The following is a 230,686-nucleotide window of genomic DNA, read 5'->3' as shown; positions in this document are numbered from 1 at the left end:
TTCAGAACATTTATTTTTTCATTTAACTAAAAAATCACCGAAAATTTTCGGTGATTTTTGGTTTTAATTTGAATTAATGTATTTTCTTTTAAGAAATTTAAGATGAAGATTTCGGCAAAAAAAACTTCCGCCAACATGCATCTTGCGCTTCCGCCGCCGTTTACTTCGATGGTATTGAGGTCCGAATAAATGATTTCACAATATTTTTCGATGGAATTTATTTGTTCCGGATTCAAAGATTGATAAGCAGTTTGGCTCATTACCAAGAATTTTTTTCCTTCGGAATTTTGTATCTGAAGCATATTTCCAGCGAATTGTTGTAATTGATCTTCAGAAATTTCGATGATTTCTTTTCCGCTGGATTTGATGACTTCTTGAACTTTTTCGCGTTCCAATTCATCATCGATACAATCGAGGCAAATTACCACAAACTGATCAGCAACGCACATCATCACATTGGTGTGGTAAATCGGTAATCTATCGTCGCCCGCATTTTGATAAGAATGAAAAACAATCGGCGTAAAACCATATTTTGCGCAGAATTCTTTGAAAAGTTCTTCATCCAAACGAAGAGAAACTGAGCCATAAGCAATTTTATTGTCGTGATCGAAAATCATGCTTCCTGTTCCTTCCAAAAATTTATTTTCATTTTCAGAAGCGGTAAAATCATCGATTTCCGTGATTTCGAAACCATTGTTTTTAAGGATTTCCAAAATATCCATTCGGCGTTCTGCTCGTCGGTTTGGAGCAAACATCGGGTACAAAACTACCTTTCCGTCTTTGTGGAAACTCACCCAATTGTTCGGGAAAATGGAATCCGGAGTGTATGGTTCCAAAGTATCTTTCACGGCAATCACATTGATGCCTTTATTTCGAAGTTTTTCTACAAAATTATTGAACTCAACGAGAGCTTTACTTTGCGTATTGGCACCTTTTTGCTCCACTTGGAAATAGTTGTTTTCCGCAGTTTGGGCATTGTATCCGAATGCAACTGGCTCAATCATGAGCACGGTGTTTGTTGTCTGCATTTTTTAAATAATTTGAATCTAAAAAGAAATTTATTCTCTTACTAATGGCAATGTGGAACATCTGAGTAGCCCGCCCATTTTCGAAATTTCATGGTATGGGATTTCCTCAACCGTCATTCCCCATTCTTTGCGAAGATGGCTGTTCAGACGGGTAAAACGCTCATCAGAAACTACAATTTCCGGTGAAATCGAGAAAATATTAGGATTCATTTCGAACATTTCTTGTTGCGTCACATGAAAGCAATTTTCTTCCCCGAAAATATCGATTAGAAGTCGGTAATCGCTTTCGTCCACAAATCCGTCTTTGTAAATAATGCATTTGTCTTTCCCAACCGGATTGAACGTGCAATCCAAATGTAAAATTCCTTCAAAAGGATTGGTGTCGTTTTTTTTCAGTTCCAGGTCGATAATTCTTTTCTTCGGAAAATATTCTTTCAGGATTTCAATCGCATATTCATTTGTTCTCGCGGTTTTGAAACTGCGGTAATCTTCGGAAAAACAAGTCCCGATGAACAGGAAATCGTTACATACAATTACATCACCACCTTCAATATGAGCACTGTCGGGTAAATTGATAATTTTTTTCCAGCCGACCCGGGCAAAGATTTTTCGGTAGGCATCCTGCTCGTCATATCTATCCTGAATGATGTTTGAAATAATCATTTTATCATCAATCACGAAAGCGACATCGCGCGCAAAAACCTGATTATAGTTCTCAATAAGGTGCGGTCTGTAGACCTCCACATCGTGTTTTTTCAAAACTTTTTCGAAGGCAGTCATCTCATCGACGATATCTTTTTCCTGAGGATAAATCCCGTTTTGTAAGGAATGATAGGATTTTGCATCATAGCTGTCTTCTAAAGAATGGGCCGGACCCATAGAATTTGGCAAGCCAAGTACAACGGATTTTAGTTTCGATGTTTCGTTGGTAATTTTAAGTTTCATAAAAAAATAGTGATGGTAACAAATTTAAACAAAGCAATTGAGGTGGAGAAATTTTTCCGTAATTTGGGTTTGATGACGATTTGGCAGATGATTTTATTGATTTTATGACAATAAATCCTGATGAGTTATTTATCAATTGATTGGTATAATTTTGCTTAAATTTATCGCTATAGAGAGGATTATCATTAAAATTTTATAATTCTTGTTAATTTTTCGTTAAAGTTGAAACAAAGCATTTTTAAATAATACTCATTTAGTATTAAATTTGAACTACAAAAAATAAATTTAGTTAATAGATTATGGACATAAATAATACATTAAAAAAACTGATTCCTTACACCTTTGTAGGTGTAATTTCCGGGGCTACCACCTTTGGAGCAATTCACTATTTCAGTGATAAAAATTCCGATTCCGAGTTTTCCTATTTTGCACCCAAAAACAATGATGCCAAATACGCATCATTTAATATGACCGGCGTTGGTGACGACTTTGTGAAAGCGTCTAAAATGACTGTTCCGGCGGTAGTTAGTATTAAAAATTACTCAAACAGAACGTCTCAACGAAGCGAACAGGATTTGTTTGATCAGTTCTTCGGCAATCCCTTTGGCGGACAGCCAAAACAGCAGCAGGCACCGAAAGACATGCCTTCGGGAATGGGTTCCGGAGTTATTATTTCCCCTGACGGTTATATCATTTCAAACAACCATGTAGTAGCAGGAGCGAGTAAACTTGAGGTGGTGCTTTCTAACAAAAAATCGTACGTCGCTAATTTGGTAGGAACCGACCCGACTACAGATATTGCGCTTTTAAAAATTGAGGAAAAAGGACTGCCTTACCTTAATTTTGCCAATTCTGATAATGTGGAAGTTGGGCAGTGGGTTTTGGCAGTCGGAAATCCGATGGGTCTGAATTCTACGGTAACTGCGGGTATTGTTTCTGCAAAAGGAAGAAGTATTGATCTTTTGAGCCAGCAGTCCAGAACACCGATCGAAAGTTTTATCCAAACTGATGCAGCGATTAATCCCGGAAACTCCGGAGGTGCGCTGGTAAATCCGAATGGTGAATTGATCGGTATCAACTCGGCAATCTCATCAAAAACAGGATACTATGAAGGTTATGGTTTCGCAGTTCCGGCTAACCTTGCTAGAAAAGTTGTTGAAGATATTAAGAAATTCGGATTGGTGCAACGTGGATTCCTTGGTGTAAAATCATTGGATTTGTCAGACACACGTCAGGTTTCAATTTATAACCAACAAAACAAAACCAACATTAAATCCGGCGATGGTGTTTATCTGATCGAAGTCGTAGATAAAGGCGGAGCTGAAGCTGCTGGGTTACGACCTGGAGATATTATTACTAAAGTTGATGAAACAGCGGTCTCTAATTATTACGATCTCTCTTTCGCAGTTGGAAGCAAAAGACCGGGTGATAAAGTTGCAGTAACTTATTTAAGAAACGGCAGAACAAATACCGTGAATGTAACTTTAAGGGATGAAAAAGGCGGAACATCATTCAGAAGCAAAGCGGACTTGAGTGTTACTGAAAAAATTGGTGCAGAGTTTGAACCTTTAAGCGAACGTTTCAAAACTGATTACGGACTGACTAGTGGTGTTGTAGCGAAAAATGTAGTGGAAGGAAGCGAAATGTCCAAAATTGGAATTGTTGATAATTACATTGTCATCGAAATAAATGGAAAACCTGTCAATTCCCAAAAAGATATTGAAAAAATTCTTCAGGGTTACACCGGAAACGTTCAGGTAAAATATGTTGATGAATACGGAAGAATTACCACAAGAGGTTTCAAAATGCCTTAAATGAAATTTAAATAAAACAAAAAACGCAACTCATTAAGTTGCGTTTTTTTTGTGCTGTATTTTTCTTGTATTTTTCTTCTTTCTTTCATAAATGACCTCGGTAATCTTCCCGCCGATCCATGCAAACGGAAAAAAAGTGAGGAAAATAAGGATTTTATAAAAAGTAGGATGATAAGGGAAAATAATAATATCGAGCATCGCAATAAATAGCAAGATGAACCCAATCAAAATTGCATAAGCCACTTTTGCATACTTCACTACAATCGCAGTAACAACTCCACCAACCGTAGCAGCAATTCCCGAGGAAATCAGCAATGCGACAAAGAAATAAGGTTTATGTTCCACTGATTTCAGCAAGGTTTCCCAGCGCTTAAAAGGTGTGAAATCTTCATAAGTAATCCACGAGGAATTGAGTCTTATTCCCAAAGTAATGATGAGTGCAGCTACAGCAAGCCCAATAATAACCGCAAAAGTGTTTCGAAGAAAATTCATTTAAAATTGATGAGCAATCATGGAAATTTCAATATCAACATTTTTTGGCAAGCAAGAAACCTGTACCGTTTCTCTCGCCGGATAGCTGTCCGCATCCAAATAGGATGCATAAATATCATTCATCACCGCGAAATCGTCCATGTTTTTTAGAAAAATGGTTGCTTTAACAACATTTTTAAAAGTCATTCCAGCTTCAGTAAGGATCGCTTCCAGATTTTTCATCACTTGATGCGTTTCCTTTTCAATGCCTTCTACCAACTTACCATTTTCGGGATTTACAGGAATTTGGCCGGAAATATATAAGATTCCGTTGGCAAAATTTGCCTGTGAATAAGGTCCGATAGCAGCGGGAGCATTGGTAGTAGATATTATTTTTTTCATGATGACATAATTTGAGCAAATATAAAACTTATGTTTAATTCTTTAAAATGTTTTAGAAAGGTGCATTCGGTTGGGTGAAACTTCTGTCCTTATATTTCAGCGCATCTCGCAGGATGTTGGCTTTAATCCCGATGAAAAAATCGTACACTTTGTACTGTCCATAAGGAATCCAATTGAAATTTATCGTGAAACTCCTTTGATCTCGCGAGAAACCGATCTGCGTATTGGCAATTTCTTTGGTAATTACGTCGTAGTAAAGGTTTCCGGTAATATTCCAAAATGGGGTTAGCTTGATACTTCCGTCCAAACCTACCGAAGCCATTTTATTTCCAAAACGGGTTAAACTTCTTGTGTAGCTATATTGGGCATTCACATTTAAGGTCCAGGGCTGTTCGAAACGAGAATAATTATCCTCATCAAAGTAATAATTCTCATTGCGGATTTCGCCTTTTTTATTATATTTTTTAGATGCTTCTTCCTTATCTTTCTTTTCGAAAATTGTGCTACTAAGCGGGTAAGAAAGTTGAGCATTGAACCCTTGAACGCTGAAATGCCCAAAATTATCAGTTCGGATTCCGGTATTTTCGCCTGGCGTAAAAACAATCTGATAAGGTTCCAATGTTAATCCAGTATTCAAATTTAATTTATCGAATATATTGGTTTGCCCGCTGAAGGTAAACATCGACCATTTGTAGATCGGTGCAGCGAAATTATAACTGGTATTAAAATTTAAACTTTCAAAAATTTTAATTTTTTTGATTCCGGTGGAGTCTTTTTTCGATTTCACTTTCATTTCCAAATTGTTATTAATCGAAAAAGTCATCGCTTGTACCAGTGCCGAATTCGGTGATCCCACGATTCCGCGATCGAAAATAGAGTAGGAGGTCATCTCGCCGCGATCGTTGTAATAATTTTTATAATAACCAAAATTCGATGCAGAGAAATCTGGAGAATAACTAAAACCAATTTGTGGCGTCATCATGTGTCGGATCGCCTGAATTCCAGATGTTTTCTTGAAATTCAACATTCCGTATAGTACAGTTTGCAAACTCGCACTTGTTGAAAAAGAGGAATAACCTGCAATTTTTTTATTCAGAACATCATCCACGGTGTTGGTGAGTGGATTGTATGTTCTCGTTAATGTTTTTGTGGTCAGCGCATTGTCAATATTGGCTGAAAGAGAAAATGTGAAATATTTTGCAATAGTGGTATTGGTTCCGAGAGCAATATTGTTTTTTAGTCCGGTTTGCATTTTGTCCCACATCGTGGAGGTGAAAAGCTCACCTTCATTGGTTTGTACGTAATTATTAAAGTTTAAGCCTGTATTCACCGTGATGTTTTCTAAAAGACCTTGTCGAACACCGGTTTTTGGTTTAAACAGATAGAACTGATTAATCGCCACATTTAAAACCGGCAGTTTCAAATCCGCCAATCCGGTGGAGAAATTCTGGGAATAAGAAGATGTTCCGGTAATGGTAATGGGCAAAGTGAGGAACCGTTTTACAATACTTATCGATGAGTTTTGTTGCGCATTCAGGTTGTTTTGGTTGAATGCGTAGTTGTTGTTTACCGTATTATTATAAAATTTATTGCTCACCAAATCTACCGAAGCCGAAAAAGTAAGGAAAGGATTGGCTTTCGCATCTTGTTGATGTCTCCAAGCAATTCGATAGGTTGAAGATTTGGTGTAATCCGAAAGTCCTTTGATCCCACGAACGGTGGTGCCGATATCTGCGGAGAAATTCCCGGTATAGCGATAGTTTTTTTTGTAATTAAGTTCGGGTCGAAGGTTCCAGCTCCCTTTTGTATAAAGATCAGCAAGGATTTTTAAGTCAAAATGTTCCCCAATCGGTTGATAATAACCTAATCCGTTCAGGAAAAAACCTACATCTTCTCGCTCACCAAAACTTGGGATTAATATTCCTGCGCTTCTTTTATCGGAAAAGGGCAAAATGGCAAACGGCATAATCAGTGGAGTAGGAACTTGTTCGATATACATTTGTATAGGTCCTGTAATCACTTGAGATTTTTCTTTTCCTTTAATTAGTTTAATATTTGGGGCGAGCAAATAATAATCAGCAATGGTATCTTTTTTCTTGATAAAATATTCATCGGTAGTATATTTTCCTCTTCTCATAAAGAAGACAGAATCGTTATATTTCTTAGTTTTTTCCGCGACAATCACGCCTTCACTTTCTTCCGTTCTTGCATTGAAAGCAATGGCTTGGCGGGTTTTAATATTATAAGTGAACTCGTCGTATTCGTAGGTTTTCCCGGCCTGGGTGGCCATTGCCGGATTTTTTATTTTGCCTAAAGAATCCAATTCTCCTCTCGCAAAAATGAGCGATTTATCCCAATCGATAGAAATATAATCGGCATCAATTTGCATATCCTGATATTTTACCTGCGCTTTTTTATTGAGGTAAGTCATCCTTTTTTGGATATCGTTCCGGATGTTGTCTGCCTTTGTTTCTACCACAGACTCAAGCTGTTCCTTTTTTAGAACGACGGTGTCAGATTTGCGAATTGTATCGTTAACTATCTTGTTTTCAGACAAATTTTGAGCATTGTAATGTGCTAAAAAACTGTTAAAAATTAGGATAATTAGAATATGTAATATATTTTTGAAGCTCGTTTTGGCCAAGGCAATAATTTCTGTAATTTGTGGTCAAAATTAGCATAATTTTTAAAATCTCAAGATGATTACCCATAGTTTTTCTTTTAAAAAATATTTTTTATTCGTTTTTTTCCTTTTGTTTAGCATCAGTGGTGCACAAAAAAAGTTCACCATTGTTTTAGATGCGGGGCATGGCGGTTCCGATCATGGTGCCAATCGCTACTATAGTGAGTTGGGAACGTTGCGTGAAAAAGATATTACACTGTCTGTTGTTTTGAAAATAGGGAGAATGCTAGAGAAGGATAAAGATTTCAAAGTAATTTACACCAGAAAAATTGATGAATATCCTTCATTGACTGATCGAACTACGCTTGCTAATCGGAGTAAAGCAGATTTGTTTATATCCGTTCACGTGAATGCTAACGTTAAAACTTCACCTTACGGAACTGAAACTTTTGTGCAAGGTCCAGACCAGAATAAAACAAACCTTGAAGTGGCAAAAGCAGAAAACGATGTGATTTATTTGGATGAAAAAGACCGGCAAATGTTTGCTAGCTATGATCCGAAGTCTCCGGAGTCATTAATCGCATTGAAAATTCAACAAAGTAAGTATTTGGAAAGTAGTTTGCTGTTCGGGAGTTTTGTGGAAGGAAATTTCGCGAATAAGGATAAAAGATTTTCGCGGGGAGTAAAACAACAGAATTTGCACGTACTTCGATTAAATGCGATGCCGTCGGTGCTTATCGAGACCGGTTTTATCAGTAATTATGAAGATGCGATGTATTTGGGATCTGACAGAGATCAAAATGAAATTGCAGAAAGTATTTATGATGCGATACTAAGTTATAAAAAAGCAATCGGCAGAAACGATACAATTGCAAAAAGTGAAGTCGAAAAACCTGTTGAAAAGCCACTGAAAAATGATTTTAGAATTTTGTTAATGTCTTCTCCGAGCAAATATAATGATAATGATCCCGCACTAAAAGGTTTAAATTACATTCTTACCATAAAAGAGAATGGATTGTATAAATATTATTACGGAACAACCAATTTCGCCTCCGTACGAGACAATAATATAAAAACTGCGAAGGAAGCTGGATTCCGAAATGCTACCTCGATCTCTTTTGTTCCCAACCAAAAATTAGGAATTGGTTATTATACCATAGAAATCGCCGTAACTGAGCAGAAACTTAATGCAAACTCTTATATGTTAAATACCTTAAAAGATGTGGTTCGCACGAAGGAAAATGGCAAATTCTACTATACTTACGGAAGATTCTCAAGTTTGGAAGAAGCCGTAAAAGCCCAAAAAACATTAGAGGATAAGGGAATTAAAAATACCGTGATTCAGAAAAATTTAAAATAATTTTTTAAAAAGTATTGTGCGTTTAAAAAATAGTTTCTATTTTTGCAGTCCTCAAAACAAAGGCCTATTCGTCTAGTGGTAAGGACTCAAGATTTTCATTCTTGCAACAGGGGTTCGATTCCCCTATAGGCTACCAAGAATGAAAATTCTGAAAAAAAGTGAAAAAAATATTTTGTAATTAAAAAAAAGAATTATATCTTTGCACCCAAGTTTTAGAAGATATGGCAAATCATAAATCAGCTCTGAAAAGAATCAGACAAAGCGAAAAGAAAAGATTAAGAAACAGATACTATCACAAGACTGCTAGAACAGCTTTGAAAGTACTGAGAAATGAAGAAGACAAAAAAGTTGCTGTTGAACAGTTGCCAAAAGTAATCTCTTTGTTGGATAAATTGGTGAAGAAAAACATTATCCACAAAAACAAAGCTGCAAACTTAAAAAGCAAGTTGACTAAGCACGTTAATAAATTAGCGTAACCTTATAAAAAGACGCACGGCCCGTTCGTCTATCGGTTAGGACCTCAGGTTTTCATCCTGGTAAGAGGGGTTCGACTCCCCTACGGGCTACCAAACTTCCGAAAATTTTTTTTCGGAAGTTTTTTTATGTTTATATTTGATTAGTTATTTTGTACTTATGAAAATACTCATTATCAATGGTCCCAACCTTAATCTTCTCGGAACGCGTGAGCCAGAAATATATGGCAATATTTCCATGGAAGATTATCTCGAAACTTTGAAATCAGATTTTAATCAGCATCATATAGATTTCTTCCAATCTAATGTAGAAGGTGAACTCATCAATCGAATGCAACAAGATGATTTCGATGCATTGGTGATCAATCCTGGTGCTTACACGCATTATTCGTATGCAATCGCGGATTGTCTTAAAAATATTCCGAAACCCAAAATTGAGGTTCACATCAGCAACATTTACAAGAGAGAAGAATTTCGGCAAAAATCGGTTACTGCACCGAACACGGATGCAGTGTTGAGTGGTTTTGGACTGAATGGATACCGTCTAGCAATTACGAATTTACTTCTAGAACACCATAAGGAATGATTATTGATGAGTTGTAAGAAAAAATTATGAAGAATTTTCTTCCAATCATTGCTCTTGCGGTTTTGGTGTCTTGCAAAAAAGATGTTGAACATGTTACCCAAGTTTCCCAACAAAATTCTGAAAATACCATTTCTGATAGTACAACTAATTCAAACATAGAAAATCCTGAATATTCCGGAGTTTTCAATGTAATCCCACAAGATATATCGGCCGAGATTGGCCGAGCAATTTTCACGCAGGAAGGAAAAACACTTTTCTATTATGACCAAAATTCCAACCAAGGAATCATTAAAATTGATGGAAAAGATTATACTTTAAACCGATTTGACTTTAATGAAAATAATTACACTTTGTACGGGAATAATGTAAAAATTGAAGCAACGAATGGCGATTTCAAAGATACAACAGGCGATTGTGTTTACGGTGATTTTCAGGAAGTGAAGGTTACCTTAGATCGTAAAACGCTTAATATTCCTAATATTAAAGTTCAAGATTGTCCAAATTTCTAAACGACTATTCTCGTTAGCTTTTTTTTTTAGACAAATGTCCATTACGCTTTAAAATTGAAGGCTCATCTCGTTTATAATTTTTCTAAAGAATTGTATTTATAAGATACAAAATCCTATTTTTGAGAAATGAAGGCAATTAAAATCGTTTCCCACAACCATATTCAAGAATTTTTAGATTTTCCGGGAAGGCTCCTGATGAACGATCCAAACTACATTCGGCCGCTTGATCAAGATATTGAGCAGGTTTTCGATGTGAAAAATAATAAATTTTTTCGTTCAGGAGAATGTGAAAGATTTCTTTTTGTGAATAACAAAGGTGAAACCGTAGGGAAAATTGCTGTTTTTATCAGTAAAAAATATAAACAAAGTCAGCCAACCGGCGGAATTGGTTTTTTCGATTGTATTAATGATCAAAAAACTGCAGATTTTATTTTCGATTTTGCAAAAAGTGAACTGCAGCAAAAAGGAATGGAAGCGATGGACGGGCCGATTAATTTCGGGGAACGCGACAAATTTTGGGGACTTTTGATCGATGGATATAGCGAACCGCTTTATGGGATGAATTATAATCCGCCTTATTACAAAACGCTTTTTGAGAATTATGGTTTCCAAATTTATTTCAATCAATTGTGTTTTGGAAGAAAAATTCATGATCCAGTTGCAGAAATTTTTTTGCAAATGCATGCGAGAATTTCAAAAAATAAGAATATTTCTGCTCGAAGAATGAAGGTGAAAAACCTAAAAAAATTTGCAAATGATTTCACGGAAGTTTACAACAAAGCTTGGGCAAGCCACGGAGAAGGAAAACAACTTTCAAATTTACAAACGCTAAAACTATTCACCACTTTAAAACCGATCATCAACGAACATATTTCGTGGTTTGTTTATGAAAAGGAGAAACCAATCGCTGTTTGGATGAATATTCCCGATCTTAATCAGTGGTTGAAATACTTGAATGGAAAGTTTAGTTTATGGCAAAAATTAAAATTTCTTTTCGTGAAAAAGTTCAAAACCAACAAGAAAATGGTAGGTTTGGTTTTTGGAATTGTTCCCGAGTGGCAACGAAAAGGTATCGATGGATATATGATTTGGGAAGGCACCAAACATTTCCGTGAAACGACTTCTTTTGAAGATTACGAAATGCAATGGATCGGGGATTTCAATCCGAAAATGATGAAAATTGCAGAAAATTTGGAAACTGAAGTCACTCGAAAATTGGCAACTTATCGCTTTCTTTTCGATAGAGCCAAAGAATTTGAAAGGCACAAAATACTTTGATTTTTTTCTAAATTTTTTAATGAAACTTTACATCCCGAATGTTCAGGAAATAAGTAACGTTTCCTTTCCAATGATTTTCCTCGGAGGTAAAGGCGATATCGAAAGTTTTTTCGCGGAATTGATCAGCGAATTTTCCTAATTTAAAGCCAACACATTCGATGTTTCGGCCGGTTGAATCTTGTTTAATGTAGAATTTGATGTGAGTTGCATCTTTTCCCATCGTTTTTACGTATCCGGCGACTTTTTGATTTTTTAAAACCAAAACCGGTTTCATATTATGAGGTCCGAAAGGGGCAAGTTTACGATGGAAATTGAAGAAATCTTTGTTCAAATCATCTACTTCCACTTCTGAATCGATAGTGATGCTTGGTTCTTTTTGGTGTTCTTGGATTTTTTCGGCAACTACTTTTTCAAATTTTTCTCGGAACAAATCGAATTTGTCTTTTTCCATAGAAAGTCCTGCAGCAGCGGGATGACCACCGAATTTGGTGAAAAATTCGGAGCAATTTTCCAAAGCGTCGTGCACATCAAAATCCGCTACCGAACGCGCAGAAGCAACCAATTCTCCGTTATTTCCATCGGTGAAAACCAAAGTAGGTTTGTAATAGTTTTCAATAAGTCTTGATGCTACGATTCCGATCACCCCTTTGTTCCAATTGGAGCCATAAACGACCGTTGTGTAATTTTCAAGTTGGTTGGTTTCTTCGATTTGTAAAAGCGCTTCCGTGGTACTGCTCATGTCCATTTCTCTTCTGGAATCATTGAGCGTGATGATATCGTTGACGATTTGTTGGGCTTGTTTCAAATTATCAGAAACCATCAATTCTACAGCTGCTTTTCCGTGCGATATTCTTCCCGCTGCATTAATTTTTGGAGCAATTTCGAAAACGATATTTGAGATTTCAAAAGTTGCTAATTTATCTTCCGGAATAAGCATCCTTAATCCCAAATTTCTTGATTTTCTTAAAACCTTTAGACCTTGTTTTGCCAAAACTCTGTTTTCGCCCGTCATCGAAACGATATCCGCTGCGATGGAAATGGCTAGCAAATCGGTGAGTTCAAATAATTCTGCCTCCGGAATTTTATATATTGTATTGAGTCCTTGGCATAATTTAAATCCAACACCACAACCCGAAAGTTCTTTGAACGGATAACGGCAATCTTTTCTTTTTGGATCTAAAACGGCAACGGCTTTAGGAATTTCTTCTCCCGGCAAATGGTGATCGCAAATGATGAAATCTACCCCTAGATTTTTGGCGTATTCAATTTTATCGATGGCTTTTATTCCGCAATCGAGTGCGATTATTAGTGCAAAATTGTTCTCTTTTGCAAAATCAATTCCTTCGTTAGAGATTCCATATCCTTCAGAATTTCGATCTGGAATATAAAAATCGAGATATTTTTTATCTACAATTTTACTTAAATAAAGGTACATGAGAGCAACCGCCGTAGTTCCGTCGACATCATAATCGCCGTAAACCAATATTTTCTCTCCGTTTTCTATGGCAGTTGCGATTCGGTCTACCGCGAGCTGCATATCTTTCATCAGAAAGGGATTGTGGATATCGTTGAGATTCGGTTTGAAAAATTCTCTTGCTTTCTGGTAATTATCAATGCCGCGAAGAACAAGGATTTTAGATTCAAAAGTTCCAAAACCAAGCGAGGAACTTATTCCATCGACCGTATCGGCATTGGGTTCGGGCTTATAAATCCATTTTTGACTCATCATGTTACAAAAATACGAAAAAAAATGTTGGGAAATTGGTGGTTTCTGAGTTCGTATTTCGATAAAAAAAGCCGTTCAAACTGAATCGAACGGCTTTAAAATAAAAATTATTTGTATTTAAGAATACATCTGTTGTTGCAATTCTTTCACTTTCTTGTCGGCCAAATATTCATCGTAAGTCATTTCTCTATCGATAATTCCTTTTGGGGTAAGCTCAACGATTCTGTTACAAACAGTTTGTAACATTTCGTGGTCATGAGAAGAGAGTAGAATTGTTCCTTTAAAATTGGTTAAGGAGTTGTTCAATGTTGTGATACTCTCCAAATCCAAGTGGTTGGTTGGTTCATCAAGGAGTAAAACATTGGCTCTTTGCAACATCATTCTAGAGAACATGCAACGCATTTTTTCTCCTCCTGAAAGCACTTTACAAGATTTTAAAGCTTCGTCACCCGAGAAAAGCATTTTACCAAGGAAACCTCTCATGTATTCTTCATGGCGTTCCTCGTCATTTTTGGTGAATTGGCGTAACCAATCTACTAAATTGATGTCTTCTTGGAAGAAATCCGTATTGTCGAGCGGCATGTAAGATTGTGTAGTCGTGATTCCCCAATTGTAACTTCCTTGGTCAGGTTGCGCGTTACCTCCTAAAATCTCGAAAAATTCGGTGATTGCCAAACTGTTTTTAGAAATAATCGCAACTTTGTCGTTTTTCTTCAAATTCAAATTAATATTTGAAAATAGAAGTTCGCCATCTTTTGTTTTTTCTAAATCTTTTACTTCTAAAATTTGATCTCCTGCTTCACGTTCTGTATCGAAAATAATTGCCGGATATCTTCTAGAAGAAGGTTTAATATCGTCGATGTTCAATTTATCGATCATTTTCTTACGAGCAGTTGCCTGTTTTGCTTTCGCTACGTTGGAAGAGAATCTCGCGATGAAATCTTGAAGTTCCTTCTTCTTTTCTTCAGCTTTTTTGTTGGCTTGCTGACGTTGTCTCGTTGCAAGTTGCGAAGCTTGATACCAGAATGAATAGTTTCCGGTGTAAAGATTTAATTTTGCATAATCTAAATCCCCGATGTGTGTACAAACGGTATCAAGGAAGTGACGGTCGTGCGAAACTACAATCACTGTGTTTTCATAATCGGCCAAGAAGTCTTCCAGCCAGGAAATGGTGTCGATATCAAGGTCGTTAGTAGGTTCATCAAGAATCAGTACGTCCGGATTTCCAAAAAGTGCTTGAGCCAAAAGAACTTTTACTTTGTCTTTATTTTCAAGTTCGCCCATCAATTGATAATGCATATCTTCTTTAATGCCGACGTTGGAAAGCATCGTCATTGCATCAGATTCCGAGTTCCATCCACCCATTTCATCATACAATACGCCAAGTTCTCCAGCTTTGATGCCATCTTCATCAGAGAAATCTTCTTTAGCATAAAGTGCATCCATCTCAGCTTTGATTTCGAAAAGTTTTTTATTTCCTCTCAGTACAGTTTCGAGCACCGTGAAATTGTCGTAAGCAAAGTGATCTTGTTCCAAAACCGACATTCTTTTTCCTGGTTCCAGTGATACCGAACCAGTAGTTGGGTCTTGTTTTCCGGTTAATATTTTAAGGAAAGTAGATTTTCCAGCGCCGTTTGCACCAATAATTCCGTAGCAATTTCCCTTGGTAAACATGATATTTACTTCATCGAAAAGTACTCTTTTCCCGAATTGTAAAGATAAATTAGATACTGTTAACATATAGTTTTGTAAATTTGTTGCAAAATTACGAAAAGAAAACGGTTTTTTTTACCATTTACAAGATTCGTTGGTTATAATTATTGGTAGCAGATAATTATACATTATGATAAAATTTTGTTAATGTTAAAAAAAAATTAATTTTTTTTTGAAACACCAAATTTGATGTTCAATGAAGATAGAAAAATCAATTAATATTTTAAATAAACGAGCGAGATTCGAGTATGAGATACTTGAAGAAATCGAGGCTGGAATGGTGCTTACGGGGACTGAGATCAAATCGTTGCGATCTTCAAAGGCGAGCATCACCGAAGCGTTTTGTCAATTTATTGACGGGGAATTATATATCATTAATATGATGATTGATGAGTATAAATTTGGAACTTTTTATAATCACAAAACAAAAAGGGAACGGAAATTGCTGTTGCACAAAAGAGAGTTGCAGAAGTTTGAAAAAAAACTTAAAGATGTAGGAAATACTATTATCCCTTTAAAATTATATATTAATGATAAGGGCAAAGCTAAGATTCTTATTGCACTTGGAAAAGGGAAAAAACTCTTTGATAAAAGGGAATCTATAAAAGATAGAGAAAACAAAAGAAATCTTGACCGAATATTAAAGAAAAGTTAAAAAAACAATTAAAATCTTTGTTTATAAAGAAAATTTATATTTATTTTGCATTATCAATTATTTAATCATTTAATTCTATGAAAAATCTAAAATTAGGAATTTCAGCATTGGCACTTACTGTTGCCTCTACTGTTTTCGCTCAGACCACTAGCAACCCGTGGTTAATCGGTGTTGGTGCTCACGGAGTAAATCATGTTGCTGTCGGAGCAGGTGACTTAGGTACTACACTTGGAACTGCTTTTGGTGGTGACGATGCGAACAGATTGTACAATATCAATAATTTTACAATTACTCCTCCGTTATCTAAATTAACAGTAGCAAGAAACTTAAATAAATATTTAGTTCTTGACTGGCAAACTTCAGTAGGAAATGTAGACAACAAGAGAATCGGTATGGGAAAAGAATTTTTCCTAATGACAGGTTTAGGTCTTCAATTTAAATTTAATGGCCTTTGGAATGAAGAGTCTTGGTTTGATCCATATTTAAGAGTAGGGGCTAACTATCTAAGACACGATTATTCAGGAGTAACTTTCCCTGTTTATGACGCTTATCACAACACTTCGTATGCAGGTTTCTCTAACAATGAGCCATATACACAAAGAAGAAAAGATCATTTTGCAGTTAATGCTGGTTTAGGATCTAACTTCTGGATCACTAAAAACTTTGGTTTAGGTGTTCAAGGAGATTATGTATCTACACCTATCGATGATTCAGGTCTTGCTAACTTCTGGCAAGCTTCTGCATCTTTATTATTCAGATTTGGTAACACAGATAGAGATAAAGATGGTATCCTAGATAAAGACGATTTATGTCCAGATACTCCAGGTTTAGCTCAGTTCCAAGGTTGTCCTGATACTGACGGAGACGGAGTTCCAGATAAAGACGATCAATGTCCAGATGTTGCAGGTCCAGTTGAAAACAACGGATGTCCTTGGCCAGATACGGACGGCGATGGTGTAGTTGATAAAGATGATGCTTGTCCAGAAGTTGCAGGTCCAGCGGAAAACAACGGATGTCCTTGGCCAGATACTGACGGAGACGGAGTATTAGACAAAGATGATGCTTGTCCTACAGTTCCAGGTCTTGCTCAATACAACGGATGTCCTAAGCCAGCCTCTGCTTACGCTGAAGAAGCTACAGGTGCATTAGTAGGTATTCTATTTGATTTCAATAAAGCGACGATCAGACCTGAATCTAACTCTAAACTTGATCAAGCTGCAGAAATCATTAAATCTTCAAACGGTGGTAAATTTATCGTAGAAGGACAAACTGATAAAAAAGGTTCTGAAGCTTACAACTTAACACTATCTAGAAAAAGAGCTGCAGCTGTAGTAGGTGCACTAGAAGCTAGAGGAGTTAACCAAAACCAACTTAAATCTATCGGTGTAGGTGAGCAAAAAGCAGAAGTTCCTGAAACAGCTTCTAACGAAGAGAGAATGAAGGATCGTAAAGTAGTAATTATAGCTGCTGATGCTGACGCTTGGGAAGCGATGCAAAAATCTGATTTACCAGTGGTAAAAAAGAAAGTAGTTAAAAAGAAAAAATAATCTTTTTAAGTAATATTTATAGACGCTCTTCGAAAGAAGAGCGTTTTTTTGATAGAAATTCATTATTTTTGCACACACAAAATTTATTGAAACATGGGACGCGCATTCGAATATAGAAAAGCCTCAAAAATGGCCAGATGGGACAAGATGGCCAAAACATTTTCTAAAATTGGCAAAGACATAGCTATTGCGGTAAAAGCGGGTGGTTCTGATCCTGAATCTAATCCTGCCTTAAGAAGATGCATTCAGAATGCTAAGGGTGCAAATATGCCAAAAGATAACGTTGAAAGAGCCATTAAAAAAGCTTCCGGAGCTGATGCTGAACATTATGACGAGATTACCTACGAAGGTTATGGGCAAGGCGGTGTTGCATTTTTCGTGGAGTGTACAACCAATAATCCTACCCGAACCGTCGCGAATGTGAGAGCCATTTTTAATAAATTCGACGGAAATTTAGGTAAGAACGGTGAACTTGCATTTATTTTTGACAGAAAAGGCATTTTTTCAATCGAAAAAGCCAGCATAAAAATGGATTGGGATGATTTTGAAATGGAGATGATCGACAGTGGCGCAGAAGATATCGATAGTGATGATCAAGAAGTAATGATTACAACTGCGTTCGAAGATTTTGGTACTCTTTCTCACAAACTAGATGAACTTGGAATTGAAGTAAAAAGTGCAGAATTGCAACGAATTGCCAATAATACCAAAGAAGTGAACGAGGAGCAATTTAAAGCAAATATGAAAATGCTTGATCGCTTCGAGGAAGATGATGATGTACAAAATGTTTATCACAACATGGAAATCACCGATGAATTATTAGAAAAAATTTAACTCAAACCATAAGAAAACCTCAAAGAAAGCTTTGAGGTTTTTCTTTTATCGCTCCAGTAAAATATCTTCTACATCGGTCATTCTGTTCATTACAGATCTTGCGTACGAACAATGCGGATAAATTTTCCAGTTGTTATCTCTTGCGAATTTTATTCCCTCTTCTACTAAAAATTTTCCCATACCTCGGCCTTCAAATTTCGGATGTACCAAAACAAAAGAAATGGTAAGTTTATTTTCATCGGGAAAAATGGTGTAGGTTAATCTGCCAATTTCTTCCTCGTCATTATTCAGGGTTATTACGCCGCCGTTTCCGGTTTGATGATTTTCGTATTTCATAATTTTTATTTTAATAATTTAAACATAACGAAATTTTTTAGTAGGTATATTTCGTTCACAATACAATGTGGATTTTGTAGATTTGTACATCAATAATCTTTCCAATCTTAATTTAATACTTAGAAATGAAAATTACGCTCAATAGAATCAACGGCGACTATTTATTTGAATGTACCAACCAATCTGGTAACAAAATCTTGCTTGATAATACCTCACAACCTGGCGCAAAAGGGGTTTCTCCGATGGAATCTATCCTCATGGCAGTTGCAGGTTGCAGCGGTATCGACATTGTTTCTATCTTAAAAAAACAACGGCAAGAAATTACCGGATTTTCAGCTGAAGTTGAAGGGGAGCGCGTTCAAGTAGATGAGGCGAAACCATTCAAATCAATTCTAGTGAAATTTTTCCTTGAGGGAAATATAGATCCTAAAAAAGCTTTAAAATCAGCTGAACTTTCTTTTGACAAATATTGCTCGGTTTCCAAAACACTTGAACCTAATGTAGCGATTGGCTACGAAGTTTATGTAAATGGAAATCTGGTGAATTAATTTTTTAAGAAAATTTACCTTTTACTGAATTGGTTGGTTGAAGGAGTTTAGCGATGGTCGCCGTCCATCCGGTTTGGTGTGATGCACCTATTCCCATTCCCGTATCGCCGTTGAAATATTCATAAAACATGATATAATCTTTGAAATGTTCATCATGATTCAGTATATAATTTCCACCGTTAAAGGCCCTTTCGCCGTTTTCGTTTTTAGCAAAAATAGAGTACAATCTTTTGCTTAAATTCTCGGAAACATGCAATAAATCTTTCATTTCCCCACTATTGGTGGGGAATTCTATTTTCATACTGTCGCCATAATAGTAGTGGAAACGCTGTAGACTTTCTACGATTAGGAAATTGATAGGAAACCAAATCGGGCCGCGCCAATTACTATTTCCCCCAAACATTCGGCTATCGCTTTCTGCGGGAGTGTATTTTACAGTGAAATCTTGTCCGTCAACAGAAAACTTGAATGGGTTTTCTTCGTAGATTTTCGACATCGACCGGATTCCGTAATCGGAAAGAAATTCTTTTTCATCCACCATTCTATTTAGAATTCTAGTGAGTCGGGTTTTTCTTAGAATACTCATTAGATGTTTCCCGCCTTTGCCTTCAACCTCCCAGTGAGAAACCAGATTTGCGAGGTCAGGTTTGTTTTTTAAAATCCATTGCATTCTTTTGGTAAAGTTGGGTAGTTTTTCCAAAATGTCATGTTCGATAATCTCTACAGCAAACATGGGAATTAAACCTACAATACTTCTTAATTTCAACGAAATAGAATCTCCATTATTTAGTTGCAACACATCATAGAAAAATCCATCTTCTTCATTCCAAAGACCATTTCTGGTTTCACCGAGATTCTCCATAGCTGCAGCTATGTACAAATAATGTTCAAAAAATTTGATGGCCATATCTTCATACACAGGATTGTACAACGCTAGTTCCATAGAAATCCGCATCATATTAAGTGCAAACATCGCCATCCAACTAGTTCCGTCAGCTTGCTCAAGATGATCACCGTTTTTAAACTGCATATTTCGGTCAAATGCGCCGATATTATCCAAACCCAAAAATCCGCCACCAAAAACATTATTTCCCTTCTTATCTTTTCGGTTCACCCACCAGGTGAAATTCAGCAAAAGCTTTTGGAAAACGCTTTCCAAAAAAGGGATATCGGGTTTTCCATTGATCTTTTCATCAATTTTAAATACTCTAAAAGTTGACCAAGCATGAACGGGCGGATTCACATCGCTGAAATCCCATTCGTAGGCCGGAAGTTGCCCATTTGGGTGGATGTACCATTCTTTGGTTAAAAGTTTCAACTGGCATTTTGCAAATGCAGAATCCAATATCGCAAAGGGGACACAGTGGAATGCCAAATCCCAAGTCGCAAACCAAGGATATTCCCATTTGTCGGGCATCGAGATGATATCTTTGTTTTGCATATGTTCCCACTCCGTATTTCGTACGAATTGGTTGAAATTACGGTTTGCTTTATATTTTGGATCGCCTTTCAGCCATTTTGATACATCGTAATGATAGAACTGTTTGTTCCAAAGCAAACCTGCAAAAGCTTGTCGCTGTATATTTTTCTCTTCTTCATTTTCAATTTCGTGTTGAATTTCGTGATAGGATTCCTCGGTTTCTTTTTTTCTTAAATTAAAAATCGTATCGAAATCAAAGAATGCATCTTCTAAATCGGCAGCAGATAACCGGAAATCGAAACTTTGACTTTCACCAGCTTCTAGCTCAGTGTCAACATAGAAACTTGCTTTAGTTCCTGTTTTTTCCGGGTTTATTGCCGATTCTTTTCCGTTGACCAAATATTCATTAATTCCATCTTTGAAATATTGGTTTTCACTTGGAGTGTTGAAAAGTTTTGGTGAATTCGTTTCATTGTCACAGAATAACGTAGCATTTTTGTCTTTAGCATAAAGCTTTTTCATGGAATTATTGTGATGTTCAATGTCGATAATTCCTTTGACCGAAGATTTTAGTTTTGGCTGAGGACGTTCGTATCCCCAACTCCAATTATTGCGAAACCATAGCGTCGGCAATATAACTAGCGACGCTTTTTTATTGCTTCTATTAACGGCTGTTACACGAATCAGAAAATCATCTTGCGAAGCTTTTGCATATTCAATAAAAATATCAAAATATTCACTATTTTTAAATATTTGCGTGTCAATGATTTCGAATTCAGGCTCTTTTTTGCTTCGACGTGCATTTTCGTTGATCAATTGGTCGTAAGGGAATTCATTAATTGGATATTTATACACCATTTTCATGTATGAATGGGTTGGTGTATTATCCAAATAATAAAAAATTTCTTTGATGTCTTCTCCGTGGTTTCCTTGGTGATTACTTAGTCCAAAGAAGCGTTCTTTGACCATCTTATCTCTGCGATTCCAAAATGAAAAAGCAAAACAAAGCTTTTGATGATGATCGCAGATTCCTGCAATTCCGTCTTCATTCCATCGATAGGACCTGCTTAAAGCACTTTCATAACTGGTGTAATCCCAGGCATTTCCATCGGAGCTATAATCTTCGCGAACGGTTCCCCATTGGCGATTGCTAACATAAGGTCCCCATTTTTTCCAGCTCTCATCAAGCATTCTCTCTTTCTCTGCATTCATAAAATCTTATTTCAGCTGCGAAATTATGAAAATATTATTTTTTCCAAATTGAAATAAATACTTATATTTGCCTCAGATTTTGTTCATTTACATATTGAAAATGTTATCAAGAAAGGTGGAGAGATTAGACTCAATGATACCTTGGCAACCCTTCGGAAACGGAGAAGGTGCTACATTCTAACCCTAATTTGGGTACAGATAACACAAACTTTTTTACCTTTTTTCTGGTAGCATTTTCAATTTTTATTTTATTTAAAATTGGAAAATTCGCTACAACATATCACTCTTTATCAATTTAAATTACAGTCAGAAATTATTCTTGACCTGAATCTTTCGTATCAATTTTTTGGCGCTGAACTTTTTTCGGCTCCCATTATTCTTATCAATCACGCATTAACCGGGAATTCTAACGTTTCGGGGGAAAATGGTTGGTGGAAAACCTTGGTGGGTGATCAAAAAATAGTCGACACCACTAGATTTACTGTTCTATGTTTTAATATTCCAGGGAATGGATTTGATGGCCATTTTATTCATAATTACGAGAATTTCACAACAAAAGATATTGCAAAAATTTTCCTCGAAGGGTTATCTGCATTAAAGATAACAACGCTTTATGCCATGATTGGTGGATCTTTAGGAGGTGCAATTGGCTGGGAAATGCTCGCCATTAAGAAAGATTTGGCTGAAAGATTTATTCCGATTGCTTGCGATTTCAAAACTTCCGATTGGCTTTATTCACAATGTTTGGTTCAGCAATTTTTACTCAATACAAATGAACAACCACTGGAAAAAGCCCGAATGCATGCGATGTTGTGCTACCGAACACCGGAATCTTTAAACCTAAGATTCAAAAATGAATGGGATGAAACCCATCAAATAAGAAAATCTCATGATTGGCTTAATTTCCATGGTAAAAGTTTAGCGCAACGATTTACTTTAAAAGCATATCGCTTGATGAACCAGCTTCTAATGACCATCAATGCAGATGCTGAACAATTAAAAAACATCAAAGCTGAATTGCATCTGGTTTCGGTAGATTCCGACTTGTTTTTCCCAGCTTCAGAAATGAAAAAATGTTTTGAGGTTCTTCATAAAACAAAGGCAAGCACTTTCTATCACGAAATAAAATCCATTCATGGCCACGATGCCTTTTTGATGGAATATGAACAACTAAATAAAATTTTAGAAAAAATATTATAATAAAATGATAAAGAAAAACGAAATAAAAGTTTTAAAAAACCGTGCAATTATAAAGTTTGAAGGCGAAAATTTCTTAGGAGAAGTTGGCGTAGATGGTCGAATTTTTAAAGCGCTTACGTACGCTAGAATCAGTGTCGGAGTGATTTCCCAACAGGCGATCGAAAATGGAATCTCTGTTTTGGTTAATGAAAATGATGCAGAAAAAGCGGTAAGTTGTCTCATTAATGAATTTGAAAAAGAGAGAAAATCCGGAAAGGTAAGCCAGATTTATAGCATTAATAATGTATCCGTAATTGGTTTTGTCGCCAATGATTTCAATAAGATAATGTCGGAATTGGCTCGCAATAACATCTTTCCGTTGATTTTGAACCAAGTTGCTGCCGAAAATCGAATTAATATTGTAGTTACTTCTTCCCAAGATGAAAAGGCGAAAAATATCATTGAAGCAGAAATTTTTTCAAAACCTAAAACGGTACACCTTGCAATAATCGGTCACGGGAATGTTGGAAAAACCTTAATTAATCAGGTTCTGGAAAGTTCAGTAGAAATCCGAAATCGAAAAAAAATCGATCTGAAAATCATTGCTATAGCCAACTCCAGAAAAATCGCTTTCAATAAAAATGGTTTTGGAGATAACTGGAATGATGAAATTCAGCTTTCAGAAAAAGCATCAAATATTAATAATTTAATAGCGTTTTCTCATGAAAATCAGCTGGAAAATCTTATTGTCGTTGATAATACTGCGAGTAAAGATTTCGTGAAAAACTATCCTGTTTTGGCTGAAAATGGTTTCGATTTGGTTTCTTCCAACAAAATATTCAACACGCTTCCCATTTCTGAATATCGAAATTTCCGGCATGTTTTAGCAAAAAAAAATAAAAAATATTTATACGAAACCAATGTTGGCGCAGGTTTGCCACTTATTGATACTATTAAACTTTTACACCTGTCTGGCGAAAATATTACAAGAATTAAAGGTGTTTTCTCCGGTTCGTTAAGCTACATTTTCAATAATTTCTCAGTTCGCGATGAGAAATTTTCAACCATTTTGAAAGAAGCAATGGAAAAAGGATTTACCGAACCCGATCCGCGCGAGGATTTGTCCGGAAATGATGTTGCCAGAAAACTATTGATTCTTGCCCGTGAACTCGATTTGATTAATGAATTTTCTGATATAAATGTTGAAAATTTAGTCCCAGAAAACCTACAGAAATGCGGCAGTCAGGAGTTTGTGGAGAAGTTGAGCGAATTAGATGAGGTTTTCGAAAAAATTAAAAATCAACAAGCGGAAAATCATGTATTGCGTTTTGTGGGCGATTTACACGGCGATTTACAAAAAGAAAAAGGCGAGTTGGAAGTAAAATTGGTATCCGTTCGGGTCAGCTCCGCACTCGGGCAACTGAAAGGCTCCGATTCTATTTTTGAAATTTACACCGAAAGTTACGGCGAAAATCCAATCGTAATCATGGGAGCCGGTGCCGGTGCTAAAGTTACTGCGAGAGGCGTTTTTGGTGATATTTTAAGACTTTCTGAAAACAAATAATCTATAATTAAATACGATGAACCAAGATAATCAAACCAATAATTTCGAAACATTTGCGATCAGAACACAGTCGCAAAGATCACACTTTGATGAACATTCTACTCCGTTGTATCTCACCTCGAGTTTTGTATTTGAAGATGCCGAAGATATGCGCGCAAGTTTTGCGGAAGAAAAAGAGAAAAATCTCTACAGCCGTTACAGCAACCCGAATACAAACGAATTCATCGAAAAAATTGTAAAAATGGAAGGTGCAGAAGCAGGTTACGCTTTCGCAACGGGAATGGCTTCGATTTATTCTACTTTCATGGCTTTGCTGAATTCTGGAGACCACGTTTTGAGTTGTCAGTCGGTTTTTGGTGCAACTCACGCCCTGTTTACCAAATATTTTCCAAAATGGAATATTGATTATACTTATTTTAAAGCCGAAAATTCCGCTGATGTTGAAAGTTTAATTCAACCCAATACCAAAATTCTCTATCTCGAAACGCCAACCAATCCTGCGATTGAAATTTTAGATCTAGAGTTTTACGGAAATTTGGCCAAGAAACACAACCTGATTTTCATTGTCGATAATTGCTTTGCAACACCTTATTTGCAGCAACCAATAAAATATGGAGCCGATGTTGTGGTGCATTCCGCGACAAAATTAATTGATGGTCAAGGTCGTGTTTTGGGCGGAGTTGCAGTTGGTAGAAAAGATTTAATTCAGGAAATTTATTCGTTTTCCCGTTTAACCGGACCTTCGCTTTCGCCTTTCAATGCGTGGGTTTTGAGTAAAAGTCTGGAAACTTTGGCCGTTCGTGTTGAAAAACATTGCGAAAACGCTTTGAAAGTTGCCGAGTTTTTGGAAACGCATCCGAATGTAGAATTTGTGAGATATCCATTTCTGAAATCCCATCCAAGTTATGAAGTCGCCAAAAAACAAATGAAATTGGGCGGAAATATCGTCGCTTTCGAAATAAAAGGAGGAATCGAAGGCGGCAGGAATTTTTTAAATAAAATCAAAATGTGTTCGCTTTCCGCAAATCTTGGCGACACCCGAACTATCGTTACCCATCCGGCTTCCACGACGCATTCTAAGTTGTCGGACGAAGAAAGAAACGAGGTGGGAATTACAGCAGGTTTGGTGCGTTGCTCAGTAGGTTTAGAAAATGTGGAGGATATTATTTATGATTTAAAACAAGCTTTGGATTAATCAGAATTAATTAATCAATAGGGGCGGGCTTTAGCCCGTTTTATTAAAATCAAAAATCACAATTGGCTTTAGCCAAAACTTTAGCCAAAACGCATAAAATGAAAAATTCAGAACTATTATACAGAGCCCTTTCCGAAAGAATTCTCGTTCTCGATGGAGCAATGGGAACGATGTTGCAGCGCTATAAATTTGAGGAAGAAGATTATCGTGGCGAAAGATTCAAAAATTGGGAACATCCCTTAAAAGGAAACAACGATTTGCTCTCGCTCACCCAACCACAGGCGATTGAAGAGGTTCACCGAAAATATTTAGAAGCCGGCGCGGACATTATAGAAACCAATACTTTTTCCGCCACAACCATAGCCATGGCCGATTATCACATGGAAGAGTTGGCTTACGAACTCAATTTCGAAAGCGCTAAAATTGCCAGAAAAGTCTGCGATGAATTCACCACAAAAAATCCGGATAAACCTAGATTTGTTGCGGGTTCCATTGGTCCAACCAACAAAACTGCAAGTTTGAGTCCCGATGTGAATGATCCCGGGTTTCGAGCAATTACCTTTGATGAATTCAGAATCGCATATAAGCAGCAAGCGGAAGCACTTTTAGATGGAGGTTCCGATATTCTTCTGGTAGAAACAATTTTTGATACATTAAATGCCAAAGCTGCACTTTTTGCGATTGATGAAATCCAGGAAGAAAGGAATATTCAAATTCCAATTATGGTTTCCGGTACAATTACGGATGCTTCCGGAAGAACTTTGAGTGGGCAAACCGCTGAAGCATTTCTCATTTCAATTTCACATTTGAATCTCTTGAGTGTAGGTTTCAATTGCGCTTTGGGCGCAGAACAGCTTACGCCTTATTTGGAAACGCTCTCCAATAATTCCAATTTTTATATTTCCGCTTATCCGAATGCGGGTTTACCGAATGCTTTCGGTCAGTACGATGAAAGTCCGGAATTCATGGCGGAACAAATCCGTGAATATGCCGAAAAAGGTTTAATCAACATTGTGGGTGGTTGTTGCGGAACAACACCGCCGCATATTAAAGCAATTGCAGAATTGGTGAAGGATTATCAACCGAGGAAAATTAATCAATATAACAATGTATCAATTTGAAAATCTACAAATTTATTGTTAAATAATTGATGTGATCTAGAGTAAGCCACAAAGTGGCGATATCAAAAGCATAGTGCGAAGCGCTATGAAAAAAAATGTAGGAAAAGGAAAAGCCACGAAGTGGCGACATCAAAAGAATATTGCGAAGTGCTATAAAAAAATGTAGTAAAAGGAAAAGCCACGAAGTGGCGACATCAACAGCATAGGGTAAAACCCTATGAGAAAAATGAAATGAAATAAATTTGGGAGGTCTGAAAGACCGACATCAAAAAAATGGGACAGTCATTAAATAAGATTTATATCCACATAGTTTTCAGCACGAAACACAGGGTACCTTTGATTTCAAAAGAAATTGAAGAAGAATTGTTTTCATATTTAGGTGGAATTTGTAAAAATTTGGAATGTAATCCTATTCAAATTGGCGGACATAAAGACCATATTCATATTCTTTGTTTGCTTTCAAAAAAAATTGCATTAATGGATTTGATTGAAAAAGTAAAAACCAATTCCTCAAAATGGATAAAAACCAAAGGAAAGGAGTTTGAAAATTTTTATTGGCAGAATGGTTATGGTGCTTTTTCTGTAAATCCAACAGAAATAGAAATTGTAAAAAATTATATTTTAAATCAAGAGGAGCACCATAAAAAGAAAACTTTTCAAGAGGAGTTTTTGGCTTTTTTGAAAAAATACGATGTTGAATATGATGAAAGATATGTTTGGGATTAGGATGTCGCGCTTTCAGCGCTCCGCAATTCTATGGGATTATTTATCCAAAAGCTTTATCCTTGCTTAGTGATGTCGCCACTTCGTGGCTTTTCCTTTTGCTACATATTTTTCATAGGGCTTTGCCCCATGTTAATGATTAAGGTCTTTCAGACCTTCTTTAAACAAAATTAAAAATGATGAACAATCAAAAAATATTAAAACTATCGGGATTAGAGCCGCTTTATGTGACTTCCGAATCCAACTTCATCAACGTTGGAGAACGAACCAATGTGGCTGGATCGAAAAAATTTCTCCGTTTAATTAAAGAGGAAAAATTCTCAGAAGCACTGGATATTGCACGCCATCAAGTAGAAGGTGGCGCACAAATCCTCGATGTGAATTTTGATGACGGATTGCTCGATGGAAAAGCCCCGATGGTTAAATTTCTAAATCTTATCGCTTCCGAACCCGATATTTCTAGAATTCCGATCATGATCGATTCTTCAAAATGGGAAATTTTAGAAGCCGGTTTGCAAGTTGTTCAAGGAAAATGTGTGGTGAATTCCATCAGTTTAAAAGGTGGTGAAGAGGAATTTAAAAATCAGGCAAAAAAAATAAAAAGATACGGTGCAGCGGTTATTGTGATGGCTTTTGATGAAGAAGGACAAGCTGATAATTACGATCGAAGAATAGAAATTTGCAAGCGGTCTTATGAAATTTTGGTGAAAGAAATCGGTTTTCCTTCGGAAGATATTATTTTCGATCTCAATATTTTTCCAGTCGCAACGGGAATGGAAGAACATCGTAGAAATGCCTTAGATTTCATTGAAGCAACGAAATGGGTTCGGGAAAATCTTCCGAATGTTTCGGTGAGTGGAGGAGTTTCCAATGTTTCGTTTTCTTTCCGCGGAAACGATAATGTTCGGGAAGCGATGCATTCTGTTTTCCTTTATCATGCCATCAAAGCGGGGATGAATATGGGAATCGTAAATCCAACGATGTTGGAAGTTTATGATGAAATCCCGAAAGAATTGCTAGAATTGGTGGAAGATGTGATGCTCGATAGAAGAGATGACGCCACAGAACGACTTCTGGAATATTCCGAAAGGGTAAAATCCATCAAAAAGGAATTTGTAGAAGAGCTGGAATGGCGAAAACTCAGCTTGCAAGAAAGAATTACGCACGCTTTGGTGAAAGGAATTGATCGATTCATCATTGAAGATGTGGAAGAAGCACGAAAATTATCCGATAGACCTTTGGATGTTATTGAAACCAATTTAATGACTGGAATGGGCGTTGTAGGCGATCTTTTCGGAAGCGGAAAAATGTTCCTGCCACAAGTGGTAAAATCTGCGAGAGTGATGAAAAAAGCCGTTGCTTATCTGCAACCTTTCATTGAAGCGGAAAAGGATGAAAAGCAAAAACCCAACGGAAAAATCTTGATGGCAACAGTGAAAGGCGATGTTCACGATATCGGCAAAAATATTGTGAGCGTGGTCTTAGGCTGTAATAATTATGAAATTATCGATCTCGGAGTAATGGTTCCAGCGGATAAAATTATTCAGGCAGCGATCGACCATAATGTAGATGTAATTGGTCTGAGTGGATTAATTACGCCGAGTTTAGATGAAATGGTTCACGTAGCTGATGAATTGCAAAGAAAAAACCTGCATTTTCCATTAATGATTGGTGGCGCAACAACTTCAAAAGCCCACACTGCAGTGAAAATTTTCCCTAAATATGGTCAACCGGTGGTGCATGTGAATGATGCTTCCAGAGCGGTTGGCGTAGTTTCTCAACTTTTAGATCAAAATAAAGAAAAATTTAAAGCGGATCTGAAAAGCGATTATGAAGATTTTCGTCAGAAATTCTTGAACCGACAAATTGATAAGGAATATGTTTCTGTTGAAGAAGCAAGAAAGCAAAAATTCAAGATTGATTGGGAACAAGAAGAAATCATTACCCCAAAAAAACAAGGAATTCACATCATTCAAAATCAAGATTTAAAGGAATTGATTCCGTATATCGATTGGACCCCTTTCTTCAGAAGCTGGGAACTTTTTGGTAAATATCCGCAAATTTTGACTGATGAAATTGTTGGTGAACAAGCTACAGAATTGTTCAGTGATGCCCAGAAAATTTTAAAGAAAATTATTAATGAAAACCTCTTTACCGCAAAAGGAATTTTTGGGATTTTCCCTGCAAACACAAATGAGCAAGACGATATTTTGGTTTATGATGAGAAAGGAAACGAATTAATGAAGTTTCATACATTAAGACAGCAACTGAAAAAATCAGCAGGCAAGGAATATTTAGCATTAAGTGATTTTATTGCGCCAAGAACTTCCGGAAAACAAGACTACATCGGTGCTTTTGCGGTCACGACAGGATTCGGTACAGAAGAATTAGCACAAAAATACTATGACGATGGCGATGATTATAATGCGATTATGGTAAAAGCCATTGCTGACCGATTGGCAGAGGCTTTCGCGGAGTTTTTGCATCACAAAGTGAGAACCGAGTTTTGGGGTTATGCAGAAAATGAAAATTTGGAAAATGAAGATTTAATCGCCGAGAAATATTTAGGAATTCGTCCTGCTCCAGGATATCCTGCTTGTCCGGATCACCTGGAAAAGAACACGATTTGGGATTTGCTGAAAGTGAAAGAAAATATCGGATTAGAATTAACGGAAAGTTTGGCAATGTTCCCAACAGCAGCTGTTTCCGGATATTACTTTGCCAATCCAAAAGCGAAATATTTCGGAGTGGGTAAAATCTCCGAAGATCAATTGAAGGATTATGCCGAAAGAAAAGGAGTCGATTTGGAATTCGCGAGAAAATGGTTAGCGCCCAACTTGGCAGATTAAAGTAAAAGAAAAAAGTGCATCAGTTTAAATGATAAAAGTTAGAAAACTTTAAATAAAAAATGAAAATTACAGACCATATAAAAAATGCCAACGGAAAAACTTTGTTTTCTTTAGAAGTAGTTCCTCCACAAAAAGGTATCGGAATTGAAGATTTGTATAAAAACATCGATCCATTGATGGAATTTAAACCACCTTTTATTGATGTGACAACGTCCAGGGAAGAATATATTTATCTGGACAAAGGAAATGGTTTGATGGAAAGAAGAATCACCAGAATGCGACCCGGTACTTTGGGAATTTGCGCCGCAATTCAGCATAAATATAATGTTGATACCGTTCCGCATGTTTTATGTGGTGGATTTTCTCAGGAAGAAACCGAATATCTTTTGGTAGATTGTATGTACCTCGGTATAGATAATGTGATGGCTTTGCGTGGTGATGCGATGAAAGGTGAACAGCATTTTGTTCCTACCGTCGGTGGGCATAGAAACGCGATGGATTTGGTGCATCAGATGAATGATTTGGGACGCGGAAAATACCTTCACGACGAGAAAATATCCGCTGAGGAAAATAAATTCTGTATCGGAGTCGCCGGTTATCCCGAAAAACACATAGAAGCGCCTTCCATTAATTATGATCTGAAATGGCTGAAGCAAAAAGTAGATGCAGGAGCAGATTACATTGTCACCCAAATGTTTTTCGACAACAAAAAATTCATTGATTTTGTAAAACAGGCGAGGGAAATTGAGATTAATGTTCCAATAATTCCTGGGATTAAGCCGATTGCTACAAAAGGTCACCTGCAAATGCTACCGAAAGTTTTCAAAATCGATTTGCCCGAAGATTTGATTTCTGAAGTTGAAAAAGCAAAAGATAATACAGCGGTAAAACAAATCGGCATCGAATGGGCGATTGCTCAATGTAGGGAATTAATGGATTTTGGAGCTCCCGTTTTGCATTTTTATTCGATGGGAAAAAGCGATAACATCAAGAAAATAGCAAAGGAAATATTTTAATTTTATGTGATAAGACAAATGGATTGATGCTACATCAATCCATTTTATTATACTTTTTCATGAGGTTTTCATAGAAATTCTGCGGCAAAATCCACTTTAGAGGAACTCCGATTTTTTGTCCAAATTTTCCGAAATAGTAATGTGCTTTCCACGTTTTTTTTCCCAGCAGTTTCTCGATATATTCTGCAACTTCAACAGGTTCAATGCCGTCATCCACGTGGGAATTCATCAAAGCATATACTTTCTCAAAAGTTTTTTTATAAGGTTCGGAAACTTCCGTTTTTACTCGATTTTCGGCAATTTTTGTTTTAATGTCGCCCAAATGAAGCGTACAAACATCAATTTTCCAAGGCGAAACTTCATAGCGAATCGCTTCTGTTACTTTATCCAAAGCTGATTTTGAAGCGGAGTAAAATCCACGGAAAGGCAAGCCCATTTCTGATCCAATACTCGAGATATTAATGATTTTTCCTGATTTTTGTTCACGCATTTTGGGTAAAACGCCAGTCATCATTTGCACTGCACCTACCAAATTGAGGTTGAATAATTTCAGAATTTCCTCTTTTTTAGAATCTTCAACAGCGCCAACCATTCCCATGCCGGCATTATTGATAAGCAGGTCGATTCTTTTTTCTATCTTCAAAATTTCAGAAATCGCATTTTCAACTTGTGAATGATTGGTAATATCGGTCGGAATTGTTTTAAAGAAATCTGATTCGGTATTTTTTCTACTCAATCCGTAAACCTGATGTCCTTTTTTGCCAAAATATTCAGCCAAAGCGAAGCCAATACCTGCGGAAGTTCCTGTGATGATAATCGTCATTTTTTATGCTTTTGTTTCAATAATTTTTTTCAAATCTGTCCAAAAATCGGGATAAGATTTTTCTACAACGTCTTCATTTTCAATGGTAATTTCTTTAACCAAACAAAACGGCGCAAAACTCATTGCCATCCTGTGATCGTTGTAGGTTGCGATGGAAATATTCTCGTTCGGTTCAAAAAATTTAACAGAAACAATAGAATCGTCGGTGATTTCCGAAATACAACCTATTTTAAATAGTTCATTTTTTAGAGCCAAAAGTCGATCGGTTTCTTTTACTTTCAATGTTTCCAAGCCCGTAATTTCAAACGGAATTTTCAGAGCGGTTGCCGTTACACAAAGCGTTTGCGCGATATCCGGACAATCATTCATATTTAAAACAATCTTTTCGGGGAAATTGAAATAATGTTCCGGAAGCAGGGAAATTTTCGCTTCAGCTCCTTCAGAAATCGTATTCACGCCAAAAAATTTCCAATAAATTTCTCTTAATGCTGAATCACCTTGAAGTGAATAAGGTTTGAAGCTTTTTAAATTAATGGTTTCTCTGGAAATCGCTGCCAAAGAATAGAAATAAGAGGCCGAACTCCAATCGCTTTCCACGATAAAAGGGATGTTTTGCAGATGTTTTTCGAGGTGATTATTCGAATTCATCGGCTCAATTTTGATGGTATTTCCATCCCAATGATTTGCTATTCCTACTGTTCGGAGAATTTTTAAGGTCATCTCTAAATAAGGTTTGGAAGTGACTTTTCCTTCTAAAATTATTTCTAAACCGTTCTCCAACTTTGCGCCGATGAGCATTAATGAGGAAATAAATTGACTCGAAATATTGGCAGAAATGGTCACCGTATTTTTCTCGAGTTTTTTTCCTGTGATTTTTAATGGAGGAAAACCTTCTTTTTCAAGGTAAGAAATTTCCGCTCCTAATTCTCTCAAAGCATCCACCAAAAATTTGATTGGTCTTTGTTTCATTCTCTCGGAACCGGTTAAAACAACCGTTTTTCCTTCCTGAATGGAAAAATATGAAGCCAGAAACCGCATTGCAGTTCCGGCATGATGAATGTCGATGATTTCCGAATTGCTATTCAACGCTTTTTCAAGCAATTGAGTATCTTGAGAATTTGACAGATTTTTGATTTCGATATTGTTGAAGAGTTGATGCAGAATTAACAAGCGATTCGAAATACTTTTCGAACCGCTGATTTCTATCGTTTGGTTTCCTATTAATTCAGATTTTTTTAATAGCATTTTGAAAGTGAATGGTTATTTCAGTTTTTGGTTATTTTGATGACGAGCGGCGTCTCTTTCTGTTTTTACTTTCATTTTTTTATCAAAAGCGGTTTGCAAATCCGTTCCGGTTTGATTGGCCAAACATAGAGTTACAAATAAAACATCGGCAAGTTCTTCTCCCAAATCTTTGGTCTTGTCGCTTTCTTTTTCGCTTTGTTCACCGTATCTTCTTGCGATAATTCTGGCAACTTCGCCAACTTCTTCCGTAAGCATCGCCATATTGGTGAGTTCGTTGAAATAGCGAACACCGATGGTTTTTATCCAATCATCGACTTCTTTTTGGAGCTTGGTAATTTCCATAATTTTTATTGATAAGCGCCTATGGTTGGGGAAGATGTTCTAGAGTTTTTCACAATATCCACCGGGAACATTGCTGCTACTCCTTGGTTTCCTTTGCCTTTCGCTGGGGAATCGTCTTTTACTCTTAAATTTAATTTTTGAGTAAAGTAATTCACGAATTTAGGATCTTCATTTTTAATGGAATTTGATGTCGCATAATTTGCATTTGCACCATATTTTAATAAAGAATAATTGAATTCTGTAGTGAAAGTTTGCCCGGAAGTTTGTTTCAATTCCACCATGTTTTCAGCATTTCCGTAAATGATGGAATTGTTGATTTTTAAAGTTAAAGGTCCGTTTTCTAAAGCCGTTCCATTCTGGTACTCGTTGGTTGCGTAAATTCCTAATCCTGGCAACGCGGAATTGAAATCCCAGTAATTTGCCAAGGTCGAATGTGCGATATTGTAATTTCCACCTTTGAAAATCCCCAAATCAGCTTCTCCGCAATTGTTCATCACCAAATTCGATGCATTGATCGAAGAATTCACTGCGAAAATTCCATATTCCTGATGAGTATGAATGATTGTATTTTTTATATTTGCCTGAGTTTCTGTCATTTCCAAACCACGGGTTCCGCCGAAAACTTTAGCATAATTCATTTCCAATTTGGCTCCGGTATCAAAAGAAATTCCGTTCCAGTTTTTAGGGATGGTATCGTATCTAGCGTCGTTTCTATCTCCTCGGAAAGTTACTTCTTCGTTTAAATCTCCCGCAACATTTAGTGTGGCATTTTTAGAGATTTTCAAACCACTATTTTTGTGAAAATATACTTTGGTTCCTTTCTGAATATGCAATATTTTCCCTGCTTCGAGAGTAAGATTGCCGAAAATAATTTTCGCTTTTTCGTTCGTCCAGCTTGTGTTTTCTGCTAAAACATTCGGGTTGCTATCCGTTTGGATGAAAAATTCCGCATCTTGAACTACAGAAAATAAAGTAACGTGTTGGTTTCCGGCAGGAGTTTGGAAATTAATTCGGTCTTCGGCAATCGCTTCTGGAGAATTTGCTACAGGTACAATTTCAACAAATATATACAGACTGTCGTTTTTTCTAAGTGGAACATTCGTGAAATCGGTTCCCGCTTTTCCGTCAACATTGATTCTATATAAAGAAGAAGATCCGTTTTCCAAGGAAATTTTAGGAATCATAACATCTTTATCTTCGGTATTGTAAATTTTTACAGCATAAGTTTCGGATCGAACTTGGTTATAAACGGTATCGCAAAAAACGGTATCGGCAGAAAATCGAAGCAATTGCGAAGGACTTTCAAAGTTGATATCGTCCCTGTTACAAGCAACAGCTGTTAAAAGAAACCAGAAAGAGATTGCGAATATAAATTTTAATTTATTCATTGAATTGGGAAATAGATATAGTTTTCAAATTTAATTAAAATAGTTGAACCTAAAAATTTAAAAATTATCAAACTGAGTATTTGCAGATTAAAAAATTAATTGTACTTTTGCGGTCTAAAAATTAGCAGAGGAATATCCATTACTACTTCTGAAGCAAAACTTTAATTTATTAAAATTTTTATTATGAAAAACGGAATCCACCCGGAAAATTATAGACTTGTTGTTTTCAAAGACATGAGTAACGACGAGGTATTTCTTTGCAAATCTACAGCAGATACCAAAGATACCATTGAATATGAAGGAGAAACTTACCCATTAATCAAATTGGAAATCTCTTCAACTTCTCACCCTTTTTACACGGGTAAAGTGAAATTGGTTGATACTGCAGGTAGAGTTGATAAATTTATGAACAAATACAGAAAATTCTCTAAATAATTTTAGAGGTTTTTACCAATATTAAAGTCTTTCAGGTTTCTGAAAGGCTTTTTTTGTTGTAATTTTGGACTTTATTGTTTAATCGTTTCATTAAAAATTTTGTTACTAAATGGCTCAACTTGCTTTTTCCGACGCCCAATTTTGGGAAGATTTTTTACCGCTTACTTTCACAAGACCCGTTGCAGAAATGCGTTGCGGAATACTCACGTTTGCAGAAAGATGGCAGAAATTATTAGAAATCGATGAGGTTTCTTACATTACTGAAGATTTTTTGCAAGATAAATTCAAGAAGCCGGAAGCGGCAGAAAGTCTTTTTATCGTTTCCAATTTTCTTCCAAGTGATGAGGTTTTGCAACAAATTAAAGATTTAAAATTGGGGGAAGCTTTGGTTTATGAAAACGAATTATTGGTCGCCAGAATCAATATGGAGAATTTCTCTTTAAATCAAATTGAGAAAATGACCGATATCCACGAAGGTGTTCTTTTGTTCAAGCAGCCAACCGATTTATTTTCATTTAATGAAAAAGCAATCAATTTCGATTTCGATTTGCTAACGAAAGGTAGAGTTTCAGAGGAACTTTCCGCTACCAATGGTTTTCTAGGTGATGCTAACGATTTGTTCATTGAAAAAGGCGCCAATGTTGAATTTTCAACTTTAAATACCAAAACCGGAAAAATTTATATTGGCAAAAATGCCGAAGTGATGGAAGGTTGTAATCTGCGAGGTCCAATCGCGCTTTGCGATGATTCCAAATTTAATTTAGGTGCGAAAATTTATGGTGCTACAACCATCGGTCCTCATTGTAAAATAGGGGGCGAAGTGAATAACATCGTGATTTTCGGATATTCCAATAAAGGTCACGATGGTTTTGTAGGTAATTCAGTCATTGGTGAATGGTGTAATTTGGGTGCAGATACGAATTCCTCCAATTTAAAAAATAATTACGCTGAAGTAAAACTTTGGAATTACCGAGCAAAAAGGTTTGTAAATACAGGGTTGCAATTTGCAGGACTCATTATGGGTGATCATTCCAAAACCGCCATCAATACTCAGTTTAATACAGGAACTGTCGTTGGTGTTGCCGCTAATATTTTCAAAAGCGGATTTCCGCCGAACCTGATCGAAAACTTTTCTTGGGGAGGAATGAAAGGCGATGAAAAATTTAAATTAGAAAAAGCGTACGAAGTTGCCGAATTGGCGATGGCTAGACGAAAAGTAACTTTCACCGATCTGGATCGCAATATCTTAAAATATATTTACAGCGAATTTTAAAATATTAAAACATGATATGAATTTCATTTTCGCCCTAACTTTGGAATTCCTATCTTTGCAACATTATTATTCTCACTTAAAACGTTTATAGCATGCAACTGTACAACACTTTAAGCGCAGAAGAAAGAGCTCAACTTATTGATGAAGCTGGTAAGCAACGACTTACTTTGTCTTTCTATGCGTACGCCAAAATCGAAAATCCAAAACAATTTCGCGACGAATTATTTATAGCCTGGAATGCACTCGATGCTTTGGGCCGAATTTATGTCGCTCACGAAGGAATTAATGCTCAGATGAGTGTTCCTGCGGATAATTTTGATGATTTCCGTGATACATTGGAGGTTTATGATTTCATGAAAGGTATCCGCTTAAATGTTGCTGTAGAACAAGACAATCATTCATTTTTAAAACTTACCATAAAAGTTAGAAATAAAATTGTTGCCGATGGTTTAAATGATGAAACTTTCGATGTTACCAATAAAGGAGTCCATCTGAAAGCTCGCGAATTCAATACTTTGCTCGAAGATCCAAATACCATTGTCGTGGATTTTAGAAATCATTACGAAAGTGAGGTAGGTCATTTTCAAGGTGCAATAACTCCGGATGTAGAAACTTTTAGAGAAAGTTTACCAATCATCAATGAACAACTTCAGGAATTTAAGGAGGATAAAAACCTATTGATGTATTGTACCGGTGGAATCCGTTGCGAAAAAGCGAGTGCTTATTTCAAACATCAAGGTTTTAAAAATGTTTTCCAGTTGGAAGGAGGTATTATCGAATATGCCCGTCAAATCAAAGAAGAAGACATTGAAAGCAAGTTTATTGGGAAAAATTTCGTTTTTGATCACCGTTTAGGTGAAAGAATTACCGATGATATCGTTTCGCAGTGTCACCAATGTGGAAAGCCTTGTGATAACCACACCAATTGTTATAATGATGCGTGTCATTTATTATTCATTCAATGTGATGAATGTAAAGCTGCAATGGAAAACTGCTGTTCGACAGAGTGTTTAGAGATTATTCATTTACCTTTGGAAGAACAAGCTAAATTGAGAAAAGGTTTACAGGTTGGAAACAAAATTTTCAAAAAAGGAAAATCGGAAGCGTTAAAATTCAAAAAATCCGGAGAATTACCACACAAGCCCTTGGCGAAAGTGGAAACCAAAAATATTCAGCAAAAAATTGCCATTAAAAAAACATTGATTGGAAAGGCGGAGCATTATTACTCCAAATCGAAAATTGCACAGTTTTTATTGGAAAATGAACTGTCGGTAGGAGATAAGGTTCTTATTTCTGGTCCGACTACAGGAGAAAAAGAGTTGACAATTACCGAAATTTTCGTGAACGGAGCACCTAGTCAATCTGCTAAAAAAGGTGATCAAATCACTTTCCCGATTCCGTTTAGAGTTCGTTTATCAGACAAATTATTTAAAGTTTTGTCTTAAATGAAATGACAAAAAAAAAGATCAGAAAAAAATATACGGAAAAACGTGAAACCTTATCTCAGGATGAGGTTTTGTTGCTTTCTGAACGTATTTTTAATAATATTTTTCAGTTTTTCACCTTTAGTGAAAATCAAAAAGTTCATTGTTTTTTACCGATTTCTGATAAAAAAGAAGTTGATACACAGGGTTTTATCGAAGAATTATTGAAAAGGAAAATCAGGGTTTTTGTTCCTAAAATTGTTGATGAAAAGTTGATTTCTGTTAAAATTAATGCTAAAACCAATTTTATAAAAAATCATTGGGGAATTCCGGAGCCGGAAAGCAACGAAGATTTCGGTGAGAAAGATTTTGATTTTGTGATTACTCCGTTATTGTATTGTGATAATCAAGGAAATAGAGTAGGATATGGAAAAGGTTATTATGATTCTCTTTTCGAAAAAATAAATTCAAATGCTCGAAAAATCGGTGTTAATTTTTTTAATCCTGATGAAATTGTCGATGATATTTGGGAGGGCGATATTCCTTTAGATTATTTGGTTACGCCGACTGCAGTACTGTCTTTTGGTGACGGCAAGTCAAAATCAACGAAGTAGAATTTAAATTCTTTTTTAAATTTCACCGGAGCGGGTTTAAGGATATATTGTGCGTTTTTCTCAAATTTTCCAATAAGCTTATCCTTTTCGTCGAAATATTCCACATCGAATTTTGCGAAATCTAAAGTATCTTTGCCTTTAATGTGCTTTTGTACAAAGATATTTCCAACTTTTGCTGTTTTTACTTTGAAACTATCAAGGTGTTTAAGAATAGGTTTTAGCTTATTCGAATCGTTTTCAGTAAAATAACTTTGCATTTGCGCATAAATAACGGAATCGATTTCTGTATCCCGGTTTCCGGAAGTATATAATGTAGAAAGGTCCAATAATTCCTGGATTTTTTGTTTCGTAATAAATGAAATCGCCTGTGCGCTATCCATTTTTGTTACCGGATAGGAGACTTTGTTATTATTGTTTCTTATTTTTTCCAAATCTGAAATTTCAGTGCTTTCTTTTTTGCAAGAAAATACAAATAAGAGAGTGAAAATAATCAGCAAAAGGTTAATTTTTTTCTTCATCGGTATCGATTTTAAATTTAATCATTACAATTTTTCCAGATTTATCCGCTTGAGTATCAATTACATCTAGGTTTTCAAGCGAAGTAGAAGGTAAAGTGACGAGATTGATATATCGCTGTTTATCCATGGTTTCTACTCCATAAAATTGGTTGTCAAATACCTGGTAAATCAGCGCATTATTACTTATTAAATAATTGAGGCTTTCTCTCTTTTTCTTTAAATCTTTTAAAGACTTGGAATAATAAAAGAGCATGATCGCATAATCATTTGGTTTCAACTCGATGTTTTCAGCTTCTGGAGCAGTTTCTAAATTTCTTTGAATCGTGTCTGTTTTATAGTATGGAGAGGAAACGACCATGGTTAATGATTTGGATTTTGTTGTATAGACAAACGGCTCATTAGGTTTTGCAACGTATAAAATGGGGGATTCATTCTCTTTTAAGATCTGTACTTGCAATTCTGCATTGATTTTTGAGTTTCGGTCAGCATCAATGAAGCTATAGTAGTATTTTTTACTGAACAATTCATCTTTGAAACCCAAAAGTCCAACTAAAACAGCAAGAACTGCAGAAATTCCTAGCCATAAATATTTTTTTACAAGAGAATAAGTCGAATTTTTTTCTTCCGTATCGTAAGTTTCTAAATTAGCCTTGTGTTCTTTAACTGGTTCATTATCAGATATTGTTTTTTGTAAAACGTCATTTTCATTTACTGAAATTGCTGTATTTTCGAGTGTAATTGATGGAGTTTCTTCTACTTTTGGATCAACTGCCGAAATTTGAGGTGCTTTTTCGCTTTTTTCAGCTTCTTCAGTTTTTGATTGAGTGATTTCTACGTTTTCTTTCAAGATTTCATCTGCAAAAAGATGGTTTTTTTTGAAATCATACCAAGACATGTAACCCGCATAAACAGAGAGAATGTTTAGCATGTCGATTCTCGGAAGTTTGGTTACCGGGGAATTTTTAAAGTAGGTATAAAAAGATTTTTCACTAATGTTTCCTTTTGCCTTTTTTCGAAGATCTTCCTGGAAATATATAATGTCTATCCCTTTCCATTTCGAAATGTCATCGAAAGAAGGGGTGTGATCTGCCAAATATTGGTTCTGAACTTCCGTTTTTAGCTGCTCAAAGTGTAATAAATCTAAATCGCTCAATTGCAAATTTTTACGTAATCTATTGATTGTCAATGTTGGTTTTTTGTAAAACCGTTTTACAAATATATTACAATTAATTTTCTAACACAAATTTAATTCTCACTATACCTTTGTCCTGTTCAAAATGATAAATGAGAACAACGAAATTTTAAAATAACAAAACAATTAAATTTAATTTATTATGAAAAAGTCATTATTCGTAGCTGCTATCGCTGCTTTAGCTCTTGTAGCTTGTAAAAAAACTGAAACTGTAGAAACTGCTAACGCTGCTGATTCTGCTGCTGTTGCAACTACTGATTCTGCTGCTGTTGTAGCTGATTCTGCTGCTACTGTTGTTGATTCTGCTGCTGCTGTAACTGTTGATGCTGCTTCTGCTACTACAGGTGCTGCTGCTGATGCTGCTAAAGGAGCTGCTGATGCTGCTAAAGGAGCTGCTGATGCTGCTAAAGGAGCTGCTAGCGATGCAAAAGATGCTGTAAAAGACGCTGTTAAGAAATAATTAGCAACTACTTTTATCAAAAGATTAACCGTTTCTCTCGAGAAGCGGTTTTTTCTTATTTATGATTGAGCTTTTGTCTTAATATTTCGTAGCAACTAATCGCCACGGCATTGCTCAAATTAAGAGAATCGATACTTCCGGACATGGGAATAAGCGTGTTTTTTCCTTTACCAATCCAGAAATCACTGAGACCGGAATGTTCTGTACCAAATAACAACGCACTTTTTCCGGTGAAATTTTTTTTATAAAGATCTTTTGCGCTTTCATCCATCAAAGTTGTATAGATACTGAATTTGTTTTCTTGTAAAAATTCAAATAATTCTTGATTGTTCGATTGGAAGACATTCATTCCGAATAAGCAACCAACGCTCGAACGGATCACATTCGGATTGTAAAAGTCGGTCTTTGCATCCGTTACAATTAAAGCATCAATTCCGAAAGCTTCGCAACTTCTTAGGATTGCACCCAAATTTCCAGGCTTTTCAATGCTTTCAACAATAATTATTGAGGAATTTTCTTTTGGTTTAAATTTAGAAAGAACATTCAACTTTGATTTATAAATTCCGATAATTCCTTCTGAACCCCCTCGATACGCGATCTTATCGTAAATTTTTTCAGAAACCAAGTTTATTTTTCCTTTTGGAAAATCGTCGTTGTAAATACTTTCGCAGATATAAAACTCTACGTTTTCGAATTGAAATTGCAGTGCTCTTTCGTTTTCTTGCTTGCCTTCGACCACAAAAATCCCGGATTTCCTGCGAAAGCGGTTATCGGTAATTAAGCGGCTAAGGTTTTTTATTTTTTCGTTTTGTAGACTTTCAATCACCATTTTTATTCTTCGGTATTTTCAGTTTCTAGTAAATTGGTTTCAGAATCTTCGTTTGCTCTTTCTAGAAGTGCCTCCGGAAGGTTTTTACTTGCTTTTGCGCCCAATTGTTTTAGTTTTTGTACACTACCAACCAGATTTCCTTTTCCGGTGGAAAGTTTTTTCATCGCATTCTCATAGTCGCCTTTGGCATCATCCATTTTCTTACCTATTTTTAGCAAATCGGTTACAAATCCGTCGAATTTATCATATAAAGCTCCGGCTTGCCTTGCAATTTCCGCCGCGTTTTTGTTGTGGTGATCGCGTTTCCAAACATCTGAAATCAGTTTTAAATAAGCGATTAAATTGGTTGGACTCAGCAAAATAATGTGTTTTTTGTATGCGTAATTCCAGAGTTGTGTATCCCCTTGCAAAGCAGTAAGGAAAGCTGATTCCACGGGAACAAACATGATGGTAAAATCCAGTGATTCCTTCAGATTATCATATCTTTTTTCAGCCAAGGTGTCAATATGTCTTTTCATTGCTGAAATGTGCAAGTTTAGATTTTGTTTTCTCTGTTCTTCGTCTTCAGCGGAAATCATTCGTTCATAAGCGTTTAACGAAACTTTCGAGTCGATAATAACGATTTGATTTCCTGGAAGTTTTAGTACAAAATCCGGTCTTTGGTTTTCTCCGTTTTCATTTTTTATGTTGAATTGAGAGAAATATTCGCGGTCTTTGGTAAGTCCGGAATCTTCCAAAATTCTTTCGAGAATCATTTCGCCCCAATCGCCTTGTGTCTTTGTTTGTCCTTTGAGTGCTGTCGCGAGATTATTGGCTTCTTGGCTGATTTTCGTGGTTTGCTCCATCATCATTTTGATGGTATTGTTCAGTGAAAACCTTTCGCGAGCTTCGTTTTCGTACACTTCGCTGACTCTTTTCTTAAAGTTTTCAAGGTTTTCGCCCAATGGTTTTAGGAGTAAATCAAGATTTTCTTTGTTCGTATCGGTGAATTTCTTTGATTTTTCTTCGAGAATTCTGTTGGCGAGATTCTGAAATTCTTCTTTAGCCAAGGCTTGCATTTTTTCAATTTCTTCTTTTTGGCTATCTAAGAGTTTTTGTAAAGCTTGGTTTTGTGCATTGAGGTGAGATTTTATTGAGATTAATTCATTTTTTTCATCAACCAATTTTTTGATTTCTGAACTTTGATTGTTGTTGATTTCTGTTTGTTCTTCAATTCTTTGATTTTGAGCATTACTTTCAGCAGAAATTTTGGCAATATCCGTTTTTAATTGATTTAAAAATTCAGTTTGCTGAAGGTTTGTTTGCTTCTCAGAAAGGTAAGAATTTTCTAATTCATTGATTTTCAATGTCGAATTTTGTAAATCAGAATTTGTCCTAATAAAACTATTATTCAAATCATCGAAAAGTGTTCGAGAAATAGTGGAGGATTTTAAGAAAAAATAGACAATCAATGCTCCGATTAAAACTCCGATAATAATCCCTATAAATAAAGTAGTAATTTCCATTTTTCAAAAATAGGAAGAAAAAAAATAATTTTCGGGATTACTACGAATTCTTTAAAACTTACTGATTTAGATTTTAATCATGAATTCTCAAAAATTCTTTAGCAAGTTCGATCATTTTTGGATCACCAGTATATTTACCTCTTTCGTCGGAAAGTTTTACCGTAGGAATCCAATCTCCATTTATTGCTTTTGCAGCAACAAGTTTCATCACTATATTCATTGGTTTCACATCGACATCGTTGGTTAAATTGGTGCCAATTCCGAATGAAATTCCGATTTTCCCTTTACAAGCGTGAGTGATTTCTGCTACTTTTTCCATGTTCAAACCATCAGAAAAAATAATGTATTTGAATAAAGGATTGATGCCGTTTGTTTTATAATGTTCAATGGTTTTGTGTGCGAACTCGATTGGGTCGCCACTATCATGACGAACACCGTCAAATAGTTTCGCAAATTTTTTATCAAATTGCTGGAAAAAAACTTCTGTGGTGTAGGTATCTGAAAGGGCTACACCCAAATCACCACGATAAACATCCACCCAATGTTCCAACGAAAGTGCGTTGGCCATCTTGAAACCATATTCTGCAGCGTGAAACATAAACCATTCGTGAGCGTGTGTTCCTATTGGCTTTACGCCATATTTCATCGCAAAATGAATATTAGAAGAACCGATAAATTTTGTATTTTTATTTTTTACCAAAGTATCAACCACGAGATCGTGGACTTTATAAGAGTGTCTTCTCCTGGTACCAAATTCTGCGAAAGTAACGCCGAGTTTGTTCAATTCTTCGGCTTTTTCCAAAGTTTTGGCAACTACTATTTCATCGGAATCTCTTTCCATATTGTTCATTTCATAATGCAATTCGGAAATTAAAGCCAAAAGCGGAACTTCCCATAATATTGTCCGGTACCATTGTCCTTCCACCGTTACGCGCAACTCATTTTCGGTTTGCTGAATCGTAACTTCAGTTGGATCATAATGATATCCGCCCAAAAAATCCAAATACGGCAAATCGAGATAAGGGCAAGTTTCTCTCAAGAATTCCTTCTCATCTTTTGTGAGCTTCAGTTCTGCCATTGCGTTCACCGATTTTCTCAGTTCAGCATCAAAACCTTCCGGAAAATGATGTTTTCCGCGATTGATGAACTCATATTTTACCTTTTCGTTTGGGAAAAGTTTCACCACCGCGTTTTGCATCGTGATTTTATAGAAATCGTTATCGAGAATGGACTTGAATCTTACACTCATAAAATGATATTTAAACAAATGTAAAAATTAGAAAACAAAAAATCGCCTTTCACAAGACGATTTTTTTAATATGAAAGAATTTTGATGCTTAATGTTTAATGAATTTAAATGATTTCAAAGTATCGGAAGTTTTTATAGAAATGATATACGTTGCGGAAGGCAGATTCCTCACGTCGATTGTTTTTGATTTTTCCGAGAATAAAAGCTTTCCGCTAAGATCGAAAATAAACACTTTTTCAAGGTCTAATTTTGAAGTTTTAATATAAAGAAAATCGGTTGTAGGATTAGGATAAACGACTAAATCATTCTTTATTTCTTTTGTTCCCAGCTCTTTTACCAAAGTTACCGGTTCTCTGAAAAACGAAATTTCCATCAACTCGTTTGGTAATTCCTCGAAAACGTATGCTTCGCAGGTGTACAAGGCCAAATCATCATCTTCAACATTACTTATATAATAACTTTCAAAGGTTCCGGGAATTTTTTGATCCAAATTTTTGTACCAAGAAAATTGATATTCGTTGCCGGAAAGCGCTTGCGTTAATGAAGTTGAAGAACCTAAAGTTGCGTAAACATTTTTCGGCTCGTCGTATCGTTGTGGTGAATAAGTGAAATCTGCAAAGTCTTTATTTTTAAGAATGAAATTTTTTATTTCCTGTTTTGTAAATCGATTGTTTTCTAAAAAAGTAATCGCGGGAAGGTTTTCAGGAATTTCGCCCGAAAGTCGGTTGCCCGTCAATGAAAGCATTTGAAGCTTTCCCAACTGAAGTAGTGAAGTGGGGAATCCACCAGAAATTTCGTTTTTGTCCAGATAAATTTGTTCGAGATCTTTTAAACTCAACAAGCTTTCGAAACCGCCGGAAATTTTGTTTCCCGAAAAATTTAAATGAACTAATTTTTTTAGCTGTGAAAGTTCCGCCGGGAAAACCGAGATTTGGTTGTTTGCCAAGGAAAGCCATTCCAAGTTTTGTAAATTTCCCAGAACCGTGGCGTAATTTGAGGTAAATAAATTATTGCTCAAATCCAAAGAAGTAAGCGCGGAAAGCGCGGTAAGTTCGGAAGGAATTTTCGTGAGTTGGTTTCCGGAAAGGTTCAATTCACGGAGATTGATGAGATTTGATAAATTGCTAAAATTCTGTGAAATGGTATTGTTGCTTAAATTCAACGATTCGAGATTGGTTAAAGTTGATATTTTTGCAGGAACCGTATTTAGATTGGTGTGAGAAAGATCTAAAATCTTTAAAGAAGGAAAATTCTGCAAAAAAGCATTGATGTCGGTAATTGCAAATTGATTGTTTCCGAGCGAAATTTCCTGAAGATTGGACAGCGGAAGAATCGACGAAGTAGGATCGCCTGTCAATCGATTGTTGCTGATGTCGATTCGAACCAAATTGCCTAAAACAGAAATTGCTGGCGAAATTTCACCGGAAAGTTGGTTGGAACTTAAATCCAATTTCTGAAGTTTGCTGAAATTCGAAATCGACATCGGGAAATTGCCTTTCAAAGCATTTCCGCGGAGATTAATTTCGATTACGCTGCCGTTTTTTATTTTGATTCCGTACCAGTTTTTGGGATCTTTTTCCAAATCCCATTTTTGGCTCCACGTTTCTCCTGAAGTTGAGTTGTAAATATTGATTAATGAGGATCTTTCCGCAAAAGAAATGCTCCAATTTTGCGAGAAATACAATTGCGAAAAGAGTAAAAAGAATAGAAATTTATTCATTCAATAGTGTGTTTTTTAAGTGTACAAATATATATCAAAAGTTGAAATGTAGAATTAAATTTTAAAAATTTGCATATTTGCTTGATTAATGAAATTTTTTAGGATTATTTATGAGAAAATATATTGTTTTGGCTTTTGTTATCGTGTTGGTTTATTTTTTTCAATCTTTTTTTCTTCCAGCGGGAGGCGCAGGTGCGGATAGTCTTTCTTATTTTGGAATTGCTTCGGATTTGCCACAACTGAAAACGAATTTGTTTCCGATAGGATTTCCAATTTAATAGAATTGTTTCATTTAGTTTTTCGGGATTATTTTTGGTCAGCCAAATTTCTGAATATATCAATGGTTGTGGCGGTACTTCTTTTTTCTTATTTCAAGAAGTTTTATTTTAAAGAAACGGTGCTGCTCTTTACCGGGAATACTGCTTTTTTTGTTTTTGGATATTTCATTTCGGAAGCTCCGTTTATTTTTCTTTTATATTTTCTTTTTTATGTCTTTCATGAAAGATTTATTGGAAAATTTCGCCAATATCAATTTGTTTTTTTTGCTTCATTACTTTTATTCTTGCTCTTTACAATTCGATATTCAGGAGTTTACATTTATCTTGGAGTTGGATTTTTCTGGTTGATTACTATTTTGATAAAGCATTCTTTTCCTCTAAAAAAAGATTTGTTTCAAGTTTTACTGTTTGCCGGCATTGGAATTGCGGGATATTTGGGATTCAACTTATATATATATGGTAGTTTCACTGGAGAAAATGTAAGGGGAACTTTGCAACAATTTTCTTCGGTTTACTTACTTCGTAATATTTTGGGAGTTTCGGCTGTTTTCGATCCTTTTATTATGATTAAACCTGCTTCTAATAGTTTTGCAAGTCTCGCTTTTCAGATCGGTTTGATGATTTTTGATTTGTTGCTGCTTTTTTATTTTATACAATTGGTTCGGAAGAAAAAGGAAGTAATCGCATTGGATTTTCATCAATTACTTTGGGTAGTTTCTGGGGTTTATGCTGTTTCATTGTTTGTATCTTATTATTTTCAGCAAATCGAGGAAATGAATGTGAGAATGCTTGCTGCGGCTAATTTCTGTTTGTTCTTTTCATTTCTTATTATTTATTTTAAAAATTTAAAATCGGATGCTTTTATTTTTGGTTTAGGAAGTTTCTTTCTTTTCTTTTTAACGGTTTATGCATTGAAAACACCGGTGAATTACTTGAATAATAAGAAGCAAATAGAATCGCAAATGCCTCAATTCAGTCATAAAAAGTATCTGTATAATGATGAGAAAAAAGCAGAAGTCTCGCTTACGACTTATCACATACCAATTATCGGAAAAACCTTCAATTATCAACATACCAATAACCAAAAAGGGGAGATTAAACAATCGATCGCAGGAACGATTAATCCACAAATCAAATGGTTAAAAATTGATACGATTAAAAATAAATCTCAAGTTTTATATACCTCTGAATTGATTTTAAAATAAATGGGAAGATAAATATTCAGTACAAAATCTTATAAATTAGATAATTGTATTTGTGGGTTAAAAAATATTTCATACTTTTGCACCCTAAAATAAAAAGCAATTAAATGCCTACTATTCAACAATTAGTTAGAAAAGGAAGAGTCGCACTTACCAAGAAGAGTAAATCGGCTGCACTTGATTCCTGTCCACAAAGACGAGGTGTATGTACAAGAGTATATACTACTACCCCAAAGAAACCGAACTCTGCACTTAGAAAAGTTGCAAGGGTAAGACTTTCTAACGGTAAAGAAGTCAACGCTTATATCCCGGGCGAAGGACACAATCTTCAAGAGCACTCGATAGTATTGGTACGCGGAGGAAGGGTGAAAGACCTACCGGGAGTACGTTATCACATTGTTCGTGGAGCTTTGGATACTGCAGGAGTAAACGGCAGAACCCAAAGAAGATCTAAGTACGGAGCGAAAAGACCAAAACCAGGTCAAGCAGCTGCAGCACCTGCAAAAGGTAAGAAAAAGTAATCATTAATTAGTAAGAAACGAAACAATGAGAAAAACAAAAGCGAAAAAAAGACCGTTGTTACCGGATCCTAAATTTAATGATCAACTGGTAACAAGATTCGTAAACAATTTGATGCTTGATGGAAAAAAATCTATCGCATTCAAAATTTTCTATGATGCTTTAGATATCGTAGAAAGCAAAAAAGGAGATAATGAAAAAACTTCTTTGGAAATCTGGAAAGATGCTTTAACCAACGTAATGCCTCACGTAGAAGTACGTTCAAGAAGAATCGGTGGTGCTAACTTCCAAATTCCAATGCCAATCAGAGCAGATAGAAAAATTTCTATGGCAATGAAATGGTTAATCAAATATTCAAAAGCAAGAAACGATAAATCAATGGCTCAGAAATTAGCTGCTGAAGTTATCGCTGCTGCAAAAGAAGAAGGTGCTGCTTACAAAAAGAAAACAGACACTCACAGAATGGCTGAAGCTAACAAAGCATTTTCACACTTTAAATTCTAATCTGAAATGGCAAGAGATCTTAAATATACAAGAAATATAGGTATTGCTGCGCACATTGATGCAGGAAAAACCACCACAACAGAAAGAATTTTATTCTATACAGGTAAAACTCACAAAATTGGTGAGGTTCATGAAGGTGCATCAACAATGGACTGGATGGAGCAAGAAGCTGAAAGAGGTATTACAATTACTTCTGCTGCAACTACTTGTAAATGGAATTTCCCAACAGATCAAGGTAAAACTTTACCAGAAACTAAAGAATATCACTTCAACATTATCGATACACCGGGACACGTTGACTTTACCGTAGAGGTAAACCGTTCTCTTCGTGTACTAGATGGTTTGGTATTCCTTTTCTCTGCAGTAGATGGAGTTGAACCACAATCTGAAACCAACTGGAGACTTGCGGACAACTATAAAGTTGCTCGTATGGGATTCGTAAACAAAATGGACAGACAAGGTGCTGACTTCCTTAACGTGGTAAACCAAGTTAAAGACATGTTAGGATCTAATGCCGTTCCAATCGTTTTACCAATCGGTGCTGAAGAAGATTTCAAAGGGGTTGTAGACCTTATCAAAAACAGAGCAATCGTTTGGGATGAAGCAGGACAAGGTGCTACTTTCGAGGTAGTTCCAATTCCTGAAGATATGAAAGACGATGTGTTGCTTTACAGAGAAAAATTAGTTGAAGCAGTAGCTGATTACGACGAAACTTTGATGGAGAAATTCTTCGAAGATCCAGATTCTATCTCTGAAGAAGAAATCAACGAAGCATTAAGAAAAGCAACCATCGATTTGTCTATCATCCCGATGACTTGTGGCTCTTCATTCAAAAATAAAGGGGTTCAGTTCATGCTTGACGCAGTTTGTAAATATCTTCCTTCTCCGATGGATAAAGACGATATCAAAGGAATTGATCCAAGAACAGACGCTGAAATTACTAGAAAACCAGACGTAAACGAACCATTCTCCGCATTAGCATTTAAAATTGCTACGGATCCTTTCGTAGGAAGATTAGCTTTCTTTAGAGCTTATTCGGGGAAATTAGATGCGGGATCTTATGTATTGAACACAAGATCTGGTAACAAAGAAAGAATTTCTAGAATCTACCAAATGCACGCTAACAAGCAAAATCCAGTAGAAGTTATTGAAGCTGGAGATATTGGTGCTGCTGTAGGTTTTAAAGATATCAAAACTGGAGATACATTATCAGACGAAAAGAACCCAATCGTTCTAGAATCTATGGTTTTCCCTGATCCAGTAATCGGTATCGCTGTTGAACCAAAAACTAAAGCTGACCAAGATAAAATGGGTAACGCTCTTGCTAAATTAGCAGAAGAAGATCCTACTTTCACAGTGAAAACTGATGAAGCTTCTGGACAAACAATCATTTCCGGTATGGGTGAGCTTCACCTCGACATTATTGTTGACCGTATGAGAAGAGAGTTCAAAGTTGAAGTAAACCAAGGTCAACCTCAAGTAGAATATAAAGAAAACCTTACCATGGTTGCTAACCACAGAGAAGTTTACAAAAAACAATCTGGTGGTAGAGGTAAATTTGCAGATATCGTATTCGAAATTGGTCCTGCAGATGATAACAAAGCTGGTCTTGAATTCGTAAATGAAATCAAAGGGGGTAACATTCCAAAAGAATTTGTTCCTGCGGTAGAAAAAGGTTTCAAAGAAGCAATGAAAAACGGTCCACTTGCTGGATTCGAAATCGATGGTATCAAAGTAGTATTGAAAGACGGATCTTTCCACCCAGTGGATTCTGACCAACTTTCCTTCGAACTTGCTGCTAAGATGGGCTTCAAAGAAGCTGGTAAAAAAGCGAAACCTGTTATCATGGAACCAATTATGAAACTGGAGGTTGTAACTCCGGAAGAATACATGGGAGACATCGTAGGAGATTTGAACAGAAGAAGAGGTACTGTAAACGGTATGGACGACAGAAATAACGCGAAAGTAATCAAAGCATTCGTTCCGCTTTCTGAAATGTTCGGATACGTAACCTCACTTAGAACCCTTTCATCTGGTCGAGCAACTTCTTCTATGGAATTCGAAAAATACGAAGCAGCACCTACAAACGTTGCCGAAGACGTAATCGCTAAAGCAAGAGGTTAATATTAAAATTTAGATTAAAATGTCACAAAGAATCAGAATAAAACTAAAATCTTACGATTACAATTTGGTAGACAAATCTGCTGAGAAAATCGTGAGAACGGTAAAAGCGACTGGTGCTGTTGTAAACGGACCAATTCCATTGCCAACCAACAAGAGAATCTTCACCGTGTTGAGATCTCCGCACGTAAACAAGAAGGCAAGAGAGCAGTTCCAGCTTTCAGCTCACAAGAGATTGATGGACATCTATTCTTCTTCTTCTAAAACTGTAGATGCCCTAATGAAATTAGAGCTTCCTTCAGGAGTTGACGTAGAAATTAAAGTGTGATTTTGTAGAGACGCGATTTATTGCGTGTCAACAGCACTTTGCTATGATAACAAATCCGTTCTCGAAAGAGGGCGGATTTTTTTATCTTATCTGTCGTTACAAAAAGTGATATTTATCATGTTTAAAATTTATTTAGAATAAATAAAAATAATAAATTTGCATTTAAATAAAAATTAACTAATGAAACGAACAATAACACTAGCATCTTTTGTTTTGGGAGCAGTGCTTGCCAATGCTCAAGTGGAAAATGACACTTTAAAATCAGTAGAGAATATCGAAGAAGTTCAACTTTTTGGTATTCCCAAAAAACAGCCAAAAGGTTTGGAGATTATCACAAGAATGCCTTTGAAACCGAGAGATCAAATTCAAAGTATTTCTGTAATTTCTAGCAAGGTTATTGAAGATTTAGGTGGGTTAACAGTAACTGATGTTGCGAAAAATGTACCAGGTGTTACTCAATTCGCAAATTATGGTGGAACTAGAGAAAGTATGTCCATTAGAGGTTATAGAGGTGTTCCTGTTCTTAAAAACGGAGTAATGATGGATGGCGATTTCCGTACTGCAGCAATGTTAACTGACATGCAAGGCGTGGAAAGCATCCAAGTAATCAAAGGTTCAGCTGCTATTACACAAGGTATCGGTAACGGACTTGGTTCTGCGGGAGGTGTTATTAATGTAGTTACAAAAACTCCCCTATATATTAATAGTGGTAATGTAGGATTTCGTTTTGGAAGTTGGGATTTCTATCGTCCAACTTTGGATTTGGAAAGAGTTCTTGATAAAAAGGGAAGAGTTTCCGCTCGTTTAAATGTTGCCTACCAAAACAACAACTCTTTTACAAAACATGTTAGTACAGAAAGAATTTATATCAACCCATCTTTTGGTTTTAAACCAGATGATAAAACCAATATCATTGTTCAGATGGATTATATGAAGGACGATACAACACCAAGTCTTGGTACAGTGAATTTCGGAACTGATGATACTTATGCAATCTACGATATGCCGAAAGATAAATTTTTGGGGTTCACTTCCGAAAATAATGCACTTCAAACATTTAGTTTTTCAACAATGATTGATCGTAAATTAACGGATAAACTAAAACTAAGAGCTGCCTATTTTAATTCGTCTTACGAAGTTGATACAGAAGCTTCTTTCTTGGGCAGAGGAAATGCTCAAACTGGCTATGCAGAAAGAACAAGAAGTTTACAAAAATATGGTCGTGACGATAAAAGCCAAGTTTTCCAATTTGATTTTATCGGACAAGATGTAAAAACAGGGTTAATTAATCATACTTTCCAAGTTGGTTTTGATTTTAACCAATCGGATATTAATTCTTATACTTATTATAACCAAGCTGGAGGATATGCACATTATTCTGATGTGATCAATGTTTTACAAGATATTCCTAATGAACTTCCACAAGGTTTTGAATTTTATTTAGGAGATAAACGAAACATTAAAACTTTAACACCAACAATTGGTTTGATGGCGCAAGATGTTGTGACTTTCAATAAATATTTAAAATTAAACTTAGGTTTGAGATACAGCAAGCTTAATGGTGCTCCTGAAGAACAAGAAGATGTTTCTGCGGTGAATCCTTCTGTCGGAGTTTTAATTTCACCAGTTGAAAATGTTAATCTTTTCGGTTCTTATACGACAACTACCTCTTTACGAGAAGCCAATAACCCGATGCAAAATGGCGATGTTGTAGGTCCTGGAAAAACAACGCAATGGGAAGCTGGTGTTAAATCTGATTGGTTAGAAGAAAAATTAAGATTTAATCTTACATTGTTTTATATTAATAATGACAACCTTTCATTCAGTGTGTTAAACGAATCTGGTGCAGCAACCGGTTACTACGATTTAGCTGGAAATCTTGAAAGAAAAGGAATTGAAGCCGAGGTCATTGGTAGAATCAACAGAAACCTTCAGGTTATGGCTGGTTATGCATATCTCGATGCACAATATAAAGACAGTCCTGCTTATGTCAATGGTTCTGAACCGATGAACGCGCCGAATCACACGGCAAATGCTTGGTTGAATTATGCCTTTAAAGAAGGTGCTTTAAATGGGTTAGATTTAGGAGCGGGAGTTTATTATGTTGGCGAAAGACCAGTGAATGAATATACCCAAAGAACAATCATTCATAATACAATTCCTGGTGTAAAACCATTCGATATGAAAGCATACACAACTGTTGATGCACAAGTTGGATATGTTTACAAACAAGTGGGTTTAAGAGTTTTCTTGAATAACATCTTCGATGCAGAAGGCTACAACTCTTATTTCAGAGGCGGATATATAAACCGAATCAATCCAAAAAACTTTGGTGTTCAACTTAATTACAAATTCTAAATTTTACCATCATGAATATTTTTAAAACAATTTTAATTTCATTTATCGCCAGTTTAGCCATTATCGCTTGTAAAAAAGAAGGAAAAGGAAAATCGTTCGACTTCACCGAAGTAAAAAATGAACTGAAACTTTCCGACGAAAAGTCTAAAAAGTTTGACGAAATCACCGCAAAATATTCCAAAATTCAGGAAGAAAATTACAATGCTGCAACTGCGAATGGAAGACAAATGGATCGTATCGCTTTGTTATCAAAACAAGAAAAGGTACGTGAACAGCAAGCTGTTGAAATGGCAACTGTTTTAACTCCTGTGGAAATGGTGAAATTCAACGATTTTGTAGATAAAAATTCGAGAAAAAGACCTCGTTACAACGACGAACTTTTATCAAAGATTAAAACCAACGCGGAACTAACCAACGAAGAATTTCAAGTGGTAAATGCTGCCAACGACGCTTTTGAAAAAGCATTTTCTGATGCACACGATGTTTATCACGGAAACAATGAATTGGCTGAGGAATATTGGCAAAAATTTGATACCCAAAGAAAAGCAGCAATACAGTCTGCACTTCCTGCGGAAAAATATCAAAAATTTGAAGAAACGGTTAAAGAAATCCAATTTAAAGGAAGAGAATAAAATAAGAATTCATATCATATAGTTAGATTATTCTTTAGGGGCTGGGGTTATTATGCGTAACCTCGGCTCCGTCAATTCTAAAAACAATGAAAAAAATATTTAAAAGTTTGTTCCGGAAAAAAAGAAAAAATGAATCTTTTCTTAAATACTTCATGTATTTAACGCACCTCTGGTTCGGGCTTTTGTCTTCTTTGGTTGTGTTTACATTATGTTTAACGGGATGTTTGTATGCTTTCAAAACACAAATTACAGAACTTTATAATCGTGATTTGGTTTTTGTTGAAAAGATTGAAAATACAAAACAACTTCCGGATGAATTAATTAAAAAATTAGAATCAGAGAAAAAGAAAATCACTGCAATTCTGCTTCCGGATAAATCAAACCGAAGCTGGGTAATCAGTTACACCAATCAATCGGGTGATTTAAAAACATCTTTTTATGATCCTTACCAAAAAAAAGAATTGGGAGTTTCCGACCAGTCTTTAGATCGTTTTTTTGAAATCGTTCTGGATATCCACAAAACGCTTTTAATGGGAGAAGTTGGGCGACAAATTTTAGGTGTTGGCGTTTTGATGTTTTTATATTTAATGTTTTCCGGTTTTATTCTTTGGCTTCCTAAAAAGTTGAAATATTTAAAGCAAAATTTAACCATCAAACTCAATGCTAAATTTAAACGCCTGAACTATGATGTGCACAATGTTTTTGGGTTTTACACCATGATTTTTTTAGCGTTTATTTCTATTACAGGTCTTTACATCACTTATCCTTGGGTGAAAAATGCATTGATTGTTTCGCTTGGCGGAGAATCTTTAAGTCAAATTAATTCTGAACAAAACAAAGAGAGTGATGATGCTTTTGCTTCTTTAATGAATGATATGCTCGATCGACAGAAGGAAAAATCAGAAATTGATCAAGAAAAGCAAGTGTCTATAAACGAGCTAATTTCTACAACGGAAAAGTTTTTTCCAAAACCAGGAATTATTTCAATTAATTATCCAAATTCCGAAAATCCAAGATACACTGTCACAAAAATTGATACTGATAATTTTCTTGGCGCTCTTCTTCCCAATGAACTAACTTTTGATAAAAAAGGCGAACTGAAAACCAAAGATATTTTTTCTGAAAAACCATTGAATAAGCAATTCACTTCGCTTTCAAAACCTTTACACACGGGAGAAATTATGGGGCTTCCGAGTATTATTTTCTATTTTATTATTACACTTATCGGCTGTCTGCTTCCGGTTACAGGTTTTGTCATTTATTATCATCGGTTGGTGAAAACAAAGGTTTAAAGTTTTATTTTTGAGGATGAATTTTCCTGAAATTTATTTACTATCTCTTACCATTATGAGTTTTCTCATTTTTGCAACTGACAAATTTCAGGCAAAAAATAGTAGAATGAGAATTCCAGAAAACACCCTGTTAGTAGTAACGTTTTTGGGAGGATCAATAGGCTCTATTTTAACGTGTTACTTTTTCGCCATAAGACTTCCAAACGGAGTTTTCTTCTTACGTTTTTTCTTGTAGCTGCAGTTCAGATAATTTTAATAATTTTATTCATCAGAAAATCACAAATTTAAATGGCTAAACCAAATCAATCTCTCTTCGAAAGCTTTGCGAACAAAGCAACAGCATTTACCGGAAGTTCGCCGGCTTTTATTGGCGCAGCTTTAATTGTTGTTATTTGGGCAATTTCGGGCCCGTTTTTCAACTTTTCAGAAATCTGGCAACTCGTCATCAACACCGGAACAACAATTATTACTTTTTTGATGGTTTTTTTAATTCAAAAGGCGCAAAACAAAGATTCCAAAGCGATCCAAATTAAATTAAATGAATTGATTGCCGCCAGTGGAAAGGCCAGCAATAGGATTGTGGATATTGAGGATTTGACGGAAAAGGAGCTAGATAACTTGCATAAGTTTTACGAGGAATTATCCGACTTGGCGGAAAGCGATAATGATTTGCATCAGTCTCATTCTATCGATGCTGCCAAAAATAACCATGAATTCAAAAAAAGAGGCAGAGATTTGAACGGCGCATCTGAAGATTAATGGGATTGTTTATTTCATGATATTTAGTGCGTTGTTCCTAAAATGTTTACTTCCTTATGTTTTTCTTTCCAGATGATTTATCTTTTTTATTTCCAATGATGTATTAATCAACAGTTGGATGAATTGTAGGTTTTTTTGAATATTTTTTTAACTCACTGTTTGTCAATTCAAAAAAACTTCATACATTTGCACACTCAATTTAGGGAAGAAGTATGCCTATTTCAGAAGTAGAAATCACTAAAACCTCGATTGGCAAACGTGAACTTAATATAATATATAAATAATGTCAGGTATTATTGGTAAAAAAATCGGGATGACTTCCTTGTTTGACGAAAATGGCAAAAACATGCCATGTACAGTTATTCAAGCTGGTCCTTGCTCGGTTTTACAGGTCAGAACCGTAGAAAAAGATGGGTACAAAGCTGCTCAACTTGGTTTCGATGACAAGAGTGAAAAGAACGTTGGTAAAGCGTTAGCCGGCCATTTCAAGAAGGCTGGTTCTGCTCCAAAAGCTAAATTGGTAGAATTCTATCATGAATTCGTGGACAAATTAAGCGTTGGAGATGAAGTGAAAGTTGATTTGTTCGCAGAAGGCGAATTTGTTGACGTTACAGGAACTTCAAAAGGTAAAGGTTTCCAAGGGGTTGTTAAAAGACACAACTTCGGTGGGGTAATGCAAGCGACTCACGGACAGCACAACAGATTAAGAGCTCCAGGTTCCATCGGTGCAGGATCCGACCCGTCCAGAGTATTCAAAGGAATGCGTATGGCAGGTAGAATGGGAGGTAAGCAAGTTACCGTACAAAACCTTCAAGTGTTAAGAGTAGATGAAGAACAAAATCTTTTAGTAGTAAAAGGTGCTGTTCCGGGAGCAAAAAATTCTTATGTAATTATCAGAAAATGGAACTAGTAGTATTCAATACATCAGGAAAAGAAACCGGAAGAACAGTTCAGTTAGACGAGGCAATCTTCGGAATTGAGCCAAATCAGCACGCGGTTTACTTAGAAGTGAAACAATACCTTGCTGCACAAAGACAAGGGACACATAAATCAAAAGAAAGAAGCGAAATTACAGCTTCTACGAAAAAGCTTAAAAAGCAGAAAGGATCTGGATCTGCAAGATACGGGGATATCAAATCTCCTACATTCAGAGGTGGAGGTAGAGTTTTCGGTCCAAAGCCAAGAGACTACAGATTCAAATTGAACAAAGCTTTGAAAAGATTAGCGAAAAAATCTGTGCTTTCTCAGAAGATGAGAGACAATTCTATTAAAGTTTTAGAAGCTTTCAACTTTGAAGCTCCGAAAACTAAAGAATTTATCACACTGAACAACGCATTAGGATTTGAAGGTAAAAAATCTCTTTACATTTTACCGGAAGCTAACAAAAATGTATATCTGTCATCAAGAAATTTACCTAAAACTACAGTATTGACTTATAACGAGATCAGTTCTTACGATTTGGTACACGCTGGCGAGATTGTATTTTTAGAAGGTGCTATCGAAAAATTTCAGGAAAACTTAAGAAAATAAATCATGTCTATTATTATTAAACCAATCATTTCAGAAAAAGCAAACTATCTTACCGATTTGAGAGGAGCTTATTCTTTTTTTGTGAATACAAAAGCGAATAAAATCCAGATCAAAAAAGCAGTAGAAGATGCTTATGGTGTAAAAGTAGCAGACGTAAGAACAATGATTTACGCTCCTAAAGTTTCAGCGAAACACACCAAAAAAGGATTACAGGTTGGGAAAACCAACAAATTGAAGAAAGCAGTTGTTTCCCTTGTAGAAGGTGAAGTAATTGATATTTTTGCAACGAATTAATTAATTATAAACAATAGTAATGTCTGTTAGAAAATTAAAACCTATCACCCCGGGACAGAGATTCAGAGTTGTAAACAACTTTGAGGAAATTACTACCAACAAACCAGAGAAGTCTCTAACCGTTGGTATTAAAAAGTCAGGTGGTCGTAACAATACTGGTAAAATGACCATGCGTTACACCGGAGGTGGACACAAACAAAAGTACAGAATTATCGACTTCAAAAGAAACAAGTTTGATGTTGAAGGAACGGTAAAAACTGTAGAGTACGATCCAAACAGAACGGCTTTCATCGCACTAGTTGAGTACGCAGACGGAGAGAAGAGATACATCATCGCTCCAAACGGTATCAAAGTAGATCAGAAAGTAATCGCTGCGGATGCTGCAGAACCTAACGTAGGTAATGCAATGAAGTTGAAGAATATTCCTTTAGGTACTGTAGTATCTTGTATCGAACTAAGACCTGGACAAGGTGCGGTAATGGCAAGAAGTGCAGGATCTTCAGCGCAATTAACTTCAAGAGACGGTAAATATGCAATCGTAAAATTACCTTCAGGTGAATCCAGAATGATTCTTACTGAATGTATGGCTATGATTGGATCTGTTTCCAACGGCGACCACCAACTTACCGTTTCCGGTAAAGCAGGTAGAAGCAGATGGTTAGGAAGAAGACCTAGAACTAGACCAGTTGTAATGAACCCAGTTGATCACCCAATGGGAGGTGGTGAAGGACGTTCTTCAGGAGGTCACCCAAGATCTAGAAACGGTATGCCGGCTAAAGGTTACAAAACTAGAAAGAAAAACAAAGCGTCTAACCGATTTATCGTATCTAAAAGAAAATAATTATGGCAAGATCACTTAAGAAAGGACCTTTCATTCATCATACTTTAGATAAGAAGGTTCAGGCAAATATAGAGTCTAATAAAAAGACAGTAATTAAAACTTGGTCTCGAGCGTCAATGATCTCTCCGGACTTCGTAGGACAAACCATCGCAGTACACAACGGGAAATCTTTTATCCCGGTATACGTAACCGAAAACATGGTAGGTCACAAGTTAGGCGAATTTTCTCCGACAAGATCTTTCAGAGGTCACGGTGGTAACAAAAATAAAGGAGGTAGATAATCATGGGATCAAGAAAAAGAGAAAGTGCATTAGCACGTAAAATAGCAAACCAGGATGTGGCAAAAGCGTTACATAATGATTGCCCATCTTCTCCAAGAAAGATGAGATTAGTTGCTGATATCATCAGAGGAGTAGAAGTAGATAAAGCTTTAGCTATCCTTAAGTTTTCTAAAAAAGAAGCTTCCAACAAATTGGAGAAAGTTCTTCTTTCTGCAATGGCAAACTGGCAAGCTAAAAACGAAGGAGCGGATATCGAAGAAGCAAACTTAATCGTAAAAGAAATTATGGTTGATAGTGCTAGACAATTGAAGAGACTAAGACCTGCACCACAAGGTAGAGGACACAGAATCAGAAAAAGATCGAACCACATTACACTAATTTTAGGTACTAAAGACAATAAATAATCAAGGTATGGGACAGAAGACAAATCCAATTGGTAACAGATTAGGTATCATCAGAGGATGGGATTCGAACTGGTTTGGTGGTAAAAACTACGGCGACAGAATCGCTGAAGATTACAAAATCAGAAGATACCTTGAAGCTAGATTATCTAAAGGTGGTATTTCAAGAATTTATATTGAAAGAACCCTGAAATTAGTAACAGTAACAATCACTACTGCTAGACCGGGACTTATCATCGGTAAAGGAGGTCAGGAAGTTGATAAATTAAAAGAAGAATTAAAAAAGATTACCGATAAGGACATCCAGATCAATATCTTCGAAATCAAAAGACCTGAACTTGATGCAGTATTAGTTGCTGACAGCATCGCAAAACAAATCGAAAATAGAATTTCTTACAGAAGAGCCGTGAAAATGGCAATTCAAAGCACCATGAGAATGGGAGCTGAAGGAATCAAAGTACAAATCTCAGGTAGATTGAACGGAGCTGAGATGGCAAGAAGCGAATCTTTCAAAGACGGAAGAATCCCATTGTCAACTTTCAGAGCAGATATCGATTATCATATCGGTGAAGCATTGACTCAGTACGGAAAACTAGGTGTGAAAGTTTGGATCATGAAAGGAGAAGTTTACGGAAAAAGAGACTTATCCCCACTTGTAGGCCAACAAAAGAAAGCATCTGGAGGAAGAGGTGAGAGAAACGATAGAGGCGATAGAGGAGACAGAAGACCAAGAGAAAGAAAATAATTAATAAAATTTTAGAGGACAGTTTTAAATGACCGTTACTTTTTTAAAAGCTAAAATCTAAAATCTAAAATTTAAGAAATTATGTTACAACCAAAAAGAACCAAATTCCGTAAAGTTCACAAGATGAAAATGAAGGGGATTGCCCAAAGAGGTAATCAACTTGCTTACGGAACTTTCGGTATCAAAGCAACAGAAGGAGCTTGGATCACTGCAAGACAAATTGAAGCAGCTCGTATCGCTGCTACAAGATATATGAAAAGAGAAGGTCAGCTATGGATCAAAATTTTCCCGGATAAGCCAATTACCAAGAAACCAGCCGAAGTACGTATGGGTAAAGGTAAAGGTGCCGTAGAATATTGGGTATCTGTAGTAAAACCAGGAAAAATTATGTTCGAAGTAGGTGGTGTTCCTTACGATGTAGCGAAAGAAGCACTAAGACTTGCCGCACAAAAATTACCGGTAGTTACCAAATTTGTAGTCGCTAACGATTTTGTTCAACCTCAATAATCTCAAATTATTATGAAAAAAGCTGACATCAAAAATCTAAGCGCAGGAGATATCCAGAACAAATTAGCTGAAGCTAAAGCAGATTTCAACAAATTGAAACTTGCACACGCAATCAGCCCGATTGAGAATCCAATTCAAATTAAAGACTTGAGAAGAACAATTGCTCGTCTTGAAACTGAATTAACACTAAAACAACAATAAGAATTTCATTTTATCATGGATAGAAATTTAAGAAAAGAAAGAATCGGAATTGTTTCCAGCAATAAAATGGAAAAAACCATTGTTGTAAGTGAAACTACCAGAGTAAAGCACCCGATGTACGGTAAATTCGTTCTAAAAACGAAAAAATATACCGCTCACGACGAAAACAACGAGTGTACTGAAGGAGATACAGTATTAATTACTGAAACAAGACCTTTAAGTAAAAGTAAAAGATGGAGATTAGTACGAATCATTGAAAAAGCTAAGTAATGTTACAAACCGAATCAAGATTAAAAGTTGCTGATAACACAGGTGCAAAAGAAGTACTAGTGATCAGAGTTCTGGGAGGAACCAGAAGAAGATATGCTTCAGTTGGTGATAAAATCGTAGTGACTATCAAGGATTCTACACCACAAGGAAACGCTAAAAAAGGAACCGTTTCTAAAGCAGTAGTAGTGAGAACTAAAAAAGCAGTTCGTAGAAAAGATGGTTCATACATCAAATTCGATGACAACGCTTGTGTTCTTCTAAACGCAGCCGGCGAAATGAGAGGTACCCGTGTATTCGGACCGGTTGCTCGTGAACTGAGAGATAAAGAATATATGAAAGTCATTTCATTAGCTCCTGAAGTACTTTAATTTTAAAATTTACAGAAAATGACAAAGTTAAAAATCAAAAGAGGAGATAACGTAATCATCACTACCGGTAAGAAAGAAATTAAAGGTAAAAAAGGTGAAGTTATTGAAGTGATTAGAAAAGAAGGCAAAGATGCTAGAGTGATCGTTGCAGGTTTAAATATCGTTAAAAAACATACTAAACCTTCAGCAGCAAACCCACAAGGCGGAATTGTAGAAAAAGAAGCATCTATCCATATTTCAAACGTAGCATTGCTTGATGCAAACGGAAAAGCAACCAAAGTAGGTTACAAAGTGGACGGAGATAAAAAAGTAAGAATTGCTAAAACAACCGGTAAGGAAATTTAATTATGGAATACGTAGCAAGACCAAAAAAAGCATATAAAGAGAAAATTGTTCCTGCAATGATGGAAGAATTTGGGTACAAATCTGTAATGCAGGTTCCTAAATTAGAGAAAATCGTTGTATCACAAGGTTTGGGAGCTGCAACAGCTGACAAGAAAATTGTTGACTATGCAGTTGAAGAACTTACCGCAATCACCGGCCAAAAAGCAGTTGGAACACTTTCTAAAAAAGACGAGGCAGCTTTCAAACTAAGAAAGGGAATGCCTGTAGGAGCAAGAGTGACCCTAAGAGCAAACCAAATGTATGAGTTCTTAGACAGATTAACTTCTTCAGCTTTACCGCGAATCAGAGATTTCAACGGTATCAAAGCTGATGGTTTCGACGGAAGAGGAAATTACAACTTAGGGATTACCGAGCAAATCATCTTCCCTGAAATCGTAATCGACAAAGTGAAAAAAATCCAGGGGATGGACATCACTTTCGTTACTACCGCGAAAACTGACAAAGAAGCAAAAGCATTATTAACTCACTTCGGTTTACCTTTCAAAAAGAACTAAAAAATGGCTAAAGAATCAATGAAAGCGCGTGAGCGCAAAAGAGAAGCTACAGTAGCAAAATATGCTGAGAAAAGAAAAGCTTTGAAAGAAGCCGGAGATTACGAAGCATTACAAAAATTGCCGAAAGACGCTTCACCAGTAAGATTGCACAACAGATGCAAACTAACAGGAAGACCAAGAGGTTACATGAGAACCTTCGGTATTTCTAGAGTAACTTTCCGTGAAATGGCAAACGCAGGTTTGATCCCGGGAGTGAAAAAAGCAAGTTGGTAACAATTTATAACAATCGAGATAATTAAGTTGATTATAAGATAAAAGAAAAAAGAATAAAGAGAAAAGATGAAGTCTTGGCTCTTTGTTCTTTGCTCTTGCTTCTTTTTTCAAAACTAATTATCATTAACCAATAACAATCAAAAAAGAAAAATGGTAACAGATCCAATTTCAGATTTCCTAACCAGAGTAAGGAACGCACAAAGCGCAGGCCACAAAGTGGTGGATATTCCTGCATCGAAAATCAAAAAGGAGATTACAAAAATTTTATTTGAGCAGGGTTATATCTTGAATTACAAGTTCGAAGATAGCGCTGTTCAAGGAAATATCAAAATCGCTTTAAAGTACGACAAACAAACCAACAAACCTGCTATCAAAAGCATTCAAAGAGCTTCAAGACCAGGTTTAAGACAATACAAAGGTTCTGAAGAACTACCAAGAGTATTGAACGGTTTGGGTATTGCTATTATCTCAACTTCTAAAGGAGTTATGACAGATAAAAAAGCTAGACAAGAAAAAGTGGGTGGAGAAGTAATCTGCTATGTTTATTAATTTTTAATCAAAGGAAAATGTCAAGAATTGGTAAATCAATTATAGAAATTCCTGCTAATGTTACCGTAACCGAAAAAGACGGATTGGTAACTGTGAAAGGACCGAAAGGAGAACTTACACAGCAAATCAGTGAAGGAATCACTCTAAAACAAGAAGACGGAATACTTACTTTAGAAAGACCGTCCGAATCAAAACAACATAAAGCATTACACGGTCTTTACAGAGCGTTAATCCACAATATGATTGTAGGAACTTCCGAAGGCTTCACCAAGCAATTGGAGCTTGTAGGGGTAGGATACAGAGCATCACACCAAGGTAATAGACTCGATATGGCTCTTGGATTCTCTCACGGTATCGTTTTGGATCTTCCAAAAGAAATCACTTTAGATACATTATCTGAAAAAGGTAAAAACCCAATCATTACTTTGTCTTCATACGACAAACAACTTCTTGGGATGGTTGCTGCTAAAATCAGATCTTTCAGAAAACCTGAACCTTACAAAGGAAAAGGGGTGAGATTCGTAGGTGAAATTGTTAGACGTAAAGCTGGTAAATCTGCTTAATTTTAAAACTTAAGAAAATGGCACTAAGCAAAGTAGAAAAAAGAAATAGAATTAAAAGAAGAGTGAGAGGGAAAATCTCTGGTTCTTCAGAATTACCAAGATTATCTGTTTACAAAAGCAATAAAGAAATTTACGCACAACTAATCGACGATAAAGCAGGTAAAACCTTAGCATCAGCTTCTTCTAGAAGCCTAAACGCTAAAGGAAACAAAGTAGAAATTTCCGCAGAAGTAGGAAAAGCAATCGCTGAAAAAGCTAAAGCTGCAGGAATTGAAAATATAGTGTTCGACAGAAACGGTTTCGTGTACCATGGTAGAGTAAAAGCTCTTGCTGATGGTGCTAGAGAAGGCGGACTAAAATTCTAATCATTAAATTTCGGAAACATGTTAGGACTAGATAATATAGAAAAAGTAAAACCGGGAGGATTAGAATTAAAAGATCGTCTCGTTGCTGTAAATAGAGTAACTAAAGTTACCAAAGGGGGACGTGCATTTGGTTTTTCTGCAATTGTTGTTGTAGGAGACGAAGCAGGTATTGTAGGTTTCGGTTTAGGAAAATCAAAGGAAGTTGCTTCCGCTATTGCAAAAGCTGTAGAAGATTCAAAGAAAAACTTAGTGAAGGTTCCTGTAGTCAACCACACTATTCCTCACCAAACTTCTGCAAGATACGGCGGTGCCGATATCTTCTTAAGACCAGCTTCTCACGGTACCGGGCTTATCGCCGGTGGTGCGGTAAGAGCAGTATTGGAATCTGCAGGAGTACACGATATTTTGTCAAAATCAAAAGGATCTTCTAACCCACACAACGTAGTGAAAGCTACTTTCAAAGCATTGTTGGACATCAGAAGACCAGAGGATATCGCAAAATTAAGAGGTGTTTCATTAAGTAAAGTGTTTAACGGTTAATATAAAAGCAATGGCAAAAATTTCAGTAAAACAAGTAAAAAGCGCTATTGGTAGAACTAAAACCCAAAAAAGAACGCTTGAAGCATTAGGATTGAAAAAACTTCACCAAGTTGTTGAACACGAAGCTACTCCTTCTATCTTAGGAATGGTGGCTGCTGTGAGTCATTTAGTTGAAGTTCAAAAATAAATTTATATAGAAGTTAGATGTTAGAAATCAGATTTTAGACTATCTTAGAACTGAGTCTGATTTTTAAACTAACATCTAACATCTAACATCTAAAATCTAAAAAAAATGAATTTAAATAATATAAGACCGGCATCAGGTGCAACTCACAATTCTAAGAGACTTGGTAGAGGGCAAGGAAGTGGAAAAGGTGGTACTTCTGCAAAAGGACACAAAGGTCAAAAAGCGAGAGCGGGTTACTCCCAAAAAATCGGTTTTGAAGGTGGACAGATGCCTTTGCAAAGAAGACTTCCTAAATTCGGTTTCAACAACGTAAACAGAAAAGAGTACAGAGCAATTAATCTTGATACTATTCAACTTTTAGCTGATGCAAAAAACATCACCGAAATCACTAAAGAAATTTTAGTAGAAAACGGTTTGGCTAAGAAAAGCGAAATTGTGAAAATTATGGGTAGAGGAGAATTGAAATCTGCGGTTTCAATCTCTGCACACAAATTCACAAAATCTGCTGAAGAAGCAATCGCGAAAGTAGGAGGTAAAGCAATTACTCTATAATCATTACAATGAAAGAATTTATACAAACACTAAAAAACATTTGGAGTCTTAAGGAACTTAGGGAGAAGATACTTTTTACCCTTGGGTTGATCCTCGTGTATAGATTCGCATCTTATATTTCCCTACCTGCCATTAACATGGCCGAGGTGGGGAATCTTTTGGAACATTACCAGAACCAGGGTGGCAACAAGCAGGGAGCAGGTCTTCTTGGGTTGCTTTCTTCGTTTACGGGAGGTGCGTTCAGTAGAGCTTCTATTATGGCTCTCGGTATTATGCCTTATATTTCTGCATCGATTATCGTTCAGCTTATGGGGATGGCTATTCCTTATCTTCAGAAACTACAGAAAGATGGTGAAAGTGGTAGAAATACATTGAACCAGATTACAAGATGGTTAACAATCGCAGTTTGTTTGGTGCAAGCACCTTCTTATCTTACTTCTATTACTCAAATGTTCTTGCCACATGCGCAATTTGCATCTGCTTATTATGTGCATCCTGAGTCCATCATGTTTTGGTTGCCAAGTATTGTAATATTAGTAGCTGGGTCGGTATTCGCAATGTGGTTAGGTGAAAAAATTACAGATAAAGGTATCGGAAACGGTATTTCAATCCTAATTATGGTAGGGATCTTGGCAGATCTTCCGGGAGCATTTATTCAGGAGGTTGCTACACAAACCGGAAAAGGCGGTTTAGGGACTATTATGATTTTAATTGAAGTTTTATTCTGGATGTTGGTGGTGCTTTTAGCAATCATCCTTTCAGTAGCTGTAAGAAAAATTCCTATTCAGTATGTAAGCCGTGCGCAGGCAAGAGGCGGATCAAACAGAAATTTAATGCAAGGTGCAAGACAGTGGATTCCACTTAAAGTAAATGCTTCGGGAGTAATGCCGATCATTTTTGCACAAGCTTTAATGTTTGTTCCTGGTCTTTTAACGAAAGTTGATGAAACCAATACTTTCCTTGCCGGATTTAAAAATGTATTCAGCTGGCAATACAATGTATTATTTGCATTGTTGATTATTATTTTCTCTTTCTTCTACACAGCGATAACTATTCCAGTGAATCAAATGGCAGATGATTTGAAGAGAAACGGCGGATTGATTCCTAAAGTAAGACCCGGAAAAGAGACCGCGGATTACATCGATGACATTTTGTCGAAAATAACTTTGCCCGGATCAATATTTTTAGCTATCTTTGCAATCCTTCCGGCAATAGTGCACGGAGTGTTTGTTCAAACAGATAGATTTGCCCTCTTTTTCGGGGGTACATCGCTATTAATTATGGTAGGAGTAATCCTTGATACCGTTCAACAAATCAATACGTATTTGCTGAACCACCATTATGATGGCTTGATGCAGTCAAAATTATCTAGATCAACAAATCAGTAATTAGATATATGGCTAAACAGAAACATATAGAACAAGACGGCGTAATTACGGAAGCACTTTCGAATGCTCAGTTCCGTGTTGAGCTAGAGAATGGGCATGTACTTATTGCCCATATTTCCGGTAAAATGCGAATGCATTACATCAAACTTTTGCCTGGTGATAAGGTAAAATTGGAATTATCTCCTTACGATTTATCGAAAGGAAGAATCACATTTAGATACTAATTACGGAACAATCCGGAAATTATTATAATAAGAAAACGAATAGAATCATCCGATTTTATTAGTCATTTAAATATTTAAACAAAAGGGGGTGGAATCACTTGGAGTTCATCTAACCGTTGGAAAATTAAACCAAAACAAATGAAAGTTAGAGCATCTATCAAAAAAAGAAGTGCTGATTGCAAAATTGTTCGCAGAAAAGGCGTTCTTTTTGTAATCAACAAGAAAAACCCAAAATTTAAACAAAGACAAGGCTAAAATTAAATTATGGCGAGAATTTCAGGTATTGATTTACCAAAAAACAAAAGAGGCGTTATCGGCTTAACTTACATCTACGGAATCGGAAGAAGCACTTCCTCCGAAATCCTTAAAGCAGCCGGAATCAGCGAAGACAAGAAAGTCAACGAATGGAATGACGATGAATTGGCATTAATCAGAAACTACATCACTGAAAACATCAAAGTAGAAGGTGAGTTGCGTTCTGAAACACAATTGAACATCAAGCGATTGATGGATATTGGTTGCCAACGAGGAATACGTCACAGACTGGGATTACCTTTAAGAGGCCAAAGAACTAAAAACAATTCTAGAACCCGAAAAGGAAAGAGAAAAACTGTTGCTAACAAGAAAAAAGCAAGTAAATAATCGGTAAGAATTATGGCAAAACAGACTAAAGTAGTTAAAAAAAGAAAAGTAAAAGTTGAAGCGATCGGTGAAGCACACATCCAAGCATCATTCAACAACATTATTATTTCTTTGACGAATAAAAACGGAGAAGTAATCTCTTGGGCATCTGCCGGAAAAATGGGATTCAGAGGTTCTAAAAAGAATACTCCTTTCGCAGCGCAAATGGCTGCTGAAAATTGCTCTGCGGTAGCACACGAAGCTGGGCTTAGAAGAGTGAAGGTGTTTGTGAAAGGTCCTGGTGCAGGTAGAGAATCTGCAATCAGAACAATTCACAATTCAGGAATTGAAGTTAGCGAAATCGTTGACGTGACTCCAATGCCACACAACGGATGTAGACCACCAAAAAGAAGAAGAGTATAATAAATTAGAATTTTAAATTTTAAATTTTAAATTTTAAATCATCGGTTTATTAATATAAAATCTAAAATCTAGAATCTATAATCCTTAGAAAATTATGGCAAGATATATTGGACCTAAAACTAAGATTGCAAGAAAATTTGGTGTTGCAATCTACGGAGATGACAAAAACTTCGAGAAAAGAAAAAACCAACCACCGGGACAACACGGTGTGAACAAAAGAAGAGGATCAAAGAAATCTGAATATGCTGTCCAGCTAATGGAAAAGCAGAAAGCTAAATATACTTATGGTATTTTAGAAAGACAATTTGCTAACCTATATGAAAAAGCGCAAAGAGCAAAAGGCGTTACAGGTGAGGTTCTTTTACAGTTATGTGAATCTAGATTAGATAACGTTGTGTACAGACTTGGTTTTGCGAAAACAAGAGCAGGTGCAAGACAATTGGTATCTCACAGACACATTACAGTAAACGGCGAATTAGTAAACATTCCTTCCTATTTGTTGAAAGCAGGTGATGTAGTTGCAGTAAGAGAAAAATCTAAATCTCTTGAAGTAATTGCTGATTCTTTAGCTTCTAAAGCAAACTATGAGTGGTTACAGTTCAACGACGAAACAAAACAAGGTACTTTCGTATCTGCTCCGGAAAGAATCCAAATCCCGGAAGATATCAAAGAACAGTTGATCGTCGAACTTTACTCTAAATAATTTTTTTCAAATTTTTGCTCAACCCCAAATTATATGGCAATTTTAACATTTATTAAACCCGATAAAGTAATCCTACTTAACTCTGATGATTTCAAAGGTCAATTTGAATTCAGACCATTAGAACCAGGTTTCGGTCTTACTATCGGTAATGCTTTGAGGAGAGTTTTACTTTCTTCTCTTGAAGGATATGCTATTTCATCTATCAAAATAGAAGGCGTAGAGCACGAATTTTCAACAATTCCCGGTGTTATTGAAGATGTAACAGAAATTATTCTGAACCTGAAACAATTAAGACTTAAAGCTAAAACTGAAAACGCTTCAACTGAAGCAGTAACTGCAAAAGTTTCCGGACAAACTACTGTAACAGCAGGAGATTTAGGAAAATCAATCCAAGGGTTTGATGTTTTAAACCCAGATTTGATCATCTGTAACCTCAATAAAGATGTGAAATTCGAAATCACTTTTAACATCGAAAAAGGAAGAGGATATGTTCCTTCTGAGCAGAACAAATCAAACAATGCACCTATCGGTACCATTGCGATTGATTCGATCTTTACGCCGATCAAGAAAGTGCAGTATAGTGTTGAAAACTATCGTGTAGAGCAAAAAACAGACTACGAAAAACTTGTTTTGGATATTGAAACTGATGGCTCAATCAGCCCTCAGAACGCTTTAACAGAAGCTTCTAAGATATTAATTTATCACTTCATGTTGTTCTCTGATGAGAGAATTACGCTTGAAACTGAAGCCGTGAAAGCATCCATCCAATACGACGAAGAAACTTTACATACAAGACAGCTCCTTAAATCTAAATTAACTGATATGGATCTTTCTGTAAGAGCATTAAACTGCTTGAAAGCTGCTGAAGTGGAAACTTTAGGAGAACTGGTTTCTTATACTAAGTCTGATTTGATGAAATTCAGAAATTTCGGTAAAAAATCTTTAACAGAATTAGAAGAATTAGTGCATGCAAAAGGTCTTAACTTCGGTTTCGACGTTGCTAAATATAAATTAGACGCTGATAAATAAAAAACAATGAGACACGGTAAAAAATTCAATCACTTAGGAAGAACCGCTTCACACAGAAGTGCCTTGCTTTCTAATATGGCTTGTTCTCTTATTGAGCATAAAAGAATCAACACAACTGTTGCTAAAGCGAAAGCTTTGAGAGTGTATGTTGAACCTATCTTAACAAAAGCAAAAGAAGATACAACTCACAATAGAAGAACAGTTTTCTCTTACCTGCAAAGCAAAGAAGCAGTTACTGAATTATTCAGAACAGTTGCTCCTAAAATTGCAGAAAGAAATGGTGGTTACACCAGAATCATCAAAACTGGATTCAGACCAGGCGATGCTGCAGATACTGCAATGATCGAGCTTGTAGATTTCAACGAACTTTACAACCCTAACGCTGAAGAGAAAAAAGTAACAAGAAGAAGCAGAAGATCTGCCGCTCCTAAAGCTGAAGCAGTTGCTGCTGAAGTAAAGGAAGCTCCGGCAAAAGCTGATGCTAAAACTGAAGAACCAACTGCAGAAGCTGCAGACTCTACAGAAGAAAAAACTGCTGAATAATTCCAACAGTTTTTAGATATAAAAAAACCATTCAATATATTTTGAATGGTTTTTTTGTTTTGTACAAGGTTTAATTTACCCTCGCTTTTTTCAAAGCGATCACATTATTTCCTTGGGTAATGATTACGCTGTCGTTTTTAGCAACAATTTGGAAATCGTAATTTCCGTAAACACCTTCGCCTTGGTCTGCCTTTCGCGGAGCGGAAATGGTTTTGTTATTACTGCGGATACTTATAGAATTTTCCTTTCCATTATTCTTAAAAGTTACTAACGCCGACGATCCATCTTCTGCAACATATCGGTCGGTATATTCCGTTTGAATTTTTTCCCCATCATTCTCCGTTTTTTGAATGGAAACTGTAGTATCTACCGTTCCGTTTTTGTTCTCAACTTGAATGTCGGAAGTCTCTTCCACCATAACATTCTTATTTCCTTCTGCAGATTTATTGCAACTATAACTCGTCAAAAGCACAAATGCAGAAGCTACATAAATTATTTTTTTCATATCAATATAAATTTTAATCTCTCAAATTTACAATTACTTTTTTTGATTTAAAAAAACTAAATTAATTAACTAAATTTTAACGCTAACATTCATAAAATCATGTGGTGAAAACTAAAATATAGTTCTATTTTCATTAAATTTGTAATTCAAATATAAAAGTTAAAAATAATACAATGAGTTACATTTCTTACATTGAAGCAAGACAGATTTTGGATTCCCGAGGCAATCCTACAATTGAAGTAGATGTTTTTACAGAGAGCGGTGCAATGGGACGCGCAGCGGTTCCTTCCGGAGCATCAACCGGTGAGCACGAGGCGGTAGAGTTACGCGATGGCGGTACAGATTATATGGGGAAAGGAGTTCTGAAGGCGGTAGAAAATGTACGAGAAATAATTGCTCCTGAATTGGTAGGGCTTCCCGTTTACGACCAAAATTTCATCGATCAGATTATGATTGAGCTTGACGGCACTAAAAACAAAGGCAATCTTGGAGCAAATGCAATTCTTGGAGTTTCTTTAGCGGCAGCAAAAGCAGCAGCTACTGAACTTAGAATGCCTTTGTATAAATATGTAGGTGGTGTAAATGCAAACACACTTCCTGTTCCGATGATGAATGTAATCAACGGAGGTTCTCACTCTGATGCTCCGATTGCTTTCCAAGAATTTATGGTGATGCCGGTAAAAGCAGATTCTTTCTCGCACGCTTTGAGAAAAGGAACTGAAATTTTCCATAATTTAAAATCAATTCTTCATTCAAGAGGTTTATCTACCGCTGTAGGTGATGAAGGAGGTTTCGCACCTACTTTTACCGGTACTGAAGATGCTTTAGATACTCTTTTGCAAGCGATTGAAAAAGCAGGTTACAAACCGGGAGACGATGTGATGATTGCTTTAGATTGTGCCGCATCAGAATTTTTCAAAGACGGTGTATACGATTACAGAAAATTCCAAACTCCAGACTCAGCTCAATATAACAGAAGCGAGCAAGTAAATTATTTGGCAGAATTGGCTGCGAAATATCCAATCATTTCCATTGAAGATGGAATGCACGAAGACGACTGGGAAGGATGGAAAATGTTGACCGAAAAAATCGGCGACCGAGTTCAATTGGTTGGTGACGATTTATTTGTAACCAATGTAGAAAGATTGGCGAGAGGAATCAAAGAAGATATCGCAAACTCAATTTTGGTTAAAGTAAACCAAATTGGTTCATTATCTGAAACTATGGATGCTGTTCAAATGGCACAACACAATAAATATACTTCTGTAATGTCGCACCGTTCCGGAGAAACTGAAGATTCTACCATTGCTGATTTAGCAGTTGCTATGAACTGTGGACAAATCAAAACGGGTTCTGCCTCTCGTTCAGATAGAATGGCAAAATACAACCAATTGTTGAGAATTGAAGAAGCTTTAGGAGAGTCCGCTTATTTCCCAGGATTAGATGCATTTAAAGTAAAACGATAATAGATAATGTTAATAGATTATAGCAAGATTCATTTGCTGTTTTCTATCATTATTCATAATTTAGTAAAAAATAAATAATTTATATGTCAGATAATAAAGTTGTACTGAACTATGACGGGAAATCTTTTGAATATCCCATTGTAGAAAGCACTATCGGTGACAGAGGAATCGATATTTCTAAACTGAGAGACCAAACCGGTTTAATTACATTGGATTTGGGTTACAAAAATACAGGAGCTACCTTAAGCGACATCACCTATCTAGATGGTGACAATGGTGAATTGTACTACAGAGGTTACCCTATTGAACAGATTGCAGAAAAATCTAACTTCACCGAAGTAATGTATCTTTTGCTTCAGGGTGAACTTCCAAATAAGGATCAGTTCGCTAAATTCGAAGGTGGAATCAAAAATTACAACTTCGTAGCCGATGAAATGAAGAAAATTCTTGACGTATTCCCAAGATCTGCGCATCCTATGGGTGTTTTGTCTTCCCTTACGTCAGCACTTACTGCATTTAATCCTAAAGCGGTTAACGTAAACTCAAAAGAAGAGATGGATCACGCTGCGGAAATGCTTCTTGCTAAATTCTCTCACCTTTGTGCTTGGACTTACAGAAAAAAATTAGGTTTACCAATCAACCATGGAGATAACAGCTTAAATTATGTAGAAAACTTCTACAAAATGTGTTTCCGTCGTCCAAACATTGAATTCGAATTGGATCCGGTTGTTGTAGGAGCTTTAGATAAATTATTGATCCTCCATGCAGATCACGAGCAAAACTGTTCTACATCTACTGTAAGAATGGTTGGTTCTGCACATACAGGTCTTTTCGCATCAGTATCCGCAGGTATTTCTGCACTTTGGGGACCACTTCACGGTGGTGCAAACCAGGCGGTGATCGAAATGCTCGAAATGATCGAGCAGGATGGTGGCGACGTTGCAAAATATGTAGAAAAGGCGAAAAACAAAGACGATAATTTCCGTTTGATGGGATTCGGACACCGAGTTTACAAAAACTTCGATCCAAGAGCAAGAATCATCAAAAAAGCAGCAGACGATATTTTGGATGCACTTGGAATCGAAGATAAAGCTTTAGACATCGCAATGCAGTTGGAAAGAGTAGCGTTGGAAGACGATTATTTCGTAAGCAGAAAACTCTATCCAAACGTAGATTTCTATTCAGGAATTATTTACCGGGCATTAGGAATCCCAACCGAAATGTTCACCGTAATGTTCGCATTGGGAAGACTTCCGGGATGGATTTCACAATGGAAAGAAATGCGTCTCCACAACGACCCAATCGGAAGACCAAGACAGGTTTACCAAGGTGCGCAAAAACGCGATTATGTAGATTTAAGCGCAAGATAATTTGCAAATTCTTATACAATCCCTTTCAATTTTTTTGAAGGGGATTTTTTTTGGCGCATATCTCAGTTTTCCGTGTGCAACTCTAAGAAATGATCCCGCAACCTTTTGAAATGGTTCCGCAGCCAATAGAAATGGATGCGCAAGTGTTAGAAACGGTTCCGCAAATGTCAGAAATGGTTCCGCAAGTGTCAGAAATGGTTCCGCAAGTGCGAGAAATGGATGCGCAAGTGTTAGAAATGGATGCGCAATAATTTTTATTGATTTTTTTAACTAAATTCATAAAAAAACGATGATAAAATTATGAGAATGTTAATCTTGAGCAACTGAGTATTAAGTATACACTGAAATATAAAACTAATGAAAAGCTTCCGAAGAATTATGAAACCAAAAATTTGAAAATTTCAGTATCTTAACACCTTTAAATATTTCAGGTATTTTAAAAACTTTAGCATGAAACTCAAAAACTATATCGCCGGACAGTGGATTGAAGGTTCTGGCAACGAAATTCCACTTTATAATGCGGTTAATGGTGAATTAGTCGCGGTTTCCGATACAGAAGGAATTGATTTCGAAAGTGCCTTGCATTACGGACGAACCGTCGGGTACAAAAATCTTTCCTCCATGACTTTCTATGATCGTGGTGAAATGCTGAAAAAAGTAGCACTTTACCTTCTCGAAAGAAAAAAGAAATATTACGATCTGTCCTATAAAACCGGAGCCACGCACGCAGATTCCTGGGTTGATATTGAAGGCGGTTTCGGTACTTTTTTCACCTATTCCGGTTTAGCAAAAAGAATGTTACCCAACACGCCATTTTGGGTCGATGGAGATACGCAGAAAATTTCAGCCAACGGAACTTTCCTCGGAACGCATATTTTAACGCCAAGCGAAGGCGTTTCTGTGCAGATTAATGCCTATAATTTCCCGGTTTGGGGAATGATGGAAAAATTATCAACGTCGCTTTTAGCCGGAGTTCCGAGCATTGTGAAACCTGCAACTCCAGGTTCTTATTTGACGAATGCCGTGTTCCAGGACATGATAGAAAGTGGAATCCTTCCGGAAGGAGCAATTCAATTGGTTTGCGGAGAACCGGGAAATATTCTGGATTATGTTCAGGATGGCGATTCGGTTTTATTTACGGGCTCAGCAAATACAGGAAGAAAACTGAAATCTTTACCTTCAGTTTCGAAAAATGCGGTCCGTTTCAATATGGAAGCAGATTCGCTGAACTGTTCTATTTTAGGACTCGATGCAAAACCCGGAACTCCGGAATTCGATCTTTTTATTAAAGAAGTCCGCAATGAAATGACCACAAAAGCGGGACAGAAATGTACCGCCATCCGCAGAATTATTGTTCCGGAAAATTTAGTGGGTGATGTTCAGAATGCTTTAAGCAAAGCGCTAGACCAGACAAAAATTGGTAATCCTTTAAACCGCGAAACCAGAATGGGCTCCATCGTCGGTAAAAAAGAAATGGAAGTTCTAGAAAGTAAAATTCAACTTCTAAAAGCTGAAACAGAACTCATCTACGACGGCAAACATGAACTGGTGGACGCCGATTATGAAAATGGCGCTTTCATTTCGCCAAAAGTATTTTACAACGATAAACCTTTCGAGAAAAACGCATCCCATGAAGTGGAAGCTTTCGGACCGGTTTCTACAATTATGCCGTACAAAGATGCGGAAGAAGCTGCTGCTTTGGCAAAACGAGGAAAAGGAAGTTTGGTAGGATCCATCATTTCTCACGATGAAAATTTCGTTGCTGAAACTTCCTGGAAAATGGCTTCCTCACACGGAAGAATTTTTGTCTTGAATCGTGATAACGCGAAAGAATCTACAGGTCACGGTTCTCCGTTGCCCACTTTAATGCACGGCGGTCCCGGAAGAGCAGGAGGTGGCGAAGAAATGGGCGGATTGAACGGACTTCACTTCTTTTTGCAGAAAACCGCAATTCAAGGTTCACCGGATATTTTGACCGCGATTACTCAAATTTATCAACAAGGTGCAACGCAAAACTTTTCAGATAAACATCCTTTCAGAAAATATTTTGAGGAAGTAGAGATTGGAGATTCTCTAGAAACCGCTGGAAGAACTGTTACAGAAGCCGATATTGTGAATTTTTCGAATGTTTCTTGGGATCATTTTTATGCGCATACCGACGCAACTTCCCTGAACGGAACTATTTTCGATAAAACGGTGGCGCATGGCTATTTTATCCTTTCCGTCGCGGCCGGTTTGTTTGTTTCAGGAAAAAAAGGTCCTGTTATCGCGAATTACGGATTGGAAAATGCAAGTTTCTTCAAGCCGGTTTATGCGGGAGACACCATTACGGTTTATCTCACGGCAAAAGAGAGAATCAACAAAGGCGTGAAAGGAAGAAATATCCCGAGCGGCGTGGTGAAATGGTTGGTAGAGGTTGTCAATCAGCGCGATGAAATCGTTTGCGTAGCAACCATTCTTACTTTGGTGGCAAAAAAATCTCCTTTCGTTGATTTAAAAACAAAAGAAATTCAGAAAATATTAAATAACCTCACCGAAAATTCAGAAAGAAAATTTGGTCTGATGACGCCTCAATTGATGGTCGAACATTTAGAAGAGGTTCTTAGAAATGGTTTTGGACAATTAAATCCGTCCGATTTTCCAGAAATTCCTGCGGATAAACTGGAGGTGCTTCAGGACTGGATTTATACGGACCAGAAAATCAGGCCGGGTGCACAATATCCTTTGCTGAAAGATGGCGAAATGCCGGTCTTAAGATTTAAAAATTTAGATCAAGCCAAAGAGAAACTCATCGAAACTTTGAAAGAATATTTGATTTATTACAGGGAAAATCCTTTAGTAGAACACTATCATCCACGTTTCGGAATGTTGAATAAAGAAATGATGGAACTTTTTCATCGCAAACATTTTACACATCATTTTGAACAATTTAATCTGGTTTAATTTACCGATTTAACATTATAGAAGAATGACCTTCGGAGAACAAGTCGTCGAATTCAACAGCAATTTAAAATATACCGGAAAGCTTCCGACAGGCTTTCAGGTAATGAACCCGTTTCTCGACAATCCCGAAACGCTTAAGGTAATGAAGCAGTTCTACGATAAATTCTACTCAGATAATGATCGCCGCAGATTCATCATAGGAATCAATCCAAGCCGCCACGGCGCGGGAGTTACAGGCGTTCCGTTTACAGATACCAAAAGGCTGGAAAGCGCCTGCGGGATTATAATGGAGTCTGCACGAACTCATGAAGTTTCTTCGGTTTTCATTTATGATATGATCGAAGCTTTCGGAGGCGCAGAAAAGTTTTACAGTAAATTTTATATCAATTCGCCGTTTCCGTTGGCGATTGTCAGGAATACGGTTAAAGGTAATTTAAACGCCAATTACTATGACGACAAAAATCTTTTCGAAGCCGTAAAACCCTTTATGATTCAGAGTTTAAAGGATCATATAAGTTTGGGTTTGGACACTTCGGAGGTCTTTATTTTAGGAAAAAAGAACGCGACTTTCATTGAAAAAATTAACCGCGAGGAAAAGTTATTCGACAAAATGACGGTTTTGGAACATCCCAGATATATTCAGCAGTACAAAAGCAAAGAAAAAGAACTCTATATCGACAAATATTTAATTGCCTTAAATAAAAAATAATGAACAACGGATTTGTAAACCAAGAACTTAAAAATAATATCTCCGAAATCACTTTCGGAACCGAAAAAAGCAATTCATTACCCGGAGAAATCCTGGAGAAAATGGCTCAGATTATTCTTGATGAAGGCGCAAAACCTGAGGTAAAAGCCATACTTTTAAAATCTGCCGGAGAAAAAGCGTTTTGTGCGGGAGCCAGTTTTGATGAATTACTGGAAATCGAAGATTTGGAAAATTCAAAAATATTTTTTGGCGGCTTTGCAAAAGTTCTGAATGCGATGCGCTCTTGCGGAAAATTAGTCATTGTTCGCGTTCAGGGAAAAACAACTGGTGGAGGCGTGGGTATAGCGTGTGCTGCTGATTATTGTTTTGGTACCAAAGATGCAGCAATGGCGTTAACTGAATTGAATTTAGGAATCGGACCTTTCGTCATTGGACCCTATGTTGAAAGAAAAATCGGGAAATCAGCTTACGCTGCGATGTCCATCGATGCAGATTTCCGCAGCGCCGATTGGTGCGAAAGACACGATGTTTATCATTCCGTTTCAGAAAATATTGACGAAATGGATGGGAAAATTGAAGCTTTTATGCAGAAATTATCCGAAAGAAGTGCGGACGCTTTGGCTTTAATCAAAAAAGTTTCGTGGGAAGGCTCCGAACATTTTGATCAATTAATGCCGGAAAGAATTTTGATGAGCGCAAGTTTAATTCTGGAAGATTCAGCGAAACAAAATATTCAAAATATTAAGGAAAGATTGAGGATGAAACAATAAAACTCTCTTGAAATTTCAAATGAATTCAGAAAAAAGTGTTTTGATTTTAGGGGCCAATTCCGACGTGGCGAAAGAGTGTGCGAAACTGTATCTACAAAAAGATTTCCGCGTGATGATGGCTTCGAGAAATTTAGAATCGATGGAGAAATTCATTAAAGAAAATCATCTGAATGCTGATCAAGTGGATTTGCTGTATTTTGATGCGGTGGATTTCGCTTCCCATCAAAAGTTTTATAGTGAATTGCCTTTCAAACCAAACATCGTTCTGTATTCAGCCGGATTTTTGGTGCAAAACCACGAGGCTTTTCAAGATTTTGAAAAAACCTTGACGATGATGCACACCAATTATTGCGGTGCAGTTTCTATTTTGAATATTATTGCGATGGACATATCCAACAAAAATTTAGAAAAAATTATCGGCTTGTCCTCGCTTTCGGGAGTGCGAGGACGAAAAAGTAATTTCGTTTATGGAAGCACAAAATCGGCCTTTACCATTTATCTTGCCGGACTTCGCCAGAAACTTTCTTCAAGAAATATTAAGGTAAATGTTTTTGTGTTGGGTTACATCCGAAGTAAAATTAATGAAGGTTTACAATTGAACGAATCTTTAATGATGGAACCGGATTATGTTGCTAAAAAAATTGTGAATGTTGGAAATTCTTTTGTCAATGTCCCTAATATTAAATGGAAAGCGATTTATTTAATTCTGAAAAATCTGCCGGAAAGCTTGGTGGCGAAGTTGCCATAATATGTTGTCACTGCGCTGATTTTTCGTAAAAATGACGAAGCAATCCCATTGTTGAGATTGCTTCTGTATTTTTGGAAATTCTTTAAACCAGAATACTTTAAAATTTTGAACATTTTAGTAATCAAAGAGCGAGTAAATTTTCATAAAACATTCGCTTGGATTTGAAGGAAAAGCAATTTTGCTTTCTACAATAAAACGCTAAACAATTAAACTTTACGTTTAAATAGTTATTCCTTTATATCAACTTTTAATGCCAATTCTTCCAACTGCAAATCCGCAATCGGACTCGGTGCATCGATCATCACGTCTCTTCCGGAATTGTTTTTCGGGAATGCGATGTAATCTCGGATCACTTCATTTCCATCTAAAATCGCTACTAATCGGTCAAAACCAAAAGCCAAACCAGCATGAGGTGGTGCTCCGTATTTAAATGCGTTCATCAAAAATCCGAATTGTGCTTCAGCTTCTTCTTTGGTGAATCCTAACAAATCGAACATTCTGCTCTGCAAATCTTTATCGAAAATTCTTACAGAACCGCCTCCGATTTCATTTCCGTTCAAGACCAAATCATAAGCATTGGCGCGAACTTTTCCGGGTTCAGTATGAATGAGTTCCAAATCTTCCGGTTTTGGTGAAGTGAAAGGATGGTGCATTGCGTGATAACGTCCTGTTTCTTCATCCCATTCCAACAGTGGGAAATCGATTACCCAAAGCGGTGCAAATTCTTTTGGATTTCTTAAACCCAAACGGTTACCCAATTCCATTCTCAGCGCAGAAAGTTGAGTTCTTACTTTATTTTCGTTTCCGGACATGAGGAAGATTAAATCTCCTGCTTTTGCATTAAAGGCAGCCGCGACACGCTGCAAATCTTCTTCGGAATAGAATTTATTTACAGACGAAGTTACAACGCCATCATTTTGGAATTTAATCCAAACCATTCCTGAAGCGCCGATTTGTGGGCGTTTTACCCAATCAATCAGCTCATCAATTTGTTTTCTGGTATAATCGGCACAACCTTCCACGTTGATTCCAACGACCAATTCTGCGTCATCAAAAATTTTGAAATCTTTGCCTTTTACCAATTCATTTACTTCCACGAATTCCATTCCGAAACGGATGTCAGGTTTGTCGTTTCCGTATTTTTTCATGGCGTCCGCGAAGGTCATTCTTGGGAATTTCCCGAAATCGTTACCGGTGATATCTTTCAATAAAGTTGCGGTCATTCCTTCAAAAATCTCCAAAACATCTTCCTGTTCTACAAATGCCATTTCGCAATCGATTTGGGTAAATTCCGGTTGTCTGTCTGCACGCAAATCTTCGTCACGGAAACATTTTACTATTTGGAAATAACGGTCCATTCCGCCAATCATTAACAGTTGCTTGAAAGTTTGTGGCGATTGCGGAAGCGCATAAAACTGGCCCGGATTCATTCTGCTCGGAACCACAAAATCTCTCGCTCCTTCCGGAGTAGATTTAATGAGAACCGGAGTTTCTACCTCGATAAAATTTTGGTCAGAAAGGTAATTTCTTACTTTTTGTGCCATTTTATGGCGGAAAATAAGTTTGTCTTTTACCGGATTTCTGCGGATGTCCAAATATCTGTATTTCATTCTCAGTTCTTCGCCGCCGTCGGTTTCGTCTTCGATGGTGAATGGCGGAAGTTGAGATTCATTTAAAATCGTTAAATTTTCAACTAAAATTTCTATTTCGCCTGTAGGAATATTTGGGTTTTTTGAAACTCTTTCAATGACTTTTCCTTCAACCTGAATCACGAATTCACGTCCGAGCTTTTTAGCTTCTTCTATTAATTCAGCCGATGAACGTTCTTGATCAAGTACCAATTGTGTGATTCCGTAGCGATCCCGAAGATCGATCCAAATCATAAATCCTTTGTCTCGGATGGTCTGAACCCAGCCCGAAAGGGTAACAATTTGATCAAGATTCTGTAAGGTAAGTTCTCCGTTGGTGTGCGTCCGAAACATATTTTTTAGGATATTTGAGTTAATCTATTTTGCAAGCGCAAAGATAAGTTTTTTGAACGACTGTAAGAAGTGATTTTTGGGCTAAAGGAATTTTAGTAAAGTAGTGATTGATAGTATGTAAACTTTAAAATTTATGATTTTTTAAGATTCGCTTTGGGGTTTTTTTAGTTAACTTTGAAGAAATCAACATCAAAAAATAGTTTAATTATGGGAAAAGGAGATCAAAAATCAAGACGTGGAAAGATCTTTGCAGGAACTTATGGTAAAAGAAGACCGCGAAAATCGAAATCCGTTAAGAGTATTCCGGTAAAGGTTTTGAATGAAGAGGAAAAGAAAGATTCGAAAGTTAAAGTAAGAAAAGAAGTGGGATATCCTACAGGAAAATCTGAAAATGCCGAAGTACATTCTGACACGAAACAAAAAGCTGAAAAAGCGGAGACAAAAGCTAAGAAAACTAAAAAAACCGAAGAATAATCTTCGGTTTCTTAAATTTAATTCTATTTTGAACGAGGAGAATTTATTTTCCGCCTAAAATGCTTCCTAATAATCCACCTAATCCACCTTGTGATTGCTGTTGCTGATTACTTCCTCCAAGAACAGACCCCAAAATATCATTCAAAGGATTCCCAGAATTATTGGCTTGTGAACCACCTAAAACGCTACCTAAAATATCATTCAATGGGTTTGATGGTTCAGCTTGAGCTTGGCTTTGCGCGCCACCTAAAATTCCACCCAACAAATCACCTAGACCTCCACCGGAAGTTACACCATTTGATTGTTTCTGTTTACCAATATAACCCATAATTACAGGTGCCAACATTGCCAAAATAGGTCCGATTTTGTCTATTGAAATTCCGGTATTCTGAGAAAGTTGATTTTCTACGGTAGCTTTTTGACCTCCGAAAATGTGATCCAAAATAGAACCACCTTCTTGTTGGCGTGCTTCTACTTGCGAAGGATCACCGAGGATACTTCCGTCGTGGTCTTTATCTAAAGCGTTATTTAAAGCCTCTGCCTCATTGGGATCTTCTTGTGATTTTTTTCTTAAATAAGAAATAACCAAAGGCGAAGCAACTGCTAAAAGTGCAATAATTTGGTTCTTGCTAATGCCGAATTTATTTTCGGCTTGTGTCGCTACTTGGTTTCCGGCGTTTCCGGTGATTAAATCAATTAAACTCATAGTTTGTATTTTTTTGTGATTAAATATGAAAATCAAATTTAACAAAAAATCGACCGAGATGCTTTTCTAAACTGATAAAGTATTGTTAAAGTTTTTGATGAATATTTTAATTTAATTTTTAAAAATTGGAACATTGGAACATGCTTCGCCAAACATCAGTGATTTCACGAGCGGTTTCAGCTGCTCCACCAATTCGATATACGCATTTTCAGGAATCGATTGGTCGCTGCATCCTTTTACCAAAACTCTTTTTCCGTTCATCTCGCTGAAATCATAGGTTTGAATGGCGTTATGCATTAATAAAACTTCCAAATCTTCACGGTTTCCAAACACGATTTTTTTAGCAACATCCGTCAGTTTTGCGGTGATCAGGAAGTATGCCCAAAGTGGTACAATCGCATCTGCAGAGTTGTAAATATAAAGGTATGCATCTTCAAAATCTTGAGGATTGAGTGCCGCTATTTTTTCGCGAAAGTCTTTTTCTTTTAAAATCAAACCTTCGAAAAGGAAGTCTTTAAGGTCAATGCCTATTCTTTTTCCTTTTGGGATCAAGGTAGAAAGGTCGAAATTAATCAAACCACTTTCTGCAACTTTATTTTTTATTTCAAATTCTTCTGACATTTTTTATCTTTATCTTTGAGCAAAATTACAACTTTTTACCACGTGAAATACTATATCATCGCAGGGGAAGCGTCCGGAGATTTACATGCTTCTAATTTAATGAAGTCGATTTTGAAAAAGGATTCTACCGCTGAATTTCGGTTTTGGGGAGGAGATTTGATGGCGGATGTTGCGGGTTTTCCGCCGGTGAAGCATTATAAAGATTTGGCTTTCATGGGATTTTTGGAAGTGGCGAAAAACCTAAAAACGATTCTTGGAAATATTAAGTTTTGTAAAAAAGATATTGCTGATTATCAACCAGATGTGTTGGTTTTGGTAGATTATCCGGGATTTAATTTAAGAATTGCCGAGTTCGCAAAATCGTTGGGAATTAAAGTCATTTATTATATTTCTCCGCAACTTTGGGCATGGAAAGAAGGTCGCGTTGAAAAAATAAAAAACTTTGTTGATGAAATGCTTGTGATTCTTCCTTTTGAGAAAGAATTTTATAAAAAACATCGTGTTGATGCGCATTTCGTAGGTTATCCTTTGCTCGATGCAATTTCCGATTTGACGGAAATTTCTGCAGAAGATTTCAAAAAAGAACATGGTTTGAACGAGAAAGAAATCATCGCGCTTTTGCCTGGTTCTCGTGAACAAGAAGTCGAAAAAATGTTGGCTTTAATGCTTTCCGTGCGTCCTTTTTTTAAAAATTATCAGTTTGTAATTGCCGGCGCACCGAGTTTGACTAAAGAATTTTATAGCAAATTTGTAGATGATGATGTGCATTTTGTTTCTAATAAAACTTATGATTTATTGCGATGTTCGCGGGCAGCTTTGGTAACGTCCGGAACGGCGACTTTGGAAACCGCTCTTCTCAATATTCCGGAAGTAGTTTGCTATCGAAGCAGCAGAATTTCCTATGAAATCGGGAAAAGAGTAGTGAAAAATATTAAATTTATTTCCTTGGTAAATTTAATTATGGATCGCGAAGTAGTAACGGAATTGATTCAAAAAGAGCTGAATACTGAAAATTTGGTGAAAGAACTTCAGCAAATTTTGGAAGGGGAAAAGCGCGAAAAAATATTGCAGGACTTTGAACTTCTCCGCGAAAAACTCGGTGGAAAAGGAGCGAGTGATCATGCTGCTGAAATTATCGTGAAAAGCTGACTTTTTCTTGTGTAATCGTGGTTTAATTGTAATTGAAAATAAATTGCAAAAGCAGCCATTACTTATTCTGTGCATTTGCTTTATTCTGGGAATTTTTTTTCAGGATTATTTTTCGTTGCAGCGATTTTCTATCCTTATTTTATTGATAGGCAGCTTTTTATCATTATGTATTTATTTTGTTAAAGGATTTTATGCTCATCGAACTCGCCATGTTTCGTTGTTTATTTTATTCTTTTCACTCGGTATTTTCTCGCATTATCTCCATTCGAAAAAACCGGATTTGCCGATTCTTGAAAGCAAAGAAAATATTGTTTTCAAAATCAATAAAAAACTAAATTCCAACGAAAAAAATCGTCGTTACGAAATCACGGCTTGGAAAGGAAAAGAATCTTTTTTAAGTGTTCTTTCTGTACCAAAATCCGAGATTGAACTCGATTTTCTGCACTATTATAAAGGTGAAATTTACATCAATCAGCTTCAAAAACCTTATCATGATTTTCAGTTTGATTATGGAAAATATTTGGCAAGAAAACAGATTTATTTTCAAGCTTATTTGCCTAATTCATTCAAATCTGGATTGCGAAATGATTTAAGTTTCGCGGAAAAAATCAAACAAAAAAGACTAGAAACTTTAAGTAAAATCGATCTTGCTGAATTCAGTAAAAAATCGCGGGAATTCACGAAAGGAATTATCCTTGCGGATCGGACGGAGATGGATCAGGAGACGGTTCAGGATTTCAGTAAATCCGGATTGATGCATGTTTTGGCGATTTCCGGTTCGCACATGGCGATTATTTTCTGGTTGATTTTGCTTGTTTTAAATTGGGTATTTCCTCCAAAATTTAGGAATTTCAAGATGGTTTTTGCCTTGGTTTTGATTTGGGCATTTGCGATTTTTATCGATTATGGAAGCTCGGTGGTGCGAAGTTGTATCATGATTTCTGCGTATTATATTTTCGTGATTTTGCAACGAAAACCAGATTTGCTTCATGCAATGGCTTTGGCAGCGATCGGATTACTCATTTTCGATACACAACAGCTTTTTGACGTAGGTTTTCAGCTGAGTTTTGTGGCGGTTTTCGGAATTTTCTGGCTGAACAAACCGATTTTAAAATACTTGCCAAAGCCCAAAAATAATTTTCAAAATTTCTTAGCCAATATCGTTTCTGTAAGTTTTGCGGCACAAATTGCAACGCTTCCGATTGTTATTTATTATTTTCATCAATATTCTTTGGTGTCGATTTTTGCGAATTTGGTGGTGATTCCTTTTTCAGAAATTATCATTATTTTTTCATTGTTAATGACTTTGCTCATTGGCTTTTCCGTTCAGTTTTCATGGTTGAATTTGATTTACGATAAAGTGGTGATTTTTACTTTGAAAATGATTCATTGGTTTGCCGATTTCGATTTTGCTTTCCATAAAATGCTTCCAATGACATTTTTGGAAGTTTTGGTCGCTTTTGCAGTGGTTTGGTTTTTAAGATTTGCGATTTTGAACCCGAAACTGAAAACCATTTCAAAAGTTGTTTATTTTCTTCTCATCTTCTTTGCACTGCGACTTTTGCTTAATTATAAAGCCGCTGAAATTGATGAGGTTTTGGAACATTCTTATTTTAAAGAGAAAATAGTTTCTGTAAAGAAAGATCGTAAAGTTATCTTTGTTTTAAGAGAAAAATCGAATTCCGAGAAAGTTCAACAATATATTATTGAACCTTATTTAACGGCAAGAAGAGTTCAGAATTTTGAGATTAAAATTTTACCAAAAGGAGTACACGAAGTTCAAATTGAAGGTAAAAATTACGATTTTGATTAACGTTAAAAAAATTATTTAGAAAGATTACAAACTAAAAAAATCTGATAAATCTCACCTTTAGATACCTTAACAATTTTTTAACTTTGTGGAAATTCAAATTTAAACATTAATTATGGCAGGATTAACAAGTTCTACTATCGGTAGAAAGTACGCAATGGCATTGTCTGCAATGTTTTTGCTCATATTCCTTATCATGCACCTTTCGGTGAATTTACTTTCAATTTGCAGCCCTTCAGCTTTTAATGCCGCATCGGAATTTATGGGTTATAACCCGTTTATTCAGTTCCTGATGCAGCCAATTTTGGGATTTGCAGTGGTGTTCCATTTCGTGATGGGATTTGTTCTGGAATTAAAAAACCGAAGCGCAAGACCAGTGAAATATGCAGTAAACCAAGGTTCAGCCAATTCTACTTGGATGTCGAGAAATATGATTATTTCCGGGTTGGTAGTTTTAGCTTTTTTGGGATTACACCTTTATGATTTTTGGTGGCACGAAATCAACTTCAAGTACATTGAAGCCAATACTCCGGATAACGGAAGATTCTGGGCGGAACTTCATGATAAATTTGCTGACCCGCTGAGAGTTGTTTTTTATGTAATTTCTTTCGTATTATTAGGATTGCATTTGGCGCATGGTTTCCAATCTTCTTTCCAGTCTGTGGGAGCGCGTCATCCGAAATACACTCCTGTTATCAAAACTTTGGGAGCTTGGTATTCCATTCTTATTCCTGCAGGATTTATTTTCATTGCAGTATATCACTTTTTAACTCAATAAATTTTAAGTTTTAAGTATTCTAAAATTTAAAGTTTAAAATTTAAAATTTCTATAAAATGAGCAAATTAGATTCAAAAATTCCGGCAGGTCCTTTAGCGGACAAATGGAAAAATCATAAAGACCACATGAACTTGGTTGCACCAAACAACCGCGATAAAATTGATATTATTGTGGTGGGAACCGGACTTGCAGGTGGTTCTGCAGCCGCAACTTTGGCGGAACAAGGCTATAATGTAAAAGCATTTTGCTACCAAGATTCACCAAGAAGAGCGCACTCCATTGCGGCTCAAGGTGGAATTAACGCAGCAAAAAATTATCAAAACGATGGCGACTCTATTTATAGATTATTTTACGACACGATAAAAGGTGGCGATTACCGCGCAAGAGAAGCAAACGTATATCGATTAGCAGAAGTTTCCGGAAATATCATCGACCAATGTGTTGCGCAAGGTGTTCCTTTCGGTAGAGAATACGGCGGACAATTGGATAACCGTTCTTTCGGTGGTGTGCAGGTGAAAAGAACTTTTTATGCAAAAGGACAAACCGGACAACAGTTATTGTTGGGAGCATATTCCGCAATGAGCCGACAAATCGGAAAAGGAAAAATAAAAATGTACAACCGTCACGAAATGCTTGAATTGGTAGTTGTTGACGGAAAAGCAAGAGGGATTATTGCTAGAAACCTTGTTACCGGAGAAATCGAGAGACATTCTGCACACGCAGTCGTTATCGCCTCCGGAGGTTACGGTAATGTGTATTTCCTTTCTACAAACGCGATGGGTTCCAACGTTTCTGCATCTTGGAAAATTCATAAAAAAGGAGCTTATTTCGCAAATCCTTGTTATGTTCAAATTCACCCGACATGTATTCCGGTTCATGGAACGCAGCAATCAAAACTTACTTTGATGTCGGAATCGTTAAGAAATTCAGGAAGAATTTGGGTTCCAAAAAATATCGAAGATGCAGAAGCAATTCGCGCAGGAAAATTAAAACCTGAAAATATCGCTGAAGAAAACAGAGATTATTATTTAGAAAGAAGATATCCGGCTTTTGGAAACTTGGTTCCTCGTGACGTGGCTTCCAGAGCGGCAAAAGAAAGATGTGACGCGGGTTACGGAATCGAAAACAACGATACAAAAGAAGGCGTTTTTTTGGATTTCTCAACAGAAATCATCAAAAAAGGACATGAAGCGGCTTTAGAGAAAAATATTCATAATCCTTCTCCGCAACAAATCTACGATCTTGGTAAAGCCTGGATCGAAGAAAAATACGGAAACCTTTTCGTAATGTACGAAAAAATTACGGCAGACAATCCTTATGTAACGCCAATGAAGATTTATCCGGCAGTTCACTACACCATGGGCGGAGTTTGGGTTGATTACAACTTGCAATCTACCATTCCAGGATGTTTCGTGATTGGAGAGGCGAATTTCTCCGACCACGGTGCAAACAGATTAGGAGCATCTGCATTGATGCAAGGTCTTGCGGATGGTTATTTCGTACTTCCATATACCATTGCCGATTATCTTTCTGCAGACATTAGAACGGGAGCAATTCCTACAAACTCAGCAGAATTTGACGCTGCTGAAAAAGAAGTGAAAGACAAAATCCATTTCTTCCTTAATAATAATGGAAAACATTCCGTAGATTACTTCCACAAAAAATTGGGCCACATCATGTGGAACAAAGTAGGAATGGGAAGAACTCCGGAAGGTTTGAGAGAAGCGATTTCTGAAATCGAAGAAGTAAGAAAAGAATTTTGGAAAGACGTAAGGGTTCCAGGTTCCAACGACGAAATGAATCCTGAATTAGAAAAAGCATTCAGAGTTGCAGATTTCTTGGAATTAGGACAATTGATGGCAATTGATGCTTTGAAAAGAGAAGAATCCTGTGGAGGCCATTTCCGATGGGATCACGCAACACCTGAAGGTGAAGCGGAACGTGATGATGAAAACTTCAAATACGTAGCCGCATGGGAATACCAAGGAAACGACATTAATCAGGAAATAATGCACAAAGAAGACCTGGTTTATGAAAATATCGAAGTGAAAACAAGAAGTTATAAATAATCTCCGAAAAAGTAAATATTAAAATGAGTGCTAAAAAAGGATTAAACCTGACTCTGAAAATTTGGAGACAGAAAAATAATAAATCAAAAGGTCAGTTTGAAACCTATAAAATTTCAGACGTTTCTACCGACTCTTCCTTTCTGGAAATGTTGGATATGCTCAATGAGAAGCTTATCAATGAAGGAAAAGAACCTGTAGCTTTCGATCACGACTGCCGCGAAGGAATTTGTGGAATGTGTTCGCTATATATCAACGGTAGAGCTCACGGTCCAGATACCGGAATTACCACTTGCCAGTTGCACATGAGAATGTTCAAAGATGGCGAAACCATTCATATCGAACCTTGGCGTAGTGCGGCTTTTCCTATAATTAAGGATTTAGTGGTGGATAGAAGCGCCTTCGATAAAGTAATGGCTGCAGGTGGATTTATTTCCGTGAACACTTCCGGAAATACTTTGGACGCTAACGCAATTCTTGTTCCGAAAGATGATGCAGACAAAGCAATGGATGCCGCAGCTTGTATCGGTTGTGGAGCTTGTGTGGCGACTTGTAAAAACGGATCAGCAATGTTATTTGTTGGTGCAAAAGTTTCCCAATATGCGTTGCTTCCGCAAGGTAGAGTAGAAGCGCAAAGAAGAGTTCTAAGCATGGTAAAAGCCATGGACGAAGAAGGCTTCGGTAACTGTTCCAATACTGGCGCTTGCGAAGTTGAATGTCCTAAAGGAATTTCTTTGGAAGTAATCGCAAGAATGAACCGCGAGTTTATGGCAGCTAATATCAATAGAGGATAAAAATCTTTATAAAATCTACAAGAATCCGTTTTCTTACACTGAAAGCGGATTTTTCATTGTTAAAATTTCACAAAAAATAGCCTAAAATTTTCGTTAACTCTTTATATAACTTACTTTTGTTCTCGTTATATTCAGAAAGAATAGAAATGTAACTGTAAACAAAATTTATACACAACAATACAAACATGAGTAAATATTTTTTAATGCTGATTTTTGCTTTCGTAGCAATTTCATGTTCAAAAAAGGTAGAAGTAAAAGGTAATTTCGCAGGTGGATCACCGCTAGAAAGAATCGAATTTATTGAAGCATCAGGTGTTGCAACTTTGCCTTTGGTTAATTTAGGAGTAGATTCAAAAGGAAGTTTTTCCGGTAGTTTTGAAGCCCCGAAAAACGGAATGTACATCATGTCTTATGCCGGTAAAACTGCAATGATTTACCTAAAAGGCGGACAGCAATTGAATATTTCTGGGCAAGCGGCCAATTTTCCTAATCAATTTACAATCACCGGTGATGCGAAAAACAACAACGATTTCCTAATGGATGTGCAAAAATTCGTACAAGGATATGCAGCGAAAATCAATGTTGGTGAATTAGTAAGCAAAAATGAAGATGCGTTCTTAAAAGAAATCGAAAAAATCAAAAATGATTTCGAAACCAATATCGATGCCGCAGCGAAAAAAGCATCTGCTGACAGCGAAGTAGTTCAGTATAAAAAAGACGAACTGAATGCAAGTTTGTTGGGATTGATGAACCAATACGAAATCAATCATGCGCAAATTACCCAAAATCCAAATTATAAGACCTCTAAAAATTTCAAAGATGCGGAAGCAAAGCTTGATGCCGATAGCGACAGAATGTTGAAAAATCAACCTATTTATAGAAATTATCTTTTAGGAAAATTGAGTCCAGAGTTCCAAAAATTTGCATCGGCAAACAGCAAAAGTGGAACGGAAATGTCTTCTGAGGTTTTCGCAAAATTTTTAGATACCAAAAAAGATCTTTCTCAAACTGCCAAAGATTATCTTTTAGCTTTCGTGCTTTCCAGCGGCGATATTACGCCGGGAATGACCAAGGAAAACTCCGAGAAAATTTCCAAAATCATCAAAGAAAAAATTAAAGATAGCCAAATCAAAAAAGATTTGGAAAGAATCCAATTTGTAATCGTAGGTCCAAAAGTGGGTGATGCAATGAGCAACGCAAAACTAGTAAAAGCAGACGGAAGCGATTATAAATTTGCTGGCGGAAAACCAACCTTGGTAATGTTCTACGCTTCGTGGAATCCTTATATTGCCGAAGGAACTATTCCTGTATTGAAAGAAGTAGTGAATTTCTACAAATCAAAAATGGATTTCACTTTCGTGAATCTGGACGATACCAAAGATCAATTTGTAAAAACAAGCAACGCACTTTTGAAAGGAATTCCGGGAACCAACGTTTATGGTGAAGGTGGAATGAACGCACAAATTGCGAAAGATTTGGGAATCTATGGTTTCAAACTTCCTTCTTTCATCGTTTTGGATAAAGATGGAAAAATTGCAAGCCGATTCTTCTACAACCTGGGCGATCCGGAAATTGTTACGGTTTTGGATAAACTTTCAGGATTGAAAGCACCTATGGTGCAGCCGGAAGCTACGTTGCAAAACGATTTATTGTCGCCACAGCCAGAAGTTGCTCCAACAAAGTAATTTCCAGCAGAAATTAAAATATTTCCTGCTCATTTTATTTGGGCAGGATTTTTTTTATATTCGTTTAAAATTAATTAATGAAAAACGATTTAATTATTTCTCCAAGCATCCTTTATTGGTTGGTCTTTTTCGGAATCATCTTTACTGTTTTTTCAGTAAGTTTTGATCTTTCATCTTTTGGCATCTCAGTTCAGATGGGGAAAATATTGTCCTATGTTGCGGTGTTGTGCAATTTTATTGTTGCTATCGTTCTTATTATTGATGTTTTTAAAAACCACAATCCTTCGAGATTTTTATGGACATTAGGATTTCTGCTTTTTGGAGCTTTCGTAGGATATTTTTACTTAAGAAATCGAGATTCTTATTCTGCGCAACCTTAGTTTTTATTCAATAGAAACGGGCTTTAGCTCGTTTTTTTGTAAAAGATCATTTGGCTTTAACCAAAATTTCGTCTATGCAAAATCTCATTAAAAATAATTTAATGAATTTCAAATTCCTCCGATTGAATTATCGCCTCTTTTTATTTTCAAAACCTTACTTTTGTGTTCATTAAAATTGTCGATGAGAAAGAAAAACAAAAATATCGTTTTAGAAAATATCAGATTGGTTTCTGCAGGTGCAAAAGGCGTAGCAATAGGCAAAACCGACGATGGTAAAACCGTGTTGGTTTCCGGTGCGGTTCCTGGTGATTTGGTTAATGCAAGAGTAAAAAAATCAAAATCAAATTATTTCGAAGCCGAAGCTGTGGAAATTTTGGAGGAATCTCCTTATCGCGTAGCTCCAAAATGTGTGCATTTTGGGGTATGTGGAGGTTGCAAATGGCAGAATCTTGCCTATGAGCAGCAACTTGTTTTCAAGCAAGACGAGGTTTATAACCATATCAAAAGAATTGGCGGCATCGAAGATTTCGAAACTTTACAAATTTTGGGAAGCAAGGAACAATATTTCTACCGCAATAAAATGGAATTTTCTTTTTCCAATGCTCGTTGGCTTACACAATACGAAATCAGTTCCGAGGAAAACTTCGGAAACCGCGACGCTTTAGGATTCCATATTCCGGGGATGTGGAGCAAAATTCTCGACCTCAAGGAATGTTGGCTTCAGGAAGATCCATCGAATGCGATTCGTTTGGCAGTGAAAAATTATGCGGTAAAAAACGGGTTGGAGTTTTTTGATGTAAAAGAACAAAGCGGATTTTTGCGAACTTTAATGATGAGGCAAAATTCTAAAGGGGAATGGATGGTGTTGTTCCAACTTTTCCGTGATGAAAAGGAAAACCGCGAGAAATTATTTGATTTTTTACTTTCAGAATTTCCGCAAATCAGAACTTTGGTTTATTGCATTAATTCAAAACAAAATGATTCTATTTACGATCAAAATGTCGTAATCTATTTCGGTGACGGCTTTTTGATGGAAGAAATGGATGGTTTGAAATTTAAAATCGGACCGAAATCTTTCTTCCAAACCAATTATAAACAAGCTTTAGAATTGTATAGAAAAACCCTCGAATTTGCAGATTTGAAAGGCGATGAGGTGGTTTACGATTTATACACCGGTACCGGAACGATTGCACAGTATGTTGCTAGAAATGCCAAACAGGTAATTGGTATAGAATCGGTTCAGGAAGCGATCAATGCAGCGAAAGAACACGCAGAACTGAATGGTTTATCAAATTGCACGTTCTATTGCGGTGACATGAAAGACATTTTCAATGATGAATTTTTAGCAAATCACCCGAAAGCTGATGTTTTAATTACCGATCCGCCACGAGATGGAATGCATCAAAAAGTAGTGGAGCAAATCCTGAAATTAGCTCCTGAAAAAATCGTTTATGTAAGTTGTAATTCCGCCACACAAGCGAGAGATTTAGCTTTAATGAAGGATCAATATCGATTGGTGAAAATATTGCCGGTTGATATGTTCCCACAAACGCATCATGTTGAAAATATTGCACTTTTAGTAAAAATTTAATGATGAAAGTTCTGAAAATTTTCCTGATTTCTCTGTTTTTATTTTCCGTTTTTTCCTGCGGAAGCGATGATGATATTTGCTTAAGCGGCGAGGCAACACCGAGAATGAAACTTAAATTCAAAACAAAAGCTACCGGAAAACTCAAAACAATGGATTCTATATTTGTAAATGTAGATTACGGAAGCGGTCCGGTTTCGGTGATTGCAGCAAAAACCAAGACCGATTCGGTTTTTATTCCTTTAAGAGTTGATGATGCACTTTTTACTAGAATTTATGTCGGTTTATCGAAAGCTGCAGTAACTTCTGAAGTGAAAGTGAATTGTACCACGAAATCAGAATATGTTTCCCCGGCTTGTGGAATCAAGAAAAATTATGAAAATGTAAGTGCTGTTTTGGAAGTGCCCAATCCTGTCTTAGAAGTCGAACAAAATCAAACTCAAATTACAGATGAATCCAAGACTCATTTTTTCCTTCTTTTTTAGCTTTATGTTCCTGATTTCTTTTGCGCAAAAGGAACAAGATTCACTTAAAACAAAATGGAAATACGAACCTAATTTTATGGTTGGGTTTGATGTTTTGAATGCGGGAATTGGCGTTTTTTCGGATCGAAAACTTTTTCAGGGATTTGTATCTTCTCGAATCAGTAAAAATATTCATGCCGTAGCAGATGTAGGTTTTGAAAAAAATATTTACCAAAAAAATGGCTATGACGCCTCTGTCGATGGACCTTTTTTGAAATTAGGTGCTTTTTATATGTTGGCGAATGATAAAGAAAACCCATTGAACGGATTCTACGCAGGTGGAAAATTGGCGGGTTCATTTTACAACCAAGAATACAAAGCGGTTCCTGTTAGGGGTTATGGCGGAAGCGAAACTTCGGTGGCTTTTCCTGCATCATCTCAAAGTTCGTATTGGATCGAAGCAACGGTTGGTGGACGCGTTCAATTGTTTGATTCGCCTTTTTATATCGATGTTACCGCACAACCAAGATATTTGCTATTTTCAACGACGCAAGACGATATCAAACCGATGATTGTTCCTGGTTTCGGAAAAAGTTCAGCTAAATTCAATGTTGGTTTCTCCTGGAATATCAATTATTACTTCTAAGCAATAAAAATACTATGTAATAAATAATATACTCGTAATTTTTTACGGGTATTTTTGTTTATAAATTCTTAATTAATAAAATTCAATTATGAATAATGAATTTTATTATCATTAATATTCTATAACTGATAATTATACGCTTGTTTTATTATCGAAAATTTCTGTATAATACTGAGTTATTGCAATCTTTATTTTGGCAATCGGGAAAAAAAAATTACATTTGAGAAAAATTATTTTAAAATTAATTAAACTTATGAAGAGAATTTTTACTTCTTTACTTTGTGGTTTGATGTCGACAGCTGCACTTGCACAGTGGAGCCCAACATCTATGCACGGTGAGAAAATCAGACCGACGTCTAAGATCACGAGTTACTATTCATTAGATCTTAATGCGATTAGATCTACACTGGCAAATGCTCAGGAAACAGGAAAAAGTGCAAAACCTGTAGAAATTAAATTGCCAACCCTAAACGGGAAAATTGAAAGGTTTGCGGTATATAGCGCGCCTGTTGTTGTGAAATCTATTGCAGATCGTCATCAGTTAGGCTCCTATGTAGGGGTAGGTATTGATGATCCTTCTGCATATGTGAGATTTAGTGTCGCTCCGAATGATTTTCAGGCGATGATGCTAAAAAATGGGGTTTATGAATTTATTGAACCTCAGAACGCCAGTAAATCTGTATATGGTGTACACAGCAAAACAGATAAAATTGCGGGTGATAAAGCGTTTGTTTGCTCTACAGACGAAGCACCTGTGACGAAGAAACAGATGGATGAGTTGTATAAATCGGGCAAAAGTTTTACCAACATGCCGACGAATTTTGCAAGATCCTCCGATCAAAAGTACAGAACCATGCGTCTTGCAATGACGGTGAATGGTGAATATACCCAATATTTTGGAGGTACCGTGGAGGGTGCATTAACACAAATTAATGCTACACTTACCCGTTGTAACTTTGTTTTTGAGAAGGACTTTGCTTTGCATTTAATCTTGCAGGACTTTCCAACCTTAATCTATACCGATCCTGCTACTGATCCGTATTCTACTACCTTGTCTTCATGGAACTTGGCGGCGCAAAAGGCAATTACTGCTGCTGCCGGAGAAGCGAACTATGATATCGGACATATGTTTGGGGCCTCCGGAGGTGGAGGAAACGCCGGATGTATCGGGTGTGTATGTATTAGCCCAACTTTGGATGCCAACGGAGTTCCAACCAATAACGGAAAGGGTTCGGGTATTACTTCTCCAGCGGATGGCAAACCATTTGGTGATAACTTCGATATTGATTATGTTGCACATGAGATGGGTCACCAGTTGGGAGGTAACCATACTTTCTCTCATTCTCTTGAAAGTTCGGGATCTAATATGGAGCCGGGTTCTGGTTCTACTATTATGGGTTATGCAGGTATTACTGCACAGAATGTGCAGGCACATTCTGATGCTTATTTCCACTACCGCAGTATTTTTCAGATCCAGACCAATCTTACAAACAAGACCTGCGATATTGAAACTGCAGTTGCAAACACGCCACCTGTAATTACGCCGATGGCAGATATTACCATTCCGAAGGGTACAGCTTTCTTCCTTACAGCACAGGCAACGGATGCGGAAAACGATCCGATCGATTATACTTGGGAACAGGTCGATAATGCTACCATACCTACTACAATTACAAATTTAGGAACACTGGCAACGGGACCTACTTTCAGATCTATTGCACCCACTGCAAATCCTGTAAGATACTTCCCGAAATTCGCTACTGTATTAGCAGGTAACCTTAAAAATAATGCAGACTGGGAAGCGGTATCTACTGTGGGAAGGGCGACTAACTTCATGGTAACAGTAAGAGATAACAACGCTGATATTGCTAAGCAGCAGACGCAAAGTGCACTACAAAAAGTTACTGTAAGTGATAACGGACCGTTTAAAATTACCTCTAGAAGAGTGTTTAACAATGTTGCAGGACCTTTAACCTGGGATGTTGTAGGTACAAATGCTGCACCTTTCAATGTAGCAAATGTGAAAATTGATTATACCCTGGACAATGGAACTACATGGATCGTCTTAGCAGCATCGACTCCAAATGATGGGTCTGAGGATTTCTACTTCCCAGCTCTAGTTGACAATACTGCATTGAAAATGAGAATTAGTGCCATCGGGAATGTATTTTACGCGATTTCGCCATTAACTGCAGGTCAGTATAAGGCTTGTGATGGAACAGCCCCAGACGGCCTTCAAGCAACTAATGTAGCATTAACAAGCGTAGACTTATCCTGGATTCCGGTGCAGAATGCAACTTACGTCGTAAGATATAAGAAATCCACAGACACTACGTGGACAGAAGTTGCTACAACGGCTACCAGTATCACCTTAACTGGTTTAGCTAACACGACAGCCTATGGTGTACAGGTAGCTGCAGTATGTAGTGGAACAACCGGAGCCTATTCAGCTACTGTTAATTTCACTACGCTAGAGCCAACCTATTGTACGGCGGGAGCTACAAGCACAGCAGGTGAAAAAATTTCGAATGTTACTTTTGCGGGAATTAATAACAATTCAACTGGAACGGTAGGCTACCAAAGTTTTACCAATGTAGTAGGAAAAGTAAACAAAGGTGAGGCTTACGCTTTTAGCGCATCGTTTACAGGTACTTCTTATTCCAGTGATCAGGTAAATGTTTGGATTGATTATAACAACGATAAAGATTTCGATGATCCGGGTGAAAAAGTTTTGACAACTGCCAAAAAATTATCACCTTGGACGGGTACCATCACGATCCCAGCTGATGTACCAAGCGGTACAACCAGAATGAGAGTGAGATTAAGTGACACGGCTTCAGGTGACAACAGTACTCCTTGTGGTACGTCAACTTACGGACAGGTAGAAGATTATACTTTAGAAATAGGTACGCTGGCAACTGTGGATACCGCAGTTTCTAATGTGCGTGTATATCCTAATCCTGCAACCGATGTGTTGAATGTTTCTAAAGTTTCTAATAATGCAACTTACAGCATCTACAATGTAGCTGGTCAAATCGTTGCTAAAGGAAAAATCGCAGATAACAAAGTACAAGTTGCTAAACTACAGGCTGGTGTTTACATCATCTCTGTAGAAGATAACGGAAATGTAGAAAAAGTGAAATTTATTAAAAAATAAAAACACATTTTAATAATAGTAGATCCCCGGAATACCACCGGGGATTTTTTGTGCAATTATTTTTATAATTTTTTTTCCAATAGATTTACAGGTGAAAAACAGAAATATTTTCCTCATAAATATTTTTAAACCAACGTTTAAGATTATTTAACATTTGTATAATTTATTTAACCAAACTTTAACCACGGCAAACCCTTTATTCATCATAGTAAATGTAAAAATTGATTTACTTTTGCTTCCTATATGAAACGATTTTTTCTACTTGTTGCGCTGTTTGTTTTAACACAGATTCATTCCCAGTTTTTCTCCGGCGAAATTATTATCAGAGATAATTCTGTGTACTATCTCAATCAGGTTTATGTAACCAACATTACTTCTCATAAAACTGTTTACACCGATTATTTCGGTACTTTTAAAATTCCGGCGAAACCAGGTGATGTAATTCGTTTTACTTCTATCGTTACCGATCGAAAAGATGTTACCGTAACCGCAGAAAATTTGCAGAATGCTAATAACTTTGTCGAACTGAAAATCGCTTACTATGATATTCAGGAAGTGGTTATTAATAAATTTAAACCTACCGGAAACCTGAGAAAAGATGTGAGTTCGCTGAAAACCGGAGAAAAAACATTGGCGCTGCAGAAAATGATCGGATTGCCTGCTCCCAAAGGTGATGGAACGTCTCCACAACTTCCTGTTGCTGGTTTTTCGGGTGGAGGCCTCACTTTTAGTTTAGAGAGTATTTATGACATCCTTTCAGGCGATCGCAAAAAGAAGGAACGCGCCAATCAATATGAAAAAATGAATGTTGCTGTAGCCAACATCAGAAAATATTATGGTGATGCATATTTTACTAACCTGAAAATTCCTGCCAGCTTCATTGATAATTTCTTGCAGTTTGTTTATACTTCTGAAGGTTTATTTCCTCTTATCGAAGAAAATAATTACGAGGCAGTTTCCGTTTATATAGAAAAGTACTTGCCGATTTATCAACGGCGACTTCGAAATTCACATTTGATGGACAACTTAGAATGATTTCTGAATCACATTAAAGCTAATTTATAATTTTTAAATAAATTTGCACAAAAATTTTAAGCTAAACTTATTATCAATAAAAATGTATTTTTTTAAAAATATACTCCTTTCTTTCGTATTCACTTCGGCAATATTCTCCGCACAGCAAAAAGGTAAAGATTATTCTCATATCCTCAGAAGTAATAATATTTATGAAATAGATGCATACCTAAAAATTGCACATCCGGATGAACCCAAAAGATCGGTCTTGAAACCAAGACTTATTCAATTGCTCAAAGATTATATAAAGAATGCTCAGCCAACAGATCAGCGTGTCAAAGATTTTCAAGAAAAGCTTGCAATTCTTCGCAGAAAGCCTTCGACAAAAATTGGTTTTGATGAAATGAATGAAACCATTCGCCAAAAACAGATTGCTTACTACAAAGAACGGCTAGAATCTTCCAACCAATCGAAAACATCGGATCCAAATCCGCAACCATCTTCCAATGAAGCGGTAGCTTATGAAAATCCAGAAGAGGAAGAATTTAAAATGCTGATGTCCACTAACCCAATCGAGCACAAGAATAACACGGTAAAAATCCTAAATTCGCTATTTGATAACAACCCAAACAGCACTGAAAGTATTGTAATGATTGAAAACAAATCGGAATGTAACATCATTATGCGAATGGAAGGAGTGGGTTTTACCAAGTATCGTCTCGCAATTCCTGCACAATCGGATAATACGATTGTGGTACCAAAAGGCGATTATCTTTTTTCAAGTTTGCTTTGTGGTGCTCAGTATGCGTCGCAAAAAACAGTGAAGCAGGCAATCATCGTAGAGTTGGGAGAATCTAAAGTTCATTGATTTTAATTTGGTTAAAAAAGCATTAAAGTCTATATTTTTGGTTATTTTTGCACGATTTTGAATAAGAAATGGGTAAAAATAAACTGGCAAGATTTGCCGAAAACAAAATACTTCCAAATGTATTTCAGCCGACCAGAGAAGAGGCGCTCGACAATTATCCTTTAAAAGGAAAATGGAGATCCGAAGTTTTCAAAAATGAGAATCCTATTGTCTTGGAACTCGGTTGCGGAAAAGGGGAATATTCCGTAGGATTGGCAAAGTCTTTTCCTGAAAAAAACTTCATCGGGATTGATATCAAAGGTGCTAGATTTTGGTTTGGAGCTAAAGAAGCTCACGAGAAAAACCTCAATAATGTCGCTTTTTTGAGAACGCAAATCGAATTGGTAGATTGTTTTTTTGACCAAGATGAGGTTGATGAAATCTGGATTACCTTCCCGGATCCACAGATTAAATACCGCAGAACCAAACACCGAATGACGCATCCTGACTTTCTGGATCGCTACAGGAAAATTTTAAAGAAAGACGGTATTATTCATCTGAAAACCGATTCGGAATTTCTTCATGGTTATACTTTAGGATTGCTTCAGGGACAAGGTCACGAAATTATTTCTGCACATCACGATATTTATGGAGCACCGGAATACGAACCGGGAACGCCACTTCTGAGAGAAATAAAGACCTATTACGAGGGATTATTTTCCGCAAAAGGGAAAACTATTACTTATATTAAATTCAGAATTAAGTAACTGTTTTCGATTTAAATTTTTAAATCATTTTCATTTAAACATAAAAAAAGCTCAGAAATTAATCTGAGCTTTTCTTGTATTGAAGATAAAATCTTATTCTGCAGCAGTGTCGAAATCTGCATCAGCATCAGCAGATACTTTTTCTCCTTCTTCTTTAGATTTTTCTTTATCAGCTTTTCTTTGAGACAATCCGTCTTTGATAGATGATGAAACTACGCTCAAGATCATATCGATAGATTTAGAAGCATCATCGTTTCCTGGGATTACAAAATCTACTTTTCTTGGATCTGAGTTCGTATCTACGATAGCGAATACAGGGATACCCAATTTTTTAGCTTCAGTAACCGCGATGTGTTCTTTCATAATATCAACTACAAAAAGAGCTGATGGAAGACGAACCATGTCAGAAATAGAACCTAAGTTTTTCTCAAGCTTAGCTCTTTGACGATCTACCTGAAGTCTTTCTTTTTTAGATAAAGTTTCGAAAGTTCCATCTTTCTTCATTTTATCGATATGGTTCATTTTCTTAACGGCCTTACGGATGGTAACAAAATTTGTTAGCATTCCACCAGGCCATCTTTCAGTGATATAAGGCATATTAAGGTCAGCCGCATATTTTGCAACTACTTCTTTCGCTTGTTTCTTTGTAGCCACGAAAAGAACTTTTTTGCCAGCAGAAGTAATTTTTTCCAAAGCGCTACAAGCTTCGTCTAATTTTACAACTGTTTTATGTAAGTCTATAATGTGAATACCGTTTTTCTCCATAAAAATGTATGGAGCCATATTTGGATTCCACTTTCTGGTCATGTGACCGAAGTGAACACCTGCCTCTAAAAGGTCTTTAACATTTGCTTTTGCCATGTCGCTTTTTTATTTTTAGTTTACGTTCCGCATTTGTGCAATCAACAATTTCTTTAGATGGGAGAAATGTTTGGGTGCTAAACTAACGGGGCATTTTGTTAGGCTTTAGGCTTTAGGCTATAAGTGCTAAGCTTTCAAGCGGTTTAATAATTTGTAGGAATTGAAGCTTAATGCATAAAGCATATTGCTTACAGCAATTCTTAACGTTTTGAGAATTGGAATTTCTTTCTTGCTTTTTTCTGACCTGGTTTCTTTCTTTCAACCATTCTTGCATCTCTTGTAAGCAAGCCGTGAGGTTTCAGCAATAATCTGAACTCTTCGTTGATTTCGCATAATGCTCTAGAAACTCCTAGTCTGATCGCTTCTGCCTGACCTGTAATTCCACCTCCGAAAATATTCACTGTTACGTCATACTGACCTACAGTTTCTGTCAACAAAAATGGTTGGTTCACTTTGTATACCAAAACATCGGTTCCGAAATATTCTTTAGAATCCTTTTTGTTGATGGTAATTACACCAGAACCTGGTCTTACATAAACTCTTGCTACAGAAGTTTTTCTTCTTCCGATTTTATGAACTATTGACATATTAATTATTTGAATTCGTTAATATTAATAACTTTTGGCTGTTGAGCTTCGTGTTTGTGTTCTGTACCTTCATATAAATAAAGGTTAGTAAACAATTGAGATCCCAATTTGTTTTTTGGAAGCATTCCTTTTACAGATTTTTCCAATACTTTTAAAGAATCTTTTTTCTGAAGTTCAAGAGCAGTCATCGACTTTTGACCACCTGGATATCCAGTATGCCAAATGTAAGTCTTGTCAGCCCACTTGTTCCCGGAAAGGGTTACTTTCCCAGCATTCAAAACGATTACGTTATCTCCACAATCTGCGTGAGGCGTAAAATTCGTTTTGTGCTTTCCTCTCAAAATCTTTGCAACCTTAGAAGCTAGTCTTCCTAATGGCTGTCCTTCAGCGTCTACCACAACCCATTCTTTATTAGCGGTAGCTTTGTTAGCTGAAACGGTTTTGTAACTTAATGTATTCACACTTTTTCGTTTAACGATTAAACATAATTTTCCCTAAATAGGGTGTGCAAAGGTAAAGATTTTTTTTGAAACAGAAAATATTTTAGAAAATATTATCCTAAGGTTTTGAAAATGATGGGTTTATTGATGCTTTTATTCTCTTTAATGAGCCTAAATTTTATTGAATTCTCTATTATCTTCTTAAAGATTTCGAACTTTTAAAACTCGCAAAGACATAATATGCCACAAAAACCATCGAGAATTTAATCACTGAAGGCACTGCTTTTTCTATATCAAATAGTAAAAATCCCAAAATAATTAAAACTCCCATCCCCAGAAATGAAATCCCCAGCTTCTGCGCCAAAGTGAATTTTTCATCATCAAGGAAATAAGCCATTCCCCAAGCCGCACCAAATGCAATTGCATAATATAAATCCAACGCCCAACCTTGGCTTCCCAACAAAAAATAATTCAAAAGAAAACTGATCACGATTCCGGCGAAAAAATAAATAATGACGCGTTGCATATTAATAAAGTTTCCGCAAAAATAAAGATTTAATAAACAAATTGGTATTTTTTTTATATTTGAGAAAAATATAACAGTCGTGAAAATTAGACCAACATTGACAATTTTGAGTATTTTGTCTCTTATTTCTTGCCAACGAATTATTGATAATCTTAGGGAAGAAGATGCTAATGAAAATTACGTATCTCCTTTTAAGGGCGTTTATAAAGGAAATTATTCCGGCGACGAAGTAGGTTCTTTAACCATTGAAGTAGCCCAAAACGGTTATATTTCGGTTACGAAAGTTTCGCAATTCAGTACCGAAAACTCTTTTGTTTCAGGAATGGTGCGGGATGATGGCGCGCTGCAATCCGTTACTTTACAATCGGGTTTTACCTTGCGGGGAAACTTAAAAACAAAATCCGGCACCTGGAAAATGGGTGATTGGGTCGGAAACTGGTCGGTTACAAAACAATAACAATATTATATGACAAAGTTTTTATCGTTGGCGGTGCTTTCATTAGGAGCAATCGCGTTTGGACAAAAAAATGCAAGTGTAGAAAAATCGGTAACAGGAATCCAGATCGGTCTTTTCGGTGCAGAACTTTATAATGAAGCAAAACTTTCTGATGAATTTTCGCTTAGAAGTCAGTTGGCTTTATATCCATCTATTTGGGGCGGAGATTTGTATAGTAAAACGGGTTTCGCACTAGCGCCAGCAATTTCTATTGCACCAAAATATTACTACAATCTCCAAAAAAGGAGTGAGGCAGGAAAAAATACATCAAACAACTCCGGAAATTATATTTCAGCTGTTGTTGAATATGTTCCAAATTGGTTCGTAATTTCAAATGTTTCGGGGATTGAAGTTAACGAAATGATTTCTTTAGTTCCAACTTGGGGCTTGCGAAGAAATTTTGCTGAACATTTCAACTACGAGTTTAAAGCGGGTGTAGGAATTGGTAAAATTTTGCAAAAAGGATATGATGCCCAAGTTGTGCCCCAATTAAGTTTTAAAATTGGTTACGATTTTTAACATCAAATTTTGATATTTAATACTTAAAACCCTTTCAATCAACAGAAAGGGTTTTCTTTTTTAAAATTACAAAAAATCCTATATTTGGAATCTTACGAACATTCAATTATGGAAATTCAAAAATATTCTCCAAAAAACAAAATCCGTATCGTTACCGCCGCTGCATTATTCGATGGCCACGATGCTGCGATCAATATCATGCGTCGCGTAATCCAAGGAACCGGCGTAGAAGTTATTCATCTCGGCCATGACAAATCCGCTGAAGAAGTAGTAAACTGTGCGGTTCAGGAAGACGCCAATGCAATTGCCTTAACCTCCTATCAAGGTGGTCACAACGAGTATTTCAAATACATTTATGATTTATTAAAAGAGAAAAACGCTTCTCACATCAAGATTTTTGGTGGTGGAGGCGGCGTTATTTTGCCTGAAGAAATCAAAGATTTGATGGATTATGGCGTGACAAGAATTTATTCTCCTGATGATGGCCGCGAACTCGGTTTGCAGGGAATGATTGACGATTTGGTACAGAAATCCGATTTTCCAACAGGAGAAAAAATTACCGTTCAAGATTTAGATAAAATTAAATTTGAAGATTCAAAATCAATTGCTGAAGTGATTTCTGCTGTTGAAAACTTTTCCGAAACTAAACCTGATTTGGTTAAGGAAATAGAGCAAAGATCAAAAGATTCACACATTCCAATTATCGGAATAACCGGAACCGGTGGCGCAGGAAAATCCTCCTTAACCGACGAATTAGTAAGAAGATTTTTACGCTCCAATCCGGAGAAAAAAATTGCCATCATCTCCATCGATCCTTCCAAAAAGAAAACAGGGGGTGCACTTTTGGGCGACAGAATCCGCATGAATTCAATTAATGATCCGCGAGTTTATATGCGTTCTATGGCAACTCGGGAGAACAACGTTTCCGTGTCGCCGCACATTCATTCCGCATTAAATATTCTAAAAATAGCAAAACCTGATGTCATCGTTCTCGAAACATCCGGAATCGGACAATCTGGTTCAGAAATTACCGATATCGCGGATGTTTCCATGTATGTGATGACGCCGGAATATGGTGCGTCAACCCAATTGGAAAAAATCGACATGCTTGATTATGCAGATTTGGTTGCGTTAAATAAATCCGACAAACGAGGTGCTTTGGATGCACTGCAAGCGGTAAAAAAACAGTTTCAGAGAAATCATCTGCTGTTCGAGCAGCCTTTGGAAGAAATGCCGGTTTACTCGACGAAAGCAAGCCAGTTCAACGATTGGGGAACGACTGAACTTTATAATGAATTAATTAAAAAACTAAATGAAAAGTTCGACGGATTAAATCTGAGCGGATATATTGAGCAGAATGTTTCAGAAGAAACCACCATTATTCCTCCGAAAAGAGTTCGCTATCTTTCCGAAATCGTTGAAAACAACCGTGCTTACGACAAAGATGTGGTTGATCAGGCATTGATCGCAAGAAAACTTTACCAACTTCAAGGCGCCAAAAATATCCTCGAAGACGATGTAAATTCCCAGGAAATCCTCGAAAAAAGATATCAGAAAATCAAAAAAGATCTTAGCCAGGAAAATATTTATTTCTTGAACGGTTGGCACGATTTCAAACTGAAGCACGAAGCTGATGAATATATTTATCTCGTTCGGGGTAAAGAAATTAAAGTTCAGACCAAATCTGAAACGCTTTCTCATCTTAAAATTCCGAAAATTGCTTTGCCGAAATTTCAGGATTGGGGCGATTTAATTCGTTGGAAAGGCCAGGAAAATGTTCCCGGAGCATTTCCATTCACTGCCGGAATTTATCCTTTCAAAAGAACTGGAGAAGATCCAACAAGGATGTTTGCCGGAGAAGGAGGACCCGAAAGAACCAACCGAAGATTTCATTACGTTTCCGCAGAAATGGATGCCAAAAGACTTTCTACAGCGTTCGATTCGGTGACGCTTTACGGTCAGGATCCTGCTTTTCCGCCGGATATTTATGGGAAAATCGGGAATGCAGGAGTTTCGATTGCGACTTTGGATGATGCGAAAAAACTCTATTCAGGGTTCGATTTGGTGAATGCAATGACGTCGGTTTCGATGACGATTAATGGTCCGGCGCCAATGTTGCTCGCGTTTTTCATGAATGCAGCCATTGATCAGAACTGTGAAAAATACATTGAGGAAAATAATCTTTGGGATAAGGTTGAAGCAAGACTCAAAGAGAAATTCGACGATAAAGGACTGAGCCGCCCAACTTATAGCGGCGATCTTCCTCCTTCGAATAACGGATTGGGTTTGAAATTATTGGGACTTACCGGCGACGAGATTTTAGATGAGGAAACGTATGCGAAAATTAAAGCCGAAACCATCGCAACAGTTCGTGGAACGGTTCAGGCAGATATTTTGAAGGAAGATCAGGCGCAAAATACTTGTATTTTCTCTACCGAATTTGCCTTGAGATTGATGGGCGACGTTCAGGAATATTTCATTAAAGAAAAAGTGAGAAACTTCTATTCCGTGTCGATTTCCGGTTACCATATCGCTGAAGCTGGAGCGAATCCGATTTCTCAATTGGCATTTACGCTTGCAAACGGTTTCACGTATGTGGAATATTATTTGAGCCGCGGAATGGATATCAACGATTTTGCTCCGAATTTATCCTTCTTTTTCTCGAACGGTATCGATCCGGAATATGCGGTGATTGGCCGTGTCGCAAGAAGAATTTGGGCTAAAGCAATGCGCGAAAAATACAACGCCAACGAAAGAAGCCAGATGTTGAAATACCATATCCAAACTTCCGGGCGTTCGCTTCACGCGCAGGAAATCGATTTTAATGATATTAGAACTACGTTGCAGGCGCTATATGCGATCTACGATAACTGCAACTCGCTGCACACCAATGCTTACGACGAGGCGATCACCACGCCAACCGAAGAGTCCGTGCGTAGAGCAATGGCTATTCAGCTGATTATTAATAAAGAATTAGGTTTAGCGAAAAACGAGAATCCTTTACAAGGTTCTTTCATTATTGAAGAACTGACGGATCTAGTTGAAGAGGCTGTTTATGCTGAATTCGACCGAATCACCGAACGTGGCGGCGTTTTGGGCGCTATGGAAACCATGTACCAGCGATCCAAAATTCAGGAAGAATCGATGCATTACGAATGGCTGAAACATACCGGCGAATATCCAATTGTCGGCGTGAATACTTTCCTTGGCAAAGACGGTTCACCAACGGTTTTACCTGGCGAAGTAATCCGTTCTACTGAAGAGGAAAAGCAACAGCAGATTAAAAATTTGGAAACTTACCAAATTGCCAACAAAGCCCATACACAGAAGATTTTGGAAGAATTACAACACGCAGCCATCAATCAAAAAAACCTTTTCGAAGTGATGATGGAAGCGGTGAAATTCTGTTCTCTTGGACAGATTACTAATGCTTTGTTTGAAGTGGGCGGAAAATACAGGCGGAATATGTAGTTTTTATCAACTAAAAAAACCGTCAAGGTTTTTAAAACCTTGACGGTTTGTGTAGATGGCTATCAACAAGAAAATCCAATTATAATGGCAGATAAACTCCTTCTCGAGCCAGGAAATTATTACCACATTTACAATCGTGGAAATAATGGACAGAATATTTTCTTTGAAAAAAGAAATTACGAGTTTTTCCTGCACAGAATGGATCAATATCTTTCCCCGTTTTGTGAAATTTTGGCGTGGGTTCTTCTCAAAAATCACTTTCATCTTTTAGTTTTTATAAAGGGTGATATCGATACCGAAAAATTAATTTATACTGCCACGCAGGTTCCAAAAAAGGTAGATGTTCATTTGCAGTTTGGACATTTTTTCAACTCTTATGCAAAAGCCATTAACAAGCGATATGAAAGAACAGGATCATTATTTGAGAAGAATTTTGAAAGAAAATTAATCGATTCTGAAGAACATCTTCGAAAAGCAATTCATTATATCCACCATACTCCCAAAAAATATGGCTTTACAGAAAATGTTTTCGATTATCCGTGGAGTTCTTATGGAAGCATAATTTCCGATAAACCGACAAAATTAAAGCGAGACCTAGTATTATCTTTATTTGAAGATGTTGAAACTTTCAAAGCGATTCATGATGGAGAAATGGATTACGGAGAATTATTTTAATAACTACTACAAATACAAACCGTCAAGGTTTTTAAAACCTTGACGGTTTCCTTTAAATCCTTGTTTTTTTATTAGAATTAAATTTAATATTTTTATAAAAATTACAAATGTGAATCCTTTAAAAATATTAATTTATTCAACTTTTTTTCTAGCTATTTTTTCGGCCTGCAAATCCGAATCCGAGAAATTGGTCGATGAAAGTGTAAAAAGGAATGCCATTATCGATAGTACAATTACGCAGTTTAAGAAAAATTTGTTGGTGCAACAGATGGATTCGGTATTTTCACAATCGAAATTCAACGGAAGTATTTCGGTAATGCAAAATGGCAAAATTCTTTATGAAAAATATAATGGCTTTGAGAATTTTAAAACCAAAACTCCGCTTGATAGCAATTCGGTTTTCGCCATTGGATCGGTGAGTAAACAATTTACTGCGGTGATGATTTTGCTTCTTGAAGAACAAGGAAAATTGAAAGTGGAAGATCAAGTTTCAAAATATTTAAAAGAATTTCAGTCCAAAACTTTTGAAAATATCACCATTGGGCAATTGCTGAATCATACTTCCGGGCTCAGCGATTCGGGAAGTGGTTTGCTTTCAAAATCTGGAACAAAATTCAATTATTCCAATAAGGGTTACCGATATTTGGGTGAATTGATCGAGGAAGCTTCGGGAAAAACATATGGCGAAAATGCGAAAGAACTTTTTGCGAAAGCCGTGATGAAACATTCTTCAACTTCAGATTTATTCGTGAATCATCATTTTTCGAGCGCGTATTTGGGAAATTCTTCTCGATTTCTGGAAGTCGAAAATATGCCCACAAGACTTTCCAATAGTGAGATTTCGGTAGGAGCAGGTGGTGTACTCTCCACAGTTTCGGATTTGCATCAATGGAATTTTGCTTTATATAATGGAAAAATCCTTAAACCGGAATCGCTTAGAAAATTTATGTCCCAATCTACGGAAAATAACCACCCAATTTTGGGGAAAGTGGGTTATGGTTTTGGAATTATGATGAATGAGGGAAAACCAAAATCCTATTTTCATACCGGTTATGTGAAAGGATCGCCATCATTAAATATTTATTATCCCGAAACGAAAACTTCGGTGGTCATTCTCTCGAATATTGCTGATGAAGCGAAAGGGAAAAACGCTGTTTTTAATCCTCACAAAGAAGTAAAAAAAATTATGGAAGTTGTTGAAAATGCAATGATTGAAACGAAAAAAGATCTTCATTAAAATAAAAAATCCGGAACGAAGTCCCGGATTTACTTTTGAAAAAAAATATCTATTTCTTGTTGAAATCTCCTGCGTACACCGAAATAATTTTGTCTAAACTTAAATATTTCTTCAGTGCGGCATTCACTTCTTCCAATTTTAAAGCTTGGATTTTTGTGTTCAATGCGTCGTATTCATCAAGTGAAACTCCGTATTGAAGTTTTTTGTTGACCAAATTGATCAAAGTATTATCCATTCCAAGATTGGTTTGCTGAACGTTTGCGTAGCTTTTTTTATTGTCAGCCAATTCCTGAGCGGTAAAACCGTCTTTCAATGCTTTGGAAACTTCTTCTTTCCAAGCGGCTTCTACAGCATCTCTTTTAGTCGGATTTAAGAATGCATAATAATTCCAGGAAGCCACATCATTGGTCACCGGAACGCTGAGGTAAGAACCCACACCGTAGCTGATTCCTTCTTTTTCGCGCAATCTCATCGGAAGTCTTGCAGAAAGGAAACCTCCACTTCCCAGGATTTCATTGGCCAATACCAAAGCTGCATAATCAGGATGTTTTTGATCCATTCTGAATTTTTCGGTTCCTAGAGCGACCGCGTTTTCCTTATCGGGAGTGATGAAGTTTTTGTCCAATTTTTTAGTTTCAAAATAGGTAGGTTTCACTTCGGAATATTTGATTTTTGCGGTGAATTTTCCGAAGGTTTTTTCTAATGAATTTGCCGTAGTTTTAGCATTGATACTTCCTAAAACAGTTCCGAGTCCATCATTTGCACCCATCAAATTTTGATAGAAAGCGGTGATTTGATCGCGGGTTACTTTTTTGTTATTGTCTATTTCTTCTTGCAAAGTTGGCGTGTAGAAAATGCTTTCTTTCGGATAAGGATTTGCCAGGCGTTGAAGTTCGTTGCTTGCGATGGCTTGCGGATCTTTTTGTTGCGCTTCCAAATACGTGTTGTTTTCAGCAATCATTTTCGTAAGCTCGTTTTGCGGGAAGGTTGCATTAGCTAAAATATCCTGCAAAATATCCATTACTTCGGCGAAATTGTTTTTATAAGTCGATACATTAATCAAGAAATTTTGACCACTGGTTCGGAAATAGATTGAAGAATTGAGTTGATCCAAACGATCCTGGATTTGTTCTTTGGTTTTCGTTTTGGTTCCTGAACTGAGTAAAGCTGCAGTTAAAGCTCCGACGGACGATTTTCCGGCCAATTCTTTTTCATTACCGATAAGTAATTTGAAGTTGGCGATAATTTTTTCACCCTTCAATTCTTTGTTTACCAAACCGTATTTCATACCGTTCGAAAGTACGCCTTCTTTCAAATTGTTTTTTAAGTTGGCTATGCTTGCTTCGAAAGGAGCGGCTTCTTTTTCTAGAGCTTTTCCTTTGTAATCTTTGGTAAGCGCGGCAATTTGTTCATTGCTGAATTCTGCAGGTTTTACACGTTGCTCGTCTTTGGAAGGAATAAACATTCCTACAGTTCTGTTATTGCTTTTAAAATATTTTTGTGCAACTCTGTTGAGGTCTGCAAGACTTAATTTTTCAACATTATCACGATAAAGGAAAGCTAGCTTGTAACCGCCGGTTCCAACAATTTCTGTATAACCAATAGCTTTGTTAATAGTGTTGTTCTTAGTGTTTTCTATTTGTTTTAAAAGTTTTGCTTTCGCTCTTGCTAAATCCTGTTCTGTGTAGGAGATTGTTGCAATTTTATCGAGTTCAGATCTAACCACATTTTTTGTCGCTTCCAAATCTTTATCTTTTGGAACATCAAAATGGAAATAAACCAATCCAGCATCTCTCACAGTTGGCGAATAAGCCCATAAACTCGATACTTTTTGAGTTTCAACCAAGTTTTTATACAAATAACCAGATGGATCCGCAGTTAATACCTCTATTAAAGCATCCAAAGCTGCATAATCCTTGTCCGCATAAGCCGCGGCATGATATGCTGCTGAAACAATTTTGCTGTCTCCGGATCTTCTTACTTCCACGAATTTTTCACCATCTTGTGCGGGTTCTACTGTGTAAGTTCCACCGAGTTCGCGGCTGGGTTTCGGAAGTGGAGCAAAATATTCTGAAACGTATTTCAAAGCATTCGCTTCATCAAACTTCCCGGCAATAACCAAAGTTGCATTATCCGGTTGATAATATTTTTCATAAAATTTTCTAAGCACCGGAGCTTTCACTCTTTCGATATCTTCTTTGCTTCCGATGGTGCTGTTCCCGTAGTTATGCCACAAATACGCAGCAGAAAACACTTTTTCCATAAGAACTCCGGTCGGATTATTTTCACCGATTTCGAATTCATTTCTTACCACCGAAAATTCTTTATCGAGGTCACTTTGCAAAATAGTTGCATTAATCATTCTGTCCGCTTCCATCATCAAAGCCCACTTTAGATTTTCATCATTGGAAGGGAAAATTTCGTAATAATTGGTTCGGTCGTACCAAGTGGTTCCGTTTGCAGCGCCACCTTTATCAGAAAGTTGCTTCTTGATGTCGCCAAGGTTTTTAGTGCTTTTAAAAAGCATGTGTTCCAGTAAGTGAGCCATTCCTTTTTCGCCGTAACCTTCGTCTTTTGAACCTACATTGTAAATAATGTTCACCACCATGTTACTTTGTGAAGGATCGGGTAGAAGCAGGATTTTCATTCCGTTGCTCAAGGAATATTCCTTGGTTCCCTCGATGTTGGTCACAAATTTCGGGGCTTCATGTTTTTGTGCATAGGCTAAATTTCCGGCGGAAAGCGCAGTCATCAGCGTTAAGCTTAATAGAAATTTTTTCATGTTTTTTATTTTGTTTTTTTGTTGCTAATGCTTTTTTTTGGCTTAAAATTTTAAGATTCTTGAAAATAACTCTTATTCAATAAGATAACGTGTCGGTAAACAAATTTAAAATTATTTTTCTGATTTAATGATTATAAAATGAGGCAATTTGTTTGAAACTGCTATTTTTGTGAGGTGCAAACAGAAAAAATTATTTTAGGAATCGATCCGGGAACCACAATTATGGGTTTCGGAATTATCGCTGTGAAAGGAAGTTCCATCGAACTGATTTCCATCCACGAACTTATTTTAAAGAAATATCCTAATCACGAAACGAAACTCAAAATTATTTTTGATAAAACATTAGCATTAATAGATGAATATCACCCTGATGAAGTCGCTTTGGAAGCACCTTTTTTTGGAAAGAACGTGCAAAGTATGTTGAAACTTGGTCGTGCGCAAGGTGTTGCAATGGCGGCATCACTTCATCGGGATATTCCGATTACCGAATATTCTCCGAAAAAAATAAAAATGGCGATCACCGGAAACGGAAATGCGAGCAAAGAACAAGTCGCCGGAATGCTAAAAAACCTTTTGAAATTGAAAGAATTTCCAACAAAATACCTCGATGCTTCCGATGGTTTAGCGGTCGCGGTTTGTCATCATTTCAATTCTGGGAATCTGGTTTCAGATAAAAATTATTCGGGTTGGGATAGTTTTCTGAAACAAAATCCGGATCGAATTAAGTAGGAAATATTTTCTTTTAATTTTCTTAAGTATTTTGTAAATTATTGAATTTTAATGATTTAATTTGTAAAATATATTTACAACAATTCTACAAGCTATCTTCTTTGTTAAACATAATACTATTTGTAACATTTTGGAGTTTTTATGGACAAATTTAATAAGTTTAATGAATTTTAAGTACGGTAAGAAATGAAAAATATCTCTCAAAATATAAAACCTATAAATCATAAAATGAATTGGTTTCAGCAGTTTTTGATTATTTGTTCCGGCGGAAATCTTCATATCCTGAGAAAAACTCCGAGTGAGTGGAATAAATTTGCTGGAATCGGCGGAATTGTTTTATTTACGGCAGTTTTCGCAACTTTATCAGCTGGATATGCGATGTTTACGGTGTTTGATGATCTTTGGGTTTCGGCAGGATTTGGGTTGCTTTGGGGACTGATGATTTTTAATCTTGACCGCTATATCGTTTCTTCCATTAAGAAAACAGGAACTTGGTGGAACCAGATTTTAATGGCAATTCCAAGGTTGATCTTAGCGACATTTTTAGGAATTATTATCTCGAAACCTTTGGAACTTAAAATCTTTGAGAAGGAAGTCAACAAACAGCTGAATACCATTATTCAGCGAAATAAAACCCAACTTCAGGCGGAAATGAATGGTAGAATTTTGCAACAATCGGGACCTTTTGAGACTGAGAAAAAACAAATTTCCAACAAAATAGCGGAGTATCAAAAATCTTATGATTCTGCTGCGGTAGAGCTAGAGAAGGAAATTCTGGGGAAACAGAGTGGTTTGACGAGTGGGAAAGTAGGTTTCGGTTCCAATGCCAAAAGGAAATCTGAATTGAAAGAACAGCGTCGCCAGGATTTGGAAAATTATCAAAAACAAATCGCTCCAAGATTGGAATATTTAGATAAAGAAATCTCTAAAGTCTACACCAATATCGAAACGGAAAGAAATAAAACCGAAACTTTTGAAGACAAATTCAATGGTTTTGCCGCCAGACTTCAGGCCCTTGATGAGTTGGGAAAAAACACCCCGATTATTGGAATTGCGGCTGCTTTTATCATGGGACTTTTTATCTGCCTGGAAATTTCTCCGGTTTTGGTGAAATTAATTTCGTCCGTTGGTCCTTATGATTATCTTTTAGAAAAAACAGAAAACGATTTCCGTTTATATTCCAAGGAAAAAATTGAAAAAGGAAATGCTGGAACCGATTGGCGAATTGAGGATTTTAAAGAAAATTTAGGCATAGATAATCCTGCTGAAAGGCACACTTAATTTCCTGAAAGTTTCAAAATCAAAGGTGCGCTGATTTGTTTTTGTGAGTAATATTTTGCTGCACAAACGTTAGTTTTCATCGTGTAATTTCCTTTATAAATGACAAATTGATTTTTGCTGTGTTTCGGAATTGGTAGATTGTAAATCCTGTTTCCCTGAATTTCCACCAATCTTAGAATGATATCGCAACTGGAATTGTTGTCGATGACAGCGGCGGTTTTCGGATCATTGGAGTCGTCGTCATTCAAAAGATAGGTGAGGACTTCCGCGATTACTTGTTTTTTATTGATTTGATCTTTTTCCATCAACTCTTCGAATTCGTTGCTTTCAGTTTTTAAAACTGTTGTTTTTGACGGATATACAGGATTTGCTGAAGGCATAATATCACATTGAACCACAAAGAAAAGCAGGAGAAAAAGGAAGTAATATTTCATTTTTAAAATGATTAAAAAGTAAAATTAAACAATAATTTTCAACATTACAGCATAAAAAAAAGGGTTGCTCAATTGGCAACCCTTTGGTATTTTAAAATTTTTTATAAAGAATAATTCGGTGCTTCCTGAGTAATAATCACATCATGAGGATGCGATTCTTTCAAACCGCTTCCTGTGATCATCACCATTTTGCCGTCTTTTTGTAGCGTATCGATATTTTTGGTTCCGCAATAACCCATTCCGGCACGGATTCCTCCTGTTAGTTGAAACACCACTTCTTCCAGTTTTCCTTTGTGAGGAACTCGTCCTTCAATTCCTTCTGGAACGAATTTTTTGGCTTCACTTTGGAAATATCTTTCTTTGCCGCCCCGTCTCATGGCGGAAAGTGAGCCCATTCCTTGATATGCTTTGAATTTTCTTCCTTGGAAAATAATTTCCTCACCCGGTGCTTCGTCAGTTCCCGCAAGCAGAGAACCAAGCATTACGGCATTCGCGCCTGAAGCAAGCGCTTTTACAATATCACCGGAAAGTTTAATTCCGCCATCAGCAATTACGGCTACATTTTTGGTTTTTGCGTATTCAAAAACATTATAAATAGCGGAAAGTTGAGGAACACCAACACCGGCAACAACTCTCGTGGTACAGATAGAACCAGGACCAACACCTACTTTCAGCACGTTTGCTCCAGCTTCGATGAGGTCTTTTGCAGCGTCTGCAGTTACGATATTTCCACCTACAATATCCAGATCTGGGAAACCAGTGCGGATTTCTTTAATTTTATCTAAAACTCCTTTCGAATGGCCATGAGCAGAATCAACTGCAATAATGTCGACACCGGCTTTTACCAATGCCGCAACGCGATCCATCGTATCTTCGCCAACACCAACGCCTGCTCCAACGATGAGGCGACCGTTTTGGTCTTTATTGGCATTGGGATATTCCAATTGATTGTCGATATCTTTAATGGTAATTAAACCCACCAATTTGAATTCTTTGTCCACGATTGGAAGTTTTTCCACTCGGTTTTGAAGAAGGATCGCTTTAGCTTGTTCGAGATTGGTTTCTTTATCGGAAGTGATGAGGTGGTCTTTGGTCATCAGCTCTTCCACTTTTGCATCGAGGTTTTCCTGGTATTTCACATCTCGATTGGTAATGATTCCGATAAGTTTATTATCATTATCAACCACGGGCAGTCCGGAAATTTTGAAATTAGCCATCATTTCTTTTGCCTGAGCTAAAGTATGGTCTTTGGATAAGGTCACCGGATCGGAAATCATTCCGTTTTCCGAACGTTTTACGCGGTAAACTTGCGCGGCTTGTTCGGCGATTGGCATGTTTTTGTGAATGAAGCCAATTCCTCCAACTCTCGCCATTGCAATGGCCATTTCGGCTTCGGTAACCGTATCCATCGCAGCGGAAACAATCGGCGCATTGAGCGTAATTTTATCGGAAAGTCTTGATTTAAGGGAAACCTGATTAGGCAGAACTTCTGAGTAAGAAGGGATAAGTAGAACGTCATCGAAAGTGATGGCCGTTTCTACGATTTTGTTGTGAATAGACATCTTTACTTTCTTGCAAAATTATGTTTTTTTTTTGGAAAATCGAAATTGAGTATTTTTTATTATAAAAAAAGTGATCAAGCAATGTTATCTTTAAAAAAAAATAACAGCAAAAGCGCTACTGTTATTTCTATTTTTTATTTCAAAGTCAATTTTTTCACATCATTTTTCTCAGAATAATTGATGATTCGTGAGATATCGTCGGGGGTGAATTTTCCTGTGACATCTACAAAAACCAATTCCTTTCCGGAATGCATAGTGATCATCAATTTTTTAATTACATCACCGCTTTGTTTCGCTTGGAAATTGATGGTTTCATCGGCTTTTTTTACGGTCATCCATTCCTCAAAATTATTGGATGTAAGATATTTTGTGAAATCGCCCAACATTTCCTTGTTACCATTTTCTACCGTCATCACCTCCACATCCGAAACTTTTTTGATGAGGTTAATGAGTTCTTCGCTTTCGCCATCTTCTTTCAAAGCTTTTTTCACGAGGGGTTTCGCGAGAAACATGGGCACATTTATACTGGTAAATTTTGCGCCACCGTAGTCGTAATAAGGATTATCGAAAAAGCCCATTTTTGGTGAACTCGATACGATGCAGGATTGCAGACTCAGCAGTAATAAAGCTACCGGAATAAGGATCAAATTTTTCATGGTGAAAGTTTTTACAAAGGTTTCATTGATGCTCCGCCAGAAAGTTCTGCATTACGCTTTACATTATTGTTGCTGCGGTATCTTACACTCGCACCCGAGGTTCCGGTAACGTTAATGTTTTCAGTTGCGTTCACTTTTATATTTGCTGCTGAAGAAGCGTTGATTTGTGATTTCTGTGTTTCCAGATCCTGTGCGTTCACTGTTGCCGCGCTGGAAACATCGAAAGTTGTTTCTTTTATTTTTCCGTATAATGTTGCTGAAGAACCGCTGGTCGCACTCATTTCCAGCTCGTCGGCATTCACATTCAGCCTTACGTTTGAACCTGAAGTTGTGGAGAGTTCTACTTTTCCCTTCGTGTCTAGGTCGGCTTTCAGATTTGCTCCCGTAGTTGCGGCAATCTGAAAATAATTGCTTTTTATGGTATTCAGGGTATTAAAATTTGCGCCTGAATTTACCGCGATTTTGCTCAGCTCCGGAGCAGAGACAGTCACACTCAGTTTTTTGAATTTCAGATTTCGGTTATTGTTGTTATCGACATAAATTTTCAAAATATCGCCTACTACTTCGGTTTTTACAAATTCCGGTCTGTCGGAATCTACCACTACTTTTTGTTTAGCATCCTGAGTGAAGGAAACATTGATGCCCGATGAAACCTGAATGCCACTGAAACTGGCAACTTTACGTACTTCTTCTCTTGCCGAGCCGGATGAAGTTGAAGAGTTATTGCCATCCGATCCACCCGTTGCATATAATTGCGTCTCGTTGATAAGCTTGTTCACATCATCCATAGAAATTTTTCCATCAAGCATCATTAAAACGGTGTTCCCTTCAGAGCTGATATTTAAAAGCAAATTGTCCAAAATTCCGTTGGTTGCATCAGAAGAAAGGAATTTAATTTTATTGTCTTTGCTGTTCACGGTCATCAATTCCTCATATTTCATGTTTTTGATGGAATTGTTAATGTCGGATTGCAAACTTTGAAAATTGCCTAAATTTATTTTGTTTTGGCTTCCCGTATTGTTTGCTGCGGTCGGTTTTTCTACGATAAGGATTCGTAAACCATTAATTTTGCTGAGCAAAGGTTTTATTTGTTCGAGTTCGGAATCGTTAATATTCAGCTTGTTGAGCATGTTGAACATCGGTTTTGCAATTTTGATGGAGGTAACCCCTTCGGATTCCTGGTATTTATCAAAAAGCTGATCTAATTTGTCTTTCTGGGCATTTATTTGGATAAAATAAGAGAAAGTAAGGGCGAATATTAAGAGTAATTTTTTCATGATTTTAAATTTTATTAATCATTAATAAAGCTGTTCACTGCTTCAGTTGAAGCTACTGTTTTAGAAACGTTTTCAGAAAGAATTCTGAACGAATATTTCGTTAAATCGATGGCTTCCTGTTCGTTTTCTATTTTTTGTCCGTTGATAATCACGTAGTTGGATTCGTATTCGGGATTTTGGGCAGTTGTACCCGTTGCAGATTTTTCTGGTGTGGAATTATCGACAAACTGCGGCCGCGCCTGTCTTTTTATTCTACCTCTTTTCGGAAGAATTTTTTCTATTACATCTTCACCATTGCTGATGGATACTGAGTCGGTAACTAAACTATCCGAAGCTGTTTTCAGGGAATCATTGCTGTGCACGGCTACAATTTCATTGTTGTTCCCGAAATCATCTTTTTGTTTTAAGATTTCATTTTTCACCAATTGATCTTGTTCATCCATCTTATTTTGGTTGGAAACATTATAGAAAACTCCCATGGAAACAAGCAGTACTACACTTGCCACCATCCAATAAAACTTCGGGAAAGACGCGCTTTTCTTTTCTGAAACTTCAATGGTGGGATTTTTTTCTTTTTCAGCTTCCGCCAAGAAATCTTTGAAATCCCAGTTCATCTTTTCTTCCCTGAGCTCTTGGAAGATTTCGTTGTATTTATCCTGTGATTTGTCGGTTTTCATAATTCATCAGTTTGGTGATTTGTTCTTTAATTTTTTGTCGAGCCCGCATTAAATTTACTCTTACTGCGTTTTCTTCTATTTCTAGCATTTTTGCGATTTCCGAGATTTCATATTCTTCAACATCTTTCAGGTGAATCACGGCTTTTTGTTTCTCCGGAAGTTGCCTGATGAACCCTAGAATCTGATCTTTCAAATTATTGGTTTCGATTTGGTAAAGCTCGCTCCGGTGAAATTGAAAATCTGCAAAACCCATTTTCACGTCGTGATGCTTTAGCCGGTTCAGACATTCGTTTTTTACCGATTTCATCGCGTATGATTTCAGGTTTCCGAATGTGGCCAATTCTTCTTTTTTTTGCCAGAATTTTATCATTAAATCCTGTACAATATCTTCGGCTTCGTCACTGCTCATCACAAATCTTTTTGCAAAACGATACATCTCATCCTTGAGACAGAATACCGTTTCTTTAAAGATTGCGTGAGTCATAGTTTAGTTTATAGGTAAGACAACGAAGTTCGGAATTTTGTTACATCAAAATAAAAAAACTTCAAAAATTGTTTTTGAAGTTGAGTTTTGATGATTATTTTCTAAGATTAATAGGCTTGAAGGAGCACTTCTGAGGGGATTTTCATGATGGAATGCAGGTTTCTGATCATTTCCAATGATAGTTTTCTTTTCTTATTTAAAATTTCACTGGCCCGGCTTTTCAAACCGATAACTTTTGCCAAATCATTTTGGGAATAATCCATTTGTTCCATCCGGAATTTTATTGCTTCAATAGGATCTGGCAAATCAATCGGAAAGTTTTCATCTTCATATTTTTCAATGAGAATTCCTAAAACTTCTAATTCGTCGCCTTCTTTTGTTCCTTTTTTTGCATCAAAAATTTCTTCCAATCTAATTAATGCATCGGAATAATCTTGTTCAGTTTTGATTGGTTTAATTTCCATCTTTTTAAATTTCGTTGGCGTCAATTTTATCATATTCGGCGTGAGTACCAATAAATCGAATCCAGATCATTTGATAATCGTAATTGAGTTTCACAATGAGCCGATAATGATTTCCTTTAATATTAAAGACGATTCTTTGATCATTTAAAATACTTGCACTAGTATATTCACTTTTGATATCGTGAGCATTTTTCCACTCTGCAACGCTTGCTTCCTTAAACCACGATTTTAGTTGCTGCTCACAATCATTGTGTTTTTCCCAAAATTCACGAAGAATTTTTTTCGCTATGACTCTCAAAACCAAATAATTTGATACAAATATAACAAAAAAATTCCCAAAATGGGAATTGTGAAATATTTTTATGAGAATTGAATTTACAAATCTGTCACCTTCTTATCAACTTTATAAACTGTTCCCCGAAAAGCAGCGACCAATTCCTGTTTTTGGTTCGTGATTTTGATGTCGTAAATTCCGGTTTTACGTGTGTTGGAAATTAGAACGCTTTCTGCTCTCAAAATATCGCCCATTTTCACGGCTTTGGTGAAATTGATGGTACAATTCAGTGCGACCGAAGCTTCGTTGGTATTGTTGCTTGAAAAGCCAGTGCTGAATCGGCGAAGGAAAAAGTAATACCGCCGTGAACGGTTTTCAGTCCGTTGATCATTTCCCGTTTAACAGGCATTTCAATTAAGCAATATTTTTCGCGGATTTCAATCAGTTTTATTCCCATCCATTGAGAGAATTCATCCTGATTGAGCATGTATTGGGCAGTTTCGTGTGAAGTCATAATTTAATTTTCAATTTACCAATCTACCGGTTTACCAATTTACCAATTTTGTAATGAGAATATTCAATCCTAATTTGCCCATTTTCAAATTGTTACATTTTCTACATTGTTACATTGTTACATTGTACGAAGTGCAGGACTTTGTCGATACCGTTCTTCCTGATATTCTTCGTATAAGTTTTGAAGCGTTTCTGAAATTTTTCCGTAACCGATTTCTTTTCCCCAAGCTAGAAGTCCTTTCGGGTAATTCACGCCTTTTTGCATCGCCAATTCTAGATCTTCATCGCTGGCAATTTTCAATCTTTTGGCTTCTACAGCTTCGTTGATGAGCATTGAAATAATTCGCATGAAAATCTTCTCGTAGAGTTTTTCATCTTTTTGAGGCAAAGGTTTTTCCACGCCTTCAGCATAATCGTAAAACCCTTTTCCTGTTTTTCTGCCGAGTAATTTTGCCTCGCTCATTCTCTGTTGAAGCAAACTGGGTTTATATTTAGGATCGAAAAAATAATCCTGATAAACGGTTTTAGTAACCGAAAAATTAACATCAATTCCAATTAAATCCATCAATTCAAATGGTCCCATTTTGAAATTTCCCAGCGTTCGCATCGCATCATCAACTTGTTCAATTGTTGCCAAATTTTCTTCGACAATTCTTAAAGCTTCGCCGTAAAAAGGTCGGGCAATTCGGTTCACGATAAATCCGGGAACATCTTTCGCTATCACCGGAGTTTTTCCCCAGCTTTTTATTAAACTAAAAATCTCGTCAGCTAAATTTTCTTTCGTTAAAAGTCCGGGAATGATTTCTACCAAAGGCATCAGCGGCGCCGGATTGAAAAAATGAATTCCGATAAAACGTTCCGGATTTTTCAGTTCCGAAGATAGGGAAGTGATAGAAATAGAAGATGTATTGCTTGCAATCACACAATTTTCGGAAACTATTTCTTCTAAATTTTGAAAAACTTTGGTTTTAATTTCTTTGCTTTCAATAATGGCTTCAATAACCAAATCACAAGTTGCAAAATCCTGAAGTTCGTTGCAAGGTTTTATTTTACTGAAAATTTCTTCGCTTTGTTCGGGCGTAATTTTCTGTTTTTCGACCAATCTTTGTAAAGTGTTTTTTAAAATTAATAAAGATTTTTCGGTTTGTGCAGAATTGGTATCGTACAAAAGCACCTCGCATCCGGAAGTTGCTGCCACTTGCGCAATTCCAATCCCCATCGTTCCGGAACCGATTATTCCTATGAACATAATTTGATAATTTGATAATTAGTAAATTTGATAATGATGCAAAGTGAAATCATTGGTACTGTATTTATTACTTTTGTTTTGAAGTAGAAATAATTTTTGATAATATTAGAACGATATTTTTCAAATTGGAAATCAAAGAATCGTCGGGAGTTTTCAAATATGGCGAGTTATTACACAATTGCAACCAATATTCCGTTTCGTCCGCTTCTTTGGCAGCAATTTTCATTTTATGAATAAAATCGGCTTTGCTTTCAGCATTTTGCGCTTCACGAACATTTGCGCCAATGGAAGTTCCTGACTTAAAAATCTGATTAGCCAATGAGAATTTTTTTTGTTCGAAAATGTTCTCAGAAAACTCGATAATTTGAAGAGCAAACTCGAAAGTTTTAGTCACGATTATATTTTCTTTATCATTTCTCATCATTTTCAAATTTACCAATTATCTGATTTTCAAATTGCTCTATTTTCCTTTGTAATTTGGTTTTCTTTTTTCTAAAAAAGCGGTAACTCCTTCTCGGAAATCTTCTGTTTCAGCGGCTTCTTGTTGCAAAATTCCTTCAACGTCGAGCTGTTCGCTTAGGGAATTTTCATAAGATTCATTGAAAGCTTTTTTCGTTAAAGAAATTGCTTTCGTAGGTAAATTTGAAAGTGTTGTAAGCACTTCCATCGCACTTTCCATGAAATTTTCGTCAGGGAAAACATCAGCAATTAAGCCCATATTTTTCGCTTCGGTTGCGGAAAGTTTTTTCCCGGTAAACGCCAAATAATTTGCTTGTTGACGGCCTAAAAGTTTTGGTAACCAATATGTTCCTCCCGTATCTGGAATCAAACCAATATTCACAAATGCCTGCGAAAAATAAGATGATTCTGTAGCTAAAGAAATATCACAAATCAATGCCAACATGGCTCCTGCTCCAACTGCAGCACCATTTACCAAAGAAACTACCGGTTTTTTTGCATGTGCAATTTCTTTCACCAACGGATTATAATAATCGATCACTATTTTTTGGATAATTCGGTCGTCTTCAGCGTTTCCTAATGATAATGCTTCTTTCAAATTTTGTCCGGAACAAAACGCTTTTCCACGACCAGAAATCGCGATACAACGTACTTCTGGGTTTTTCGAAGCTTCATGAACAAAGGTTCGCAGCTCTTTGAGTAAAATTTTGTTTAAACTGTTGAAAGTTTCGGGCTGATTGAGGTAAGCGATTTGAAGTTTACCTTCCAGAAGAGATTCTATTTCGAGTTGAGTGTACATAGCTTTTAATTTGAAAATTTAACAATGAGTTTGATTTGAAAATCATGCGTTTTCACAAAGATAAAGTTTAATTATTAAGAAAAATGAAGGTTATAATGCTTTGAATAATGAAATTTTCAAATTGAATTAATGGCATTTAAAATAATCGAAAGGTTCCAAACAATCGTTGCATTGGTAACTCGCTTTGCAAAGTGTGGAACCGAAACGGCTGATCTGTTTGGTGTCTTCGGAGCTGCAACGTGGACATTTTTTTGGAATGTTGAGGTGATCTTCGTGAGAACCTGTTTCCGGCGGTGTAATTCCATAAGCGCGAAGTTTTTCTCGAGCTTCGTCGGTAATCCAGTCGGTCGTCCAAACCGGAGACATTTTGGTAGTAACTTTCGCTGAAATTCCTTTCTCTTTAAAAAGTTTGATGATGTCTTCTTCAATATTAAACATCGCCGGACACGCAGAATAAGTCGGTGTAATCACTATTTCCGCTTCATTTTCAGAAATCATTTTTGCCTCGCGCACAATTCCGAGTTCCACGATGTTGATCACGGGAATTTCGGGATCGGGAATTTGGGATAATATTTTTAAGAGATTTTGCAAAATTTATAAATAAATAAACTATATACAGACTTTTAACGATATATAATTTGATATGTTGATTTTTCAAATAATTTATTATTGGATGTCATTTCGCTTGAAATCACATTTCCCAATTTATCATAGGTATATTTATAACAGGAAGAATTGTAAGGCTTACCAGTAAAATAATAGGAATTTTTAGATATAATATTTCCTGCCTTGTCGTAAGTAATCAGTGAATATAAAGAATAATTTTTATTTTTTTCATCATTAAAAATAAATTCACCCCTTTTAGTTTGTCCTTTTTTATTAAAGTATTTTTTTAATGTTATATTATCCTTTACATTGTTGGTAAAAGATAAAATTTCTACCATTCTATTTTTATAATCAATTAGGAATTTTTCGTTTTGCAATGTTTTATTATTAATGCTATATGATGTGATTTCTGTTAGATTCTTATTACGGTCATATTTAAAATCATTCTCCAGAACAAATTCATTATTGGTTTTAATCTTTCTTTTAGTAAGTTTTTTATTTTTATCGTAGAAGAAATAACTTGTAGAGTTAAAATTTACACTATTAAAGTTGGAGTTTATCAACAAATTTTTATGATAGCTGAATGTTGTAGTATCTGGTTGAATACCTTTGTTGTAAATATCAATCCTTTTAATGATTTTGTTTTTATTATTAAAAAAATAATGTTGATTCTCTTTTTGAACAATGGTGTCTTTTGTTTCGGATGAATAAGTCTCTGTGTTTACAATAATTTCTGCAACTTTCCCTTTAACATTCTGAAATTCCTGCCACGATTCTGGTTCCGATACTTCTAACTTCATTGTTTGGCATGAAATCATTAAATAGGACAATAATAGAATAGAAAGGATTTTTACCGATTTTTTGATCATGTCAAAATTGTAAAATTGCTATATTACTTAATTGTTCCACTAAAAAATTACCAAACACAATTCGGGTAAGTTCGCTGCATATATTGCAATTCGCAAAGAATGTAACCAAAATATTCCGTGTGATAGCCGGTTCTGGAACCTTTTTGCATGAATGCGTTTTCCGGAATTTCAATGCCGAAATTGTTGAAATCTTCGGTTACTTTTTCCTTCCAAATTTCATAAAGTTTTTCAGAATTCGGAACGATGTGTAATTTCACCAAATCCTTTTCACCATTAGTTTCAGCAAACATTCCTGCGGTGTATTCCCAAAGGTTTTCTACAGCGTTTTTTAGTCGTGTCTTGCTTTCTTCGGTTCCGTCGGCAAACATTTTCACCCAAGTCGAAGCGTGGGTATAGTGGTATTTCACTTCTTTCAAAGATTTTTCGGCGATGGCGGCAATTTGTTCATCGCTGCTTTCCATCAATGCTTCATAGGCGATTTTTTGATACAGCGAAAAGAAATAAACTTTCAAAATTGTGTTTGCGTAGTCACCATTGGGAAGCTCTGATAGTTGGCAATTCAAGTATTCTTTTTCCAGACGAAGAAATGCTAAATCGTCTTCGGTTTTGCCTTCATTTTGAATTTGAGCTGCATATTTATAGAAATTACTCGATTGACCGAGATAATCTAGCGCAATATTCGTAAGTGCAATATCTTCTTCCAGATATGGACCTTGACCGCAGAGTTCGCCCAATCTTTGACCGAAAATCAAAGTGTCGTCGGCAAGTTTTAAGAGATAATTAAAAAGTGGATTCATTTTTATTTGAGATTGAAGAGCCAAGGATTAAAAGTCCAGATTGTTGGTTCTGATTCTTTGTGCTTGAATCTTGTTTCTAAGTATTTACATGTTTTTCACATCGTTTGGGATTTCGTAGAAAGTCGGGTGGCGATACAATTTATCATCGGCCGGATCGAAAAACGCTTCCTTGTCTACGCCCTCCGAAGTTACCATATATTTGCTTGGAACTACCCAAATAGAAGTTCCTTCCATTCTTCTGGTGTATACATCTCTTGCTGCTTGAAGCGCCATTTCGGCAGTTGCCGCCTGTACGGTTCCTGCATGTTTATGGGAAAGTCCGGGTTTTGTTTGGATGAAAACTTCCCACATTTCTAAGTTGCTCATTGTATTATTTTTGAGGCGTTAAGATAATTATTTTTAATGAATTCCGTATCGCTCAAAGGATTGCCAGTATTTGTCTTTATAAATTTCGAAAGTGATATTGTATTGTGGATATTTGCGAGTGGTTTCTGCCAGAATTTTTGAAATCTTCCGGAAATCTTTGCTGGCAAAGTATATTTCTCGAATGTGTTCTGCGGTTTCTCGTCCGATATTTAGGTCTCCTTCTTCTGGTTTTAAATCTACAAGCATTTCATCTTCAATAGCATTTAGCATTTCGTAATCTTCGTTATCAGGAAATCCACTTTCGTCATCTCCTTTATATTCAATTCTTAACACGGAAATCCAAGGATGGGAAGCTTTTTTGTTCCATCGCAACAAATCTGTATTTACAGTTGCAATTAACGGAAAGCCATTTGTCAATGTAGCTTCAAAAAGAGAAAAAGAATCTTCGTTTGTTTGAATTTTAGAACCTTTGTGTTTATCTATAAACTCTCTTTCGCGCCAGTTTAAATAATCTTTAAGCTTTTCAATAGGAATTAACTCTTTTTCTGCTTCATTTTTTCCTGCAATTCTGAAATTATCAATTTGGGTTAAAAAATTTAGTTCGCCAAGATAATTATCGATGAAGATGAAGGTTCCGTTGGCGATTTCATTTCTGTTGTCATCATTTAAATCTTCATGAATAAATGTTAAATCAATTTCGTCAGGATAATTCTCATCATCATTGGCATAAAAGAAAATGTTTTCTTTGGTGAGTTCAAAATCTTCCATTGTGATAGAAGTGTTTTTAATGTCAGATTCTGGTTTTAAAGCAGTAAACCGCCAGTTTTCCAATGACGGAGCAGCTTCAATAAGTTCTTCTGCGTACACAATATCTTTAATGTTTCCATCAACAGTGATGATGAGCTCGGCCGTGCTTTCATCAAACATTCCTGTCAGATAAAGTAAATCCTCATTTATGGATTTCAATTCTGGCGCAATGATATCTAGAAATTTTTCTTCAATATCTTTGTGGCTTTTTACAACTTGAAAAAACGTTTCTTTATTTTCGCTAAAAAACGTCCAAAACTTTTGGTAAGACGTATTTTGATCTGATGTTTCTTTCATATTTTAAATTTTTTCTCCGTCAACGAAAACGTTTGCTGCATTCAGGCTGCCTTGTTGATATAGAATATTCTGGAAATTGTCGGTTTCGAAGGCGACAAAATCTGCTTTTTTGCCTTTTTCAAGTTGGCCACGATCTTCCAAACCAAGTGAGAACGCCGATCGAAACGTAATTCCCGCCAAAACTTCTGCCGTAGAAAGTTTTTCGAAAGTCGCCAAAATGGAAGCTTGCGTAATAAGATTTCCCATCGGCGCGGAACCCGGATTCCAGTCTGAAGCGATGGCTAAAATTCCGTTTTTGTCTAAAATTTTTCTTGCCGGTGAAAATTTCTCTCCCAAACCTAAACTCGCTCCAGGAAGAGCAATCGCCACCGTTTCCGATGAGGCGATAAAATCGATGTCTTCATCCGCCGTAGCTTCCAAATGATCGGCTGATTTTGCGCCAACTTCCACTGCAATCCTCGAACTTCCGGGTGTGAACTGATCAGCGTGAACGGTAATTTCAAAACCCATTTCTTTCGCTTTCATGAGGAAATTTCGGCTTTCCTCCGGCTGAAATGCAGATTTTTCAATGAAAATATCAACCCTTTTTGCCAGATTTTCTTCTTTTACTTTTGGTAAAATTTTATTTAAAATATATTGAAGATATTCCACATTATCACCTTCGAAATCTCGTGGTTTCAAATGGGCAGAAAGGCAGGTCGGGACTAAAGTGGCTTTGGTAAAATTTTGCGCTTTCTTGATCACGCGGAGCATTTTCAGCTCGTTTTCCACATCCAAACCGTAACCGGATTTTATTTCAATCGTGGTAATTCCTAAAGAGATTAAAAAATGAATTCTTTCTAAAGTGGTTTTCAGCAATTCGTCCTCCGAAGCTGCTCTCGTATGTTGCACGGAACTCCAGATTCCACCGCCACTTTCGGCAATTTCCAAATAGGTTTTTCCGGCATTTCGCATCGCAAAATCGTTGGCGCGGTTTCCACCGAAACAAATGTGCGTATGTGCATCGGTGAAAGCAGGAAGAGCAACTTGTGTTCCTAATATATTTTCAATTTCAGCTGAAGGATTAGCTTTTTTTAAGGCATCAAAATACCCAACATCAACGATCTTTCCGTTTTCGGAGAGAATTCCTCCGTTTTCGATGATTTCGAGTTGTTCATCTGCCAACTTTCCGCGCAAAGGAAGATTGGCAAGTGTAACGATTTGTTTGAAAGGTCCAGTTATTTTCATATTGGTAAATTTAATATTTAAACATTATGCCGGCAAAGTTTTTTTATCAATGTATAAACTAAGCCCTATATATGGTTGATTTATTAAGGGTTTTGTGTTTAGATAATTAAAATGAATTATCTTTGATTCATTAAATTTAAAACAAAAAAATGCCAGATTTTCTTCACCCTGACCAAGAAAATTTTTCCGAAGAGGAATTGTTACAAGAAGAAAAAATCCGTCCGCAGAGTTTTCAGGATTTTGCCGGACAACGAAAAACATTGGACAATCTAGAAGTTTTTGTGGCAGCTGCCAAAAATCGTGGCGGCTCGCTGGATCATGTTCTTTTGCACGGTCCACCGGGATTGGGAAAAACAACTTTAGCCCACATCATCGCGAATGAATTGGGTGTAGGATGTAAAATTACTTCGGGTCCGGTTTTGGATAAGCCTGGAAGTTTAGCCGGACTTCTTACTAATTTGGAGGAAAACGATGTACTGTTTATTGATGAAATCCACCGACTGTCGCCGATTGTGGAAGAATATCTGTATTCCGCGATGGAAGATTTTAAAATCGATATTATGCTGGAAACCGGTCCCAATGCGCGTTCAGTACAAATCGGTTTGAACCCTTTTACCTTGGTTGGCGCAACCACTCGTTCCGGAATGCTCACCAAACCGATGTTGGCAAGATTCGGAATCCAATCGCGACTGGAATACTACACCGTTGAACTTTTAGGAATGATCATTGAACGAAGTGCGCGGGTTCTCGGGGTTCAGATTTATGAAGATGCTGCATTGGAAATCGCCCGAAGAAGCCGTGGAACGCCCAGAATTGCAAACGCTCTGCTACGAAGAGTTCGGGATTTTGCGGAAATAAAAGGCAATGGTGAAATCGAGATTGAAATTACCAAATTCGCATTAAATTCATTAAATGTTGATGAATTCGGATTGGACGATATGGACAATAAAATTATGCGCGTGATGATCGAAAATTTCCGTGGAAAACCTGTGGGAATCTCAGCTTTGGCGACGTCTATCGGCGAAAATCCTGAAACTTTGGAGGAGGTTTATGAACCATTTCTCATTCAGGAAGGTTTCATTATCAGAACGCCGAGAGGACGGGAAGTAACGGAAAAAGCGTATAAACATTTGAATATTTCCATACCGAAAAGACCGGATCAGCTTTTTTAATTCTTGTTTTTATGAAGAACATTTTTAAATTGATATGGATTCTCGTTCCAATATTTTTCTTTTCGCAGAAAAAAGATACCAATTGGTATGCTTTCTACAATCAGGACTCTACTAAAATTGGTTTTAAAGATGTAGACGGAAATATTAAGCAGCCAGCCAAGTTTGAGCCTTTTATGACGGAACAGATTTTTAAAAAGGTGATTGCCGTGAGTGAGGATTTGTCCTCAGGAATGAGACAAACATACTATCTGAATAAGGAAGGTGAAATCTTTGGTAAGGATAGTGTTTACATTTTTGATTTTGAATATGCATCAGAAAGTGATGGTAAAATAAAATTCAAAGATTATAAGTCTGATCGAGTTGGATTTTTTAATGTTGATGGAAAAGTGGTTATTCCAGCTATTTACGATGATGCAGGCGACTTTCACAATGGAATCGCTGTCATTTATAAAAATGGGAAAAGATGGTGCTACGATAATGAAACGACGAACTCTAAAAACTGTGAACATTATGGCTGGAAAGGAGGAAAAAGTTTTGTCATAAATTCCCAAAATCGCGAATTGTTTCAAATTGCAGATAGAACTGATTTTTCTTATTCGATCGATTATACAAATTTCAAGATCAATGAGAAAGTGGACAAAGATGTTTATACTTCATACAAAGGAAGTGATGGAAACATCTATTCTTTTTACAGTCCAGAAAAAGATTTTGAAAAATGGTTTAATATTAAATTTTTGCCAGATTTCAAGAAGAACAATACCGTATTACCTGAATATTTTTATGATTTAATTTCATCTGATGATAATGATAATCAGCAAAATACAAGATGGAAAAATCATAAAAAAGAAGAATACTTGAAAAATAAACAGCAAAAAATCGATGAGATTTTCAGAAAATTACTTTCAGGAGAATACAAGAAGAATATAAGTTGGGAAAACTCAATGAATTATTCTTATTTTCCGGAAAATGAACTTCCAAAAGAAGACTTGAGAAATAATACAATTATTTCTTTTCTCCCAAGAAAGGCAAATGATTTTTCAGCAATCAATAGTTTTCAGTTCACAAAGATTGGAAATCAGTTTTATATTACATCTGCACCATAAATGTTCATCCCCAAAATCTACAAATACGAAGACGAGGAACTGATGAAAGAAATCATCAGTGAAAACGCTTTTGCGCTTTTAATTTCGGATAAAGAAAAATTAGCCGCGACGCATTCCATGTTTTTGTTGAATGAAAATGAAGAGAATTTCTATCTGGAAACTCATATTTCCAAAGCTAATTTTCAGGCAAAAGTTCTGAAAGATGGCGACGAAGTTTTGTGCGATTTTCTTGGCGCTCATTCTTATATTTCGTCATCTTGGTATAATCATCAAAATGTTTCAACCTGGAATTACGAGGCGGTTCAAATCCGTGGAAAAGTGAAATTGATGAATGATGATGAACTTTATGAACATCTCCGAAAGCTGACTTTTAAATATGAAAAACCTCAAAAATGCCCGATGCTGGTTGAAAATATGGACGATGAATATGTAAAAAATGAAATGAAAGGCGCTTTTGGGATTTATATTTTTCCCACGGAAGTATTCATTGTTAATAAATTAAGTCAGAACAGAAAAGAAGAAGATTTTAAAAACATTATTAAAGAACTAGAGCAATCTTCGGATGAAAATTCGAAGAATATCGCTGAGAAAATGAGAACCCTTTAAACGCAATGAACGCAAAGGAAATTAAAAAAGATAACTCATTTTTGGCGCAAAGGCGTTTCACTTAGAAAAGGCTAAATTCCATTTACTTTTCAATCAAAAAAGCACGTAATGACAGAGAATGAAATTTCAAAAATAATATTTGAAGCCGGATTAAAAATTCATCGAAAAATTGGAATTGGCCTATATGAAACAGTTTATGAACAATGTTTGGCCTACGAATTAAAAAATAGTGGTTTAAAAGTAGAAAAACAAAAAGATATTTCGATCGAATATGAATCCTTATTAATTGAAAAGGCATTCAGAGTTGATTTATTAATTGAAGACAAAGTGATAATAGAGATAAAAGCTGTTCCCGAAATCAATAGTTATCATAGCTATCAACTTTTAAATTATTTAAGAATATCAGGTTGTAAATTGGGTATGATCCTCAATTTTCATTCTGTTTTATTTAAAGACGGCGTAAAAAGACTTGCGAATAAATTATAAATAACGCCCTTGCTAAGCGAAGCGCCTTTGCGCTTTAAAAACCATTAAGTATTTAAAAAAAACCGCGTTCTTTGTGTTAAAAATCATCAACAGAAAAGCCCTGATGTCCGTTGAAATAAAATAAATTGCTAAATTAGAAACGGAAAATCAAAAACAAAATATATGAAATTATATCCAATACAATGTGGGAAATTTAAATTAGACGGCGGCGCTATGTTTGGAGTCGTTCCGAAAACCCTGTGGGAAAAAACCAATCCGGCCGACGAAAAAAATCTTATTGAGCTTGGAACCCGTTCGCTTTTGGTGGAGGATGGCAAAAAATTAATCCTTATCGATTGCGGCCTCGGCAACAAACAAGACGAGAAATTCTTTGGTCATTATTCACTTTGGGGCGATGATTCTTTAGACAAAAACCTTAAAAAATACGGTTTCGTGCGAGAAGATATTACCGATGTTTTTCTTACTCACCTTCATTTCGATCATTGTGGCGGCGCGATTGAATGGAATGATGATAAAACCGGTTACCGTCCCGCCTTTAAAAATGCGCACTTCTGGACCAATGAAGAACACTGGAAATGGGCAACAGAACCCAATCCGCGCGAAAAAGCAAGTTTTTTAAAAGAAAATATCCTCCCGATGCAGGAAAGCGGTCAACTTAACTTTTTGCCAACTCCGCAGAATGGGAATTACGGCTTCGCACCAGACCTTAAAATGGATGTGATCTTTGTAGACGGACACACCGAAAAACAGATGCTTCCCGTGATTCAGTATCAGGAGAAAACGATTGTTTTTGCGGCAGATCTTATCCCTACCGTCGGGCATATTCCGCAGGTTTATGTCATGGGTTACGATACGCGGCCACTTCTGACGATGGAAGAAAAAGCTAAGTTCCTGAAGCAGTGTGTGGACAACGAATATCTTTTGTTTTTCGAGCACGATGCCCATAACGAATTGGCAAGTTTGAAAATGACCGAAAAGGGCGTTCGTCTGGATGAAACCTTCACTATGAACGATGTTTTTGGATATTAATTTGAACGGATTTATAGAATGGAAGAAGAAAGTTTAATAAACAATAAAAAAATTATCGGTCTCACCGGTGGCATCGGCTCAGGGAAAACTACGGTAGCGAAATTCATCGAAGAAATGGGATTTCCGGTGTATTATTCGGATGATCGAGCGAAGGAAATTGTAAATGATGATGAGGTCTTAAAAAATAACATTAAAGAACTTCTAGGCGAAGAAGCTTACGATGAAAACGGATTTTATAATAAAAAAAACGTCTCAGAAATTGTTTTTAATAACGATGAAACACGGCTTCAGCTTAATGCGCTCATTCATCCCGCAGTAAAAATCGATTTTGAAAATTGGGTTAATAAGCAACATGCAGAATTTATTTTTAAAGAAACCGCTCTTTTGTTTGAATTAAATCTTAATGAAAGCTGCTATAAAAGTGTTTTGGTGACCGCCGACGACAATATCCGCATCAAACGCGTGATGGATCGCGACCAAAAAAACTATCGGGAAATTGAAGCGGTTATCGATAAACAAATGCCCGAAAAAGATAAAATAAAACGTGCTGATTTTGTGATCTATAATAATGATGGAATCGATGAACTTAAAGCTGCGACCGAGAAAATGATGGTTAAGTTGAAAGAAGTTTCTCAAAATTCCTAATTTTTTCCATTGATAACAATTTCTCAAATTCCAATTAAATGAAGATTTCTTAATATTCCGGATTCAGATTTTCGGAGTAAATTTGGGTCTCAAAATTTCTCCATGAAGAACTTATTTTCTTTAGCTTTTATTCTGATTTTCGGATGGGCTTTTTCTCAAACCGATACTGCGCAAGTTGTGGTTCCGAACCGAAAAAATACAGCCGCTTCTTTAACAAAATCTTACGTAATTTTAATTTCTGCCGACGGTTTCAGATATGATTATGCCAAAAAATACAATGCGAAAAACATACTGAAACCTGCCGAAAAAGGTGTTTCCGCAAAAGCGATGATTCCCTCTTATCCTTCGATTACGGGACCCAATCACTACACGATGATTACCGGACTTTTCCCATCGCACACCGGTTTTGTTGATAATTATTTCTACGATAAAAAAAGGAATGATCTTTTCGGAATGAGCATGCAGTCAAAGATTTCAGACGGGTCATGGCTCGGCGGTACGCCGCTCTGGAGTCTTGCCGAACAGCAGGGAATGCTCGCAGCTTCTTTGTTTTGGGTTGCTTCCAACAGCGATGCCGGTGGAGTGCGACCAACTTATTATTATCAGTATCATGAAAAGTTTTCAGCCGATCAAAAAATTAATATTGTACTCAATTGGCTGAAACTTCCGGAAGAAAAAAGACCGCATTTTATTACTTTTTACTTTCCCGAAGTTGATAAAAACGGGCATCTGTACGGATCTGAATCTCTGGAAGTACAAAATGCTGTACAGTTTGTCGATGACGCTATCGGTAAACTGATTGAGAAGGTAAATGAACTGCAGCTTCCGAATGTGAATTTCATTTTTGTATCGGATCATGGGATGATTGATGTAGATATAGAAGACACACTTGAAATTCCGGCTCTGCTTCAGGATAAAAACCGTTTCATCATCAATAACTCGCAGACCTTATTGCGCATAACGTTAAAAAATGAAAGTGAAGTGAATCAGGTTTACAGAGAGTTAAAGAAAAATAAAACCAAGGATTACAAAGTCTATCTCACCGAAAAGTTCCCTAAAAGGCTTCATTACCGCACAGCGGATGACAGGTTTAACCGCATCGGGCAGATTTTACTCGTTCCCCACGCTCCAAAAATCTTTCTTGAACCTAACGCACGCAAGACGCCAGGCAAACACGGTTACAATCCATTTAAAGTTCCGAAGATGAGGGCGACTTTCGCTGCTTCCGGTCCAGCTTTCAAAAAAGGAAAAAAAATCGGGCAGTTCCGGAACGTCAATATTTATCCGCTCGTTACCGAAATTCTCGGACTGAAAATTACAGAACCTATCGATGGAAAAAGCTGTACAGCAAAGAAATTCCTTAAATAACAAAAAAAATCCGGCGGGAATTAACCTGCCGGATTTTATCATTATTTCGAAAGTATTTAACCCTTCAGGCTCTGCATATCGATCACAAAACGATAGCGCACATCGCTTTTCAGCATTCTTTCGTACGCTTCATTGATGTTTTGCATATTGATCATTTCTATTTCCGGAAGGATATTTTTCTCACCACAGAAATCGAGCATTTCTTGGGTTTCTTTGATTCCTCCGATTACTGATCCAGCAACTGATCTTCTTCCACCAATCATCGGTGGAGTGAAAAGTGCATCTTCCATTTTTCCGATGTAACCTACCAATACAAGAGTTCCATTGATATTTAAGGTGCTGATATAAGGATTAATATCGTGGTCGTAAGGAACAGTATCAATAATTAAATCAAATTTTCCTTTTACGGCTTTCATTTCGTTTTCATATGTTGAAATTACTACAGCATCGGCACCCAAATCCAGCGCGTCCTGAATTTTGTCGGGACTTCTGGAAAATAAAGTAACATTGGCGCCCAGACCTTTAGCAAGTTTAATCGCCATGTGTCCCAATCCGCCTAATCCTACTACTGCAACTTTACTCCCTTCCTTTACTTCCCAATGTTTCAACGGAGACCACGTCGTAATCCCAGCACAAAGTAGTGGTGCAACAGCTTTTAAATCTAAATTTTCCGGGATGTGTAGCCCAAAAGCCTCATCAACCACAATTTTTTCGGAGTAACCTCCAAAAGTGTGACCACCCAAAAACACATCTTTTCCGTTGTAAGTTCCTATAGAGCCATTAAGGCAATATTGCTCCAGGTTTTGTTTGCAGCTCTCACATTCTCGGCAAGAATCTACCAGGCAGCCCACACCGGCTAAATCGCCTACTTTGAATTTTGTTACCGCAGAACCTACTTTTGTAATTCGGCCAATGATTTCGTGTCCCGGAACAGAAGGATATTTGGTTCCGCCCCAGTCGTTTCTTGCCGTATGGAGGTCGCTATGGCAAACTCCGCAGTACAAGATATCGATTTCAATATCTGTAGGTGTTACTTCTCTTCTTTCAATTTGCATCAGTTGCAAATCTTTATCTTTTGCTTCGGTTCCGAAGGCTTTTACAGAGGTTGTATTCATATAGATTTTTTAAGACTTCAAATTTATAAAATAGAAAAATGGAGTTGTCATAATTTTTTCTTAAAGTTCTAACTTTTATGAAATAAAACGTTGGGAGAAAATTTATTTTCCGAGACTTAGTCTCTCTTCCTCAAGATCGATCAATCTTAAATGTTTCCGTACAATTTCTTCATCGAGTAGGAGTTCTTCTCGGTTTTTATTGATGAGCCACATTCTTTGATGTTCCAAAATATCAGCTAAAATATGTTGATATTCGGGATAATTAATGATGATTTCGGAACTGTTAATTCTGTTTTCCCAAATTTGAAATTGCTCTTTGAGCGCTGGGATTTGTTCCAACTTGTCGGGGTAATCTTTTTTAATTTTTTCGACGGCAATTTTTGCTAATTCGCTTCTGATTTCATAGTCGATTTCTTTTTCAGATTTAATGAAATCTTTATCTTTTAATTTTACTTTTTTCAGTAAAAGAGGAAGCGTTAAACCTTGCAAAACTAAAGTAAGTAAAATCACTACAAAAGTGATGAAAAGAATGAGGTTACGGTGAGGAAATGGGCTTCCGTCTGCCAAAGTCACCGGTATTGAAAGTGCTGCAGCCAACGAAACCACCCCGCGCATTCCGGTCCAGCCGAGAACTATTGGGACTTTCCAACCGGGAGGCTCGGCATCTGCAACATTGATGAAATTTCGCATAATTAACGTGAAAACAACCGCTCCATAACTGGCGAACATTCTAATGATAATAAGAACTCCGGTGATTACCACCCCATACATCGTTGCTTGAAAAATGCTGGTGTCGCCAAGCCCGGAAACAATGAGCGGAAGATCCAGCCCAATCAGCATAAATACCATTCCGTTGAGTAAAAAACTAAAACTTTGCCAAACATTTATGCTGTGAAGCCGCGATGTTCCACTAAGAAAGTGATGTCGGCGAACTGATAAAAATAATCCACCGCTTACGACCGAAAGTACGCCGGAAGCGTGCAACTCTTCCGCAGCGAGATACATGATAAACGGAGCTGCAAGGGTGAATATGGTATCCATATTGGCGTCAGTTGGTAGTAGTTTATGCATTTTCATAAAGAGAAAAGCAATTAAAATCCCAATTCCTGCTCCGCCTACACACATCCAAATAAAATCCACAATGGCTTGATGCCATATGAATTGCCCTGTTGCCACAGCAATTAAGGCAAAGCGAAAAATAATGAGGGAGGATGCATCATTCAACAAGCTTTCTCCTTCTAAAATAGATTGGAATCTTTTCGGGATCTTTACAAATTTTAAAATAGCTCCTGCACTTACTGCATCTGGTGGAGATACGATTCCGCCTAACAAAAAACCTAATGCCAAAGAAAATCCAGGAATAAGATAGTTTGCAGCAAAAGCGACCACAATTGCAGTAAAAAAAACAACGACAAACGCAAAACTAAAGACAATTCTTCGCCATCTCCAAAGTTCTTTCCAAGAAGAATTCCATGCGGCTTCATATAGCAAGGGCGGCAAGAAAATAAAGAAGATGAGTTCTGGCTCGATCTCTACAATTGGAGTACCCGGAATAAAACTAATTCCCAATCCCGCTAAAACCAAAAGAACAGGGTAAGCTACTTTTATCTTTTTCGCAAGCATGATAAGCAGCACAATGACAATGACTAACGTAAGATAGAAGGCCAAATCTTGCAACATTTCCAAAAATTTCAGTAAAAATAATGCAAAACCGGCAATTTTTTTCGATTAATTTTTAATTAGTATAATATTGTCGTGATTGGCTATGATTTCTAAGACAATTTCGAAGAAAGTAAGTCCTACACCATTATGCAGTTCATCTATTTTACTTAGAACAAATTTACGGTTAAAAATTTCTGGAGATTTCAGTTTGTTTTGATAAAACTCCAAGGTTGTTTGAAAGCCTAGTGATTTTTGGTTTTGTACCATATCTTTCCATATCAGTTGGATTTTTTCTTTTCCTTTAATCTCACCGAAAGATCCGTATAACATATCATTGAAAGCATCTAAACTCTGCGCAATTTTCCAATTTTCATGTAACATAAAAACTCGATTTACTTCCTCGTAGAAGGTCTCGATATTATTGATGTTTTTGCCTTCAATAATAATTTTTTTCATCAGAATTTTTTCAGTTATTCGGGAACCCAAACCGAGACATTTCCTGCCGGAACCGGAAAATTTCCCCATCCGTTTTCGTCAATGGTAATTTTTTCGGAAAACCATCCCATAAAATCATAGAATTGCTTACCTGCATATTTTTCACCCATTTCCATTGGTTTTTCGTAAGCATCTTTGTTGCTTAAAACTACTGCGCAACCAGCGTGTTCGTCGTCACCTTCGCGGGTCCAGGCAAGACAGTTCGCATCTTCAAAATAATCTTTTTGCGCTCCATAAGCGAATTGTTGTCGCGCTTTCAATAGTTCTTCAATTTTTTCTACTTTATCGAGAAATATTTCCTGATCGTTTCCTTCCTTATCTTTATCGGCGTAATGTGCGCCAAATAAATCCGGATAAAACACACAAGGATATCCGTTTTCTCGAAGGAGAATTAATGCATAAGCCAAAGGTTTGAACCATTTTTCAACAGGAGCTTCCAACGCTTGAAGTGGTTGTGTATCGTGATTATCGACGACGGTTACAGAAAATGCGGGATTCAGTAAAGTCAAGGTTTCATCAAATATTTTTCGTAAATCATAATCCGCACCTTCTTTGGAAGCGATGTGAAAATTTTGTTGAAGCGAAGAATCGAACAAACTCATGCAACCTTCGGTGGCTTCGATGTAATCTTGCAAAAGATTTACCTCGCCAGGAGCCCAATACTCACCGACGGCGAAAATATTTTTATCTGTATTTTCTCGAAGTTTGTAAAGCCATTCTTTGTAGAAAACCGGAGATTGATGTTTCACCGCGTCTAACCGAAGTCCGTCGAAATGAATCTGGCCGTGATACCATTTGCCCCATTTGTCGAGCTCTTCGCGAACGAATGGGTTTCGGTGATCGATATCGTTGTACATCAGATAATCGTAATTCCCTTTTTCGGTATCGATCATCTCTTCCCAACCATCTCCGAAATCGTGGATGATTTGGTAAATTCCTTCTTCCTGACCTTCCGCATAATCTACGCCAGAAAAGCAGGTGAAATTCCATTCGAAGTCTGAATATTTTTTTTCACGATTCGGAAAAGTGAATTTCGTGTAACTTTCAATTTCAAAAGGTTCTGAAATATTTTCTTGTCGGTTTTCGGGATTTACTTTTACGGCATGGAACTTTTCTTTTTCGTCGCCACCGGCTTTATGATTCAAAACAATATCGGCAATTACGGAAATGCCGTTTTCTTGTAAAGTTTTGCAAGCGTTGACATATTGTTCTTTTGATCCGTATTTAGTCGGGATGGTTCCTTTTTGATCAAATTCTCCCAAGTCAAATAAATCATAGGGATCATAACCTACAGAAAACCCGCCGCCATTGGCCTTATATGCAGGCGGAAACCAAACCGCGGAAATTCCCAATTGTTTTAAGTATTCTGCAGAATCTTTCGCGTGATCATATAGTTTTGAATTTCCTTCGGAATACCAATGGAAAAACTGAATCATGGTTGCATTCATTATTGATGAATTTTGATTGGTGAAGTTAGCAAAAACAAGTCCAATATTTAGGGGAAAAAGGAGATTTCATAAATTAAACCAATGCAATTGCATTCAAGGTCATCCAAAAGTCTATTTTTTAATCCCCGAAAGTTTAGTGTTTTGAAATTGACGATGAGTTTACTATTTAAATTTTTTGAAATTAATTTATTGTAAAAGCAATATTTAAACTGAATAAAGAGCTTATGTGGAAAACATTATCAAAAGTGGAAGGAACGAATTTTTTTGTTTAAATTTTTAAAACAATGAATTATTATTCGTATTCTGTAAAAGGAATTTTTAACTGTACCGAAACCTGCTTTTTTTCTAAAGTGTTGAGGTTAGAAAGCGAAAGCCCCAACAACCGAACTGGTTTATCGAAGGGACGAAGTTCCCAAAGTTTTTTAGCTGTTTCATAAAATTCGAAGTGATTTAAAAAATAAGTTTCCTTGGTTTTGCTGCGGGTATATTGGGTGAAATCTTTGTATTTAATTTTTAGAGTTAATGTTTTTCCTTTGATTTCTTTTTTGCTAAGTCGGTTTTCAAGCTCCTGGCTGATGGTTTTTAGCTGAGCGAAAACAGCTTCTTCATCCAAAAGATTGTCCCAGAAAGTTTCTTCCACGGCCACACTTTTCTGGATGCGATGAGGTTTTACTTCACCGTGATGAATTCCTCGGACGACATTGTAATAATAATTTCCCGATTTCCCGAAAAGCCGGATCAGTTCTTCCAAAGATTTTTTCTTTAAGTCGGCACCTTTATAAATATGCAATTCATGCATTTTGTTGGATGTTACTTTCCCGATTCCGTAGAATTTTTCAATCGGCAAATCTTCCATAAACTCCAAAATTTGAGTTGGATGAATGGTTTTCTGTCCGTTAGGTTTGTGGTAGTCGGAAGCGACTTTTGCAAGAAATTTATTCACCGAAATTCCAGCAGAGGCTGTAAGTCCGGTTTTTTCATAAATCTTTTTGCGTATTTCCCTTGCAATATCGTTGGCAGAAGAAATTCCTTTTTTATTTTCGGTGACATCCAAGTAGGCTTCATCTAAAGAAAGCGGTTCAACAAGATCGGTATATTCATGAAAAATCTCGCGAATTTGCATTGAGATCTCCTTGTAACGCTGAAACCTGGGTTTCACGACAATTAAATGCGGACATTTTTCCAAGGCCATTCTTCCGGGCATTGCGGATCGAACTCCATATTTTCGGGCTTCGTAACTTGCGGCAGCTACCACACCATATTGTCCGCCACCTACACAAACCGGTTTTCCGCGAAGTTCTGGATTGTCTTGCTGCTCCACGGAAGCATAAAATGCGTCCATATCAACATGAATGATTTTTCGGTGGCTTTCCATTGGGTAAAATTAGCAATTGTAACCGAAAATTGATGAGAATTGAAAAGTCTTTGCGATCATTTTCCTTTCATTAAATTGTATTTATCGGCCTTTTAGTGGCTTTATTTGAAAGATTTAATGTAAATTTGGGTAAATTGTACAAAGTGCAATCATTAAAAAAAGATAAAAAATATGACCGACGATAAATTAGCCGTACTCATCGATGCAGATAATGTTCCTTATAAAAATGTGAAGGAAATGCTGGAAGAAATTTCGAAAAACGGAACGCCAACCATCAAAAGAATTTATGCTGATTGGACCAAACCGACCGTTTCCGGATGGAAGAATGTTTTGCTTGAAAACGCCATCACGCCGATTCAGCAATACAGCTACACAACCGGAAAAAACTCTAGCGATAGCGCCTTAATCATTGATGCGATGGATATTTTGTATTCGGAAAAAGTTACTGGATTTTGTATTGTTTCCAGCGATAGCGATTTTACAAGATTGGCCACCCGATTGCGAGAAGCCGGAATGACCGTCATCGGATTTGGGGAAAAGAAAACACCGAAACCGTTTATTTCAGCTTGCGATAAATTTATTTATCTGGAAATTCTCAACAGCACCGAAGATAGTGAAAGTGTTGAAGAACCTGAAACTACCGTTGCCAAAAAAGCCACCAAAACCAAGAAAAAACAGGAACCATTGAGTAAAATCGATGCCCGAACCGTGAAGTTGATTACCGAAAGCATCAACGCTTTGGCGGATGAGGACGGCTGGACTTTTCTCGGGAATCTCGGAAGTTTCATCATCAAAAAGAAACCCGATTTTGATCCACGAAATTTCGGTTTCCCCAAACTTTTGCCATTAATCAAAAATATCAGCAAAATACAAATCGACGAACGCGAAACTGGAGTGGGAAACATCCGACATATTTATGTGAAAGTGAAGTAATTTGCTTTAAATTTTTAACCAAACAAAAACGCACCTTCGAATAAGATGCGTTTTTTTATTTTTAATGAAAAAAATTAGTCGTTATAATTTTTCACTAAACCTTTCACGATGGTAATTACGTTTGGCATTGCTTTGTTCGCAGCTTGCAAAACTTCTTCATGAGAAACAGTAAAAGCGATTTCTGGTCCGCCAACATCGGTGATGATAGAAATTCCGAAACAATTCATTCCTTGATGTTTGGCAACAATCACTTCCGGTACTGTGCTCATTCCCACTGCATCGCCGCCGATTGCTCTGATCATTCCGTATTCAGCGGGAGTTTCGAAGGTTGGGCCTTGCAGCGCAACATAGCAACCTTGGTGGATTTTGATCTCGGATTCTTTAGCCACGTTTTCCGCGATTTCGATCATTTTTCGGTGATAAGGTTCGCTCATATCGACAAATCTCGGCCCGAATTCGTCGAGGTTTTTCCCTCGAAGTGGATGTTCCGGTAGCATGTTGATATGGTCATTAATAATCATAATATCCGCTACACGAAAATCAGGATTTACTCCTCCGGCGGCATTAGAAACTATTAAATTTTTAATTCCTAAAAGATGAAAAACTCGAAACGGAAAAACTACCGTCTGAATATCATGACCTTCGTAATAATGAAATCTGCCGCTCATCATCAGTACTTTTTTGCCTTCGAGCGTTCCATAAATTAGTTTTCCTCCGTGTCCGGCAACGGTTGTTTGCGAAAAATTGGGAATATCATGATAATCCAAAGTGTGAATCGGTTCTACTTCATTTTTCAAAGCACCCAAACCGGAACCTAAAACGATTGCGAAATCTGGAACATCTTGAATGATTTGCTTAATGAAATCGGCTGTTTCTTTAATTTTTGCTAACATAATTTAGGATGATTTGGTTGAATTCTTCCTGTCGGTCGATATGTACATTAATTGGCCAATAATACACGATTTCCCGGAGATAATCGAAAGTCTTGAGTCTTACATAATCTTTTTCGGTGGTCAATATTATTTTGTATTCGCCAAGTTTTTTATATTCTGCGATGATGGTTTTGATGTCCTGATCGCTGAAATTATGATGATCTTTGAACTTCAAATGTTTTACACGCTGAGAAAATTTAGCCAAATGATTCAAAAGCGGTTTTGGATTCGCAATTCCGGTGATGAGCAAGATATCGTAATAACTTAAATTATTATCGGGAAGCGATTGGGTTTTATTATAAATATTTTCATCATAACCAATGCTCGAAAAAAATACTTTTTGGTAATGCTGAGGTTTTATTCTTGAAATGTAATATTGTTTTTTCTCCTCGGTTAAATCGTCCGGACATTTGGAAACCATAATGATCTGTGCTCTTTTTGCACCGCTTCGACTTTCTCGTAAATCGCCTGCAGGCAACAAAAAATCTTTAAAATAAGGATCATTGTAATCCGTCATTAAGATGTTGAAACCCGGTTTTATCGCTCGGTGTTGGTAAGCATCATCCAGAATGAGGACGTTCAAATCCATATCGGCAATCATTTTTTTTGCTCCGGGAACTCTTTTTTCCGAAACTCCGATTACAAAACGGTTTTTGAATCTCTCGAAAAGCTGCATCGCTTCGTCGCCCACGGTTTTGTAATTGCTATCGTAGTTGGTAATTCCGTAGCCTTTGGTCAATCGGCCGTAACCGCGAGAAAGAACCCCGGTTCGGTAATGTTTTGAAAGCAATTCTGCCAAATACATCACCATGGGCGATTTTCCACTTCCGCCTACGGAGAGGTTTCCAACATTGATGATTGGTGTTTTCAGTGTAGTCGATTTAATGATCCTCCAGTCATACATTAGGTTTCGGATGCTTGTAACCAAATGATAAACCAGAGAAAAAGGGTAGAGATACCATCTTTTCATAGGTTGCAAAAATACATTTTTTTAGCACGAAAGAAAAGTCCTGAACGATGGTTTTTAGGAAATTTTATTGTATAAATTATCCAGAAAATAATTTGCTGAAACAACAATATATTTCCATAATAAAGGCAATTTTTCAACAATTTGTTTAAATTTGCTTTACTTACATAAAAACAATGAACAAGAAAAATGTCGCCGTGGTAATGGGAGGTTATTCTGATGAATATAAAGTTTCTCTCAAAAGCGGACAGCTGATTTACGATTCTCTCGATCGGGAGTTGTATAATGTGTATAAAGTGGTCATTTTAAAAGACGAATGGTATTTCCTCGATGACCGCGAACAAAAAGTTCCTATTAACAAAGCCGATTTTTCTGTCGATCTTGAAAGTGGTTTCACAGTGAAGTTTGATGTTTGTTTTAATATTATTCACGGAAAACCTGGTGAAAATGGTGAGTTGCAAGCGTACTGGGATACCATAGGACAAAAATATACCGGCTGTGGTTTTTATCAAAGTGCATTAACTTTTAATAAAAAAGATACGCTGGCTGTCCTTTCAAAATACGGCATTCCTTCAGCAAAAAGTATTTATCTAAGAAATGGCGAATCCGTAAATGAATCACAAATTATCAATGAATTGGGTCTTCCATTGTTTGTGAAACCAAATCAGAGTGGCTCTTCTCTGGGAATTTCAAAAGTAAAAGAAGCTTCCGAACTGAAAGTAGCTTTGGATTTTGCATTTGCGGAAGATGATGAAATTTTAATTGAAAGTTTCCTCAATGGAATGGAAGTTTCTGTGGGTGTGGTCGATTTCAACGGAGAAACAATCGTTTTAGGAATCACGGAAATTGTTCCGCACAAAGAATTCTTCGATTACGAAGCCAAGTACGAAGGAGCATCGGAAGAAATTACTCCTGCGAGAATTGATGATGAGACCCGCCAAAAAGTGGAAGATATTGCTAAAAAAGCGTACAAATCTTTAGGGATGAGCGGATTTTCCCGAAGCGAATTTATCATTATGAACGGAACTCCGTATATGCTCGAAATGAATACCAATCCGGGATTTTCACCAGCAAGTATTCTTCCGCAACAGGCAAAAATCTACGGCATTTCGATTCAGGATCTTTGCGGAAATGAAGTGGAAAAAGCGCTGAAAAAATAAATACGAATCCGATTAACCCCATCACTATTTATGAAAATTGCTGTATTTCCGGGATCTTTTGATCCGATTACTTTAGGACATTACGACATCATTGAAAGAGCAGCTCCGCTTTTCGACAAACTGATTATTGCAATAGGGCAGAATTCTCAGAAAAAATACATGTTTCCCCTCGAAAAAAGAATGGAATTCATCCGCAAATCCACCGAACATTTGTCGAATGTAGAAGTTGATTTTTTTGAAGGACTTACCGTAGATTACTGTTTGCAGAAAAATGCCCAGTTCATCATTCGAGGTCTGAGAAATCCCGCAGATTTCGAATTTGAAAAAGCCATCGCACACACAAACAGAACGCTTGCCCACAAAAAGCTGGAAACCGTTTTCCTGCTTACCTCATCCGGAAAATCATTCATCAGCAGCAGCATTGTTCGCGAAATTATCACACACGGCGGCGAATATGAGCTGTTGGTCCCAGATGCGGTGAGAGTTTGATATTGGTATTAAGCAATAAGCAATAATTCTAACAGTGCATCAGCAATTCAATTTTATCATAGAAATCTTGGGAACCATTTCCTTCGCAATGTCGGGTAGTTTTGCCGCGATGCAAAAACGACTGGATCCTTTTGGCGTGCTTATTATTGCTTTCGTAACTTCCGTTGGAGGCGGAACTGTTAGAGATTTGCTGCTGGATGTTCCTGTTTTTTGGATGCACGATTTGTGGATGTGTTCGCTGATTTTTGTCACAGCGATTCTTTCCATGATTTTTAAATCGATTGAAAAAAAATTCAGTGTTACTTTATTTATCTTTGATAGTTTCGGTCTTGGACTTTTCACAATTATCGGGATTCAGAAAGGTCTAAACGCCGATCTACATCCTTTAATTTGTCTTACTTTAGGAACCATTACGGGATGTTTCGGAGGAATCATTCGCGATATTTTATTGAATCGTATTCCTTTGATTTTCAGAAAAGAAATTTATGCAACTGCCTGTATTGTAGGAGGCGGTGTGTTTCTTTTTCTTGTTAAATATAGTACGCTCTCTTATACTTTTGTCCAAATTTCCACGATTTTGTTAATTGTTGCGATTCGAACATTGGCAGTGAAATATCATTGGCAAATGCCTAAATTCTACGGCAATGAACAAAATGCAGAGATGTAATTTATTTGGTTGAAGATCGATGGTTTTGTCAAAGAAAACATCCGTTCAAAAACCGTATTTTTGTAAAAATTTTTTCCCTTGAAAAAGAAAAAACAGGATTTCAGCCATCTTTCAGCCAGCCAACCGATCGGTATTTTCGATTCCGGAGTGGGAGGTTTAACGGTTGCTAAGGAAATCAAAAGACTACTACCCCACGAAAATCTTATTTATTTCGGCGATACGAAACATCTTCCGTACGGTGAGAAATCTCGGGAAGCGATTGTAGGTTATTCCACCAAAATCACCAATTTTTTATTGGAAAAGAACTGTAAAGCGATTGTAATTGCCTGTAATTCGGCGACTGCAAATGCGTTGAAAGAAGTTTTGGAGCTGGTTTCAGATCGAGTTCCGGTAATTGATGTGATTAATCCTGTCGCAGAAAAAGTAGCGTATGAAATTCATAATAATGTTGGAGTAATCGCCACAAAAGCTACGGTGAATTCAGGATTGTACAAGAAATCCATTCGTAAACACAACAAATTCATCAAGGTTGACGAGCTCGCAACTCCACTTTTGGTTCCTGCGATCGAGGAAGGTTTTAAAAATCATCCGATTACACATTCAATAATTTATAATTACCTGAGCAATAGTAAATTAAAAAACATTGAAACGCTTATTTTAGGTTGTACACATTATCCTCTGCTCATCGATGAAATTAAGCAGTATTACGGAAATCGCGTTCGTGTAATCGATTCTCCGAATATTGTTGCAAATCAACTGAAAATGATTTTGGAACAGCATCATCTGCTGAACGATAAAAATGCCAAACCTTCTTATCAGTTTTATTTATCCGATCTCACCAAGAATTTCGAAAAAATTTCAAAAAAATTCTTCGGTAAATCCATTGATCTGGAATTGAAAGTTTTGTAAAATTGAATTGAAAAAGATTTAATCTTCCTGAATTTCGGCAGTTTCAGTTTCATTTGGCTTGAAGAAAGAGAAACTCACATTTCCGTATTTTCGGGTGTCGAGCAAGTTCGGATGTTCAAGTTTGGTTCTGCTTTGATGTTCCAAAATAAAAATTCCGTTCTCCTTTAAAAAAGCATTATTTAAAACCAATGCGATCAATTCGTTGTATTTTTTTTCGTCCGTTTCGAACGGAGGATCGGCAACAATAATTTCGTGCAATTTTCGGTTTCTGTTTTTCTTTAAATAATCGAAAACATCGGCGCGCTGTACATTGATTTGTAAACTCATATCGAGTTCTGCAGCAGTAGAATTGATGAAAGCAGCGTGTTTCGGATTCATTTCTACAGACGTCACATTTTGGCAACCACGAGAAGCAAATTCCAAAGAAATCGAACCAATTCCCGCAAAAAGATCGAGTACAGCGCTGCTTCCAATATCAAAACTGAAACGGTTTTCGATGATGCTAAAAAGAGCTTCTTTGGCAAAATCGGTGGTCGGTCTTACTTCGAAATTTTTGGGAGCAGAAATTCTTTTCGATTTCCATCTTCCACTGATAATTCTGTACATAATTAAGGATTGTTGGGTGAGGCGATTGGTTATTGGGCGTTGAGGATAAAATTTTTCTTCGGTATATTGTCGTAAACGATTTTCAGATTTTTCACAAATTTTCTGAGTTCGGAGATAAAGGTTTCGTTTTCAGTGGTTTCGCCATACACCAAAAAGTGGGTTTCATTGATTCCAAATCCTATTTTGCTTAATGTAAACATGATGAAATAAAGAAAATCGACCTCCGAATTCACGTCCAGATTATTGTAAAGCACAATTTTTTTCTGATTCAATGCGAAAAATTCACATTGATTATGATACAAATTGATATGAATTTCTTTTTGGTTTTTCGGATTGATGGTGTTCAAAAATTTTTCCCCCGAGAAATTAAAGTTTGTTGCAACGTTCAAATCTTTAATTAATTGATAATAATTTTTAGGAAAAGTATAATAAAACTGAACTCCAAATTTCTTGTTCACGGAAAGCATTAATTCTTCATTTTCTCGATCTACAGGCGCATTATAGCCAATTAAATCATAACCCAGGTCGTGTTGCGAAAATCCTTCCGGCATCAAAGTGAAATGATTTAAAGCTGAAAAAACAGCAATTTCCTTGAAATTTTTATTGGCTAAAACTTTAGCAAGATGATCGGCGATATCATTTTCCGGAGTTTCTTCGGTTACAAAGAAAGATTGTTCCTCCGAAACATTTCTGTTTTTGGAAATCTGGTATTGTAAACCATCTTTGGTGAAAAGAAGAGAAAGCTTTTGCATAATTTTTTATCGACAGCAAATTTAATAAAAAAATAGGAGTATGTCCTGATCTGCCGGATATTGATGAAATTCAGGTGGTGAAAAGGCATTTTTTTTTATAGTTAAATATGCTATTTTTACCAAAAATAATTTTGAAGATGAAAAATTTATTGTTCATGATTTTGCTTTTTGCAGGAATCAGTGTTTTTTCTCAGTCCAAACAGATCAAACAAGTTGTAGATGTTGCTTGCGGACAATGTCAGTTTAAAATGAAAGGCAAAAAAGGTTGCGATTTAGCAGTGAAAATTGGTGGAAAATCGTATTTGGTAGAAGGAACTAACATTGATGAGCACGGCGATGCACACGCAGAAGAAGGCTTTTGCAATGCCGTTCGAAAAGCTGAAGTGATCGGAACAATTAAAGGCGATAAGTTTGTAGCGACTTCATTCAAGTTGTTGCCGAAGAGTAAATAATTTTTTGAGCAAAACTTATTTCAAAGTTACCAAGATGCTTCCCCGTTGATGGTAGAAAAAATCGTGGTCGTCGAATTCCAAATTGGATTGCCCGATTAGGTAATCGTGTACCATCTTTTGTAATACTCCATTGCCGATTCCGTGGATGATTTCTAATTTTTTCAAGTTGTTTTTCCGGCAGAAATCCAGCGTTTCTACCAATTTTTCTTTTTGCATGAAAATTCTTTCAAAAGCATCATAATCCGCTGAGTTTTTTACCAAATTTTCAAAATGTAAATCGAGCACCAGATGTTTTTTGTGGTGTTTTTTGGAAATGGGTTTTGGATTTTCGGCTTTTATAACCGTTTTCACCAAGTCGTAAATTTCGGGATTTTGTGGCACCAATTTATTTTTTTTAAATTGATGAGTGAAGCCGTGTTCATCTTTGAAAACCACGATTTCCCCCTTCACGGAAGTGATGGTTCCTTTTAAATCTTCATCGATTGCCGCTACTTTGTCGCCGATTTTCATGGTGAAATGTTCTTCGTGCAAAAATACAAATTAAGATGAACGGGCGGAAATTTTGAGAAAGTATTGACTGACCACTTTTCACGAATTTAAATTTCTTGAAGAGTTAAAAAGTGCTTTATTGCTGAAAAATGATTTCAAATACATGAAAAATCTTTAAGGCCTTTTCGTGAAAAATGACTAAATTTGAAACCATTAATGCAAGAAAATCTGCAGAAATTTTAAACCACAAATATTTAATTTAATTATCATTATGGATCCAATTTTTGACCTTATAGAACAGGAAAGACAAAGGCAAACCCACGGCATTGAACTCATCGCATCAGAAAATTTTGTTTCGGAAAATGTGATGAAAGCTATGGGCAGCGTATTAACCAATAAATATGCTGAAGGGTATCCGGGAAGAAGATATTATGGTGGTTGCGAAGTGGTAGATGAGGTTGAGACTCTCGCTATCGAAAGAGCAAAACAACTTTTCGGGGTAGAATATGCCAATGTGCAGCCTCATTCAGGTTCGCAAGCCAATGCAGCGATTTATTTGGCAGTTCTGAAACCTGGAGATCAGATTTTAGGATTGGATTTGTCCATGGGAGGTCACCTTACGCATGGTTCTTTTGTAAATTTTTCCGGAATTCAGTACGGAGCGAATTTTTTTGGAGTGGACCGTGAATCTGGGCTGATCGATTACGAAGCGATGCGCCTGAAAGCATTGGAAGTAAAACCGAAAATGATCATCGCAGGGTATTCTGCTTATTCCAGAGATATTGATTTTAAAAAATTCCGTGAAGTTGCTGATGAAGTAGGGGCAACACTTTGGGCGGATATTGCGCATCCAGCAGGTTTAATTGCCAAAGGATTGCTGAGCTCGCCATTCGAACATTGCCATGTAGTAACTACTACCACCCACAAAACCCTTCGTGGACCGAGAGGTGGATTGATTATGATGGGCAAAGATTTTGAAAACACTTATGGTCATCAAACTCCAAAAGGTGAAACTAAAATGATGAGTGCTGTTTTAGACAGCGCTGTTTTCCCTGGAATTCAAGGCGGTCCGTTGGAGCATGTCATTGCTGGAAAAGCAGTAGCTTTTGCTGAAGCGATTGATGATAAATTTGAAGTTTATGCAAAACAAGTTGTTGCAAATGCCCAAGCTTTAGCGAAAGCGATGATTGCAAATGGTTTTGATATCGTAAGCGGTGGTACGGATAATCACCTGATGTTGGTTGATCTAAGAAACAAAAATGTTAACGGAAAAGAAACCGAAAAAGCATTGGTAAAAGCCGACATTACTTGTAATAAAAATATGGTTCCTTTCGATGATAAATCTGCGTTTACCACTTCTGGAATTCGTTTGGGAACTGCTGCGATTACGACCAGAGGATTGAAAGAAAACGATATGGAAGTGATTGCAGGATTGATTAATGATGTGGTGATGAACCTTAAAGACGAATCGGTGATTTCCGGAGTGAGACAAAAAGTAAATGAATTAATGAATTCAAAACCTTTGTTTCAATACTAATTGATAAAGTTTTAATACATTTTAAAAACAAAAAATCCTGAAGCAATTCAGGATTTTTTTATTGAAATTCATGAAAAATTAAGAGAATTTCCCTCTTTGTCTCATGTTCGGGTTGTGCATGTGTTTCTGCATTGATGGCATTTTCAACTGATCTTTCATCATTTTGATTTGGTCGGTCATCATTCCCGCAGTGTCCAATCTTTTAGCTTCTTCCAATAGCTTGCTGGCTTCTTGTTTTCTTCCTTTTTGCATCGCTCCTGCAGCAATATTCAAAGTGGCCATTGCGCGGTCGTGCTTCATGTTTAAACCGTATTCTAGCGCTTTTTTCATGAAAGGTTCCACTTTCGAAGGATTTTCCTGAGCCAGGGTTAACCCTTGAAGATAGTGGAAATATCCATACTGGGATTTATGAAGCTGCGTTTCGAAATTTGTGATTTTACCGAGCCATTGCGCAGCTTTTGCCATATTTTGTTTTCTTAAATACCAGAAAGCGGCAAGGATGAATTCGTTCTTATAAAATAATAAGATTGGAATTGCGGATAAGATTACGACCACGATTCCCCAACCAATATTTCGGTTCATCATCAGATAAATTCCAGCGGCAATCATCAATGCGGCGATTACGAATTTTATGTATTTGTTCATTATTTAATTTTTTTGAAGTGCAAAGATAAAAATAAGATCTTAGTTTTCAGACTTTCTGACAAATGTTTGGAAACAGAAGTCGTATTCGTTCTGTTCGTCTTTTTCGTGGTAGGTTTCTTGTGTTTTTTTCCAAATTTCCTGGTTAATTTTGGGGAAGAAAACATCCGCTTTCAGGTTTGCTTTCACTTGAGTGATTTCCAATTGATCGGCAAGATCGATGGTTTGTTCATAAATATTACCACCTCCGATGATGAAAATATTTTCATCCATTTTTTTTGCAAACTTTATGGCTTCTTTGATGCTTCCTACAATTAAAATACCTTCCTGGAACCAATCTTTTTTTCTGCTGACAACAATATTGGTGCGGTTGGGAAGTGGTTTACCGATACTTTCATAAGTTTTTCGTCCCATGATGATCGGGTGACCGGTGGTGATTTCTTTGAAATGTTTGAGATCTTTCGGAAGATGCCAAAGTAGCTGATTGTCAGCACCGATTTCATTGCTTAAGCCCATGGCTACTACAATTGTTGTCATTTTTTTTAAATTTTTACAAATTTAGTACATAATTTGTATATTTGGGTACCGAATAAAAAACATTAAAAATATTAAACTATGAAAAACAGAGGTTGTATGAGCGCTGGAACCATTGGTATCGCTCTTCTCGTTATTGCTGCAGTATTATTTTTCTGGGGTAAAAATGGCTATAATACGTTTACCACCAAAGAACAAAATGTAAACACCAAGTGGTCGAATGTAGAAACCGTTTACCAAAAACGTGCGAACTTAATTCCGAACCTTGAAAGAACCGTGAAATCGTATTCACAATTTGAGCAGGAAACTTTAAGAAAAGTGATTGAAGCCCGTTCCAAAGCAACATCAATGACCATTGATCCAACCAATATGACGGAAGCTGATATGGCGAAATTCCAGGCTGCACAAGGCGAATTAAGTGGTGCACTCAGCAGATTGATGGCAGTAGTTGAAAGTTACCCAAATTTGAAAGCAGATCAGCAATATATCAATTTCCAAAGAGAGTACACCGCGATTGAAAACAGCATCAGATCTGAAACTGTTTATTACAACGAAGCTGTTCAGGATTACAATACTACGATTAAAACTTTCCCGAATAATATTCTGGCCAATTTTACCAACTTTAAAGAAAAACCATATTTCAAAGCAGCTGCCGGAGCGGAAAAAGCACCTGAAGTATTCACCAATTAATGAGTAATTTTCTAACAGATTATCAAATGGCTTCCCTCGTGGAAGCCATTCAAACCGCCGAAGATCATTCCACCGGAGAGATCAGGATTCATATTGATTCCACCACTGAAGGAAATAACGCAGAAATTGCCTTTGAAGTTTTTAAAAAACTTTGTAAAGATCAAACAGCTGAGCGGAATGCGGTACTTTTTCATGTGAATTTCGAGCAGCATTACCTCACGATTATAGGAGATGCCGGAATTCATGCGAAGGTTCACCAGAATTTCTGGGACCGATTGCACGATAAAATCACTCAGGAATTTGTCAAAGGAAATTATTTCGAAGGACTTAAAAATGCAGTGCTCGAAACCGGTTTGGAACTTAAAAAACACTTCCCGATTACGGGAAAAAATCCCAATGAATTGCCGAATGAGATTACCTTCTCTTAAAATTTTTTTCGCTCTTTTGTTTCTTGGCTTAAGTGTAATTGCTTTTGCTCAATTGGTACCGAAAAAACCTGCAGTTCTTTATCCTGTTTATGATCAGGTAAATCTTTTGACAGCGGCCGAAAAAGAGCAACTCAACCAGAAACTAATCAAGTTTGCCGACTCAACTTCTACTGAAATTGTAGTGATCATTATCCCAAATTCCGGCGGCGAGGACGTGAATTACCTTGCGACTATGTATGGCGAAAAATGGGGAATTGGTGAAAAAGAACAAGACAATGGAATTGTTTTTCTGATTGCCACGGAAGATCAAAAGATGGCAATACAACAAGGTAGAGGTGTAGAAAAATACCTTACTGCGTCAGTTGCCGGCCAGATTTTAGACTATATCGTTACGCCCAACTTCAAACAGGGACTTTGGTATCAAGGCATCGATCGTGGTACAACTGCGTTGATGGAAGCTGTTCAGGGTAAATTTAAGCCTATAACGAAAGAAACTTCAGATCACGAAGGATTAAGCGTTTTACAAATTTTAGTGATTGCTTTCTTTGTGTTTTTGATTCTGAGCTTTTTATTCGGAAACAAGGGTGGAGGCGGCAGAAACAATAATGACGACGATGAAGATGTCATTTTATCCCGACGCGGAAGAAGGACTTATCCGGGAGGATTTTTCCCTTTCCCTGGAAGCTTTGGCGGCGGATTCGGCGGTGGTGGTTTTGGAGGCGGATCAGGAGGCGGATTTGGTGGCTTCGGCGGAGGCGGAAGTTTCGGAGGGGGTGGAGCTTCTGGTGGATGGTAATTGTTTCAATAAAAATAAAAAAAATCAGTCGCGAAGTGACTGATTTTTTTATGAATTAATCTGAAGATTGTCCGAAAGTAAGCAGGTTACCATCTGGATCCAGAATTGAAAATTCTTTCTGTCCCCAAGGTTTTTCTTGCAATTTTCCGTTAGGATGAATATCAATTTGTTTTCGGAGGAAATCTTCGTACAAAGATTCAATACCATATGTTCGAATGTAAACTTGTCCATAATTTTCCAACGGATTGATGCTTTCAAACAAGAAAAAATGCAACTCGATCTGGTCTTTTTTAATCATCAAATATTCATTAAAATCAACCGCTCCAATTTCCTCAAAATCCAACGAATTGATATAGAAATTTCGGGTAATTTCCTTATTGCGCATAGGAATTTTTGGATGAATGTGGGTCAGCATAAAGTCGTTTTAATTATAGAAAGCCATCAAAAATTATTGGATAGATATACTTCCGCCGCTGCTTTCTTTTTGGCTAATGATGTTTAGGTTTCCTTTTTTAATCACAGAAATATCTCCCGAAGAACTTGCCGATGCATTTAGTTGTCGGCTTACCGAAACGCTTACGCTTCCGCTGCTCGAAGCTTCAATTTCTGCGTTTTCGGCGATCACATTTTGTGCGTTTAATGTTCCGGAGGATGATGCGTCTAACTCTGCATTTTTTGTTTTTCCTGAAATTTTGATGTCGCCGGAAGAATTTACTTCTGAACTTAGATTTACTGCCCAGATTTGTCCGGAAAAAGTTCCAGAACTTGAAACCTCGATCGATAAATCATTCGCTTCCAAATCGCCGGAGATTTCTGCGGAACTCGAAACTTCAATATCGGTTTTGTCTTGGGTAAATTTGTCTTTAATCTTAATGTCTGCCGAAGAACTTGCTTCGATTTTCGAAAAATCTTTCGCGAAAATTTTAGCAGCGACATTTCTCGCTGAGATATTTACATTAGGTTTGAAATGAATGTAAAGTTTTCCGTCGGTGTTTTCTACTAAGATATCATCAATAATATCGCTTGGAGCGCTGATCACCACTTTTTCTTGATCAGATTTCACCACTTCTGCCGAAATAGATTGAGCAACTTTGATCTCATCGAAATCTTTTACAAATTCTTGGGTTTTGATGATTCCTTGTCCTTCTTTCGGAGCAAAGTTAAAGGAGATTCCGTTGTCGGATTTTTTATCGCATGACATTACAAAAATTGCGACAGAAGCAGAGATTAAGAATGATTTCATGAAAATGAGTTTTTATTTTTGTTTAAATTTAATACCTTTACTTCAATTACAGTTTAAAAATGAAAAATATTACATCCCTATTATTAATTTCTTCTTTGGCGATGAATACCGCTTGTACCACAATGAAAAATACAGAAGCACAATCCACCGAGATTCCGGCTCCCGACGCTAGTTTGGCAACAAACCCTTTTATGAAAAAAAGCAGTTTGCAGTATCAAGCACCGGAATTCGACAAAATTAAAGACGAAGATTTCAAACCTGCTTTCGATTATGGAATGAAAGTTCAGCTCGCGGAAATTGAAAAAATTGCGAACAATACTGAAGCTCCAACTTTTGAAAACACGATTCTCGCATTAGAGAATAGTGGAGAAATATTGAAAAGAGCCCAAATTGTATTTTATAATTTGACAGGTTCCAATACCAATCCAGCTTTGCAAAAATTGGAAGAAGGATATGCTCCAATTTTCTCAGGTTTGAGCGATAAAATTTATCTTAACGAAAAACTCTATTCGCGAATTAAAGCCATTAAAACTGATGGTTTAGGTTCTGAAGAAAAGAGAGTTTTGGAATTGTACAAAACAAATTTCGAAATTGCCGGGGCTAATCTTTCCGAAGAAAATAAGGAAAAAGTAAAGAAAATTAATGAAGAATTGGCAACACTTTCGACTCAGTTTTCTAATAAATTATTGAATGCGAGAAAGAATGGAGCAGTTTTAATTTCTGATGTGAAAGAACTTGACGGTCTTTCCGCCGACGAATTGGCTGCCGCAGCCGCAGATGCAAAAGCTGCAGGGTATGAAGGAAAATATTTGCTCACTTTGATTAATACCACACAACAACCACTTCTTCAGAATTTGAAAAACAGAGCGACAAGAGAAAAACTATTCAAAGCATCTTGGTACCGCGCGGAAAAAGGAAATGCGGATGATACCAGAAGTATTTTGGAGAGACAGGCAAAACTAAGAATGGAAAAAGCGCATCTTTCCGGGAAAAAATCTTTCGCCGAATGGAAACTTCAGGACCAAATGGCAAAAACTCCGGAAAATGCAATGAATCTTTTAGCACAACTCGCAAAACCAGCTGTAGAAACAGCTAAAAGAGAAAGCGATGAAATTCAAGCGTTGATCGATCAGCAAAAAGGTGGCTTCACGGTAGAACCTTGGGATTGGAATTTTTATTCTGAACAAGTAAGAAAAGCAAAATATGACCTTGATGAAAACGAAATCAAACCTTATTTTGAACTATCGACTGTGTTGGAAAAAGGGGTTTTTTATGCTGCGGAGAAATTCTATGGAATTACCTTCAAAGAAAGAAAAGATTTGCCGGTTTATCACCCGAATGTAGTGGCTTACGAAGTTTTCGATCGCGACGGAAAATCCATGGCGTTGTATTATCTTGATTTCTACACACGAAGCAATAAAAATGGTGGCGCTTGGATGAGTAATTTTGTTGAACAATCGCATTTGCTGGGTCAAAAACCGGTGATTGTGAATGTATTTAATTATCAAAAACCAGCTGAAGGAAAACCATCACTGATTTCTTATGATGATGTTTCTACAATGTTCCATGAATTTGGACATATTTTGCATGGTCTTTTTGCAAACCAGAAATATGTTTCGATTTCCGGGACCAATACGCCAAGAGATTTTGTTGAATTTCCTTCGCAGATCAACGAGTTTTTTGCTTTGGAACCTTCAGTTCTGAAAAATTATGCACTTCATTACCAAACCAAAAAGCCAATGCCACAAGCTTTGGTTGAGAAGATAAAAAAAGCTGCTTCTTTCAACCAAGGTTATTCTACTACCGAGTTGGTTTCTGCAGCGACTTTAGACATGAATTGGCATTCAATAATCGACGAATCTCAAATGAAACCAACTTTGGAATTTGAGAAAGAAGTTTTAGCCAAATATGGTTTCAACTTGAAGCAGGTTCCACCGAGATATCATACGCCTTATTTCGCGCACATTTGGGGCGGTGGCTACTCTGCAGGTTATTATGCATATATGTGGAGTGATTTGCTGAATGCGGATGCTTGGGATTGGATCACCACTCATGGCGGAATGACGCGTGAAAACGGAGATCGTTTCCGAAAATACATCCTTTCTGTAGGGAATTCCGTGGATTTAAATCAAGCATATAAAGATTTCACCGGTAGAACTCCGGATATCAAACCTTTGTTGAAAAATAAAGGATTTATCAAGTAATCGAATTAATTTTGAATTAATGATTTCAAAAACCGTTCACTATTCCTGGACGGTTTTTTATATTTTAAAAGGAGAAAACACATATTTATCACTTTAAAGAAAAGGAATTTTATTGCTCCTAAAATTTTCTTATTTTTGAGGCAAATTCAACATAATGCCGAAAATTTCTCATCGAGCAGAAAATATGCCTGCTTCACCTGTAAGGAAATTAGTTCCGTTTGCGATCCAAGCAAAGCAAAAAGGGCTGGAAGTTTTTCATTTAAATATCGGTCAGCCCGATATTGAAACTCCTGAAACAGCACTGAATGCAGTAAAAAACAACCATTTAAAAATTTTCGAATACGCCCTTTCTGAAGGCAACATCGAATATAGAACTGCGTTGAAAGATTATTATCATTCCTTGGGTTTTGAGGATCTTAACACAGATAATTTCATTGTAACCAACGGTGGTTCGGAAGCTTTGAATTTTGCTATTTCTACCCTTTGTGATGATGGTGATGAGGTGATTATCCCGGAACCTTACTATGCGAATTACAATGGTTTCACGAATGCTTTCAACGTAAAAGTTGTGGCGGTTCCCTCAACCATTGATACTGGATTTGCGCTTCCGAAAATTGAAGAATTTGAAAAGAAAATTACCTCCAATACCCGCGCTATTATCATTTGTAATCCCGGAAATCCTACCGGTTATCTTTACACAAAAGAAGAATTGCAACAACTCGCAGAAATTGCTTTGAAACACGATATCGTGATAATTTCCGATGAGGTTTATCGCGAATATGTGTACGATGGAAAACAGCAAACTTCGATGTTGGCTTTCCCAGAAATCGCAGAAAACTGCGTTATCATCGATTCTGAATCGAAACGTTATTCGATGTGTGGAGCGCGAATTGGTTGCATTATTACCCGATCGAAAAAAATCCATGATGCAGCGATGCTTTTTGCACAAGCACGGCTCAGTCCGGTGCTTTTGGGACAAATTGCCGCAACTGCTGCTCACCAAAATGACAGCGCTTATATCATGAAAGTGCGCGCAGAATATACGCACCGAAGAAATGTTTTGGTTGATTTGCTCAACGGAATCCCCGGAGTGATTTGTCCGAAACCCAAAGGTGCTTTTTATTGTGTAGCCGAACTTCCGGTGGATGATTCCGATAAGTTTGCACAATGGCTACTGGAGCATTATTCAAACAACGGACAAACCATTATGGTTGCGCCAATGAGCGGTTTTTACAGCAATCCGGAACTCGGAAAAAAACAAGTACGAATTGCTTATGTTTTAAAAGAAGCAGATTTGCGAAGAAGTGTAGAATTATTGGAAGACGCGCTTCAGAAATATAAAATCGAGTTTAATTTTTAGTCGATGAGAACGGGCTTTAGCCCGTTTTCTAATTTATAAAACAGGTTTTGGCTTTAGCCGAAAATTATTATTTGAGTTGAAATATTTTAAAAATATGACCATCCAAGAAAATTTCTCATTAAAAAACCACAATACTTTCGGAGTTGATGTTTCGGCTAAATATTTCGCGGAAGTTACTTCTGTTGAAGAATTATTTGATGTTTTAAAAAACCATCAACCATCAACCATCAACCATCAACCATTATTCTTGGGAGGAGGAAGCAATGTTTTGTTGACCAAAGATTTTGGCGGATTGGTTATTCAATTAAATTTAAAAGGAATTTCTGAGGAAATTATCGACGATAATACCGTTTTGGTTATTGCAAAAGCTGGGGAAAACTGGCATCAATTTGTACAATATTGTTTGAATAAAAACTACGGAGGATTAGAGAATCTCTCGCTGATTCCAGGAAATGTAGGCACTTCACCGATGCAAAATATCGGAGCTTATGGCGTGGAAATCAAAGATCGTTTTGTAAGCTGCAAAGTTTTAAACCTGGAAACATTGGAGATTGAAAATTTCACCAATGAAGAATGTAAATTCGGTTATCGCGAATCGTTTTTCAAAAGAGAAGGAAAGGGAAAATACGTGATTTTGGAAGTGGCGTTTCACTTGACCACGAAAAATCATTCTGTTAAAACAGAATACGGAGCTATATCTTCTGAACTGGAAAATTTAGGAATTCAGAATCCTACGATTCAAGATGTTGCAAAAGCTGTAATTGCTATAAGACAAAGCAAATTACCCGATCCGGCAATAACTGGCAATGCAGGGAGTTTTTTTAAAAATCCCTGCATTCCTTTGATGCAATTTAATGATTTAAAGCAAAAATTCGAACACATTCCAGGTTATCCGAACGGAGATTTAGTGAAAGTTCCTGCAGGTTGGCTGATTGAACAATGTGGCTGGAAAGGCAAACAAATCGGTAATGTTGCTTCGCACAAATTGCAGGCATTAGTGATTATCAATGCGACCGGTGAGGCTTCGGGAAAAGAAATTTTCGATTTTTCAACGATGATTATTGATTCGGTGAAGGAAAAATTCGGAATTGAACTTGAAAGAGAGGTTAACATTCTTTGACAATATAGTCGAAAAGTAATTTGAAAATTTTTATGGTATCGCAAATTCTATTAAAACGATGAAAATAACCATTCTGGGAGCCGGGAAAATGGGGATTTCGTTTGCGAAATCTTTTTTAAAATACGAACTCATTAAGCCTGAACACCTCCATTTAATTACCAGAAAAAAGAGCAACATTCCGCGGCTTACAGAAGAATTTCCGGGATCAAAGATTTCTGTTTTTTATGAAGATGTTATAATCGATTCCGATTTGGTGATTATCGCTGTCAAACCACAAGATTTTCAGCTTTTGATGGAAAATTTTTCATTTCAATGTAAGGAAGATCAGATGATCCTTTCTATCATGGCGGGGATCAAAATTAAGCAAATTCAAAAATTTATTAATCACAAAAAAGTAGTTCGTGCCATGCCTAATTCCCCGACAATTCTCGGAATGGGAATAACCGGATATAGCGTTGCGGAAGGGATTTCTTTCAATGAACTGATGTCGATTGAAAGATTACTCAACGCTACTGGCCGCTCCATATATTTGGAAAATGAGGATCTTCTGGATAGCGTCACAGCACTTTCCGGCAGCGGACCAGCGTATTTTTATTATATTGTGGATGCTATGATCAAAGCAGGAGTGGAGATGGGAATTGATGAGAATCTTTCGAAACTTTTTGTCAAGCAAACCATGCTCGGAGCCTATCATTTAATTAATAATTCCGAAAAAAACCTGGAGCAACTTATTGAAGATGTTGCTTCAAAAGGTGGGACAACCGAAGCAGCATTGCAGGTCTTTGAAAGAAATCAGCTGAACGAAACGATACAGAAAGCCATATTAGCTGCGGGGAGAAGGTCGAAGGAGTTGAGCAGATAGTGATTTTAGAAATTTATAAATAATTAATTCATAAATATTTGTCTATCTAAAATTTTCTTTGTTATTTTGCACTCTCAAATTATAAGTAGTAATAAAGAACATCGAGATATGTCAAGAATTTGCCAAATAACAGGAAAGCGTGCCATGGTTGGAAACAATGTTTCTCACGCTAATAACAAAACGAAGCGTCGTTTTGAAATTAACTTATTGGAGAAGAAATTTTACCTTCCGGAGCAAGAAAAATCTGTAACCCTAAAAGTTTCTGCGCACGGATTGAGAGTTATCAACAAGATTGGTATCGAAGAAGCATTGGAAAGAGCAACTAGAAACGGATTTATAAAAAAAGATAAGTAATGGCTAAAAAAGGTAACAGAGTACAGGTGATTCTTGAGTGCACCGAGCACAAAGAGACTGGTGTAGCAGGAATGTCAAGATACATTACGACAAAAAATAAAAAGAACACTACTGAGAGATTGGAGTTGAAAAAATTCAATCCTGTTCTTAAGAAATACACCCTTCACAAAGAAATCAAGTAATTTTTTAAAATAATAAAAAATGGCAAAGAAAGTAGTAGCAACACTTCAGGGTGGAGCAGGGTCTAAAAAAATGACCAAAGTTGTGAAAATGGTAAAGTCTCCTAAAACCGGAGCCTACGTTTTCGAAGAAAAAGTAATGAACGCAGATGATGTAGATGGTTATTTGAAAAAATAATTCACATCATAACTTCTTATAGTACAATCCTAAAATATAATTTTAGGATTGTTTTTTTATTGGTCAAAAATAATTAATTTTGTTTCGTTATTTTTAACTAATATAAACACAATTAAATTCGGTGAAAAAAAATTATTTATTACTCGGTATTGTAGCGTCAGGATTTTTCTATGCACAAGTCACATCTACTGGCCGACCTGCCGCACTAAAATCTACTTCTGGAACCGGTTTGCACCATAAGCGTATTTGGTGGATCAATTGGGACCTTAATAACAATAAAGCTGCAGGAGATAATCTGGTGAACGGTGCTACAACGACTTTTGTTTCACCGGCTGGGTTTACCTATAAAGCTACGATTTCAGATGTAAAAGTATATACCGGAGCAACCGCCGCGAGTCCTATCGGAACTCAAATTACTATCGGAACAAATTTTGTCCTTAATGCTAATGTTCCAAACAGCTGGAGTGGAAATAACTTTCCTACTGCATATTCCGGATTCAAAAATTTCACAACTAATCCTTCTACCGCAGTAGCAGACTCGAATGCTGTTATTACAACCGACAACCTGTATGGCAGTGTCGGGGGCGGTAACCGAGTTACTTACCGCCTTACTGTAGAAGCGACCGATCCATTGGGAGTTAAGGGCAATGCAACAGGAATTGTGCTTGCAGGTTCTGAATCATTGAATGGTACTGGCGAATGGTATTCACTTTCGGCGCCGCAAGGACGAATAAGGTATATTGATAAATATATTCGATCTACCGCATTTTGGAATAATTATTCTGTACAATTGAAAATTTCTAATGCTGGAAAAAAGGTTTTTGTAACCAACCCAAATGGTGGAGACACTCGTGGCGATGCGATGCTTTTTGCTGAAGGTGTGCCATACGTTGATGCTGAAGTAAAAGGTGGCGGAGGACAAAGTATTGCCATCGGATTTTTAGAAGAATTAGATTATTCCGATGCTCCACGGACTTATGGGATACCATACCACTTATTTGAAAATAAATTTAGAGGAGGATTATTTCCAGATGGAAATAAAACTTTAAGTACGGAATCCAATGTAAATGATTATGCATCGCCGGTAGGGAAAATTGCAAAATTCTACGATCCAACCCTTCGATTGGGAGCTACTATTGACTCAGAAGATAACCCGATACTTTCTTTGCCTGCAAATAGTACAAATATGCCAAATCCCAATTATGATGATTTAAACGGGAACGATGAGGATGGACTCAATTCACGCACTTCAACTGTAAATGGTTTTATGAAGGTTGAATACGTGAACATTTCACCCTTAACCTCATATATGTCTGTTTGAATTGATGCGGACAAAAATGGGACTTTTGACAGTACAGAAAAATTAGTGAAAACCATACCTGCCAACAAAACAGGAAATGCAATCTTCGATTTATCCGCATTAGGTTTAGCTCCTGGGAGTTATTATACCCGTATCCGTTATAGTTCTAATCCTAATTTAGGTCCAACTGGCTATGCTTCCGATGGAGAGGTGGAAGATCATTTGATTAAAGTGGACAGAAACTACTACAATATTTTGGGAACGATCTACCAAGATAACAACGGCGTAATACCGGACGGAACCGCGATGTATAATGTTACAGTAAATCTCTACGATGTTACTGGGAACCTGGTTGATACCACGCTTTCTAATTTCGAGGGCCAATATATGTTTACAGGATTAACTGGTGGAAATACTAAATACACCGTAGAAGTAGTTGCCCCATCATCCTACCAACATGTTTCTTCCACAGATACAACTCCATTGGACGGTATAACTGAAGTATCGGTGATAGGTCAAAACGTAACAGAGGTTAATTTCGGTCTGTACTTCGATCTTTGTTATAAAACCCCACCTGTAATTACCGGAGGATTGCCAACTAATCATGGAATCACCAATCTCGGTAGAGCTGGAAAAGATAATGGCAATTGGCCGATGATAAGAACCGGAGCATGGACTGCTTTAGAATCTAAAACTAAAGGATTTGTAATCAATAGGGTTGCGGCGAACTTTGAACCGCCATTAGATGACGGACAAATACCGGCTATAATCGAACCAGCGAAAGGAATGATGGTTTATGACACCACTAACCATTGTTTAAAAATATACGATGGAGTCGCTTGGAAGTGTTTTAATGTTCAATCTTGTCCACCCATAAATTAATATAACAGATGAAAAATATACTCACACTAGGTTTTCTTATTATCTGCACTTTACATTATTCGCAAGTAGCTATTGGAAAAGCTTCCGTAAGCAATACAACATCAATATCTTTGGAATTTGGTAATACTGCAGCCAAAGGACTTTTGTTACCTTGGGTAACTAATGAAACGGCGGTTACAGGAGCGGTACCCGGAACAATGATCTATGATTTGAGTGACAAAAAGGTAAAATATTATAAATACGACGAAAGTAAATCATCCAATGTTTGGTTCGATCTTTCTGTTGATGGTTCAGGCGCTGCTGATGATTCTGCACAGAGATTGCTAACTGAAAATACAACCGCAAGAACCAGGATTGGTACTCTGAAATCAAGAAACGTTCCCGGTATTTTGGTATTGGAAGATGTTAATAAAGCAATGGTTTTGCCTTTGGTAGACAAATATAGTTCCATCATTAATCCGTCTCCCGGAATGATGGTTTTCGATACTACCAATAATATGCTTTGCTTTTTTAATGGAACAAATTGGTCATTTTGGAAAGAATAATTTCATTCGACCTAATCTATTTTCAACTATCCAATTTTTGGGTAGTTTTTTTTTATCTTTGCTATGATTTAATAGCACTGATACAATCAGAAATAAATTTCGATAATGAGTTGGTTCAAAAATATATTTAAAAAAGAAGAAAAGGAAACTTTAGACAAAGGGCTCGAGAAATCGAATCAGGGGTTTTTCGAAAAGATTTCCAAAGCGGTTGTAGGAAAATCGAAAGTTGATGATGAAGTGCTGGATGATCTGGAAGAAGTGTTGATCGCTTCCGATGTTGGTGCTTCTACAACGATAAAAATTATCCAAAGAATTGAAGACCGAGTTGCTCGTGATAAATTTGTGAGCACAGATGAACTTGATGCTATTCTTCGTGAAGAAATATCCGGATTGCTTTTGGAAAATCCCCATTCAGGATCAGGAAATATCGATGATACCAAAAAACCTTATGTGATTATGGTTGTTGGTGTAAACGGTGTAGGCAAAACGACGACCATTGGTAAGTTGGCACATCAATTTAAATCAGAAGGGAAAAAAGTAGTTTTAGGCGCTGCAGATACTTTTCGTGCGGCGGCTGTGGATCAATTGGTGATTTGGAGCGAAAGAGTAGGCGTGCCCATTATTAAACAAGGAATGGGTTCCGATCCGGCTTCTGTTGCTTTTGATACCGTACAAAGTGCTGTAGCTAGTAATGCGGATGTTGTAATCATCGATACTGCAGGAAGACTTCACAATAAAGTGAATTTAATGAATGAGCTTACCAAAATCAAAAGAGTGATGCAAAAGGTAATTTCTGATGCGCCACACGAAATTCTTTTGGTTTTAGATGGTTCTACCGGGCAAAATGCATTTGAACAAGCCAAACAATTTACAGCAGCTACAGAAGTTAATGCATTGGCAATAACCAAATTGGATGGTACTGCGAAAGGAGGTGTGGTGATTGGGATTTCTGATCAATTTCAAATTCCGGTAAAATATATCGGTGTTGGCGAGAAAATGACAGACCTGCAATTATTTAATGGAACGGAATTTGTAGATTCATTTTTCAGAAAACGTAATTAATACCAAACATCTTGTTTTAATTACTTTTTCTGCTAATCATTAGGAAAACCAAATACTAAATATTAACATTAAAATTTTAAAACTATGGGTATTTTAACTTGGATCATTTTTGGTCTTATCGCAGGTGCAATCGCTAAATTAATTATGCCAGGAAATCAAGGAATGGGTTGGCTAATGACTATCATTTTAGGTATCGTAGGTGCATTCGTAGGAGGATGGATCGGTAGTATGCTCGGTTGGGGAACTGTAAACGATTTCGACTTTAAAAGTATGCTTCTCGCTGTAGTAGGTGCTTTGCTAGTCCTTTGGATTTACGGAATGGTTACCAAAAAAGCATAATAAAAAATTATTCTAAAAAAACCGGTTTGAATTTTCAGACCGGTTTTTTTATGTTTTTTTTGCTTAAAATTTCACTTGATAAGGCATTTCCATCATCACCTCGCTTTGCAGTTTCGGATTGATGATTTGTTCGAAAATCTTATAATTCTCTTTGCCTATTTTATTTTTAATGAGTTTTGTTGAGATTTCGTTTTCTTCCATGTCCTTGAATAATTGCTCGAACTCACTTACTTTTTTTGGATAGGATGCAACATTGAAATTGTTTAATTTAACTTGTTTTGCAGCATAGTTAATTGCATCGTTTAAAGTTCCCAATTCGTCAACCAAACCGATTTGTTTTGCTCTCTTTCCACTCCAAATTCTTCCACCTCCAACTTCATCAATTTGTTCGAAAGATTTTTTTCTGTTTTTCGAAACAAAATGCACAAATCGTTTATACGTCTGTTCCACACTTTTCGTCATTATTGCGACACCGCCCGGCGTAATTCCGTTCAATGGCGAATACATATTCGAATTGGCGTTCGTATTTACAGCGAGAGAACTTAATCCGTTTTTGTTAGCAAGTTCTTTAAAATAAGGAATCATCCCGAATACACCGATTGATCCTGTAAGCGTATTTGGTTCGGCAAAAATTTTATCTGCCGCCATTGCGATATAGTAGCCGCCTGAAGCCGCATAGTCACCAAAAGAAACTATAACAGGTTTTTTATTTTTCAATTGTTGCATTTCAAACAAAATTTCATCTGATGCGTTAGCGCTTCCACCTGGGGAGTTTATTCTGAGAACTACCGCTTTCACTTTGTCGTTTTCTGTTAATTTTTTGATTTCTTTCACGAAATTTTCCGAATATATCTCATCGTTTCCTTCACCGTTATAAATCGCTCCGGATGCGTAAAGAACCGCAACTTGGTTGTCTTTTTTAAAATTATCTTTACTGAATGAGCTGATGTATTTGCTGAAAGATATTTTGTTCAGTTTGTCATTTTTCTTTAGGTTGATTTTTGCTCTAATGAAATCATCGTATTCGGTTTTCTGCATTAATCGATCCACAAGTCGATGCTGAAGACTTAAATCTGGAATAATTCCATACAAACTATCGACTACGGTTCTAAATTGAGCTGTATCAATTTTTCTGGAATTTGCCATTTTCGTGGAATTTCCGCTCCATAAATCATTCAGCATCGTCGAAATTTGTTCTTTATTTTCGGGCGACATATCGTCTCTCAAGAAAGGTTCTACAGCAGATTTGTATTTTCCGTGACGGATGACTTCCATTCCGATTCCGTATTTTTCAGCGAAGCTTTTCATGTAGAGAACTTCAGTGGTCATACCTTTAAGTTCAATTCCTCCGGATGGATTTAGAAAGTATTGATCAGCAACTGAGCCTAAATAGTAGGCCGATTGCGAAACAGAATTTCCATAAGCGTACACAAATTTTCCGCTTTTTTTGAAATCTTCTAATGCATTTCGGATGTCGTCAAGTTGGGTCATTCCGGCCATTATTCCGTCGGTTTCTATACTGATTCCTTTTATTTTATCATCGGATTTTGCCTTTTTTATGGCTTCCAACATTTCGTAGATAAGAATGTTTTTTTCTTTTTCATTAAATGCAAATATATGGCTGTTGTCCTCTGTAGGACTATCGATTACCTTGGTTTTAAAGTCTAAAGTAAGGACGGAATTTTCTTTTACTTTGGCTATTCCATTGTCGCTAAATGCACTTACGGCAAGCAAAGTAATCAAAAACATGAAAAAAATTGCAGCAATAAACATAATTGCAACTATATTTGCTAAGACATTTTTAAAAAAACTTCTCATAAAATTTATATTTTGCAATATGTCGCAGCATACAGTCACTTTGTTACTCGGAAGTAACCTCGGAAATCCTGAAGCTAATTTGCAAATTGCGCAAAAACTCATAAGTAGCGAGATAGGCGAAATTTTAACAAAAAGTAAAATATTACATTCTGAGGCCGTAGAATTTGTCAGTAACTATAATTTTTGTAATATTGCATTGGTGCTAAAAACACAATTTTCGCCTGTGAAACTTTTGAATTTGATAAAAAAGATAGAGTTGGAAATGGGAAGAACAGCAGATTCTGCAGTAACAAAAGGATATACGGACAGAATTATTGATATTGACATTGTGTTATTTAATGATTTGAAATTTGAATCTAAGCGGTTGCAAATTCCTCATTTAAAGCATTTGTATCAGCGCGAGTTCTCAAGAACATTGTTGGAAAGTATTAAAACACATTAAAAACATAAAGTATGAAATTAGGTTTATTATTATCATTAACCCTACCACTTGTTTTTTATGCTCAGGATCAAACACCTGTTTCAGCAAAAAATGATTATCCGAATACTTTTTCCAGCGGCTCTGCCAATGTTCAAAAGTTTGATAACTCAGCAAGAAGGTTTAATGACTGGGCGGTTTCCGTCGGTGGAGGGGCGGCTATAATGCTGCATTCGGACTTGAGGTCTATTTATGACGGCAAAATCAACAAAGGTTGGAACGCTTATGTAAGTTTAGACAAGCAAATTTCCCACACTTTTGGTCTTAGTTTGCAGTATCAAATGGGTAAATCAAACCAGCAAGGCCAATTGCCAGGAGCAGAAGGCGTAAAAGCTGGGGTCGCTAATGCTTGGACAAAATATCAGCAGATTTCAGTCCTTGGCGATGTTAATTTTTCTAATTTATTAAGAAGAGTTGATAATACTTCCCCGTACAGATGGGCACTTCATGGATATTTAGGAATGGGATTCCAAGGGTATGAAACATTGCTTTTGGATAACGACGTTTCTCAATATGCACCTCGTACCTTCCCGATTGCCGTTGATCAAAAGCTAGGTGTTGCGTCTTTCGTTATACAAGCTGGAGTTGGTCTCAAATATAATTTATCAAAATTATTAGACGTTGAGTTGAGATCAATGTATATTATGAGTGGTGACGAAGAGTTCGATGGTGGTGGAGATTTAAGAGAAACCGGACATCCAAGAATCAATTACAACCTTATCAATGATTCATATAGCGACAATTTGCTTACCGTAAATTTAGGCCTATCATTCAAATTGGGGAAACATCCGTCTCATTTAGCTTGGCATGATCCGTTGCAGGAAGCTTACTATAAAACTAAATTCTTGGAGGAAACTCCTAGCGATATAGTGGTTTGCGAAAAAGGAGATCAAGATAATGATGGAGTGTGTGATGATTGGGATCGCCAGGTTGATACACCTGCGGGAGCCAGAGTAGATGGTGCTGGAGTAGCACTTGATATGGATTTAGATGGAGTCATCGATTTATATGACAAGTGTGTTACAGTGCCTGGACCTGTAGAAAATAATGGCTGCCCAGCCGGAACAGTATTTAAATAATAAACATCATTTTTAACTTATAAAAATTAAACTTATGAAACTAAATTTAGCAAGCTTCGCATTGGCATTAGCAATTCCTACTGCTATGTTCGCGCAGGACTCAGTTGCGGTTTCAACTGGAGGTTATCCTAATACATTTACTTCAGGATCAGCGAACGTTTCTCCATTTACCCAAGAATCTAAAAGATTTAATGATTGGGCAATTTCTGTTGGTGCTGGTATTCCATTGGTACAGTCTGCAGATTTAACATCAATCAAAAATGGAAATGGTAAAAATGTATTTGGTTATTCCGCTTACTTAAGTGTTGATAAAGCAATTACCCATGCTTTTGGATTAAACCTTCAATACGATAAAGGTGAAACCAGACAAGGTTGGTTCAATACCAAAACCGATAATGCAACTGGTTCAGGTTATCAGGATGTAGGTGCAAGAACTCAGTACGATGCTATTTCACTATTAGGAGATATCAACTTCTCAAATTTATTAAGAAGAGTTGATAACAAATCTCCTTTCAGATGGGCTCTTCACGGGTATGCCGGAATCGGAACATTGGCTTATAGATCTTATTTGGAAGATGCTTCAGGACAAAGACTTATGACAGAGGTTAAACCTTTTAAACTCGGTTCTATGTTTGGACAAGCTGGTGCTGGTGTAAAATATAAAATTAATCGAAGAATCGATGTAGAAGGTAGAGTAATGTATTTCGTAACCGGAGATGATGAATTTGACGGTGGAGGAGAACAATACAGCAGCATCAATAAGAGAGAGGATCAAATCTCTGATAACTTCTTCAACGCAACTTTAGGACTTTCTTTGAAATTAGGAAAACACGAATCACACTTGATGTGGCACGATCCGTTGCAGGAAATTTATTACAAATTAGATGTTTTGGCTGATAAAAACCAAGATGTTGAAGTATGTAAAAAAGGTGATGCAGATAACGATGGAGTTTGTGATGATTGGGATCGCCAACTTGATACTCCTGCTGGTGCAAGAGTTGACGGAGCTGGTGTTGCTTTAGATACTGATTTAGACGGTGTAATCGACCTTTACGATAAATGTGTAACTGTTCCAGGGCCGGTAGAAAACAACGGTTGCCCTACCAATTCTAGCTCAACAGTTTCTGATAATACAAGAACTTTGGAAGGAATTGAATTTGATTTAAATTCAGATAGAATTCTCCCATCAAATACTCCTATTTTGAACAGCGCAGTAAATTATATCAATTCTTCAAATGGAACTTATAACGTAATCGGAGCGACTGATACCAGAGGTTCTGATGCGTATAACCAAAATCTTTCTGAAAGAAGAGCCAACACTGTGAAGAATTATTTAATCCAAAATGGTGTAGAATCAGGTAAATTAAACGCAATCGGTAGAGGTGAAAAAGACCTTAAATATCCTGAATGCGATCCAGCAACCAAATGTCCTGAATGGAAAAACAGAGCAAACAGAAGAGTTTACTTCGAAGCAAAATAATTTTCCCATACTTATAATTAAAGCTGCGCTTTGCGTGGCTTTTTTTGTTTTATGAAGTTAGATTCAGTAATTTTACTCCATGATTTCTCAACAAGATTTTCAGCAACTCAAATTTCAAACCCTCAAGCATTTTTGGGGGTACGATAATTTCAGAGATTCGCAGGAAGAAATCATTAATTCGGTTATTAATCGGAAAGATACTTTGGCACTTTTACCCACTGGTGGTGGAAAATCTTTATGTTATCAGTTGCCCGCACTTTTGTTGGAAGGAACTTGCCTGGTTATTTCGCCGCTTTTGGCATTGATGAAAGACCAAGTTTATCAATTGAAAAATAGTGGAATTGAAGCTGAATATTTATCTTCCGAATTAGATGAGTTTGATGCGGAAGTTATTTTCAACAGATGTAAAGATGGTTTAACCAAAATTTTGTATGTCTCTCCGGAACGTCTTACCAATCGGGTTTTTCTGCAAAATCTCGAGGAAATTCAAATTTCTTTTATTGCGGTAGATGAAGCACATTGTATCTCGGAATGGGGACAGGATTTCCGACCGAGTTATCAGAATATCAAAGCTTTTCGGCAGGATTTCAATAATATTCCTTGTTTGGCACTTACCGCAACCGCGACTCCTCAGGTTTTGCGGGAAATTCAGCTGAAACTGAACCTCAACAATCCGGTATTGTTTCAGAAAAGTTTTAGGAGAACCAATATCAAAATTATATCAGATAAAATTTCAGATAAATATCAAAGAGTCTTAAACCTCCTCAAATACAACAATTCTACCGGAATTATTTATGTAAGAACCAGAAAGGAAGCCGAAGAACTCACCCGGTTTTTGCAAAGAAATCAGATTTCCAATGTCGATTTCTTTCACGCAGGATTGCCGGTTAAAGAAAAAAACCAAAAACAGACGAACTGGATTAATAGCAACAACCAGGTTTTGGTTTCTACCAACGCTTTCGGGATGGGGATTGACAAAGATAATGTGCGTTTTGTAATCCATTTTTCGCCGCCGCCGTCGATTGAAAATTACTATCAGGAAATCGGTAGAGCTGGGCGGGATGGATTGGAATCTCACGCTTTTCTTCTTTGGAATGAACAGGAACTTTCGGATCTCGACAGTATTCTTCGTAACCAAATTCCTTCAAAAAAGGAGTTTTATGATATCGTTTCTTATCTGTATTCCAGTTTTCAGGTTGCTGAAAACGATTTGCCGGAGACTGTTTTCCAACTTCAGGTGCAGCGAATTCAGAACTTTACGAAAGCTTCAATGGCTAAAATTAAAAATGTTCTTAATTTTTTACACGTCCAGGAAATTGTTTTTTTTAACAATAATAAATCCCGCTCATCTTTAGAATTAAAAATTGCGCCAGACGACATCGATTTGCTATCCAAGAAAGACGCTTATTTTATTGAACTGTTGCTCAGAAATTATTCCGGACTTTCATCTCATAAAATCATGTTCAGTGAGATGACGATGAGCAAAAAAATCGACGTTGATGTTTTTTTAATTAAACAAAGAATTAAAGAACTTCAACAAAAAAACTTTTTGGAATATATCGATGGCGCTTTGGCGAGTATTAAATTTTTAAAACATCGAGACGACCGAGCAATAAGCGGAAAATACTGGAATCTTTTCGAACAAATTCAGAAAAATAAGTTGCAAAAATGGGAGGAAATGAAATTCTTTCTTCAGGATTCCGATTATTGTAAAATGAAACTGATTTTGTCTTATTTCGGGGAGAAAAATGTGAAAAATTGTGGACAATGTTCCGTTTGCGAAAGCCAAAAAGAAAGCGTTTTCGGAAGGGATATTTCTCGAGAAATCATTGAAATCCTGAAGCAAAAACCTTCCAATGTTGAAGAAATCGCCATTAAATTAAACTACTACAAAAAGGAAAATATACTAGAAAATCTGATTCATCTTTTAGATTCTGGTGAAGTCAAAATGCTCAATTTCCGTACTTATGCGTACAGAACTGAGTGATAATTTCAATTTTCCTAAAAGAATATTACGCAATGAAATCATTAAAAGTTGTCTTCTTCGGAACTCCCGAATTTGCTAAAAATTCCTTGAAAGCCATTCACGAATCCAATCACGAAGTTGTGGGAGTGGTGACGGTGGCAGATAAAGCCAGCGGACGTGGACAAAAAATTCATGAATCGCCAGTGAAAACGTATGCCGTAGAAAATAATCTTCGCGTTTTTCAGCCGGAAAAATTGCGAAATCCTGAGTTTTTAAATGAAATTAGGAATTTAAATGCCGATGTTTTTGTGGTAGTAGCATTTCGAATGATGCCGAAAATTTTATTTGAAATGCCAGAAATGGGAACTTTCAACCTACACGCATCTTTGTTGCCCGATTATCGTGGCGCAGCGCCAATTAATTATGCGATCATCAACGGGGAAAAGAAAACTGGTGCGACAACTTTTTTCATTAATGAAAAAATAGATGAAGGAAACATTCTTTTGCAAGAAGAAATTGAAATTTCAGCTGATGAAAATGCTGGGATGCTACACGATCGGTTAATGGAAATGGGCGCAAAACTCGTTGTGAAAACTTTGGATGGACTGGCTGATAATTCAATTCAGGAAAAACCTCAACCGAATGTAGAACATCCAAAAAATGCATTTAAAATTTTCAAGGAAGACACGAGAATTAATTGGGACTTGAATTCCGAAAATATTCACAATTTCATTCGCGGAATGTCTCCGTATCCTTGTGCTTTTACGACGATTAAAATTGGTGAGGACGAAAAATCCTTGAAGATTTATGAAGGAAAATTTGAAATTTCTGCTCATGAAAAAACTCCCGGAAGTTTAGAAATTGACAAAAATCAATTCAAAATTTACACAAAAGACGGCGCTTATTTCCCAGAAGAACTGCAACTAGAAGGCAAAAAAAGAATGAATGTGAAAGCTTTTCTTAATGGTTTTCAGCATTTCGATTCAATTTCGAGATAATATTTGCGAGAAATTAATTTCTGTTTTTCAGTAAAATCCAACCTTCATAGGAAACGGGCAATTTCGTATCCGGTTCGATCCAATTCAAAATATACCAGTAATTCCCGGTTGGTAAAGCTTTTCCGTTGGTGGTTCCGTCCCAAAGGTAATTTTTGTCTGAAGATTGAAAAACCATATTTCCATAACGATCAAATATTTCGATGCGCACATTTTCTTTGATTTTTAAATCGGAATAATCCAACACATCATTGAATCCATCGTTGTTTGGAGTAATTACGTTGATTAAATTAATTACCAAAAATTGCTTTTCAATGATTTCACATTTTTTGGAATCTCGAACGTACATCGTATGAAGCCCGCGTGGAATATTGGTGAAGATATTTGAACTTGTAAAATTGGTACCATCCATGGAATATTCATAGCCGGGATTTCCACCGGAAACATAGACCGTCGCGGTGTTTCCGGTCACGTCAATATTGGTAATTTCTGGAAGTTGCGCTGCGAAAACCGTAACATCCTGTTCCAAAGTGCAATCGTTTTGAGAAGTGAGTTCCACCTTATATTTCCCAACAGGAATATCAGAAATCTCGTTGAGCATGTCTCCTTCAGCGATAATTTCGCCGTTTTCTTTCATCCATCTATAATGTTTAAAACCTGTTTCTGCTTTCAGAGTTGTCGTAGCATTTGGACAAATTGTTTGATCCACCAGATTAACGGATTTTTTTGGAGTATTTAGGTGAAGTGTTGCATTCACAACTGGGCAATTTCCGCTTTTTACTTGTGCGTAAATAATCGTGTCATCGGTGTAAGAGAAATTGTCGGGAAGTAGATCTGTATGAGCGGAATCTGAATAATATTTAACCTCAAAATAATTTTTGTAATTGGAAATAAATTGAGCATTCAAATCTTGAAGATTTAATTGAATTGGTGCGCCGTTATTATCATTACAAAATTTTTTTTAGAAACATTGGGTATTTCCGAAAATTCAATTCGGATTGAACCTTTTAGTTGGCAACCGGAATCATCAATGTTTACTTCATAATATCCATTTTCGGTAACCACATAATTTGCTAAGTTTGCACCTGGAATTGCAACTCCATCTTTATACCAAATATAAGTTGCTCCGGGAGTAGTAGCATTTAAAATGATGCTCGTATTTTCGCATAGTGCAGTGCCATCCATTATCAGACGATCTTGGCCTAGATCTTTGGAGCCGATGAAGCTTCCGCCTTTCAAGAAAACTGCAGAATCAAAGCGTCCTGTATCATCCCCATGATCAGCGATTACCAATTTGATGTGATAGGTTTGTCCGACTTCTATATTAGCTTTCGCGGTAAGTGTTTTGGTTTGTCCGTTGAAGTTAGTTGGAGTTTCTTCTTCATTAAAACTTCCAAAATAGCTTACATTTTTAGGGCAATTTTCTGCTGCATTGATGGTTGTGGTGGAGACCGGAGTAGTAGTTCCTGGAACCGTTGCGATATTTTGATAAGGTTCCGCCGAATTTTTCTTTTTAATAAGAAAAGCAAATGCATCAGAGTAATCGCAATTATCCCTTCTATATTCTTCGGAAAGGAACATATATTCAAAGCTTATTTCACTGTATTTTAAGGAAACGAAATCAAATTCTAGGATCGTTGCATTTAAAATATTATCAGAGTTTAAACTATTATTATTTAGTGTTTCTATTAAATCTGGATCACCGCCCCAGTTTCTTTCGGCAAATGGATCGGTTCGTTTTTCTGTTTGAATGAAATTATTAGGACCCACCGCTTGCAAAGCACTTCCCGTGGAGAGAATAATACCTTCCTGCATTTCAAATGAGCTTCCGTTTTTATTGAAATATCCGTAACTCTTATTGCCACTTCCGAAATCGTAACCGCTGATGCTGGCATTATCGACCGAAATACATGAAGAACCGACCCCTCCGAAGAACACGTCTTTCACCAGTTGATTTGCATCATAATTGGTATCCACGCTTATGTACTGCGCCGGTAGGAGCACGGAACTGAAAAGAAAAATTAAACAATAGTTGAAAATTTTATTCATGTTTTTCTAATGAAAATGGAAGGCAAAATTACTCCGAAATTATCGGAAAAAAAATCTCCTGCGAAGATTTTTCGCAGGAGATAATTATATTTTCTATAGAAGAAGATTATGCAAGACTTACTCTTACGAAACCTAATACTTTTAGATCTGGGTTTACAGATTTTACATAATCAGCAACAGATAGGCTTCCGTCTTTGATGAAAGCTTGGTGTACCAAAGTGTTGTCTTTGTAGAAACGCTGCATTTTTCCTTTAAGGATGTTATCAATAATGTTTGCAGGTTTACCTTCTTTAGTTAAAATATCTCTTTCGATTTCTAGTTCTTTATCGATAGTTTCTTGAGAAACTTGTGTTTCGTCAAGCGCAATTGGGTTCATTGCAGCAATTTGCATAGAAACCGCTTTAGCAGCATCAGCAGCACCTTCTACGTTTGCAGATAGAGAAGTGATCGCAGCGATTTTGTTTCCAGCGTGGATATAAGCACCTAAGAAAGGACCTTCGATTCTTTCGAAAGAACCGATTTCGATTTTCTCACCAATTACACCTGTTTGCTCTACTAATTTTTCAGCAACAGTAGTTCCGTGGAAATCAGATGCCAAAAATTCTTCTTTGTTTGCATAGAAGACTGCTTGTTCAGCAAGTTCGTGAGCCAATTCAACAAAAGCGTCGTTTTTCGCAACGAAATCAGTTTCGCAGTTCAAAGCGATGATCGCTCCCATTGTATTATCCTCGTTTACTTTAGCAATTACAGCACCTTCGGTAGATTCTCTATCCGCTCTGTTAGCAGCTACTTTTTGTCCTTTTTTTCTAAGGATTTCGATAGCTTTTTCGAAGTCTCCTTCCGCTTCTACCAATGCTTTTTTGCAGTCCATCATTCCTGCTCCTGTTGTGTTTCTTAATTTAGCTACGTCTGCAGCAACCGGTGTATACATAGAATTGTTTTTTTTATGATTAAAATTTGTTTATTTAGCTTATTTTTGAGCGTTGCAAAGATAATAAATTTCACACAAACTAAAAAGAAGATTTCTTCGTTATTATTAAAATTTAAGTTCCTAAAAATCATTCCTTTAATGAAAAAATATTTTTATATTCTGTTTTTTTTGGTTTCCGCTTTTTCCTCTGCACAAGCTCAGTACACGGTAACTCAAGTAGAAAATAGTACCGATCCGCAGGTGATTGCTACTTTTATTAAAAACAATCCCAATCACCCGAAAACACCGGAATTCAAAAGAAAACTAATAGCAGCAATAAATAATAATAAGCCTGCAAGCCAGAAAGCAGCAAGTGCAAAACCAAATGTACAACCTATCAGCACTGCGAAACTGAAAAATGACATCAAAAAAGATGTTGCAAAAGATGGCGTAAACGATAAAAACAAACGTACCGCCGAGTTGCTCACTCATCTTTTCAACACAGATCCAAGCACCAAAGTAGCCTATATTCAGATTATTAATCGCTCGAAGTGCAATTTGATCGTGAAAATTAGCGGAAAAAGATTTTATAATTTAGATGTTCCGGCCAAAAGCCAAAATTATATTTTAGTGGATAAAGGAAATTATACTTTAACCACGATGGTTTGTGATGCTAAATATACTTCAGCCAAAAATGTTTCTAAAGATATTGTGGTAACGCTAAATTCACCTAAATAATTCCCCTGTCTATTTGAAAACATGAAAATCTCTGGTTAGCTCTAAATATTCGTCGGAATATTGTCTGGATGATTTTTCAATATAAAACTCGGATTCATCCGGGTTTTTTTTGTGAAATCCAAATTCTAGAACGCAACGTTTCGTCGGAGCATTTTTAATACCAGAAATATTAATTTTTCGGTGTAAATGAAGTTGGTTTTCAATGCAAATTTGGATGAAATCATCTGCAGAATCATGTGGAATAATTACCGAAAACAGCCCGTTTTCAGATAAAAGTTGGCTCGCTTTTTCACAAAGATTTTGAAAAGACAACTCGGTTTGTTGCCTCGCCAAAATGTCTTTCTGTGAAGGATTTTCTTCAAAATAAGGAGGATTAGAGAAGATCAAATCGAATTTCTCATTGGTTTTCCATGATTTTAAATCTTGATGTACCGCGCTGATTCTCTCTTGAAATGGCGAGTTAGCGAAATTTTCGTTCGCTAATTGTACGGCTTCCGGATTAATATCGATGGCTAAGATCGCGGTAGTTTGATTTCGTTGGGTAACCATCAATGAGATTAATCCTGTTCCTGTTCCGATTTCTAATGCTTTTTTAGCATTTAAAACTGAACATAGCGAACCGAGTAAAACCCCGTCGGTTCCTACTCTAAAGACTTTTTTGGATTGTTGGATTTCAAATCTTTTAAATTGAAAAGGCTTCATGAAGGAAGATTAGAAGGAAATGAAATCGTGAAAGTTGAACCCTTATCTACTTCAGATTTTACCGAAATTTCACCTTTGTATTCTTCCACCATCTTTCGTACCATCGTTAAACCGAGTCCTGTACCACTGGTTTTTGAGGTGAAATTGGGTTCGAAAATTCGATCGTACATTTCCTCGGGAATTCCGACGCCGTTGTCTTCAACTTCAATGATGATTCTCTTTTGTCGTTGCTCCACATTTACATTGATAATGCTTTCAATATCGGTATTGCGGGCTTGTCGGGCGTTGGTGATTAAATTGGTAATAATTCTGGAGAGGTAAATTTTATCCATTTCAACCATGATGGAGATCTTGTTGGAATGGAAATAAATTCGCTCATCGCTGAAAACATTTATGATATTCCTAATTTCATCATTAAGATCGAAAAGTTCATTGTTCTTTTCCGGGAGTTGTGCAAATTGAGAAAAAGCATTTGCTACCGCGGTAATCAAATCGATTTGATCTACCATTGTTCGGCTAAGATTCTTTACTTTATCACGAATATTCGGATCGGTTGGATCAAATTTTCTTTCGAAATTCTGTATGGTGAGTTTCATTGGAGTTAGCGGATTTTTCACTTCGTGGGCAACTTGCTTTGCCATTTCTCGCCATGCAACTTCTTTTTCTTTGAAACTGAGTCTTTCTTTTTGATCTTTTATTTGAAGAATCATCCGGTTGTAAGCTTTTACCAAAGGTTTGAGCTCATCGTTTTGGTGGTACTTGATTGGTTTCGGATCTTCGTCTAATAATGTGATTTTTGTAATGATATTTGAAAATTTAGACAAGGCTTTGGTTAGGTTGTTCGAAATAATCCAGCTGAGCCAAATCCCAAGTCCGATAATTATTAGATTTACAATAAACATATAATTTACATATTTATTGAAAACCTCGAAATAGGAACCATCATTATGATAATAGGGAAAATAAACAATGCCGATCGGTTCCAGCATGTTATTTTTCAGGATCATGTACGATGAGGTGAGATTGGAATCTGTTTTTTCGTCGTATTTCTGAAAATCGACTCTTTTGTCAGTTTTCAGTACGCTATTTACAATATTTATGGGGATTTTTTTTTCGGCAATCAAATTAACGTCTTTATTGGAAATCAAAAAATTTCCTGCCAAATCGTAGATGATGATGTCTTGATTGTTGATGTCCGCAATTTCAAAAATATCATTTGCTAAAATCTTGGGCAAATCAGTGGTTTGCACTCGGGTATGGCTTACCGAATAATCGAGCGCAGAAAGTAACGATTCTGACTTTCTTTGCAAATCGGTTCTGCTTTGTTCAATTGCGTTATTCTTTAAAATATAATAAAAAAGACCTGATGAGATAATAATACTGACCAAACAAATCAGCATAAATCCTCCGAAAACTTTATTTCTTAAACTATAACCTTTGTATTTAGTGAATGGCATTTCTTCTCATCAGTTTCGTTACATATTTTCCAATAATGTCGAATTCTAAATTGACTAAATCACCAGTTTTGAGGTTTTTCATATTCGTAAATTCCCAAGTATAAGGAATTATTGCAACAGAAAATTTACCAAATCCACTTTCGGCAACAGTTAAGCTAATTCCATTCACGGTGATCGATCCTTGCGGGACGGTTACGAAATCATCGGTTTCATCATAATTGATGGTGATGAGGTAGCTGCCATCTCTGTCTTCAATGCTTTTTACAGTTCCGGTTTTATCGACATGTCCCTGAACGATGTGTCCGTCCAGTCTTCCATCAAACTTCAAACACCGTTCCAAATTCACCTCAGTTCCCAATTTCCATTGGTTAAGATTTGTTTTTTCTAAAGTTTCGGCAATTGCCGTTACGCTGTAGTTTTGGTCAGTAATTTCTACCACAGTAAGGCAACAGCCGTTGTGCGCTAAACTTTGATCAATTTTAAGCTCTTGGGTGAATGGGCAATTTAATGTAAAATTAATGTTTTCGCCACTGCCCTCAATTTTTTCGATGATGGCGGTAGCTTCGATAATTCCTGTAAACATAGGGTAAGATTTGTGGGGAAAAGTCAAGTTTTAAATAAATTCCGAATAGTTATTTCTAAATTCCTAAATTTGTGAAATTCTATTAATCTTCAAAGATAATTAAAAATGAGTTCTAAACAGCACAAAGTAAGAGTAGGAATTTCGATTGGTGATTTCAATGGTATCGGGCCGGAGATCATTATGAAAGCTCTAAAAGATAAAGCAATTACCGATTTTTTTACTCCTATTATTTTTGGCTCCGGGAAATTATTTACTTACCAGAAGAATATTTTTAAGCTACAACAACTCAATTTTAATTATATCACCGACGCTACACAAGCGCAAAGCGATAAAATTAATATGGTGAATCTTACCAAAGAGAATGTAAATGTGGAAATGGGTGTTCCTACGGAAGAATCTACTAGAATGGCGATAGATTCTTTGGAAGCTGCAACCAATGCACTGATCAAAGGCGATATAGATGTTTTGGTGACCGCACCTATCAATAAAGATGAAATGATGAAACATGGTTTTGCACACGCAGGGCATACCGGTTATCTGGAAGAAAAATTCGGAAAGAAAGGATTGATGTTTTTGGTGACCAATGATTTGAAAGTGGCGGTGTCCACGCATCATATTCCGATTTCACAAGTAGCGGAAAGTATTTCAAAAGATAAAATAAAGAAACAAATCAAAATGCTAAACCAATGTTTGGTAGAAGATTTCCAAATCCCAAGACCGAAAATTGCAGTTTTAGGACTGAATCCACATGCCGGAGATGGTGGAGTGATCGGTACAGAAGAAATCGAAATCATTGAACCTGCAATCAACGAGCTTTTTGACAACGGAGTTTTGACTTTTGGTCCATTTCCGGCAGACAGCTTTTTCCAGCCGAATAAGTATAAAAATTATGATGCTGTTTTAGCAATGTACCACGACCAAGGTTTAGCTCCATTCAAAACCATTGCATACGAAGAGGGCGTCAATTATACCGCCGGTTTACCTTTCATAAGAACATCACCTGATCATGGAGTGGCTTATGACATTGCTGGGAAAAATGTTGCTAATGAACAAAGTTTTAGCGAAGCATTGTTTATGGCTGTTAAAATTTTTAAAAATAGACAAGAATATAATGACTTAATGACCAACCGAATGCGACCTCGAAGAAATTCCGCAAACAATGGTGTTGATGAGGATCTTCCGGACGAAAATGGGCATTAAGATTCTGAAAAAATATTTTCTTAATTATTTGTTTTAAAATTTATTTGTAATATTAAAAAATTTGCATATTTTTGCACACTCATTTTATGGACAAGTTTAGAAACTACGATATCGTGTTTTCAGGACAAAAAAACGGTCAACACGAATTCCAATTTGAGATAGATAAAGCGTTCTTTCAACTTTTCGATACTGAACAAGAGTTTACAGATCCTAAAATTGTTGCAGATGTTTTCATGATGAAACACAGCACTTTTTTGGAGTTCGAAATTGAAATTTCCGGAATTGTAAATTTGGTTTGTGATATTACCACAGAAAATTTTGATCACGGTGTACAAAACGAGATTAAAGTTTTGGTAAAATTCGGAACAGAGTATGATGACAGCGAAGAAGATGTCATCACCATCCCGAGTACAGACCACGCTTTCAACGTAGCACAGCTGATTTATGAAGTCGTAATGCTGTCGATACCGATGAAGAAAATTTCACCAAATGTTTCCGATGAAGATCTGGAAATATTGGAAAAGTTCAGCCCGAAAGAAGAAGTTGAAGAAGAACAGGATATCGACCCGAGATGGGAAGCATTGAAAAAGTTAAAAGATAAAAATTAAATAGTTTAAATGATGAGAATTGAGAAATCAAACCTCATCGCTCATCAAACAAAATTATAAGAAATGGCACATCCAAAGAGAAGACAATCGTCAACAAGAAGAGATAAGAGAAGAACCCACTACAAAGCGGTAGTTCCTCAATTAGCAAAAGATGCAACTTCAGGTGAAATGCACCTTTATCACAGAGCGCACTGGCATGAAGGAAAACTTTACTACAGAGGAAAAGTAGTAATGGAAAAAACAGAAGAAACTACAGAAGAAAACTAAGAGATAATCTTAGAAAACATTCAATTTTATAACAAAACCACTCGATTTTTTCAATTTTGAGTGGTTTTTTGTTGTTTTTTAGTATCTTTGGCATAATAACAAATACCACATATAATGGACATTAAAGACATACAAAATCTCATCAAATTTGTGTCTAAAGCAGAAGTTTCTGAAGTAAAATACAAAACAAAAGATTTTGAAATTACCATCAAAACTCCACTCGCAGGTAGCGAAATGAGTTATGTATCTCAACCTGCAGTGTATCATTCTGCACCGCAACAAGCTCCTTCAGCATCCGCACCACAACAGGTAACACAATCGGCTGCTCCGTCTTCTACAGAACCTTCTTCGGACGACAGTAAGTACGTTACCATTAAATCCCCGATGATTGGTACTTTCTACAGAAAACCTTCTCCAGATAAAGATGTTTTCGTAAATGTAGGAGACGAAGTTTCAAATGGAAAAGTAGTGTGCGTAATTGAAGCGATGAAACTTTTCAACCAGATTGAGTCTGAAATTTCCGGGAAAATTGTGAAAATCTTAGTGGATGACGCTTCGCCGGTAGAATACGACCAACCTTTATTCTTGGTTGATCCATCTTAGGAATTTTAAATGATAAATGATAAATTTTAGATGAATATAGCTCATTTAAAATAATTTAAAATTCAGAATTTAAAATTTAAAATTACAGAAAAAGATGTTCAAAAAAATATTAATAGCTAATCGTGGCGAAATTGCAATGCGTATTCTGCGTACTTGCAAAGAGATGGGGATTAAAACGGTGGCGGTTTATTCCACAGCGGATAAAGACAGTCTTCATGTAAGATTTGCGGATGAGGCTGTATGTATAGGCCCACCGATGAGCAAAGATTCTTATCTGAAAATCTCAAACATCATCGCAGCTGCAGAAATTACCAATGCTGATGCAATTCACCCGGGATACGGATTTTTATCAGAAAATTCAAATTTCTCCAGAATCTGTCAGGAAAACGGAATTAAGTTCATTGGAGCAACTCCTGAACAGATTGACAGAATGGGCGATAAGGCAAACGCAAAAGCGACTATGAAAGAAGCCGGTGTTCCTTGTGTTCCTGGTTCTGAAGGTTTGATCGATGGCTATGAAACCGCTGCAAAACTTGCTGCTGAAATCGGTTATCCTGTAATGATTAAGGCAACTGCAGGTGGTGGCGGAAAAGGAATGAGAGCTGTTTGGAAAGCAGAAGATCTTCTACAACATTGGGATTCTGCAGTGCAAGAAGCTACAGCCGCGTTCGGAAACGGAGGTATGTATATGGAAAAACTCATCGTAGAACCGCGACATATCGAGATTCAAATTGCAGGTGACCAATACGGAAAAGCTTGCCATTTGTCTGAAAGAGATTGTTCTGTTCAAAGAAGAAACCAAAAACTTACAGAAGAAACTCCTTCGCCTTTCATGACAGATGAATTGCGTGAAAAAATGGGAAATGCGGCGGTGAAAGCAGCTGAATATATCGGATACGAAGGCGTTGGAACCATCGAATTCTTGGTGGATAAAGACAGAAATTTCTATTTTATGGAAATGAATACCAGAATCCAAGTTGAACATCCCATTACTGAGCAAGTGGTAGATTATGATTTGATCAGAGAGCAGATTTTGTTGGCTTCCGGAACCCCAATTTCAGGACTTAATTATTATCCAAAACTTCATTCTATTGAATGCAGAATTAATGCAGAAGATCCATATAATGATTTCCGCCCATCACCAGGCAAAATCACAGGTCTGAACATTCCAGGAGGACACGGAATTCGTGTTGATACGCATGTATACTCAGGATATTCTATCCCGTCCAACTACGATTCGATGATTGCAAAATTAATTACTACTGCACAAACTCGTGAAGAAGCAATTGCAAAAATGAAGCGTGCATTGGAGGAATTTTACATCGAAGGAGTGAAAACTACCATTCCTTTCCACAGACAATTGATGGAAAATGAAGATTATATTGCCGGAAATTACACCACAAAATTCATGGAAGATTTTGTGATGGATAAAAGCTTTGATCATTAATTGTCATTGAATATAAATCATAAGACTAGTAGAAATATTAGTCTTTTTTTATGTCGTTATTTTAGGGATTAAATTATTAACTTTGTAAAAAAGCAAATTTATGTCGACAACATCAACAACAAAAAATTCACAATATTACATCGATTTAGAAAATAAGCATGGTGCCCATAATTATCATCCACTTCCGGTAGTTTTAGAAAAGGGGGAAGGTGTTTTTGTTTGGGATGTTGAAGGAAAGAAATATTATGATTTTTTGTCTGCATATTCTGCAGTAAATCAGGGACATTCTCATCCTAAAATTGTTGATGCATTGGTAAATCAGGCACAGAAATTAGCTTTAACTTCACGTGCTTTCTACAATTCAAATTTAGGTGAATACGAGAAAAAAATCACCGAACTTTTGGGTTTTGATAAGGTTTTGCCAATGAATTCAGGTGCAGAAGCTGTTGAAACTGCCGTGAAATTAGCCAGAAAATGGAGTTATGAAGTAAAAGGAGTTTCCGAAAACGCAGCAAAAATAGTCGTTTGTGAAAATAATTTTCACGGAAGAACCACTACGATTGTTTCTTTTTCCAACGATCCAGATGCTAATAACAATTACGGACCTTTCACTCCAGGGTTTGTGAAAATTCCTTATAACGATTTGGATGCTTTAGCAAAAACTCTTGAAAATGATGCTGAAAATATTGCAGCATTTTTGGTAGAACCCATTCAAGGTGAAGCCGGAGTATATGTTCCAGACGAAAATTATCTGAAAAAAGCGGCTGAACTTTGCCAGAAATATTATGTACTTTTCATTGCTGATGAAGTACAAACCGGAATTGCAAGAACAGGAAAACTGATTGCTTGTCATCACGAAAATGTACAACCCGATATTTTGATCTTGGGAAAAGCGCTTTCCGGAGGGATGTATCCCGTTTCAGCGGTTTTAGCGAATGATGAAATTATGAATGTGATTCATCCCGGACAACACGGTTCTACTTTCGGAGGAAATCCTATTGCTTGTGCAGTTGCCATTGCAGCATTGGATGTTGTGGAAGAAGAGAATCTTTCTGAAAGAGCAGAAGAATTGGGAAAACTTTTCAGAGGCGAAATCGAAAAACTTATCGAGAAAACAGATTTAATCACCAAAGTTCGAGGAAAAGGATTGCTCAATGCGATTTTAATAAACGATACACCTGAAAGTTCTACCGCTTGGAATCTTTGTCTTCAACTCAAAGAAAATGGTTTGCTGGCAAAACCAACTCACGGAAACATCATCCGTCTAGCTCCACCTTTGGTAATTACAGAAGAACAATTGATGGAATGTGTGGCGATTATTGAGAAAACGATAACGGAGTATAAGAAATAATTGGTGGGAATTTCTGTAGTAATCAATACCTATAATGCGGCGTTGCATTTGGAAAAAGTGTTGGAATCTGTAAAAGATTTCGATGAGATTTTAATTTGCGATATGCACAGTTCGGATTCAACGCTCGAAATTGCCAAAAAATACCACTGCAATATTATTTTTCACGAAAAAATAAGCTTTGTAGAACCCGCACGAAATTTTGCGATACAAAGTGCCAAGAACGATTGGGTGCTACTTTTGGATGCTGATGAGGGCATCACTATCGATTTAAAGACCAAATTATATCAGTTTAAAAATAATCAAGAAGGCAATACAGCATTGGCAATTCCACGAAAAAACTATTTTTTAGGAAAATGGATGCGTGCGGCTTATCCGGATTATGTTTATCGATTTTTTCGCAAAGACAGCATAGTGTGGCCGCCTTTCATTCATTCGAAACCGGAAATCAGCGGGAAAGTGGTGAAGATTTCTCCACAAGAGAAAAATCTTGCTTTAGAGCATCTTGCAGACGATTCAATTTCGGTGATTTTAGAAAAAAACAATACTTATTCTACAGCTGAAATAGCTAAAAGAAAAGGAAAGAAAGTGAGTTTCGGGAAGCTGATTTACTCTCCGTTTTTTTGGTTTTTTAAATATTACGTGATCAAAAAAGGATTTTTAGACGGTAAGGAAGGCTTAATATTTGCTACTTTAAAAGCGCAATACAAATTTAATACTTTAGCTAAAATTATAGAATCCGAATCCAATGCTTGAAAAATCAGTTAAAGGCAAATCTTTTATTTTAATTATTCCTAATGATTTTAAGATCTATGAAATTTTCGAATTTAATATTCAAAAGTTTGGATTTGATTTAACATCGATTGTTCCTGCGGATTTTAAGTATGAAAATAATCTTCTACGCGTAAAAAATTTTTTCTTAAAGAATTTTTTTGGCAATCGAACCTATAAAAAAAAACTGATTAGAAAATTCCGTTCAAGCCATATGTGTCAAGAAATTGGTCATCTGAGGGAAAAAAGTATTGATTATATCTTAATCATCAGACCGGATATTTTTGATCAGGAAACCATTGAAAAATTGATGAATATTGGAAAAAAGGTGGTTGGATATCAGTGGGACGGTTTGAAACGTTACCCGGAAGTATTTAACTGTATCCCTCTTTTCGAGAAATTTCTCATTTTTGATGAAAATGATTACAAAAATTATCATATTCAATTCCCAAATATTGAGTTATGCGATAATTTTTTCTTTGATTTTGATGACGAAGCGGAAAATTGTTCGAAAAATAATACCATTTATTACGTCGGTTCTTATATAGAAAATAGAATTGATGATTTAATTTATACAATGGATGAACTTGCTAAATTCGATGTGAATTTTGATATAAACTTAAAGTATTTTCGTTCCAAAAAGCCTATTAACAAACCATATATTAAATTTTTCAAAGACAATTTTACTTTCAAAGATAATATCAAACGACTAAAATCGGCAAGCGTGATTTTAGATTTTAAAGTACTGGAACATAACGGTTTGTCCTTAAGGTTTTTTGAATCACTTCGGTATGAGAAAAAAATTATTACGAATAATAAAACCGTAATGGAATATAATTTTTATAATCCACAAAACATTTTTATTATTCATCATGATGATATTGCCAGGTTGGGTGAGTTTCTCAGTTCGCCTTACATGCAGATTCCTGTAGAAATTGTTGATCAGTATTCTTTCAGCAGTTGGTTGAGCAGATATGTTTTGTAATTAAATTATAGCAGCTTATTGTCAATTAAGTCAAGGATTTTTTCATCATAATCTACATCGAATTTTCTTGCCCACAAATGGTCAACTTGCGAAAGTTCCTGCAAATCTTTGTCATTAAAAGTTACTGGAAGCGCTACATTTTTCCTTTCCCAATTAACATAAGTTTGGGATGGTTTTATCTTAATTTCTTTGCTGTTTTCTGCCAAACTTATGATGATGGATTGGAAAAAAATTTCATCAGGAGCCGAAGTGTAGCGATAATAATTTTCTAATTCGGTGATGTTTTGATTGATGAAATCATGAAGTAATTTCGTGGTTATTTCATTGAAAGCCCACCATTGAGAACCTGCAAATTGTTTTTCGAAAAACGGTTTTCTTTTGGGAAGAAATAGCAATTTTTGAAACGTTTTTAGGGACATTCTTCCCTTGATAAGATGAAAAATATTTCGCGCTTTTTCTTTCGGCGAACTATGTTGAAAGGGAGCATAACTGTTGCTGTCGCTTTTTCGATCGGAATGGATAAAATGGTAATGCTGTACCTTGTCTCGGACCATTTTTTTACGCCATTTTTCTTCGATTGGAATTGCTTCGATGAAATTAAAATCGATGTGCTTTGCGAGAAAACTATTGATGAATTGATTGGATTTTATCGGGTAATCCTGTCCGCTTAGTAAAATAGTGAAACCTTTATTTCCATGCTTAATTGAATTTTCTAGCAAATGCAAAGTGGCTTTTACGATAGAAAAATCTCCCCAAATGCATTTTTCTCTTTCGGGAATGATCCGGGTGTTTTTTAATGAATTTAGAATTTTAAATTCCTCTAAATTGCTTTTTAGATCTACATGAACGAAAAATTGAGAATTTCCATCATCCAATCTGTTGATCAATCGGCAAATTTGTTGCGGATTTTTATGAGAAAGGATAAGGTAATTTTTTTTCATTAAAATTTAAAGATGAGAATTAACTATTCTGAAACTGAATTTTCGTCGGTACGTTCATAATCATCCTGAATTCTCACAATATCATCCTCACCGAAATAAGTTCCGGTTTGTACTTCAACAAATTCCAGTAATTCCGCAGTTCGGTTTTCAATTCGGTGTTTAGCACCAAGTGGAATAAAAATACTTTCACCATATTTTACGGTATGTTCTACTTCATCAAGAACTACAACTGCTTCACCGGCGATTACCGTCCAGAATTCTTGGCGGTGATGGTGGTATTGATATGAAAGTCTTTGCCCTGGATTGACCTCGATTCTTTTTAATTTATAATGCGGCTCATCTGCCAAAACATAATATTTTCCCCAAGGTCTTTCGCCGATTTCTAACATTTTCGTTCAAATTTATTGCAAAACTAAATAAAATATCTCAAATTCTCTCAACACTCATTTTTTCCTTAAATTTGCACCCTAAATTTCGAACAATAATGAGCAAAGTAAGAGTGCGTTTTGCGCCAAGTCCAACCGGGCCTTTACATTTAGGTGGAGTGAGAACTGCGTTATATGATTATCTTTTCGCTAAAAACCAAGGCGGAGATTTCGTGTTGAGAATTGAAGATACCGACACAGCAAGATATGTGGAAGGTGCTGAAGAATACATCATGGAAGCGCTGGAATGGTGCGGAATCATCCCGGATGAAAGCCCAAAACACGGCGGAAAATTTGCGCCTTACCGACAATCTGAAAGACGCGATATCTATGATAAATATTTAGCTGAAATCCTGAAAACCGATTATGCTTACCTCGCTTTCGATACGCCGGAAGAATTGGATGAAATTCGAAAAGAATTCGAACAAAATGGTGATGTCTTTGCCTATAATAATATCACAAGAAACCGTTTGAAAAACTCGCTTACCCTTTCCAAAGAGGAAGTTCAGAAGTTATTGGACGAAAAAGTACCTTATGTGGTACGTTTCAAAATGCCGGTCGATCGTGTGCTCAATTTGGAAGATATTATTCGTGGAAAGACTTCAGTAAATACAAATACTTTGGATGATAAAGTTTTGGTAAAAAACGATGGAATGCCAACTTATCATTTTGCCAATATTATTGATGATCACGAAATGGAAATCACGCACGTTATTCGTGGTGAAGAGTGGTTGCCTTCTCTCGGTTTGCACTATCTTTTGTATGAAGCAATGGGATGGGAAAGACCGGAATTCGCACATTTATCGTTGATTTTAAAGCCTGAAGGGAAAGGAAAACTCAGCAAGCGAGATGGCGATAAATTTGGTTTTCCTGTATTTCCTTTGAATTTTAAAGATCCCGAAACGGGTAATATCTCTAAAGGTTATCGTGAAGAAGGATATCTTCCGGAAGCTTTCATTAACATGGTCGCGTTGCTGGGTTGGAGCCCTGCAAATGACCGAGAAATTCTTTCTTTAGAGGAAATGACCAAAGAGTTTGATCTGCATAAAGTTCATAAAGCCGGTGCAAGATTCAACAAAGAAAAAGCAGAATGGTTCAACCACGAATATCTGAAATCAAAATCCGATGCAGAGGTTTTATCATTATTAAAAGAAGCTGAAGGTATTAATTTAGAAGGATCAAGCGATGAAAAATTATTAAAAGTTATCGCATTGATGAAAGATCGGGCAACTTTTGCTAAAGATATTTACAATGAAGGAAAATTCTTCTTTGAAGCACCAGTTTCTTATGACGAGAAAGCGGTAAAAAAAGCTTGGAATGAAGAAACACCTGCGATTTTGAATGATTTTTCTGAAAAATTAATGAACCTTACAGATTTTCAAGCGGTTGCAATTAAGCAGTCCATCCATGATTTTGCAGAAGAAAAAGGTCTTGGTATGGGTAAAGTGATGATGCCGCTTCGTTTGAGCTTGGTAGGTGAACTGAAAGGCCCGGATGTTCCTGAAATCCTTGAAATCCTTGGAAAAGAGGAAAGCATCGAGAGAATAAAAAATGCAGTGAATAATATCGGCTAATTTTCTATAATTTTTATTAAATTTGAAAGATTAATTCTTAACTAAAGAAATGGAATACTTAAATTTTGAACTTCCCATAAAAGAGCTGGTGGATCAGTATCAAACTTGTTCATTGGTAGGCGAAGAAAGCGGAGTAGATGTGAAATTGGCTTGCTCGCAAATCGAAGATAAAATTATAGAAAAGAAAAAGGAGATTTACGGAAACCTCACGCCTTGGCAAAGGGTTCAGCTTTCACGCCATCCGGATCGTCCTTATACATTGGATTTTATTAAGGGAATTACCGATAAAGATAGCTTTCTTGAACTTCACGGAGATCGTAATTTTGCTGATGATCCTGCAATGGTCGGTGGTTTGGCAACTATCGATGGACAGAGAGTAATGATTATCGGTACCCAAAAGGGGAGAACGACGAAAGAAAGACAACTCCGAAGATTTGGGATGAGTAATCCGGAAGGATATAGAAAAGCACTTCGCTTAATGAAATTGGCGGAAAAATTCAAAATTCCAGTGATTTCATTGGTTGATACTCCTGGAGCATATCCTGGTCTGGAAGCTGAAGAGCGCGGACAAGGTGAAGCAATTGCTCGAAATATTTTTGAGATGACGATGCTGAAAACTCCAATTTTTGTTTATATCATTGGCGAAGGAGCAAGTGGTGGAGCATTGGGGATTGGTGTTGGAAACAAAGTTTATATGTTGGAAAACACTTGGTACACGGTGATTGCTCCAGAAAGTTGTTCCTCAATTCTTTGGAGAAATTGGGATCATAAAGAAGATGCAGCGAATGCACTGAAACTTACTCCGCAAGATGCTTTGAGAGAAAAATTTATCGATGGAATTGTAGAAGAACCACTTGGTGGTGCACATTATGATCCACAAGTTGCTTATGATCATTTGAAAGCTTCAATTTTGCAAAATATTAAAGCGTTTTCAACATTTTCAGGGAAAGAATTGGAAACCCAAAGACAAGAAAAATTTATTGCGATGGGGCAATTCAAAGGATAAAAAAACATTTTATAAATCAGTAAAACGGGTTTTAGTCCGTTTTTTTTGTGAAATATTATCAATACTTTAGCACGAATTCTAACAAAAAAAAATCCTGTAACATAATTACAGGATTTCCTATTTTTATTTCAATTTCGTTTTATTCGAAAAGTTCGGCAGTATTGAGCACGGTTACTCTGCCGTCTTCGCAGCGAATCGCTTCACCTGGGAAGTTTTGGATCATGTGATAATCGTGCGTTGCCATTACCACCGCTGAATTATTTTCAAAAGCAACTTGCTTCAGAAGCGTCATGATTTCGTTGGAAGTTTCAGGATCTAAGTTTCCGGTAGGCTCATCTGCAAGGATCAATTCTGGATGGTTCAGAAGCGCTCTCGCAATCGCAATACGCTGTTGTTCACCACCGGAAAGTTCGTGAGGCATTTTGTGTTTCTTCGATTTCATCCCCACGCTTCCTAAAACTTCATTGATTCGGTCATCAATTTTGGTTTTGTCATTCCAACCTGTAGCTTCTAGTACAAAACGCAGATTTTTTTCTACAGTTCTGTCCGTAAGCAATTGAAAATCTTGGAAAACGATGCCTAATTTTCGTCTTAAATTGGGCACGTCGGAAGCTCGAAGTTTTTCGAGATCGAAACCTGCTACATTACCATGACCTGCAGAAATTGGGATGTGTCCGTAAAGGGTTTTCAGCAATGAACTTTTTCCGGAACCTGTTTTCCCAATCAGATAGCAAAATCTTCCTTGTTTGATATTAAGGTTTACATCATTAAGTACAGTGAAATTTTTCTGAGCTATTTTGGCATTTTTCAGATGGATTACATTTTGTCCTTCGTGAGATGAATGTGGCATATGGTATAAATATTAAAGATAAATTTTAATCAAATTTCGCATAGAATGCGTAAGTTGATTAGCCCTTCAAAAATAAAGAAAACTTTTTCGTTTAGCTAAATTTTGGCAAATTTTAACAACAAAAAATGCCTGAAAAAGTTATTTTCAAGCATATTTGTATATGATGATTTTCTGAGATTATCTCTTAGCGCGCGCAGCACTTACAGTTAAGCTCTTTCTACCTTTTGCTCTTCTAGCCGCCAAAACTCTTCTACCGTTTGGGGTTGACATTCTTTCTCTGAAACCGTGTTTGTTTCTTTTCTTTCTTTCTGATGGTTGGAATGTTCTCTTGCTCATTGCTTATATTTTTTAGTAAAAACTATCTCTTATTTTTCAGATTGCAAAGATAGGAAAGTTTTTATTTTCTGCAAATATATTTTAGATATTTTACAAAATAATAGCTTTCGGTAAAATTTTCATTTCGGTGAGCGGTATCACGCCGAGTTTTGGGTGCTTTGTAAAATTATTTTTTTTAGTCGAAAATAGTTTTTGTGGGTTTCTGTAGATTTGTTAAATGCCTTTTAATACTATTTTCGTTGTAATCTCTCAGAACAAAAAACATATCTTTGTCGTTCAAAATTATAGAGAAATATGTTTACTGCTTCGGAAATTTCAGAAATTCAAAAATTACTTATACCAGAGAATAAAATTGTTATCATAACTCATTACAATCCAGATGGAGACGCCATCGGGTCGAGTTTGGGGCTGAAGCATTTTCTGAAGCAAAAAGGTCTGGACGCAGAGGTAATCGTTCCTAACGATTTTCCGAAATTTTTGAAATGGATGCCCGAATCCAAAAGAATCATCATTGCGGATTACAAAAGAAAACAGGCTGGAGAAGCGATTTATCATGCGGATGTAATTTTTATTCTAGATTTTAATGCTTCACACAGAAGTGGAAATCTCGTAGGTCCATGGATTGAAAAGGCTAAGGCGAAGAAAATTCTGATCGATCATCATCAACAACCCGATCAATTCGATTTTGTGTACTCGGATGTTACAATTCCAGCAACTTCGCAGATGGTGTACCATTTTATCCAGCAATTAAATGAAGAAGAAAAAGTAAACAAAGATATTGCGGAATGTTTGTATACCGGGATTATGACGGATACAGGAGGTTTTCGTTTTCGTTCCACGAGCGCAACTACCCATCGTATTGTAGCGGATTTAATTGAAAAAGGAGCAGAACCTTCGATGATTACATCTAATACTTTAGATACCAACACAGTTTCTCGACTTCACTTGCTTTCTTTAATTTTAGGAAGGATAGAAGTGGTGAAAGAGGGCAAAGTGGCAATTCTTTGGCTGAAAAGAGATGAATTGAAAAAATTCGGTTTCCAAAAGGGTGATACCGAAGGTTTCGTAAATTACGGTTTAAGTATTATGGGAACCCAAGTTTCAGCTTTTTTCATGGAAGATTTGTACGAAGATTTTATTAAAATTTCGTTCCGCTCCAAAGATCAAGTAGATGTAAATAAATTTTCAAGAAAATACTTTAATGGCGGCGGCCACATCAACGCAGCGGGCGGGAAATACCTGAAATCAATCGAAGAAACTATCGAAGATTTTAAAGAAAAAATTGAAGCGGAGGATTTTTAATTTATGGATATATAGTTTACTTCAACAATAACACCGCCAATGCAATAATCGCCGGTAATGCCTGAACGAAAAATATCTTTTTCGAAGCTGTCAAAGCTCCATAAATTCCCGCTACAATTACACATCCCAAGAAAAATACTGCTACATTTTGCGACCATGTTTCGTTTTCGATGAAGAATGACCAAATTAATCCCGCAGAAAGAAATCCGTTATACAAACCTTGGTTTGCCGCCAAACCTTTTGTTGGTTTGAAAAGTTCATCTTTTAAGGAGCCTTTAAAAGTTTTTTTGCCCAAAGTTTCCCATGCAAACATTTCCATATATAAAATGTAAAGATGCTCGATCGCGACTAATCCGATTAATATTTTTGATAAGATTTCCATGTTTTTTTTATTTTAAATGGTTGTTTTTAGAAAATGAGGTTTTTCGGAAGATTATGAAGAAGTTCTGTGTTGAGGATTGCCGCACAGATTTCCGGTTTTTCCCAATGTCCGTTATGTCCGCAATCCAAAAGATACGACTTGATATTGGTTCTATCAGGAAGATTTTTCAGTAACAGCTCAGATTTCACGGCATTATCGTGTTTTCCTGCGATGACCAAAATTTTTCCTTCGAAATTTTGCATTACCGATGTTTTATCGGTTCGTTCGATCATGCCTTTTACAGCGGCGAGGGCGCCTTCATTTTTAGTGGAAAGTGCGATTTCTTTGGCAAGTTCTATTTTTCCTTCCAAAATGTCTTTTTCATTTTCATTAAATAAATTGGGAATTCCCGCTCGAACATAATTGGGAAATGCTTCCTGAATAATCCTGAAACTTTTCCTGCGCTGTTCTTTTTTCTCTTCATCGTCCGGGAAATAAGTAGAGAAAAACAATGTGAAACTTTTCAAAAATTCCGGAAATTTCTCCGCAAAAGCCAGCGATGTATAACCGCCCATTGAATGTCCCAGAAGATGAAATTCTTTTAAACCCAGCTTGTCGGCGACTTTTTTTACTTCTTCTGTCATCAGTTCCATCGTATGGATTTCATTGTAAATTTTAGATAAACCATGTCCCGGCAAATCAATTTTTATTAAAGTAAAATCTTTGGAAAGGTATTTTTCTAGGTCTTCCCAAATCATCAGATTTTCCATAAAACCGTGGAGTAGAACCAGATTTTCTTTTCCTTTTCCGGATATTTCGTAGTGTAGCATTGTTTTAATTTAAATTGGTTTAAAAATAAATGTCAATATAATCCACAAATCCGGAGCTATTCACTTTATCTTGCAAACGCCAGAATTTCCCTTTTCCTTCGTCCAAAAATGTTGTTTTCTTGGTTCGGGTATATTTTTCTCCTTGAATGTTTTGGGTGATTTTTCCTTCAAAATTCAGGTGTTTATCGGATACCCGAGAGATTTTTCCTTCGATTGTTAAAGTGTTTTTCCCTGAACCAGCTTTTCCGGAAACGGAATATTCATCTCTTCCGGTTTTTTCGAATTTGGCAGTTCCTATGAGCGATGAAATTGCATCTGAACTGAACTTTAATTGATGATTTCCACTAAGATCTGCAAACCGATTTTGACTGTTCTTTAGTTTGATGCTGTCGTTGATTTGACTTCTGACCGCGTTGATCGAATCAATGATTTTAGCGCTGTCGGATTGGGTATTGATAATTTCGCCCTCTTTTTTGGAGCAGGAAAGCATTAAAATACTGCAGAGGATAAGGATAGTTTTTTTCATAATCATTCATAATCGAATGATTCAAATTTAGGTAAAAATCTAAACATTCCATGTTTTTTTGTGAAAATGGAAATTCAAGGATGAAATTGATTGTTTTGAGATTACGATTTGGTTTTGGAATCCATCACAATCGTTACCGGACCGTCATTGAGTAAAGAAACTTTCATATCGGCACCGAAAATTCCGCTTTCGGTTTTCAATCCGGATTTTGCGATTTCAGTTTTAAAATATTCGAAAAGAGGAATAGCTTTGTCGGGTTTTGCGGCTTTGATGAAAGATGGGCGGTTTCCTTTTTTGTAATCGGCGATTAAGGTAAATTGGCTGATGCAGAGGATTTCTCCGGAAATATCGGTTACGGAAAGGTTCAGTTTTCCTTCCTCATCACCGAAAATTCTTAGGTTTAAGATTTTTTGCACAAGCCAATCGGCATCGGTTTTTTCATCTTCTTCATCAATTCCGATCAGTAAAAGTAAGCCTTTAGTTATTTCACCAACAATTTTTCCTTCAACTTTTACATTGGCTTCCGTAACTCTTTGTATAACGATTTTCATGAAAATTTAGATGCTTAAAAATTAGTCAAAAATAGAAAGTGTTCCTGTGGCTGAATCGAAATTGTATTGATAGGTTTTGGGAGCAATTTGCGCAACTTTGGTAGGTTGGCCTGTGATCAAAATCCATTCTGCGCCATCTTTCGGGCAAATTACTTTGATGTTGTTTTGAACTTCCAGGGTTGTCGAATTGTCGGGACAAAGATGAGGTGCATTTCGGTCATAGATTTTAAAGCCATTAGTGGTTCTTACCACAATTAATCCGCGCGTACCGGCTTCTTGTTCATTTACATAAATCCATCCGTTTACATTTTGAAGATTATAATAAGCGGGCAAATTGAGATTAAGAACAACGTTAATAGGTACATTCGGAAAGCAACTCACGGTTTCCTCGCGAGTTGAACATGAAGTTGTATTTAAAGCGCTGAAAATGAGTACTATTGATAAAATTAGAACCGAAATGTTTCTTTTCATTTAAAATAAATTTATATATTTGTAAAACGAATATAAACAGAAATCATTGTCCGGCAAATGTCGGATTATTTTTTTATACTAACGCAAATTAAAGAAAATTATGGCAAGTTATGTTACCAAAGATGGTTTGGATAAAATGAAAGTTGAACTGGAACAACTGGAAACCATCGAAAGACCAAAAATCACCCAGCAAATTGCTGAAGCTAGAGATAAAGGCGATCTTTCTGAAAACGCAGAATATGATGCTGCGAAGGAAGCCCAAGGAATGTTGGAAATGAAAATTTCAAAGTTAAAAGACATGATTATCAACTCGAAAGTAATTGATGAAACCCAGCTTGATACTTCGAAAGTTTCTATCTTGACAACAGTTCGATTGAAAAATAACGCGACCAAAGCAGAGCAGAAATTCACTTTGGTACCTGATAACGAAAGCGATTTGAAAGCTGGGAAAATTTCGGTTAATACACCGATTGCTAAAGGGCTTTTAGGAAAAGTTGTAGGCGAAACTGCTGATATCGTTTTGCCAAACGGGAACAAACTTTCTTTCGAAGTTTTGGAAATTACTTTGTAAAAAAGTGATTTTCAGATGGAAAAATTTCACAAAACTTCCACCTCAATTTTTATTTAAACCTTAAATTTGTAGCATCAAAAAAAATAAAAATTAAAATCTAAAAGTAATGAGTTCTATTTTCACGAAAATTATTGCGGGTGAAATTCCATCCTACAAAATTGCTGAAGACGAGCAGCATTTGGCTTTTTTAGATGCAATGCCTTTGGTAAAAGGACATACTTTGGTGATTCCCAAAAAGGAAACCGATTTTATTTTCGATCTGGAAAATGAGGATTTTAAAAACTTATGGAGTTTTGCACGAACCGTTGCCAAAAAACTAGAAAAAGCCTATCCATCTCAACGAATAGCAGTTGCAGTGGTAGGTTTGGAGGTTCCTCATGCACATATTCATTTGATTCCGATCGATAAAATGGATGATATGAACTTCAAAAACGAAAGACTGAAACTTTCGGGTGATGAATACAAGGAAATACAAAATACAATCATCAATTTATAAAATATTATTTTGTCAAGGTCGAAAAACTTTGACAAAATTTTTTTAAAAACAAACATTCTTACACTTATTATTAAAGATATATGAATTCAAACCAATGCTCTTTCTGCGGAAGAAAACGCAAAGAGGTAGAAATATTGATTTCTGGAAACGAAGGTTTTATCTGCGAAAACTGTATCGAGCAAGCACACGCTATTGTGGTTGAAAATGCCCAAAAAAAAGGCTTTTCACCAGCTGATAGTATGGAAGATTTAAAAAAACCAAAAGAAATAAAAGAACATCTTGATCAATTTGTAATTGGTCAAGATCAGGCGAAAAAACAGCTTTCGATCGCGGTTTATAACCATTATAAAAGGCTTCTTCATGCCAAAACCGAAAACCGAGAAGTAGAGATTGAAAAATCGAATATCATCATGATCGGTGAAACAGGAACCGGAAAAACGCTTTTGGCAAAAACGATTGCTAAGGAACTGAATGTTCCGTTTTGTATCGTAGACGCAACTATTTTAACTGAAGCGGGTTACGTTGGGGAAGATGTGGAAAGTATTCTTTCTAGATTACTGATGGTCGCTGATTATGATGTGGAAAAAGCAGAAAAAGGAATCGTTTTTATTGATGAAATCGACAAAATTGCAAGAAAATCCGATAATCCGAGTCTTACGCGTGATGTGTCCGGTGAAGGTGTACAGCAAGGATTGCTGAAATTGTTGGAAGGAAGCATTGTAAATGTACCGCCACAAGGCGGCAGAAAGCATCCCGATCAGAAATATATTCAGGTAAATACCCAAAATATATTGTTTATTGCTGGTGGAGCTTTTGATGGAATTAAAGAAATCATTGAAAGACGTCTCAATAAGCAAGCAATTGGTTTCAGTTCTGAAAAAATGGCCAAAACGGAAGATGATGAGTATATTTTGAGCCAACTGAATGCAATCGATTTGAGAAAATTCGGCTTGATTCCGGAATTATTAGGGAGATTTCCAATTGTGACTTATCTCGACAAGCTCACGAAAGAAACAATGATTCGCATAATGAAAGAGCCGAAAAATTCGATCATCAATCAGTTTGTGGAGCTTTTCAAAATGGATGGTGTTACATTGAAATTCACCGACGAAGCGATAGAAAAAATTGTGGAAGAAACCATGGAAAAAGGCCTTGGTGCAAGAGGTTTGCGCGGCACTACGGAGAAGGTTTTGGAGGATTATATGTTCAACATTGCGGAACAAAAAGAAATTGTCATTACCAATGATCAACTTATTTTCTAATTATTTGTGGTATTGATGTATGATTTAATTAAAAAAAAATAAATATATTTGTACTCGAATAGAAATATTCATTTTTGGGAAACACAAAAACACAAAATAATGAAAAGAAAATTATTAACGGCAGGAATGTTAGCGTTGAGCTTTTCTGCAACAGCTCAAGATTTAATTTATGTAGGTGATGCTAGTAAGTTTTATGTTGAGACAGGTACCTTAGTTTATAGTGGAGGTAATTGGGTTTTAGACTCCAATATTGAAAAAACTGTAGAGAACAAGGGTAATATTATGATCGTAGGAGATTATAAGAAAGGCACTAAGGCTAACGCTGCTTCTGATGGTAAAGAATTTGTAAATGTTTGGACGGCTACCAATGATTATGGACAGGTGCAGATTCTTTCTTCCAAAGGTATCACAGATGCATTAATGACTGTGCAGCGTCCTGCAGCGCCTACTTCTTATTTCGGTGGTTCATTTCCTATTAGTTTCCCGTTTAAAGATCAGGTCAATTATGTGATGACAGCCTTTGGTCTTCCTACAACCAGCTTTAAAGGAACCTGCGGTATTGATGTGAACTGTGGCCCTAGTAGATATGACATGACCATGCATAAATGGAACAACAGTAAAATACAGGGAGATGCTGTTGTTTCCGGAGCTAATTTTAAAGCTGGAGATTATTATTTCCTGAATCTAAGACCAGCTGCCGGTTTACAACCTTATATGACAGGTGTCATTAATTATAAAGGTACACCTTCTCCCGTGGCCTATGCATCTACCGGAATTGCTTCTGTAATTCCGTCAATGACCGAATCTGCATTTAGTGACCTGGGATATAATGACTGGAAAACAAAAGTAAACCCATATAATGAAAAGTATGAATCTTATATGGGATATGTGAACAGTACCAATAAATATACCGGTAAAAACATTTACCGTTTTGGGAACCCATACACTTCTAATCTTGATTTAACGGCTGTAGATGGAATAAATGCTTGGTTAAGGATCACTAACGCTGGCGGAAACAGAACTCTAAAACAGGCAACAACTGATTTGTTAATCAAGGATTTCAATATTACAAAAAGAACACCGTCGTATGATGTACTGTGGAATCCGGCGAATGGTAGTACTAACGTAAATGCGGACTATTATTCTGCAAAATTCGACGGTACAAACTGGGTAGGAAATCCTGAGGCTTTATATATTAGGCCTTTGGAAACTTTTAACCTGAATTTTCCATTGCTTGATCCTACAAAACTTGGTTCGAGGATTGTTCATCTAGATGTTAATTTTACAGACTTCCATAAAACATTTGTGTATCCTGCTGTTGTAACTGATCCAATACAGATAGCTCCCAAAAATGCTGTAATGGCTAAGACAGCTTCTGTAACGCATAGATCTGCACAGGCTGTATCTGCAGGTAATGCTGCTAATATCGCTTTAAACAGCGATGGATTTTATCAGGCGGAGGTTTTCCTGGTAAAAGATAATTTGGTGGAAGCAGCCCCAGTATATCTGGTAGGGACGAACTACAGTGATATTTCGGCAAATGCTGCGCAAAGCAACAATAAGCTCTTTTTGTACGGAATGAATGCAGACGGTACAGCAAACCTGCAAAGCCAAAAATCATTTAGTGAATTTAATTCTGATACTTATATTGGTAAACCACTGTCTCTAGGGCTTACAGGACTTACGTCAGGTGAATCTTATGAATTAAGATTTAATCTTTATGAAGGTAGTATTTTTACTAATGTTAAAGACTTAACTAGTGGTGCATTCTATATTAAGGATAATAAGAATAATACAGTAAAACAAATTTCTGCCGATCAGTCTTATAATTTCACAGCTGATAGCAATGCTATGGCAGGACGTTTTGATTTTTATTGGAAAGAAGTATCTGTTGGAGGCACTGGTGGAACATTAGCAACTGCTAACTCTAATACTAAAGGTGTTACCGTCATTTATAAAGATGGAGAAACTAGAAAAGTAAGATTTGAATCTATTGCTCCTAAAGCAAACATTCAAGTGTATAATATGGCAGGAAGATTAGTTGATTCTATGGATAATGTTTCTACTTCACAAGACTACACTTTAAGATTATCTTTAAACGGAGTATACTTAGTGAGAGTTTCTTATGCAAATGGTGATGTTAGAACTGTAAAAACGATTTACTAAATAAAACACAAATGAAAAATAAATTAAAATTCTTAATAGTATTTCTTATTACATTTTTTTCGAATGTATTAGTAAATGCACAGTTTGAAGGTTCTGATGATCCACCTCCACCAGAAGATATTGGTTCTCCAGCTAGCCCAATCGATATGTACCTCTATCTATTGGCGATCGTAGCATTTGGCTTTATGTGGTATTACCATGCTAAAACACGCAAAACCTTAGGATAAAGTTTATTTTAGCAGTACAAAACTCATCGCAACTCGGTGAGTTTTTTTATATTTACATTATGAAAAAAATTTTAGGAATTATGAGTTTGCTTGCGCTGAATTCATTATCTGCGCAATTTAAAATCGATATTGAAGCTCCGGCAACATTTACACCAAAAGAAGTTTATCTCTATACCTTAAATGGCTCCAAAGATGTTTTAAATACCAAAGAAATTAGAAAAGGGAATACTTGGCAATTTAAAGTGGAAAAACCTTATACAGGAATGCTGAAACTGTATTTTCCGGAAGGGAATATCTCACTGAATTTCATCTCCGAAAACAAAGATGTAAAACTGAAATTTGATTCTGATAAAGGCAAAATCACCAATGTGCAATATTTGGATGAAAGTAATTTTGTAATGAATAATTTGCAAGATGTTCAACAGAAAAAAGAGTATATTTTGCCTGCTTTGGTTCAAATAAAAGATTATTACGATAACTCTACAAGCTTTAGAAAAGCCCTAAATGATGAGATTGCGAGACTTTCTTTAAGCGTTGCGGATCTCAGTAAATACCCATTCGTACAGTACTATAATTCCAATTACTCCAAGTTTTTAGATAAAACTACTGCTAAAAAGGACATTACTCATGATGAAATCATTCATTATCTGAGCAATTCCAATGATATGCTCGAAACTTCTTCACTATTGAGGCCTGTTTTGATGGCGTATTTGAATGTTGGACCAAGTACAAATGTTGCAAACGCTGTCGATAAATTGCTAAAAGCTGTAAATCTGGAAACTCCTCGCGGACAAACCATTTTGTCGGAATTGATCGAGATTTTCGACACTTATGGTATGGCAGATTTGAAGGAGAAATATCTTACCGAAGCTAAAAATTTAAAATGTACCATCAATGATCGGTTGAGTAACACCATCGCAACAAATAAAAACACCGAACTAGGCGCAACTTTCCCTAATTATGTTTTCCAAAATCCGACCAATACCACTGCGAAATCGATCGCGGATGTGAAGGCAAGTAAGAAGATTATTGTTTTCTGGGCGTCAACTTGTTCGCACTGTGAAGCAGAACTTCCGAAGCTTATCGAAAAATATGATGCAATAAAAGCCCAAAATGCCGAAATTATTGCGTTTTCTTTGGATTCTGAAAAAGCAAATTACGATGCTAAAGTGAAAAGTCTTCCTTGGATTAATGATACCGAGCTCAAAGGTTGGTATAGCTCATTTGCAGAGACTTACAATGTGAGAGCAACGCCTACTTACTTTGTTCTGGATTCAAATAATAAGATTATTGCCAAACCGGATCACGCCGCAGATGTAATTTCCTATTTAAAATTGAATTAATTTTTTGCTACATTCCAAAATATTTTTATCTTTGCACCACTCTAATGGCGAGGTAGCTCAGTTGGTTAGAGCGCAGGATTCATAACCCTGAGGTCACGGGTTCAATTCCCGTCTTCGCTACAAACAACGCTATAAATCAGTTATTTATGAATAGCGGGGACTAAAACAGGGACTTCAAGTCCCTGTTTTTTTATTATCTCTTTCTTCCATAATATTCCATTTCTAATTTTTGTACATTTAAACTTTCTATAACTTTGTCAATCATTTCGCTTTTCTTTATATTGAACAAGACCGCGTTTTCATTTGCTCTCTCCTCTAAATAATCCGTAGCCTCATTATTCTTCAACTGCTCCTCCTTCTCCTCCTGGTATTTCACAACCAATCCCTCCCTCACATCAGGCAACTCCTCCAACCTTTTATCCAGTTCCGCAACCTTATCTTCAGTAATTTTTGTCTGTTGTTCAATCTCTGTGACATTCACGCCTTTTTGAGAAAGAATATCAATTTCCTCTTGTACTTTTTCTTTAGCTAAATCAATCGTTATCTGATAAAATGGAAGCTGGTTTTTCCAATATTCTCCATTTTCTCCCTCTTCCTTGGAATAGCCTAAAATTCGGCTGTAATTATGCTGTGCTTTGGTGACTTCCTCTTGAACTTTGATAAAAGCTTCATATTTTCGAAGCACAAAAGCAGCATCTGCCAAAAATTTGTCTTTCTCACTTTCAATACGTTTTTTGATGAGTTCAACTTCAATATTGGCTCTGGTTTCGGGATTAGTAATAATGGCGGTTTTCAGTTCTTGTGTGCTGATATCCGAAACATCCAAAACATCGGCCCCTTTCTTCATTGCCTCCAAGTATCTTGCCTGTTTGGATTGCAGTTTTTGAAGCATAAAGACATCGATGCTATCATTGGTCAGCATAAAATTAATTCTAACATTTTCGTTCCTGTTTCCCTGCCTCCAAGCACGACCTTCAACTTGCCTTAGAGAGGTAAAATTGTACGGAAGTGAAAGCATATAAATATCCGTTGTGTTTTCCTGCAGGTTCATTCCTTCCTGAATGGCTTCACTCCCAATAACCACCTTTATTTTTCCAGAATTGAAATCATCCTGAATCTTCAAACGGTTCGGTTTGCTCGTCGCACCCGTGATGACTCCGACTTCTTCCGGTTTGTAGCCAACTTCCCGTACCAAATATTCCTTCAATTTTGGAAATTCGGAAACGGCTAATTCGGAATAGATAATCTGTCCAGAATCGGGAATATCGTTTTTGTTTTGCCTAATCAAATCCATCGTCTGCTTCAACTTTGGAGAGTTCTCAATAAAGTCTTTCAACAAAGGTTCTTCCCCTTCATAATATGGAGAAAGATATGGTGAAATGGCAGTTAATCGGGCATTAAGGATATGGGTAAGAATCGCCCCTTTTTGGGTTTCGCTAAAGTTTTCATTGAGTAGTTCGTATTGCTCACTCGTCAAATCATTCTGCTCAATTTTATACTCCTTATTGATTCGGTTGGGTCGCACCAATTCGGGATTGTCTTCTTCGCCCTTAATGTCAATAAATTCCGATAAAAGTTGTTGAAACAGAGAGTTATTTTTAAAACGACGAACATTGGCTTTGAATTTCACATCACCTTTGGCATCAATCTCCATATCGTTGTCCGCCTCCATAAAGGTTTCAAAGAAGGTGTTGACATTGAAGTAGCCTGATTGTTCCAACCTTTTGTTGGCAATCAAGGATAGAATGGAATAATATTCCAATGGCTTATTGGTAAATGGCGTCGCTGAAAGCAGAGTGATATTTCTGCCGTCGTTCTCTTCTTGAATGTATTGTGCCGCCATCCAAGTATTGATTCCGAGTTTTGAAGTCTGCTGGTTTTGATTTCTAAAATCTGAAGCAAATCGGCGGTCTTCTATTCTAACTTTTCCTACGATATGGTTTGCATTATGGACTTCATCATAGGTTAAATGGTCAAAACCAAAATCTTCCCAATCGTAAATTTTACCACGCTTCATTTTACCCACCAGTTCTTTTTCTTTTTCCAATTCCTTTTGAAAATCCCTCTCACTAATACTGTTTACGCTTCTCAGTTCATTTTCTGAAATGTAGGAGAACTTGGAAGCCAGACTTTGGGTAATGTTTTCCGCAAAACCAATATTGTTAAAACCCTCATAAGTAACGATAGTGATTTCCCCGTCCTTATTGTCAAATTTTGAGAGGTCGAAGTCTTTCCCCAAATTTCCCAAGACATTCACCTTGGCTTCGGGAATGGTTTCAAAAATCGTTTCCACCCACTGTTTCAGGATGCTGTCATTGGGAACGACAATCAGTGGTCTTTTTGCATTTCCTCTTTCCATTGCCTCGTGCATGGACAGGATTCCCGACAATGTTTTTCCAAAACCCACTTCGTGTGCCAACAATCCCACACCTTTCGTGGTCTGCCTTCCGATTCCTGCTTTCTGGACTTCTGTTAGTCTTAATTCTCTTCCTTTAAAGTTTAAATGGATTTTTGAAAACAAGGGAAACTTTGAATAGTCCGGAACATAGATATTGTTGTAGTTTCGGTTAAAATCCTTTACAAAACGATTTCTTAAATCGTCCGATAATTCTTCTCTCAAAAATTTTTGAAACAAATCATTGGCAGCGGCTTTTCGTCTTTCACGGACTAAGGCATTCCGCTCTTTGTCGCTTCCTGTAACGGTTTCGTTATCTACAAAACTTCTCACTTCCCATGATGAAGAACCTGCAAATGCCTCACTGGAAAGCGTTCCGACAAAATCCTTGAATTTTTCAGCAAGATTATACGGAACGGTTACGGTCTCCGTCTGTCTTGTGTTTTGATTCCAGCGTTCCTTTTCTACGGTTCCCAAATCAAACTGGTGGACAAATTCGTGGTTGGGACTGATGGAGATTTCGTCCAAAGTTTTTGGTTTTGGAAGGACATTGAGGAGTAATTCCATTTGTTTCTCATACTGATTTTCTGTTCCGCCAACCGAAAACCTGTCTTTAAAATCTATTTCAAGTTGTTCTAATTTTTTATAGATATTTCCTTCGGCATAATAGAAATCGTGAACCCAATTTCCGTCCATATAGTTGGCAAACTGGTAGTGCTTTCCGTGATTGTTTAATGTTCCATCGTAGGAAGTGTCCCGAAATGCCTCAATCTGTTCTTTGGTAATATCGGTGCTGTTCTGAAGCGAGGCATTCACCACTTCATCGGCTTTCAAAAATTGATATTTTAATATCCCTTTCTTGATTTCCGGTTTGGTCTGAATTCGGTATTCCGCATTTTTCTCGCTGTGTGATTGGATGATTTTATCCGCTTTTCGATGAATTTCATTAATTTGGTCTTTCGAAAAATCTTTCGGATTATCAAAAATTTGGGATTGGAGTTTGGAATACTTTTCAATTTCCTTTTCAATCGCGGGAGATTTGAATTTTACTTCATTAAGTCTGGAAAGAACTTGCTCAATTTTATCTTTCGTTTCTGAAAGGTTAATTTCTTCTGTTTTAACGGGAATGGTATTTTCTAAAGTTTTGCCTTTTGATTCTGCTTTAGGTTGATCAACCTCCAAAAACAAATCTTCAAAGAGATTCCCGATTCTTTCGGTCTGCTTTTTATTTTTGAGTTGCTCAATCCGAGATAAGGCGTCCTCTAAATTCCCATAAACATAGTTTTCCAACCTCCCAAAACGGTTGGTTTTCTCTCGGGTTTCCCCTAAAATCCTGTCGGGATGTTTTTCAAAATAATTGGAAATATCTGTAGAAATTTTCTGGGAATTTTTTTGCAGAATAATAATGTCCGTTCCTACCTGAGTTCCGGCAAAAGCACCATTCGGCAGACGAAAACCTTCCAAAATATCTGCATTTTTTAGTTGGGCTTGTCGGTTCAACCAACCCGAAGGAAGCACCATTGCCACAACTCCATTGGGTTTAAGAGAATCTAAAGACCTTTTGACAAAATAGTCCTCGTATTTGGAGATTTTGGGTTCTTCTCCCAAACCTTTGTATAATCCGCGATGGTCGCCGTAGGGTGGATTACCGATAACCAAATCGTATTTTTCGGCAAATTCCTTCTTGTTGCCTTTCTCGTCGATAAACTCGGTTTCAAAGGAGCGGAGATGGATGTGGGCTTCGGGATGAAGGATTTTTGCAATCTTTGCGGTGGTTTCATTGATTTCAAAGGCAGTTATGCTGGACTTTATTTCCAAATCTTTCACTGCATACAGAAAATTACCCGTTCCTACGCTGGGTTCCAATACCGAAATTTCCTTTCTGTCTTTAAAATGGTCTTTGATTAAGTTTCGGACGGCATCTACAATCTTGGAATCGGTGTAGTATTCATCCAAAATCCCTCTGCCTTCTTTCGCCGTTCCGCCGGATTTGTATTGATTGCAGATGTCCTTTAAATCATCTGTAACGTTGAGATTCTCTTTGAGAATGACCTTGTCGCCAGAAATAAAACAAGCTGCGGAAACAATTTCCGCAACCTGTTCGTTGGTGATTTTATGAAGCGGATATTTTGAAATCAGAGTATCTAATCCCCCAATACCTGTGATTGAATTTGATGATCCGGGGTGGGCTAATTTTGCGTTTCTTCCATCTGGTACATTTCTCCCGGATACGATTCCGCCCACGAAATGTTCTTCCTCCTCATTTTTTGGAGCATTTTTCGGTTGTGTTCCGTCAACGGATCCTCGCTCTGGTTTTCCGACCAGATGCTTCCAGATTGTGTCTTCAAGTCCATCTCCAGCATCGTTGCCGTCCACAGTTTGTCCTCCAAAGTGATTTCCGTTTTGCTCGGATTGGCTTCTTTGGACAGGTTCTCCAGAATTTCGTTGAGGAAGTTCGGCTCCCAAGTGCTGAGTGTCGGAAATTCCTTCGGATTGAGTTCCATCGTCTTCATTTCTTATCGATTTTTGTTCAACTAAAGTAGTATTTTTCTCTTGAACTTGGAGTTTATTTTTTAAATATTCTTCCAAGTTTTGGTTCCCATTTTCAGAAATCCCATACAGCATGCGGATGTCCTTGATATTTTTATTTTTAAATTCATTGAGGATTTTTTGCGTGGACCTATTTCCCGCATCATCACCAGTCAGACAAAGAAATATCTTTCCGTCATAGTTTTTGAACCTATCGACAAACTTTTCGATATTTTCTCCTGAATTGACTGTTACAAGGGTTCTGCCATTGTTCTGATTGTTCAGTTTCAAAAGTTCCAAAAAGGAATCTTTGTCCTTATCGCTGTTAAAGACAATCAGTTCGTTTTTAGTTCCCTCGATAACGGAAATTCCTGCACTAGAAAGGTTTAAATAGGATGTCTCCCTCACTTTTTCTGTTTTTTACGAAGTGGTTGAACTCAAAAATATCTTTCGCCATGTCGTCCCAGTTTTTTCTTGGAAGCAGTTGCAGGCTTACAAAAATGTCGGTCTTCTTGTTGTAGGAATCGATGCGCTCCAATCTTCCACCATAATCTTTTTCGGCGTGTCTGTAGAGGGAATACGGCAGAATCGTGTCAGTCGGATAGATGTAGAAACGGGTATAGTTCCAAGGGGAATTTACTTCGAAGCGTCTGTATTTTTTCTTGAATAACACCGTGTCTGAAATTTTCCGCCTGTTCTTATAGTTGGGAATCATTTCTTTTGAGAAAATGGCGCCTTCCTTCTTGTTCCAAACCAATGACGGTTTTTGTTTTTCAAGAATATCGGAAAGAATGATGTTGCCGTTTTCAGCATCCAATGGATAGCATAAAGAATCTCTCACGAGATAGGAATTTTGATTCATTTCGGGGAAGGTGTGGTCTGGAATCAGCTCTATAATCTGGTCTCCTGAATAACTCATTTTCGAGATGTGGAAACTCTGCATCTTGTCCAATCCTTTGGACGCATCAAAATAGACATTGGAAATGAGGTCGATTCCGCCTTTTTCGGATTTGATTTCCTTGTGGCAGGAAGTCAGTAGAAATGCAGGAACTAGGACTAAAAATATGGATTTGATATTCATAATGATTACATTTTAAAAAAGCGGCAAATCAAAATTTGACTTACCGCCTTCGGATAATAGTCAGGTATTATTTATTATCGTTTGATGCTCTGCTCCTTCACATGGGCTTTTTCCTGTTTTTCTTCATTCTCCAGTCCCTGCAAAGGTTTGTTGGTGTTGATGCGGTTCATGTCGCTGTCGTAAAGGTTCAGGTTTTTATACTGCGGATTGAGCACCGCTTTTCCTTCCACTATTTTGTCGTCCATTTCAAATTTCACTTTCACCACATTTCCTTTTTCAAGGGATTTGATGGTATTTTCCCTGTATTCGGGCTTGTCGAAAACGAGATTGGCTTTTTCCACGATTTTGTCGGTATCGACACCGTAGTTTTCGTAGAAATTCTGGAACATATAGTTTCCTTTTTCCGTCTTTGGCTCCTCGAAGTTGAACTGCACGAAGGCGGTTTCCGACTGGTCGCTTTTGGGGTTGTGGAACTCGATTTTCACGCTCCGTCCCTCCAAAAGGTTTACGGCTTCTTTCGCTGTAAAGGTATTTTCTCTGTTTACGGAAAAATTGTGGGTGATTTCTTCGCCTTTCTCGTTCTTCAATTGGGCGTCGTAGGAATTGAGGAAAACGCCGCCGCTTTCCGTCTTGTTAAATTTCAAGGCAAAATCAACCTTGTTTCCGGGCAGCGCCTTGTCCGAGGAAGTTTTGATTTCAAATTGCTGGTTTTTGGACTTGATGCCTTTTTCCAATTCTTTGTGAAGCTTTTCGTCTTCGCCGAAACCGAGGTATTTAAGCTGATTTTTTAGATAATCTACCTGGTTGAATTCTTTCTGTGTTTCCATAATGTTTGGGGTTTGATTGTTAAAATATTCTTTGTTTTTATTTGGTTGTTGTGTTGATGTATTGACGTTCATTTTGGCGTAATCCTTTTTAGAAGGCTCTCCAATGATATCGTCTATCGAAAATCCTGACCTTGTGGCATCCCTTTCTTCATTAAACCTCGAATGAAAATTACTTTGGCTGAATAAATTGCTCCGTTTTTTTTCATCGGGGAGAAAAAGGCTTTTAAGGGAGTCGATAATTTTTTCCGTTTCATCATTTCCCTCGTAGTTAAGCAGTTCTCCGCCAACGAATAGCAAAACATGGTCTTCCGGCTTGCGATACAGCTGGATTTTTGAGGCAATCTGGCTATAGTTCTCTTTGTCGTCTTCGGTTAAGGAGATTTCAAATTCGTGCTTGGTATGACCTTCTGAATCGTCAATGAATAGTTTGACGTAATCTTTTTGTGGTCGTTCTTCCATATTTGTAAAACTTTTAGAGTAACTATCATTTTGGTTGCTTTCCGATACGCCGACAATGGGTTCCGCATTCAGATGGTTCTTGCTGAATTTATCCAAAAGGTGGTCATAGACGTTGATTTTGGTCTTTTCGTAAAGGGAGTGGTAGTTTCCGCTTTCCAATAAAATCGCATCCAAAGCCGTGAACCCCATCAGTTCGAGTTTGTCGCGGTATTCCTTGTACATCTGCTCGTTTACATTGTTTCCATAAAGGATGACACCCGTTCCGGCGTGAATCGTCATCAGTTCGGTCAGTTTCTCGAACTGTCGATGCTGCGGAAGAATGAATTTCCCAACGATGTCGTTCGCATTGTTCAGGATGATGGCTTCCGTCTTGTCGGACAGTCCAAACTTTTGGCTTGAAATGTAGGCGGCGGAATCTTCGGGACTGTTGATTTTGAACGGCTGATAATTGGCGGCAAAAATCTGCTTGTTAAAGGAAAAGGTGCTGACTTTTCCCTGCTGTTGATTTTGCTCGGAAAGTTCCAGAACACGGTCGCTTCCCAAATCTCCGTTGAATACCAAATATTTCCCCGAACGCAGATTGATGACGATGCCGTCTTCCACCTTTATTCCTGTATGGTCGAAAATTTCGTGCAGTCTTTGCAACATGAGTCGGTCATGTTTGCTCGAAATCAGTTGTCCGCTCGGATGGTTGTGGACGAGCGTGATGCTTTCGGGCTGCATTTTGAAGACGTTTCCCGTCAACAACCGTAAATCCACAACGGTGGAAGTAATTCCGCCTGTCGAAAGATGTTGAACGAGATAACTGTCGTCCTTGAATTTGTAGAGTGCAAAGGTGTGTTCCACCGCCTCGTCTTCAAGCGCACGGAAAAGCCAAGCCACATCGTTCACATCAGAAATTTTGGTTCCCGCCATGAATGAAAGACTTTTGTTTTCCGAAAACTGCCGCTCTACGAGCGCAAAGTCATTGGCGTAACCTTGATTGTCCTTTTCCCGTAGGATGGCGGAATTTGGGTCAGCATCATTTCTCCCACTGAAAAGTTTGTACGGTAATACTTCGCCCGTCGAAGTTTTAAGATATTGCGTATCCTCGTCCGTCGGAAATTGGAAATTCGTGTTCGGTCCATATTTGCTCTGGTAATTGATCGTTTCTGCTTCCATTATTTCAAAAATTTATCTGCGGAATCCACGGCGTTTTTCCTGTTCCTGTTCGATTTCCTGTTCGATTTCTTCTTCCTGCTCTTCCCGGTTTCTGTTCGCGTCTTCGTACCTATCCCTGTCATTGACGTTCAGGTCAATTTCGGAATTGCCACCTTTTGAAATCTGCTTCTCATCGGGTGAGATGCTGTTTACGGTGTTGATTTCTCTGGAAACGATGTTCAAGTCGTTGGAAATTTCCTTGGCGATTTCGGGATATTGGTCGATTTTATCCATCAGAAAATTTTTCAGTTTCTGAAGTTCGTTTTTGTAGCGGTTCATTTCCGCGACATCCTTCTTGTCGGCAATGATTGCGGTGAGTTCGGTGGCATTTTTAATGAGGTCGAACTCGGCGACGATGTTGTTTTCCTTGTCGTAGATGAATGCCTTTTTTTCAAGCGAAAGTTTCTTCTCATTTTTGTTTGAAAGGTCTTGAATAGTGGAATACTCAATTCCATCCTTGCTGTTTCTGAGGATTTCGGAGATGCTTTTATCCCGCTCCAGAAAGTTGACTTTCAGTCGGGTGTTGTTTTCCGTGAGTTGGAAAGTTGCCCTGTTTTTGTCGTTGTCTGCGACAATCGTGTAGCCCTGCAGAAATTTTTGGATGTCGTCCGCTTTCAGTTTTTTTGAAAATGACAAATCTTCATTGATGATTCCGAACTTTTTTAGTTCTTCGGTTGGTAGGTTTTCAGTTTGCATAGTACGTTGCTATTAAATTGTTTGCTTTGTTTAGGTCGTTTAAGAAATGGTAGGGATTGATGCTTTGTCCAAACTCCTTTACCGCAAAATGCAGGTGCGGTCCGGTAGAATTCCCTGTGTTCCCACTTTTCCCGATGATAAATCCCGCCCTCACTTTTTTCCCGACTTTGTAGAAGATTTCGGAGAGGTGCAGATAAGAGGTTTCAAATCGGTTGAAATGTTTGATTTTGATGTAGTTTCCACCGCCTTTGGAATCCCAACCGGATTCGGTAATTATTCCGTCAAGGACCGCGTGAACATCTTCATAGTTGGCTTTTAGGTCAATTCCGTTGTGCATTTTTGCAGTTCCGAAAATTGGATGAATACGTGTTCCATAGAGAGAAGTCACGGTAATTCTGTTTAAGGGCATGTAAGCCCCCAAACCCCCAAAGGGGGCTTTCTGGACTTCCTTTTCATCATTTTCTTTACGTTGAAAATTTTGCATCAGTTCAAATAGTGAATCTTTCATCTTTTTGTAGTCCACGTTACTTTGATTATTTCCATTATGGTAATTTTTAAGCATCGTCTTTAGAGAGTCGATTTGACTCGTTAACATCTTCATTGAACCTTCTGTTTCGTTTTTCAGTTCCGATTTCGGGGTGATGTTGAAGATTTCCTTCCACAATTTTTTCTCCTTTTTTTGATTGGAACTTTCTTCTTTTTGGATTTCCACCATTTTGAAGTCTTCCGTTTTCTGCGGTTTCGTCGGCATCAGCGTATTGAATTGAGCCTTGGAAAAACCGTTCGCAAAAAGGAGAATTGTTAATGCTATTATTGTCTTTCTATTTTTCATTTTTAGTAAATTCGTTTACGATTAATTCGACCTCTTTATTGATTTTTCTGAAGTTGGTCATCAGGACATCGTTTTTCCTATTATTTCCCATTTTGTCGACAAATGAGTAATAGGAAGGCATTTTGACATAATTATTTTCTTCCTCCTTGATGGTTTTCATATCTAAATTGATTTTTCCGTTCATCGCAGAAGTTTTGTATTCTTCGGTGTCGTTTTCCTCGCCCTGTGCAATCATTCCGACCATTTCCCCAGTTTTAAGTGTCGCAATTTTTCCTGCGGGAATCATAAAGTCCATTTTCTCGTTGATGCTGGTCGTCGTTCCTTGCTGGGAGATGGACTGGGAATAGGATTTCTGCTTGATTTTTCCGAACAGTTTCTCCAGCCATTCCAAAGTATTTTTGTCCCTCGCAGAACCGGAAAGGATATTTCCGACAATGGCGGAAATGGTGTCGGCAACTTCTTTTTTGTAAAACTGCCGGAGTTGCGGAATTTCCTGAAGTCCCAATAAGACCGCCACTTTGTTGCTCCTTGCTGTCGCCACCACGTTGTCAATTTTATGGATGTAGATGGTCGGAAACTCGTCCGCGATGATTCCTCCCGGCAAATTGTGTTTGGAGTTGATGAGTCGCAAAGTCCTGTTCAAAACGGATGAATAAAGGGCGGAATTGATGTCCTGCGTTCCTGGATCGGATGCCAAAATCAGGATGGAAGGATTCTCCCTGTTCGTAATTTTTAGTTCCACTTCGTCGCCCGAAAACACCCAGAAACTTTCCTTGGTCGCCAATCGTGAGAGAAATATCTTCAAGGTTCCGACCTGTCCCTCCAACTGGTCAAATGCCTTGTTTTCATACGCCGTCTTAAAGGGAGAAAGCAGTGAGAATATTTCCTCGTTGGTAAAAAGTGTGTCAAAAATCTCCTTGTAACTTCGGTTCATAAAGGACAGGATATGTGGTAAATCCGAATATTTTCCGTCCTCGTAGGTGGCAAAAAAGTAGATACTCGACGAAAGAAAGTTGATGGCAGATTGGGTGAAAAAAGCATCGGAACCGCCTCCCGAACTTGAACCTCCCTTTTGGAGCGAGGATACCATAGACTCCGCCATTTCCTGTGCTTCCGCCAAAGTTTGGATGTATTCCTTTTTGAACGGGTTTACCCTTTTGGATTTTTCAACCTCGTTTAGATTGATGACATGAAAATCGTATTCATACCCCGAATCTTTGCTTTTCTTCAACAGATAATGGTAGTAGGCAATCTGCGCCAAATCGGGAAACTTGAAATCGTAAATACACAGGCAGAAGCCTTTCGCTATCATTTGCCTGATTGCGGGATTGATGATTCCGAAAGACTTTCCACTTCCAGGCGTTCCAATCACCATCGTCCCACGAAATGGATTGATATTGACCCATCCCTTGTTGATTTTTTTACTGTATCTGAAGAGATATGGGATATTGATCGAGGTGTCCGTTTCTACAAGTTCCTGATTTTGGGCAAAACTTTCTTCCTCTACATTCCATCGGTCTTTTCCCATTTTTTGTTGCATGAGTTTTGAGATGGCGTCTGCTCCCATTTGAAGGATTACTGCACCCAAAAAAGACAATACGGCATAGATGACCTGATAAAGATTCAGCGCAGGAAAAATTTTAGGGAGTTTGGAGTTTCCTGCCTCGTTTTGCCAAACGAGTGAAGAAAAAATCATCAACAAGCCCAATATCATGGGGATTACGATTTCCGTGGCGATGTTCAAATCCTTTTTCTTCTTCGCCTTTGTCCCGACAGCGACCAATCCAATGAGAATCAGGGTCGCAAACTTTGCGTTGATGGGTGGGAAAAAGAAACTCATCTTCGAGAAATTTTTCAATAGGTTTGAAACTATAATAATATCTGCATCGAGGTAGAAAAGCGACGCACAATCCAATGCCACGACCGCATAAACCGCCTTCTGAAGGAATCCGTAAATCTTAATTTGGTGTTGTTGTTCCTGCATTACTTCCTATAAATTGTAGTTTTTTAAAAACTCTTTCTCTTTTTCCTCAATACGGTCTTTACCATAAATCTTCACTGCAATCTCCTTATACCACGCTTTCAGATAAGCCATTTTTATAATTTCCTTTTCTATTTCCTTCTTTGCTTTTCTGAGACGGAATAAAAAAAATATGGATATGCAAGAAGCGATGAAAGCGATGAACGCCAGGAGAAGGACAATAATTAATTCTGTTGGTAATGGGTTCATAACTAAAATGTATCTGCTTTTAAAATGTCTGAATAATTCACCTTCATCTCGATGGTTCTTCCCGAGAGTTGTTCCTCAATCAGGCGGATCATCATCACCTTGCTGTTCGGAAAAGTGAATTTTTTGAAGACATAGATGTTTCTGAAATTTTTCCTGAAATGTTTCGGGGCGTAAAGTCTAAAAATCGGTGTCATTTCGATGCTTTGATTGTTGGTCGCCTTATAGATTTTTTTGTCCTCGATGGAAAATTTAAGGTCTTCGATATCGTAACTCAGGTTCGAGCTGTTTTTGAAGGTCATATCGAGAAAGATATAGTCGCTGATGACGTACACATTGTTGAGCTGCATACTAAGTTTAAGGTCTTTCTGCTCCCTGATTGGATTTTCTTCCGTCTTCTTCTTTATGATGTCCATCGCAAACTTGGTCAGCTCCAAGTTGGAAAAACGGGTTTTGTCCAGTTCAATCGGCTGCATCTCTTCTGGCTGGATATGGATGTTGGTCACGGTGTTTTTGTTTTCCGAATTTCTGTAAATAGCCTTGTATTGGGCAATAAAAGACTGACCTACAACGGTTATTATTCCTATTTTGTCGCCATTCAATAAAGAGGTGGTTTTTGCCTTTTCCTTTGGGTCGGTGTTGGCAGGAGTATCGGTGATTTTGATTCTCGCAATATTGGTATTAGGCAAATCTCCCGTGAGTTTTTGGGTGGACAAATCCACATATTGAATCGGTTCGGGTGAGATGATATGCAGGTTAACGCCCTCTGTAACGATCAATTCTGGTAAATCCGAGATGACTTGTTCTTTAGTAGCTGTTTGTGCAGATAAAAAATGGGTAATGATTAAGAATAGTATAAAAAATGTATTTTTCATTGTTATTTTTTTTGTTGGTTTTGTGAGTCTTTAAGCTGTTTTTCGTCGATTAGAAATACATAGGAGTTGTATTTCAGCTTGGCTTTGTTGGTTTTAATGAGGTTGGCGATGGATTTTGATGTAGACGTGAAGAGTTTGGAGCCGATGCTCGTGAAAAATCCCTGTCCGCCCATATCCATCTGTGTTCCCTGTACAGAGTTGCTTCCCATTTCCCGAATCATGTCCCTGAAGACGCTTTGTGGAACATAGAGCCCCTTCATGCCGTCGATGTCGTAGATGGAGAGATTGACGGGTAAAATTTCTCCCTTTGTAAATACCGACACAATCTTGAGGTCAACCCGCTGCATAGAAAATCCCGAGATTTGTCCGTAAAGGATGGAACCTTTATCAATTTTTTTGTTGCCGACGAAGATGTCTTCCAATAATCGGAACCGGATTCTGCTTCCCAGAAATCCTTTGTTATTCTCATCAATCACGGCTTTGATGAAGCTGTTCTCATTTTCCCTGTAGAAGGCATTGAATTCGCTGTTGATTCCCGACTTGCCGACATTGAAGGTAGAATTGAGGAACTCGTCCATTTTTTCCTTGTTTGCCTTGAGTTTCTGTTCCGCCAATAGTTTGGCTTGGTATTCGGGATCCCGCGCTTTTTCCAAGGAATCCATGACGAGCATCTGCTGTTTCAGATATTTTACGGGGTCTTGCTGTGCATTTTGATTACTAGATTTTTGATTTTCTGAAAGTTGCTCATTTTCCTGTTTCCCGTAGGACTTGTCGTTCAGCATTCGGATGATTTCAGAAGACCTCTTGAAATCCTTGTCCTCATTTTGCTGTTTTGGATTGTAATAGGAAGAGTTGCCTCCTTTTGACGCCTGCTGATTTTGTGTGCTCGATACCGCCTTTAGTGAGTCGATCTTTCTTTTCTGGTCAAATGATAACTGGTCTTCATAGCTAAGCAGGCTGTCCTGTTCCTTGTCCAATCCTCCGAGCATCGTCCTGTTGTCGTCCTTCTTGAAAAAGGCGTCGTATGCATCGTTCTTCGTCATGATGGAATCGCGTGTTTCTCCCAGTGAAAGGGAAAGTTCTTTAGGCTTATCTTTTTTCGAGGTATCCTCTTTGGTAAATTGGGTACCTACATACACAAAGAGCAGCAGCAACGGCAATGCTAGAAGGGGCATCACATATTTTTTTTCCTTAAAGTTGATTTTCTTAATGTCCATGTTGCAGTTCTTGGTATTGGTTGTACAGGTATTCTATTCTCAGGCTGTCTTCTTTTTGGAGTTCTTTTTGGTCTCTTTTCATTTTTAAAATTTTGAGTTCATTAACTATTTTCTCCATCTCTTTTTCTTGGTTTTTATTAATTTGCTGGGTCGTGTTGCTTTTGGAATAGAGGTTTGGGGGCTTGATTTTAAATGTCGACTGGCTCGGAAAGAAAATTCCCTGTATCAGCGATCCGATAAAAGACACGGAGAGAAAAACCATCGAATGGGTGAAAAACTTCTTCGGATTTTTTGCCGCCCATTCCAATCCCTTTTTTGCGGTTTGTTTTAGAAAATTTTTCATCTTTAATAGGAATTTTTGGTTTGGTTGGAGATTTCCTCGTTGTCGATAATCCTCCAATTTTTAAGCATCACACCGTGCGGATTGTTTGGACTTCGGATGATGTCCTCAAAGTATCCTTCGGTAATCAATTTTCTTGTAATCACGGCAGACTTTCTGGTAATCATCTGCTTTCCGAAAAAGGAGAATTTCTGTTGCTCCATATTGAGCGAGATGGAATCCGTATGAATACTGACCATGGAACTGGAGGCCACAATCTGGTTGTAGAAGCCTTTTTCCTTGAGATTGGTGTATTCTTTTTTTCCGCTGTCGTCAATGAGGTACAGTGATTTTTGAATATTCTCCTTGATGTAGGCATCATCGGGAGCCAAGGTGAAAAATAGTCGGTGGAACAGTTCAATTTGGGCTTTGTATTCTACGGGTCTGTTTAACAAGACATCGGTCTGCTTTGCCAGTACCGGAACCCCGTTGTCCAAAATGTAGATGGATTTTCTTGAATCCTGAATCATCCGATAGGCAAAGAAGAAGCCCGCCAATACGATAATTACGGCAAATGCTATTGTTCCCAGCGAAACTACCTTGTTGATTTTTATTCTTTGTTCGATATTTTTGATCAGCATCTTATTTATTTTTTGTTGTTATTCATCGCACTGTTGACCATTCCCGATGCGGAACCTGATGCAGCCGATTTTGCTGCTGCTCCCGCTACGGAAGCTCCACCGGTTTTGGCTGCCAATACCGTTGTTTTAGCGGCACTCGCCATTCTTCCAGCAGCACTCTTCATCTTGGTCATCGCACCTGCACCTCCCGCTGTAACAATGGTGTCGGCAATGGTGGGCGTCATCAAAACCCCGATTCCCGTCACGATGTAGGCGACACAGGTAAAAAGTCCATTGTAAATCATTCCGGAATTGCTCACATAGACCATCAAGGCGTCCAGATTGGTGATGGTTCCGTTCGTTAAAAGGGTGTCGTATCGCTCAATCTCCATCTCGTAACCCGAAGCGATCAGTTGCTGACCGATATTGATGATGGTATAGGCAACAAAGGTGTACAGGTTGATGTTGATGAACTTGGAAACCCAGCTGTACAGCGAGTTTTCAAATCCTGGAACGAGTGCCATTCCCACAGCGATAGGTCCCAGAATAATAAGGATGTAGGCCCAAATTTTTTGGATGAAGAAAATAAGGTAGACACAGATTCGAAGGATGGAAAGGCAAACGAACTCGATAATTTCTGCAACCAGTTTTTGGAGCTGGAACTCCATCCGTAACTGCCATTCCTTGATGGGTTGGATGAGTTTGTCGAGTCCCTCGCTGATGTCGAACCAAGAGTCGTCTGCATCTTTGCCGGTGTTGTTGATTACGTCCTGCTTCGCATCCTCGTCGGCTTTCAGTTTGATGACGGCATCGAGTAGCTGCTGCTGTTTCTTGAATCGTTGAATCCTCAAATCATTCACTTCGGACTCAATGTCGCTGAAAATGGCGATTCCCGGTTCTGCAATGGCTTCAAAGGGTGCCTGAATCAGATTGACAAAACCACTCCAATACACCAGGGTAAATCCAATGAGGATTGGTTTGAGCATCGGGGTGATTTCCCATTCCCGGTCGCCCGCCGCCATTTGCCAACCCATGTATCCGAGATACATCAACGCTCCCAGTCCTCCGATCGCCCTTCCAACCAAAGCGGATCCGACAGCACCGTCTTGAACGCTGTTGTCCAGTTTGGTAAAGACCTCCATAAACCATTTCTCAAATGCGCCGTCGCCCTTTAGAAATTGGAGCAGGTTGCTGTAGTCGCCGTCGGTTTGGGCAAAGCCGATTATCGGCAGCAATATTGCCAAGAGGCAAAATAAGGGTGTAGTATTTCTTTTCATCACTAAAATTTATGTTTGTACTGCTGCATCGTGTTGTGGATGATCTGCTTGTCGGAAGCGGGAGTCCAAGCCTGTGGCAATGCATAAGGCGAATGGTTTTTCAGAATATTTTTATAGTCCAAAAGAAGTGTCGTCTTATCGTTGTGTTTCCTTAATTCCTGCACGAACCTTCTCCATTTGATAAGGGTGTCATGGTACATCAAAAAGCGTTTTCCTCTCGGCATATCCATCGACCTCGACATTGAATATTTTTCCTTGATTAAGTCCAATTCCTCCTGAAGTCTTTTTAAAGTTCCCGTGGTATTGAGCGTTTCGTAGGTTTGCTGGTTCTTCAGCCTCCATTCGATAAAGTTTTGAGGATTGTCTGGAAATTCGGTAATGGGTCTGAGCATCCTTTTGTAGTAGAGCAACCAGAGCGGGTCTGCATCGACCGTCGCCGAAGTCCAATGGGCAAAGTCTTGGACGCTTCTTTTATAGATGGTGTCGGATGCCGCCTTTATCTTTTTTGCCTCTTCCTCTTGAAATTTCACTTGGGCAAAACGCTGGTTTTGAAGTCCCGTCGGTTTTAGCGGTCGGATATCTTCTCCATCCTTATAATCCCTGTTTCTGCTGGGAGCCCACATTCCCCAAACGGTGGCATACGCGAAGTTGGTCTGAATCCCCAAAAGGTATTTTGGATAGGGACGCCAATCGCCCCAACTCTGGAACACCATCCTTTTGTGCTGGGCTACGATGGAGGGGTCGTTCAAACGCTTTACGGTAAACTGCCCGAATACGCCGACTGCTGTCAGCAAGAGCGGAACGAGGGCAAATTTTTTAACTAATTTTTTCATCTTTTTAATTGAATATGTATTTGTATTTCTGGATAATGTCTCCGACAATCGCCCTGTCGATATTGAGGTAGTTTCTTAGCACTGGAACCTGGTACAGGTACGGAATCTTCTTGGCGTTTTCTAACCGCAATATGATGTAGAGGATGTTTCCATTGATGTTCCGAACTCGGGTAAACACCTTTTCAATAAGCATCTCCCTGTCCATCGGATCCATCAGGAAATCCTTGTTCTCGTTCAAAATATCCTGCGCGACTTCCTGCTTGAGTTTTAAGGTCTGTTTGCCGATTTCGACATAGTATTTGGAAACCAAGACGGCATATTCCGGATGTTGCGCCGATAAGTCCAGCATCTTGTTGGAGTTGTTCGCCACCTTTCCCAGATATTGGTACAGGTAGATTAACTTTTTGCTCTGCGTAAGTGCCGAGTTGACATTTTTTAACTGCTGGTAGATGTATTCCTGAATGGCTATGACCTGTGCGGTCTGGCTTTTAATGTCGTCGTACAGTTCCTTCTGTTTTTCATAAGAGTTTAGAAAAGCCTGCTCGCTTCCAAGCCTTACGCCGTGGTTGGTGGTCATCTGCGCCAAGAGTTTGTCGTTGATGACAATCTGCTGTCCGCTTACCAAACCAACATAAAAAAACAAGATTCCTCCAATAAATAGTTTTCTCATTTTTAAAAGGATTTAATGTTTTTCATAATGTTCTCGACCACTTGTTTGTCCCGATTCACATAGTATTGAAAGGCTCTTTTGTTTCGTAAAACTTTTGCCTTGATGTCCCGAATCTTTAAAAGCATATGGGTAGAATTTCTGCTCAGCGTCTTGACTTCTCCCGAGGCATAATCCAATAAAATCTTGCGCTCCGACTTTTCCATCTGGTTCATTGCCCCATAGGAAACCACAATCCCGACAATCAGCCTCGTCACCATTTGCAGATCGTCCACAAACTGAACTTGTGAAGGCAGAACCGCGATGATGGAATAGGGAGCCGTACTGATTTCATGGATAATGGCTTGCTGGTTTTGGGTGATTTTCGTAATCTCCCTGCTCATCGCAATTCCTGTGGGAATCGCCTGAATGGCGAACGATACGATTCTAAGCCTGTCCTGAATTTTGGTCACCTTGTCCTTGAAATTGTTCCACTGGGTTTTGTTGGCGGTTTCCACCGTGGCATTGGCAATCTGGTTTTTCCGCATCTCCTTCTGCCTTTCGTTTTCATCCATCGTCGCCTTAATTTCAAGATTCATCATCGGAAAGGAGACGTTTTCCTGCTGCCAAGACGGCGTGGAACCGCCACTGGATGAAGTGAGAATGATATACGCCAGCAAGCCCCCAAACCCCCAAAGTGGGCTTTTTAAAGCGTTAATTATGGGATGTTTCATTTTCATCTTATTTTTTACATTGTTCCCCTTTGGAGACAGGGGCTAGAAATTTCTTTTATATCGGTTCATGATATTTTCCACAATGCCCTTGTCGGTATTGATGTATCCTGCAAATGGATTGATGGAGTTCCAGAATCCCAAACGGTTGGCTTTTTCCAGTCTCAACTTGATCGCAAGAAGCCACAGCTTGAGGTTTTTCACGTTCTCGGAAATGTTGTGCAGTATCTTGTAACGGTCTCCTGCGGTCGCAAGGTTCAGTTCTCCCGAGGCGAGTATGTCGGACACATCGGTCACGATTTTCAGGCTCTGTTCGTAGGTTTTTTGTGAAGCCTTTACCCCGAATATCGTATATTGCGGATGCTGTGAAGCCAATTGTACGACTTGTGAGGAATAATTGTAGCATTTGTTGAGTTCGGAGTAGATTTCCTTTACCTGGATTCCGTTCTGCAATGTTCCCGACACTTCCTTCAGACCTTTCAGTATCTTATTCTGAATGTCGTTGGCAACCACCATCTGTGTTCCCACCCATGCTTGGGCATCTTTCAATTTGGAGGTTTCGTCAATCACATCGTTCTGCTTTGCCTCCAGGTTTTCTGAATAGAGAATCATTGCCGCCGTTACCGTCGGGTCGATGTAGGTGTTTTGGGAGAAGCCCCCTGTCCCCCAAAGGGGGAGAAGTGAAAATAGAAGCCTCACCCAAACCCTCTCCAAAGGAGAGGGAGTTTTTCGTGTGTTCCTTAAAGAGGTTTTATGCGTTTTCATATTTTAGATTTTGGCTGTTGATTAATTCTGAAAAATGGATATTTCGGTTTTCTAATTCCTGCGAGATAATTTTGAAGATATTTTGCCCTTTGTTGGTCTTCTTCATCATACTGTAATAGGAAACCACTTTTTTGTCCAATGGCTTCTGGTAAAGGTTGACGAGCGATACCAAGTTTTCGAGGCTGTCTCCAAAATTTTTCAAATCATCCACAATCTTGAGCAAAGCCTCGTCGTAGTTTCCGTATTGTTGGACATAGTATTCGACTGCGGATTTTTCGGGTTTTTCCGTGGTGTAGGTTAAATACTGCTCCAAGGAAACCTCATTGCCGTAAACTTCTCCTTTGGAACCCCGCTTCAGATAAAATTCCTTGAAACGGCTTCTTCCAAACTTGTTGTTTAAATTATTGATGGTGAAAATCTTGTTTTGCTCCACCTTGTTCAATGAAAGCAGTGAGGCGATCTTGTCGAAGTTGTCCTTAAACTTCGTCTGGTCTAACAATATGAAGGTATCGGAGTTGTTGATGATGCTGTTTTTTACGACAGCATTTCCGATGATGTCGTCCAATTCCTGTGTAACGACCACGGCTTCTCCCCAAAACTTTCTTACGGTTTTGTAGAGATAGAGAATATATCCGCCCATCAATTTGCTGGCAATCGCCTTCCACGCCTCCTCGATGATGAGCGCCTTTCTGCGGTCTTTTCGGAGCCGCATCTTTTGGATGAACGTGTCCATGATGATGAGCGTCACGATTGGAAACAGTTTCGGGTTGTCCTTTACATTGTCGATTTCAAAGACGATAAATGGTTCGTCAAAGAGCGTATTGTCTGCACTTTCGTTGAGTGTAGTTCCGTATCTTCCGCCTTTGTAGAAATCCTTTAACACGAACAGGAATGTCCTTAAATTAAATTCCTTTTCGGTGATGTGGTGTTTCTTATTGTTCAGGTAAAGGGGAAGAAATTTATCGCAGTAGTCATAGAATCCGTTGAAGGAAAGTTCTTTTGCCTCCAATTTTTCTTCGAGTTCCTTTATCTTTTTGATAATGGTTTTTCGGAAGGACTCATTCCATTCCTCCGCCGTTTTCGGCTGCCTGATAATTTTGTTGGACTTGATTAATATGAGTTGGGTTTCATTGTAGATTTTTCTCTTGTCTTCATCGTTCAGGGTTTCATAAGCTTCGTAAACCTTGTAGAATTTTTCGCTGTCGTAATTCGGGTTGTTCATATTCTTGTCCGGATGATATTCGATGGCGAGTTTTCGGAAAGCCTCCTTAATCTCGTCAGAACCTGCATCGAAAGCGATTCCCAAAATATCGTAATAGTTGTACTGTCCGTTCGACTGGTTCTCATAATCTGAAATAATGTCTTCCTCGTGGATGTTGTATTTGTTCAGATAGAGAATGAGTTCCTCCGAGGTCTTATACTCATACCACCTGGTTCCCGAATTGAAATATTGGTGGTAATACGACATCAGCACATTGTCCAAAATAGATTTTTGTGCGGACGACATCGTGGCATCGGGACCTTGCCAAATCAGGAAAATCAAATTGGTCAAAAATTCTATTTTTTCGATGTTGAACTCTTTCTTGTCCATCAAAAAAGGATTCATGGTGATTGGTTTTTCTTCAGTGTATTGGATGTATCTCCCGCCTTTGTATTTGCAGGTTCCCGAATAGGAATCTCCCGTGTCCACAATGACCACGTCATAATTGTAGGTCAGGTATTGCTCAACGATATTGTTCATCAGGAAGGACTTTCCAGAACCTGACGGACCGAGGACAAACTTGTTTCGGTTGTTGATTCTTCCTGTCTTCATCGGCAAGTCCGCCGGATCAACTTTCAATGGAACGCCTTGTCGGTCGGTAAAACGCAGATAAAAATTGGATTCCTCGTTCACGGGGTAACTTTCTTTAAAAAAAAAACACAAGGCCGCTTCGCTTGTCGTCATAAATAAATCGTATTCCCGAAGTTCCGTGGCATTGCCCGGAATGGCGGAGCGAAATAGTTCGAGCTGGTTGTAGGCGTTCTTGGAGACGATAATTCCTTTCGTGAAAAGCTTGTTCTCGATCATCGACTGTATTCCTTCCATTTTTTCCAGTGTATGTGTTGAAAATATTAGAGAGAAATGGGCATTGACCACGAGTTGTCCGTCGATGGCGATATTGTGGAGAAGCGTTTGGATTTCTTCCGCAATAATGGCGTTGGATGGAGAGTTGTTTGCCGCCCCCTCGTGCTTCTTTTTCTTTTTGTCGAGTTCCCGCTGTTGTTGCGCCTGCAGAGGAATGGTGATGACCTGATTGTAGATGATGGTTTCGTAATCCTCCAATTCGTTGATGAAGGTGAAGTTGTCCACCGCCGTTTCCGAGGCTGCTCCGTTTCCTCCCAATATGGAAAAAGGATCTATTTCTGCAGGCAGGTCGATATTTTCGACATCCACATAGGAAATATTTTTGACGAAGAGGTTTCCGATTTGGAGATATTCGTTGGTACTTTTGATATTGTCAAAAACCGGGGTTTTTGTAAACTGCATCGACAATACGCCCGAAATGTAGTATTCAAATTCTTTCTCGAATAAGAATTGGGGTTCGCAGCCGCTCTGCTTTAATAGCATCAACACCTTTTGGCATTTGTCGCGGAGTTCCTTGTAACTTTTTTCGGAAAATTGGTAATGCTTGTTTTTCTTCTTGAGTTTGTCCTCCACAATGTCTGTAAAAAGAATTACCGTTTCAATGGTTTTAAATAGTCTTCCGTCAAAATGCTCGGAATATTTTTGCTGGAGGAACTGGTTGGAGGATTCGGCGGTATATCTCTTTTTGGAAAAGATGTCGAGTTTTTGAACGATTCTTCCTTCGCCAATAATGGAGACCACCTGATTCAAGACGGTATGGAAGTTTAGGTAGTTGTCGGGGTCGGCGGAATATTGCTCCACAATATTCTTGATCCTGATGCCGATAATTGGATTTCCGTATTGTCCGAAGAGGACATCAAAATCCCACCCAAAATCCTTTCCGTAATCGTAGCCGATGAAGGGAATGTCAAATGCCTGTTTCTTTGTCTTTACCATCTTTTAGAAATCTTTTGTTGTTGAGTCTTTTTGGGAAAATGAATATCTGGTCAAAATTTTTGGTCTTGTCGTAGAGTCCGTTTTTGTCCTGCCTCTTGAAAATAAGGTAGACACCTCCCGCGGTTACCAATAAACCTAATAGCGAACCCAGCAATCCGAATTTGGATAAGATGAGTGCCGCGACGACACCTGCGCCGATGACGGCTACCGCATAAATGATGTATTTGCCTTTGAGTCCGAAGAATACAAGGGGTTTTTTGAGCCCCTTGTACAGGTAATATCCCATCTTAAGCAAAGAATGCGGTTACAAATTCCGGAACCACGATAAGGAAGATCATCGCCCCGCCATAGCCGAGGATTTCTTTGTTGACATCCTGGTCGCCGTTCGTCCACTTGTTGTACACCCTCAAGCCTCCGATAAATCCTACGAGTCCACCGACTGCCTTTAATATCAGCTTGATGGGATCCCAATAGTCCTTAATGTCGGAAGCGGCGTTGGAGATGGCGGTCGCTCCGCCCTGCGCAAGCATCGGGGTCATCGCCAGCATCACCAATGCAAGGGTTAGAACTTTCTTTTTTGACACGTTTTTTCTGATAAAATTTTTCATCATTTTTAAAATTTAGGTTAGTTATATGGGTATATTGGTTACATTGTCGAATGGTAAACCTTTTGTCCCTCAATATTGTCCACCAGTTTCACATTGGTTTCCGAGAGGCTCACAAATTCTTTCCATTGGTCTTTCTTGTTCTGTGCATCATTTTTTTTCTTGGAAACTATTGGTTCAATAATTTCTGGCTTTTTTATGGTTTCGGTTTCCTGTGGAGGAGTTTCATGGTGTTTGGTTTCGGGCTGTTTTGGACTCGTCTCATCCAAATCCTCTTCCGCCTCAAACCGTTTCCTCAATTCTTCCAGACTGGGATTGTCTTCAAAATTGTTCTGTCTCGGAATCGGAATGGGTTCGCTTTTTAGGAACGATTTCGGGGTTTTGAGATTTTCCACATCCTCAATGCCGATCAAGGTGGGTTCCTCATTCTCCGCCTGTGCAAAGTCGCCGAGTGAGTATTCTTCTGCAACATTGGTCAGAATGGTTTTCTCTTTTTTTAGGAAAAGGTCGTACACGATATTTCCGACATAGTACAGAAAGTAGGCTCCTAAAAGGATGAGTGAGTATTTTAACATGATGGTTGTATTTGAGGTTTGTGGTTTTTTGGATTCTTTTTTCTTGTCCCTTTTGTCTTCCCTTAAAGCGCAACTTTTTTGACCTCGCTGATCTTCTGTATAATTTCGTCGAACGGCTTCTTTACGGCGTATTTTTGCTCGTAGGTGAGTTTTCGGGTGTCGATGGTTTGGAGGCAGTTTCTTTTGAACACCGGATTTTCTAGCAGAGTTCCGTATTTTGCCAACTCTATATCCATTTCCTTTTGGTTGAGATATTTGTAGCCTTTGTCGTATTTGGAGCGGATGAAGATTCTTTCCGCCTCGCTTTCCAATAAACCAAGAAGATTTTTGAATACCAGCGTCGATTTTACGGAAACATCGGAATACTCGAAGGGAATGATGATAAAGTCGCTGTACACCAAGACATCGCTGTATCTCTGGTCAAGCGTTCCCGCCAAATCGAACAGGAACAGGTCTTTGCTTTCTTTCAGGTCGACAACCTGTTCCAAGTCCTCGAAAGGCGGTTCATCGTCATCTTCGCCGATAACTTCTACGTCATACAGTTTGGGCAGTTCCGAGTCCGCATCCTCCCTCCATTTGTTGAAAAAGGATTTTTGGTAGTCGAAATCATACACCTTGATCTTCCTTGTGGTAATTCCGGAAAGATAGTTGGCGAAAGCGATGGCGAGGGTGGTTTTCCCTGTTCCGCCTTTTTGCGTGGCAAATGTGATGATCATTCTTATGTTCTTTTTTTGTTTTTGCGTTTTTTTCTTAACTCTTCTTCGGCAGGGTCTTTTCCTGCTCCTCTCGATGGTTTGGTGAATTGGAAAATCAGGTCGTCTATGCTTCTGTCCAGTTGTTTGGAAAGATTTTCATCTCTATCTTCCGATGCCAATTCTTGGCTTGGATTGAGGAATTTTTGATAGGCTTTCTCGCCAATTAAATTTTCCAATGCTCCCACATAATGCAGTTTGGAGTGGACGGCATAATATTTTCCCTCTTCCGATTTTATGAGGTGGACATCGTTATTTTTCTGTGTTTCGACATAATCCTTTACATCGTTTTTTATGGCGCTGAAAACCTCCCTGTTCTTTATTTTCTTGGACTCGAAAAGCATAAATTCTTTTACTGCGTTTTCGGGATTCTGGCGTTTTAGATGCTCCATTAAAATTTGTTTTGAAAAACTGTCCGCCAGATTGTAGTCCTTTAGACTTTCAAATAGTTTCTTGTCTATTTTTTCATCGGTCAGCTCAAACAGTTCGTTCATCTTCATGATCTCGCTTCCCTTGAACACCTTTCCCGACTTATGGTCGATGATGCTGTATCCGAATGGCTTTTGTCCGTCCTTGTGGTGGAAAACCATATCCAGTCCGAAGATGTCCCGCAATTTTTTCTGGAGTTCGCTCTCGAACTCAATCTTGGGTTTCCAATGCCCGTTGTGTCTTTCCTCTGGTAGCATTGATTCCTGCAACCTTTTATCCTCTACCTTGAAGACTTTGTTGGAACAGAGGTCTTTATATCTGCTCAAAATGGCTTTCAGCTGTCTCTTTCGCCCGTTGTCCGAATTGGGAGTAAAACTGATTTGGTTACCGTAGATGGTTTTAAGTTTTACCCCGTTCTTCAGAATGGAAAAGTCATTTTCATTATTTGTGTCTTTGGTGAGTTTGAACCCGCTTCTTTCAAGTAGGAGTTCCAGTTGGCTGATGGAACCGATTTGATAGTTTAGCAGTTTTTCTAATTTTTCCTCGGAACTTATTCCGTATCGTTTTTCCAGTAGGTCAGCAAGTGCTTTTTGGGCTTTCAACCGCTCGTAACTGTCGTTGATTTTCTTTCCAGTCTGCTTGTCAACCCTTGTGGAGACTATATGAACGTGGTTGTTCTCGGTGTCGCTGTGGTAAACCACAATAAACGGCTGTTTTCCATAGCCCATTTCCTGCATGAAGTCTTTGGCGATCTCGGTTAGTTCCTCTTTGCTATGGTTCTGATATTTTGCAGAAATCACGGCGTGGAACTGGGGTTTCTTTACCTTTTCATTTTTTGAGATGGATTTGAAGTAGTCCCGAACCTGTTCCGGACTGCTGTCCCCATTGATGAAGGAGGGAAAGTTTTTCATCAGCATCAGTTCTCCTGTTCCTTTTTCGACCTTTTTGTCGTTGTATTGGACTCCGTGAAAATCCGTGCCTGAAGCAGGAATAATCTTGACAATCATTTTGCGAGCATTTCATAGATCTTTTTGAAGATTTGGTTTTGCTGCTTCTTCAATTTGGTGATTTCTGAAAGCTTTGCGGTGAAGTTTTTCAGTTCTGACTCCGAAATGAACTTTTGCCCGTTTGCAATTTTAGCTACCTGGTTGATGTTGGACTCTATCTTGATGAAGACGTTGTCTTGTTTTTCAATGAACGCCAGTATCTGTCTTCTTTCGTTGTCTAAAATTCTGTTCTCAACTGATGCCGTCAGTAAGTCGGTCAATGTGAGGTTTTTCTCTTTGCATAGTTTTTTCCAGTTTTCCTTTCTGGATTTTTGAACCCTTATGAGAATCTGGTCTTCTTTTCCTTCGTTTCCCATTTTGAGTGGTTCTTTATCTTGTTTTTTTTATGGTAGATATGGTTTGATCCAGTTGGAATATCCCTGAACTTCGCCGTAGGTATAGTAGGAAGTGGACATCGCCTTTAGGGAGGTTTGCGGAATCTGGATGCTGTAATTCTCTAGCAGTGCCGGAAAATATTGTGTGGAATTTTCCGTATGCAGTAAGACAATCTGGTTGGGGATGTATCCGATGTCGCTGTAGATGCTCGCAATGCTGATGAAGGCGTTTCCCGTAATCGGTGCGGAATCTGAAGACCTGTACATCTGAAACCATACGTTTACAATTCCCTGTACTTTTCTGAACAATACCGCTCCCTTTAGACCTCCGAAATTTTTGGTTCCGATGGTGTAGTATTTTGAGGCGGTAAGATAGGCGTGGCTATTTCCCGAATAGTTTACAGGGGCAGACCATGTTGAAGTTGCCGTAAGTGCGGCGGTGCTGTTGGGATCGAAGGTGAGTACGATTCTGTATTCGACAGGCCGCTTCTCCTTTACAAAATTCTGCCATACGTTTCCGTCAAAATAATACATTCCAACTTCTGAAATATTGATGACCTGTCCCGAAAGATTGGAAGCCGGAGCGGTGGCAAATACTACCGCGCCCTTTTTTGACTGCGTGTAAAACTTGTTCGCCAACTGGTCACCCGTTATCCTTGGAGGGATAATACCGTCATAATGTGAGGTGTCGTTTGGTTTTCCTACTACGTCAAAAGTAGTTTCGGGTGTCTGTGTGTTTATTCCGACCTGCGCATTGAGTTTGATGGCAAAAAGTGTCAGCAGAAGATAGAAGGTTGCTTTCATTTTTTTGTTTAAAATTTCTGTTGCAAAATTGGGACATCAAATCCGTGAAAACAATAGTGTTCATGGGGCGTGGGCTAAATAAGAACAATTTAGACGAGTTTAGATTCTCCGAAGATTAAAAAAGAATAATTTAGACGAGTTTAGATGCTTGAACCTGATTTGGTGAATAAAAAAAACAAGTTCCGCAGTTTTTTTCCCTTTTGCAAAAAGGCAAGATCGTCTTTGTATCATCAACTTGAAAAGTTGTATATACAAAGACACATCTTGCAACAAAAGTTTACTGATTTTTTTAGAGGTCTGAAAAGGTTCTTCGAATGCTTATATTAGGGTTGTTTTGCGGTTTTTTATGATAAAGTTGCTTTGGAAGGAAAAAAACATGGAAAACGGGGAGAATTGAGGTGTAACTTTTCTACCCACGTTTGCGAGTAGGATGTGGCTGATTTACGCAGGTTGCATGATAACCTGTAGCTAAATTACCCAACTTATTGAAAAAGATAAGTTTATTTGGTGCAGGTTTTGAAGGAAGGTGTGTCTTTTTATCATTAAAATTTTTGTCAGAATGCTTATCATTTAGGAAATTGTAGGGTGGGTCTATTTTACCCAGGTTGATTTTGAACTTGTGTCTATTTTTCGCAGGTGGTTACTTTGGGAGTGCATATTTAACAAAAGAATCGGAAGGACTGAAAATTCTGTAGATGATTATTTCAGAGTTATTTTTTAGATTTTAGTTTAGATAATCTTGGAATTAAAAATAATGAAAAAGATTCTCTTGGAAATGGGCTTTTTTACGCGGCTTTGTGATTGGGATGTGCCCAATTTACGCAGGTTGAAAAATTGCCTGTGGTTAAATCAGGCAGGTTTTTGAAAAAGATGACTTTATTTGTTGAGAATTTGCACTAATAATGCACGGAAATCCCTCGTTTCTGTAAGAAATCTTAGCATTAACAATTATTTTTTTAAAAAAAACATCAAGCTTGCTACCCAACAATTTCCTAATTTGATAGAAAAACCTTTCAATAAGCCTTAAATCCTCGGTGACAATCTCGGCACTTCCTTTGAGCTCTCTGTCAAATGGCAACTTTTTCCCAAAAGAAGTCCGCAATCCTTTTGGAAGCAAAACGTCAACATAATAGTTCCCTTTATCATCTGGAGTAAGAGAAATGTTTTGGACCTTGCCTTCAACGATTCCATATTCTTGGTATCGGTAATTATCAAGCTTTACTAAAACCTTTTGATTTGGTTTAACTTTACCAAAATTGACGGATGGAATCAACATCCGACCAACAACTAATTCCTTATCATTGGGTAGAACAGACATCACAATATCACCGGGTTTTACAAATTGGTTCTCGCCCCAAAATTGTTGGAAACTAACTACTCCTTCAGTAGAACAAATAATGAGATAATTTTGTTCCCATTGTCTCAGTGATTTTCTTAGCTGTTCAAATAATTGGAGCGTTTGGGAGCTGTATGTAATCTTATCTTTCTCAGTATTTATTGATGCACCGCTTTTGGTTTTATTTAGATTTGAAACCGCTTCCTGCATCTGTGACAATGTTATATTGATATTTTTCAAATTTTGTTCTGCTTGTAGAAATTTTGTTTTTTCATTTTCTAGTTCCATCGCGGCAATTACACCTTGATTGAACAATTCTTGGGAGCGCAAGTATTTTTTTGGTAAGGTCAAATTTTGTAACTTCTAAGTTCCGCTGCTGTTGTAATGTAGCAATCCTTGCCCTGTATTCCCCAAGACTTTGGTTTGCTGCAATATTTTCAGGAGCATAGGGCTTAAGACGAGTAAAAAGTTTTTCATCCTGCAATGCTTTTGCAAAACTATTGTATTCTCCCTGTATTTCGCCAAGTTTGAAGGTTGATGCCTGTTGAGTAGGGAAGTAGAGAACTTGTGATGATGACATTGAATCAACTATATCTTTTAGAGCTAGAATATCCTTGTAATCAGCAGCTGACTGAAGCACCATCATGACTTGATTTTTATTTACAGACTGATGATCTTTCACTAAAATTTTTTCAATTTTAGAATTTGTTCTTGCTTCAAGTTTTTCAGGTGGATTTTTGGAAGTTACGACTATGGGGGCAGGTATAAACTCAGGATATTTAATTACATAACTCATCAAGAGAACCATCAGGAGAATGACGAAAATTACCGTGTTTCCCCATCGAATCATCCAATGTGGCGGCTGCGTGAGAATATCCTGCACGTTTTCTGAACGTAGTTCAAGATTGTCTAATATGTCTTTTTCCTTTTCCAATTTATTATTAAATTTTAAAATGTCCCAAATACGTCATAACAATATCCAAACTCTTTGTATTAACTGTGGAGCCATCATGAATACAATTATCTGTTGGAGCTATATAGTTGGTCCTTAAATCCTCCGTAGATTTTTTTTTGTAGCCATTT

Annotated in this window: 243 protein-coding genes, 3 tRNA genes, 1 pseudogene and 1 riboswitch; of the genes and pseudogenes, 145 read left to right on the top strand and 102 right to left on the bottom strand. The window is 37.2% G+C overall.

Annotated elements, in window-relative coordinates; genetic code table 11:
• Positions 1-26: 26 nt before the first annotated feature.
• Together ctlX and AP75_RS01215 are read right to left on the bottom strand one after the other, a co-directional pair.
• The gene (gene ctlX, locus AP75_RS01220) at positions 27-1,028 is read right to left on the bottom strand and encodes a citrulline utilization hydrolase CtlX (RefSeq protein WP_084186099.1); all 1,002 of its coding nucleotides are present in this window, start codon (positions 1,026-1,028) and stop codon (positions 27-29) included.
• 30 nt (positions 1,029-1,058) lie between these two features.
• Complete coding sequence (locus AP75_RS01215) at positions 1,059-1,973, bottom strand: dimethylarginine dimethylaminohydrolase family protein (RefSeq protein ID WP_031502805.1); 915 nt, start codon at positions 1,971-1,973, stop codon at positions 1,059-1,061.
• Positions 1,974-2,278: 305 nt separating this feature from the next.
• Between AP75_RS01215 and AP75_RS01210 the strand changes: the two genes are divergently transcribed.
• Positions 2,279-3,787 carry a trypsin-like peptidase domain-containing protein gene (locus AP75_RS01210; RefSeq protein ID WP_031502806.1) on the top strand — a complete coding sequence of 503 codons (1,509 nt, stop codon included), beginning with the start codon at positions 2,279-2,281 and terminating at the stop codon, positions 3,785-3,787.
• 33 nt (positions 3,788-3,820) lie between these two features.
• Here AP75_RS01210 and AP75_RS01205 read toward each other — a convergent pair whose 3' ends face one another.
• The 3 genes from AP75_RS01205 to AP75_RS01195 are packed head-to-tail and all read right to left on the bottom strand — an operon-like array spanning position 3,821 to position 7,304.
• Positions 3,821-4,279, bottom strand: a complete 459-nt coding sequence (locus tag AP75_RS01205; RefSeq protein ID WP_088263421.1) for a hypothetical protein — start codon at positions 4,277-4,279, stop codon at positions 3,821-3,823.
• Positions 4,280-4,660, bottom strand: a complete 381-nt coding sequence (locus tag AP75_RS01200; RefSeq protein WP_031502807.1) for a RidA family protein — start codon at positions 4,658-4,660, stop codon at positions 4,280-4,282.
• 52 nt (positions 4,661-4,712) lie between these two features.
• Positions 4,713-7,304 (bottom strand): putative LPS assembly protein LptD, encoded by a 2,592-nt coding sequence (locus AP75_RS01195; RefSeq protein WP_031502808.1) that lies wholly within the window; start codon positions 7,302-7,304, stop codon positions 4,713-4,715.
• 55 nt (positions 7,305-7,359) lie between these two features.
• Between AP75_RS01195 and AP75_RS01190 the strand changes: the two genes are divergently transcribed.
• The 7 genes from AP75_RS01190 (at position 7,360) to AP75_RS01160 (ending at position 11,489) form a co-directional block, all read left to right on the top strand.
• Entirely contained in the window at positions 7,360-8,643 is a 1,284-nt protein-coding gene (locus AP75_RS01190; protein WP_031502809.1) for an N-acetylmuramoyl-L-alanine amidase, read from the top strand.
• 61 nt (positions 8,644-8,704) lie between these two features.
• Positions 8,705-8,779 (top strand) — tRNA-Glu (locus tag AP75_RS01185).
• Positions 8,780-8,864: 85 nt separating this feature from the next.
• On the top strand, positions 8,865-9,119 hold the full coding sequence (gene rpsT, locus AP75_RS01180) for a 30S ribosomal protein S20 (RefSeq protein ID WP_031502811.1): 255 nt from the start codon (positions 8,865-8,867) through the stop codon (positions 9,117-9,119).
• A gap of 18 nt (positions 9,120-9,137) precedes the next feature.
• Positions 9,138-9,212, top strand: a tRNA-Glu gene (locus AP75_RS01175).
• Between the two features lie 64 nt (positions 9,213-9,276).
• Positions 9,277-9,702: a type II 3-dehydroquinate dehydratase gene (gene aroQ / locus AP75_RS01170; RefSeq protein ID WP_031502813.1), complete on the top strand. Its 426-nt coding sequence runs from the start codon at positions 9,277-9,279 to the stop codon at positions 9,700-9,702.
• A 26-nt stretch (positions 9,703-9,728) separates the two neighbouring features.
• Positions 9,729-10,211: a hypothetical protein gene (locus AP75_RS01165; protein ID WP_031502819.1), complete on the top strand. Its 483-nt coding sequence runs from the start codon at positions 9,729-9,731 to the stop codon at positions 10,209-10,211.
• A gap of 126 nt (positions 10,212-10,337) precedes the next feature.
• Entirely contained in the window at positions 10,338-11,489 is a 1,152-nt protein-coding gene (locus tag AP75_RS01160) for a hypothetical protein (RefSeq protein WP_031502820.1), read from the top strand.
• A gap of 16 nt (positions 11,490-11,505) precedes the next feature.
• Here the strand turns inward: AP75_RS01160 and recJ are convergent, their stop codons facing one another.
• Together recJ and AP75_RS01150 are read right to left on the bottom strand one after the other, a co-directional pair.
• Complete coding sequence (gene recJ, locus AP75_RS01155) at positions 11,506-13,215, bottom strand: single-stranded-DNA-specific exonuclease RecJ (protein ID WP_088263430.1); 1,710 nt, start codon at positions 13,213-13,215, stop codon at positions 11,506-11,508.
• Positions 13,216-13,332: 117 nt separating this feature from the next.
• Complete coding sequence (locus AP75_RS01150; RefSeq protein ID WP_031502087.1) at positions 13,333-14,955, bottom strand: ABC-F family ATP-binding cassette domain-containing protein; 1,623 nt, start codon at positions 14,953-14,955, stop codon at positions 13,333-13,335.
• A gap of 169 nt (positions 14,956-15,124) precedes the next feature.
• On the opposite strand from AP75_RS01150, the gene smpB reads away from it, so the two are divergent.
• From smpB to AP75_RS01135, 3 genes are all read left to right on the top strand, one after another.
• A complete protein-coding gene (smpB, locus tag AP75_RS01145) occupies positions 15,125-15,583 on the top strand; it encodes an SsrA-binding protein SmpB (protein WP_031502086.1) in 459 nt (152 codons plus the stop codon).
• 77 nt (positions 15,584-15,660) lie between these two features.
• Complete coding sequence (locus AP75_RS01140; RefSeq protein ID WP_088263420.1) at positions 15,661-17,130, top strand: OmpA family protein; 1,470 nt, start codon at positions 15,661-15,663, stop codon at positions 17,128-17,130.
• A gap of 93 nt (positions 17,131-17,223) precedes the next feature.
• Entirely contained in the window at positions 17,224-17,964 is a 741-nt protein-coding gene (locus tag AP75_RS01135) for a YebC/PmpR family DNA-binding transcriptional regulator (RefSeq protein ID WP_031502118.1), read from the top strand.
• A gap of 45 nt (positions 17,965-18,009) precedes the next feature.
• Here the strand turns inward: AP75_RS01135 and AP75_RS01130 are convergent, their stop codons facing one another.
• Positions 18,010-18,300 (bottom strand): GNAT family N-acetyltransferase, encoded by a 291-nt coding sequence (locus AP75_RS01130; RefSeq protein WP_031502119.1) that lies wholly within the window; start codon positions 18,298-18,300, stop codon positions 18,010-18,012.
• 125 nt (positions 18,301-18,425) lie between these two features.
• Here AP75_RS01130 and AP75_RS01125 point away from each other — a divergent pair, with 125 nt between their 5' ends.
• The gene (locus tag AP75_RS01125; RefSeq protein WP_031502120.1) at positions 18,426-18,848 is read left to right on the top strand and encodes an OsmC family protein; all 423 of its coding nucleotides are present in this window, start codon (positions 18,426-18,428) and stop codon (positions 18,846-18,848) included.
• Between the two features lie 4 nt (positions 18,849-18,852).
• Here the strand turns inward: AP75_RS01125 and AP75_RS01120 are convergent, their stop codons facing one another.
• Positions 18,853-21,480, bottom strand: coding sequence for an MGH1-like glycoside hydrolase domain-containing protein (locus AP75_RS01120; protein ID WP_088263419.1), 2,628 nt, complete (start codon positions 21,478-21,480; stop codon positions 18,853-18,855).
• A 100-nt stretch (positions 21,481-21,580) separates the two neighbouring features.
• Positions 21,581-21,685, top strand: a riboswitch (SAM riboswitch).
• Between the two features lie 53 nt (positions 21,686-21,738).
• On the opposite strand from AP75_RS01120, the gene AP75_RS01115 reads away from it, so the two are divergent.
• The 7 genes from AP75_RS01115 to metF all read left to right on the top strand — a co-directional run bounded on the left by AP75_RS01115 (position 21,739) and on the right by metF (position 31,127).
• Entirely contained in the window at positions 21,739-22,680 is a 942-nt protein-coding gene (locus AP75_RS01115; RefSeq protein WP_088263418.1) for an alpha/beta fold hydrolase, read from the top strand.
• A 4-nt stretch (positions 22,681-22,684) separates the two neighbouring features.
• The gene (locus AP75_RS01110; RefSeq protein ID WP_088263417.1) at positions 22,685-24,223 is read left to right on the top strand and encodes an ACT domain-containing protein; all 1,539 of its coding nucleotides are present in this window, start codon (positions 22,685-22,687) and stop codon (positions 24,221-24,223) included.
• Positions 24,224-24,239: 16 nt separating this feature from the next.
• A complete protein-coding gene (locus tag AP75_RS01105; RefSeq protein WP_088263416.1) occupies positions 24,240-25,418 on the top strand; it encodes a trans-sulfuration enzyme family protein in 1,179 nt (392 codons plus the stop codon).
• A gap of 98 nt (positions 25,419-25,516) precedes the next feature.
• Positions 25,517-26,539, top strand: a complete 1,023-nt coding sequence (locus AP75_RS01100; protein WP_088263429.1) for a homocysteine S-methyltransferase family protein — start codon at positions 25,517-25,519, stop codon at positions 26,537-26,539.
• Positions 26,540-26,812: 273 nt separating this feature from the next.
• Positions 26,813-27,265 (top strand): IS200/IS605 family transposase, encoded by a 453-nt coding sequence (tnpA, locus tag AP75_RS01095; protein WP_088263415.1) that lies wholly within the window; start codon positions 26,813-26,815, stop codon positions 27,263-27,265.
• A 173-nt stretch (positions 27,266-27,438) separates the two neighbouring features.
• Positions 27,439-30,111: a methionine synthase gene (metH, locus tag AP75_RS01090; protein ID WP_088263414.1), complete on the top strand. Its 2,673-nt coding sequence runs from the start codon at positions 27,439-27,441 to the stop codon at positions 30,109-30,111.
• A 59-nt stretch (positions 30,112-30,170) separates the two neighbouring features.
• Positions 30,171-31,127, top strand: a complete 957-nt coding sequence (gene metF, locus AP75_RS01085) for a methylenetetrahydrofolate reductase [NAD(P)H] (RefSeq protein ID WP_031503005.1) — start codon at positions 30,171-30,173, stop codon at positions 31,125-31,127.
• Between the two features lie 34 nt (positions 31,128-31,161).
• On the opposite strand, the gene AP75_RS01080 is transcribed toward metF, so the two are convergent.
• The 4 genes from AP75_RS01080 to AP75_RS01065 are packed head-to-tail and all read right to left on the bottom strand — an operon-like array spanning position 31,162 to position 34,925.
• Positions 31,162-31,950, bottom strand: a complete 789-nt coding sequence (locus tag AP75_RS01080) for an SDR family oxidoreductase (protein WP_031503007.1) — start codon at positions 31,948-31,950, stop codon at positions 31,162-31,164.
• 3 nt (positions 31,951-31,953) lie between these two features.
• Positions 31,954-33,195: a 3-phosphoshikimate 1-carboxyvinyltransferase gene (locus tag AP75_RS01075; RefSeq protein WP_088263413.1), complete on the bottom strand. Its 1,242-nt coding sequence runs from the start codon at positions 33,193-33,195 to the stop codon at positions 31,954-31,956.
• 15 nt (positions 33,196-33,210) lie between these two features.
• The gene (locus AP75_RS01070; protein ID WP_088263412.1) at positions 33,211-33,537 is read right to left on the bottom strand and encodes a nucleotide pyrophosphohydrolase; all 327 of its coding nucleotides are present in this window, start codon (positions 33,535-33,537) and stop codon (positions 33,211-33,213) included.
• A gap of 5 nt (positions 33,538-33,542) precedes the next feature.
• On the bottom strand, positions 33,543-34,925 hold the full coding sequence (locus AP75_RS01065) for a hypothetical protein (RefSeq protein ID WP_031503009.1): 1,383 nt from the start codon (positions 34,923-34,925) through the stop codon (positions 33,543-33,545).
• 183 nt (positions 34,926-35,108) lie between these two features.
• Between AP75_RS01065 and AP75_RS01060 the strand changes: the two genes are divergently transcribed.
• The 4 genes from AP75_RS01060 to AP75_RS01045 all read left to right on the top strand — a co-directional run bounded on the left by AP75_RS01060 (position 35,109) and on the right by AP75_RS01045 (position 38,671).
• Positions 35,109-35,360, top strand: coding sequence for a type B 50S ribosomal protein L31 (locus tag AP75_RS01060; RefSeq protein WP_031503011.1), 252 nt, complete (start codon positions 35,109-35,111; stop codon positions 35,358-35,360).
• Between the two features lie 109 nt (positions 35,361-35,469).
• Positions 35,470-36,633, top strand: coding sequence for a GlmU family protein (locus AP75_RS01055; RefSeq protein WP_088263411.1), 1,164 nt, complete (start codon positions 35,470-35,472; stop codon positions 36,631-36,633).
• A gap of 92 nt (positions 36,634-36,725) precedes the next feature.
• Positions 36,726-38,078: an oxygen-dependent tRNA uridine(34) hydroxylase TrhO gene (gene trhO / locus AP75_RS01050; protein ID WP_088263410.1), complete on the top strand. Its 1,353-nt coding sequence runs from the start codon at positions 36,726-36,728 to the stop codon at positions 38,076-38,078.
• A gap of 5 nt (positions 38,079-38,083) precedes the next feature.
• Positions 38,084-38,671, top strand: a complete 588-nt coding sequence (locus AP75_RS01045; protein WP_088263409.1) for a 5-formyltetrahydrofolate cyclo-ligase — start codon at positions 38,084-38,086, stop codon at positions 38,669-38,671.
• On the opposite strand, the gene AP75_RS01040 is transcribed toward AP75_RS01045, so the two are convergent.
• Together AP75_RS01040 and AP75_RS01035 are read right to left on the bottom strand one after the other, a co-directional pair.
• The gene (locus tag AP75_RS01040; protein ID WP_031502651.1) at positions 38,608-39,189 is read right to left on the bottom strand and encodes a hypothetical protein; all 582 of its coding nucleotides are present in this window, start codon (positions 39,187-39,189) and stop codon (positions 38,608-38,610) included. The two genes, AP75_RS01045 and AP75_RS01040, sit on opposite strands and share 64 nt — an antisense overlap.
• Entirely contained in the window at positions 39,173-40,342 is a 1,170-nt protein-coding gene (locus AP75_RS01035; RefSeq protein WP_031502653.1) for a hypothetical protein, read from the bottom strand. Before AP75_RS01035 ends, AP75_RS01040 begins: the two co-directional genes overlap by 17 nt.
• Before the next feature lie 181 nt (positions 40,343-40,523).
• On the opposite strand from AP75_RS01035, the gene AP75_RS01030 reads away from it, so the two are divergent.
• On the top strand, positions 40,524-40,841 hold the full coding sequence (locus AP75_RS01030; protein ID WP_088263408.1) for a hypothetical protein: 318 nt from the start codon (positions 40,524-40,526) through the stop codon (positions 40,839-40,841).
• Positions 40,842-40,896: 55 nt separating this feature from the next.
• On the opposite strand, the gene AP75_RS01025 is transcribed toward AP75_RS01030, so the two are convergent.
• From AP75_RS01025 to AP75_RS01010, 4 genes are all read right to left on the bottom strand, one after another.
• Complete coding sequence (locus AP75_RS01025; RefSeq protein WP_169711619.1) at positions 40,897-41,670, bottom strand: TrmH family RNA methyltransferase; 774 nt, start codon at positions 41,668-41,670, stop codon at positions 40,897-40,899.
• A 2-nt stretch (positions 41,671-41,672) separates the two neighbouring features.
• Complete coding sequence (gene rmuC / locus AP75_RS01020; RefSeq protein ID WP_088263406.1) at positions 41,673-43,175, bottom strand: DNA recombination protein RmuC; 1,503 nt, start codon at positions 43,173-43,175, stop codon at positions 41,673-41,675.
• 73 nt (positions 43,176-43,248) lie between these two features.
• Positions 43,249-44,424, bottom strand: a complete 1,176-nt coding sequence (gene pncB / locus AP75_RS01015) for a nicotinate phosphoribosyltransferase (RefSeq protein WP_031502102.1) — start codon at positions 44,422-44,424, stop codon at positions 43,249-43,251.
• Between the two features lie 88 nt (positions 44,425-44,512).
• Positions 44,513-46,144: a leucine-rich repeat domain-containing protein gene (locus tag AP75_RS01010; protein ID WP_088263405.1), complete on the bottom strand. Its 1,632-nt coding sequence runs from the start codon at positions 46,142-46,144 to the stop codon at positions 44,513-44,515.
• A gap of 110 nt (positions 46,145-46,254) precedes the next feature.
• Between AP75_RS01010 and AP75_RS14200 the strand changes: the two genes are divergently transcribed.
• From AP75_RS14200 to rplQ, 39 genes are all read left to right on the top strand, one after another.
• The gene (locus tag AP75_RS14200; RefSeq protein WP_158212059.1) at positions 46,255-46,422 is read left to right on the top strand and encodes a hypothetical protein; all 168 of its coding nucleotides are present in this window, start codon (positions 46,255-46,257) and stop codon (positions 46,420-46,422) included.
• A gap of 284 nt (positions 46,423-46,706) precedes the next feature.
• A complete protein-coding gene (locus AP75_RS01005) occupies positions 46,707-47,627 on the top strand; it encodes a hypothetical protein (protein ID WP_143755759.1) in 921 nt (306 codons plus the stop codon).
• Positions 47,628-47,731: 104 nt separating this feature from the next.
• Positions 47,732-48,145 (top strand): 30S ribosomal protein S12, encoded by a 414-nt coding sequence (gene rpsL, locus AP75_RS01000; RefSeq protein WP_031503575.1) that lies wholly within the window; start codon positions 47,732-47,734, stop codon positions 48,143-48,145.
• 25 nt (positions 48,146-48,170) lie between these two features.
• Entirely contained in the window at positions 48,171-48,647 is a 477-nt protein-coding gene (gene rpsG / locus AP75_RS00995; protein WP_031503577.1) for a 30S ribosomal protein S7, read from the top strand.
• Positions 48,648-48,653: 6 nt separating this feature from the next.
• The gene (gene fusA, locus AP75_RS00990) at positions 48,654-50,771 is read left to right on the top strand and encodes an elongation factor G (RefSeq protein ID WP_088263403.1); all 2,118 of its coding nucleotides are present in this window, start codon (positions 48,654-48,656) and stop codon (positions 50,769-50,771) included.
• Positions 50,772-50,790: 19 nt separating this feature from the next.
• Positions 50,791-51,096 (top strand): 30S ribosomal protein S10, encoded by a 306-nt coding sequence (rpsJ, locus tag AP75_RS00985; RefSeq protein ID WP_031503579.1) that lies wholly within the window; start codon positions 50,791-50,793, stop codon positions 51,094-51,096.
• A 180-nt stretch (positions 51,097-51,276) separates the two neighbouring features.
• Positions 51,277-53,454, top strand: a complete 2,178-nt coding sequence (locus AP75_RS00980) for a TonB-dependent siderophore receptor (protein ID WP_088263402.1) — start codon at positions 51,277-51,279, stop codon at positions 53,452-53,454.
• Between the two features lie 11 nt (positions 53,455-53,465).
• Positions 53,466-54,086 (top strand): hypothetical protein, encoded by a 621-nt coding sequence (locus tag AP75_RS00975; RefSeq protein WP_088263401.1) that lies wholly within the window; start codon positions 53,466-53,468, stop codon positions 54,084-54,086.
• A gap of 86 nt (positions 54,087-54,172) precedes the next feature.
• On the top strand, positions 54,173-55,378 hold the full coding sequence (locus AP75_RS00970) for a PepSY-associated TM helix domain-containing protein (protein ID WP_088263400.1): 1,206 nt from the start codon (positions 54,173-54,175) through the stop codon (positions 55,376-55,378).
• A 16-nt stretch (positions 55,379-55,394) separates the two neighbouring features.
• Entirely contained in the window at positions 55,395-55,613 is a 219-nt protein-coding gene (locus AP75_RS14870; protein WP_084186120.1) for a DUF1294 domain-containing protein, read from the top strand.
• Positions 55,614-55,666: 53 nt separating this feature from the next.
• Positions 55,667-56,137 carry a low affinity iron permease family protein gene (locus tag AP75_RS00960; RefSeq protein WP_031503589.1) on the top strand — a complete coding sequence of 157 codons (471 nt, stop codon included), beginning with the start codon at positions 55,667-55,669 and terminating at the stop codon, positions 56,135-56,137.
• Positions 56,138-56,420: 283 nt separating this feature from the next.
• Positions 56,421-57,047 carry a 50S ribosomal protein L3 gene (gene rplC, locus AP75_RS00955; RefSeq protein ID WP_031503591.1) on the top strand — a complete coding sequence of 209 codons (627 nt, stop codon included), beginning with the start codon at positions 56,421-56,423 and terminating at the stop codon, positions 57,045-57,047.
• Positions 57,038-57,667: a 50S ribosomal protein L4 gene (rplD, locus tag AP75_RS00950; RefSeq protein ID WP_031503593.1), complete on the top strand. Its 630-nt coding sequence runs from the start codon at positions 57,038-57,040 to the stop codon at positions 57,665-57,667. The genes rplC and rplD overlap by 10 nt, the downstream gene beginning before the upstream one ends.
• A 3-nt stretch (positions 57,668-57,670) precedes the next feature.
• The gene (rplW, locus tag AP75_RS00945; protein ID WP_031503594.1) at positions 57,671-57,961 is read left to right on the top strand and encodes a 50S ribosomal protein L23; all 291 of its coding nucleotides are present in this window, start codon (positions 57,671-57,673) and stop codon (positions 57,959-57,961) included.
• Between the two features lie 19 nt (positions 57,962-57,980).
• Positions 57,981-58,802 carry a 50S ribosomal protein L2 gene (rplB, locus tag AP75_RS00940; protein ID WP_031503596.1) on the top strand — a complete coding sequence of 274 codons (822 nt, stop codon included), beginning with the start codon at positions 57,981-57,983 and terminating at the stop codon, positions 58,800-58,802.
• Between the two features lie 2 nt (positions 58,803-58,804).
• Entirely contained in the window at positions 58,805-59,083 is a 279-nt protein-coding gene (rpsS, locus tag AP75_RS00935) for a 30S ribosomal protein S19 (protein WP_028122169.1), read from the top strand.
• A 2-nt stretch (positions 59,084-59,085) separates the two neighbouring features.
• Entirely contained in the window at positions 59,086-59,487 is a 402-nt protein-coding gene (gene rplV, locus AP75_RS00930; RefSeq protein WP_031503600.1) for a 50S ribosomal protein L22, read from the top strand.
• 7 nt (positions 59,488-59,494) lie between these two features.
• On the top strand, positions 59,495-60,229 hold the full coding sequence (gene rpsC / locus AP75_RS00925) for a 30S ribosomal protein S3 (RefSeq protein ID WP_031503602.1): 735 nt from the start codon (positions 59,495-59,497) through the stop codon (positions 60,227-60,229).
• An 81-nt stretch (positions 60,230-60,310) separates the two neighbouring features.
• Positions 60,311-60,736, top strand: coding sequence for a 50S ribosomal protein L16 (rplP, locus tag AP75_RS00920; RefSeq protein ID WP_031503399.1), 426 nt, complete (start codon positions 60,311-60,313; stop codon positions 60,734-60,736).
• 12 nt (positions 60,737-60,748) lie between these two features.
• Positions 60,749-60,937, top strand: coding sequence for a 50S ribosomal protein L29 (rpmC, locus tag AP75_RS00915; RefSeq protein ID WP_031503402.1), 189 nt, complete (start codon positions 60,749-60,751; stop codon positions 60,935-60,937).
• 12 nt (positions 60,938-60,949) lie between these two features.
• Positions 60,950-61,207 carry a 30S ribosomal protein S17 gene (rpsQ, locus tag AP75_RS00910; protein WP_088263399.1) on the top strand — a complete coding sequence of 86 codons (258 nt, stop codon included), beginning with the start codon at positions 60,950-60,952 and terminating at the stop codon, positions 61,205-61,207.
• The gene (rplN, locus tag AP75_RS00905; RefSeq protein ID WP_031503404.1) at positions 61,207-61,575 is read left to right on the top strand and encodes a 50S ribosomal protein L14; all 369 of its coding nucleotides are present in this window, start codon (positions 61,207-61,209) and stop codon (positions 61,573-61,575) included. The genes rpsQ and rplN overlap by 1 nt, the downstream gene beginning before the upstream one ends.
• 18 nt (positions 61,576-61,593) lie before the next feature.
• Positions 61,594-61,920: a 50S ribosomal protein L24 gene (rplX, locus tag AP75_RS00900; protein WP_031503405.1), complete on the top strand. Its 327-nt coding sequence runs from the start codon at positions 61,594-61,596 to the stop codon at positions 61,918-61,920.
• A gap of 2 nt (positions 61,921-61,922) precedes the next feature.
• Positions 61,923-62,474, top strand: coding sequence for a 50S ribosomal protein L5 (gene rplE, locus AP75_RS00895; protein ID WP_031503407.1), 552 nt, complete (start codon positions 61,923-61,925; stop codon positions 62,472-62,474).
• Between the two features lie 3 nt (positions 62,475-62,477).
• Positions 62,478-62,747: a 30S ribosomal protein S14 gene (rpsN, locus tag AP75_RS00890; protein WP_031503409.1), complete on the top strand. Its 270-nt coding sequence runs from the start codon at positions 62,478-62,480 to the stop codon at positions 62,745-62,747.
• Between the two features lie 150 nt (positions 62,748-62,897).
• Positions 62,898-63,296, top strand: a complete 399-nt coding sequence (gene rpsH, locus AP75_RS00885; protein WP_031503411.1) for a 30S ribosomal protein S8 — start codon at positions 62,898-62,900, stop codon at positions 63,294-63,296.
• 17 nt (positions 63,297-63,313) lie between these two features.
• Complete coding sequence (rplF, locus tag AP75_RS00880; RefSeq protein WP_031503414.1) at positions 63,314-63,859, top strand: 50S ribosomal protein L6; 546 nt, start codon at positions 63,314-63,316, stop codon at positions 63,857-63,859.
• Between the two features lie 17 nt (positions 63,860-63,876).
• On the top strand, positions 63,877-64,224 hold the full coding sequence (gene rplR, locus AP75_RS00875) for a 50S ribosomal protein L18 (RefSeq protein WP_088263398.1): 348 nt from the start codon (positions 63,877-63,879) through the stop codon (positions 64,222-64,224).
• A gap of 18 nt (positions 64,225-64,242) precedes the next feature.
• A complete protein-coding gene (rpsE, locus tag AP75_RS00870; RefSeq protein WP_088263397.1) occupies positions 64,243-64,764 on the top strand; it encodes a 30S ribosomal protein S5 in 522 nt (173 codons plus the stop codon).
• Between the two features lie 10 nt (positions 64,765-64,774).
• Positions 64,775-64,951 (top strand): 50S ribosomal protein L30, encoded by a 177-nt coding sequence (rpmD, locus tag AP75_RS00865; protein WP_031503420.1) that lies wholly within the window; start codon positions 64,775-64,777, stop codon positions 64,949-64,951.
• 105 nt (positions 64,952-65,056) lie between these two features.
• On the top strand, positions 65,057-65,503 hold the full coding sequence (gene rplO, locus AP75_RS00860) for a 50S ribosomal protein L15 (protein WP_031503422.1): 447 nt from the start codon (positions 65,057-65,059) through the stop codon (positions 65,501-65,503).
• An 8-nt stretch (positions 65,504-65,511) separates the two neighbouring features.
• Entirely contained in the window at positions 65,512-66,891 is a 1,380-nt protein-coding gene (secY, locus tag AP75_RS00855; protein WP_031503424.1) for a preprotein translocase subunit SecY, read from the top strand.
• 8 nt (positions 66,892-66,899) lie between these two features.
• Positions 66,900-67,115, top strand: a complete 216-nt coding sequence (infA, locus tag AP75_RS00850) for a translation initiation factor IF-1 (protein WP_031503426.1) — start codon at positions 66,900-66,902, stop codon at positions 67,113-67,115.
• A gap of 138 nt (positions 67,116-67,253) precedes the next feature.
• The gene (rpmJ, locus tag AP75_RS00845; RefSeq protein WP_007839480.1) at positions 67,254-67,370 is read left to right on the top strand and encodes a 50S ribosomal protein L36; all 117 of its coding nucleotides are present in this window, start codon (positions 67,254-67,256) and stop codon (positions 67,368-67,370) included.
• Between the two features lie 9 nt (positions 67,371-67,379).
• A complete protein-coding gene (rpsM, locus tag AP75_RS00840) occupies positions 67,380-67,757 on the top strand; it encodes a 30S ribosomal protein S13 (RefSeq protein ID WP_055041710.1) in 378 nt (125 codons plus the stop codon).
• Positions 67,758-67,769: 12 nt separating this feature from the next.
• On the top strand, positions 67,770-68,159 hold the full coding sequence (rpsK, locus tag AP75_RS00835; RefSeq protein ID WP_039364102.1) for a 30S ribosomal protein S11: 390 nt from the start codon (positions 67,770-67,772) through the stop codon (positions 68,157-68,159).
• Between the two features lie 94 nt (positions 68,160-68,253).
• Positions 68,254-68,862, top strand: a complete 609-nt coding sequence (gene rpsD, locus AP75_RS00830; protein ID WP_031503432.1) for a 30S ribosomal protein S4 — start codon at positions 68,254-68,256, stop codon at positions 68,860-68,862.
• 33 nt (positions 68,863-68,895) lie between these two features.
• The gene (locus AP75_RS00825) at positions 68,896-69,891 is read left to right on the top strand and encodes a DNA-directed RNA polymerase subunit alpha (protein WP_031503434.1); all 996 of its coding nucleotides are present in this window, start codon (positions 68,896-68,898) and stop codon (positions 69,889-69,891) included.
• 6 nt (positions 69,892-69,897) lie between these two features.
• On the top strand, positions 69,898-70,434 hold the full coding sequence (gene rplQ, locus AP75_RS00820) for a 50S ribosomal protein L17 (protein WP_088263396.1): 537 nt from the start codon (positions 69,898-69,900) through the stop codon (positions 70,432-70,434).
• A gap of 70 nt (positions 70,435-70,504) precedes the next feature.
• On the opposite strand, the gene AP75_RS00815 is transcribed toward rplQ, so the two are convergent.
• Entirely contained in the window at positions 70,505-70,939 is a 435-nt protein-coding gene (locus AP75_RS00815; protein ID WP_031503436.1) for a hypothetical protein, read from the bottom strand.
• A gap of 173 nt (positions 70,940-71,112) precedes the next feature.
• Here AP75_RS00815 and eno point away from each other — a divergent pair, with 173 nt between their 5' ends.
• From eno to AP75_RS00785, 7 genes are all read left to right on the top strand, one after another.
• Positions 71,113-72,405, top strand: coding sequence for a phosphopyruvate hydratase (gene eno, locus AP75_RS00810; protein WP_088263395.1), 1,293 nt, complete (start codon positions 71,113-71,115; stop codon positions 72,403-72,405).
• A gap of 83 nt (positions 72,406-72,488) precedes the next feature.
• On the top strand, positions 72,489-73,775 hold the full coding sequence (locus tag AP75_RS00805; RefSeq protein ID WP_088263394.1) for a citrate synthase: 1,287 nt from the start codon (positions 72,489-72,491) through the stop codon (positions 73,773-73,775).
• 89 nt (positions 73,776-73,864) lie between these two features.
• The gene (locus tag AP75_RS14195) at positions 73,865-74,026 is read left to right on the top strand and encodes a hypothetical protein (RefSeq protein WP_158212058.1); all 162 of its coding nucleotides are present in this window, start codon (positions 73,865-73,867) and stop codon (positions 74,024-74,026) included.
• 199 nt (positions 74,027-74,225) lie between these two features.
• Positions 74,226-76,718, top strand: coding sequence for a phenylacetic acid degradation bifunctional protein PaaZ (gene paaZ / locus AP75_RS00800; protein ID WP_031501479.1), 2,493 nt, complete (start codon positions 74,226-74,228; stop codon positions 76,716-76,718).
• A 25-nt stretch (positions 76,719-76,743) separates the two neighbouring features.
• The gene (locus AP75_RS00795) at positions 76,744-77,427 is read left to right on the top strand and encodes an SMUG2 DNA glycosylase family protein (RefSeq protein WP_088263393.1); all 684 of its coding nucleotides are present in this window, start codon (positions 76,744-76,746) and stop codon (positions 77,425-77,427) included.
• On the top strand, positions 77,427-78,197 hold the full coding sequence (locus AP75_RS00790; protein ID WP_088263392.1) for an enoyl-CoA hydratase/isomerase family protein: 771 nt from the start codon (positions 77,427-77,429) through the stop codon (positions 78,195-78,197). Before AP75_RS00795 ends, AP75_RS00790 begins: the two co-directional genes overlap by 1 nt.
• 19 nt (positions 78,198-78,216) lie before the next feature.
• Positions 78,217-78,945: an SDR family NAD(P)-dependent oxidoreductase gene (locus AP75_RS00785; RefSeq protein ID WP_031501478.1), complete on the top strand. Its 729-nt coding sequence runs from the start codon at positions 78,217-78,219 to the stop codon at positions 78,943-78,945.
• A 227-nt stretch (positions 78,946-79,172) separates the two neighbouring features.
• Here AP75_RS00785 and aspS read toward each other — a convergent pair whose 3' ends face one another.
• Positions 79,173-80,927 carry an aspartate--tRNA ligase gene (aspS, locus tag AP75_RS00780; RefSeq protein ID WP_088263391.1) on the bottom strand — a complete coding sequence of 585 codons (1,755 nt, stop codon included), beginning with the start codon at positions 80,925-80,927 and terminating at the stop codon, positions 79,173-79,175.
• A gap of 207 nt (positions 80,928-81,134) precedes the next feature.
• On the opposite strand from aspS, the gene AP75_RS14820 reads away from it, so the two are divergent.
• On the top strand, positions 81,135-81,401 hold the full coding sequence (locus tag AP75_RS14820; RefSeq protein WP_031501477.1) for a 30S ribosomal protein THX: 267 nt from the start codon (positions 81,135-81,137) through the stop codon (positions 81,399-81,401).
• A 43-nt stretch (positions 81,402-81,444) separates the two neighbouring features.
• Here AP75_RS14820 and AP75_RS00770 read toward each other — a convergent pair whose 3' ends face one another.
• The gene (locus AP75_RS00770) at positions 81,445-82,107 is read right to left on the bottom strand and encodes a DUF937 domain-containing protein (RefSeq protein ID WP_088263390.1); all 663 of its coding nucleotides are present in this window, start codon (positions 82,105-82,107) and stop codon (positions 81,445-81,447) included.
• A gap of 111 nt (positions 82,108-82,218) precedes the next feature.
• Positions 82,219-82,728 (bottom strand): DUF2480 family protein, encoded by a 510-nt coding sequence (locus AP75_RS00765; RefSeq protein ID WP_031501476.1) that lies wholly within the window; start codon positions 82,726-82,728, stop codon positions 82,219-82,221.
• Positions 82,729-82,770: 42 nt separating this feature from the next.
• Between AP75_RS00765 and lpxB the strand changes: the two genes are divergently transcribed.
• From lpxB to trmB, 14 genes are all read left to right on the top strand, one after another.
• Positions 82,771-83,877, top strand: a complete 1,107-nt coding sequence (gene lpxB / locus AP75_RS00760; RefSeq protein WP_088263428.1) for a lipid-A-disaccharide synthase — start codon at positions 82,771-82,773, stop codon at positions 83,875-83,877.
• Positions 83,878-83,884: 7 nt separating this feature from the next.
• Complete coding sequence (locus tag AP75_RS00755) at positions 83,885-85,690, top strand: ComEC/Rec2 family competence protein (protein WP_317043815.1); 1,806 nt, start codon at positions 83,885-83,887, stop codon at positions 85,688-85,690.
• A gap of 112 nt (positions 85,691-85,802) precedes the next feature.
• On the top strand, positions 85,803-86,465 hold the full coding sequence (locus AP75_RS00750) for a succinate dehydrogenase cytochrome b subunit (RefSeq protein WP_088263389.1): 663 nt from the start codon (positions 85,803-85,805) through the stop codon (positions 86,463-86,465).
• Positions 86,466-86,521: 56 nt separating this feature from the next.
• A complete protein-coding gene (locus AP75_RS00745) occupies positions 86,522-88,534 on the top strand; it encodes a fumarate reductase/succinate dehydrogenase flavoprotein subunit (protein WP_088263388.1) in 2,013 nt (670 codons plus the stop codon).
• Between the two features lie 23 nt (positions 88,535-88,557).
• The gene (locus AP75_RS00740; protein ID WP_031501474.1) at positions 88,558-89,325 is read left to right on the top strand and encodes a succinate dehydrogenase/fumarate reductase iron-sulfur subunit; all 768 of its coding nucleotides are present in this window, start codon (positions 88,558-88,560) and stop codon (positions 89,323-89,325) included.
• A 185-nt stretch (positions 89,326-89,510) separates the two neighbouring features.
• Positions 89,511-91,010: a TlpA family protein disulfide reductase gene (locus tag AP75_RS00735; RefSeq protein ID WP_031501473.1), complete on the top strand. Its 1,500-nt coding sequence runs from the start codon at positions 89,511-89,513 to the stop codon at positions 91,008-91,010.
• A 77-nt stretch (positions 91,011-91,087) separates the two neighbouring features.
• Positions 91,088-91,390 carry a hypothetical protein gene (locus AP75_RS00730; protein ID WP_031501472.1) on the top strand — a complete coding sequence of 101 codons (303 nt, stop codon included), beginning with the start codon at positions 91,088-91,090 and terminating at the stop codon, positions 91,388-91,390.
• 181 nt (positions 91,391-91,571) lie between these two features.
• Complete coding sequence (gene rlmD, locus AP75_RS00725; protein WP_031501471.1) at positions 91,572-92,981, top strand: 23S rRNA (uracil(1939)-C(5))-methyltransferase RlmD; 1,410 nt, start codon at positions 91,572-91,574, stop codon at positions 92,979-92,981.
• The gene (locus AP75_RS00720) at positions 92,981-93,463 is read left to right on the top strand and encodes a DUF6452 family protein (RefSeq protein WP_242589737.1); all 483 of its coding nucleotides are present in this window, start codon (positions 92,981-92,983) and stop codon (positions 93,461-93,463) included. Before rlmD ends, AP75_RS00720 begins: the two co-directional genes overlap by 1 nt.
• Positions 93,429-94,088, top strand: a complete 660-nt coding sequence (locus AP75_RS00715) for a DUF6048 family protein (protein WP_031501468.1) — start codon at positions 93,429-93,431, stop codon at positions 94,086-94,088. Before AP75_RS00720 ends, AP75_RS00715 begins: the two co-directional genes overlap by 35 nt.
• A 253-nt stretch (positions 94,089-94,341) precedes the next feature.
• Positions 94,342-97,245, top strand: a complete 2,904-nt coding sequence (locus tag AP75_RS00710) for a reprolysin-like metallopeptidase (protein WP_031501467.1) — start codon at positions 94,342-94,344, stop codon at positions 97,243-97,245.
• A gap of 243 nt (positions 97,246-97,488) precedes the next feature.
• Entirely contained in the window at positions 97,489-98,280 is a 792-nt protein-coding gene (locus AP75_RS00705; protein ID WP_088263387.1) for a hypothetical protein, read from the top strand.
• 82 nt (positions 98,281-98,362) lie between these two features.
• Positions 98,363-99,127 (top strand): DUF6759 domain-containing protein, encoded by a 765-nt coding sequence (locus AP75_RS00700; RefSeq protein ID WP_088263386.1) that lies wholly within the window; start codon positions 98,363-98,365, stop codon positions 99,125-99,127.
• A 68-nt stretch (positions 99,128-99,195) separates the two neighbouring features.
• On the top strand, positions 99,196-99,873 hold the full coding sequence (trmB, locus tag AP75_RS00695; protein ID WP_031501466.1) for a tRNA (guanosine(46)-N7)-methyltransferase TrmB: 678 nt from the start codon (positions 99,196-99,198) through the stop codon (positions 99,871-99,873).
• Positions 99,874-99,966: 93 nt separating this feature from the next.
• Here trmB and rpsB read toward each other — a convergent pair whose 3' ends face one another.
• The 4 genes from rpsB to AP75_RS00675 all read right to left on the bottom strand — a co-directional run bounded on the left by rpsB (position 99,967) and on the right by AP75_RS00675 (position 102,287).
• Positions 99,967-100,734, bottom strand: coding sequence for a 30S ribosomal protein S2 (rpsB, locus tag AP75_RS00690; protein WP_031501465.1), 768 nt, complete (start codon positions 100,732-100,734; stop codon positions 99,967-99,969).
• A gap of 200 nt (positions 100,735-100,934) precedes the next feature.
• On the bottom strand, positions 100,935-101,321 hold the full coding sequence (rpsI, locus tag AP75_RS00685; RefSeq protein WP_031501464.1) for a 30S ribosomal protein S9: 387 nt from the start codon (positions 101,319-101,321) through the stop codon (positions 100,935-100,937).
• 5 nt (positions 101,322-101,326) lie between these two features.
• Complete coding sequence (rplM, locus tag AP75_RS00680) at positions 101,327-101,782, bottom strand: 50S ribosomal protein L13 (RefSeq protein WP_031501463.1); 456 nt, start codon at positions 101,780-101,782, stop codon at positions 101,327-101,329.
• 172 nt (positions 101,783-101,954) lie between these two features.
• On the bottom strand, positions 101,955-102,287 hold the full coding sequence (locus AP75_RS00675; RefSeq protein WP_088263385.1) for a hypothetical protein: 333 nt from the start codon (positions 102,285-102,287) through the stop codon (positions 101,955-101,957).
• Between the two features lie 79 nt (positions 102,288-102,366).
• Here AP75_RS00675 and AP75_RS00670 point away from each other — a divergent pair, with 79 nt between their 5' ends.
• The 5 genes from AP75_RS00670 (at position 102,367) to AP75_RS00650 (ending at position 108,685) form a co-directional block, all read left to right on the top strand.
• The gene (locus AP75_RS00670) at positions 102,367-102,744 is read left to right on the top strand and encodes a hypothetical protein (protein ID WP_242589736.1); all 378 of its coding nucleotides are present in this window, start codon (positions 102,367-102,369) and stop codon (positions 102,742-102,744) included.
• A 9-nt stretch (positions 102,745-102,753) separates the two neighbouring features.
• Positions 102,754-103,302, top strand: a complete 549-nt coding sequence (locus AP75_RS00665) for a hypothetical protein (protein ID WP_031501461.1) — start codon at positions 102,754-102,756, stop codon at positions 103,300-103,302.
• A 108-nt stretch (positions 103,303-103,410) separates the two neighbouring features.
• The gene (locus tag AP75_RS00660) at positions 103,411-106,773 is read left to right on the top strand and encodes a methylmalonyl-CoA mutase family protein (RefSeq protein ID WP_088263383.1); all 3,363 of its coding nucleotides are present in this window, start codon (positions 103,411-103,413) and stop codon (positions 106,771-106,773) included.
• Between the two features lie 84 nt (positions 106,774-106,857).
• Positions 106,858-107,448: a transposase gene (locus AP75_RS00655; protein ID WP_031502369.1), complete on the top strand. Its 591-nt coding sequence runs from the start codon at positions 106,858-106,860 to the stop codon at positions 107,446-107,448.
• Between the two features lie 109 nt (positions 107,449-107,557).
• Complete coding sequence (locus AP75_RS00650) at positions 107,558-108,685, top strand: serine hydrolase domain-containing protein (RefSeq protein WP_034766831.1); 1,128 nt, start codon at positions 107,558-107,560, stop codon at positions 108,683-108,685.
• Between the two features lie 49 nt (positions 108,686-108,734).
• Here AP75_RS00650 and AP75_RS00645 read toward each other — a convergent pair whose 3' ends face one another.
• On the bottom strand, positions 108,735-111,467 hold the full coding sequence (locus AP75_RS00645; RefSeq protein ID WP_088263382.1) for a M16 family metallopeptidase: 2,733 nt from the start codon (positions 111,465-111,467) through the stop codon (positions 108,735-108,737).
• 174 nt (positions 111,468-111,641) lie between these two features.
• On the opposite strand from AP75_RS00645, the gene ruvC reads away from it, so the two are divergent.
• Positions 111,642-112,196, top strand: a complete 555-nt coding sequence (gene ruvC, locus AP75_RS00640) for a crossover junction endodeoxyribonuclease RuvC (protein ID WP_031501978.1) — start codon at positions 111,642-111,644, stop codon at positions 112,194-112,196.
• Positions 112,197-112,382: 186 nt separating this feature from the next.
• Positions 112,383-113,477, top strand: coding sequence for a DUF4407 domain-containing protein (locus tag AP75_RS00635; protein ID WP_031501980.1), 1,095 nt, complete (start codon positions 112,383-112,385; stop codon positions 113,475-113,477).
• Here the strand turns inward: AP75_RS00635 and AP75_RS00630 are convergent.
• From AP75_RS00630 to hutI, 18 genes and pseudogenes are all read right to left on the bottom strand, one after another.
• Positions 113,474-113,911: a DUF6759 domain-containing protein gene (locus tag AP75_RS00630; protein WP_031501982.1), complete on the bottom strand. Its 438-nt coding sequence runs from the start codon at positions 113,909-113,911 to the stop codon at positions 113,474-113,476. The two genes, AP75_RS00635 and AP75_RS00630, sit on opposite strands and share 4 nt — an antisense overlap.
• 101 nt (positions 113,912-114,012) lie before the next feature.
• Positions 114,013-115,473 (bottom strand): IMP dehydrogenase, encoded by a 1,461-nt coding sequence (gene guaB / locus AP75_RS00625; RefSeq protein WP_088263381.1) that lies wholly within the window; start codon positions 115,471-115,473, stop codon positions 114,013-114,015.
• A 134-nt stretch (positions 115,474-115,607) separates the two neighbouring features.
• The gene (locus tag AP75_RS00620) at positions 115,608-116,129 is read right to left on the bottom strand and encodes a DUF4252 domain-containing protein (protein WP_031501986.1); all 522 of its coding nucleotides are present in this window, start codon (positions 116,127-116,129) and stop codon (positions 115,608-115,610) included.
• An 11-nt stretch (positions 116,130-116,140) separates the two neighbouring features.
• A complete protein-coding gene (locus AP75_RS14190) occupies positions 116,141-117,406 on the bottom strand; it encodes a DUF4252 domain-containing protein (RefSeq protein ID WP_158212057.1) in 1,266 nt (421 codons plus the stop codon).
• 14 nt (positions 117,407-117,420) lie between these two features.
• Positions 117,421-118,083 (bottom strand): hypothetical protein, encoded by a 663-nt coding sequence (locus AP75_RS00610; RefSeq protein ID WP_088263380.1) that lies wholly within the window; start codon positions 118,081-118,083, stop codon positions 117,421-117,423.
• Positions 118,058-118,567: an RNA polymerase sigma factor gene (locus AP75_RS00605; protein WP_031501731.1), complete on the bottom strand. Its 510-nt coding sequence runs from the start codon at positions 118,565-118,567 to the stop codon at positions 118,058-118,060. The genes AP75_RS00610 and AP75_RS00605 overlap by 26 nt, the downstream gene beginning before the upstream one ends.
• Before the next feature lie 107 nt (positions 118,568-118,674).
• Positions 118,675-119,031, bottom strand: coding sequence for a helix-turn-helix domain-containing protein (locus AP75_RS00600; RefSeq protein WP_031501862.1), 357 nt, complete (start codon positions 119,029-119,031; stop codon positions 118,675-118,677).
• Between the two features lie 4 nt (positions 119,032-119,035).
• Positions 119,036-119,329 (bottom strand): type II toxin-antitoxin system HigB family toxin, encoded by a 294-nt coding sequence (locus tag AP75_RS00595; RefSeq protein ID WP_088263426.1) that lies wholly within the window; start codon positions 119,327-119,329, stop codon positions 119,036-119,038.
• A gap of 77 nt (positions 119,330-119,406) precedes the next feature.
• Positions 119,407-119,819 (bottom strand): annotated as a pseudogene (locus tag AP75_RS00590) (PaaI family thioesterase).
• A 117-nt stretch (positions 119,820-119,936) separates the two neighbouring features.
• On the bottom strand, positions 119,937-121,067 hold the full coding sequence (locus tag AP75_RS00585) for a 3-hydroxyacyl-CoA dehydrogenase NAD-binding domain-containing protein (RefSeq protein ID WP_088263379.1): 1,131 nt from the start codon (positions 121,065-121,067) through the stop codon (positions 119,937-119,939).
• Between the two features lie 67 nt (positions 121,068-121,134).
• Complete coding sequence (locus tag AP75_RS00580) at positions 121,135-121,488, bottom strand: four helix bundle protein (protein ID WP_031501860.1); 354 nt, start codon at positions 121,486-121,488, stop codon at positions 121,135-121,137.
• A gap of 39 nt (positions 121,489-121,527) precedes the next feature.
• On the bottom strand, positions 121,528-122,325 hold the full coding sequence (locus AP75_RS00575) for an enoyl-CoA hydratase/isomerase family protein (protein WP_031501858.1): 798 nt from the start codon (positions 122,323-122,325) through the stop codon (positions 121,528-121,530).
• A 126-nt stretch (positions 122,326-122,451) separates the two neighbouring features.
• Positions 122,452-122,916: a 1,2-phenylacetyl-CoA epoxidase subunit PaaD gene (paaD, locus tag AP75_RS00570; protein ID WP_031502939.1), complete on the bottom strand. Its 465-nt coding sequence runs from the start codon at positions 122,914-122,916 to the stop codon at positions 122,452-122,454.
• A gap of 32 nt (positions 122,917-122,948) precedes the next feature.
• Complete coding sequence (locus AP75_RS00565) at positions 122,949-123,731, bottom strand: hypothetical protein (protein WP_143755757.1); 783 nt, start codon at positions 123,729-123,731, stop codon at positions 122,949-122,951.
• A 116-nt stretch (positions 123,732-123,847) separates the two neighbouring features.
• Positions 123,848-124,597: a 1,2-phenylacetyl-CoA epoxidase subunit PaaC gene (paaC, locus tag AP75_RS00560; RefSeq protein WP_031502944.1), complete on the bottom strand. Its 750-nt coding sequence runs from the start codon at positions 124,595-124,597 to the stop codon at positions 123,848-123,850.
• A gap of 84 nt (positions 124,598-124,681) precedes the next feature.
• Positions 124,682-124,963, bottom strand: a complete 282-nt coding sequence (paaB, locus tag AP75_RS00555) for a 1,2-phenylacetyl-CoA epoxidase subunit PaaB (RefSeq protein WP_031502947.1) — start codon at positions 124,961-124,963, stop codon at positions 124,682-124,684.
• A gap of 33 nt (positions 124,964-124,996) precedes the next feature.
• On the bottom strand, positions 124,997-126,067 hold the full coding sequence (locus AP75_RS00550) for a DUF695 domain-containing protein (RefSeq protein ID WP_031502949.1): 1,071 nt from the start codon (positions 126,065-126,067) through the stop codon (positions 124,997-124,999).
• A gap of 3 nt (positions 126,068-126,070) precedes the next feature.
• Positions 126,071-127,294, bottom strand: coding sequence for an imidazolonepropionase (hutI, locus tag AP75_RS00545; protein WP_031502951.1), 1,224 nt, complete (start codon positions 127,292-127,294; stop codon positions 126,071-126,073).
• 149 nt (positions 127,295-127,443) lie between these two features.
• Here hutI and ruvB point away from each other — a divergent pair, with 149 nt between their 5' ends.
• From ruvB to AP75_RS00510, 7 genes are all read left to right on the top strand, one after another.
• Complete coding sequence (gene ruvB, locus AP75_RS00540) at positions 127,444-128,466, top strand: Holliday junction branch migration DNA helicase RuvB (protein WP_031502952.1); 1,023 nt, start codon at positions 127,444-127,446, stop codon at positions 128,464-128,466.
• 11 nt (positions 128,467-128,477) lie between these two features.
• A complete protein-coding gene (locus tag AP75_RS00535; protein WP_031502954.1) occupies positions 128,478-129,569 on the top strand; it encodes a WG repeat-containing protein in 1,092 nt (363 codons plus the stop codon).
• Positions 129,570-130,175, top strand: a complete 606-nt coding sequence (locus AP75_RS00530; protein ID WP_031502956.1) for an FMN-binding negative transcriptional regulator — start codon at positions 129,570-129,572, stop codon at positions 130,173-130,175. It begins immediately after the preceding gene.
• Between the two features lie 108 nt (positions 130,176-130,283).
• Entirely contained in the window at positions 130,284-130,661 is a 378-nt protein-coding gene (locus AP75_RS00525; protein ID WP_031502958.1) for a GxxExxY protein, read from the top strand.
• A gap of 162 nt (positions 130,662-130,823) precedes the next feature.
• Positions 130,824-131,690, top strand: a complete 867-nt coding sequence (locus AP75_RS00520; protein ID WP_031502960.1) for an MBL fold metallo-hydrolase — start codon at positions 130,824-130,826, stop codon at positions 131,688-131,690.
• 18 nt (positions 131,691-131,708) lie between these two features.
• Entirely contained in the window at positions 131,709-132,335 is a 627-nt protein-coding gene (gene coaE, locus AP75_RS00515) for a dephospho-CoA kinase (RefSeq protein WP_088263377.1), read from the top strand.
• A 102-nt stretch (positions 132,336-132,437) separates the two neighbouring features.
• Entirely contained in the window at positions 132,438-133,703 is a 1,266-nt protein-coding gene (locus AP75_RS00510; RefSeq protein WP_031501441.1) for an alkaline phosphatase family protein, read from the top strand.
• Between the two features lie 56 nt (positions 133,704-133,759).
• Here AP75_RS00510 and AP75_RS00505 read toward each other — a convergent pair whose 3' ends face one another.
• The 5 genes from AP75_RS00505 to dinB form a co-directional block, all read right to left on the bottom strand.
• Entirely contained in the window at positions 133,760-134,818 is a 1,059-nt protein-coding gene (locus AP75_RS00505; RefSeq protein WP_031501442.1) for an NAD(P)-dependent alcohol dehydrogenase, read from the bottom strand.
• Positions 134,819-134,920: 102 nt separating this feature from the next.
• Positions 134,921-136,498 carry a Na+/H+ antiporter gene (locus AP75_RS00500; RefSeq protein ID WP_088263376.1) on the bottom strand — a complete coding sequence of 526 codons (1,578 nt, stop codon included), beginning with the start codon at positions 136,496-136,498 and terminating at the stop codon, positions 134,921-134,923.
• Between the two features lie 48 nt (positions 136,499-136,546).
• Positions 136,547-136,936: a barstar family protein gene (locus AP75_RS00495; RefSeq protein ID WP_031501443.1), complete on the bottom strand. Its 390-nt coding sequence runs from the start codon at positions 136,934-136,936 to the stop codon at positions 136,547-136,549.
• Positions 136,937-136,950: 14 nt separating this feature from the next.
• Positions 136,951-138,423 carry an alpha-amylase gene (gene amyA / locus AP75_RS00490; RefSeq protein WP_031501444.1) on the bottom strand — a complete coding sequence of 491 codons (1,473 nt, stop codon included), beginning with the start codon at positions 138,421-138,423 and terminating at the stop codon, positions 136,951-136,953.
• 292 nt (positions 138,424-138,715) lie between these two features.
• Positions 138,716-139,798, bottom strand: coding sequence for a DNA polymerase IV (dinB, locus tag AP75_RS00485; RefSeq protein WP_031501445.1), 1,083 nt, complete (start codon positions 139,796-139,798; stop codon positions 138,716-138,718).
• Positions 139,799-139,969: 171 nt separating this feature from the next.
• Between dinB and AP75_RS00480 the strand changes: the two genes are divergently transcribed.
• Positions 139,970-140,731, top strand: a complete 762-nt coding sequence (locus tag AP75_RS00480; RefSeq protein WP_031501446.1) for an NYN domain-containing protein — start codon at positions 139,970-139,972, stop codon at positions 140,729-140,731.
• A 74-nt stretch (positions 140,732-140,805) separates the two neighbouring features.
• Here AP75_RS00480 and AP75_RS00475 read toward each other — a convergent pair whose 3' ends face one another.
• Both AP75_RS00475 and lpxK read right to left on the bottom strand, forming a co-directional pair.
• A complete protein-coding gene (locus tag AP75_RS00475; RefSeq protein WP_031501447.1) occupies positions 140,806-141,624 on the bottom strand; it encodes a purine-nucleoside phosphorylase in 819 nt (272 codons plus the stop codon).
• On the bottom strand, positions 141,608-142,633 hold the full coding sequence (gene lpxK, locus AP75_RS00470) for a tetraacyldisaccharide 4'-kinase (RefSeq protein WP_031501448.1): 1,026 nt from the start codon (positions 142,631-142,633) through the stop codon (positions 141,608-141,610). The genes AP75_RS00475 and lpxK overlap by 17 nt, the downstream gene beginning before the upstream one ends.
• Before the next feature lie 173 nt (positions 142,634-142,806).
• On the opposite strand from lpxK, the gene AP75_RS00465 reads away from it, so the two are divergent.
• From AP75_RS00465 to murI, 4 genes are all read left to right on the top strand, one after another.
• A complete protein-coding gene (locus AP75_RS00465; RefSeq protein WP_031501449.1) occupies positions 142,807-143,790 on the top strand; it encodes a D-alanine--D-alanine ligase in 984 nt (327 codons plus the stop codon).
• Between the two features lie 30 nt (positions 143,791-143,820).
• Positions 143,821-144,279 (top strand): pantetheine-phosphate adenylyltransferase, encoded by a 459-nt coding sequence (coaD, locus tag AP75_RS00460; protein ID WP_031501450.1) that lies wholly within the window; start codon positions 143,821-143,823, stop codon positions 144,277-144,279.
• Positions 144,280-144,313: 34 nt separating this feature from the next.
• Positions 144,314-144,946: a trimeric intracellular cation channel family protein gene (locus AP75_RS00455; protein ID WP_088263375.1), complete on the top strand. Its 633-nt coding sequence runs from the start codon at positions 144,314-144,316 to the stop codon at positions 144,944-144,946.
• A gap of 78 nt (positions 144,947-145,024) precedes the next feature.
• Positions 145,025-145,855, top strand: coding sequence for a glutamate racemase (gene murI / locus AP75_RS00450; protein ID WP_088263374.1), 831 nt, complete (start codon positions 145,025-145,027; stop codon positions 145,853-145,855).
• A gap of 18 nt (positions 145,856-145,873) precedes the next feature.
• Here the strand turns inward: murI and rsmD are convergent, their stop codons facing one another.
• Positions 145,874-146,494 (bottom strand): 16S rRNA (guanine(966)-N(2))-methyltransferase RsmD, encoded by a 621-nt coding sequence (gene rsmD, locus AP75_RS00445; RefSeq protein ID WP_228406768.1) that lies wholly within the window; start codon positions 146,492-146,494, stop codon positions 145,874-145,876.
• Positions 146,491-147,213: a DUF3822 family protein gene (locus AP75_RS00440; protein ID WP_088263372.1), complete on the bottom strand. Its 723-nt coding sequence runs from the start codon at positions 147,211-147,213 to the stop codon at positions 146,491-146,493. The genes rsmD and AP75_RS00440 overlap by 4 nt, the downstream gene beginning before the upstream one ends.
• A 137-nt stretch (positions 147,214-147,350) precedes the next feature.
• On the opposite strand from AP75_RS00440, the gene AP75_RS00435 reads away from it, so the two are divergent.
• A complete protein-coding gene (locus AP75_RS00435; protein ID WP_031501452.1) occupies positions 147,351-147,665 on the top strand; it encodes a DUF6370 family protein in 315 nt (104 codons plus the stop codon).
• 15 nt (positions 147,666-147,680) lie between these two features.
• Here the strand turns inward: AP75_RS00435 and AP75_RS00430 are convergent, their stop codons facing one another.
• Complete coding sequence (locus AP75_RS00430) at positions 147,681-148,175, bottom strand: Smr/MutS family protein (protein ID WP_031501453.1); 495 nt, start codon at positions 148,173-148,175, stop codon at positions 147,681-147,683.
• Between the two features lie 247 nt (positions 148,176-148,422).
• Here AP75_RS00430 and glyA point away from each other — a divergent pair, with 247 nt between their 5' ends.
• Positions 148,423-149,691: a serine hydroxymethyltransferase gene (gene glyA / locus AP75_RS00425; protein WP_317043818.1), complete on the top strand. Its 1,269-nt coding sequence runs from the start codon at positions 148,423-148,425 to the stop codon at positions 149,689-149,691.
• Positions 149,692-149,769: 78 nt separating this feature from the next.
• Here glyA and AP75_RS00420 read toward each other — a convergent pair whose 3' ends face one another.
• Entirely contained in the window at positions 149,770-150,336 is a 567-nt protein-coding gene (locus AP75_RS00420) for a hypothetical protein (protein ID WP_031501454.1), read from the bottom strand.
• Positions 150,337-150,375: 39 nt separating this feature from the next.
• The gene (locus tag AP75_RS00415; RefSeq protein ID WP_088263370.1) at positions 150,376-150,870 is read right to left on the bottom strand and encodes a dihydrofolate reductase; all 495 of its coding nucleotides are present in this window, start codon (positions 150,868-150,870) and stop codon (positions 150,376-150,378) included.
• A gap of 78 nt (positions 150,871-150,948) precedes the next feature.
• Here AP75_RS00415 and AP75_RS00410 point away from each other — a divergent pair, with 78 nt between their 5' ends.
• The 3 genes from AP75_RS00410 to AP75_RS00400 are packed head-to-tail and all read left to right on the top strand — an operon-like array spanning position 150,949 to position 152,781.
• Positions 150,949-151,557 (top strand): LemA family protein, encoded by a 609-nt coding sequence (locus AP75_RS00410; protein ID WP_031501455.1) that lies wholly within the window; start codon positions 150,949-150,951, stop codon positions 151,555-151,557.
• The gene (locus AP75_RS00405) at positions 151,557-151,985 is read left to right on the top strand and encodes a TPM domain-containing protein (RefSeq protein WP_031501456.1); all 429 of its coding nucleotides are present in this window, start codon (positions 151,557-151,559) and stop codon (positions 151,983-151,985) included. The genes AP75_RS00410 and AP75_RS00405 overlap by 1 nt, the downstream gene beginning before the upstream one ends.
• On the top strand, positions 151,966-152,781 hold the full coding sequence (locus AP75_RS00400; RefSeq protein ID WP_088263369.1) for a TPM domain-containing protein: 816 nt from the start codon (positions 151,966-151,968) through the stop codon (positions 152,779-152,781). The genes AP75_RS00405 and AP75_RS00400 overlap by 20 nt, the downstream gene beginning before the upstream one ends.
• Before the next feature lie 55 nt (positions 152,782-152,836).
• On the opposite strand, the gene AP75_RS00395 is transcribed toward AP75_RS00400, so the two are convergent.
• Positions 152,837-153,196 carry a bleomycin resistance protein gene (locus tag AP75_RS00395; RefSeq protein ID WP_031501457.1) on the bottom strand — a complete coding sequence of 120 codons (360 nt, stop codon included), beginning with the start codon at positions 153,194-153,196 and terminating at the stop codon, positions 152,837-152,839.
• A 33-nt stretch (positions 153,197-153,229) separates the two neighbouring features.
• Positions 153,230-154,024 (bottom strand): head GIN domain-containing protein, encoded by a 795-nt coding sequence (locus tag AP75_RS00390; protein ID WP_031501458.1) that lies wholly within the window; start codon positions 154,022-154,024, stop codon positions 153,230-153,232.
• A 59-nt stretch (positions 154,025-154,083) separates the two neighbouring features.
• Between AP75_RS00390 and AP75_RS00385 the strand changes: the two genes are divergently transcribed.
• From AP75_RS00385 to AP75_RS00330, 12 genes are all read left to right on the top strand, one after another.
• Positions 154,084-156,228: a M3 family metallopeptidase gene (locus AP75_RS00385; protein ID WP_088263368.1), complete on the top strand. Its 2,145-nt coding sequence runs from the start codon at positions 154,084-154,086 to the stop codon at positions 156,226-156,228.
• Between the two features lie 154 nt (positions 156,229-156,382).
• Entirely contained in the window at positions 156,383-157,588 is a 1,206-nt protein-coding gene (locus tag AP75_RS00380) for a pyridoxal phosphate-dependent aminotransferase (RefSeq protein WP_088263367.1), read from the top strand.
• Between the two features lie 94 nt (positions 157,589-157,682).
• Positions 157,683-158,708: a UDP-N-acetylmuramate dehydrogenase gene (gene murB / locus AP75_RS00375; protein WP_088263366.1), complete on the top strand. Its 1,026-nt coding sequence runs from the start codon at positions 157,683-157,685 to the stop codon at positions 158,706-158,708.
• A 58-nt stretch (positions 158,709-158,766) separates the two neighbouring features.
• Positions 158,767-159,570, top strand: a complete 804-nt coding sequence (gene proC, locus AP75_RS00370) for a pyrroline-5-carboxylate reductase (protein WP_031501459.1) — start codon at positions 158,767-158,769, stop codon at positions 159,568-159,570.
• A 108-nt stretch (positions 159,571-159,678) separates the two neighbouring features.
• Positions 159,679-159,924: a 50S ribosomal protein L28 gene (rpmB, locus tag AP75_RS00365; protein WP_031501460.1), complete on the top strand. Its 246-nt coding sequence runs from the start codon at positions 159,679-159,681 to the stop codon at positions 159,922-159,924.
• Positions 159,924-160,106 carry a 50S ribosomal protein L33 gene (gene rpmG, locus AP75_RS00360; protein ID WP_015806891.1) on the top strand — a complete coding sequence of 61 codons (183 nt, stop codon included), beginning with the start codon at positions 159,924-159,926 and terminating at the stop codon, positions 160,104-160,106. Before rpmB ends, rpmG begins: the two co-directional genes overlap by 1 nt.
• A gap of 19 nt (positions 160,107-160,125) precedes the next feature.
• Positions 160,126-160,281, top strand: a complete 156-nt coding sequence (locus AP75_RS00355) for a DUF4295 domain-containing protein (protein ID WP_082423488.1) — start codon at positions 160,126-160,128, stop codon at positions 160,279-160,281.
• A gap of 121 nt (positions 160,282-160,402) precedes the next feature.
• The gene (locus tag AP75_RS00350; RefSeq protein WP_088263365.1) at positions 160,403-161,602 is read left to right on the top strand and encodes a CshA/CshB family fibrillar adhesin-related protein; all 1,200 of its coding nucleotides are present in this window, start codon (positions 160,403-160,405) and stop codon (positions 161,600-161,602) included.
• The gene (locus AP75_RS14865) at positions 161,603-162,463 is read left to right on the top strand and encodes an SdrD B-like domain-containing protein (RefSeq protein WP_262488049.1); all 861 of its coding nucleotides are present in this window, start codon (positions 161,603-161,605) and stop codon (positions 162,461-162,463) included. It abuts the gene before it with no gap.
• An 8-nt stretch (positions 162,464-162,471) separates the two neighbouring features.
• On the top strand, positions 162,472-163,008 hold the full coding sequence (locus AP75_RS00340) for a hypothetical protein (protein ID WP_031504610.1): 537 nt from the start codon (positions 162,472-162,474) through the stop codon (positions 163,006-163,008).
• A gap of 105 nt (positions 163,009-163,113) precedes the next feature.
• Positions 163,114-164,070, top strand: coding sequence for a signal recognition particle-docking protein FtsY (gene ftsY, locus AP75_RS00335; RefSeq protein ID WP_031504612.1), 957 nt, complete (start codon positions 163,114-163,116; stop codon positions 164,068-164,070).
• A gap of 84 nt (positions 164,071-164,154) precedes the next feature.
• Complete coding sequence (locus AP75_RS00330; protein ID WP_088263364.1) at positions 164,155-164,409, top strand: GlsB/YeaQ/YmgE family stress response membrane protein; 255 nt, start codon at positions 164,155-164,157, stop codon at positions 164,407-164,409.
• 63 nt (positions 164,410-164,472) lie between these two features.
• Here the strand turns inward: AP75_RS00330 and sppA are convergent, their stop codons facing one another.
• Positions 164,473-166,227: a signal peptide peptidase SppA gene (gene sppA / locus AP75_RS00325; protein ID WP_088263363.1), complete on the bottom strand. Its 1,755-nt coding sequence runs from the start codon at positions 166,225-166,227 to the stop codon at positions 164,473-164,475.
• On the opposite strand from sppA, the gene folK reads away from it, so the two are divergent.
• The 5 genes from folK (at position 166,157) to fmt (ending at position 172,228) form a co-directional block, all read left to right on the top strand.
• Positions 166,157-166,669, top strand: a complete 513-nt coding sequence (gene folK, locus AP75_RS00320) for a 2-amino-4-hydroxy-6-hydroxymethyldihydropteridine diphosphokinase (RefSeq protein ID WP_317043811.1) — start codon at positions 166,157-166,159, stop codon at positions 166,667-166,669. The two genes, sppA and folK, sit on opposite strands and share 71 nt — an antisense overlap.
• Positions 166,670-166,680: 11 nt before the next feature.
• Entirely contained in the window at positions 166,681-167,784 is a 1,104-nt protein-coding gene (locus AP75_RS00315; RefSeq protein ID WP_031503515.1) for a hypothetical protein, read from the top strand.
• A 34-nt stretch (positions 167,785-167,818) separates the two neighbouring features.
• Complete coding sequence (locus AP75_RS00310) at positions 167,819-169,264, top strand: OmpA family protein (RefSeq protein WP_088263362.1); 1,446 nt, start codon at positions 167,819-167,821, stop codon at positions 169,262-169,264.
• Between the two features lie 79 nt (positions 169,265-169,343).
• Positions 169,344-171,251 (top strand): RecQ family ATP-dependent DNA helicase, encoded by a 1,908-nt coding sequence (locus tag AP75_RS00305; RefSeq protein ID WP_031503512.1) that lies wholly within the window; start codon positions 169,344-169,346, stop codon positions 171,249-171,251.
• A 32-nt stretch (positions 171,252-171,283) separates the two neighbouring features.
• On the top strand, positions 171,284-172,228 hold the full coding sequence (gene fmt / locus AP75_RS00300) for a methionyl-tRNA formyltransferase (protein WP_088263361.1): 945 nt from the start codon (positions 171,284-171,286) through the stop codon (positions 172,226-172,228).
• A gap of 13 nt (positions 172,229-172,241) precedes the next feature.
• Here fmt and AP75_RS00295 read toward each other — a convergent pair whose 3' ends face one another.
• The 3 genes from AP75_RS00295 to tsf form a co-directional block, all read right to left on the bottom strand.
• Positions 172,242-173,132, bottom strand: a complete 891-nt coding sequence (locus AP75_RS00295; protein ID WP_031503510.1) for a T9SS type B sorting domain-containing protein — start codon at positions 173,130-173,132, stop codon at positions 172,242-172,244.
• An 11-nt stretch (positions 173,133-173,143) separates the two neighbouring features.
• Positions 173,144-174,274, bottom strand: coding sequence for a choice-of-anchor L domain-containing protein (locus AP75_RS00290; protein WP_051872673.1), 1,131 nt, complete (start codon positions 174,272-174,274; stop codon positions 173,144-173,146).
• Positions 174,275-174,380: 106 nt separating this feature from the next.
• The gene (tsf, locus tag AP75_RS00285; protein ID WP_031503506.1) at positions 174,381-175,205 is read right to left on the bottom strand and encodes a translation elongation factor Ts; all 825 of its coding nucleotides are present in this window, start codon (positions 175,203-175,205) and stop codon (positions 174,381-174,383) included.
• Positions 175,206-175,343: 138 nt separating this feature from the next.
• Here tsf and AP75_RS00280 point away from each other — a divergent pair, with 138 nt between their 5' ends.
• Complete coding sequence (locus AP75_RS00280; RefSeq protein ID WP_084186117.1) at positions 175,344-175,922, top strand: DUF6759 domain-containing protein; 579 nt, start codon at positions 175,344-175,346, stop codon at positions 175,920-175,922.
• Positions 175,923-175,931: 9 nt separating this feature from the next.
• Here the strand turns inward: AP75_RS00280 and AP75_RS00275 are convergent, their stop codons facing one another.
• The 3 genes from AP75_RS00275 to AP75_RS00265 are packed head-to-tail and all read right to left on the bottom strand — an operon-like array spanning position 175,932 to position 178,664.
• The gene (locus AP75_RS00275; RefSeq protein ID WP_088263359.1) at positions 175,932-176,624 is read right to left on the bottom strand and encodes a tRNA1(Val) (adenine(37)-N6)-methyltransferase; all 693 of its coding nucleotides are present in this window, start codon (positions 176,622-176,624) and stop codon (positions 175,932-175,934) included.
• Positions 176,621-178,081, bottom strand: coding sequence for a sensor histidine kinase (locus tag AP75_RS00270; protein WP_088263358.1), 1,461 nt, complete (start codon positions 178,079-178,081; stop codon positions 176,621-176,623). The genes AP75_RS00275 and AP75_RS00270 overlap by 4 nt, the downstream gene beginning before the upstream one ends.
• Positions 178,068-178,664 carry a riboflavin synthase gene (locus AP75_RS00265; protein ID WP_031503503.1) on the bottom strand — a complete coding sequence of 199 codons (597 nt, stop codon included), beginning with the start codon at positions 178,662-178,664 and terminating at the stop codon, positions 178,068-178,070. Before AP75_RS00265 ends, AP75_RS00270 begins: the two co-directional genes overlap by 14 nt.
• A 105-nt stretch (positions 178,665-178,769) precedes the next feature.
• Here AP75_RS00265 and pdxA point away from each other — a divergent pair, with 105 nt between their 5' ends.
• The 8 genes from pdxA (at position 178,770) to AP75_RS00225 (ending at position 185,893) form a co-directional block, all read left to right on the top strand.
• Complete coding sequence (gene pdxA, locus AP75_RS00260) at positions 178,770-179,864, top strand: 4-hydroxythreonine-4-phosphate dehydrogenase PdxA (RefSeq protein WP_088263357.1); 1,095 nt, start codon at positions 178,770-178,772, stop codon at positions 179,862-179,864.
• An 86-nt stretch (positions 179,865-179,950) separates the two neighbouring features.
• Positions 179,951-180,472: a YceD family protein gene (locus tag AP75_RS00255; RefSeq protein ID WP_031503501.1), complete on the top strand. Its 522-nt coding sequence runs from the start codon at positions 179,951-179,953 to the stop codon at positions 180,470-180,472.
• A gap of 63 nt (positions 180,473-180,535) precedes the next feature.
• The gene (rpmF, locus tag AP75_RS00250; protein ID WP_088263356.1) at positions 180,536-180,739 is read left to right on the top strand and encodes a 50S ribosomal protein L32; all 204 of its coding nucleotides are present in this window, start codon (positions 180,536-180,538) and stop codon (positions 180,737-180,739) included.
• Positions 180,740-180,853: 114 nt separating this feature from the next.
• Positions 180,854-181,342, top strand: coding sequence for an acetyl-CoA carboxylase biotin carboxyl carrier protein (gene accB, locus AP75_RS00245; protein ID WP_031501633.1), 489 nt, complete (start codon positions 180,854-180,856; stop codon positions 181,340-181,342).
• Positions 181,343-181,436: 94 nt separating this feature from the next.
• Positions 181,437-182,789, top strand: a complete 1,353-nt coding sequence (gene accC, locus AP75_RS00240; protein WP_088263355.1) for an acetyl-CoA carboxylase biotin carboxylase subunit — start codon at positions 181,437-181,439, stop codon at positions 182,787-182,789.
• A gap of 100 nt (positions 182,790-182,889) precedes the next feature.
• On the top strand, positions 182,890-184,140 hold the full coding sequence (gene rocD, locus AP75_RS00235) for an ornithine--oxo-acid transaminase (RefSeq protein ID WP_031504564.1): 1,251 nt from the start codon (positions 182,890-182,892) through the stop codon (positions 184,138-184,140).
• 3 nt (positions 184,141-184,143) lie between these two features.
• Positions 184,144-184,893, top strand: coding sequence for a glycosyltransferase family 2 protein (locus AP75_RS00230; protein ID WP_031504566.1), 750 nt, complete (start codon positions 184,144-184,146; stop codon positions 184,891-184,893).
• Positions 184,894-185,122: 229 nt separating this feature from the next.
• The gene (locus AP75_RS00225) at positions 185,123-185,893 is read left to right on the top strand and encodes a hypothetical protein (RefSeq protein ID WP_143755755.1); all 771 of its coding nucleotides are present in this window, start codon (positions 185,123-185,125) and stop codon (positions 185,891-185,893) included.
• A gap of 5 nt (positions 185,894-185,898) precedes the next feature.
• Here the strand turns inward: AP75_RS00225 and AP75_RS00220 are convergent, their stop codons facing one another.
• Together AP75_RS00220 and AP75_RS00215 are read right to left on the bottom strand one after the other, a co-directional pair.
• A complete protein-coding gene (locus AP75_RS00220; RefSeq protein WP_088263353.1) occupies positions 185,899-186,834 on the bottom strand; it encodes a beta-1,6-N-acetylglucosaminyltransferase in 936 nt (311 codons plus the stop codon).
• A gap of 23 nt (positions 186,835-186,857) precedes the next feature.
• A complete protein-coding gene (locus AP75_RS00215) occupies positions 186,858-187,223 on the bottom strand; it encodes a phosphomannose isomerase type II C-terminal cupin domain (protein ID WP_031501614.1) in 366 nt (121 codons plus the stop codon).
• A 95-nt stretch (positions 187,224-187,318) separates the two neighbouring features.
• On the opposite strand from AP75_RS00215, the gene gltX reads away from it, so the two are divergent.
• On the top strand, positions 187,319-188,833 hold the full coding sequence (gene gltX / locus AP75_RS00210; protein ID WP_088263352.1) for a glutamate--tRNA ligase: 1,515 nt from the start codon (positions 187,319-187,321) through the stop codon (positions 188,831-188,833).
• A gap of 49 nt (positions 188,834-188,882) precedes the next feature.
• Positions 188,883-189,839, top strand: coding sequence for an acetyl-CoA carboxylase carboxyltransferase subunit alpha (locus AP75_RS00205; RefSeq protein ID WP_088263351.1), 957 nt, complete (start codon positions 188,883-188,885; stop codon positions 189,837-189,839).
• Between the two features lie 139 nt (positions 189,840-189,978).
• Here the strand turns inward: AP75_RS00205 and AP75_RS00200 are convergent, their stop codons facing one another.
• Positions 189,979-190,689, bottom strand: coding sequence for a cell division ATP-binding protein FtsE (locus AP75_RS00200; RefSeq protein WP_055041602.1), 711 nt, complete (start codon positions 190,687-190,689; stop codon positions 189,979-189,981).
• A 177-nt stretch (positions 190,690-190,866) separates the two neighbouring features.
• Positions 190,867-191,025: a 50S ribosomal protein L34 gene (rpmH, locus tag AP75_RS00195; RefSeq protein ID WP_034701860.1), complete on the bottom strand. Its 159-nt coding sequence runs from the start codon at positions 191,023-191,025 to the stop codon at positions 190,867-190,869.
• Positions 191,026-191,319: 294 nt separating this feature from the next.
• On the opposite strand from rpmH, the gene AP75_RS00190 reads away from it, so the two are divergent.
• The gene (locus AP75_RS00190) at positions 191,320-192,327 is read left to right on the top strand and encodes a DHH family phosphoesterase (RefSeq protein WP_031503055.1); all 1,008 of its coding nucleotides are present in this window, start codon (positions 191,320-191,322) and stop codon (positions 192,325-192,327) included.
• A gap of 16 nt (positions 192,328-192,343) precedes the next feature.
• On the opposite strand, the gene AP75_RS00185 is transcribed toward AP75_RS00190, so the two are convergent.
• The 5 genes from AP75_RS00185 to AP75_RS00165 form a co-directional block, all read right to left on the bottom strand.
• The gene (locus tag AP75_RS00185) at positions 192,344-192,709 is read right to left on the bottom strand and encodes a DUF1304 domain-containing protein (RefSeq protein ID WP_031503052.1); all 366 of its coding nucleotides are present in this window, start codon (positions 192,707-192,709) and stop codon (positions 192,344-192,346) included.
• A gap of 26 nt (positions 192,710-192,735) precedes the next feature.
• The gene (locus tag AP75_RS00180) at positions 192,736-193,518 is read right to left on the bottom strand and encodes an alpha/beta fold hydrolase (RefSeq protein WP_031503050.1); all 783 of its coding nucleotides are present in this window, start codon (positions 193,516-193,518) and stop codon (positions 192,736-192,738) included.
• Between the two features lie 19 nt (positions 193,519-193,537).
• Positions 193,538-194,044: a hypothetical protein gene (locus AP75_RS00175; RefSeq protein WP_143755753.1), complete on the bottom strand. Its 507-nt coding sequence runs from the start codon at positions 194,042-194,044 to the stop codon at positions 193,538-193,540.
• 101 nt (positions 194,045-194,145) lie between these two features.
• On the bottom strand, positions 194,146-194,595 hold the full coding sequence (dtd, locus tag AP75_RS00170; RefSeq protein WP_031503046.1) for a D-aminoacyl-tRNA deacylase: 450 nt from the start codon (positions 194,593-194,595) through the stop codon (positions 194,146-194,148).
• A gap of 21 nt (positions 194,596-194,616) precedes the next feature.
• Positions 194,617-195,066 (bottom strand): hypothetical protein, encoded by a 450-nt coding sequence (locus tag AP75_RS00165; protein WP_031503044.1) that lies wholly within the window; start codon positions 195,064-195,066, stop codon positions 194,617-194,619.
• A 100-nt stretch (positions 195,067-195,166) separates the two neighbouring features.
• Between AP75_RS00165 and greA the strand changes: the two genes are divergently transcribed.
• The 7 genes from greA to AP75_RS00130 all read left to right on the top strand — a co-directional run bounded on the left by greA (position 195,167) and on the right by AP75_RS00130 (position 201,251).
• Complete coding sequence (greA, locus tag AP75_RS00160) at positions 195,167-195,637, top strand: transcription elongation factor GreA (protein ID WP_031503042.1); 471 nt, start codon at positions 195,167-195,169, stop codon at positions 195,635-195,637.
• 106 nt (positions 195,638-195,743) lie between these two features.
• A complete protein-coding gene (locus AP75_RS00155; RefSeq protein ID WP_031503040.1) occupies positions 195,744-196,133 on the top strand; it encodes an HIT family protein in 390 nt (129 codons plus the stop codon).
• Between the two features lie 80 nt (positions 196,134-196,213).
• Entirely contained in the window at positions 196,214-197,395 is a 1,182-nt protein-coding gene (gene clpX, locus AP75_RS00150; protein WP_031503038.1) for an ATP-dependent Clp protease ATP-binding subunit ClpX, read from the top strand.
• Between the two features lie 99 nt (positions 197,396-197,494).
• Entirely contained in the window at positions 197,495-199,561 is a 2,067-nt protein-coding gene (locus tag AP75_RS00145) for a T9SS type A sorting domain-containing protein (RefSeq protein ID WP_088263350.1), read from the top strand.
• An 11-nt stretch (positions 199,562-199,572) separates the two neighbouring features.
• Entirely contained in the window at positions 199,573-199,788 is a 216-nt protein-coding gene (locus AP75_RS00140; protein ID WP_031502707.1) for a hypothetical protein, read from the top strand.
• A gap of 59 nt (positions 199,789-199,847) precedes the next feature.
• Positions 199,848-201,131, top strand: a complete 1,284-nt coding sequence (locus tag AP75_RS00135; RefSeq protein ID WP_031502708.1) for a TlpA disulfide reductase family protein — start codon at positions 199,848-199,850, stop codon at positions 201,129-201,131.
• Positions 201,132-201,177: 46 nt separating this feature from the next.
• Positions 201,178-201,251 (top strand) — tRNA-Met (locus AP75_RS00130).
• A gap of 73 nt (positions 201,252-201,324) precedes the next feature.
• Here the strand turns inward: AP75_RS00130 and AP75_RS00125 are convergent.
• The 26 genes from AP75_RS00125 to AP75_RS14585 form a co-directional block, all read right to left on the bottom strand.
• Positions 201,325-206,463, bottom strand: a complete 5,139-nt coding sequence (locus AP75_RS00125) for a helicase-related protein (protein ID WP_088263349.1) — start codon at positions 206,461-206,463, stop codon at positions 201,325-201,327.
• On the bottom strand, positions 206,432-207,136 hold the full coding sequence (locus tag AP75_RS00120) for a hypothetical protein (protein ID WP_088263348.1): 705 nt from the start codon (positions 207,134-207,136) through the stop codon (positions 206,432-206,434). Before AP75_RS00120 ends, AP75_RS00125 begins: the two co-directional genes overlap by 32 nt.
• 74 nt (positions 207,137-207,210) lie before the next feature.
• Positions 207,211-209,583 (bottom strand): JAB domain-containing protein, encoded by a 2,373-nt coding sequence (locus AP75_RS00115; RefSeq protein ID WP_088263347.1) that lies wholly within the window; start codon positions 209,581-209,583, stop codon positions 207,211-207,213.
• Between the two features lie 12 nt (positions 209,584-209,595).
• Entirely contained in the window at positions 209,596-210,318 is a 723-nt protein-coding gene (locus AP75_RS00110) for a hypothetical protein (RefSeq protein ID WP_031502714.1), read from the bottom strand.
• Entirely contained in the window at positions 210,308-211,150 is an 843-nt protein-coding gene (locus AP75_RS00105; RefSeq protein WP_088263346.1) for a M23 family metallopeptidase, read from the bottom strand. The genes AP75_RS00110 and AP75_RS00105 overlap by 11 nt, the downstream gene beginning before the upstream one ends.
• The gene (locus AP75_RS00100; RefSeq protein WP_088263345.1) at positions 211,140-213,134 is read right to left on the bottom strand and encodes a type IV secretion system DNA-binding domain-containing protein; all 1,995 of its coding nucleotides are present in this window, start codon (positions 213,132-213,134) and stop codon (positions 211,140-211,142) included. Before AP75_RS00100 ends, AP75_RS00105 begins: the two co-directional genes overlap by 11 nt.
• A gap of 6 nt (positions 213,135-213,140) precedes the next feature.
• A complete protein-coding gene (locus AP75_RS00095) occupies positions 213,141-213,380 on the bottom strand; it encodes a hypothetical protein (protein ID WP_024565601.1) in 240 nt (79 codons plus the stop codon).
• Positions 213,381-213,382: 2 nt separating this feature from the next.
• Complete coding sequence (locus tag AP75_RS00090; RefSeq protein ID WP_088263344.1) at positions 213,383-214,252, bottom strand: DUF4138 domain-containing protein; 870 nt, start codon at positions 214,250-214,252, stop codon at positions 213,383-213,385.
• Between the two features lie 2 nt (positions 214,253-214,254).
• Positions 214,255-215,463 (bottom strand): conjugative transposon protein TraM, encoded by a 1,209-nt coding sequence (gene traM, locus AP75_RS00085; RefSeq protein WP_088263425.1) that lies wholly within the window; start codon positions 215,461-215,463, stop codon positions 214,255-214,257.
• On the bottom strand, positions 215,459-215,812 hold the full coding sequence (locus tag AP75_RS00080; RefSeq protein ID WP_031503767.1) for a hypothetical protein: 354 nt from the start codon (positions 215,810-215,812) through the stop codon (positions 215,459-215,461). Before AP75_RS00080 ends, traM begins: the two co-directional genes overlap by 5 nt.
• A gap of 2 nt (positions 215,813-215,814) precedes the next feature.
• Positions 215,815-216,429 carry a conjugative transposon protein TraK gene (gene traK / locus AP75_RS00075; protein WP_024565597.1) on the bottom strand — a complete coding sequence of 205 codons (615 nt, stop codon included), beginning with the start codon at positions 216,427-216,429 and terminating at the stop codon, positions 215,815-215,817.
• A 5-nt stretch (positions 216,430-216,434) separates the two neighbouring features.
• Positions 216,435-217,457 carry a hypothetical protein gene (locus AP75_RS00070; RefSeq protein WP_242589735.1) on the bottom strand — a complete coding sequence of 341 codons (1,023 nt, stop codon included), beginning with the start codon at positions 217,455-217,457 and terminating at the stop codon, positions 216,435-216,437.
• Between the two features lie 230 nt (positions 217,458-217,687).
• Entirely contained in the window at positions 217,688-218,518 is an 831-nt protein-coding gene (locus AP75_RS00065) for a hypothetical protein (RefSeq protein ID WP_024565595.1), read from the bottom strand.
• Between the two features lie 4 nt (positions 218,519-218,522).
• Positions 218,523-219,188, bottom strand: a complete 666-nt coding sequence (locus AP75_RS00060; protein ID WP_088263343.1) for a hypothetical protein — start codon at positions 219,186-219,188, stop codon at positions 218,523-218,525.
• A gap of 2 nt (positions 219,189-219,190) precedes the next feature.
• Positions 219,191-219,898, bottom strand: coding sequence for a hypothetical protein (locus AP75_RS00055; RefSeq protein ID WP_242589734.1), 708 nt, complete (start codon positions 219,896-219,898; stop codon positions 219,191-219,193).
• A gap of 42 nt (positions 219,899-219,940) precedes the next feature.
• Positions 219,941-220,660, bottom strand: a complete 720-nt coding sequence (locus AP75_RS00050) for a hypothetical protein (protein WP_242589733.1) — start codon at positions 220,658-220,660, stop codon at positions 219,941-219,943.
• Positions 220,647-223,721 (bottom strand): TraG family conjugative transposon ATPase, encoded by a 3,075-nt coding sequence (locus tag AP75_RS00045; RefSeq protein WP_088263342.1) that lies wholly within the window; start codon positions 223,719-223,721, stop codon positions 220,647-220,649. The genes AP75_RS00050 and AP75_RS00045 overlap by 14 nt, the downstream gene beginning before the upstream one ends.
• A complete protein-coding gene (locus AP75_RS00040; protein WP_031502054.1) occupies positions 223,693-224,007 on the bottom strand; it encodes a hypothetical protein in 315 nt (104 codons plus the stop codon). The genes AP75_RS00045 and AP75_RS00040 overlap by 29 nt, the downstream gene beginning before the upstream one ends.
• A gap of 1 nt (position 224,008) precedes the next feature.
• Entirely contained in the window at positions 224,009-224,332 is a 324-nt protein-coding gene (locus AP75_RS00035) for a DUF4134 domain-containing protein (protein ID WP_024565589.1), read from the bottom strand.
• A 35-nt stretch (positions 224,333-224,367) separates the two neighbouring features.
• Entirely contained in the window at positions 224,368-224,901 is a 534-nt protein-coding gene (locus AP75_RS00030; RefSeq protein WP_024565588.1) for a hypothetical protein, read from the bottom strand.
• 62 nt (positions 224,902-224,963) lie between these two features.
• Positions 224,964-225,617 (bottom strand): ParA family protein, encoded by a 654-nt coding sequence (locus AP75_RS00025; protein WP_031504716.1) that lies wholly within the window; start codon positions 225,615-225,617, stop codon positions 224,964-224,966.
• 2 nt (positions 225,618-225,619) lie between these two features.
• Positions 225,620-227,089 carry a relaxase/mobilization nuclease domain-containing protein gene (locus tag AP75_RS00020; RefSeq protein WP_088263341.1) on the bottom strand — a complete coding sequence of 490 codons (1,470 nt, stop codon included), beginning with the start codon at positions 227,087-227,089 and terminating at the stop codon, positions 225,620-225,622.
• The gene (locus tag AP75_RS00015) at positions 227,086-227,445 is read right to left on the bottom strand and encodes a hypothetical protein (RefSeq protein ID WP_031504657.1); all 360 of its coding nucleotides are present in this window, start codon (positions 227,443-227,445) and stop codon (positions 227,086-227,088) included. Before AP75_RS00015 ends, AP75_RS00020 begins: the two co-directional genes overlap by 4 nt.
• A gap of 27 nt (positions 227,446-227,472) precedes the next feature.
• The gene (locus tag AP75_RS00010) at positions 227,473-228,267 is read right to left on the bottom strand and encodes a hypothetical protein (RefSeq protein ID WP_088263340.1); all 795 of its coding nucleotides are present in this window, start codon (positions 228,265-228,267) and stop codon (positions 227,473-227,475) included.
• A gap of 844 nt (positions 228,268-229,111) precedes the next feature.
• Positions 229,112-229,891 (bottom strand): HlyD family efflux transporter periplasmic adaptor subunit, encoded by a 780-nt coding sequence (locus AP75_RS14590; RefSeq protein ID WP_242589732.1) that lies wholly within the window; start codon positions 229,889-229,891, stop codon positions 229,112-229,114.
• Positions 229,875-230,537, bottom strand: coding sequence for an HlyD family secretion protein (locus AP75_RS14585; RefSeq protein WP_242589731.1), 663 nt, complete (start codon positions 230,535-230,537; stop codon positions 229,875-229,877). Before AP75_RS14585 ends, AP75_RS14590 begins: the two co-directional genes overlap by 17 nt.
• Between the last annotated feature and the right edge of the window lie 149 nt (positions 230,538-230,686).

This window comes from Kaistella haifensis DSM 19056, assembly GCF_000735695.2.
In the GTDB taxonomy this organism is placed as follows: Bacteria; Bacteroidota; Bacteroidia; order Flavobacteriales; family Weeksellaceae; genus Kaistella; species Kaistella haifensis.
This window is presented reverse-complemented; position numbering and strand designations above follow the sequence as displayed.

What these genes read in the sequence shown, in the direction of transcription:
- AP75_RS00165 (WP_031503044.1), bottom strand. Translation starts at nt 195,066, where the DNA reads ATGAAAAGAAACATTTCGGTTCTAATTTTATCAATAGTACTCATTTTC.
- rplV (WP_031503600.1), top strand. Translation starts at nt 59,086, where the DNA reads ATGGGATCAAGAAAAAGAGAAAGTGCATTAGCACGTAAAATAGCAAAC.
- ctlX (WP_084186099.1), bottom strand. Translation starts at nt 1,028, where the DNA reads ATGCAGACAACAAACACCGTGCTCATGATTGAGCCAGTTGCATTCGGA.
- AP75_RS00045 (WP_088263342.1), bottom strand. Translation starts at nt 223,721, where the DNA reads ATGGTAAAGACAAAGAAACAGGCATTTGACATTCCCTTCATCGGCTAC.
- paaB (WP_031502947.1), bottom strand. Translation starts at nt 124,963, where the DNA reads ATGAGCAACTTAGAAATGTGGGAAGTTTTCATCCAAACAAAACCCGGA.
- AP75_RS00030 (WP_024565588.1), bottom strand. Translation starts at nt 224,901, where the DNA reads ATGTTAAAATACTCACTCATCCTTTTAGGAGCCTACTTTCTGTACTAT.
- AP75_RS00050 (WP_242589733.1), bottom strand. Translation starts at nt 220,660, where the DNA reads ATGAAAACGCATAAAACCTCTTTAAGGAACACACGAAAAACTCCCTCT.
- accB (WP_031501633.1), top strand. Translation starts at nt 180,854, where the DNA reads ATGGACATTAAAGACATACAAAATCTCATCAAATTTGTGTCTAAAGCA.
- AP75_RS00200 (WP_055041602.1), bottom strand. Translation starts at nt 190,689, where the DNA reads ATGCCACATTCATCTCACGAAGGACAAAATGTAATCCATCTGAAAAAT.
- AP75_RS01060 (WP_031503011.1), top strand. Translation starts at nt 35,109, where the DNA reads ATGAAAAACGGAATCCACCCGGAAAATTATAGACTTGTTGTTTTCAAA.
- pdxA (WP_088263357.1), top strand. Translation starts at nt 178,770, where the DNA reads ATGAGTTCTAAACAGCACAAAGTAAGAGTAGGAATTTCGATTGGTGAT.
- AP75_RS00730 (WP_031501472.1), top strand. Translation starts at nt 91,088, where the DNA reads ATGAAAAACGATTTAATTATTTCTCCAAGCATCCTTTATTGGTTGGTC.
- rplD (WP_031503593.1), top strand. Translation starts at nt 57,038, where the DNA reads ATGGAACTAGTAGTATTCAATACATCAGGAAAAGAAACCGGAAGAACA.
- rlmD (WP_031501471.1), top strand. Translation starts at nt 91,572, where the DNA reads ATGAGAAAGAAAAACAAAAATATCGTTTTAGAAAATATCAGATTGGTT.
- AP75_RS00790 (WP_088263392.1), top strand. Translation starts at nt 77,427, where the DNA reads ATGAACAACGGATTTGTAAACCAAGAACTTAAAAATAATATCTCCGAA.
- AP75_RS00500 (WP_088263376.1), bottom strand. Translation starts at nt 136,498, where the DNA reads ATGTTGCAAGATTTGGCCTTCTATCTTACGTTAGTCATTGTCATTGTG.
- guaB (WP_088263381.1), bottom strand. Translation starts at nt 115,473, where the DNA reads ATGTCTATTCACAACAAAATCGTAGAAACGGCCATCACTTTCGATGAC.
- ftsY (WP_031504612.1), top strand. Translation starts at nt 163,114, where the DNA reads ATGAGTTGGTTCAAAAATATATTTAAAAAAGAAGAAAAGGAAACTTTA.
- paaZ (WP_031501479.1), top strand. Translation starts at nt 74,226, where the DNA reads ATGAAACTCAAAAACTATATCGCCGGACAGTGGATTGAAGGTTCTGGC.
- AP75_RS00215 (WP_031501614.1), bottom strand. Translation starts at nt 187,223, where the DNA reads ATGTTAGAAATCGGCGAAAGACCTTGGGGAAAATATTATGTTTTGGCA.
- AP75_RS00735 (WP_031501473.1), top strand. Translation starts at nt 89,511, where the DNA reads ATGAGTAAATATTTTTTAATGCTGATTTTTGCTTTCGTAGCAATTTCA.
- coaE (WP_088263377.1), top strand. Translation starts at nt 131,709, where the DNA reads ATGGAAGAAGAAAGTTTAATAAACAATAAAAAAATTATCGGTCTCACC.
- AP75_RS00745 (WP_088263388.1), top strand. Translation starts at nt 86,522, where the DNA reads ATGAGCAAATTAGATTCAAAAATTCCGGCAGGTCCTTTAGCGGACAAA.
- AP75_RS01045 (WP_088263409.1), top strand. Translation starts at nt 38,084, where the DNA reads ATGACAAAAAAAAAGATCAGAAAAAAATATACGGAAAAACGTGAAACC.
- AP75_RS00635 (WP_031501980.1), top strand. Translation starts at nt 112,383, where the DNA reads ATGAAAAATATCTCTCAAAATATAAAACCTATAAATCATAAAATGAAT.
- rpmJ (WP_007839480.1), top strand. Translation starts at nt 67,254, where the DNA reads ATGAAAGTTAGAGCATCTATCAAAAAAAGAAGTGCTGATTGCAAAATT.
- AP75_RS00630 (WP_031501982.1), bottom strand. Translation starts at nt 113,911, where the DNA reads ATGAAATATTACTTCCTTTTTCTCCTGCTTTTCTTTGTGGTTCAATGT.
- sppA (WP_088263363.1), bottom strand. Translation starts at nt 166,227, where the DNA reads ATGAGAAGTTTTTTTAAAAATGTCTTAGCAAATATAGTTGCAATTATG.
- AP75_RS14820 (WP_031501477.1), top strand. Translation starts at nt 81,135, where the DNA reads ATGGGAAAAGGAGATCAAAAATCAAGACGTGGAAAGATCTTTGCAGGA.
- greA (WP_031503042.1), top strand. Translation starts at nt 195,167, where the DNA reads ATGGCAAGTTATGTTACCAAAGATGGTTTGGATAAAATGAAAGTTGAA.
- AP75_RS00225 (WP_143755755.1), top strand. Translation starts at nt 185,123, where the DNA reads ATGTGTCAAGAAATTGGTCATCTGAGGGAAAAAAGTATTGATTATATC.
- AP75_RS00025 (WP_031504716.1), bottom strand. Translation starts at nt 225,617, where the DNA reads ATGATCATCACATTTGCCACGCAAAAAGGCGGAACAGGGAAAACCACC.
- AP75_RS00110 (WP_031502714.1), bottom strand. Translation starts at nt 210,318, where the DNA reads ATGCAAACTGAAAACCTACCAACCGAAGAACTAAAAAAGTTCGGAATC.
- rpsS (WP_028122169.1), top strand. Translation starts at nt 58,805, where the DNA reads ATGGCAAGATCACTTAAGAAAGGACCTTTCATTCATCATACTTTAGAT.
- AP75_RS00580 (WP_031501860.1), bottom strand. Translation starts at nt 121,488, where the DNA reads ATGAGAAATGATAAAGAAAATATAATCGTGACTAAAACTTTCGAGTTT.
- AP75_RS00270 (WP_088263358.1), bottom strand. Translation starts at nt 178,081, where the DNA reads ATGCCATTCACTAAATACAAAGGTTATAGTTTAAGAAATAAAGTTTTC.
- AP75_RS00055 (WP_242589734.1), bottom strand. Translation starts at nt 219,898, where the DNA reads ATGAAACATCCCATAATTAACGCTTTAAAAAGCCCACTTTGGGGGTTT.
- AP75_RS00585 (WP_088263379.1), bottom strand. Translation starts at nt 121,067, where the DNA reads ATGTTCATAGGAATAATCGGTTCCGGAACGATGGGGATTGGAATTGCG.
- AP75_RS00815 (WP_031503436.1), bottom strand. Translation starts at nt 70,939, where the DNA reads ATGAAAAAAATAATTTATGTAGCTTCTGCATTTGTGCTTTTGACGAGT.
- AP75_RS00525 (WP_031502958.1), top strand. Translation starts at nt 130,284, where the DNA reads ATGACAGAGAATGAAATTTCAAAAATAATATTTGAAGCCGGATTAAAA.
- AP75_RS01130 (WP_031502119.1), bottom strand. Translation starts at nt 18,300, where the DNA reads ATGAAATACGAAAATCATCAAACCGGAAACGGCGGCGTAATAACCCTG.
- metF (WP_031503005.1), top strand. Translation starts at nt 30,171, where the DNA reads ATGAAAATTACAGACCATATAAAAAATGCCAACGGAAAAACTTTGTTT.
- AP75_RS01125 (WP_031502120.1), top strand. Translation starts at nt 18,426, where the DNA reads ATGAAAATTACGCTCAATAGAATCAACGGCGACTATTTATTTGAATGT.
- AP75_RS00720 (WP_242589737.1), top strand. Translation starts at nt 92,981, where the DNA reads ATGATGAAAGTTCTGAAAATTTTCCTGATTTCTCTGTTTTTATTTTCC.
- AP75_RS00430 (WP_031501453.1), bottom strand. Translation starts at nt 148,175, where the DNA reads ATGAAAATCGGCGACAAAGTAGCGGCAATCGATGAAGATTTAAAAGGA.
- AP75_RS00675 (WP_088263385.1), bottom strand. Translation starts at nt 102,287, where the DNA reads ATGCAACGCGTCATTATTTATTTTTTCGCCGGAATCGTGATCAGTTTT.
- AP75_RS00785 (WP_031501478.1), top strand. Translation starts at nt 78,217, where the DNA reads ATGAATTCAGAAAAAAGTGTTTTGATTTTAGGGGCCAATTCCGACGTG.
- fmt (WP_088263361.1), top strand. Translation starts at nt 171,284, where the DNA reads ATGAAATCATTAAAAGTTGTCTTCTTCGGAACTCCCGAATTTGCTAAA.
- AP75_RS00220 (WP_088263353.1), bottom strand. Translation starts at nt 186,834, where the DNA reads ATGAAAAAAAATTACCTTATCCTTTCTCATAAAAATCCGCAACAAATT.
- AP75_RS01040 (WP_031502651.1), bottom strand. Translation starts at nt 39,189, where the DNA reads ATGAAGAAAAAAATTAACCTTTTGCTGATTATTTTCACTCTCTTATTT.
- accC (WP_088263355.1), top strand. Translation starts at nt 181,437, where the DNA reads ATGTTCAAAAAAATATTAATAGCTAATCGTGGCGAAATTGCAATGCGT.
- AP75_RS00400 (WP_088263369.1), top strand. Translation starts at nt 151,966, where the DNA reads ATGAGATTACCTTCTCTTAAAATTTTTTTCGCTCTTTTGTTTCTTGGC.
- AP75_RS00750 (WP_088263389.1), top strand. Translation starts at nt 85,803, where the DNA reads ATGGCAGGATTAACAAGTTCTACTATCGGTAGAAAGTACGCAATGGCA.
- AP75_RS01100 (WP_088263429.1), top strand. Translation starts at nt 25,517, where the DNA reads ATGAAAAATTCAGAACTATTATACAGAGCCCTTTCCGAAAGAATTCTC.
- AP75_RS14200 (WP_158212059.1), top strand. Translation starts at nt 46,255, where the DNA reads ATGAGAAAATATATTGTTTTGGCTTTTGTTATCGTGTTGGTTTATTTT.
- AP75_RS00340 (WP_031504610.1), top strand. Translation starts at nt 162,472, where the DNA reads ATGAAAAATATACTCACACTAGGTTTTCTTATTATCTGCACTTTACAT.
- AP75_RS00185 (WP_031503052.1), bottom strand. Translation starts at nt 192,709, where the DNA reads ATGGAAATCTTATCAAAAATATTAATCGGATTAGTCGCGATCGAGCAT.
- AP75_RS00740 (WP_031501474.1), top strand. Translation starts at nt 88,558, where the DNA reads ATGAGTGCTAAAAAAGGATTAAACCTGACTCTGAAAATTTGGAGACAG.
- AP75_RS00135 (WP_031502708.1), top strand. Translation starts at nt 199,848, where the DNA reads ATGAAAAAAATTTTAGGAATTATGAGTTTGCTTGCGCTGAATTCATTA.
- AP75_RS00825 (WP_031503434.1), top strand. Translation starts at nt 68,896, where the DNA reads ATGGCAATTTTAACATTTATTAAACCCGATAAAGTAATCCTACTTAAC.
- AP75_RS00020 (WP_088263341.1), bottom strand. Translation starts at nt 227,089, where the DNA reads ATGATTGTCAAGATTATTCCTGCTTCAGGCACGGATTTTCACGGAGTC.
- AP75_RS00410 (WP_031501455.1), top strand. Translation starts at nt 150,949, where the DNA reads ATGAAAAACAGAGGTTGTATGAGCGCTGGAACCATTGGTATCGCTCTT.
- hutI (WP_031502951.1), bottom strand. Translation starts at nt 127,294, where the DNA reads ATGAAAATAACTGGACCTTTCAAACAAATCGTTACACTTGCCAATCTT.
- AP75_RS00120 (WP_088263348.1), bottom strand. Translation starts at nt 207,136, where the DNA reads ATGAATATCAAATCCATATTTTTAGTCCTAGTTCCTGCATTTCTACTG.
- AP75_RS00600 (WP_031501862.1), bottom strand. Translation starts at nt 119,031, where the DNA reads ATGGAAATTAAACCAATCAAAACTGAACAAGATTATTCCGATGCATTA.
- AP75_RS00980 (WP_088263402.1), top strand. Translation starts at nt 51,277, where the DNA reads ATGAAACGAACAATAACACTAGCATCTTTTGTTTTGGGAGCAGTGCTT.
- AP75_RS00575 (WP_031501858.1), bottom strand. Translation starts at nt 122,325, where the DNA reads ATGTACACTCAACTCGAAATAGAATCTCTTCTGGAAGGTAAACTTCAA.
- rpsB (WP_031501465.1), bottom strand. Translation starts at nt 100,734, where the DNA reads ATGGCAAAAGCAAATGTTAAAGACCTTTTAGAGGCAGGTGTTCACTTC.
- AP75_RS00040 (WP_031502054.1), bottom strand. Translation starts at nt 224,007, where the DNA reads ATGGGATATTACCTGTACAAGGGGCTCAAAAAACCCCTTGTATTCTTC.
- AP75_RS00180 (WP_031503050.1), bottom strand. Translation starts at nt 193,518, where the DNA reads ATGCTACACTACGAAATATCCGGAAAAGGAAAAGAAAATCTGGTTCTA.
- AP75_RS00805 (WP_088263394.1), top strand. Translation starts at nt 72,489, where the DNA reads ATGTCAGATAATAAAGTTGTACTGAACTATGACGGGAAATCTTTTGAA.
- AP75_RS00010 (WP_088263340.1), bottom strand. Translation starts at nt 228,267, where the DNA reads ATGAAAGCAACCTTCTATCTTCTGCTGACACTTTTTGCCATCAAACTC.
- rplO (WP_031503422.1), top strand. Translation starts at nt 65,057, where the DNA reads ATGAATTTAAATAATATAAGACCGGCATCAGGTGCAACTCACAATTCT.
- AP75_RS00960 (WP_031503589.1), top strand. Translation starts at nt 55,667, where the DNA reads ATGGCTAAACCAAATCAATCTCTCTTCGAAAGCTTTGCGAACAAAGCA.
- AP75_RS00095 (WP_024565601.1), bottom strand. Translation starts at nt 213,380, where the DNA reads ATGAACCCATTACCAACAGAATTAATTATTGTCCTTCTCCTGGCGTTC.
- rpsG (WP_031503577.1), top strand. Translation starts at nt 48,171, where the DNA reads ATGAGAAAAACAAAAGCGAAAAAAAGACCGTTGTTACCGGATCCTAAA.
- rpsI (WP_031501464.1), bottom strand. Translation starts at nt 101,321, where the DNA reads ATGTCAATAGTTCATAAAATCGGAAGAAGAAAAACTTCTGTAGCAAGA.
- rplX (WP_031503405.1), top strand. Translation starts at nt 61,594, where the DNA reads ATGACAAAGTTAAAAATCAAAAGAGGAGATAACGTAATCATCACTACC.
- AP75_RS00660 (WP_088263383.1), top strand. Translation starts at nt 103,411, where the DNA reads ATGGAAATTCAAAAATATTCTCCAAAAAACAAAATCCGTATCGTTACC.
- AP75_RS00705 (WP_088263387.1), top strand. Translation starts at nt 97,489, where the DNA reads ATGAAACGATTTTTTCTACTTGTTGCGCTGTTTGTTTTAACACAGATT.
- AP75_RS14195 (WP_158212058.1), top strand. Translation starts at nt 73,865, where the DNA reads ATGATCCCGCAACCTTTTGAAATGGTTCCGCAGCCAATAGAAATGGAT.
- rpmB (WP_031501460.1), top strand. Translation starts at nt 159,679, where the DNA reads ATGTCAAGAATTTGCCAAATAACAGGAAAGCGTGCCATGGTTGGAAAC.
- rplF (WP_031503414.1), top strand. Translation starts at nt 63,314, where the DNA reads ATGTCAAGAATTGGTAAATCAATTATAGAAATTCCTGCTAATGTTACC.
- AP75_RS00700 (WP_088263386.1), top strand. Translation starts at nt 98,363, where the DNA reads ATGTATTTTTTTAAAAATATACTCCTTTCTTTCGTATTCACTTCGGCA.
- rpsJ (WP_031503579.1), top strand. Translation starts at nt 50,791, where the DNA reads ATGTCACAAAGAATCAGAATAAAACTAAAATCTTACGATTACAATTTG.
- AP75_RS01135 (WP_031502118.1), top strand. Translation starts at nt 17,224, where the DNA reads ATGGGACGCGCATTCGAATATAGAAAAGCCTCAAAAATGGCCAGATGG.
- AP75_RS00465 (WP_031501449.1), top strand. Translation starts at nt 142,807, where the DNA reads ATGAACAAGAAAAATGTCGCCGTGGTAATGGGAGGTTATTCTGATGAA.
- AP75_RS01010 (WP_088263405.1), bottom strand. Translation starts at nt 46,144, where the DNA reads ATGAATAAATTTCTATTCTTTTTACTCTTTTCGCAATTGTATTTCTCG.
- coaD (WP_031501450.1), top strand. Translation starts at nt 143,821, where the DNA reads ATGAAAATTGCTGTATTTCCGGGATCTTTTGATCCGATTACTTTAGGA.
- AP75_RS00145 (WP_088263350.1), top strand. Translation starts at nt 197,495, where the DNA reads ATGAAAAGAAAATTATTAACGGCAGGAATGTTAGCGTTGAGCTTTTCT.
- trmB (WP_031501466.1), top strand. Translation starts at nt 99,196, where the DNA reads ATGGGTAAAAATAAACTGGCAAGATTTGCCGAAAACAAAATACTTCCA.
- AP75_RS00115 (WP_088263347.1), bottom strand. Translation starts at nt 209,583, where the DNA reads ATGGAAGCAGAAACGATCAATTACCAGAGCAAATATGGACCGAACACG.
- rplB (WP_031503596.1), top strand. Translation starts at nt 57,981, where the DNA reads ATGTCTGTTAGAAAATTAAAACCTATCACCCCGGGACAGAGATTCAGA.
- AP75_RS01070 (WP_088263412.1), bottom strand. Translation starts at nt 33,537, where the DNA reads ATGGAAATTACCAAGCTCCAAAAAGAAGTCGATGATTGGATAAAAACC.
- folK (WP_317043811.1), top strand. Translation starts at nt 166,157, where the DNA reads ATGAAAAAAATTGCAGCAATAAACATAATTGCAACTATATTTGCTAAG.
- smpB (WP_031502086.1), top strand. Translation starts at nt 15,125, where the DNA reads ATGAAGATAGAAAAATCAATTAATATTTTAAATAAACGAGCGAGATTC.
- trhO (WP_088263410.1), top strand. Translation starts at nt 36,726, where the DNA reads ATGCAACTGTACAACACTTTAAGCGCAGAAGAAAGAGCTCAACTTATT.
- fusA (WP_088263403.1), top strand. Translation starts at nt 48,654, where the DNA reads ATGGCAAGAGATCTTAAATATACAAGAAATATAGGTATTGCTGCGCAC.
- AP75_RS00970 (WP_088263400.1), top strand. Translation starts at nt 54,173, where the DNA reads ATGAAAAAAATATTTAAAAGTTTGTTCCGGAAAAAAAGAAAAAATGAA.
- AP75_RS01140 (WP_088263420.1), top strand. Translation starts at nt 15,661, where the DNA reads ATGAAAAATCTAAAATTAGGAATTTCAGCATTGGCACTTACTGTTGCC.
- AP75_RS00565 (WP_143755757.1), bottom strand. Translation starts at nt 123,731, where the DNA reads ATGAAGTTAGAAGTATCGGAACCAGAATCGTGGCAGGAATTTCAGAAT.
- AP75_RS01150 (WP_031502087.1), bottom strand. Translation starts at nt 14,955, where the DNA reads ATGTTAACAGTATCTAATTTATCTTTACAATTCGGGAAAAGAGTACTT.
- AP75_RS00435 (WP_031501452.1), top strand. Translation starts at nt 147,351, where the DNA reads ATGAAAAATTTATTGTTCATGATTTTGCTTTTTGCAGGAATCAGTGTT.
- AP75_RS00715 (WP_031501468.1), top strand. Translation starts at nt 93,429, where the DNA reads ATGAATCCAAGACTCATTTTTTCCTTCTTTTTTAGCTTTATGTTCCTG.
- AP75_RS01120 (WP_088263419.1), bottom strand. Translation starts at nt 21,480, where the DNA reads ATGAATGCAGAGAAAGAGAGAATGCTTGATGAGAGCTGGAAAAAATGG.
- dinB (WP_031501445.1), bottom strand. Translation starts at nt 139,798, where the DNA reads ATGGAAAGCCACCGAAAAATCATTCATGTTGATATGGACGCATTTTAT.
- aspS (WP_088263391.1), bottom strand. Translation starts at nt 80,927, where the DNA reads ATGTTTCGGACGCACACCAACGGAGAACTTACCTTACAGAATCTTGAT.
- AP75_RS00665 (WP_031501461.1), top strand. Translation starts at nt 102,754, where the DNA reads ATGACAAAGTTTTTATCGTTGGCGGTGCTTTCATTAGGAGCAATCGCG.
- amyA (WP_031501444.1), bottom strand. Translation starts at nt 138,423, where the DNA reads ATGAATGCAACCATGATTCAGTTTTTCCATTGGTATTCCGAAGGAAAT.
- AP75_RS00605 (WP_031501731.1), bottom strand. Translation starts at nt 118,567, where the DNA reads ATGACTCACGCAATCTTTAAAGAAACGGTATTCTGTCTCAAGGATGAG.
- rpsE (WP_088263397.1), top strand. Translation starts at nt 64,243, where the DNA reads ATGTTAGGACTAGATAATATAGAAAAAGTAAAACCGGGAGGATTAGAA.
- AP75_RS01075 (WP_088263413.1), bottom strand. Translation starts at nt 33,195, where the DNA reads ATGCTATTAAAAAAATCTGAATTAATAGGAAACCAAACGATAGAAATC.
- rplP (WP_031503399.1), top strand. Translation starts at nt 60,311, where the DNA reads ATGTTACAACCAAAAAGAACCAAATTCCGTAAAGTTCACAAGATGAAA.
- murB (WP_088263366.1), top strand. Translation starts at nt 157,683, where the DNA reads ATGACCATCCAAGAAAATTTCTCATTAAAAAACCACAATACTTTCGGA.
- rplC (WP_031503591.1), top strand. Translation starts at nt 56,421, where the DNA reads ATGTCAGGTATTATTGGTAAAAAAATCGGGATGACTTCCTTGTTTGAC.
- AP75_RS00765 (WP_031501476.1), bottom strand. Translation starts at nt 82,728, where the DNA reads ATGTCAGAAGAATTTGAAATAAAAAATAAAGTTGCAGAAAGTGGTTTG.
- AP75_RS00440 (WP_088263372.1), bottom strand. Translation starts at nt 147,213, where the DNA reads ATGCAAAAGCTTTCTCTTCTTTTCACCAAAGATGGTTTACAATACCAG.
- proC (WP_031501459.1), top strand. Translation starts at nt 158,767, where the DNA reads ATGAAAATAACCATTCTGGGAGCCGGGAAAATGGGGATTTCGTTTGCG.
- AP75_RS00255 (WP_031503501.1), top strand. Translation starts at nt 179,951, where the DNA reads ATGGACAAGTTTAGAAACTACGATATCGTGTTTTCAGGACAAAAAAAC.
- tnpA (WP_088263415.1), top strand. Translation starts at nt 26,813, where the DNA reads ATGGGACAGTCATTAAATAAGATTTATATCCACATAGTTTTCAGCACG.
- aroQ (WP_031502813.1), top strand. Translation starts at nt 9,277, where the DNA reads ATGAAAATACTCATTATCAATGGTCCCAACCTTAATCTTCTCGGAACG.
- AP75_RS00390 (WP_031501458.1), bottom strand. Translation starts at nt 154,024, where the DNA reads ATGAAATCATTCTTAATCTCTGCTTCTGTCGCAATTTTTGTAATGTCA.
- AP75_RS01215 (WP_031502805.1), bottom strand. Translation starts at nt 1,973, where the DNA reads ATGAAACTTAAAATTACCAACGAAACATCGAAACTAAAATCCGTTGTA.
- AP75_RS00795 (WP_088263393.1), top strand. Translation starts at nt 76,744, where the DNA reads ATGACCTTCGGAGAACAAGTCGTCGAATTCAACAGCAATTTAAAATAT.
- AP75_RS00330 (WP_088263364.1), top strand. Translation starts at nt 164,155, where the DNA reads ATGGGTATTTTAACTTGGATCATTTTTGGTCTTATCGCAGGTGCAATC.
- rpsC (WP_031503602.1), top strand. Translation starts at nt 59,495, where the DNA reads ATGGGACAGAAGACAAATCCAATTGGTAACAGATTAGGTATCATCAGA.
- AP75_RS14590 (WP_242589732.1), bottom strand. Translation starts at nt 229,891, where the DNA reads ATGGAACTAGAAAATGAAAAAACAAAATTTCTACAAGCAGAACAAAAT.
- AP75_RS01200 (WP_031502807.1), bottom strand. Translation starts at nt 4,660, where the DNA reads ATGAAAAAAATAATATCTACTACCAATGCTCCCGCTGCTATCGGACCT.
- AP75_RS01160 (WP_031502820.1), top strand. Translation starts at nt 10,338, where the DNA reads ATGAAGGCAATTAAAATCGTTTCCCACAACCATATTCAAGAATTTTTA.
- AP75_RS00975 (WP_088263401.1), top strand. Translation starts at nt 53,466, where the DNA reads ATGAATATTTTTAAAACAATTTTAATTTCATTTATCGCCAGTTTAGCC.
- rmuC (WP_088263406.1), bottom strand. Translation starts at nt 43,175, where the DNA reads ATGGAAATTACTACTTTATTTATAGGGATTATTATCGGAGTTTTAATC.
- AP75_RS00530 (WP_031502956.1), top strand. Translation starts at nt 129,570, where the DNA reads ATGTTCATCCCCAAAATCTACAAATACGAAGACGAGGAACTGATGAAA.
- AP75_RS00310 (WP_088263362.1), top strand. Translation starts at nt 167,819, where the DNA reads ATGAAACTAAATTTAGCAAGCTTCGCATTGGCATTAGCAATTCCTACT.
- AP75_RS00415 (WP_088263370.1), bottom strand. Translation starts at nt 150,870, where the DNA reads ATGACAACAATTGTAGTAGCCATGGGCTTAAGCAATGAAATCGGTGCT.
- gltX (WP_088263352.1), top strand. Translation starts at nt 187,319, where the DNA reads ATGAGCAAAGTAAGAGTGCGTTTTGCGCCAAGTCCAACCGGGCCTTTA.
- AP75_RS00420 (WP_031501454.1), bottom strand. Translation starts at nt 150,336, where the DNA reads ATGAACAAATACATAAAATTCGTAATCGCCGCATTGATGATTGCCGCT.
- AP75_RS00060 (WP_088263343.1), bottom strand. Translation starts at nt 219,188, where the DNA reads ATGAGAAAACTATTTATTGGAGGAATCTTGTTTTTTTATGTTGGTTTG.
- AP75_RS00495 (WP_031501443.1), bottom strand. Translation starts at nt 136,936, where the DNA reads ATGAAAAAAATTATTATTGAAGGCAAAAACATCAATAATATCGAGACC.
- AP75_RS00395 (WP_031501457.1), bottom strand. Translation starts at nt 153,196, where the DNA reads ATGCTGACCCACATTCATCCAAAAATTCCTATGCGCAATAAGGAAATT.
- rplN (WP_031503404.1), top strand. Translation starts at nt 61,207, where the DNA reads ATGTTACAAACCGAATCAAGATTAAAAGTTGCTGATAACACAGGTGCA.
- AP75_RS00140 (WP_031502707.1), top strand. Translation starts at nt 199,573, where the DNA reads ATGAAAAATAAATTAAAATTCTTAATAGTATTTCTTATTACATTTTTT.
- AP75_RS00065 (WP_024565595.1), bottom strand. Translation starts at nt 218,518, where the DNA reads ATGAAAAAATTAGTTAAAAAATTTGCCCTCGTTCCGCTCTTGCTGACA.
- traK (WP_024565597.1), bottom strand. Translation starts at nt 216,429, where the DNA reads ATGCTGATCAAAAATATCGAACAAAGAATAAAAATCAACAAGGTAGTT.
- infA (WP_031503426.1), top strand. Translation starts at nt 66,900, where the DNA reads ATGGCTAAACAGAAACATATAGAACAAGACGGCGTAATTACGGAAGCA.
- AP75_RS00770 (WP_088263390.1), bottom strand. Translation starts at nt 82,107, where the DNA reads ATGAGTTTAATTGATTTAATCACCGGAAACGCCGGAAACCAAGTAGCG.
- metH (WP_088263414.1), top strand. Translation starts at nt 27,439, where the DNA reads ATGATGAACAATCAAAAAATATTAAAACTATCGGGATTAGAGCCGCTT.
- rplE (WP_031503407.1), top strand. Translation starts at nt 61,923, where the DNA reads ATGGAATACGTAGCAAGACCAAAAAAAGCATATAAAGAGAAAATTGTT.
- AP75_RS00385 (WP_088263368.1), top strand. Translation starts at nt 154,084, where the DNA reads ATGAAAAATATTACATCCCTATTATTAATTTCTTCTTTGGCGATGAAT.
- ruvB (WP_031502952.1), top strand. Translation starts at nt 127,444, where the DNA reads ATGCCAGATTTTCTTCACCCTGACCAAGAAAATTTTTCCGAAGAGGAA.
- rpsT (WP_031502811.1), top strand. Translation starts at nt 8,865, where the DNA reads ATGGCAAATCATAAATCAGCTCTGAAAAGAATCAGACAAAGCGAAAAG.
- AP75_RS00090 (WP_088263344.1), bottom strand. Translation starts at nt 214,252, where the DNA reads ATGAAAAATACATTTTTTATACTATTCTTAATCATTACCCATTTTTTA.
- AP75_RS00100 (WP_088263345.1), bottom strand. Translation starts at nt 213,134, where the DNA reads ATGCAGGAACAACAACACCAAATTAAGATTTACGGATTCCTTCAGAAG.
- AP75_RS00475 (WP_031501447.1), bottom strand. Translation starts at nt 141,624, where the DNA reads ATGTTAGCAAAAATTAAAGAAACAGCCGATTTCATTAAGCAAATCATT.
- AP75_RS00550 (WP_031502949.1), bottom strand. Translation starts at nt 126,067, where the DNA reads ATGAAAGAAACATCAGATCAAAATACGTCTTACCAAAAGTTTTGGACG.
- AP75_RS00655 (WP_031502369.1), top strand. Translation starts at nt 106,858, where the DNA reads ATGGCAGATAAACTCCTTCTCGAGCCAGGAAATTATTACCACATTTAC.
- paaC (WP_031502944.1), bottom strand. Translation starts at nt 124,597, where the DNA reads ATGAATCCACTTTTTAATTATCTCTTAAAACTTGCCGACGACACTTTG.
- AP75_RS00710 (WP_031501467.1), top strand. Translation starts at nt 94,342, where the DNA reads ATGAAGAGAATTTTTACTTCTTTACTTTGTGGTTTGATGTCGACAGCT.
- eno (WP_088263395.1), top strand. Translation starts at nt 71,113, where the DNA reads ATGAGTTACATTTCTTACATTGAAGCAAGACAGATTTTGGATTCCCGA.
- lpxK (WP_031501448.1), bottom strand. Translation starts at nt 142,633, where the DNA reads ATGAAAAGATGGTATCTCTACCCTTTTTCTCTGGTTTATCATTTGGTT.
- AP75_RS01205 (WP_088263421.1), bottom strand. Translation starts at nt 4,279, where the DNA reads ATGAATTTTCTTCGAAACACTTTTGCGGTTATTATTGGGCTTGCTGTA.
- AP75_RS01055 (WP_088263411.1), top strand. Translation starts at nt 35,470, where the DNA reads ATGGCTCAACTTGCTTTTTCCGACGCCCAATTTTGGGAAGATTTTTTA.
- AP75_RS00510 (WP_031501441.1), top strand. Translation starts at nt 132,438, where the DNA reads ATGAAGAACTTATTTTCTTTAGCTTTTATTCTGATTTTCGGATGGGCT.
- AP75_RS00480 (WP_031501446.1), top strand. Translation starts at nt 139,970, where the DNA reads ATGACCGACGATAAATTAGCCGTACTCATCGATGCAGATAATGTTCCT.
- rplR (WP_088263398.1), top strand. Translation starts at nt 63,877, where the DNA reads ATGGCACTAAGCAAAGTAGAAAAAAGAAATAGAATTAAAAGAAGAGTG.
- AP75_RS00505 (WP_031501442.1), bottom strand. Translation starts at nt 134,818, where the DNA reads ATGAATACAACCTCTGTAAAAGCCTTCGGAACCGAAGCAAAAGATAAA.
- rpsN (WP_031503409.1), top strand. Translation starts at nt 62,478, where the DNA reads ATGGCTAAAGAATCAATGAAAGCGCGTGAGCGCAAAAGAGAAGCTACA.
- AP75_RS00155 (WP_031503040.1), top strand. Translation starts at nt 195,744, where the DNA reads ATGAGTTCTATTTTCACGAAAATTATTGCGGGTGAAATTCCATCCTAC.
- rpsL (WP_031503575.1), top strand. Translation starts at nt 47,732, where the DNA reads ATGCCTACTATTCAACAATTAGTTAGAAAAGGAAGAGTCGCACTTACC.
- AP75_RS14870 (WP_084186120.1), top strand. Translation starts at nt 55,395, where the DNA reads ATGAATTTTCCTGAAATTTATTTACTATCTCTTACCATTATGAGTTTT.
- dtd (WP_031503046.1), bottom strand. Translation starts at nt 194,595, where the DNA reads ATGAAAATCGTTATACAAAGAGTTACGGAAGCCAATGTAAAAGTTGAA.
- AP75_RS00035 (WP_024565589.1), bottom strand. Translation starts at nt 224,332, where the DNA reads ATGATGAAAAATTTTATCAGAAAAAACGTGTCAAAAAAGAAAGTTCTA.
- AP75_RS01190 (WP_031502809.1), top strand. Translation starts at nt 7,360, where the DNA reads ATGATTACCCATAGTTTTTCTTTTAAAAAATATTTTTTATTCGTTTTT.
- rpmC (WP_031503402.1), top strand. Translation starts at nt 60,749, where the DNA reads ATGAAAAAAGCTGACATCAAAAATCTAAGCGCAGGAGATATCCAGAAC.
- AP75_RS00265 (WP_031503503.1), bottom strand. Translation starts at nt 178,664, where the DNA reads ATGTTTACAGGAATTATCGAAGCTACCGCCATCATCGAAAAAATTGAG.
- AP75_RS00610 (WP_088263380.1), bottom strand. Translation starts at nt 118,083, where the DNA reads ATGAAAACCGACAAATCACAGGATAAATACAACGAAATCTTCCAAGAG.
- rpsD (WP_031503432.1), top strand. Translation starts at nt 68,254, where the DNA reads ATGGCAAGATATATTGGACCTAAAACTAAGATTGCAAGAAAATTTGGT.
- AP75_RS00520 (WP_031502960.1), top strand. Translation starts at nt 130,824, where the DNA reads ATGAAATTATATCCAATACAATGTGGGAAATTTAAATTAGACGGCGGC.
- rocD (WP_031504564.1), top strand. Translation starts at nt 182,890, where the DNA reads ATGTCGACAACATCAACAACAAAAAATTCACAATATTACATCGATTTA.
- AP75_RS01065 (WP_031503009.1), bottom strand. Translation starts at nt 34,925, where the DNA reads ATGAATAAATTAAAATTTATATTCGCAATCTCTTTCTGGTTTCTTTTA.
- AP75_RS01165 (WP_031502819.1), top strand. Translation starts at nt 9,729, where the DNA reads ATGAAGAATTTTCTTCCAATCATTGCTCTTGCGGTTTTGGTGTCTTGC.
- clpX (WP_031503038.1), top strand. Translation starts at nt 196,214, where the DNA reads ATGAATTCAAACCAATGCTCTTTCTGCGGAAGAAAACGCAAAGAGGTA.
- rpmG (WP_015806891.1), top strand. Translation starts at nt 159,924, where the DNA reads ATGGCTAAAAAAGGTAACAGAGTACAGGTGATTCTTGAGTGCACCGAG.
- pncB (WP_031502102.1), bottom strand. Translation starts at nt 44,424, where the DNA reads ATGAGTGTAAGATTCAAGTCCATTCTCGATAACGATTTCTATAAAATC.
- AP75_RS00105 (WP_088263346.1), bottom strand. Translation starts at nt 211,150, where the DNA reads ATGAAAAATAGAAAGACAATAATAGCATTAACAATTCTCCTTTTTGCG.
- AP75_RS01105 (WP_088263416.1), top strand. Translation starts at nt 24,240, where the DNA reads ATGAACCAAGATAATCAAACCAATAATTTCGAAACATTTGCGATCAGA.
- AP75_RS00275 (WP_088263359.1), bottom strand. Translation starts at nt 176,624, where the DNA reads ATGAAGCCTTTTCAATTTAAAAGATTTGAAATCCAACAATCCAAAAAA.
- AP75_RS01025 (WP_169711619.1), bottom strand. Translation starts at nt 41,670, where the DNA reads ATGGTGATTGAAAGTCTACAAAACGAAAAAATAAAAAACCTTAGCCGC.
- AP75_RS00620 (WP_031501986.1), bottom strand. Translation starts at nt 116,129, where the DNA reads ATGAAAAATTTGATCCTTATTCCGGTAGCTTTATTACTGCTGAGTCTG.
- AP75_RS01080 (WP_031503007.1), bottom strand. Translation starts at nt 31,950, where the DNA reads ATGACGATTATCATCACAGGAACTTCCGCAGGTATTGGCTTCGCTTTG.
- AP75_RS01030 (WP_088263408.1), top strand. Translation starts at nt 40,524, where the DNA reads ATGAAAAAGTCATTATTCGTAGCTGCTATCGCTGCTTTAGCTCTTGTA.
- AP75_RS00175 (WP_143755753.1), bottom strand. Translation starts at nt 194,044, where the DNA reads ATGAAAAAAACTATCCTTATCCTCTGCAGTATTTTAATGCTTTCCTGC.
- AP75_RS00070 (WP_242589735.1), bottom strand. Translation starts at nt 217,457, where the DNA reads ATGTATCTCGGATACATGGGTTGGCAAATGGCGGCGGGCGACCGGGAA.
- rpmH (WP_034701860.1), bottom strand. Translation starts at nt 191,025, where the DNA reads ATGAGCAAGAGAACATTCCAACCATCAGAAAGAAAGAAAAGAAACAAA.
- AP75_RS00315 (WP_031503515.1), top strand. Translation starts at nt 166,681, where the DNA reads ATGAAATTAGGTTTATTATTATCATTAACCCTACCACTTGTTTTTTAT.
- AP75_RS00290 (WP_051872673.1), bottom strand. Translation starts at nt 174,274, where the DNA reads ATGAATAAAATTTTCAACTATTGTTTAATTTTTCTTTTCAGTTCCGTG.
- recJ (WP_088263430.1), bottom strand. Translation starts at nt 13,215, where the DNA reads ATGAGTCAAAAATGGATTTATAAGCCCGAACCCAATGCCGATACGGTC.
- AP75_RS00080 (WP_031503767.1), bottom strand. Translation starts at nt 215,812, where the DNA reads ATGAAAAATTTTCTAAAACAAACCGCAAAAAAGGGATTGGAATGGGCG.
- AP75_RS00355 (WP_082423488.1), top strand. Translation starts at nt 160,126, where the DNA reads ATGGCAAAGAAAGTAGTAGCAACACTTCAGGGTGGAGCAGGGTCTAAA.
- rpsH (WP_031503411.1), top strand. Translation starts at nt 62,898, where the DNA reads ATGGTAACAGATCCAATTTCAGATTTCCTAACCAGAGTAAGGAACGCA.
- rpsK (WP_039364102.1), top strand. Translation starts at nt 67,770, where the DNA reads ATGGCAAAACAGACTAAAGTAGTTAAAAAAAGAAAAGTAAAAGTTGAA.
- AP75_RS00305 (WP_031503512.1), top strand. Translation starts at nt 169,344, where the DNA reads ATGATTTCTCAACAAGATTTTCAGCAACTCAAATTTCAAACCCTCAAG.
- AP75_RS01110 (WP_088263417.1), top strand. Translation starts at nt 22,685, where the DNA reads ATGATAAAGAAAAACGAAATAAAAGTTTTAAAAAACCGTGCAATTATA.
- AP75_RS00190 (WP_031503055.1), top strand. Translation starts at nt 191,320, where the DNA reads ATGTTTACTGCTTCGGAAATTTCAGAAATTCAAAAATTACTTATACCA.
- rpsM (WP_055041710.1), top strand. Translation starts at nt 67,380, where the DNA reads ATGGCGAGAATTTCAGGTATTGATTTACCAAAAAACAAAAGAGGCGTT.
- AP75_RS00380 (WP_088263367.1), top strand. Translation starts at nt 156,383, where the DNA reads ATGCCGAAAATTTCTCATCGAGCAGAAAATATGCCTGCTTCACCTGTA.
- AP75_RS00645 (WP_088263382.1), bottom strand. Translation starts at nt 111,467, where the DNA reads ATGAAAAAATTTCTATTAAGCTTAACGCTGATGACTGCGCTTTCCGCC.
- AP75_RS14190 (WP_158212057.1), bottom strand. Translation starts at nt 117,406, where the DNA reads ATGAAAAAATTACTCTTAATATTCGCCCTTACTTTCTCTTATTTTATC.
- AP75_RS00205 (WP_088263351.1), top strand. Translation starts at nt 188,883, where the DNA reads ATGGAATACTTAAATTTTGAACTTCCCATAAAAGAGCTGGTGGATCAG.
- secY (WP_031503424.1), top strand. Translation starts at nt 65,512, where the DNA reads ATGAAAGAATTTATACAAACACTAAAAAACATTTGGAGTCTTAAGGAA.
- AP75_RS00280 (WP_084186117.1), top strand. Translation starts at nt 175,344, where the DNA reads ATGAAAAAATATTTTTATATTCTGTTTTTTTTGGTTTCCGCTTTTTCC.
- tsf (WP_031503506.1), bottom strand. Translation starts at nt 175,205, where the DNA reads ATGTATACACCGGTTGCTGCAGACGTAGCTAAATTAAGAAACACAACA.
- AP75_RS00015 (WP_031504657.1), bottom strand. Translation starts at nt 227,445, where the DNA reads ATGGGAAACGAAGGAAAAGAAGACCAGATTCTCATAAGGGTTCAAAAA.
- rplW (WP_031503594.1), top strand. Translation starts at nt 57,671, where the DNA reads ATGTCTATTATTATTAAACCAATCATTTCAGAAAAAGCAAACTATCTT.
- AP75_RS00405 (WP_031501456.1), top strand. Translation starts at nt 151,557, where the DNA reads ATGAGTAATTTTCTAACAGATTATCAAATGGCTTCCCTCGTGGAAGCC.
- rplQ (WP_088263396.1), top strand. Translation starts at nt 69,898, where the DNA reads ATGAGACACGGTAAAAAATTCAATCACTTAGGAAGAACCGCTTCACAC.
- AP75_RS00535 (WP_031502954.1), top strand. Translation starts at nt 128,478, where the DNA reads ATGAAGAACATTTTTAAATTGATATGGATTCTCGTTCCAATATTTTTC.
- rpmF (WP_088263356.1), top strand. Translation starts at nt 180,536, where the DNA reads ATGGCACATCCAAAGAGAAGACAATCGTCAACAAGAAGAGATAAGAGA.
- rpmD (WP_031503420.1), top strand. Translation starts at nt 64,775, where the DNA reads ATGGCAAAAATTTCAGTAAAACAAGTAAAAAGCGCTATTGGTAGAACT.